Raw genomic sequence first — 228466 nt, 5'->3', positions numbered from 1 at the left:
ATTTGTGGTTTACTGTGCATCCGATTGATATTAATACATATGCAATTAGTGAATATGGACATTGGGAGAAGGTACATTCATTTTTATTATTAGGTAATCAAAAAGCGATTCTAATTGATACAGGTCTTGGAATTGATAATATAAAGAGAATTACTGACCAATTGACTACTTTACCGATTGAAGTCATCACTACCCATGTCCACACTGATCATATCGGAAGTCACGGCGAATTTGAAAAAATATATGTTCATGAGGGAGATAAAGACTGGTTAGTGAATGGAATAAAAGGCTTATCAATTGAACAAATAAGAAAAGATATTAGTAGAGATATAACATTGCCTACTCCTAATACATTTAATCCTCATACATATCAACCATTTCAAGGGGAACCAACAGGGTTGTTAGGTGATGGCGACGTAATTGAATTGGGTAATAGAAATTTAATAATTTATCATACTCCTGGACATTCTCCAGGTCATATATCCGTTTTTGATGAAACAAACGGTTACTTGTTTACAGGGGATTTACTATATGATGAAACTCCTATATATGCTTTTTATCCTTCAACAAACCCTGTGGATTTAGTCAATTCCTTGGAAAAAGTTTCAGAGATACCAAACGTTTCAATGGTTTACGGTTCACATAATACTTTAGGGCTTGAACCAAAAATATTAGAAGAAGTAAAAATTGCAGTTAAGTTTTTGAGAGAAAATAAACTTACTAAATTCGGTACAGGAATCCATAAATTTAATGGTTTTAGTGTACAGTTTTAACAGTTCTTATTGAACTAAAGCGTAGCGTTTTTCAATAAGTTCTTTAAATTGTTTTTCTGCTAAAAGGAAAAATAGAAAAAAATTTTAGTAATGTCTTTTATAATTATCTTGAAATCGAGTTTTCCATTAAGGGGCGCTTTTCTGAAATAGGAAAGCGTCTTTCTTCATAAGGGCCAGATTGTGGAGGAACGTTTTCAGTAAAATTGGATATTATTGTTGAAATATAGAGTAAGGTAGTGAAGTTTCTCACTAACTAACGAAGCAGGATAGTTAAAGCACATTTAGGGTACGTTACTTCTAAAAAGGAGTAATCTAAATGAAAAATACATTCTTAATTAGTTCGTTTGTGATTATATTTTTGTTCAGTTTTTCTATATTATTAGAAAGTCCTGTTCATTCTCAAACTAACCCTTCAGATAATAATGAATATTTATATCCTGCAAATAAGGAAAAAGTTGTTGATGAAACTGTAGATGAATTTTACCAGGCATTAAGGAACCTAAAGTATCCTATACATCAGGAGGTTTATCAAAGATATAAGCAGAAGCCAAAGCAACAGCAAAGGCATTTGGATACTGTTCTTTTTAAAGAAATGCCTGATGCATCTGTAAATGTTAGAAAAAAATTATTGTTCAATGAGGTAGAAAGATTAAATTATATAACTTTTGATGGAAATATTCTTAGTATCTACCCTTATATAGATATTAACTATCATCAGACCGTTAGTCCTGATAGGCAAGTTTATTTTTTTTATTCCTTTAAAGACACAGAAAAAGAATTTAGAGGTAATTATGCAATTTATGATGTTGAAACAAAAGAAATGGTAGCAGGCGGAAATACTTATATGCCAAAGCTCAATCTTACAAGGAACACTTATGATAAAGAAAGATAAATTTAGGTAAAATAGCAAAATGATTGTGTTCGTTGTTGAACTAACTTTTGATGGAAATTTATTCCTATAGCAGCAAATGTGGTCATTGTTGTACAAAAAGGATAGATACAAGCAGGTATAATTCCTGTTCATCTATCCTTTTCTTAATATCTTATATAATGTGTGACTTTTTAATTGGATATTTAGTTATCGGGCAGTAATTATTCTTGATTTTAATAAAAGAAAAGCGTGAGACCTTTTTTTATTTATTTGGGTTGCGTTCAATAAATTCAATGATTACATCTTTTAAACGATATACTTGTGTGAAGTATAAATGTTCAGGTACGTTATCACGTACAAGCCATTTTCTTAATACATCATGATGGAAAGTTACAAAATACTCCATTAAAACATCCCTGTCAATACCTTGTTCTTTAGCCATATCTGAAATCGAAAGCCCGTCTTTCCAGTACGTATCATATTCTTTTTCAGTTAATTTTAACAACTCATAAATCTCATCATAGTTATACTTAAAGCTGTAACTGTATTCCTTTTTTGTATCTCTATTTTCTTCAACTGAAATCGTTATGTGATCGTATTTTTCTTTATCGTTATTTTCAATTTCAGTTAAAGTACCAAGATTCGTGTCCTCAGCTTTTGCAAAATGTGAAAAAGATAAAAACGATACTATTAGTAAAATAGGTAGATACTTTAATATTCTTTTCATATTTTTACCTCTCTGGTTATTTTTATTTTTCAATAATAATTTTGGGCTTAGGTTTACCTTTATATACATTACATATTGGATTATTGCATTGGTCATTAACCACAAACACAATGCCTTGTTCTAGGTTTAAAAATTGTTTTCTTAGTACTAAATAAGGATCAAGGGATATAACTTTTGTAGAGTATTTCTTTATTCCACAATCGGGCGCATTTCTTTAATAAAGAATAGGCCTTCCTATATTAACGGGCCATTTTCTTGAGTAATACATTTAAAGAAAATCTTTATGGAGCAAAGAAATTTTGAAGATTTTCACTTAAACCAAAAGAGCAGGATAGTTAAAGAACATTTAGGGTACGTTACTTCTAAAAAGAATCTAATTGAGAGAAATAAAAATGACAAAAAAAGGCATCAAGAATGCTCTTCTAGATACCTTTTATCTAAAGTTCACTGCAGCCTTAAAGGGTGCTTTTTTACGTTTCTTTGAAATATTAGTTTTTATTTTTCTAGTTCTAACCAACCCTCAAATAGGGTATCATCTTTTAAATCAAAATAGTATTTTACGAATCTCACAAACTCTTTAGTATCAACTTCTTTATATCTATAAAAAAGATAATAGCTTTTTAAAAATTTTTCAGCTTCTTTAAGCTCTCCATTATCTTTAAATAATTCCCATAACTTTCTGGCAGATTTTCCATAAACATATGAACCCATATTGGATTCATCGTATTGATCAAGAGGTAAATTTACTGGAAGTTCTCGTTTTGGGTCAATTCTGAAAATCGAATTATAAGTTTCATTTTGTTTCGATTTCGAATACATAAATAGACCAGTAGCAAATTCTGCAAAGCCTTCATCTAACCATGCATTTTTATAAGGATCATTGCTAATCATCCCATAAAACCATTGATGAGCAATCTCATGAACTACCATAGTTTTAAGTTGCTTGGAATTGTTAAGACCACTATTATAAATCGAATGAGCTGTTACAATTCCTGGATATTCCATACCCATTCCATCTAATACAATATCTAATTGTTTAAAAGGATAAGGCCCCATAATTTCTTCGAAATAATTTAATGCAGAGGTAGCCTCGTCTACTATTTCTTGATATAGTTCCTCTTTTTTCTCTTCAAATCCAAATACTCTAATAGAAATGCCCTCCTCTTTTTCTACTAGTATTGGATCTTTTAATATAGCTAGAAATATCTCCTTCACATTCTGAATTTCAAGTAAACCTTTGTTCAGACTTGGAAATACTTCGTGGTCGAAGGAAGAAACCAAGGTGTACTCTTTAGGAATGTCATACGTTAATTTGAAATTGCTAAATGTTGTATGATAAGTCTCTCCTCGATCGAGGTACACTTCCTTGTTCCATTTATGGCTTCTATATGTGGCAAGCATTGGATAAAATTGAGCTAAATGAAAATTACTATTATTTTTCGTGAATCTTATGCCCTTTTCAGGAATGGTTAATTCATAGGAAAAATTAACTTTGATTTCTTGATTAGGTTTCAACTTTTCCATAAGCATTATGCTTAATGTATCTTTATCTAGTGAGTAATTTACCTTTTTTCCATCAATCGAAATGTTTTGAATATCAACTTTCGAGGGATGTTCTAGCTCAGATGAAACACTTTTTGTAAACATATTAGGTATAAAGTAAAAAATTAATTGTTCCCAATCATCGTTAGATAGATTTTTGATTAAACAGGTTGATTCAAATCGGAAATTTCCGTTATTATCCATTGTTAGTTTAATGTCATAATCACTGGAATTTCCAGGATTTAATCCTTTTGAAATAAATCCTTCTCTTTTCACTTTTTTAGTAACCGTCGATTCCAAATTATCATCTTGTTTATTTAACTTCCATGCTACGAAAAATACACACATTAAGACTAAAAATATGATTATTATTTTCTTCTTAATAACTTCCCTCTCCAATCTACGTAACAATAAAAATAATTTACTCCACTATATGAATTTACTAAAAAGTTTTTAAATTTATACATATTTTTTGAACTTAATAGTTACTACGTTTCTGTTTGAACCTACAATTACAGGAGAAACTATTTAAAATGATAGATTTTTAGAGGAAAGCACAACGAAAAAATTACCAAATGGGATACCAGATGCGATTTGGTTTTCAACAGATGTTGTTACATCTTTAAAAGTGGGACAAAACGTTACAGTTTGGACAAAGGCAAAAGAACAAAGTTATCCAGAATAAGCGAGGGAGGGATAAAATCGAAATTAATGATGAAAAATGAGGGAGTAAATCAACAATTAGATATTCAACAATCGGGCGCGATTCTGTAATAAGAATCGGCGCTCATTTTCATTAAAGGGCCAATTAATTGAATTACACTTCTAAATTTAAAATGGTATTTTGTATTAATTTTTATGTGAGTTTTTGAAAAAATGTACTTAAGATAATGGGGCAGTTTAGCTTTAGAAGAATAGAGGTTTTGATAATCTTAATGTCGAAAAGAATGTATAACCGCATAAAACAGAAGGAGAGGTACTTTGAAAAAAATTAGGGAAGCAACAAAAGAGGATATGATAGAAGTTTATAAGATGGGCTATGATGTTTGGGGAGATAATCTGCCATATGAAAAATATATAACTATGTGCCAGGCTTCCAATAAGTATAAAAAGGGAAAGTGGTACGTTCTTGAAGCAACAGATACAAAGCAACTATTAAGCTCTCTCATCGTATATGAACTAAATCTTTCAGAAGACCAAATTGTAAAAGGGCTTGGTTCAATCGCTACTCCTTTAAATTTAAGAAAAAAAGGATATGCTTCTTTATTGGTCAAAGAAACGATAAATAAACTAGAGCAGGAAGAAAACTGTAACAACTTTTTCCTTTATAGTGATATTGGGATAGAATTTTACAAAGGATTAGGTTTTATTGTACTACCTAATGATAGTCAAAAATATAACGACAGTGTTTGTATGTATTACTCAAAAGAAAATAAGATCGACTCCATATCACTTGATATTCCAGATTACTTTTAGCGGTCATCCAAAGTAACGGAGGCTTTAGTTAAATAACAATCTTCAACAATCGGACGCTTTTCTGAAATTAAGGAAAGCGTCCTTATTTATGGAAGTGTCCAGATTGTGGAAGATTCAATATTCATATGTTTTTTTGTAAGAGGACAGAATGTAGAAACAGAAAGATTAGAATGTTTAATATTTAACTACATGGTTGAATGTAAATTAAAAGGTTGCTATATTTAACCACATGGTTAACCATAATAAAGATAACTTAAATGTAACTTTTCATGCTTTAGCTGATTCAACAAGAAGTGAAATAGTTCGTATGTTGGCGCAAAAAAGAAAGGACTATTTCTGAATTAGCAGAGCCCTTTGATATGTCTTTGACTAGTATTTCAAAACATATAAAAGTTCTGGAGCGGGCAAAACTTGTTGAAAGGAGTGTAAATGGAAGAATTCATTTATGTCGGTTAAACAAGGAATCATTATCCCAAGCAACGGAATGTTTTATGAAAAGTCCTGGAACAATCGTTTCAATCTTTTGGAAAGTGAATTATTCAAAGCAAAAAATAAAGTACATTAATTTACATAAAGGAGTGAATGTATGAGTGACGTTTCCACAACCACTTTAATAATGATAAGAATTTTTGATGTATCGACTGAAAGAGTTTTTAATGCATGGTTGAACCCAGAAATGATGAGAAAATGGTTTTTTACATTGGAAGGGACGAATAAGATAACACAAAATAATCCGCAAGTTGGTGGTACTTGGGAAATTGTTGACCATCGGGAAGGGAAGGATTACCGTGCGATTGGGGAGTACCTTGAAATTGATCCTCCGAAAAAAATCGTGTTCACTTTTAAAATGCCACAATTCAGCGAATTAGAAGATACGATTATAGTTGAGCTAAAAGAACTTAAACAAGGCTGTGAGATGACATTCAAACAAGTTATTCATGTTCCTCATGAAAAGAATTGGTCAGAATCTGATATAGAAAAAGCCCTTGTCGAATGGCATGACAGTACCGAACATGGCTGGAATTTAATGTTTATGGGACTTAAAGAATTATTGGAGACAGGAAAAATTAGCTATAAAGGCTAGAAACACAATAAATTTATATGAAGAAAAGCGAGTTTACCCCTAAAACTTGAAAAATATTCCTTCAATTATCGGGCGCTTTTCCGAAATTAATCTGCACCACAAATGATAGACACAAATCTAAATTTTGGGTGCAGATTATAGTAAGGAATGCGTCTTCTATAGTTAAAGTATTAAGTAACAATATAGTCCTTTAAAAATAATAAAGTTGTTTAAATATCCTTTTTTAATTAAAAGGGAAGGTTGATTAAAAAAGGATATTTGCTTTTATTTTGTTGAATTCCTAATTTAATCGTAAATTAAAGAAATTAGAGAAGGGAGCGAGATTATTGTGATGATAAAATAAGGTAACCATGAAAATCATTGTACCTTTTTACCTTTTTTCATAAACCATTTGATTAAAAAGTTTGGTTCTTTGATCCGACAATTGTGAAAGGAAGTAATCTTCCATTCCCCATTTTGTTTAACTAATACATTCGTATTAATGGACGCCCTTTTCTCCGAATAATTTTTTTGGCTTGGCATTTTCGTATTTCCTATACAGTGAACTATAGCTAGGTCAGCATTGAGGAAACGAATGCTCGTAATCCGTCCTTGCATTTGCGAACCTTTTAAAACACCATTAAATAAATCTTGATGTGAATTCTCCACTTCTTCCCTGCCTTTTAAATGCTGACCGAAAAAAGTGATATAGTCTACATCTTCTGTAAAGCAATTCGCAAAAGCTCTTCCATCCCCATGACTCCATGCAGAAAACAATTCATTAAACAAAATGTTTATATCTTCTTTATCTTTTTTCCATTCTTGTGTCATTTTAATAATCCTTTCTTTTTTCGTTTTTTATGCTCATCATAATTTGTTCCTTAAGATGAGTTGCCCATTGCTTTTCCAGACTCCACTGCTCTGTATTTAGACGCATCAAACTCTTGATGGCCGAATAAAATGAGGTACCTTGTATGGACTTCACTTGCTCAGGATTTTCGTCAAATTCTAATTGCTGCGACTTGATATGCTCAATTGCTGTTTGGCAATATTTTATATAGTGATTAACCAAATAGATCTGATCTTCTTCGCTTAAGAACTCTAGATAAATCGCCTTTATGTGGAAAATTTTTTGGTAATTCCCAACGTTTTTTTTGGTATCCATCATCAACTCAAAAAAACGATCTTTCCCCTTATTAGTTATTTCGAAAGTACGAGATGGTCGTTCGGTCGGAAAAGGGACGGTGGCTGGATCAGCCTCTTGAATTAGACCAGCTTTTTCTAATTTATTTAACAATGTTGAAAGCGTTCCTCTGCTCACTTGTTCCCATGGGCCAATGGTGTCATTAGATATTTTTGAGATAAGATAAGCATGTAATGGAAATTTCATTAATAGCGAAAGAACAAGAAGTTCATACATCCATGATCAACCTCCTTTTATTAGTTTTATTAAAATGGTTTTTTTAAAACTATATGTTGTTTTTTATTTTTTGTCAATAAAAATCAAAAAAATTCACCTAAAAGACGAATGAGAGGATAATTTCTCTTAAACTTTCTAAGAAGCTCTTCTGCAATATCTCTTGTAAGTAGCTAGGTGGCCCTTAAAAGTATTGAACAGTCTTCCATTATCGATGGAAAGGGCAATTTTATGGATTAAGGTAACTTTTTTGTCTTGAAAGAAATAATTTTTTTAGTTCTTCCAATGAAGAAAGGTGGTATAAAGGAAAACCTTAAATATGAATAAAAAGAATAGTGTGGCAGTTTTTTAATCTGCCTTGCCATTTTTTTAGTCAATATCTTACAAGAGTACCTTAACCATATGTGCTACATTAACTATCAGAAATCAAAAGGGGGTGTTCATATGGGACAAGAAGAAAGAACTGTACGTTTTGATTATGATTTACAAATAGAAGCTTATCGTTTTGAAGGTATCATGCAAAAGTTTCCGAACCACTTCCATGAATATTATGTGATTGGGTTTATAGAGAGTGGACAAAGACGATTGTCTTGTAAGAACGAAGAATATGTAATAGGTACCGGTGATATTATATTTTTTAACCCACTGGATAATCATGCCTGTGAATCAATTGACAACGAAAAATTAGACTATCGCTGCTTGAATATCAAGCCTGAAATCATGCGAAAAGTTACAAAAGAGATTACAGGGCAAGATTATCTTCCTTCCTTTGCTTCTCCTGTTGCCTGTCGTAGTGAAAAAGCTCAATTGTTGCATAATCTTCACCAGATGATTATGGATGAAATAACAGATTTTGAGAAAGAAGAAACTTTCTATTTTCTTATTCAACAACTTATTGAGGAATATAGCGAAGCCATCGAAGATACAGAACCAAGAGCTATTAAACAAGAAATTGAAAATGTTTGTCACTACCTAGAAGTACATTATGCAGAACATATTGCTTTAGATGATTTAGCAAAGATAGCTAATATGAACAAATATTCTTTGTTACGCTCATTTACCCAAATTCGGGGGATTACCCCGTATCGTTACTTACAAACGGTGCGTATTAATGAAGCAAAGAAACGATTGGAACATGGTGTAAAACCACTTGATGCAGCAATAGAGACGGGTTTTGTAGATCAAAGTCATTTTAGTAATTTCTTTATGGGGTTTATTGGATTAACACCCGGACAATATAGGGATATTTTTATTCAGAATGAAAAATGATCTACTTTAATAAATTCCCCACAGTAATTACCGTTTTCATTTGAGATTCAACTTTAATGTAGGAATTTGATTTTCGCGTATAAAAAGTCATCGTCGTAAAACGTAAACCCAAATAAGATAAAAATTAGGATGTGATTATTTTATGCTTAATGAAGAAAGACGTTTTTCCAAAGCTCTCAAATCGATTGCTAGAGATCAAGAACTAAAAGCCTATTTTCAAAATTCAAAAGAACTTTTTCCGATTTTTATTAAAGGTGCTAACCGATTTGTGGCTGGAGAAACACGTACGGAAGGGATAGAGCGTGTTATAAATCTATATAACAAAGGGTATCGGGTTTCATTAGAATTTATTGGCGAAAATACAACATCCCTAGAAGAATGTATGCTTGCCAAAAATGAATTCAAAGAATTAATAAAAGATCTTGGGTATAATCAAATGAAGGCTACCGTATCATTTGATCTTTCTCATATCGGAATGATGATTTCTGATGAAGTAGCATTTACCAATTTAGAAGAATTAGCAAAAGAAGCACAACAGCATAATATTCAACTAATGATAAGTATGGAAGAATCACAAAAAACGGATAAAATTCTATCATTATATAAAAGAATATCAAAATCATTCTCAAATGTTGGGATAACATTACAAGTTCATTTGAAGCGTTCTTCTATTGACCTAAATGGACTATTGAAAACCTCAGGTAGAATACGTTTAGTAAAGGGGGCTTATCAAGAGTCTGAAGGTATATATATTCCAAGAACCGAAGAGTTAAATAAACGGTATATAGAATTTGTATCTATGTGTATAGATAGTAATCATCCATTATCTGTTGCTACACATGATGAAAATATATTGATGGACTTAAAAGAAAAAGGATTTCTTTATAATTCGAATGTTGAAGTAGAGATGTTAGATGGGGTTCGACCTGACCTATTAAGATCTTTAAAGGAGGATAATATTCAGACTAAAGTTTATGTAACATATGGTAGTGAATGGTATTTATATGTAGTTCATCGTATTGCTGAATATCCTCCGAATATTTATACTTTTATTTCAGATATGATTGAACAAAGTACCAATAGAGATAAAATAAATACATACTAAATAATGAAATTTCTATAGTTTCGTTAAAATTTTGTATCTTCAACAAACGGGCGCTTTTCTCGAAAAAGGAAAGCGTCTTTCTTGTAAAGGGCCAGATTATTGATTAACATTTTCATTGGATATTATTGTTGAAATATAGAGCAAAATAAAGATTCACTCCATTTTGATCAATCTTTTTTCAAAATGGAGTCTTTTTATTTACTGATAAAGTTTTTTTATCAATCGAAGAATTAAAAATGACAACATGTATAAAGTGCTACTGCTCTCATACTTGTTGTCATCAATCTAAAGTGAACCAAAACAATTTAATTATTGATCACTAGTTTAAACTTTGAGAATTATTTTCTTTAATCATTTCTTCTTTTTTTATGTTTGCAATAAATACACCTAATAAAGTAATTAAGCCCCCAGTTATTGCAGAAAATTGTGGAACTTCACCAAGCCAGATCCATGCGATAAGAAATGCAAAAACAGAGGTTAAATAAAGTGTACTTGTTGCTTCAGCTGCTCCAGTTCGTGAGGTAACATAAGCTAGAGTAAAATAAGGAATGATTGTTGGAAAGATTCCAAGATACAAAATGACTAATGTTGTATTTAACGGGGCATCCATAATTGCTTCACTTAGACCAGGTGAGAAAAGTAGCATAAAAAATGTACCTGACCAAATTGCGTACATCGTAAAGGGAAAAGCCCCATACTTTTTTAGATATCGATGTTGAAAAACAAAATAAATACTTTCTGAAAGGGATGCTATTAAAACGATCATAACCCCAGAATTAAGTGAAAAACTTTCATTTGAATCTCCAACAGAAATAAATGCTACACCACAAAGACCAATAAGTGAACCAAGCCATCCCCATAATCCAAGCTTCTCACGATAAAAGAATACAGCTAACAAAGCAGTGAATATCGGAGTTGTTGAAACAAGTAAACTCGCAATCCCAGCACTAATTGTTTGCTCTCCATAATTTAGGGCTACTTGATACACGGTGAAACCTGAAAAGCCAAGTAATAAAATAATAGGGATATCTTTTAACTCAGGCAAAGGGGTTTTTGTAATAATTGCAATGATGATTAAGACAAATGAGCCTACTAATAACCGCAATAATGAAATATGTTCAGGCGAATAGGCTGACAATGCAACTCGTATTCCTGGAAAAGCTGATGCCCATAAAATGATTGTTATGAAATGAGCAGAAATAATCTTAAAATCAAGTGTTTTAAACATGAATACACCTCTTCTCCAACCAATTAAATTTATAATTTCAATATTAATAGGTTTTTGCTAAAACTTCTCCAACCGGTTAAAATGAAAAAAACCAACCAGTCAGAAGAGGAATTACTAATGAAAAAACCAAAATATCAATTGATTATTGATTTTATAAAAGAAAAAATTGCTAAAGAGGAGTGGGCGATTGGAAGTCCCATACCAAGTCAACGTAATTTGGCAAAACAGTTTGAGGTTAATCGTAGTACAGTCATAACGGCGTTAGAGGAGCTGATGGCAGAAGGGCTACTAGAAGGTAAAGCTGGGAAGGAAACAGTCGTCACCAATAATACTTGGACTTTGATGGGGGCAAAATACTCGACTAACTGGAATGAAAACGTCACTTTAGGCATTCATAAACCCAGTGTATCTATGGTGCAGGAAATTAATCAGGCTGAATCGGATACGAATCTCATTCAATTGAGTAAGGGGGAGCTATCACCAGAAATGTTCCCTTTAGAAGAGATGAAATTCATCGTTCAAAAAATATCAAATCAATTGACCTCGTTTGGCTATGAAGAGCCGAAAGGTAATTTAAAATTACGCCAAGCCATTAGTGACTATTTAAAGGTAAGGGGTATCGAAGCATCACCTTCGTCCATTCTCGTAGTTTCAGGTGCGCTCCAAGCTTTACATTTAATTTCAATTGGATTACTAAAAAGAGGTTCTACGGTATTGCTAGAGATGCCGTCCTATCTTTACTCGTTGACTGTTTTTGAGTCTGCGGGGATGGAGTTGCAAGGGTTAGCGATGGACAAGGAGGGGCTAATCATCGATTCAATTTATTTGACAAAGGAAAAAGGAAAAAATATTTTATATACGATTCCAACCTTTCATAATCCTACAGGCGCCTTAATGCAAGAAAAGAGACGAGAGAAATTAATTGCCTATTGTGAAAGAGAGCAGCTGCCAGTTATAGAAGATGATGTGTACCACGATTTATGGATTGATAACCCACCACCTAAACCACTAAAAGCAATGGACCTTTATGGAAATGTATTATATGTTGGGAGTTTATCAAAAACCCTTAGTCCAGGATTACGAATTGGCTGGATAGTTGGCTCGGAGTCAGTTATTAATCGATTAGCGGATTTAAAAATGCAATCCGATTATGGATCAAGTACTCTTTCCCAGCTCGTTGCCGCAGAGTGGTTATCTAGTAATTTCTATGATAGTCATCTTGATAAAGTAAGAGAACAACTTAGGGTTCGTAGAAAAGTTGCTTTAGATGCACTGGATAAATATTTGAGTCCTTATGCTACGTGGGACATCCCAAAAGGTGGTTTGTTCATATGGGTAAAAATAAAACCTGAATTCAAAGTAAAAAGGCTATTTGAAAAAGCATTTTCCAATAATATTCTTCTAAATCCTGGTAGTATTTATGCAGAAAAGACTGGACAGTTTATACGAATCTCTTATGGGTATGCTTCACTCGATGAAATAAAGGTAGGCATATTCAAATTAAGCGAAATAATAAAAATTAAATAGATATAATGCTATAATTCTTTAGTGAATTAAAGCGGTTTCTGAATTTGAAATAAAAACAAATTATAAAATATTAGACAATTAAAATATTTTAGGTTAAAAAACAGCGTAATGCATTTTATCAATTCACATCTAGGTGTTTTTTCTTTAGTTAGTTTCTTTATAGAAATTTGGAGAGTTGAATTTTTTTGTAACAATAAAGTTGTTAAGTTTACAATAAAGTCATAAAAGAATAGTAAAACTATTTATTTAATTATCGGGCGCATTTCTTTAATAAGGAATGTGTCTTTGGGTTTGACTGGGAAAAATGTCGATGATTTTAAAATAGACACCGAAGTGTCTTATGTTTTTCAAATAAGCATACCGATAAATTCTAATTTAGTTACTTAATATTATGTTTATCTTGGGAGCGAGGTATTTTATCGGTGAGTGTATACAAACCATGTAATGCTTGCTGTTAATAATGCTGACGAAATCATAGCTGTAAGAACACTGTATGTTTGCCAAATAAGTATCGTGGACCAATCGATAGCACAGCACAGTATACCAAGGGAAATCGTAGCGATCAGGAAAATAACTGTTACAATTATTCTCTTTTTTGTCATTGGCCGGCGCTCATTCGTTTTCCTTCTGCGTAATCCTAAGAGAAATAGCAGAACGGCCAATAAGCAAAGAATAATAGTGATAGACGACAAAACGATATCCAAAAGCTGTGTGCCGCTTATTTCATATGACTGAGTTAGATTGCCGTCTATTATATCTTTCACTTTTAGGACCAAGTTTATATTGGTATTTGCGCCGTTGCTCAACAAACAGACGCCTATTCGTTCATTTAGCAGTATGGCTACTTCGGTTCTGAAATTTGGGTTGCCGCCAGTGTGTTCTATAATCGTTTGGTCAGCGTTTACCGACCAGCCTGCCGCATAATACATATCGTTGACAGCCGAAACAGACATATCACCCTTATGTGATTTTTCGATAACCGTGTAAAATATTTCGGGTATGTCCTGCACAATACCCATCTGTATGCCCATCCAACGCGCCATATCTTTTGTATTAGAAATGATGTAGCCTGCGGGCTTATTCCCAGCATAATCCGGAGCTTTAAATGGAGTTGTCATAAAAAAGGAAGAACGATAGCCCTGTGCCAACTGTCCAGTAGCTTCAGCATCTTCTTTATAAACATACGTATGGTGTAGACCTAACGGCTGAAATACCTGTTCCCTCATAAAGTCTTCATAACTTTGTCGCGATACAATCTCAATAACCAAACCCAACACGTCATAATTAACGGTTCCATAGTTATACTGTTCACCGGGAGGGAATGCCAATTCAGTATCTACGAGCATTTCCACAGTCTTTTGCAACATATCCGGTGTATTACCTTGTGGGATACTTTGAACCTTATGCCTAATATTTGTTAGACCACTGGTATGGTGAAGAAAGTTATTTAGTGTAAGGCTTTGCATATCAACAGGTTTCCCTTGATACTTTAACGTAAACCAAGGTAAATATTTTTGGACAGGGTCAGTCATTGAGAGCTGCCCTTGCTCTTCTAACAGCATAATACCCATACCAGTAAAAGCTTTACTTACCGAGGCTAACTCATAGAGTGTATTTTCACTTGCAGACAACCCCTTTTCACGGTCAGCATACCCTGAAGAAAAGTAGAACACTTCATCATCAGCAAGTATTGAGATTGACATTCCCGGCACACCTGATATACGAGTGGCATCTTCTAGCAACGCTTGTATTGCCGCAGATTTCGAATCTGACAACGCATAACTTTGTGTTGAGAATCCTGAGAATAATATAAATATCGATAATACAAAAACTATAATCTTTTTCATAAACTCTCCTTTTTTGAAAAATTATAAGAGAATAATATAAATAATCTACTTTTACAACTAACTAAATTCAATTTATCTTTCTATTCACCTATATAATATCAAGTAATTGTAAAGAGTTACACTTAACGAACAGATGTGTTAGTACAATAAGAAAAACGATTTCAACAATCGGGCACGTTTCTTGTGTAGAATTGTGGCTTTTATATTATTTGAGCTATTTAGTTGAGAAGAAAATAAATATTATCAACAAAGTGAACTCAATAGAACAAAGAATAATTTATAAAGGACTGATCTTAATAAGTATAATTTCACTAATCAAACCATTAAGAAAGTATGAGGATTATGTTTATAGAGCAAATGCCTATGAGCTTTTATTCATGAGAAAAAAGGCAATCCGGATATTAAATTTGTCTACCAAACAACCAAATTTCAGCAAAGAAGAGAAATCAAGTGGTTTTATTTATTTAGGGATATTATATTCAAAAACAAAAGAATTTAATTTAGCTTCGGATTGCTTCCATCAAGGGCTTGAACTAATGGTGTATGTGAATTTTAATTACCATGAAAACTTTAAGAAAGCCATTGAAACATTTATTAAAAGTGAGGATTTTGAAAGGGCAAATTTTTGGTTAAACAATCTAATTCAACGACAAAGTTATGATAATAAATTCAAGAAACTTGGTGAATTAGAAAAGAAAGTAAAGTGATCTTTATTCAACAATCGGGCGCGATTATTAGGAAAGCGTCCTTTAAAGGGACATTAATGGAATACATCTTTATAGAAAAGAGTGTTGGATAATCATGTTAAAATTTAAGTTGTACAGTGTTAAGGGTGAATACGTGTTGTTAACGGGAAAATCTAGTTGAACGGTGTTTAAAAACTCTTAATGGAAGCAACTCTTATTAATTGTTCTAAAAAGAGGTTGTGCTATGATTCTAAGCAAACTTTGGCATCATTATGAGGCATACAAACGTATCCAAGGGTATAGGCCAAATACATTGTGAAGCGGATTCTCTTCAACTATTGGGCAAGTACCGTGAAAGAATGCAGAAATGGTGGAGGAAAAAAATGAACAAAACTGAGAGGCAGCTTGCAATCACGCTTGAATTACAGCGAAGCAAAACACTGAGAGCAGAAGATTTAGCTTCTCAATTTGAGACAAGTGTGCGTACGATATATAGGGATATTCAAGCATTAAGTGAGGCTGGGGTTCCAATTTTAGGCGCCCCTGGACTGGGTTACTCCTTAATTGAAGGATATTTTCTACCCCCGGTTAGGTTCACAGCAGAAGAGGCCGTCTCCCTGCTCATGGGAGCTGATTTTATCGAGCAAAGGTTGGATACAGATTATGGTATTTATGCAAAGTCCGCTAAACGCAAAATCGAGGCTACTTTGTCGGAGTCAGTTCGTAACGAGTCAAGGCTTGTTCGGGAAACAATGCGACTCCTTCATATAGGTGAGCAATCAACTGAAGCGCGGGTAAAAACGTATCTTAATCAAGTTCGCGATGCCATTTTGAAACAGTGCAAAATCAGTTTTATGTATATTAAAAAAATGCCAGGAACAGATGGGAATCGGAAAAATAAACGTGTGGTCTCTCCATATGGATTAACACTTGTCCATGAAAATTGGGTTTTACTAGCATACTGTGATATGAGGCAGGAAATGCGTCATTTTCGCTTGTCCCGGATGACCGAACTTTCTATGTTGGAAGAACAATTTCTTCTACCAAATGATTTTGACCTAAGTAGCTATCGGCCACCTGACAATCGAGACGAAAGTATAATAATTAGGGCAAACCCCGAAATTGCCGACAAAATCATAGAGGCAGTTAATTTTTATATTGAATCCATTGAGGAGCGGAAGGAGGATGTAATCTTTCAATTTCGTGTTCGGTATCCAGAGGAAATATTACATCATTTACTTGGCTGGGGCGGAGATATCGAGGTGATTGAACCGAAATCTTTACGCTTCAAGATTCGGGAAGTAGCGAAAAAAATTTTAGAACACTACTGACAAACACCTGTCAGTAGTGTTCTTTTATACTGTGATTATACCAAGATGAAGAGGAGCTGCTTGAAGGATGAAAAGTACAAAGGAAGTATTGAAGTCATTTGAACTTACAGTAGAAAGATATTTGGCAGAACTAACAAAACTTAATATGGATAAATTACATAGAAAGCTGAACGAAGAAGATTGGTCCATTGGACAGATGTATGTACATTTAATTCAATCTGCTTTCATGCATCTACATAATGTCGAGCAATGTTTAGTTGGCAGTGAATCGACATTGAACCCAGCGAAGGAAAAAACTGAGCAAGGTAAGATTGTATTTAAACTAGAACAATTTCCTGCTGTTCGTATTAAGGTCCCTGCTTCGCCGAATTATACTCCGCAATCACCAGAGAGCATGGAGCATTTGGTAGAAGGACTTCACAGTGTAGTGGAAAGGATGAGGAATACAGAGTCAGTTCTACATCAATCGCCTGAAAGTAACAAGATACTTCATCCGGCGTTCGGTGCATTAAACGCGCAGGAATGGTTTTTGTTAATTGAAATGCATTACAGACATCATTTTTTACAACTGGATCGGTTGAAAACGAGTTTAGCATTTGAAGAGTAGGGGGATTCGTCATGTCGACTATAACTAGTCAGAAAAGCAGATATTGGATTGGCGTTGTATCCGCTTCTCATGTGAATTTAGCCAAAGAAGGTGGGTTTGCACAGTTGTGTCACGGTAAGGCATCACCTTTGCGTAAAATGTCTCCAGGTGATTGGCTGATATACTATTCTCCTCGCACAGACATGTCCAAAGGAAAGCCAGTTCAAGCATTTACTGCTATTGGTCAGGTTACGGACAACGGAACTTACAAACATCAAGTGTCGGAGTCGTTTGTGCCATTTCGCAGAGATATTCGATATATTCCTTGTCGAGAAGTTAAGATTGCATTGTTGTTAAACCAGCTCACTTTTACGAGTGGAAATCGCAATTGGGGGTTTACATTCCGTCGAGGTCATTTTGAAATTGGAGCGGAAGATTTTATGACAATCGTTACCTCGATGTTAGATGGTGAGGAACAGGCTTTATCCGAGATCTTAAAACACTGATTACAATTTGTGAACAGTTTCACTTAAACTATAGAGTGATTTAGTTAGATAACAAGCTTGAACAATCGGGCGCATTCTTTCCTAAGAATGTGCCCATTTGTATTGTAGGGCCATTTTCTTGAATAACATATTTAAAGAAAAGCGTTATAGGCAAAGAAATTGTGAAGATTTTCACTTAAACCAACTGAGCAGGATGTTAAAGGGTACGCTACTTCTAAAAAGAGTAATCTAAATGAGAGAAATAAAAATGACAAAAAAAGGTATAAAGAATGCTCTTCTAGATACCTTTTATCTAAAGTTCAAGGTAGCCTTAAAGGGTGCTTTTTTGCTTCTCTTTAAATATTAGTTTTTATTTTTCTTGTTCTAACCAACCCTCAAATAGGGTATCATCTTTTAAATCAAAATAGTATTTTACGAATCTCACAAATTCTCTAGTATCAACTTCTTTATATCTATAAAAATGGTAATAGCTTCTTAAAAATTTTTCAGCTTCTTTAACCTCCCCATTATCTTTAAATAATTCCCATAACTTTCTAGCAGATTTTCCATAGACATAGGAACTCATGTTGGATTCATATTGATCGAGAGGTAAATTTACTGGTAATTCTAAATTAGGATCTGGTCTGTACATTGAATTATAATCTTCAGCTTCTTTCAATTTCGCAAGTTTGAATAAACTCGCTGCAAATACTGCGAAACCTTCATCTAACCATGCATCACTATAAGGATCGTTGCTAACGATCCCATAAAACCATTGATGAGCAATTTCATGTATCACCATATTTTTTAGCTCTTGAGAATTACTAGGACCAGTATTATAAATCGAACCAACTGTAACTATTCCTGGATACTCCATCCCCATTCCATCTACTATAATATCAAATTGTTTGAAAGGATAAGGCCCCATAATTTCTTCAAAATAGTTTATTGCAGCTATAGCCTCATCTGCTATTTCTCGATATAGTTTTTCTTTATTTTCATTAAATCCAAATACTCTAACGGAAGGGCCCCCATCATTTTCCACAAGTATAGGATCTTTTAAAATAGCGACAAATATTTCCTTTATATTTTTTACTTCAATGGAACCAACGTTTGAACTCGGAAAGACTTCTTTATCAGATGAAGATACAAAGGTGAAACCTTTCGGAATATCGTATGTTAATTTAAAATTACTAAATCCAGTATGGTAAGTCTCTCCTCTATCTTGGTAAGACTCCTTGTTCCACCGAGAGTTCCTATATGTTGCAAGCATTGGGTAAAATTGAGCTAAATGAAAATTACCATTATTACTCTTTGTAAATCTTAAGCCTTGTTCAGGAAAGGTGAGTTCATAGGAAAAATAAACTTTAACTTCTTGATAAGGTTTCAACTTATGGGGAAGTTGAATATTTAAAGTATCTCTTTCTAATGTGTAAACGACTTTTTTTCCATCAATAGATATGTTATGAAAATTAACCGTAGAGGGATTTTCCAGCTCGGGTGAAACACTTTTTGTAAATATATTTGGTATAAAATAGAAAGTTAATTGTTCCCAATCATCGGTAGATAAATTTTTGATTAAAGCAGTTGTTTCTAATTGCAAATTTTCGTTCTTATCCATTGTTAGTTTAATGTCATAATCACTAGAATTTCCGGGATTTACTCCTTCAGAAATAAATTCTTCTCTATCCACTTTTTTAGTAACCGTCGATTCCAAAATACTACCATGTTTATTTAACCTCCAAGCTGCGAAAAATACACATATTAAGACTAAAAATATGATAATTATTTTCTTCTTAATAACTTCCCCCTCCATTCAACGTAACAATAAAAATAAAACCCCACTATATGAATTTACTAAAAAGTTTTTAAATTTATACATATTTCTTGGGCTTAATAGTTACTACGTTTCTCTACTGAAAATGTAGAGCCTACAATTACAGGAGAAATTGTTAAAATCGAAAATGTGCTTAATTAACGAAAATGCATGAAACATCCATAGAATTTGCACCAGATATAGATGAGTTTCAAGAGTCCGGCTTAACACCTGTTGCCAGCTCGAAAGTGTTGCCATATCGAGTGAAAGAAAGTCCCATACAAATGGAATGTGTGTTGGAGAATATGCTAACATTTGGGGAAGGACCGGGATTATCGAACCTCGTTATTGGTCGTGTAGTTAAAATACACATCGAAGAATATTAAATCGTGCTAGTATAAAAAAGAGTATACTTCCGCATCAATTACGACACAGCTGTGCAACGCATATGATTAATAACGGTGCGCCAAATGATGTCATTCAAAGTTTACTGGGTCATGAATAAGCGGAAAGCTAAGACAGGACTTTTATTTACAGTAGATTCTTTTAAAAAACTTTCATTCAATTAAGACACTCATGTAGACATGGGTGTTTTTTGTTATAGGTCCATTATCTTGAAAAACCTTTGTGCAAAAATAAAATTTATTTCTTTTAACAGTTATACTTAATAGTGAAGTAAGTAGCCAAGATTTTTGTTAGGTTTTAAAGAATAATTCACTTCAAGAAATAACTCGATATGCAACTTTTTTTAATTTTTTCTTTGATATTTAGACGAGCTATGTTTTTCCATGTTGTCGTTTTTTCATTGACTGGCTAATGAACGTACCTGCAATAACGAATAAAGCACCCACGTAATGGTAAACAGTAAGCATCTCATTTAAGAATATTGCCGATAAGATGTAACCGAAAATAGGTGTTAGAAATAAAAAATTATTTGCTCTAACAGCATCAAATTTAAGCAGGTAAAACCAAAGGATCATAGCAATAATAGAAGTCATAACAACCTGCCAAAATAGTCCGATCAAAAAATATGGATCAAACTGAATATAAAAATCCGGCTCTAATAAGAAAACAAAGGGGATTGCTATTAAACTGCCGAAAATAATTTGCCAGGTATTAACGACAATTTGAGGCAGATTCAGTTGTATTTTACTATAAAACACACTTCCAATGCCCATGGATAATACTCCTACTCCCAGAGTAATTAGCCCAAATAATGTGGCATTCAATGATTCTAAATAAGGAATAATAGCAATCATGATTCCAAATGCAGAAATGGCCATTCCTAGAATTTCTTTTTGTCCTATCTTTCTATGAAGAAAAATGGAGGCAAGAAAAGCTACAATAAATGGATTTATTGTAATAAATAAATTAAAAATTGTGGAATCCACATACGCAAGGGATAGGAACGAGCAGCCAACATAAAGAGTTGTATTTAAAATACCAAGTATTATTAAATTTGCCCATTCCGACCCTTTAGGATATGGATAGTTTCTGAAGATATATACGAACAAAAACAGTATAACTCCTGCACATAGCAATCGTACAGAAGCAAAAATCAAAGGGCTGGCTGAAAAAAGACCTATCTTAGTGGCGATTGCTCCACTCGCCCAAATAAAAGCATAAAATATCCCTACTTTATTTATTTTCATCATTTATCACTGCCTTTATGTAATATAGCTTCAAGTATAAGTATTTGCATTCAATTAATAAAATTGATAATTTGAATTATATCCATCATGTTTTCTGATGGATTGGAAGGAGGAATTGGTTAATGGAAATACGCCATTTGAAAACTTTTAAAACGATAGTTGAAACTGGTGGATTTACAAAAGCTGCAGACAAACTAGGATATGCACAATCAACGATCACTTCACAAATTAAATCCCTTGAAATTGAACTCGATCAACCACTTTTCGATAGAATCGGTAAACAAATCATTTTAACAGAAACCGGAAAACAACTATTACCCTATTCCAATAAAATGCTTCAACTTTACAAAGATATAAAAGAAGTCACTTCCGTAAATGGAGAGGTTGGTGGAGATATTGTTATTTCGGCCCCTGAAGCATTATTGATCTATCGTTTTCCACCGATAATTAAAGAATTTAAGGATAAATATCCAAATGTAAATATTGAATGGCATCATTTAGATCCATTGAATTTTAAAGAAGAATTAACTACTGGGAATGCAGATATCTCGTTTTTATTGGGAAATGAATTAAATGATGTAGACATACTGACAGAAAAACTTTGGGATGAACGGATGATGTTTTTGTATCCGAATGATTTTGATTGGAATAATACATGTAGCAATTTACTTTACACAGAGAAGGGGTGCAGCTATCGGTTTCTGTTTGAACAGTTTATTCAGGAATATAATATTCCTTCAAAATCGACAATTGAATTCTGGAGTATTGAGGCCATTAAACAATCAATAATCAGTGGACTTGGAATATCCATGCTGCCATACGTTACGGTGGAAAATGAGCTTAGTGAAAAAAATTTATCGGGGATGGAGTATCAAACCGGTGGTAAAATTGCTACTTATTTGATGTATCATAAGAACAAATGGCTGTCTCCTGCGGTCAAAGCGTTTATTGAAATGGTTAGAAAACATGTACAGCGATGACTGGAAAACCAGTTTGTTCAACAAACGGGTGCGTTTATTTAGAAACACGTCTTTTTCTTTTAAAGGGCCATTTTTCTGAAATAAGGAAAGCATCTTTCTTCATAAATAGTGACACTTTATGGAACAAATAGGTAACTTAATTAACCTTTATCCGTCTAACAATCCGGGGAGGGATAATTTGGGTTTACAAGGACGTTTTCTGCCTTGCCTATCGCTTTGATTATACAACGCCGCAGACAAAATCCAGTTTTAAATCAAGAAGAAATTGAGCAATTAATGCAAGCAATGCTCCGTTATTACAATGAGGAGAAGGATCTGCGGGGTTACCTTTCAGTAGGAGGCTGGGCTCACGGCGCATCTCACGGTGCAGATGTTTTTGTTGAGTTGGTGCAGTGCGAGGAAAGCAGCGTTGCGATGCTACGAGGTTCTTGTCGCTATTTCTGGCATGCTACTTACTGGAATACATATTTTTAGTGATGAAGATGATGAGCGGTTGGTCAATATCGTGGATACGATGATTGACAAAGAGTTACTGCAACATCAAGAAATTGCTGATTGGATTAGCTGCTTAGCGCAATGCTACGATTGGCCGAGAAGTCGCTGTCAGGTGATTGCTCGCGTGAACAGCAAGAATTTTTACACAGTCTCTATTTCAGAAGGGGACAGATAGCCGGGGGAAAAACGGTGCGCCAATTGATGGAATTCAAAGTTTACTGGGTCATGAAAAGAGTCAGACTACAAAGATATACACTCAGCTAAGCGGAAAGCTAAGACAGGATTTATACAGTAAATACTTTTAAAAACTTTCATTCAATTAAGACACTCATGTAGAAATGGGTGTTTTTTTGTTATAGGGCCATATAATTGAATAAGAAATTATATAAAATAGGAATTTATAAATAGAGATAGCGTCAGGAAAACAGTGGATTTATAACGCAAAGGAAGTTTCACTATTAAAAAATCTAATTTCTCAGTATTAAAAATGAGAAATTAGGTTTTTTCATTAATAGAAAGAGACTTATAAGTATTTATCACTAATCACTTTCATATGGTGTAACTCGTGCCCGGCAATGCCATATGCAATGGTACCTACCGAAACTGGGCTGTTCATTACAGTTCCATTACGAACCCACGCAGCTTCATCAATAGTTGAAATCAGGCTTAACGTATTGGAGCGTACCATGTCTAAACCAGCTAGTAACTGTCCCCAAGATAATTTGTTGAAGTTTGCCGCAGAAACGTATTGATCTTGATCCATTGATGGGAGTGATTCACCTTCATTTCGTGCAATGGCAAGCATTCGATACGACATCACACGTTCCGAGTCGGTCATATGCCCAATCACTTCTTTTAAAGTCCATTTCCCTGGTGCGTACGTCTTGCTTGCAAACTCCTCTGATACGCTGTCTAAGAGGCTAAGGGTCTTAGTTCGTTGCTTACTCAGTATTTCTTCAATATCTCCATCTGGCACAAGACTAACATACCTATCATGCTCTGGATTTTCAATAAATAATGGTCGTGGACGCACAAGAATCCTCCTCATCGGAATAGTTAATTATGGTTGTAGGGTAATATTCTACTTTCGAGAGGATATTTCCTTTATTTAATATTTATTTTCATTATCTTTTCGAAATTATCTTCAATAATCGGGCGCATTTCTTTAATAAGGAATGTGTCTTTTTCCATTTAAGGGCCAGATTGTTGAACAATACCTTAAAAAATTGGATTTTTATCTTAGAGTATAGATAAGATTGTGAAGGATTGTAGGTTTTCAAATTTAACATTTATGTTATTATTTTTTTCTTTTGTGATAGATTTATCGTATTCATTTCGTATTACATAATAGGTACCAATATTCATTGAGCGGGGTGAACAATTGAAAATTACAGAGAACAATGTTGTACAACACATACAGAAAAAAAATGAAAAAGCAATTCCTTTTATTATTAATCAGTATGGTGGTTTACTTACAGCAATCATTAAACGTCATTTAAATTACCAGCAGCAAGATTATGAAGAATGCCTTGATGATGTTTTATTATCGATATGGAATAATATTCATTCCTTTGATCCTAAGAAAAATTCATTCAAACATTGGATTGCAGCGATTGCAAAGTATAAAGCAATTGATTATCAAAGAAGACAAATTACCATACAAAATCAGCAATTTTTAGTTTCAGAAATTGATGATTGCTTGGTAAAAGCACAACAACCATCAGAAGAAAATTGCGTTGAGGAACTCCTTGAGCAATTGTCAGCTGGTGAGCGGAAAATCTTTGAAAAATACTATTTAGAAGGAACCCCTTCAAGTGAAATAGCAAAAGAATTTGATGCGAAAGAGTCTTGGGTTTATAACAAGCTTTCCAGAGGACGTAAAAAGCTTAAAAGTATTTTAGTTCAAAAAAATGGGGTGTGAGGAGTGAGAATATGTCTATTTATAAAGATTTAAATGATATGAATATAGATTTGGAACAGTATGAAGAACAAAACCTTACAAACTTCGAAAAAAAGAAATGGGAAAAGCGTATATTGAAAAAAATTTGTAAAGAAAAGCCATCTCACGTAAAGAAATATTTAGGAGTTACAGCAACTGTAGCAATGATTTTTAGTTTGATTATTGTTACAGGTTTAATTTCACCAACGATGGCTGCGACGATGAAAGAAGTGCCTTTATTATCATCTGTTTTTAAATTTACAGGGGATCTTGGTTTACACGCCGCAGATGAAAAGGGACTCTCAACAAAATTGAATACAAGCGCTACGCATGAAGGCTTTACATTAAATGTAACAGAAGTAGTGTATGACGGTACACGGGTTGTAATTGGGATTGAACGCCATCATATAGAAGGTGAATATTCAAAAGAAAGTTTATCAGATCAAATGAGTAATATTGAATTTTTACTAAATGGTGAACCACTGAATGACACCAATTTTAGTGGTGTTTTTGGACAACCAAGTAAGGATAATAATTCCGTAATTCTTGAATTTGCACATTTGAAAAACCAAGGTGGAAGTCCTTTTCCAAAGCAATTTAATTTGACATTATCTGCTACAATAACTGGGATTCTGAACCTTTTAAAATGGATATTCCAGTGAGTGATATTGGTAACTATGTAAACCTACAACCTAATATAAGTAGAAAGTACAAGAATAATCAGTTTACTATTGAACAAATTATGCTAACTCCTATTACAACTAGTATTACGACAAGAATAGCCTTGCTTGATAAATCAACTTCTGTAGATTTCCGGGAAGGAATAAGTATCGAAGTTTATGATGAACAAGGGCATGAACTAAAACTAATTCATGGCAATGGTAGACGTGAGACAAATAAAGGAAATAGCGATCTCATTATGGATTTACGGTTACATCCATTTGAAACTTTACCAAAAGCTATTACGATCAAACCATATATCCATCTTTATAATGACTACCCAAAAGGAACATATCAAGAGGATGAAAATGGTGACCCAGTCATTCAATACATTCCAGAACTAGAAATAACAATACCAATTAACTCACAAGAATAAAAAAGTACAGAAAGTGTGGCAAAGCTCACCTTCTGTACGAACTAATCAATGAGTACTTTGCATAGCGTATTTAGTTAGTTATCCCATTAAAGGGCGCTGTTTTTGCGCTACATGGATGGATAACGGGGCAGAATAATGGAATTAAGAAAAAATTCCTAAATTTAATTTTAGTATCGAGGAATTACACTTTTTAGAATTAGAATTTCCCTAACATTGTAATTCCGCATTTTCTTAAACTACATCAAGTTGTATGTGTAAAATATCGCTGAAAAAAGTGCAGAATACCTTCTGAAGCAACCCGTCCTAGGTTAGAACGGGTTAGCTTTACTGGTTATAAAATTAAATAGCTATATTGTCACTTTATATTACTTCATCTGGTGGTTGTGTCTTTCTCCAGCCATAAAACTGCATGTCGTCTTTTAATTAAATAAATCATTTCAATTCCCACCTTTCATGTTTTTTTAAGAACAAAATTAAAATTGACGAATACGAATATAATTTTCTACTTTTCTTCGGTTCTCTTCAAAGATTTTTTTCACGTATTCATCATGAAGTGCTTTCTCAAGAGAGATCTCACGTTTTGTAATGGTTATCGTGAGAGCAAAAATGTTTAATATCATTTATTATCACCTCCTTAAATTACCACAAAAAAACCGTAGAGAGACTCCCCTACGGTGAAAAAAGGCACAAAAATACCGCAGGGGCACACTTCTCCCTGCGGTATGGGTATGCTTAAATATAAAAAACCTTAAGCGATCCATTCCGATCTGGTCGAATGTGTGTGTTTCATTTTTACTGAAGTTGTAACTACCAATGACATCAATTTAACGATAACGATCATTTCATTCGACCTCCTTAAGAATTTTTTGATTACTTTGTAATTATATCCATCTTTAAGTTGTTTGTAAACATCTTTTACTAAGTTTCCCTGATTTAGTTAATGATGACTAGAAAAACTCTTTGCTACTTACCTTGTAGTAAAGAGAAGATATAGAAGACTTAAAGCCAAAAAACATAATTATTATTAAGACAGAGATTTCAGAAGTCGTTTAGAATTTTTAAGGCTTGAGAATTTTTAGTACTTAAAGTAAAGGGTGGCTTTTTAAAGGGTAATTTTGATGTCCTTTACTCGAATTTTTTCTCGTATATTAATCTTAATTAGAGTTTTATTTTGATTTTCTTTTAGTTTTGTCTTCGTGAAATCCCCTAGTTAGAGTTCTTTGTTGTTTTTACTAAAAATTAAATTGTTTTTATTTGAATTTAACACTACATATCGAACTAAGTATCTACTGTGATAAAATTAATATTGTAATATACTATTATAAATAGGTTAACAATGTTAATTTATGTTTTAATCAAAAATCTCTAGAAAATTTAGTGAAAAATTAGAAGGAGTCCTAAAATGAAAAAGAAAATAAGCTATTTAATCTTACTACTAACTGCCATCTTTATAGTTGGTTGTACTAACGTAGAAGATGCATCGAATACTGATGGAAAAGCTGATTTACAAGAAGTAACAACAAAAAATAGTGATAAAGAAAAAACTACGACTGAAAAACAAGTAGTAGAGGAAACATCAACTCAATCAAAAGATTCACTGTTCAAAGGTTACAAACTAATTGAAGTTGACGGTGGTGATTTGTCTGGACATCGCGAACCTAACGTGGTCGTAGACATTGGTTTTGGGGATCGAGAGTATTGGTCCTTTACGAATGAACACGGGCAATTAGTCCGTGTCATTGCAAACAAAATCGTTTTACAAGATGATCGTACCGAGCCTGTAACATCGTCTGGCAGATACTACGCTGATGAAGCAAAAGTACCTGGTGTTGAAAGAACAGATTTAGATGAAGGACATATTATTGCAGATTCTCTAGGTGGGGTATCAAATGCTTATAATATTACCCCACAAAATAGTACGCTTAACCGCCATGGTGATCAAGCATATATGGAAGACGCTATTCGTAAAGCTGGTGGAGCTACAAATTTTGAAGCAATAATCACATATCCTAATACGGAAACGCAGATTCCTTCTCATTACAAATACACTTACACTTTAAAAGGGAATAAAATTGTAGATGAGTTTGATAACGGTAACCCAGATGAAATAAATAAATCTCTTGGATTAACTGAAAGTAAATCAACTAAGTCAACCAGTTCTAATAAGTCCAATGCTTTGAATGGAACTAAAGATATTTCTAGCATTGATACAGATGGAAATGGTCAAGTAACGATTAAAGAAGCAAAAGCAGCAGGTTATAGTATGCCAATAACGAGTGATCATTGGTTATATCCATATATGCATGATAATGATAACGACGGTATGGTAGGGGAATAAGCACCTAGAACCTAAGGCAAAGAAATTGATCACAGATATAGAAACAATCGAGGCTCTTGTTAAATAAGCTGTTCTGTTCTTCTTGAATTAACGGAGCCGACGATTGTTAAGTAAATAACAACAAAATAAAAGCGGTCCTTTAAGAAAGAAATCGTTACGAAAGAACAAACGTGGCATGGAGAGTATATTCACCAGCTAAACTATATGTGGTGCCAAAGAATTCGAATATTCACGAAGCGGGGCGTGTAGGGATGCTGAATGAAAATCATCCATTGTTCTTAAGAGATGGTTTTACTATAGTGAATTTCGAAAATGAGACAATCAAGAGGGCGATCTTAATAATCTGTATCTTTTCTTCTACAAAGTTCACTATATGAGCCAGTGGACAGGTATGGAGGGCTACAAGAGTAGTTTTGTTGACAGCTATGGACATACGTTTAATCTGTAGGAAGGTGACGTTATCTTCTATCATGCCGATCCATCTTCATTTGACGATTTTAATTCGAGCGTTACCCACTATTAAGAGAATAAAATAATGAAAAGCTTAGGATTTAGTTCCTAAGCTTTTATTATTCGGTTGGGCAGGTGCCCCGTAACGGGTGAGTTTTTTGTTGGGGGAGAATTCCTAACTGTAGAAAATTCACAACCAAACTTTATTATAAAGCTATATCAATACTATTTAGGCATTGTATTTACGATCAAACCAATATGTGTAAAGTAATTCATTGCTCCAAATAAAACAAAGGCGATACCTGCTACTGTCCAAAGGAATTTAATAACTTTAGCAAAGTTTGGATTTGCGTTTTTGTTTAAGGCAAAAGGAAATAATACTGCTCCAATCCCTATAATCGCAAATAATCCTGACATAAAAGTTGCCTCTAGCATTGGGTAATCCGCAAAGGCGCCTGATATTGGTTCTTCTGGTGGAGCTGCGAATAGTTGGAATCCGATACCTGCAAATGCGATTGAAATAAGTGCTAGCCCCATTGCCGCAGCAAAATAAGATAATGGTTTTATCAAATATGGCAATTCCTTACTTAAAGTATTGGAAACTATTTTTGAATCGTTCATATTTATACCTTGTTTTAAATATAGATTAGATTTTCTCCATAATAAGACTGATACAGCCAGAAGCAGAATGCCAAAAGCTAGTGAAGTCTCACCGAATATAATATCATCAAATGGGAAGCCAATCTTTGACAATGGCCAAGTAAGGGTCATATGAGCTCCTGTTAGTGTTAATATAAACCCTGGTATTCCAAATCCTATTGCCCAACCTTCTAGTTGTCCCACTTTTTCTTTAGCTAAATGGGAACCAAATCGAATAATTAGTAATAATCCAATCCCAGCTGATACTGACATGATTGTGTTATAGACAGCTGTAACTGACCAATCGATAATCATATAAAAAACTCCTTCTTAATTATCTTGAATTCAAGATATTTTAATTGCAAATAAATTCTATTCCCTTGTCACAAATTTGTCAACAAGATAACAGCAAATTACTTTATTTGCATTGCAATTGAATTTTAAGTCATAATGAACAAGATCAAAACCAATAATTTTATGGATTTGTTGTTTATACAACACATTTAAGATTTTGTTGAAAAAATAGGAGTGGAAACATATGACGCAATCGAAGACGGACCTTCGGGTTTTACGTACTCGTAAATTAATTATGGATTCTTTCATTGAACTTTCAGGGAAAAAGGAATTTAAGGATATTACCATAAAGGATATTACAATAGAAGCCATGATTAATCGTGCAACTTTTTATTATCATTTTAAGGATATATATGACTTATTGGAAAAGGTATTATCGGAGGTATTGTTAGTTAATTTGGATTGTGAATACTACCAAAATAACGAACTAAATGAAGAAGCATTAGTGAACATTTTCAAAGCAATTACAAATTTCCATAAGTCATTATCCCATCGTTGCCATAGAGGTTACGAAGATACTATTGCTCGTATTATTAGGGAACAGCTTGAAATCATATTTTACAAAATGTTGTTGAATCAACACCCTACTAAAGATAAGGAAGCCCTAAAGCTTACTACTACCATGTTAAGTTGGGGAATTTACGGAGCATCTTTAGAATGGGGAAGGAATAGTACAGTACCACCAGAAGAATTTATTAAATTGGTAATTCCTTCAATAATGTATGAGATTGATTGAATTTTTTCTATAAGGTAGATAAAATATATGCTATAGCATATAAAGAGGTGTTATATGGATTTACATGATTTATTAGGGTATCTTATTCATCGTACTGATGTAAAAATGACAAATTATTTTACTAAGGTGTTGAAACCTTATGGAATTACCCCAGAACAATGGAGTATCATTAGTGTTCTTAGTAGCCAAAGAGGCACTACTCAAAAAGAGTTGGCAGAAGCAATTGATAAAAATCAAACAACTGTTGTAAGAATGATACATTCAATGGAGAGAAAGAGTATTGTAAAAAAGGTTTTTAATGAGCAAGACAGACGTTCGCATTATCTTTTCCTAACTGAAAAAGGTGAAGAGATAAAAAAAACAATTCTTTCTGTAGTCAAAGATGCTCATCATGTCGTTTCGAGTAATTTAAGCAAGAGAGAAATCCAACAATTAAAATCGTTATTAAACAAATTATATGATACTCGTTACTAATACCTGACCCTATGGATATTTTGCTATTTATAAAGGATTTTTCTTAACACTATATGCTATAGCATGTAATTTTTGTCCATGGGATAGGGAAATTTAACTTCTTTCCACCGTTCTTGAAGTCAAGTTATGTTACTGCTATGTTAATTTTCCATCAAAAAAGCCTTCTCAATGTTGAGAGGGCTTTTGATGAGCTTTACCTATCAGATAGGCACTTAAAGGTACGTACGAAATGATTTTGATAAGCAGCATACAGACAAGTAAACTGGACAGGAAAAGTGAAATTACTTGAAGAGCGGTAGTAGGTAGTAATGCGCAATAAGGAGCAAGATATTCTTGGATCAGCCAGTGTATTAGAAAGATACCAAAGGAATAGCGACTTAAAATATGGAGATAAGAGAGCTTGGGCATACTTTGTGCAAACGCTAATATACAAAATGTTATAGTCAAAACGAATAACATAATATCGATTCTTCTGGATGTAATCTGCTGAGCACCTAAATAATAGTTTGCATATAAAATGGCCATTGCAAGTATAACGGAAAGGACTGTGACGAATTTATATTTGACAAGATAACGTGCTATTTTTTCATAATGACTACCAATGATATAGGCCATTGCAAAATAAGGAAGCCAACCAACAAAGAGCAAACGCATAAAATGATCATTCTGGATGAAATAGTCGAAATTCAAATTTGCAATAGTCATATAAAAAATTCCTAGTAAGAAAAAAATAGAAGTAAACCAGATACTGGATAGCTGCCATTTTTTTATGAAAAAAAAGAGAATATAAAGCTGAAAGATCGTCATGACAAACCATCCTGAAAAGTCTCCTAAAACAATATGTCGATATAATGCAATCCAAAAGTTTTCATCATAATGAAAAGCGGCGTTGGCTGCATATAAAATACCTGCAGCTACAAACGGCATAACAATAAACTGAAAACGACGCCATAAAAAAAGGGGAGGTAGCTGATTTGGGTAGCGATTAGCTAAGATCAAAATAGACAATAAAATAAAGGTTGGTGTAGCGAAACATAACAATAATCTAAAAAATTGATAGTATGGTTGATCAATATAGCCATTAATCGTTTCAATATTGGTTGTAGCATGTAATAATACAATACTTAAGCAAGCAATTACCCGCAAAACGTTCCACTCATACACCAAATCAATCACCCTCGTTTTCAGTAAACTGGGAGGCATCCAGTTATAAGATGCAACCTAACTAAATATATGTGTATGACATACGTGATAAAACCTTCCTAGCTTTCCTTCCATAAATAGTTTGGACCACAAAATATTAATAAAAAACTCTAGTAACTTAGCAAGAGTTCCATTTTTGCATATGTGTCACATAACTACTATGCATATACTGTGGCAAGAGGGGGGGAGGTGAGCTTTTATGAGAATTAACTGGAAGGTTCGTCTTCAACATATTCCATTTCTACTAGGGCTATTTTCATTGTTACTCCTACTCGCACAACAAGTAGCGGCTATTTTTGGCTATGATTTAACAGCTGCGATGAGTGAGCAAATTTCATCGATTTTAAATACAGTTTTATCCATCCTTGTGTTAATGGGTGTCATTGTAGATCCTACGACACGTGGCACAAGTGATAGTGAGCGTGCTCTAATGTATAGGAGACCGAGATAAATTAAACTAAAAGTGTAATTTTACAATAAGGATAAATATGTTATAATGTTAGAAAATTGATAAAGTAGGGAGGATGATTGAATGTCCATTGAATTGGAGCGTAGAATTGCTAAGCTCGAGGAGGAAATGGCAGATTTACGTCAGGAGTTGTCTTCACTAAAGCGTACTCAAAACACTGAAAAAATAAATACTCTTGATGCCAGACAATCGATAATCAAGCAATCAGAACCAATAAAACCAAAACCCACACTGGAGTCGAAGCCTATCCCGTCCAAAGTAACGGAAAAAGAAGTGCAACCACAGCCATCGATGGAGGAACGTGTTATGTGGGCACTTCCAAAAGTATTCATGGTTATTTTAGTGATGGGGGTCCTTTGGGGACTAAAACTTGTCAGTGATTATGGTTATTTATCGAATGGCGTGAAAATCATCCTCGCCTATGCATTATCGGTGGGATTGGTGGTCATTGCCTACGTATTGGAACGTAGAAAAGTAGGCTCTGCTGCAATGACAATTTCACTATATGGTGGGGCATTTATTGTTGGTATTTTTACAACAGCAGCAAGTGCCATTTTGTATGAAATCATCGCTCTAACACCTGCATTAGGCATTACGATTCTGTATATTGGATATGGAATTGGCATTAGTTATTTGAAGAAAAATGAAGCACTCACTATTTTTGTTGCTTTTACGTCGTTATTATTACCTTATTTACTAGAGTATATGGATTTTAGTGCCGTCATTATTTTACTATTTGTGATCGTATTGTTTGCTGCACTACAATTGGTCATTTATCAGCACAAGCAAAAGCTTGCACTTTATATAGCTACTTTCTTCTCTGTTCTAGCAGTGAGCATTGTAGCGTTTATGAATAGTGATCAGCAAGTTGTTTTTGCACTTGGTTTACTGGTGATTCTGGCAATCTTTTACGCAATTTGGTGTCTACTGTATCGTGTGCAATCAAAATGGAAGCCACTACATATAGGGCTCCAATTTTCTTTAGGCTCTTTTACTTTAATATTGATGAATCTTATTATCCGTTCGCTTGAAAATGGAGAAATACTACTCATTACCTTGATGATTTTATTTGGCGCAATAGCGTTTTATAGCTATCGTAAAAATTGGCAGGAAGTATTGGATAGTGCTGTCACGCTGGCATTTATTACACTATGTAATACCGTACTTCTAATGAATTTACCAAATAACATAGATGATTTACTTTATCCGCTCATTATATTTGCAGGTGTTATGATGAGTTTACGTATACGGGCAAGTATCATGAAGGTAGTTACTTCATTTTTCCTTGTGTTGACATTTACATTAAACTACGTCTTTCATGAGCCAAAACCATTTTTCAGCATAGATCATCTAAGTTTATTCATGCCGATTATCTACCTAATCGTCATATATTTATATGCAAGACGTCCAAAAGAAACAATTACACCATTTGAAAAGGTCATGAAGGATTTATACATCATCGATATTTTAGCAGTGGTCACAGCAGGCTATTTCTTAGCTTATATTGGCAAACTAGACAATGCTTATTTTGTGGTCACAAACGGTATTCCTTATATGATGAGTATTACATTAGCTGCACTATTTGCAGGCTCTTTACTAGTTGCCGAATCATACAAAGGGCGAGCGTTAACACCAGTTCTCGGCGCATTTTTCCTCCTATTCTCTTTGCTGATTAGCACCAAGACTTCAATGATGGATAGTTTAAATATTATCACTAGATTTGTTTATATTGCAGTCATTGTAGCCATCATCGTAGATATCTTTGTAAAAGGGCTTATTTACCGATTGTATGAAGATCTTCTAGGGAAATATGTCGATGCTATTGTAAGTTCTGGTATTGTACTCACAATGATTTCTATTTGGGGGCTGATTCAACAGTTTACGAATAATAACGTACTAGATTGGAAGCTAAGCATTGCCCTTACAACGATCACATTATTCTTGACGGCCAGTGTTTCATTATGGCTTGGTTCAAAACATCATCTTAAAACACTCCGTACAACAGGCTTTGTCATTTTGGTCATGGCGTTTATTAAGCTTATATTCTTTGACTTATCCGCACTTGATTTATTAATTAGAGCAATTCTGTTTATTACAATTGGTGGGATTGGCATGCTGTTGTCGGGTAGGTTGTTGAGGAAATAAAGAAGAAAAGAGATTCCAATGTATTTTGGAATCTCTTTTTACATTATGTTAAAATGATATCGAAACCTTACTATATTCCCCGCTTTTTAAAGTTCAACATTTCCCTAATCTTACATCATTCATTCTCTATTGTTTTTATCCAAATTTTCCATAGCGACAAGTATTTTAATAGATTCTTTAATAACCTAACAATGTTAGAAGGACTTGTTATTGAACAATACTTACATGGATAGGTGAACCATACGATTTGTATGGGCTCCTATTGGTTTAGGAGGTCAAAAAAATGGAAATGGCTTATACAATCTTTATATTTTTATTTGGGCTTGTCTTTGGCTCTTTTTATAATGTGGTAGGTTTACGCGTCCCACAGAAGGAATCGATTGTCCATCCTCCTTCACATTGTACTAACTGTAATAGACAATTAAAGATGATTGATTTAGTACCAGTATTGTCTTATGTGTTTTTAGGGGGGAAATGTCGAAGCTGTGGCTATACAATTTGTTGGATATACCCAGCAATAGAAATATGGACAGGTGTTTTGTTTGCCTTTGCTTATTGGCGGCTAGGTTGGGGCATAGAATTTATTGTAGCGCTTTTATTTATCTCCTTGTTCGTTATTAATATTGTTTCGGATTTAGCCTATATGCTCATCCCAGATAGGGTGCTTATATTCTTTTTACCATTCCTCGTTGTAGGTCGGGTACTATCGCCATTAACACCATGGTGGGATTGTCTTGTGGGTGCTGTCGTTGGTTTTGGCATACTATATGTTATTGCGGTTATATCGAATGGTGGCATGGGTGGAGGAGATATTAAATTATTCTTTTTAATTGGACTCGTTCTTGGCACAATCAATACACTGTTAACACTATTTCTGGCGGCAGTTATCGGTATGATTGTGGGGGTTATCATTTTGTTCAAGCGTAAGCAAGGAAGAAAAACACCCTTCCCCTTTGGTCCGTCTATCGCCTTAGCAGCGATCATTGTTTATTTTTATGGTGATTCATTAATCAATTGGTATTTAGGTTTTTGGTAATTGTCAATCTTCAAGAATACGGAGGGAAGCAAGTGAAACCGGTTATTGGCATTACAGCCTTTGTGGAGGATGATTTATCCGCTCATTTAAATGCTGCTTACAGTCAAAGTATTATTGAGGCGGGAGGAATTCCGCTTATTATTCCTTTAGGTGTTGAGGAGGATGCGGCTCAAATTTTAGCTCTTACAGATGGTTTATTGTTATCGGGTGGCTATGATGTGCATCCATTTCTATTCGGAGCAGAGCCATCACCAAAGCTAGGGAAAATTCATCCAGCGAGGGATACAGTTGAACTAGCTTTAATTGAAGCTGCTTTTATACGAAAAATGCCTATTTTCGGTATTTGTCGTGGAATCCAAATTTTAAATGTCGCATTAGGTGGTACTTTATATCAGGACATTGATAGTGACCATTTTAGTACGAAGTTGCTTAAACATGCACAGCAATCAGGTCGAGCTGTAGCTACCCATTATGTACAGATTATTGCAGATAATTTATTAGCAACTATTTTAGAACAAGAGAAAGTTGCTGTAAATTCATTTCATCATCAGGCTGTGAATGTTCTAGCAGAGAAATTAAAAGTAGCAGCGAAATCAAGCGATGGTATTATCGAAGCGGTAGTTCATGAAGATTTACCATTTTGCTTGGCAGTTCAGTGGCATCCTGAGGAAATGGCCATAGCAGGAGAAGAGAACGCTAAAAAATTATTTTCAGCATTTGTAGAGGCTAGCTTAAAGTTCAAAAAAGAAGCTTAGAAGGGCATAGAGTAAAGAATCCAATGCTAGTATGTGGATTCTTTTTTTGCGTAAAAAAGAGGATACATGCTCATAAGGAACATATAATCCTCGATACCTATTTTCGTAATTAATGCACACGACGGTAGAGACCAACAACTTGTCCTAAAATAGAAACTTGATCGACAATAATTGGCTCCATGGATGAATTTTCAGGCTGTAAACGGAAATGGTTTTTTTCTTTGAAAAAACGTTTTACAGTGGCTTCATCCTCAGCTGTCATAGCTACAACAATATCACCGTTATTGGCTGTTGCCTTTTGCTTCACAATGACTAAGTCCCCATCTAAAATTCCTGCTTCAATCATTGATTCCCCCATAATTTCAAGCATGAACAATTGATCTTCACTTGTGCCATACGTATCTGGTAGCGGGAAATACTCTTCAATGTTTTCAATAGCTGTAATAGGAGAACCGGCTGTAACCTTACCAACAAGTGGAACATGAATTACTTGTTGCTTTTGAATGGATTCTTCAGGCTCTAGAATTTCAATCGCACGTGGCTTTGTTGGATCTCGACGAATAAAGCCTTTTTGTTCTAATCGAGCTAGATGACCATGAACAGTGGAACTTGAAGCAAGTCCAACTGCTTCCCCGATTTCTCGTACTGATGGTGGATAGCCCTTAGCTCGTACCTCTTCTTTAATAAAAGCTAAAATATCCTCTTGTCTTTTTGAAACTTTTTTCATGAGTGCTCACCTCTTTTTTCTAATATCATTCTTCTTATTTGATAGTATAACAGAATGCGAACACGTATGCAAACATAGGTTCGAAAAGTGTTTGACAAAAACGTTTGTTCGCTTTATTATGAGAACATACATTCCGAACAAACATTCTAAAAAGGGGTTATGAACATGACATGGTTAAAGAAAAACACACATATTTCAATCTTGATGGGAGTTTGTCTACTATTTGCAGGATATCTTTACATTACTGATCCAGGACACGTTAGTTACGCTGAAATTCAAATCGAACACGGGGATAGCTTATGGTCGTTAGCAGAGCAATACCGTGGTAAAATGAGTACTGAAGATTGGATTAAGCTTGTGAAAACAGAAAATGAGCTAGCGGATATTAAAATTGTGGCAGGAAAATCTCTAGTCATTCCTGTAGTGAGTAATCAGGCCGATCCCATCAATACCATTGAAATTGCGAGAAACGAACAATGATCAATAATCAACTGTCGGCTGTTGTCTATTGCCGTGTAAGTACTGAAAAGGAAACACAAAGCTCGTCTTTAGAGCGCCAACAAGAAGAGTTACTGCGCTATGCAAAAGAGCAAGGTTATGAGGTGAAGGGCGTTTTTAAGGATAAGCACAGCGGCTACGATGTAGAACGTGAGGGCTTACTTGAAATGCTTGATTTCATTAAAGAAAAGGGGATTAACGCGCTTTTTGTACAAGATGAAACACGTTTAGGACGTGGAAATGCAAGGATGGCTGTGTTGCATTTGTTACAAAAATCAGCAACAGATGTTTTCTCTATGCGTGATGCAGGACCGGTGCAACTAAACGAAATGGACACGATGCTGCTTGAGATTTTAGCGATAGTAGAGGAATACCAGCGTAGAATACATAATGCTAAAATACGTAGAGGTATGCGCCGTGCTGTAGAGAATGGCTACCGTCCTGAAAATAATTTATCGAATCGAGGTAACCCGCATGGTCAGGAGCGTAAGGAACTACCTGTAGATGAAATTGTCAAGCTGCGTAAACGTGGATTTACCTTTGAAGAAATTTCTATAACGCTTAGAGGGTTAGGTTTTGAAGTTAGTAAAGCGACTGTCCATCGCAGATTTCAAGAACATCAAGAAAGATTAGCAGGAAAATGATATAGCCTGCTAATCTTTTTTTATCTTCTGTACTTCGCTATTAATAGGAAGATAAGCTTTCTATGCTTACGTTAGTAGGTAGTTTAAAAGGGTGTTCTTTATTAATTCGATCATAAAACATAATGCCGTTTAGATGGTCGATTTCATGTTGGACAACAATTGCACCATAGCCCTGTAACTGCACGATGATTTCTTGTCCATTAATGTTATAACCTTTAACCTTAATACGTTCATATCTTGGCACAAAACCATGGACTGGTCGATTAACAGATAAACACCCTTCTCCCTCTGGTAAATAAATCATATTTACAGAATGACTGATTATTTTAGGGTTGATCAACATCATTTCATAGTCATCAAAAAATATAGCAAACATTCGTTTATCTACGCCAATTTGGTTAGCTGATAGTCCACTTCCAGGTCGAAGCTTATATTTTTTTGCTAGATTTGGATCTTGGCTATTTTTTAAATATTGCAGCATTGATAATAATGTATGTTGGTCTTCTTTTGTCACAGGGATTGTCACTTCTTGTGTTTGTTTTCGTAATAATACGGAGTCCTCTTTTACGAAATCTTTCATAGTAATCATATAATTAGGATGAAATCTATTCATAGATAAACACCTCATCAATACGACTATTGAGGACTTTAGCAATTTTAAAAGCTAACTCAAGCGTCGGATCGTACTTATCATTTTCAATACAATTGATTGTTTGTCTGACAACCCCGCATTCCTTAGCAAGAGCAGCTTGTGTTATTCCTAATCTTTTTCTCAAAACTTTGATAATATTCTTCAGATTTACCCCTCCATTTTTGTCCGAAGTATTAGACATTATTATAGCGAAAATCTTCAAGAGATGTCCAAGGAATTAGACATGTGGAGTGTTTTATTTTTCATACCAGTTGGCATTAAAATTTAGATTTAGCGCTTTCCCTAAATTAATACCGAATTGAATAAAGGCTCTACCACGTGCTGTAATGATATGGCCGTCTTGCACAAAGAGTTCGTCAGAATAATGTCGTAGATCAAAAATCCCTAACTGTCTTATTCCATCTAAAGGCAAACCAACCGTGTATTGTTTGTTTGCTAAAATTCCAGCCTTTGCTAATAAATAGGGGGAGCTAGAGATACTTGCGATAATGCCTTCTTTATCGTGGATTGCACGTATAAAATCGAATATTTCCTGTTCTTGTTGTAGGCAAGATATGTCCATGCATCCTGGCAATACAAGACTATCAATATCAGCTAAGTTCGCCTCGCTTATTAGAGAATCCACTACACAGCATAAACCCGATTCCCCGCGTATTGGTTCATTGTTTAAACCTAGGGTGATGAAGGTTTGCCCCCTTGCATTAATATAGACAAGGCCACGCTTAATTCATATTCACTAAATTGAGGGTATAATAATACAGCCGTTTTCTTCATTCACACTCTCCTTTGTTCGTCCATTCTTCCTGCAAAATGGCGTAATAAAATTCATCCCACCAATCTTCACCATGCGGTATACATTTTTTAAAAAAACCTTCACGTCGCATACCTATCTTTTCCATGACCCTATATGAAGCGATATTTTCGGGCTGACATGTTGCAATTATTCTATGAAGCTTCATTTCGGTGAAGCCATAATCTAAAACAGCACGCGCCGCTTCAGAAGCAAACCCATGGTTCTGATAAAGAGGATTTAAAACCCATCCGATTTCATAAGTATGTTCACCAAAGTATCGGTGAAAAACAATATGACCGATCACCAATTGTTGCTCTCTTAAAACAATGGCAAAATGTTTGGCTTGTACATCACTGTTTTCTATTATAAATTTTCGTACCTGTTCTTCATCGAAAACGCCTTCAGGCATGTAATGCATCACCGTTTTATCTGACAAATAGCTATAAATAGCAGGAAAATCTTTTGCTTCAAAATTTCTGATAAGTAATCGTTGTGTTGTAATATTCACGTTCATTCCCCCAATATCTATCAATTTTTTCCTTTTACTATAGTTATACACCTCTAACATCTGGAAGTCATGTGAATAATAGCAAAGAGGTGTTATTAAGGGTTGGTATAACTGCATTTTAAGGGAAACCATGCTATACTTTGCATACTGAAGTCTTTAAGATAGGTATTGAAAGGTGTGTAACAATGTTATCAAAAGAAAAAATTAATCGAATTAATGAACTTTCTGCCAAAGCAAAAAGTGGACAATTAACAGAGGAAGAGGCAAAGGAGCGAACAGCGCTTCGTAAGGAGTACTTAGATACGTTCCGAGCAACAATGCGCGATACGATTGAAAATGTAAAAGTGGTGGATGTAGAAGGTAATGATGTCACACCAGAGAAGGTTAGACAAGCGAAAAAAAATAAATTTCTAAATTAATGTGACACAATTCAATAAAGTATGTATGAAAAACCAAATAGTATAACAAAAGCATTGTTTTCTACAGCAATGTTGACTAAACTGTAAAAGAACAATATATAGGACGAGAAAGGATGTCACAATATAATGACTCAACATGCGGATCTATTAGCAATTAATGCTATCCGAACTTTGTCAATCGACGCTATTGAAAAAGCAAATTCTGGTCACCCAGGTTTACCGATGGGGGCAGCGCCAATGGCTTATACGCTATGGACAAAACAATTACGCCATAATCCAGCCAATCCAAAATGGTATAACCGTGATCGTTTTGTACTGTCAGCTGGTCATGGTTCAATGCTTCTATACAGCTTACTTCATCTTGGAGGCTATGGTTTACCAATGGAAGAAATTCAAAATTTCCGCCAATGGGATTCATTAACACCAGGACATCCTGAATACGGTCATACAGTAGGTGTAGAGGCAACAACTGGTCCTCTTGGTCAAGGGATTGCTATGACTGTTGGTATGGCAATGGCTGAGCGTCATTTAGCGGCTACTTACAATAAACCAGGTCATGACATCGTTGACCACTACACATTTGCACTATGTGGTGATGGTGACTTAATGGAAGGTGTAGCTGCTGAAGCTATTTCATTAGCAGGCCACTTAAAACTTGAAAAATTAATCGTGCTTTACGATTCTAATGATATTTCTTTGGATGGTGACTTAGAAAAGTCATTCTCAGAAAACGTGCAAAAACGTTTTGAATCTTATGGTTGGAATTACTTAAAAGTAGCAGATGGTACAGATGTTGATGCGATTAATGCTGCCATTGAAGAAGCGAAAAAATCAACTGGCAAACCAACATTAATTGAAGTAAAAACGGTTATTGGTTTTGGTTCTCCAAATAAATCTGGTAAAGCAGATTCTCACGGTGCACCACTAGGTACAGATGAAGTTGTTTTAACGAAAGCTGCCTATGAGTGGGCTCACGAACCGTTCAAGATTCCTGCAGAAGTATATGATACATTTACTGCTGCTGCTGAAGTGCAAGGAGCACAACCAGAGGAAGCTTGGAATGCTAAATTTGCAGCATATAAAGAAGAATTCCCGGAGTTAGCAGCTCAATTTGAAAAAGCAATGAATGGTGAATTACCAGAGGATTTTGCTTCTGAATTACCAGTATATGAGGCAGGTAAATCAGTAGCAACGCGTTCTTCATCTGGTGATGCGATCAATGCCATCGCAAAGAAAACACCATCTTTCTTTGGGGGTTCAGCTGACCTTGCCGGCTCTAATAAAACAACAATGAAGGGCGCTGGTGACTTCTCAGCAGACCATTATGCAGGTCGCAACATCTGGTTCGGTGTTCGTGAATTTGCAATGGGTGCTGCTATGAACGGTATGGCACTTCACGGTGGTTTAAATGTATTTGGTGGTACGTTCTTCGTGTTCTCAGATTACGTTCGTCCAGCAGTGCGCCTATCTGCATTAATGGGTCTTCCTGTAACATATGTATTTACACATGACTCAATTGCAGTAGGGGAAGATGGTCCAACTCATGAACCAATCGAACACCTTGCATCATTACGTGCAATGCCAAATCTATCTGTTATTCGTCCTGCAGATGCAAACGAATCAGCAGTCGCTTGGGAACTTGCAGTAGCTTCTGAAAAAACACCAACAGTTTTAGTATTATCTCGTCAAAACTTACCAGTACTTGACGCTTCTATTGAAACAGTACGTGAAGGTGTGACAAAAGGTGCTTATACAGTGTCTCCTGCTACAAAAGAAGTTGCAGATGCGATTTTAATCGCAACAGGCTCAGAGGTTTCACTTGCTGTTGAAGCACAAAAAGCATTAAAAGCTGAAGGAATGGATGTAGCTGTTGTTTCAATGCCATCTATGGATCGCTTTGAAAAACAAGATGCAGCTTACAAAGAATCTGTTCTACCAAAAGCTGTGACAAAACGTCTTGCGATTGAAATGGGTGCATCATTCGGCTGGCATAAGTATACTGGCTTTGAAGGTGATGTGCTTGCTATCGATAAATTTGGCGCATCAGCACCAGGTGAAGTAGTAATGGAAAAATACGGCTTCACGGTAGAAAATGTCGTAGCAAAAGTAAAAGCATTATAAAAGAAACAATGAATACCGCAACACTCAGTGAGCTTCTTTCTCTAATGAGTGTTGCGGTTCTTTTCTTTTTTATAGCTTTTTAGTACCGTAATGTATAAAGCCAAGAATTGAGTGACTAGAATACCCATGAAAAGGATAAAATCCTCTGTACTACCACCAATTCCTAATTCATCTACGATAATGGCAGAAAACCAAAGAAGCTGACCAGAAACGATGACGGTTAAGCTGGCAAAAATAGCACATAACCAAATGGGTGTTTTTTTGATGCAAACCATAATGAGTAGCAAAATAGAGAACAGAAAAATCACAAGAAAGATAGGATCAAGTAAGGAAAACACATTGTTTGTGACAAAGTTATGATAGGTAAAACGATGATCCATAAAAGAAATGCCCCCTTTTTACAAATATTAACGTATCTAATAAAAAAAGGTTCAATTTGGGAGTGGGGTAAAAAGAAGAGTGAGTAGTATATGATGTAATTGGTGCACGTCATCATGTAAGTGATCTACCAAAGTACCTCTAAAAGTATAAAAAACTGCATGCTAACATGCAGTCTTTTTATGTAGGAGGCTATTTAGCGAGCCCATTTTGAAAGGCGTAGACAACAGCTTGTGTGCGATCTTGCACTTCTAGCTTAGCCAAAATATTGCTTACATGCGTCTTTACCGTTTTTAAGGCGATATATAGCTCGTCAGCGATTTCCTGATTGGCTTTGCCCTGTGCCATCAGCAATAATACTTCCATTTCACGGTCAGTAAGTTGCTCGTAAAGGGGCGTATTATTACCATGACGCATACGGTGCATCATTTTAGATGTTACCTCTGGCTCTAATACCGTTTCGCCACCTATTGTTTTACGGATAGCATCGGCAATTTGTTTTGCATTTGATGTTTTTAGAATATAACTCACTGCCCCAGCCTCTAAGGCAGGATAGACTTTATCATCATCTAAAAAACTAGTGACCATCATAATTTTTGCCTCAGGCCATGCCGCTAAAATTTCTGCTGTTGCCTCTGCTCCTGTCATGATCGGCATGACATTATCCATTAAAATAATATCAGGTCTAAGTGCAAGGGCACGTTCTACAGCCTCTTTGCCATTTTCAGCCTCTCCAACAACTGTAATATCCGGTTGTGCTGATAAATACGCTGAAACACCAATACGTACCATTTCATGATCATCCGCTATGAGCACTTGTATCATCGTCATTGATCTCCTCCTTATGCAGTGGAATTTTAACCTCCACTATCGTTCCTTCTCCAGGCACTGACACAATTTTATAAGTGCAACCAATTTCAACTGCCCGTTCTGCTATATTTTGTAAGCCATAGGAAGTGGATTTATCTGCCTCTACATCAAAGCCTAACCCATTATCTTGAATTCGTAAAATAGCTAAGTCGTCTCGTGCAACTAAAAGTAACTCCACTTCACTTGCCTTAGCATGACGAAGTGTATTGGAGAGCGCTTCCTGAGCAATACGGAATAAATGGTCTTCCTCTGCCTTGGTTAAGGCCATTTCCTCTAACTCATATTCAATATGAAAATAAACTTTTTGCTGAAGCTCAATAATCAATTCCTCTAAGCCTTGTGCCAATGTTTTATTGTGTAGCGCTACAGGTCGTAAATGCAGCAATAATGCACGCATTTCAAGCTGAGCTTGTTGAACAATTTTCTCCACTTGTTTTAAACTCGTAGCATTTTCGTCATTTTCAGTTAATGCGGAGAGCAACATGGAGGCAGCAAACAGTTGCTGTGACACGGAATCATGCAGTTCTCGAGCAAGTCGTTGGCGTTCAGCAATTATGCGCTCCTGAATAATTTTGTCATTAGCTTCCGCCCGTTCATTAGATAAACGCTGTAAGCTTTTACGCTGTGTATCAATTAATTCACTTGTTTGAATAAGTGCTTTTTTTAATGGCTTTGGTAAAGCTTGCTTTTTAGGAAAAATAAAATCTGGCTCGATTAATTGCTTCACGATACGTGTTGCTTGAGCTTCTCGTGCACGAGCAGTCATACTAATCCAGCTAGCAAACAGGAAGCTGAGTGCAAAAAGGCTAACAACAATGATTCCACCTAGAGGAAAATTATCGTAATTCTGTTGCCATAAAGGCTCCCATCTTTTTTCGTCTGGGTTTCCCCAAACAGCCACAAGCAGCCCAAATGTAGCACTCATTAAAATGAAAAATAAAGTAAATAATCTTGAGATAAAGGCAATCATTTGCGTAGCACCTCCAAATCTCCAAGCCATGTTGCGACATGAATAATCAAAATACGTTTTGCATCCTCAGGGTTGCCATCGGAGAAGCTAACACTTTCATTTAATATACGTTGTGGCCCTACATGTAAGCATGTAAGCTCACCAAATAATGTTGTATAGTGTAAACGGAAAGGGATTTCATATGGAATATAGATCTGAACTTTGCCGATACCTTGCCGAATCGTAATAAGACTAGTACCAGCAGGTAAAATGGTTTGTGTTGTATCAATAGTTATATCTCCTGCAAGGCGTTGAATTTGGACATCTTGCCATTTATACGCTTCCGTAGGAGCAGGCATTGTACCGATTAAGTCATTTTTAGTCGCAGGGAGTTTTTCAAATAGCTCTGCACCAACCACTTTTGGCTCGTTTTCTCGTTGTAAGTATTGATAGAGCATATATAAGAGCATGATTACAATGAATAAACGTAAGCTCCACATAGTAAACAGAGCAACCGCAATAAAGAAAATTCCTGTCCATTTGAAAAAACGTACTTTTTTGGAAAAACTTAAATAGAGAAGTACTGCCCCAATCAATAAACAGAAGGCGCCACCATTATTAAAAATAGTGAGCTCGACAAAAACGAGTAAAAAGAAGCATAGTACCCAAAATGTGAGCTTATTAGTTGTAAAATTTTGCAAGAGGGTCACCCTTCCTTCTACTAATAGTATAAGAGAGGGAATGGGTCCCTCTAATTTAAAACGTGAAAGAATGCGCCTTATAAAGTTGGCGCATTGCTTTCATTATATCATGTTATTTATTTTCAATTAGCAGTGGTGAGCTTTCTTCGGCTGCTTTTTTTTCTAATTCTGCCAATCTTGCCTCAAAAGTTGTAACCTCATGATCTTTGTCGATTTGGTAAGCTAATTTATCAATATAGGCTTCTAAATCTTCAAAATTTGTTTTATTGTTTTTGGCAATCATACCGTCCATTTGATGATGAGCACGTGTTACGTTTTCTTTCCCCATCAACTGTAATTGACGTACTTTCATGTCTTTAATTTTATGTTTCATTGTTTCGAATTTGCGCTCAAGCTCGAAGTATTCTCGTGTACTCGCCTCAATACTTGCTTGTAATGTATGGTTTCGCGCTGTGTAAGCTGTTACTTCATCTGTTGCGAAATCAATTAAATCTTGCTCTCCGCTAGTTGTTGCTAACGCTAATTGAGATTCACGTTTTGCGAGTAATTCAGCGTTCTCTTTAAATTCTTGCTCCAATTTTTCCTTTAATTGCCCTTGACGTTCTAATAATTTACCTGTTTGTTCTGTTTGTTTTTCTGCCTCGCGAATGTACTGGTTTAACATCGCAATTGGATTTTTTTGTTCCTTTTTATCAAATAGGTGATGTATGTCCGCCTCTACTGTATATCTAAAACGTTGAAATAAATTCATTTAAATTCGCTCCTTTTATTTTGTTAGATTTGACCATTCTTTTTCAAAGTTTGTAAATGGATCTTCTTCTTTTTTCCCTTCAATTGTAGGGATTTTTACATCTTCGCCATTCCATTTTTTATAGATGACGTAGATAATAGCGATTGCTGCAAGACCGATCATGGCTGGAATGTTAGAAACTGCAGATAGGACTCCGATTAGACCAACCGTAAACCAGAAAATTTTCCCGAATGTGGATTTGCTAGCGATGTAGAAATGCATGCCCAGTGCTACAAATAATCCGGAGAATAGTAAGCCTGCAAGTGGTCCGATTAAGGCAAGTGCAACACATGCTGCGATGACGCCTCCAGTTAATAAAAGAAATTTTCTCATTTGTTTTAGCTCCTTTCGTTTGTACCTTTATGTTACCTATTTGCATGATTGTCTAAAACGGACTCGAAATTGATTTTGTACTAGGTCTTGAGGCGGAGCTTCTTCTAAGCAGCAGTAATAGAGGGGATGTCGGAGTGTTTTACGACTTACTTTTACTATTTTTGATAACTATTCATCGATTTCTAATGCGAATTTTAGCTTTTGCCATAAAGTCATTTTTAGAACCGAAACTAGAATTTTTTCGACAAAAATAGAAGATAGATCCTTCCTTCGTTTGACAAATTAACAAGAGTGGATGAGCTATACTTATGGAAAAGAAACGAGCGAAGGAGGATTTCTGTTGAGAACCTATTCTATATATAAAATAAAAGAAGAGCATTTAACGTTTATTTTTGGCAGAGAGCGTAAGTTGTTGGAAATGATGCAAGGCTGTGAAGACGCCAATGAGAAATCCTTAAAAGAGCTTGCCTATATATGCGAATCCGTTCGTTTTGAAGAAATTGCAGCAATGTTGGAGCATCAACTTGATTCTAAATATGCCCATTTAGAAAGAGCTCGCAATGCTTTGTTTTTAGAACATCCTATAAAAGGCAAAATGGCTATTTATTTAGTCGATCGTAAAATTTGCGTTTATTGCGAAGGTTCGCGAATGCTAGATTTAGATCTATTTCAAATGCTTGCTAAAATGAGTGAACGGTTTATTGCTTTTAATAAACAGGATAATGAGTGTGGGTGGTTAAAGCCGATGAAGTATACAATGCACTAGGAAAATTCACTACAATATATAGTAACATGCTATCATTTGGTGTATAATGGAGCGTGGAGAGTTTTTCTCGGTATATTGTAGTGGAGGAGGTTGGTTGTATGCCTACATGGGGCTGGATTATTATCGTAATTATCGCATTAGCAGCGGGCGCGGCACTTGGTTTCTATTTCGCTCGTCAAGCTATGATGAAATATTTAAAAGAAAACCCACCTATTAATGAGCAAATGATTCGAATGATGATGGCACAAATGGGTCGTACGCCGTCTGAAAAGCAAGTACGTCAAATGATGGCACAAATGAATAAATTCCAAAAGTAATCGGAATTTTTAAGGAGCAGCTAGTTTCAGTAACTGGTTGCTTTTTTCGTGGGTTCAAAAAGAAGGGATTATCTCAAAAATAAATTGAGATAATCCCTTCTTTTTGTTTAAGAAATGTTTAATAATGGAGCAGCTATACATTTTTTTTTATCTCAAATATTCAACACTTCTATTATTTCATGAAGGACAAAAAAGCGGATATCGAAAACCCCTTGAAATGGGAGGAACATTTTATCAGATTGTTATTCTCTTTAAAAATATAAAATTTCATGCAATTTAAAATATTTACACTTATTTTTGGGAAACTAGCTATAATAGGTAGTATTGATAGAAAAGGAGCTGTTAGAAATGGAACGTGAAAAGACAAATGTAGAAAGTTTTGATCTGGATCATACGAAAGTAAAAGCACCGTATGTTCGTTTAGCAGGTGTTAAAACTGGGAAAAATGGCGATGAAGTGTACAAATACGATATACGCTTTAAACAGCCCAATAAAGAGCACATGGAAATGCCAGCCTTACATTCTTTAGAGCATTTATCAGCTGATATTATCCGCAATTACTCTGATCATATTGTTGATTTCAGTCCAATGGGTTGCCAAACAGGCTTCTATGTATCACTTATTAATCACACTGATTATGAAGATTTATTATCTATTTTGGAAAAAACCTTTACAGATGTGACGAAAGCAACAGCAGTGCCTGCATGCAATGAGGTGCAATGTGGATGGGCGGCGAGCCATAGCTTGGAAGGGGCACAAGCCTTAGCGAAAGAATTTTTAGCAAAACGTGATGAATGGCATATCGTTTTTGCGGAATAAAATAACTTAAAAACCTTGCGTGATTTTTAATCAGCAAGGTTTTTATATTGCTAAAAATGGAAAGGTATGACGTTGGAGGAGGAAGAATCTCGATTTATTTTTTGGTAAATAAAACTTTCTAAAAAATCATGAATTAAATCTTCATATTCATCCATATTTTCATTAAAGGACTGTGCATGTGCACCTGTATCAAAGAGTTTTAATTTTTTTGGACCTACTTTTTTATTGTATAAATCAAGTGACATAGAGGCTGGAATAAATGTATCTGGAATACTATGGATAAAAAGTATTGGCTTTTCAATATGGGTAACTGCTTCAGCAGGTGTGACACTTTTAAAAGAGTAGCCATCTCTTAGGCGAACGAAGAAATCGGCAAAACGGATGGGTATAATGGAACCGTATTTAAATTCTGTTTTGGCGATTTGCTTGAGAAGCATCGAAAAGTCAGAGAACGCACAATCGGAAATGTAAAAATCAGCACCATCTTCTACTGTCCCAGCATACAGTAGCATAGTTGCAGCACCCATGGATTCACCATGAATACCAAGAATAGCATCCTCACCAATCATCGCCTTGACTGTTTTCACTACCGCATCCAGATCGTTTTTCTCATAATAGCCGTAACTCGTAGTTTTGCCTCCAGATTCACCGTGGCGACGGTGGTCAAAAATAACTGAATTATAGCCAAGTCTTTCAAATAATCGCGCGTATTTTACGGAATTTATTTTATTTTCCGTAACACCATGACAAATGATAATGGTGTTATTGGTTTCCAAAGGTTGAAACATAATGCCGCGAATGGTGTAACCATTTGGAGAATCAATATTGAGTTCACACTTCAAATTATTATTATACCAAGCTTCGTCAAAGCGCTTAGCTGTCGTTTCACGTTCGCGAACAAATTCAGGGTCTTTTTGCTGTATATACATTAATTTATTGGAAAGCGCGAAGCCGAACAAACCTGTAGCAGCCGCGGCTAGCGTTGTCGTAATACCAGAAAATAAAAGCATCTTCTTTTTCATCTAAAACACCTCCACATGCTATTTCTTATTTGTAATGTTCCCAACTAAGATTGTTTAAAACACGTCAACATTTTACAATAACTTTGGCAAAACTGCGATTATTTCTATTATCGAAAATCGTCAAAACATTTGTTAAAATATACATATCTGCTAGTAGCATATGCATGCAGTGTTGATTTTTGAACGGGGAAAAGGGGAGAATGGACATGACAAATGAGGTAGTAATCGTGAGTGCTGTGCGTACAGCTATAGGCTCATTTCAAGGGACATTGAAAGACGTACCAGCAACAACTTTAGGTAGTATTGTCATTAAAGAAGCATTAGCTCGTGCAGGTGTAGCAAAAGAGCAGGTCGATGAGGTGATTATGGGGAACGTCTTATCAGCAGGACTTGGGCAGAACCCAGCGCGGCAGGCAGCGATAAAGGCTGGTTTACCACATGAAGTGTCAGCTTTAACCATCAATAAAGTATGTGGATCTGGTTTAAAGGCTGTTCATTTAGCAACACAGGCCATTTTAGCAGGAGATGCTGATATTATTGTTGCAGGTGGCTTTGAAAATATGAGTCAAGCGCCTTATGTCTTAAAAAATGCACGAGAAGGCTTCCGTATGGGAGATCAAAAGGTAGTCGATACAATGATTCATGATGGCTTGTGGTGTGCGTTTAATGATTATCATATGGGAATTACAGCAGAAAACCTATGTGATATGTACGAGATTTCACGAGAAGAGCAGGATGATTTCGCAGCTCGCTCACAGCAACGTGCAGAGGCCGCAATTTCTGCAGGCAAGTTTGAAGATGAGATTGTCGCTGTAGAGATTCCTCAGCGCAAAGGTGAGCCTATTCTTTTCGAAAAGGATGAGTTTCCTCGAGCAGGTGTGACAGCAGATTCTCTTGCAAAGTTACGTCCAGCATTTAAAAAAGATGGATCAGTAACAGCAGCGAATGCATCAGGCATTAACGATGGTGCCGCAGCCGTTGTTGTGATGTCAAAGGAAAAGGCACAAGAGCTCGGTATTCAACCAATGGCCATCATATCTGCTAATGCCAGCGCAGGAGTCGATCCAGCCATTATGGGAACAGGTCCTGTCAAAGCAGTGCAAAAAGCGCTAAAAAAGGCAGGGGCAACATTAGATGATGTGGATTTAATTGAAGCAAATGAAGCATTTGCAGCACAATCGATTGCTGTAGATCGTGAATTAAGCTTTAATCATGATAAACTAAATGTTAACGGGGGTGCGATTGCTCTTGGTCACCCAATCGGTGCAAGTGGTGCTCGAATTTTAGTGACGCTGTTACATGAGATGGAAAAGCGTGATGCAAAAACGGGCTTAGCCACATTATGTATTGGTGGTGGACAAGGCGTAGCAACTGTTGTCAAGCGCCCTTAATGTCAATAAGTAGGTGAATGGAATGGGAAAGAAACGAAAACAACAGCAACATGCAGCTAATAGCATGACAGCAAGCTTACCAAAGCAAGAAGCTGTAACATTAGCAGACCAACTAGGTGGCGATGTACTTGCAAAATTAAAAGCTGCGAAGCAAGATTTAACTGCTAAAGAGCAAGCGGCAGAAGAAGAACGCCAAGCAAAACTTGCATTTGAACGCAAACAACGTGAAAAAAATAAATCGTTTGAAGAATTACTAAACGAATACGGAGATAAAGGCTCAAAATATTAAATGGGAAAGCAGTGAATTCATGCATAAATGGATTCACTGTTTTTTTATGTCCATATAAAATATCCTTTAATAGACGATATTATAAAGGCAAGAGATTCTTAATCATAAAATGGAGGACGCTGCCAATAACATATACCTTATTGTAGTTTATTAAATGATTAAATTATGATAGGAGTAACAGCCATGTTAGAAATACAAACAGAAAGATTAAGATTAATACCTTTAAATGCTAAGTATCTACAATTACTAATTGAGCGTGGAGAACAAATGGCAAAAGAGCTGTCGTTAAGTAAGTTTGAGGAAATATTAGATGACGAGCTTAAACAAGCATTGCATTTCAGACTCTTCAAGGTTTTAGAAGATGAGCAAAACTATCTGTGGCATACAAATTGGTTGCTTGTATTAAAAGAACAAAATTGTGCTATTGGAGGCATTATGCTAAAAGGGATGCCTAACGAGAGGCTGGAAGTGATCATTGGTTATTACACTTTTCCTAGTTTTCAGGGATGTGGTTATATGACAGAAACCATCATCGCATTGAAGAACTGGTTACTTAGTCAACCAAATGTAAAGTATGTTATAGCTGATACTGAAAAGGATAATAAGGCTTCCCATCGAGTTTTAGAAAAAGCAGGAGCTACATTATATAAAGAAACAGAGTCATTCTTTTTTTGGAGATTCCTACATTAATTATAGATAAAAGACAAAAGGCTAAAACAACGCCTTTTGTCTTTTATTTTTTAAACAATTTCCTTATAATGACGACTGCACCAACAAAAACAATGGCCCCGGCTGTATCAACAAGCACATCTTGACCACTCATCGTGCGACCTGGAGTAAAGCTTTGACGAAATTCATCAAGCATTGCGATAAAAGCCGTGCCGATAATGGCAATAATAGCAGCAAAACGGCGTTTTCCCCATGCAAAGTACAGACCAAGTGCAATACATCCAAACCCGATAAAATGTGTCAATTTACGAATTAAAAATTCTACAAATGGAAAATAACCGCGTTCTTCAATAGATACGGTTGTTCCCCAATACGGAATTTTTAAAACGGATAGTTGTTCTTCAAAAGGTTTATTGGAAAGTAAGTCTTCTAATTCAGGTAAAATACTTTGTTGCTCGTAGGTCATACTTGAAGAGGTGATTAGTATGACTAGACAGATGATAAAGATCAACCATTTTTTCATCGGTGTTCTTGATAATGCTCATCTTTAGTCAGCTTATTGACTTTCTTAAAATCTGTTATCGAATCAATTTTTTCATAGGCAGCAAGTGTTTCAGCTAATTGTTGTTGTGAGCTTGCACCGATGACCGTTGAAGCGATAGTAGGTTCTTTTAGATTAAAGGCGATTGCCAGTGCATGTAAATCATCATATTGAGCAGCTAAGTCTGTTAACGTTGTAGATAACTCATCTACTGTATAGGTATTAAAACCATTTACATGCTGTAGACGTTGTTGCCAGCTATTCGTTAGTAAGCCTTTCGCAACTGTTCCACGTGTTACGACAGATGCACCTTCCTTTGCAATCAACTCAAACCATTCTTCAGGGCGACGGTCTAATGCACTATATTGCATCATAACGCTTTTTGCTGAGCTTGCGGGTAAAAAACGACGTAGCACGTTGGGGCGAATGGAGGAAATACCATATTCCCGAATAAGACCTTCTTTTTTCAAATCCTCAAATGTACTGATAATACCATCCCAGTCATCCTCGATTGTACCACCATGTAATTGGTAAAGATCAATGTAGTCAGTACCTAAACGACGTAGGCTAGCATGTATGGCTTCTTTTATATAGGACGGGGATGCATCCCAGTGCCAGCTATTGACACCTTCAGTCCAGCGATTACCTACTTTTGTGGCTAAAATAACTTCTTTACGACGTTTTCCTAGGGTTGCCCCAATAATTTCCTCGTTTGCACCGTAATCATATAAATCTGCTGTATCAATATAATTAATGCCAGCATCTAAAGCCATATCGACAATAGTAGCAGCTTGCTTTTTATCTGTCGAAAGAGACATGCCTCCTAAACTGATCTCTGAAATAAACAATTCACTTGTGCCAAGCTGTCTTTTTTTCATGTGAACAACCTCCTTCGATTTCTCTACTTGTAATGGTACAATGAACATATCTGAAGAACAAGCGAGGTTATCGTCAATGAAAAAGTTTGAGGAAAAAACAACTAAAACGACACCGGTCTATGACGGAAGAATAGTAAAACTACAAATTGATGATGTGACGTTACCGAATGGTCAGGTTGCCAAACGAGAAATTATCAAGCATCCAGGTGCTGTGGCAGTCATTGCTGTTACGGCTGAGGGGAAACTAGTGTTGGTAGAGCAATATCGTAAAGCGCTTGAACGTTCTATAATTGAAATTCCTGCTGGTAAACTTGAGCCTGGTGAGGAACCAGTGGTAACAGCACGCCGAGAATTAGAGGAGGAGACTGGCTATGGGGCACATAGTCTAACTTTTTTACAGGCATTTGCGACATCTCCAGGCTTTGCGGATGAAGTTATTTATCTATTTGTTGCCAAGGGTTTATATAAAATAGAAAATAAAGCAGACTTAGATGAGGATGAATTTGTCGAACTATTAGAAGTTTCGTTGGAAGAGGCACAAACAATGGTAGTAGATCAACGAATATACGATGCTAAAACAGCATTTGCGGTACTTTGGCTTGCAGCAAATTTAGAAAATAATCTTTTAGCATAATAGAGACGGACGAGCATAAGCTGTACAAACCTTGATAGAAAAGGAGCATGTTTATGTCTCGTACGGTGTCTATATTTTATCACGCTTCCATCATTGCGGTAAGTTTCGTTTGTGGTGTTATCTTCTTTCATATTATTGGTGGACCGAAAGCGGAACCATTTATTTTATTTATAGAGCCTCGTTTAGCAGATGAGGACAGGCAATCCATTTTTCGTTTAGTTTTACCTGTTGCTATTTCCATAGGCCTTGTTTTGCTACTAGCGACACATAGCGTTTTAAAGGTTTTAGTACGTGTGACTGTAGCTATGCGTGCCACTTTTTTTGGCTTTAGCTCGGTTTTTTTATTACAAAAACTTGAAGCTTTTTGGCTTTATACGATTTGGTGGTTTCCATTTCAGCTCATCTATTGTATATTGTTGCTAGTCCTATGCAATTTACTTGTACCTGCTTGGTCAAAGCGAAAAATCGGGAAACAAGTATCTGGTCGGACAATTTTGTTGAATTTTATCGCATTTTTCATCATAATAGTTGCAGAGTTTATTGTTATTTCTTATGTGTTAAAATGATGAATTGAATGGACATAAATTGAGATCAGATAAAAAAATAGAAGCTTGTTAGAAATCTATTCACTATCTTGTAATAGGATTTACTCCTTTGGTATAATGGAAAGAGTTTAGGGGGGCGTCACATGGAGAGCCGAATTGATCGTATAAAAAAACAGTTGCATAGTGCTAGTTACAAGCTGACGCCGCAGCGAGAAGCGACAGTTGCTGTCTTGCTTGAGCACGAAGAGGACCACCTAAGTGCTGAGGATGTATACCTTTTAGTAAAAGAAAAAGCACCAGAGATTGGTCTAGCTACTGTTTATAGAACGTTAGAATTATTAACTGAGCTCAAAATTGTCGACAAAATCAACTTTGGCGATGGCGTATCGCGCTATGACTTACGCCAAGAGGGAGCTGCCCATTTCCACCATCATCTTGTTTGTATCGAATGTGGTGCTGTTGATGAAATTCAAGAAGATTTGCTTGAAGATGTGGAAGCCGTAGTTGAAAAACGTTGGAACTTTATCATCAAAGATCACCGACTAACTTTCCACGGCATATGCTGGCGCTGTCATGATAAGAACGACGAAACGAATGAAGACTAATAACGAAAAACTGTCTGTTTTAATCTTTAGTATAGATTGAAATAGGCAGTTTTTTGTTTTATCTTGATGCAGTAGAAAGCAATGATTGGGAAGATTAGCTTTTAGGCTAACCCGAATTTCTAAACTTACGATGTAACGACATGGGTTGAATTATGTCGAATGGAGGGTGCTTTAGCACATTTCTTTTTGCCGTGCTAAAATAGAGAATAATTGACAGTGAGGGGGCGTTGTGATGAATGAGTTTCAATATGCAGTAGAGGACTATATCCATTTTATCCAGGTGGAAAGGCAGTTATCTGATAATACATTAGCATCCTATCGCCGAGATTTAGAAAGCTATGTGCATTTTTTACAGGAGGCAGAGGGGATGGCTGATTTTAGCCGTGTGGAACGAACAACCATATTATGGCATTTAGAGCAATTGCGGGCACAAGGCAAGACAAGCCGTACCGTTGCTCGTCATATCTCCTCTATTCGGAGCTTTCACCAATTTTTACTGCGAGAAAAGCGTGCTGAAACAGATCCAACGGTTCATTTGGAAATGCCAACCATAGAGCAAAAATTGCCGAATATCCTATCTATCGAAGAAATTGAAGCTTTACTAACAGCTCCAAATCGTAGTAAACCACAAGGTATACGTGATCTAGCAATGCTAGAGTTATTATATGGCTCAGGTATGCGCATCAGTGAACTTATTGCGTTGGACTTAGCCGATATTCATTTAACAATGGGCTTTGTACGTGTATTTGGGAAGGGTGGAAAGGAAAGGATTATTCCACTTGGCAAAAATGCACTATCAGCCATTAATGCCTATTTAAACGGTGCTCGTGGTCAATTACAAGGAAAGCATCCAAAAACAGATGCGTTTTTTATTAATCAAAGAGGGAAACGTTTAACAAGGCAGGGTTGTTGGAAATTAATGAAGGAGCATGCATTAAAGGCAGGCATCCAACATGAGTTAACACCACATACATTGCGACATTCCTTTGCTACTCATCTGGTTGAAAATGGAGCCGATTTACGAGCGGTGCAGGAAATGCTTGGCCATGCAGATATTTCTACTACGCAGATTTATACACATATTAGTAAAACCCGATTATCTGAGGTTTATAAGCAATTCCATCCACGAGCTTAATACTTCTAAAAGGAAAAATATTTTTTAGTCGGATGTCTGACCTTTATTTTTAGCTTTTTTTTGGTAAAATAGAGTCATGAGATTAGGAGGCAACCATTATGAATAAACCGTTTAACAAAATCCATGTTGTTGTCATGGATTCCGTAGGTATTGGTGAAGCACCGGACGCTGCAAATTTTGGTGATGTTGGTGCACATACACTAGGACATATCGCTGAAAAAATGAATGGGCTTACAATGCCAGTGATGGAGTCCTTTGGTTTAGCAAATATTGAATCATTGCAAGGCATGCATCCAGTTAAGGAACCAAAAGCATACTACGGTAAAATGCAAGAAGCATCTGTTGGTAAAGATACGATGACTGGTCATTGGGAAATCATGGGGTTAAATATCGATAAACCATTTAAGGTGTATCCAGAAGGGTTTCCAGCGGAGCTTATTTCTGAGCTAGAGAAGCGTACAGGTCGTAAAGTGCTGTGCAATCAACCGGCAAGTGGTACACAAGTCATTGAAGACTTTGGTAAGGAGCATATGGAAACAGGTGCGATTATTGTCTATACGTCGGCAGATCCTGTTTTACAAATTGCTGCACATGAGGAAATCATTCCATTAGAAGAATTATATAAAATATGTGAAATTGCTCGTGAATTAACATTACAGCCTGAATATTTAGTAGGGCGCGTTATTGCACGTCCATTTGTTGGTACACCAGGAAACTTTACTCGTACTTCCAATCGACATGACTATGCATTAAAGCCATTTGGCCGTACAACGATGAATGTTTTGAAGGATGCAGGGTTAGATGTAATTGCTATTGGAAAAATCTCTGATATTTTCAACGGTGAAGGTGTTACAGATGCCGTTCGTACAAAAAATAATATGGATGGTATGGATCGATTTGCAGAGGTTGTACGCCGTGACTTCCGTGGTATGAGCTTCTTAAATTTAGTAGACTTTGACGCCAATTTTGGCCATCGTCGTGATCCATTAGGATATGGACAGGCATTACAAGAGTTTGACGCACGTTTACCAGAAATTTTGGAAGCGATGTCAGAAGAAGATTTATTAATTATTACAGCTGATCACGGAAATGATCCAACCTTCCATGGAACAGATCATACGCGTGAATATGTACCGTTAATTGTCTATTCACCACGCTTCAACGGAGGAGCACAACTTGCACTTCGTGAAACGTTTGCGGATATTGCAGCAACAGTTGCTGAAAACTTTCATGTAGAAGCACCACCATTCGGCAAAAGTTTCTTACAGGATTTGAAATAAGGGGGTTATTCGTATGAATATGGTTCAACTGTTTGAAAAGAAAAAACAAGGATTAGAGCTATCTCAAGCTGAAATTCAGTATTTTGTTGAAGGCTATACGACAGGTTCAATCCCAGATTATCAAGCAAGTTCACTGTTAATGGCAATACGCTTATTAGGTATGTCTGATGATGAAACATTTTATTTAACAAAGGCCATGATCGAATCAGGTGATGTTATTGATTTAACATCCATTGAAGGCTTTAAAATTGATAAGCACTCAACAGGAGGAGTTGGTGATAAGGTTACACTTGTTGTTACACCAATTATTGCTTCCCTAGGAATTCCTGTGGCTAAATTTAGTGGTAAAGGTCTAGGTATTACTGGAGGTACAATCGATAAACTAGAATCGATTAAAGGCTTGAAAACAGAGCTTTCCTCACAAGAGTTCATTGATAATGTCAATCGACATAAAATTGCAGTAGCTGGTCAAACAGGTAATCTAGTGCCAGCTGATAAAAAGTTGTATGCCCTTCGAGATGTAACAGGTACGGTTGATTCTATACCATTAATCGCTGCATCAATCATGAGTAAAAAAATTGCAAGTGGTGCCGATGGTATTGTATTAGATGTTAAATGTGGATCTGGTGCCTTTATGAAGACACAAGAAGAAGCACAGCTTTTAGCGGATACAATGACAGCTATTGGAGAAAAACTAGGACGTAAAGTGGTTGCACATATTAGCGATATGGATAACCCACTAGGTAAAATGATTGGTAATAAGCTTGAGGTCGTAGAAGCCTATGCTTTATTAAAAGGACAGTTAGAAGAAACACATGAAGATTTAGTCGATGAATGTGTCGTCATTGCCTCCTTAATGTATCAAGTTGCCGCTGGTGTAAAGGAAGCAGAAGCAACTGCAGCTGTTAAGCGTGTGCTTGCGGATGGTTCGGCCGCTGCAAAATTTGAGGAGTTTATTGTCGCACAAGGTGGAGTAGTCTCTGATATTGTTCAAAATGACACAGCTTATAAAGTAGCGGTAACAGCAATTACAGAGGGTACGGTGGAAACAATTAATGCCCTATTAGTTGGTGAAGCGAGTGTCGGTTTAGGAGCTGGACGTTTAACGAAGGAATCTGAACTTGATTATGATGCAGGAATTCAGTTGATTGCTAAAAAAGGCGATCATGTTAACAATGGTGAGACCATTGCTTATCTATACTCAAATAATCCAATTGACGAAGAAACAATTAATAAAGTACAAAAAGCTTATACAATTGTATAAATGTTAGTTTAGCGAGAGCTCTCACTTTTAGAGAGTTCTCGCTTTTTTGTGTTTTAAGGAAAGAACAATCAAATAGATGGATAGAGCTTAGAAGACAGACAAATTAAAGAATAGAACAATTGAAGTTTAAGAATGAGTTGCGTTTAAAAAATGTAGATTTATCCCATACTGCACTTAACCTAAAAAGCTATAAGTATGTCGATTAGACACTATTTCGGAAGACTTTGCACTAGTTCTGTCAGCCGCAAGGATTCACCGTATTGAATGTGGAATTGCACGAGAAGGAGGCGATGTTCATGCATTATCAATTAGAAATGGTCACAAGAGAGACAGTCGTTATACGTTTGTTTGGGGAGCTCGATCATCATGCAGTAGAACAAATTCGAGCAAAAATTTCTGCAGCAATTTTTCAAGGCACTGTGACGACCATCATTTGGAACTTAGAAGGCCTATCTTTTATGGATAGTTCAGGAGTTGGATTAGTGCTTGGTCGTATGCGAGAGTTAGAAGCAGTTGCTGGGCGAACTATTTTATTGAATCCATCGCCAACGATGCGAAAAGTATTTCAATTTTCAGGTTTAGGGCCGTGGATGATGGATGCAACAGAGGAACAAGCGATTGATCGCGTAAGGGGGATTGTAAATGGATAACGAAATGACATTAACTTTTTTAGCACTTAGTGAAAATGAAGCCTTGGCACGTGTGGCTGTTACAGGCTTTATTGCACAATTAGACCCAACAATTGATGAGTTATCAGAATTTAAAACAGTTGTCTCAGAAGCGGTTTCCAATGCCATTATTCATGGCTATGAAGAAAATGGTAAGGGTGTTGTTACAGTTCATGCAAAACGTGAGGATGATATTGTAACAGTATCTGTCATGGATAAAGGGGTAGGAATTGAAGACGTTAGTCGAGCAATGGAGCCGTTATTTACAACGAAAAGTGCAATGGAACGCTCAGGTATGGGCTTTACTATTATGGATAGTTTTTCGGATCAGCTAACAGTTATGTCTAAATGGCAAGAAGGAACAACTGTAACGTTTACGAAGAAATTTTATACAGTTCGCACAGCGGTAATGTGAGGTTGAGACAGTGAAGCCGTTAGAACAGTCGTCCGATAAGCTATTGTCTCAGGAGGAAATGCGTGATCTAATTGCACGTGCACAGCAGGGCGATCATGAGGCTCGTAAACGAATGGTAGAAGGTAATACGAGGCTTGTGTGGTCCATCGTTCAACGTTTTACAACAAGGGGTGTTGAACTCGAGGATTTATTTCAGATTGGCTGCATAGGGCTCATGAAATCTGTGGATAAATTTGATTTAACCTATGATGTGAAGTTTTCAACCTATGCAGTACCAATGATCATCGGAGAAATTCAACGCTTTTTAAGGGATGATGGCATGGTGAAGGTGAGTCGCTCGATTCGTGAGCTGAACTTTAAAATCCGTCATGCTACAGAAGAATTTATTAAAAAGAATGAACATCCACCGACTATTCAAGAGCTTGCTCAGGTGCTTGGTGTTACAGCTGAAGAAATTGTCACAGCTTCTGATGCGCTAAGAGATCCAGCATCTCTCCACGAGCAATTGTATGAAAGCGAAGGGGATTCCATTACATTGATGGATCAAATGAAAGATGAAAAATCAGAACAACCATTTGACTATATTCCATTGAAAGAAGTACTCACGAGACTTGAGCCGAGGGAGCAGTCTATTATTTATTTACGCTATTTTTCAGATTGCACGCAAACTGAAATTGCGACTAGACTTGGAATATCTCAGGTACAAGTATCCCGTTTAGAGAAAAAAATCCTCGCCCAGCTGAAAAGTTGGATGGCGACAAGTGCAACAGTGGAGCAAGAAGTAATGAAAAAAGACATCTAAGAAAATGGTGACAGCATGACAAATAAATTATTTAACAGCTTAGAAGAAGCCGAAGATTTTCTTATAGAACATTTTGGTGACGGCGAATCATTTGACGTTTGTGTCAAACACTTATTTGTCAAAGATTTGCCGGTCCTTTGTGCCTATATTAGCGGACTTGTGGACGGGGAAGCTTTAACACAATTACTCTCTAGCATGCTCCCAGATGAGGACTCGGACATTGAAATTGATGTTGAGGATGAGAAAGAATATTTTGAGTCCTATTTTAATTTCCATGGACGTTCAGAGGAAACAGAGCGTAAAGCCTATTTACTATCCATTTTAAGTGGACAAGTAACCTTTATTACTAAAGGGGGCTATTGCTTTGTTGCCGAGTTGAGAAACTACCCGGGTCGTTCACCAGAGGAGCCTGACAATGAAAAGGTTATCCGAGGTTCGAGGGATGGTTTTACGGAAGGAATAATGCAGAATACGGCTTTAATTCGTAGACGAATTCGCAATAGTAATTTACGTTTCGAGCTACATAAAATATCAAAAATCGGCCAAACTGACGTCGCGATTGCATTTATGAAGGATGTTGCCAATGAAGATATGCTCGAAGGATTACGACAGCGTCTTGGACAAATTAATCATGATGGCCTGACGATGGCCGATAAATCGCTAGAAGAATGGCTTTTTAAGCAGAAGTTTCATCCAGTTCCATTTGTACGTTATACGGAAAGGCCGGATATTGCAGCAGCTCATCTACTTGAAGGACATATAGCCATAGTGGTAGATACCTCTCCATCGGTTATTCTTGTGCCTGTTACGATGTTTCATTTATTACAGCACGCAGAAGAGTATAGACAGGCGCCAACTGTTGGAACTTTTGTACGTTTAATGCGGTATTTTGGCTCTGTAATGGGTTTACTTTTACTACCATTGTGGTATGTATTTGCAACGAATGAATCGTTACTTCCTGATGCCCTGTCCTTTTTAGGTATTGAGGAAAAATCACATGTACCCTTATTGCTGCAAATTCTGATTGCCGATATAGGTATTGAGTTTCTAAGGATGGCCGCCATTCATACTCCCTCACCATTATCTACTGCGATGGGATTGGTTGCGGGAGTGATTATTGGTCAAATTGCCATTGATGTAGGATTGTTTTCTTCAGAGGTTGTGCTCTATACAGCTGTTGCTGCTATTCTTATTTTCATTATCCCGTCGTATGAGCTCAGTATCTCAATCAAAATTTTTAGGTTGATGTTATTGATTATGACAGGTATATGGGGTGTCAACGGATTATTTATTGGATTATTTTTATTGTTTACGTATTTATGTTCATTGCGACCAATGCAGGCACCTTATTTATGGCCGCTAGTTCCATTCTTTCCAAAGGCAATGCTACGTGTCATTATTCGCTTCCCGATGACTGCGGATGCATTAAGACCTTATGTAGTCGCTTCCAAACAGCGAAAAAGATCATAGGAGCCGTTGCACTCGTTTTTTTCATGTGATAAAGTTCACATATAGTATTTTGTGATTTTTGCAAAAATTATTTTCATTCAAGAAAAAGTAAGTATTATACATTTACATTTTCTTGCTTAGTGGAAATAATTATTTGATGGTGTACGTTTATTTGAAGGTACAATTTCGCTATCAATGCGTAAAAATAACAAGATGGAACGATGTGAAAAGGGAGAGATGCACATGCATTTATATGGAACACAAGCGGTATCTGAAGATGGTCATTTAACAATTGGACAGGTAGACACACTAGACTTAGCAAAAGAGTATGGTACACCACTTTTCGTGTATGATACTGCACTTATTCGTAAGCGTGCACGTAGCTTTATCGATACGTTTAAAAAATTGGGCGTAAAAGCAGAAGTAGCATATGCTTCAAAAGCATTTGCATGTGTAGCGGTGTATCAATTAGCAGCAGAAGAAAATTTATCATTGGATGTGGTATCAGGTGGAGAATTATTTACAGCTTTAAAGGCAGGATTCCCAGCTGAGCGCATTCATTTCCATGGCAATAATAAAAGCATTGCTGAATTAGAGCTAGCTTTTGACTCCAAAATTGGATGTATTGTTGTAGATAATTTCTATGAAATACAGCTTTTAAAAGAAATTTCGGAGCGCCGTCAGCAAAAAATGCGTATTTTATTACGTGTTACACCAGGGGTTGAAGCACATACGCATGATTTCATTACGACAGGTCAAGCAGATTCAAAATTTGGCTTTGACTTAAACAATGGCCAAGCGGATGAAGCATTCCAACAAACATTTAATCATGAATTCCTAGAGCTATTAGGCTTACATTGCCATATCGGCTCACAAATTTTTGACACTGCTGGCTTTGGCTTAGCTGGAGAAAAGTTGATTGACAAAATTTCTGATTGGAACAAGGCTCACGATTTTACGTGTACTGTGTTAAACTTAGGTGGGGGCTTTGGTATTCGTTATACTGAAGAAGATGCACCGCTTGAACCACAAGTATATGTAGAGGATATGATTACAGTTGTAAAAAATAAAGCAACTGTACTTGGACTGAAAATGCCAGAAATTTGGATTGAACCAGGTCGATCGCTTGTAGGTGATGCAGGAACATCTCTTTATACAATCGGTTCACAAAAAACAGTGCCAGATGTGCGAAAATATATTGCTGTTGATGGTGGAATGAGTGATAATATCCGCCCGGCATTATATGATGCTAAGTATGAGGCTGTCATTGCAAGTAAAGCAAATGCGCCAAAAAATGAACTTTATACAGTTGCTGGTAAATTATGTGAATCTGGCGATAAATTAATTATTGATGCTAAACTCCAAGATGCAGCTTCAGGTGATATCTTAGCTATTTTCTGTACTGGTGCCTATGGTTATTCAATGGCTAGTAACTATAACCGTGTACCTAGACCGGCTGTTGTGTTTGTAGAGAATGGACAGCATCAACTAGCTATTCGCCGTGAAAGTTATGAAGATATTGTGCAAAACGATCTCCCGCTAACTTTAAAAAAGGGTGAGTAAATTTGAGGAAAAATAAATGGGTATTGCTAGCGTCGATTTCAACTTTTATTTTGTTGTGGGGCGTTGTCTATTGGGTGTTGGCATCTAAAGGTATTCTCGGACCTGGTTCGTAAGACAGAAATTGGCTTGCGGTAAAAGTACAAATCGTGTAGGATAGTCAAAGATTATGTACAGCTAGAAAAAGAGGGAATAGACAAATATGTTAATTCGATATAAAAAAGCTTTAGAGAAAATAGCAATGGGGCTACTTTCATTTATGCCTAACGAAAAAGACGTAAAAAAGCTTACAGAGACCATCCACTCCTATGAAAATGATGATCATTGGGTTTTATATTTATGGAAAAAGAATGATGAATATGTTGGTATTGTAGGGCTTGTAATCGATGAGGATAACACGGCTACAATCCAGCATGTATCAGTTGTTCCCTCCTATAGGGGCGAGGGTGTAGCAACGGAAATGCTTCAGGAAGTAGCGGAACTTGGCCAATATGAAAGTGTACGCGCTACGGATGAAACACGAAGCTTCGTTCAAAAATGTATCCATTGTATCGATGAAAAAGCAGACGATTAACAACGTCTGCTTTTTCTTTGTTTGCTTTCTTGTCGCTCTGCAAGAATATGTGAGCGATCTCGTAGCATATGTTTATGAAGAAGATAGGTTGAGCTACTAGAAGGCAAAAGCTGTATACGTGTTATGGTTAACTCCAGTAAACTTGCTGAAAGAGGGAGTTGAAAAGCTTGAAAGGACTTGCCTGCTTTAATGGCAGATAAGGTTGTTGTTACTTGTGTTAGGAGTTGATGATAATCAATTTCCTGGAAAAAAATATGACCTTCATTTTTTTTGAAATTATGAAGTGCCTTTTCTAAAATTCGGACAGCGCCAGTATTGTTACCACGTCGCCAATGATAGAAACCTGTTGCAAGCTGCACATAGCCGACTAAAGGATGCAATTTATCACCTGGTGCAATTTTCTTCCAATATTCCTCAAGCACTTCATGGCATTCAAAAAAATCCTGATTGCCATTAAAATATGCACAGTAATCTATAAATAAAGTATGATGCTGTGGATGCATTTTGGACTCCTTTCCTCTATACTAAAAGAACATAGAATCACAGGGTGGTAAAATAATGTCTTATGAAGTAAAACTAGATGCCTTTTCGGGGCCTCTTGATCTATTATTGCATTTAATTCACAGATTGGAAATTGATATCTATGATATCCCAATGGCTGAAATTACACAACAATATATCGACCATATACATGCTATGCAAGTACTGGAGTTAAATGAAGCGAGTGAATATTTAGTGATGGCAGCAACATTGCTGGCTATTAAAAGTCGTATGCTTTTGCCTATTCATGAAGGAGAAATGGAAGACGCAGAATTAGAAGTGGATGGACCTGACCCGCGTGAAGAACTGGTGCAACGACTAATCGAATATAAAAAATACAAAGAAGCTGCCAGCAATTTGCAAGAACTTGAAACTGACCGATCGCAGGTATTTACTAGGCCACCTGCTGATTTAACAGGTTTAGCCTCAGATGAACAAATGGCTTTGTTTGATTTAAATGTAAATATTTATGACATGCTTGGCGCATTCCAAAAATTAATGCGCCGAAAAAAATTGAAGAAACCTTTAAAAACAACAATTGCTAGACAGGAACGATCAGTAAAAGATCAAATGCGTTCAGTTGTTGATTCTTTACGATCAACAGGTGGACGTGCATCATTTTTCGAGCTTTTTCCCTATGAAGATAAGCCGACACTTATTCTGACGTTTGTATCCCTTCTTGAATTGATGAAACGACAGGTCGTCATCGTAGAGCAAGATGGTAACTTTGAAGATTTAACTGTTACCTTACAGAAGGAGGAATGGGAAGATGACGAAAACATTGATGTTACAGAGTAGAATTGAAGCCTTATTATTCGTTGTTGGAGATGATGGCTTAACGATTAAACAATTATCACAACTTTTAGGGGAACAGGAAGAGCTCATTGTTCAGGCGATGAGTGCCTTGAGAGAAGCTTATGACGAGGATTTAACTAGAGGAATCACTGTAAAAGAAATTGCGGGCGTTTATCAGTTAATTACAAAATCAGAGTTTGCTGATACGATTCAAAGATTAGTAGAGAACCCAACGGCCCAATCTTTATCCCAAGCCTCCCTCGAAGTATTAGCGATAGTAGCTTATAAACAACCAATTACCCGTGTGGCAATAGAGGATTTACGTGGTGTGAAGTGTGAACGACCAATCCAAACATTAGTTTCACGAGGATTAATTAAAGAGGTAGGGCGCTCTGAGGGAACTGGACGTGCCATTTTATACGGGACAACTAAAGAATTTTTACATTATTTTGGTTTGAATAGTATTGATGAAATGCCACCTCTACCTGATGAAGACCTTATGGAAACTGAACAAGAAACAGATTTATTTATGACTAAATTTCAAGAGACGTTTAGTGGTTCAAAGTAATTTGTTAGGTATAATGCCTAGCCTTCAACATAAATATAAATCTATATTTTCCTATCATATTGAATAAGGAGTGGCTAGTTGCTTCGGTTATTTCGTTTTACACTGTTTATGATTATTTTGTTAATGGTAATGCTCCCACAAACCAGCTATGCAAGAGGTGGAAGTGGCTATGCTGTCTTAGATGGAGAAACAGGACGTGTTTTAATAGGATCTAACAGCGATGCGCGATTACCTATTGCTAGCTTAACGAAAATTTGGACGGCGCTGGTGGCAATCGAAAATAGTGATCTCCAAGATGAAGTTGTTATTTCACCGAAAGCTGCTATGTCTGAAGGCAGTTCCATATATTTGCAGGCTGGCGAAACGGTGACAGTAGAAACGTTATTATATGGTTTAATGTTACGTTCAGGTAATGATGCTGCCACAGCTTTAGCAGAGCATGTGGGGGGGTCTGTGGAGGGCTTTGTTAAATTAATGAATGAAAGAGCTGTAATTGCGGGTCTTACTAATACAGTTTTTATGAATCCATCTGGCCTTCATCATGAAGAACATTTATCGTCTGCAAGGGATACTGCAGAAATGTTAAGAATCGCCCTGCAAAATAAAACCTTTGAGAAAATTGCTTCCACTGTTCTTTATCGGGCGGATACGGTAAACGGAATGCTGTGGGAAAATAAACATCGTTTATTAAGAGAAGGCTCAGGGATGGCTGCAGACATTGATGATGAAACGGAGCAGCCTGTCAGTTCTTTAAAATCAGCCACAGGTACGGCCTTTGCTGGTAAAACAGGCTTTACAAAGGTTGCTGGGCGTACACTTGCGACCGCCTTTCAAAAGGACGGGCAAACTTGTATTGTCGTAACATTAAATGAATCAGATGATTGGAATGTGCATCGAGGACTATCCAATAAAGTATGGCAAGATTATAGTCTTGAAACAGTAGTGAAAAAAGGGAAATACAACGTTAATAAGAAATTGGCGATTCGTTTAGAACAGCCTATACGCCTACAATTAAATAAAGAAGAAAAAGAACAAGTACGGCAAGTTCTACATGTTTCAAGAAAACGTAAGGAAGCTGTCTTGTCAATCTTTATTGGGGAAGACCGTATTTATGCTACACCTGTAAAAGTTGAATCAGCGAATCGTTGAAAAACGAGACGCTGATTTTTTACATTAATTGATTAATTGAGGGTAAATTTGGTAATATAATAATGAGGCTAATAGTCTTAATTTTCTAAAAAAGGGGGAGGAATATTTGAGGAGTGTTTCTGTTGAAACAAATAGTAGACAGATTCAATTAGGGATAATCATTGTATTGTTCTTATCAAGTTTAATTATCCCTGTCATTCTACTATTTCCGATTCAAGAGTGGTTTTATCGACCAAAAGAGGTTTATTATTTTGAACCGTACTTGCAAGCTTATATAATATTTATGGCCGCATTATTGTTCATGGCACTAGCACTATTAATAAATTATTTGATCATACCTGAAACTAAAAAAGGTAAAAGTATTCAACGTGGTATACTGATTACTTCCTTTTTAATTGCTTTAATCTTCATTGCCTTGAGCTTTAATCACTATAAAGTAATGGATTCAAATGGTATTCATATGAATCAATTTTTTAGTTTAAAAGAGGATTTTGTGGCCTGGGAAGAAATAGTGAAAGCTGAGCAAGTAAATGTAAAAAAAGATGGAGCGACAAAGCCTGAGCGACTGGTATTTACATTAAAAGATGGTTCCACAATTGAAGAACCTACATCGACTAAATTGATGCTAGCAAAAAACTTTATTTCCTTTGAGTTAAATCAACGTGGATTAACAATTGAAAATGTGTTTGAATAAAGCTGCCGTGTGGTAGCTTTTTTTGTTAGAAAAAAGGAAGTACAAATAGTTTATATAAACATTTTTTAGGAACGATTTGCTTTCTGGTAAAAAGAGCATACTACTATCTAGGACTGATAAAAAAGTTTTTCCTTAATTTGGTGAATGAACAGAAGATAGATAATTACGAATACTCTAATAACAAATGTGAAATTTGTTTTTCTTTAATAATGCTTAAAAGTATGACATAATTTTCACAGATTGGCGGGAAAAATAACCCTATTCATGAGGTTGAAATCGAATGGTGACGAAAGTGTCAATGTGAAAGAAAACTAGAGGTGAAAAAATGGAAAGATTACAAAAAGTCATTGCCTATGCAGGAGTTGCCTCAAGGCGAAAGGCAGAGCAATTGATTTTAGAAGGTAAAGTAAAAGTAAACGGTGAAGTTGTTCGTGAGTTAGGAACAAAGGTATCTAATTCCGATACAATTGAAGTAGAAGGTGTGAAACTTGAAAAGGAAGATAAGGTTTATTTCTTACTATATAAACCACGTGGCACAATTTCAGCTGTAACAGATGATAAAGGACGCAAAACTGTCACAGATTTATTTCATCATATTCCGCAACGTATTTTCCCAGTTGGTCGTCTTGATTATGATACATCTGGATTATTGTTATTGACAAATGATGGAGAATTTTCCTATATGCTGACACATCCAAAGTTTAAAATTGATAAAACGTATATCGCTCGTGTCAAAGGTGTTCCAACAATTGAAGGGCTTAAAAAGCTTCAAAGAGGGATTAAATTAGAGGATGGTAAGACAGCACCAGCTAAGGTTAGTATGACATCCTTTGATGAAAAAGCAGGCAAAGCGATTTGTGAAATTACGATTCATGAAGGTCGCAATCGCCAAGTGCGCCGTATGTTTGAAGCAATTGGTACTCCTGTTGTTAAATTAAAGCGTGAACGCTTTGCATTTTTAGATTTATATGGCCTTGCCCCAGGTGAATACCGTGAATTGACAAAGCATGAAGTAAAACAATTGCGTGTCTTAGCAGAAACAGGAAAGCTTGATTAAAAGAACTTCCCTGAAGAAAGGTTAGATACCTCGAAAGGTATTAAAAATGTTTACACTTTCTTTGTGGTGAAATCGTTCATAAATCATTCATAATTAATAGCTAAGTGTTTTTGTATCATTTTGCTATAATAGGTGAGAATAGTACACCTAGTAACAGTTTGCATAAAAAGAACTGTAGCACATTTTAATCTGGTATTGTTGACGTCCATGTGAAAGAAGTTTTTACATACTCAAAGACGTAAATAAAATGAAAAAGTTCTATCTGGGTCTTTAAAATGTAAAAGCTTCACGTCTACAAAATTACGCTATGTCGTAATTGATAGGGGGTTTATTAACTTGGAGAAAAAGAAAAAGCGACTCGTACTGCGAACGGTCATTTTAGCCGTGCTGGCATTGGCAATTGGGTACACGGTTTATGGAACAGCAACAAAGGAAAAAGTAGAGTTAGTGGCAGTAGGGTCTGAAGCACCTGACTTCACGTTAGTAGATTTAAATGGTGAAAAACATAAATTGTCTGATTATAAAGGACAAGGGGTATTTTTAAACTTCTGGGGAACTTGGTGTAAGCCTTGTGAGAAGGAAATGCCTGCGATGGATAATCAGTATCAAGTGTTTAAAGATCAAGGTGTACAAACATTAGCTGTTAATATTGCGCAAACAGACTTTGAAGTGCAGAATTTTGTCGATCGTTATAATTTATCATTCCCAGTAGTCATTGACAAAACGAAAAGTGTTATGACTGCATACAATGTAGGTCAATTACCTGCTACAGTGTTAATTGATCCAGAAGGCAAAGTAGCGAAAATTATCACAGGTGAAATGACGGAGGAAAATATCGCTTCGTTCATGGAATTAGTGAAGCCGAAATAAGGAGTAAATGACGATGGAAAATATCATTTGTGCTTGTGGTCATAGTAACCCATACGGCACGAAGCTCTGTGAGAAATGTGGTCGTCCTTTAACCGAAGAAGAAAAGCAAAATAAAGTAGTTGATATGCGATATGATGGCATGGCCATTCGTTCAAAAACATACAACAAATCTATCATCGATAAAATATGGAATTTCTTCTCGAGTGTTAAAGTTGGTATTACCTTAATTATTATCACATTGATTGCTGCTTCAATCGGAACATTACTACCACAAGAGTTTTACGTAAAAGCTTCTGATATGGAGAAAGGAGCTTATTACGCAGACGTATATGGTACATTCGGTAAAATTTATTACACGTTAGGCTTATCGGATTTATATAGCTCATGGTGGTTCCAAATTTTAGTTGGTATGCTGGCTGTGTCGATAATCGTAGCGAGTCTTGACCGAGGAATTCCACTTTATAAATCATTAAAAAATCAACGTGTGAAAAGACATGAAAGCTTTATGAAGCGTCAGCGCATTGTCGCGGAAGGGCAAGTGACTGGTAGTGCAGAGGAAACGCTTGATAAAGTAGCACAAAAAATGACTGAGATGAGATATTCTGTTCGTCGAGATGGTAGCGCTCTCTTAGCTGAAAAAGGACGCTTTTCTCGTTACGGCCCGTACATAAACCATGTCGGTCTCATTATTTTTTTAGGTGGAGTCATGCTACGTCTTGTCCCGGGCTTCTATGTCGATGAATCGATTTGGGTTCGTGAGGGAGAGACACGTGCTATTACTGGCATGGACGGTTATTTCATTGAAAACCGTGATTTCATTTTAGAGACTCATGATAATAAACCACAGGGAGAGCAAGTCAAACAGGGTGTGAATGTTGTTGCGAAAAATTTCCAAACAGATATTACACTATACAAACAGCCTGATGACGCACTACCAGGTGATACAGAAAATCTAGAAAAAGTAAAAGATTATTCGATTCGTGTAAACCATCCTTTAAAAGAAGATGGCTTCGCTCTTTACCAAATGGATTATCGTCTAAATGAATTAAAACAAATGAATTTTGAATTAATCAATAAGTCGACTGAAAAATCACTTGGTAAAGTAGAAATTGATTTAACTAATCCTAAAAAAGAATACGATTTAGGTAATGGTTCTTCAGTACAAATTCTTGTTTATACACCAGATTTTGATGGGTTTGAAAACGGAGAGCCACAAACAAAAACTTCAATTCCAAATAATCCAGCATTTTTATTTAAAATGACAACTCCAGAAACACCAGAAGGCGAAGTAAGTTTTGTTGAAATTATGCAACCTCCGTTAGAGCCGCTTGGTGAAAATAAGTACAGAATGAAGTTTGCAGCAGCAGAGATGCGTGATATGTCAGGTATTACGGTCCGTAAAGATAGTACAATTCCTATTTTATTTGTCGGGGGTGTCATCTTTATGATTGGTGTTGTGATAGGTTCTTACTGGAATCACAGACGTTTATGGCTTCAAGTAGAACCAGATGGCCGCGTGTTAATGGCTGCCCATGTCAATAAAAATATGTTCAGCATGAAAAAGGATTTAGATGCTGTAACAGCCTTTGCTACATTGCCTCCGTATATAGACCAGTTAGAGAAAAATGAGGCTAGCGAAGAGTCCACAAATGGTGGCAATAAAGAAAAGGAAGGTGACAACACCTTATGAGTTTGATTGACCTAAGTGGAAACCTATTATTTGTAGCATTTATTGCTTATTTAGTTGCAACATTATTATTTGGTGGCTCCATTAAGCAAGCGAATGCTACTGGTAAGAATACAGGAAAATGGGGTAAGCTTGCCATTGTTGTAACAATTATTGGTTTCCTTTCTCAGCTTGGCTATTTTATTACGCGTTGGATTATACAGGTCATGCGCCAGTAAGTAATATGTTTGAATTTACAACGGCATTTGGTATGTTCATTGTAGGCGCGTTTATCTTAATTTATTTTATTTATCGTTTGACTGCACTTGGATTAGTTGCCTTACCTGTAGCACTTTTAATTATTGCCTATGCCGCGATGTTCCCAAAAGAAGTAAGTCCATTAGTACCTTCCTTACAAAGTCATTGGTTAACCATTCACGTTATAACGGCAGCATTAGGGCAATCTATTTTAGCCATTAGTGCTGTGGCAGGACTTATTTACTTATTAAAAGTAGTCGATTTAACAAAGCCTTCTAAACAACGTTTTTGGTTAGAAGCCGTGATGTACTGTCTTGTAGTAGTGGTTGGTTTTGTTGCGGTGACATCTACATTTAGTGCCATGGATTATGAGTCTAGCTATAATTATGTTGATAAAGAAGGAACAACGCGAAAAATTATTTATAATTTACCGCCAATTTTCGGTATGAATGAGTATGAAGCTGTTGAAGAACATGGCATGTCACCATTAGTAGAAATGCCAGCTTTAATTAATGCGAAAAAATTAACAACTGTTGTTTGGTCATTAATGGTAGGATCGGTTTTATATTTATTAATTCGATTAATCGCTCGTCGTCGAATTAGTGCCATTTTCCAACCACTCGTTAAACGTGTAAATTTACAATTACTTGATGAAATTGGTTATCGTTCAGTGCTAATTGGATTCCCTGTATTCTCCCTAGGTGCTTTAATCTTTGCGATGATTTGGGCACAAATTGCTTGGAGTCGTTTCTGGGGTTGGGATCCAAAAGAAGTTTGGGCTCTTATTACATGGTTATTCTATGCAGCATTCCTACATCTGCGACTATCTAAAGGCTGGGAAGGTCGAAAATCTGCTTGGTTAGCATTAATTGGATTCGGGATCATTTTATTCAACCTAATTGCTGTTAACTTAATTCTTGCAGGTTTACACTCCTATGCATAACCTGTGAAGCAACAAGCCTTTTCGCTGTAGCGAAGAGGCTTTCTTTTCTTTTCAATATGTGTCACACCATGTACAATAGAAGTTAGAGAAAGATTGGAAGAGAGGGATCGTGAAAGTGTCAGAAAATATTTCAGTATTAGTAGTAGATGACGAGGATCGTATTCGCCGCTTATTAAAAATGTATTTAGAGCGTGAAGGATACCTTGTTGACGAAGCAGAAAATGGTGAACAAGCGATCGAAAAATCTTTAGAAAAAGAGTATCACTGTATTTTACTTGATATTATGATGCCTGAAAAAGATGGGCTAGAAGTATGTGCGGAAATTAGAGAACGTGCAGCAACACCGATTATTTTATTAACTGCAAAAGGCGAAGAAGCGAATCGTGTACAAGGCTTTGAGCTTGGTGCAGATGATTATATTGTAAAACCGTTTAGTCCTCGTGAGGTCGTATTACGAGTGAAGGCTATTTTACGTCGTTCACAAGCGTTCTCACCAGCGACAAATGCATCCTCTTCAAAAGATTTAGTGGTATTCCAGCATTTAATGATCGATCATGATGCACACCGCGTGACAGCAGAGGGAATTGAGGTCAATTTAACACCTAAAGAGTACGAATTATTATACTTCTTAGCGAAATCGCCAGACAAAGTATTTGACCGTGAACAACTACTAAAAGAGGTTTGGCATTATGACTTCTTTGGTGATTTACGTACAGTTGACACACATGTGAAACGATTACGTGAAAAGCTCAACCGGGTTTCAGAAAACGCTGCTAAAATGATTGTGACGGTTTGGGGCGTTGGTTACAAATTTGAGGTTGTCAATGAATAGAATATGGAATAGTGTTGTCGGGAAGCTATGGGTAACCATATTGCTTCTCGTTTCATTTGTATTATTTGTTTTCACGGTATTGATGCTAGAATTTCTTCAAAACTACCACATGCAGCAAGCGGAAATTTCATTACGTCAAACGGCTGCAACAGTGGCAAGTATAGTGGACGACAATGAAACAGCAGAATCCACTTCAGAATTATTAAAAGATATATTACCTACAGGGACCAATGCATTGATTGCTATAAGTCATGTGGAAGTCTCTTTTGCAATGCAAGAAGGTGTAAATAAAAAAGAAATACAAGACACCATTTTAGCTAACAAATCTTTCCATGAAGTATTTCAATCTGATGAACCCATTATTAAAGAAATGATGATGCCTTCTTCTACTGTTCCAGAAAAGATGGAATCGTATGTTGTGCTTGGTTTCCCATTGAATGTTGAAAACGCAGTACATGGAGCTGTCTTCATCTACCAAAGCCCAGATGCGTTACATAAAACGTCTAAGGAAACAACGAAAATTGTCTTTTTAGCGGCCTTTATAGCATTTGTATTGACAACATTTTTTGCGTTTTTCCTTTCTTCACGTATTACTTCACCGCTTAGAAAAATGCGTGAGTTGGCCTTTGAAATTGCTAAAGGTAACTTTGAAGCAAAAATGCCAACGACCCAAAATGATGAAATTGGTCAGCTTGCGGTTGCTTTCAACCAAATGGGACGTCAATTAAAACATAATTTAGAGGTCATCAATCAGGAAAATGAACAGCTTTCAAATATTTTGACATCTATGACAGATGCTGTGATTACATTTAATCGTGACCGTACAATATTATTAAGTAATCCACCAGCCGAACGTCTTATGCAAAAATGGTTTGTCAACAAAGGCTCGCAAAGCGCTAAACCAATTCCACCTGAGCTTTATCATATGCTTGATCATGTGCTGATGTTTGAGGATAAGTTAGAAGAGGAAATTGAAATGGACGGCAATTATTATACATTTACTATTAGTCCTCTTTATAGTGGAGAAATGATACGTGGTGCTGTCGCTGTTATTCGTGATATGACTGAACAACATCGCTTAGAAAAACTAAGATCGGATTTTATTGCGAATGTTTCTCATGAGCTTCGAACACCGATTGCCATGTTGCAAGGATACTCGGAAGCGTTGATGGATGATGATTTTATTCAAGATCAGGAAGAGCGCAATGAAATTACTAAAATTATTTATGATGAATCGAAGCGAATGGGTCGCCTTGTAACAGATTTATTAGATTTGGCACGAATGGAATCAGGGCATATGACCCTCTATAAAGATGAATTACCAATTAATTCTACATTTGAACGTATTACTCAAAAATTTGCCCAAGTAGCAAAAGAAAAGCATGTTCGCTTGATCTTTGACAGTGAATTTAACGACGATGCCATGATTAATATGGATGAAGATCGCATTGAACAAGTGCTCACAAATTTAGTTGATAATGCATTAAGACATACTGATGAAGGGGCTGTCACTGTAAAGGTTGAACAGGAGCCAACCTTTGCTAAAATTTCTGTGCAAGATACAGGGCACGGCATTCCACAGGAGGACCTACCATATGTCTTCGAACGTTTTTATAAAGCAGATAAGGCACGTACTCGCTCTAAAGGAGGAACGGGTCTTGGTTTAGCCATTGCTCGAAATATTGTAAAGGCACATTCAGGTAATATCATGGTAGATAGTGTGCTGAAAGAAGGTACAACCTTCACGTTTTATTTACCGTTCGATTAATAACATGTATTGCTATTAATTGGCTGTAACTTCTATGAATGTAAGACGACAAATACTATAGAACGGGGGTGGAGTGCTTTGAATGACTCCGTGTTCCATCGACTATACGATGCATATCACCAGGACGTGTTCCAGTTTTTAATATATTTAGTAAAAAACCGTACACTCGCTGAAGATTTAGCGCATGAAGTTTATGTACGAGTGTTGCGCTCATATGATCAATTTGCAGGTAACAGCAGTGAGAAGACCTGGCTTTTTGCTATTGCTAAAAATGTAGCAATTGATCATTTCAGAAAGCAAGCTGTACGCCAAAAGCATTCACTTGATTTCTTTGACTGGGAAACGGAACAGCTCCATTCAACCACACCATCACCGGAAGATATGCTACAGGCCAGTGATGAATTTATGCAAGTCGAGTCAGCACTTGAAAACTGTACAGGTGACCAGAAAATGGTCATTATTATGCGCTATTTTCAGGATTTATCTATTGCAGAAACTGCGCAAATACTAGATTGGACAGAAGCTAAGGTAAAAACAACCCAGCATCGAGCCATTAAATTTTTAAGGCAACAGCTACAGCCGATTAAAGAACAGGAGGCGAAACGGCAATGACGCATAAGCCATTTGATGATGAGCAGCTTGAACATGTATTGAACAATGCCCCTAAGCTTTCTGACCACCGTTCAAAAGAAGACATATTAAATCGGTTAATGGCAGATGCTCGCTTGCAGGATAATATTCACCTTCAAGAAGCAATTCAACAACCAGTAGAGGATGAACAAACTCAGCAACAAAGTAATTCTCTGAAACAAGAAGAACGATCAACCGAATCTAAGTTTCGTAAAATACCATTTTTTATGAGTGTGGCAGCAGTTTTTGCGTTAACAATACTCGTAGGCTCAATGGTAATGAATAATCAAGCTGAACAGAAAGATCAAGCTAGTACGGCTGAAACAGCTACGTACTCTACTTTACAGGAAGATCGTGCTACAAAAGATGCATCTGCGAAGGATGAGGTGCTCCAATCCAATATTGTAACAGAGCATGAGCGTATTTTATCTTTACGGTCATCTGTCTATGAAGAAGATGTCAAAGATGCTGTTGTCTTTCGTATTGGTTTAGCTGGACGAGACGCAGAAAGTGTTCCTATGACATATGTAATTCCAAATGAGCGTGTTGCAACTGATTTTGGAACTGAAAAACCTTCTACTTTACAGATGTATGAAAAATACGCTCCTCAAATAGATGAGGAAGCTAAAGGGTTTACAGACTATCATCCTTATAAAGGTGAGTTAAAGGAGAAGGAAGATAAGCTTGTTCATGTTTTACCTAAGGACAATGATTATGATGTTGCTTCAGCTACCGTCAATGAATACAAAGGAACTTTGGAAGATACATTCTCAGATTCTGAATATACAGAAGTAGAGATTCAAAATGAAGATGGTACGCCTTATGAGTTTTCCCAAGATGGTGAGCCAAGTCAAGCTATGTCATTAACAGGTGCCAAACATTATAATTATTATTTATACAAGGATCCAAATGGAGCAGAATATTTATCTCCAGATTTCCGTCAAACCTTTGCTAATGTGACAGAGGCACTCACACAGATGAAAAATAAAAATGATGATGTTTATGTGCCAGTTGTTCCTGAAAACGTGACATACACAGTAAAAGAGGAAGCGGATGGTGTAGTCATTACATTTGATATCCCTCTTGATTTAACATCCTTGGAGCCAATTCGAGCTACACAATTAATCGAAGCCATGATGCTAACTGCTGCTAGCTTTGATCAACAGTTACGCTTAGATAATGTTGTTCAGGAAAGCTGGGAAGGATTCGATTTAAAAAATTATTTGCCAAAGCCTGTAGGACCAAATAAACAATATATGCCGTAGTCAAAGAGATAAAAGAAATAGGGTATTCCTACAACGTAGGAATGCCCTATTTCTTTTTGCAATACATACAAATCTAATCGGAATTTTTTGAGCAGAACTATTTACTTTTTCTTAATAATTCATTATAGTAAGGCTGTAGAACAAAATAATATGATTCATCTTCGGGGCAGGGTGAAAATCCCGACCGGCGGTAATAGAGTTGTAAATCGTTAATGAATTTTCATTAACTCGAGAGATTTATGCAAAACTCTTCAGCCCGCGACCTGTGCAAATTTTTTTGCATGGCTGACTTGGTGCAATTCCAAGGCCGACAGTTAAAGTCTGGATGGGAGAAGATGGAGGTACGATCGTCATTCATTGTTATGAAATAAACTGTGACTGAGCGCTTTTTTCGTATGGCTTTAAACGCTGCTCAAAAATAGTTTATATTGACGCCTATTCGTCATGCCTTTCTCCCTTGTGCTTTAGATGCATAAGGGTTTTTTCATGCTAACAATTGAAAGATCGTCACCTTTCTTCTTGCGAGATTGAATCAGCAAAGAGGAGAGAGTTTTCTATGAAGAAAAATGTTAAACTTCAATCGTTTATTACGATTGGTATGCTGAGCAGTATTTCGTTTTTATTAATGCTTTTTAATTTCCCTATTCCGCCTTTCCCAGCATTTTTGGAAGTGGACTTTAGTGATATGCCTGCCTTACTAGCAGCCATCACAATGGGACCGGTAGCTGGTATTTTAGTAGAATTATTTAAAAATGTGTTGGATTGGATTTTCTCAGGTACTCCAACTGGGGTGCCAGTAGGTCATATTGCCAACTTTGCAACAGGTATTTTATTTATTTTGCCAGTAAGCTTTATTTTTAATCGTTTTAAATCGATTGCGGGCCTTATTGGAGGTTTAGCGACAGGGACAATAGTGATGGCAGTGGGAATGAGCGTTTTAAACTATGCTTTATTTTTACCAATGTACACATATTTCCTAGGAATGGAACCAGTTGTAGGAGACTCACTTTATAAAATGATTGTCGCTGGGATTTTACCATTCAACATTGTGAAGGGTATTTTATTAACAGCTATTATGGCTTTATTATTTTCAACAATGCGCAAGTGGATCGACCGCCAGCGCTCAATGTATATAACGAAATAATTGAAGATGAACCTCGGGTGGATGGACTGCTCGAGGTTTTTTGTGGTTTAAACTGGATGGGAGGTAGCTTGGCTAAAGTGAGAGAGATAAAAATCGGAGCGTAAAAATAGAAAAAAGTAATAGAAAATGCTAGCAATCTAGTTCTTTATGATTATTACCTAGTCGAAAGGCATATTTTCATGTAAAATAGAGTTGAGTTTAGAATGTTTGAGGAGTTTTGAAGAGATGAGTGGAAAAAAAGGACAATGGTCAAGTAAATTAGGTTTTATTTTAGCGTCAGCTGGTGCTGCGATTGGTTTAGGAGCGATTTGGAAGCTACCGTATGTCACAGGGCAGAGTGGCGGTGGGGCATTTTTCCTAATTTTTGTGCTCTTTACACTGTTAATTGGTTTGCCCATGCTATTATCAGAGTATGTCTTAGGTCGTGGTACACAATCAGAGGCGATAACTGCGTATAAAAAAATCGCTCCGTCAAAACCAGGGTGGGCATGGATAGGCCGAATGGGTGTGCTTGGTTGTTTTTTATTATTAACTTTTTATAGTGTTGTTGGTGGTTGGATTTTCATTTATAGCGGCCTAGGTGTAGCTGGCGCTGTGATAGATCCAGCAATTGATTCAGCTGAATTATTTGGGAAAATTATAGGGACCCCTTGGATTACGCTAGTGGGCTTAGCTTTGTTTACATTAACAAATGTACTAATTATTTCATTAGGTGTACAAAATGGTATTGAGAAAGCTAATAAATGGATGATGCCATTACTCTTTATCATGTTCATTGTTCTTGTTATGCGAGCTGTTACATTAGATGGTGCGATGGAGGGAGTAAAATTCTTCTTATGGCCAGATTTCTCTAATATTACTGGGAAGGCTCTATTAGAAGCACTAGGGCAATCATTCTTTGGACTAGCAGTAGGATTCTCTTGTCTTGTTACATATAGTTCCTATCTAAAAAAAGATGTTAGTCTTCCAAACTCAGCGGGCTCTGTTGTGCTACTAACTGTACTAGTATCTTTTTTGGCAGGACTAGCGATCTTCCCTGTTGTATTTGCCTTTGATTTAGAGCCGGCAGCGGGACCAGGTTTACTATTTATGGTGCTACCGACTGCTTTTAGTCAAATGCCATTCGGGGAAGTATTTTTAGCCATGTTTTTATTGTTATTTTTATTTGCTACATTAACATCATCATTCAGTTTATATGAAATTATCGTAGCAGCCATGATGGAAAATAGTCAGAGATCTCGTCCGATGTGGACACTTTTATTAGGTGTAGTCGTTTTCATTGCTGCCATTCCAGCAGCACTTTCCTCTAGTGTTTTATCGGATGTAACTATTTTCGAGAAAAGTATTTTTGATGCAACCGACTTTTTAGTGTCCAACTTAATGTTGCCATTGGGGAATTTGTTTATTGCGATCTTTATTGCCTATGTAGTGGATAAGGAAATTGTGAAGAGAGAACTGCTAATGGGTAGTAAAATGGGGCAGGGCTATTATTCAACATATCGTATGTTAATGTTAGTTATTGTACCGATTGTTATTCTCGTTGTATTTATTAATATGTTATTGCAATATTAAAATAAAGATAAGGTGTATCCATTGAAAAGTGGGTGCACCTTTTTTATGTATCGAAAATCAAGATCAATATATTCTAAAAAACAATGTTATAAAACCTAACATAAGTATTGCGTAGTTTTCATTTTTAATGTATTTTAAGTACAGTTATAAAATGTTGTGTAAACTAAAATTACATTGGAGTGGTGAAGAATGAAACATTATACAAAAGAAGATATTATTCGTCGGGTAAAGGAAGAAAATGTGAAATTTATTCGCCTACAATTTACTGATATATTAGGAACAATTAAAAATGTCGAAGTCCCTGTGAGCCAATTAGAAAAGGCTTTAGATAATAAAGTCATGTTTGATGGTTCGTCGATTGAAGGGTTTGTCCGTATAGAGGAATCTGATATGTATTTAAAGCCTGACTATGATACATTCGTAATTTTCCCTTGGACTGCCGAGAAAGGAAAGGTTGCTCGCTTCATTTGCGATATTGCGAGACCGGATGGTACACCGTTTGAGGGAGATCCTCGCTCCAATTTAAAACGTGTATTAAAAGAAATGGAGGAGCTTGGGTTTTCATCCTTTAATCTTGGTCCAGAGCCAGAATTTTTCCTGTTCAAGCTTGATGATAAAGGGCATCCAACACTAGAGTTAAATGATAGTGGCGGATATTTTGATTTAGCACCTACCGATTTAGGAGAGAATTGTCGTCGTGATATCGTTCTAGAGTTAGAGGGGATGGGCTTTGAAATTGAGGCTTCTCATCATGAAGTAGCACCTGGTCAGCATGAAATTGACTTTAAGTATGCCAGTGCCATTGAAGCATGTGATCATATTCAAACGTTTAAGTTAGTCGTAAAAACCATTGCTGCACAGCATGGATTACACGCTACGTTTATGCCAAAGCCACTATTTGGGGTCAATGGGTCAGGAATGCATTTTAATCTATCGCTTTTTGAAGGGGATAAAAATGCATTTTATGATGAACATGCGGACTTACAATTAAGTGCAACAGCACGCAGCTTTATGGCGGGGGTAATGAAGCATGTGCATGGCTTTACGGCAATTACGAATCCGCTAGTCAACTCTTATAAAAGATTAGTACCCGGCTATGAGGCGCCATGTTATGTAGCATGGTCTGCTCAAAACCGTTCACCACTCATTCGTATCCCTGCAGCTCGAGGATTGTCTACTCGAATCGAACTACGTTCAGTTGACCCAGCTGCAAATCCTTATTTAGCAATGGCTGTTATTCTTGCATCTGGACTGGACGGTATACGGAAAGATTTAACACCACCTGCAGCAGTGGATCGTAATATTTATAAAATGACAGAGGGGGAGCGTGAGTTAAATGGTATTGATAGCTTACCATCCTCATTGGAATATGCGCTTATTGAATTAGAAATGGATGCCGTAGTTCGAGAGGCTCTTGGCGATCATATTTATGATAAATTTACCGCTGCTAAAGAAATTGAGTGGAATAAATATCGTACTCGCGTCCATAACTGGGAGCGTGAGGAGTATTTAACGATGTACTAAAAAGTGTAGGAGTCTTTTCTCTCCTACGCTTTTTTATATGTGACATGGACATCTTTTTGCTCTATCATTAGAGTAAAGGAGAGTGGACCATGGCACAAACGACTCAAGTTGTAACAATTCAAAATCATGATATTGTGCAATTTGAACATGATATTAATCGAGCTTTAGCAGATTTACGAGGCTTTATCATACTTGATATCAAATACAATACGCTCTATATTGGTGAGCAGACAGTCATCCATTCGGCATTAATTATTTATGAATATAACGATTAGACACCAAAACAGATTAGAATCTGTACGAGTATATCGTTTGGTCATGTCGATGAGACGTGACTTTTTTATTTAAATAAGGATAAGAGAAATACCCGATCTTCTGGAAAGGTTAGAGGTAAAATAGCTACTTCCTCTTTAGTTTTCCATGCGATGTCATAAATTAATCCATCGGGATCTTGAATCATCATTTGTCCACCTGTTATGATGGCTTGAAAATAGCGAACTTCCACTACTTCATTGTGCTTATAATAAATTTCCTTCATAATATCGGCTGTATAGCCTGTTTCCTCATAAACTTCCCGTTTACAGCAAGCCTTAAAATCTTCCGTCGCCTCTTTCCCACCTGATGGGACAGTCCATGTTTTCTCTTCATCAACAGTTCCTTGTAAAACCATTAATAACTGATTCTCTTCGTTCAAACAAATAGCGGCAGCACCTAGCCATTTCATCGTAAAGGCCCCCTTTAACTTCTTTTATACATTTTTATAATGAATACTATTGTAAATAAATATAAGGAGAAACGAACTATAAAAGACTTAAATATGAAAAGCTATTCAAAAAATACTTCCCATTTCACCTGTCCAAAGTTAGCATAAAAAGACAGGTTATACAGCAATATCTATTTTAAGATGGTATCAAGGAGTGAGAGCAATGAGTTGGATTGAGTCGATTCAAAAGGCCATTAATTTTATGGAAGAACATTTATTAGAGGACATCACGATTGAACAGATTGCACAGGAGGTTAATTCATCTGTCTTTCATTTTCAACGAACGTTTGCAATATTGACGGATATGTCCATTGCGGATTATTTGAGACGAAGAAGATTAACATTAGCTGCACAAGAATTAATGGACACAGACCAGAAAATAATCGATCTCGCCTACAAATATGGCTATGAAACTCCTGAAGCTTTTACAAAAGCGTTTCGTAAGCAGCATTATTTAACGCCAAGTGAAGCTAGAAAGAAACAAGGACCATTACAATCATACAATCGCCTGGTCATCCAGGTAAGCTTGAAGGGAGCAGAACCAATGAAGTATAAAATTGTAGAAAAAGACAAGTTTCAAATTGTTGGTGTGAAAAGAACGTATAACTGTCAAAATGGAGAGAACATAAGAGAAATTCCTTTATTTTGGCAAGAAGTGAATCAGAGTGGCCTTGATCATCAGCTATATCAATTAAATAACGGCAGTATCGATGGCGTATTAGGTGTATGTGTACCAAATATAAAGCAAGGACAAAAGGGATTCATTGATTACTGGATTGCTACTGATCATGTAGGGGATGTTGATGAGGGGCTATTAGCAATGGAAGTCCCTGCATCTAAATGGGTTGTCTTTGAGGTCCATGGACCAATGCCAGATGCGATGCAAAATACATGGAAACAAATTTATTCTGAGTGGTTTCCGTCGAATCCGTACGAGCCAGCAGGGACAGCAGAACTTGAGGTTTACCCGGAGGAAGATCCCTACAGCCCAGATTCATACTCAGAAATTTGGATTCCAATAAAGTAATCGTCAAGCCAAGAATGCAAACCGATGCATTCTTGGCTTTTATCATTCTTATAAAAATTTCCTTTTTAACAGTACATTAAAGATGTAAAGTAAATGTATGTTTACAATAAACGATTAAATATTAAATGACTTTTTAATCGTTAATTATTTTCATAAGGGGGTTAAAGGATGATGAGAGGTACGATTCAAAACAAACGTGTTGAAATTTCACAAGTGGAAGCATAGCACTTCTTAAAATCAGGGAGAGTAGCGCATGTCGCAACTGTTGATGAGGAAGGCTTTCCTTACGTAATTCCTTTTGTCTATGTATATGAAGGGGATGACAAACTTACACGAATCGAGGAGGTATCTAAGAAAGAATGGTTCTTTGATGCTCTTCTAGAGAAGTATGGCAATCCTGAATGGACATTTGAAAGAGAAGGCTATCCGATTCTGCCTAAAATTGAGCTTTTTGAGGTACAAATAGAAAAAATAACTGGAAAAATAAATCACAGCATGTATCACTGATAAAAAAGGCTAAGTATTAGTTGAAATCTACCATCCTTAGCCTTTTCATTTTACGAGTTAGTTAAAGTGAATAATTGAAGCGTATTGTCAGTATCGTCATAGCCTTGGTAAATAAAGTTCAATTTCTTTAAAACCTTGATAGAATTGATATTTGCAGCCTCAACTTTTGCAACAATTGTATTCATTGCTAAGTTCGTAAAGGCGTAATCAATTAAAGCAGTTATAGCTTCTGTTGCATAGCCCTTTCCCCAATGAACCTTCGCTAAATCATAGCCAATCTCAGTGATAGCATGGTCAAAATCAAACATATTAAAGCCACATGAGCCAATGATATGATTGGATGCCTTTTCAAAGATTGTGAAACGGAGCGCCTTTTGTTGATCTGCTAATTGTTCCAGTAGTTCAATCATTTCTAGGGCCTGGTCTTCATGTGTAAAATAAGTGATATTCATATATTTGGTTACATCAGGATCTGACCAAATGGCCAATAAATGTTTAGCATCAGCCTTCACCATTTTTCGTAGCTGTAATCTTTCAGTGTTAATACATTCAATCAATACTTTTACCTCCAAAAAGTTAGGATGTTGGATGAAAAATATTGCTATCTGTGCATAATTCAGTCCCTTCTAATGAATCTAATTTTATTATAATAGACTGGGTACAGACTGCAAGTAACTGGAGGAAATATTATGATAAGAGTCTCAGAGGAACAATATCCAACCATTAAACAAATGATTTTAAGAGCCCCAACATTTGTTTATAGTATACTAGATCAAATAATAGAAGGAACTGTCTATGCGGATACAACTGCTTTTCAAACTTTATTATTTCATACGAAATCAGGCATTTATTATATATATGGTGATATAAATAAGACTGCGGTTGATCAACAGCTTAGCTATTGCTTTCTAGAATCTATCAAGCAAAAGAAACGTTTTACTCTATTCTCTTCCACAGCACAGTGGGATACTAAAATTGAACAATTATTCGATGGGCTTATTAGAAAATTAGAGCGCTATACATTTTCATTTGATGAAGACATGTATAATCAACGTGAAAAAAGCGAGGGGCATGATTACGAGGTACAACCTATTACTGAACATCTTATTAAAAATTCATTGGAATTCGGGCATGCATATTATGATGAATATTGGGACTCTCCTGCGAATTTTCTTGAAAAAGGCTTTGGCTTTTGTTTAGTCCATCATCACCAAATAATTAGTGAAGCTGTCGCTATTTTTAAATCAAATGATTATGCGGAAATTGATATTATGACGGATCCGAATTTTAGAGGGCAGGGCTTAGCTAGTATGATTGCAGAAACATTTATTGACCGTTGTCTCGCACATGCTATAAAACCTTGTTGGGATTGCGATATTTCGAATACTGCGTCCATTTATCTTGGTACAAAGCTTGGTTTTACTAAGCCGCAAAAATACTCGATTTTTACTAAGAAGGAGCCCACGCTGTCCTCAAAAACATCGTGAGCTTTGTTCCTTAAAAGTATCGATTGCGTAAATCAAAAACACGATAGAATAATCTGGCATCTCTCGCCATTTTATTAGGTGCATTCATATACGGTTGAAGGCATCGTTGAAACTGTTCATCACAATGTCTTGTGCTACCGTGGCGTGTATAGCATTCATCGTGTAGTTTACAGCAAGCATCCACTGCATTCGTAGGCTCGCCTGGCCCTGAGCAGCCAGGACCACAGTACCGATAACCTGGGTAACAAAAACCAAGCTTGCGTTTTCTATTCATTGGCTAAACCTCTCTTTACTATGTTTTTACTATAAAATATGTAACATTTCATGACAAAAGAGGTTAAAAAACTACTAGGCTATTCTTTTAATTTGTAAGGTTGCTGTAAGCTTAAATGAACATAACTGTAAGGATGGGGCGTTATGCTAGCTATAGCATAAAAGATAAGGAGTTAATGCAACATGAATCCATCCGTAACACAGAAAGAACGAATTATTTCCTTAGACATTATTCGAGGATTAGCGTTATTTGGTATTTTATTTATTAATGTAGGTGCCTACCAAGTTCTTATTGAAGGTGGCCCAATGCCTGATTATAGTGGCATCAATGGTGTAATCAATACACTTATTGATATATTTATCGAAAAGAAATTCTTTTCTATTTTTTCATTCCTGTTTGGTGTTGGTTTTTATATTTTCGCTACTCGTGCAGAAGCACGTGGAGATAGACCGAGATGGCGCTTTGCAAGACGGTTATTGGCATTATTGATTATTGGTATTATTCATATTTTTCTATTTTGGGGCTCGATCCTAGCCATTTACGCAGTGCTTGGATTTTTATTGCTGCCATTTTATTCAGCAAAAGTGACAACAATTAGTAAATGGTTAATGGCTATTATCACGCTTTATATTCTTGCTTTATTAGGACAAATATATATGCCTGCTAATACTACAATGTCAGCTATTTATGGCTTTGTAGGTAATGATGCCGTCTCTATTTTCATTATGTTTTTAAGTGGTTTTTTAGCAGCAAAAGCCGGCTGGATTAGCCATATAACAGAGAATATGCAAAAAGTGAAATGGCTACTTTATGTGACAGGTCCATTATTTATCGGATTTTCATTATGGATTTGGTTGGCATCGCAAGCAGATGATCAACGTATACAATCTATTCTTGGCTTAGGTGTTATTCCGACAACATACTTTTATTTAACATGTTTGTTTATAATATTAGAGCATAAACAAGTAGTGAAACTTCTTCAACCAATCGGACGAGTGGGTCAAATGGCATTTACCAACTATTTAGCACAAAGCTTTATCGGTACTGCTATTATTTCACTAATGGGTTTAGAGGTTGTCTCACCATCAGATATTGTTGTAATAGCGAGCATCATTTTTATTATTCAAATTATTTTTAGTATGCTTTGGTTTAAATTCTTTACAATCGGACCATTTGAAAAGCTATGGCGATATATGACATACGGTAAAAGAGCGGTGACAAAGCAATGATAAAATTCTTGGAATCCCAAACATGTAGTTTGGGATTTTTTCCTGGAGAAATAAATATTGTATGATTTTGTAAAAAGTGAAACCTACTATTAATCACATCCGTAGATTAGTTACATGAAATAAAGGAGCATTTGAAAATATGGCAAAACAAATAAAAAAATATATGGCTGTAACAACGGCATCTTTTATGGCTGTACAGCTAGCCGCATGTGGAAATAGTGAAACAAAAATAGTAGAGGAAAATCCTACAACAACATCTGCTACTAATCCGTCAAGCGAAGAACAAACTCAAGCAACGAGTGATGAATTAATAAATGTTTATAATAGCGAAATGGCTGATGCCTGTGATGAATGGCAAGAGGGAGACGATGGTTCCTATGAATGTATCGATGAAGATTCCCCGTATTATTCTCAGCATTTCTTTAATGGTCTCATGTATGCAACGGCGGGCGCAATGATCGGAAGTGCCATTTATAAAAGCCGCAATTTAAAAAATGGCACAGATCGAGATGAACAAAGCGGGGGTGGTGGTTCTACTGTACCTCGATCAACCCAAAATGCTAAGGATGAAAGTAAAACAAATGGTCTCACGAACAGCACTCAAGAAAAGGCTGGTACAACATCCAGTAGCTCTACACCGAGTAGTTCAAACTCCTATTCAAGTGGTCAGCGCTCCTATTCAACGGACAGCTCATCAAAAAGCTCGAACTCCTATTCCAATAGTTCTTCCTCCTCTAGTACAGGGAAATCTGGCTTCGGTTCAGGTGGGGCCTCTCGTGGCGGCTCGTCCTCCTCGTAAGTTTGAAAAGGGAGCATAAAAACTAATGAATTATACACAACAACGACAAGCATTCTATTCTAAATTTCCCCACTTCTTCCCTGATTTTGAGGATTTAGAGTACGCACTTTATGATGTTTTAGAATTGCCAAAACAACAAATCGATCAACTTCACTATGCCACACAAATACTTTGGCGTATCTTTTTAAAAGTAGGGAAACAATTTAAGCATTTATCGTGCGATCAATTATTAGCCTTAGGAATTCGTCCCGAAATGATACCCTATATTCAACTAGATTATTTACAGCAGCAATCTGTTCTGGCTCGCTTTGACTTTATTTGTACAGAGGATGGTCATATTAAATGTCTAGAGTTGAATGGAGAAACACCTTTTCTTGTACAAGAAACCTTTGAAATGAATGAACAGCTCTGTCAGCATTTTAGTTTTAAAAACCCAAATGATGTGACCGCTTTACAAAAAACGTTGTCAGGTGCACTTTTTGCTGCTATGCAATATGTAAACGATGTTAAAAAGCCAAAGATTGTGATCACCGGAAAAATGGCAACAGAGGATTATGAAGAGTATTGTCAGGTGCAATTTATTAAGAGCTGTATTCCTTTTGAAATTGAGTATGTACCTATTCAGAAACTAACCATTTTTTCTAGTGATACGTCAAATGTGTCTCAAGGTCTTTATACACCTGCTATGGAGAAAATTGATATTTTATTTCGTCCTGCACATCCTGCAGAGTTTTTAATAGATGATATAGCTTCAGATGGGGATCGTATTGGGCTACAATTATTAGAACTTGTCAAAAAGCGACAGCTAGCCATCATTAATCCACCTGCAGCTTATGTCTTACAATCGAAAATCTTATTATGGTTAATATGGGAGCGGAGAAGTGACCCACTACTCTTTACAGCAGAGGAAAGAGCAGCAATTCAGCAATTTATGCTACCTACATATCTTACAGCAGAGCCTTTTATTCGTGAGGATATGCCTTATGTGAAGAAACCTGTTTATTCACGTGAAGGAAATACTGTGGAGATTTACGAAGGTAGTGGGAAGAAACTAAATGCCTCTCAATCCTCCCATTATGATGATAATTTGTTTATTTATCAGCAGTATATAGAGATGCCTAACATAACGATTCAGCTAAAAGAGGGATATCAGTCTAAAAAATGGCTAATCGGTTCATTTGTTGCTGATAATCGAGCGTGTGGTTTAAGCTGTCGCGTCGGCAATCAGATTACTGAATGGGATTCACATTGGTTAGCAGTGGGTTACAAGGAATAGTAAGTCATTAATAGTAGAATCGGCGAGACCTTTTGATAAGTTTCGCCGATTATTGTTTTTAATCATTCCAGCCCTTACATACATCAACCCATTCTTTATAGGGAGTATACGCTTCGAGTTCTGAAATGGTTACCTCTATGGCAGAATTGCTACTACCGCATGCTGGAAATACAGTTGTGAAGCGTTTCAGTGAGTCATCTAAATAAATGGCCACCCCTTCGTTTACACCAAAAGGACAAACGCCTCCAACATCATGCCCAATCATTTTTTCAACGTCATCCCTTGCTAGCATCTTAGCCTTCGTCCCAAAGACCGCTTTAAATTTGGCATTATCGATTTTAGCATCGCCTGCAGCAACAATTAATACGGCACCGTCATTCACCAGAAAGGATAAAGATTTTGCTATACGTTCAGGCTCACAGCCGAGTGCCTGTGCAGCTAATTCAACGGTTGCAGAACTTTCTTCTAATTCTTGTATCTTGTGCTCAACATGCCATTGTGCTAAATGATTACGTACTTTTTCAATTGCCATATGTACAACTCCTCCTACTTATCTCTATTACATTCGACATAGTGCTATCCAGTTTAATACTTTTTTAAAAGTATTCCTCTAACGAAATGCTAGCCTTTGCAACCAAATGTTATACCTTTGAAATTAAAGCTATGCCGAATCAGGATAAATTTAATTTTAACATAATTTTCTGAATAAACAGTTGTGAATGCTTTATCTTTCCAGTACGATTAGTTTAGAAGTGTAAAATTACACTGGAGGAGGGTATCTGATATTAGAATTATACAAATTGTATCGGTGTTAATATGTTTATCGGTTGTCACATTAATGGCTGCGCTTATTGTTACACTGAATGGAAGTATACATTTTATGCATTTAGTGTTTACCGTGCCTGTTTGTTTATTTGTCTTTTTTATATCTAGCATGTTTAAATGGATCAACACTAAGAGAAGAAGAGGCTTGTTATTTGGTGCTATGGGGATTGCCTTATTGATTGCGTCCATCAAACCGATTCAACATTATTATAAAATGAGTATCCCGACTGTCGATGCAGAAATTGATGTAACGGCCTATCAGCCATTTGCACAGGGCAATAAAGTGGAAAAGACTGACGCAAAAGCATCCTTACAATTATCGGAGTCATTACCACGTTTAGATGGTGCGACGGCTCTGTATCCTTTGTACGCAGCTTTTGTAGAGGCCACTTATCCAAAAAGTGACTATGCTCCGTATAATAGTAGAGTACAAGTTAATCGCACACCTGAAGCTTATCAAAATTTAATTACAGGAAATGTTGATCTTATCTTTGTGGCAGCACCGTCCACCTCACAGGAATGGCAAGCAGAAAAGGAAGGTCTGACGTTAAATATGACACCAATAGGACGAGAGGCATTTGTCTTTTTCGTGCACCATAAAAACAGTGTCGATAATTTAACTCTAGAGCAGGTGAAAAAAATATACGCGGGCGAAATTACCAATTGGCGAGAGGTAGGTGGCGAGGACGAGACAATTCGTGCTTTCCAACGTCCAGCAGATAGTGGCAGTCAAACAGCACTAGAAAAATTGATGGGCAATACGCCATTGATGAAAGCACCTTCTGAAGACATCGTGTCGGGAATGGGAGGAATCATCCGAGAAGTTTCGCAATACCGAAATTATAAAAATGCCATAGGCTTTACGTTTAGATATTATTCGACAGAGATGGTCAAAAATGAAAAAATTAAATTATTAGCTATTGATGGAGTGGTACCGACTAAAGAAAATATTCAAAATGGTACATACCCTTTAGTATCAGAATTTTATGCAATCACAGCAGGAACAGAAAATCACAATGCACAAAAATTAATTGATTGGATTCTTTCTGAGGAAGGGCAAGTCATGGTTGAAAAGGTTGGCTATGTACCACTGGAAAATCATTAAATAGTTTGCTATACTAAGAGTAACAATCGAATGAATAGTTTTCTAGGGTTCCGTAGCCTTGCTAGTCTGGTCCGAGAGAAAACCACAAATTGATTTTGTGACACGGAAGGATAAAAGCCTGGGAGATACTGTTTTTAAAACAGTTTCTTCAGGCTTTTTTTGTTTGGATTAAATTAACTCACAAAGTGAATGCTAAACAACGGTTAATCGTCCGTGTCTTATAAAATGGAGGGGTTTTTATGAATAAACAGTGGATAAGTGTCATTGTAGCGGCTTGCTTTGAAGTATGTTGGGTCATTGGTTTAAAGCATGCAACAAGTGTATGGGAATGGCTAGGTACTGCCATTGCTATTTTTGTAAGTTTTTATCTGCTTATTAAGGCAGGGGAGCATTTACCAGTTGGTACGGTTTATGCTGTCTTTGTCGGTTTAGGGACAGCTGGAACTGTTTGTGCGGATAGCTTGTTATTTGGGGAGCCATGGAAATTAGCAAAAATAGTATGTATTGTAGTGTTACTCGCAGGAGTAGTCGGCTTAAAGCTTGTAACTGGAGAGTCAAAGGATCAAGAGGTGACTGAATAATGGCATGGATGGCATTAGTGATTGCAGGATTGTGTGAGATGATGGGTGTATATATGATCAGTAAATATAACAAGATGAAAAGTATGAAAAATTTAGGATTACTGATTTTTGCATTTACCTTAAGCTTTGCAGGTCTTGCCTATGCAATGGAAACATTGCCAATGGGTACAGCCTATGCTATTTGGACAGGAATCGGTGCGGCTGGGGGAGCACTGCTAGGAATGCTATTTTTTAATGAATCCAAGGACTGGCGCCGTATTGTTTGTATTATCCTTGTATTAGGGGCGGCAGTCATGTTGAAGTTGTTATCATAATAAACAGGCACTCCTGCATAAGCGGAAGTGCCTGTTTTCTTATATTATTTCTTTACATCTTTTGTCCATTCAGCTACCTTATCTGGATTAGCTTCTACCCATTCTTTCGCAGCGTCTTTTGGATCTTTACCATCCATTACTTCTAGCATTACGCTTTCTAAATCTTCTGCTGTCCAGTGGAAGTTATCTAAAACAGAGTATACATCTGGTAAATCTTCTTTCAAGCCTTTACGAACAAATGTATTAATGGTTTCTTCTCCACCATATACACCTTTTGGATCTTCTAAGTATTTAAGATCATATTTCGCAAATTTCCAGTGAGGTGACCAACCTGTGACAACAATCTCTTCTTCATTTTTCAGCGCCTTAGCCAATGAAGTTGTCATTGCGCCAGAAGAAGAAGTAATAAAGTTCCAATCTGCTAAATTATCATATTCTTCTATTGCTTTTTCCGTAGCAGCCGTAATACCAGCACCCGGTTCAATCCCAGTGATTGTATGATCAGCTTCATTTGTTAAATCTTCAATAGAGTTCACATTCATATAGCTTGGAACAACTAAGCCAATTTTTGCACCAGCAAGGTTTTCTCCTAGCTCATCTAAATCAGCTTTATATTTTTCGTACTGTGATGCATGTGTATGTGGTAACCATGCAGCAACCATTCCGTCAGCTTCCCCTTTAGAGACAGCCTCCCACATAATTGCATTATCTAAAGGAGTTAATGTCACATCATAACCTAAATCTTCGAGAACTTGCCCAACAACATTCGTTGAGGCGATTTCTGTATCCCACTCAACATAGGCAAGGTTTACCTCCTTAGAATCACTGGTTTTTCCAGAGCTTGAGCCTGAATCGCCTCCACTACATGCAGCGAGCATGAAGCCTAGACCTAGAGCCATTCCTAACTTTGATATTGTCTTTAGTTTCATCGAATCTCCCTTTCTATTTATCATTTTATCAAACTGCCAACACCATCCATAAGGTGCATGCCGGCGAGAAAGATTAACTATGTTTCTATAATGCTTTCTTTTTATTAAAGCTTTGTGTTAAGCGGTCAATAATAATAGCAAAAATAACTAAGCCTAGGCCTGCAACAAAGCCATTCCCAACTTGTGTACGTTGAAGGGCTGTTAATACCTCTCGTCCTAGACCCGGTGCTCCAATCATAGAAGCAATAACTACCATAGAAAGTGATAGCATCACGGTTTGGTTAATTCCGGCCATAATCGTAGATTTAGCCAAAGGAATCTCTACTTTAAATAGTTTTTGACTAGCGGTACTACCATAGGAGTCTGCTGCTTCGACTAATTCCTTCGGTACTTGACGAATACCGAGGTTTGTCATACGTACTGTTGGGGGTAAAGCGAAAATAACAGATGCAAAAACACCAGGCACAATCCCGATGCCGAAGAAGGCAACTGCTGGGATCAAATAAACAAAACCAGGCATTGTTTGCATGAAGTCAAGTATTGGTTTAATAATGTTTTCAGCTATTGTAGATTTCGACATTAGAATACCAAGTGGAATACCGATAATGATGGATATAATACTTGAAAAGAGCACGAGTGTAGTTGTCTCCATAAGGTGTGTCCATAGTCCTTGATTATAAATAAACAAGAGACCTATTAATGAGAATGCAGCTAGCCCGAATTTTTTGCCTGAAACGAAGAAGGCAAATATCACTACAAGTAATATAAGAATAATGGCTGGGATACCCATTAATAAATCAGTGACCTGATTCATGAGTAGTTTTCCAAATTGCTGAATAGAGTTAAAGAACGCTGAAAAATTACTCGTCAACCAGTCCATAGCTGATTCTACCCATTGAGCTAGTGGTATTGTTGGAATATTATCTAAAAAATTATTCATGTACTTCGGCCTCCTCATCGCTCGTTGAAAGTGCTTGGATGACAACGCCCCTAATGAGAACCCCTAGTAAGCGGTCATCTTTTACAACTGCGATAGGAGTAGGTGAATTATAAATCATCCCTAGAATATCTTGTAATAGCATATCTGGTGGAACGGTTAGCACCTCTGTTTGCACAATGGAGTGGACGGTCTGTTCATGCTTTTTAGCTGCAGCTAGTGCATCATCCGCAGTAATATAGCCTTTTAAGTGTCGATTTTTATCAACAGCCATTAATAAACTAACTGCTTCTTGTCGCATGCGTTTGAGTGCTACTGTAGGGCCATCCAAGTCTACATTAACGTAAACAGGTCGTACCATAACATTTTCAGCTGTTAATACTTTAGAACGGTCCACATCCTCTACGAATGTTTTGACATAATCATTTGCTGGGTTGGTTAATATTTCCTCCCCTGTACCAATCTGAATGATAGAACCATCCTTCATAATAGCGATCCGGTCCCCAATGCGTAATGCTTCATTTAAATCATGTGTAATAAACAAAATCGTTTTTTTCAATGTTTGTTGTAGATCAAGTAGTTCATCCTGCATTTCTTTACGAATCAAAGGATCTAGTGCAGAAAAAGCTTCATCCATTAGCAGTATTTCAGGGTCATTTGCAAGTGCACGCGCTAACCCAACACGCTGCTGCATACCACCAGATAATTGACTTGGATACTGATCTTTGTATGCAAGTAATCCAGCATTTTCTAGAGCCTGTTCAGCTTTTGCTTGTCGTTCTTCCTTTGAAATACCACGAATTTCAAGGCCGTATTCGGTGTTTTGAAGTAGTGTACGATGGGGGAATAAACCGAAGTTTTGGAATACCATACTCATTTTGTTTCTTCTTACAGTCCGTAGACTTTCTTTTCCCATTGTAGAAATATTTTCTCCATCAATATATATATTTCCGCTCGTTGGTTCAATAAGGCGGTTTAAGAGCCGTATAAGGGTTGATTTGCCACTACCTGACAAACCCATAATGACGAAAATTTCTCCTTCATTGACAGTAAAGCTTGCATCGTATACACCAACAGTTGCACCTGTTTCTTTTAAGATATCAGTCTTACTTTTTTGTTGCTTAACGAGTTCTAGTGCTTGGGGAATATGTTTGCCAAACACTTTCGATACGTGTTCTATTTTAATTTTTTCCATAGAAGCACTCCTTTCGTAAATTATTACTATGTGAGGATAATGATACCCAAAAATAAACAAGTAACAACTTTACTGTAGCAAAGGGTTGTTACTTTTGTCAAATCGACAAAAAAGAAAAAAACCGCTTAAACGCTGTTATATCAGCGCTTAAACGGATTTTAATTTGGATATAAAAAGCTTTGAACTCTGGCAAAGCTTTCATCATTACCGACAAAATAAATAATGTCTCCCTCTTCGAATGAGACATAAGGTCCAGGGGATAGTAATAATTCATTACCACGTCGAATTCCTACAATGGTACTTGATGTATTTTGCCAAAAGTTTAATGCTTGTACTGTTTGATGAATGCAAGGGCTATCAGCTGTCATTTCTAATTGATAGGGAATGAAAGGATTGACTGAACGGAAATGCTCTGTGCGGCTAATTAGCTGCTTTGCTTTATCTTGTAAATTAATTAATTCATGATGCTGTTTTTGGATGCTAGTCAAAAGTTCATTTTGTATTTCATGTATAGATTGAACATCATGAAACTGTCTAACGAAATGTGCCGCTTTTTCATAAGATTTAATGATAACTCCACTACCTTTTGAGGCCTCTACAATTTCTAAGTCTTGTAAAACAGCAATGGCTCTTCTTGCAGTTTCCGCCGAAACATTATATTGACTTGCTAAAGAGGATCTTGCATATATTTTATCGCCAATTTGGTATTTTCGTTCCACGATCTTTGATGCAAGGTCATTGGCTATTTGTTGATATTTTGGCTGTTTTACTTGAACATTTTTTTCTAAGTTCATTCTTAACTTCCTTTCGTCATTACAGGTACCACAGCTTATTATAGACTAGCCTGCACAGAAAAAATAGCATCTCCATAAGCTAGTAGTATATGATGTAAAAGTAATGTTAAAATTTTTGTATCTTATATTTATAATCAAAGAATAATAGCTGTTCATTGACACTTTTTAGTTATTATTATAAACTAAGTTACGTTATGTAAGTGCTGTGAAAATACATGTGCTCAGTTGGTGTATTTACCCCAACTGTTTCTATAGAAGGTTGGAGATTATAATGACAATTACGACTAAAGTTATGGACTTAGTGAAAGATAAAATGACAATGGTAAAGTATACCGACACAGAAAATATTTGCCTTGTTGGACCTGTAAATTTACCGATTAAACAAGGTGATTTTTCTGCCACATTTCAATGGTATAACTGGCTTAAAGTTGATGCAAATTTATCAAAAGAAGAAATCATTGATGGATTAGCCACTGCCAATTTAGCCTTTTTACAGCAATCATCAGTCCTTGTATATGGTGATTTTACCCATTCAGAAGATGCTTTAATCCGAATGCATAGTATTTGTCACACAGGTGACATATTTGGCAGCCAACGCTGTGATTGTGGCTATCAATTGCATGAGTCCATGAAAATGATTGTGGAGCATGGCTGCGGAGCAATTTTTTATTTAGCAGACCATGAAGGCCGTGGTATTGGTTTATTCTCTAAATCTCTTGCTTATTTATTACAAGAGGAAGGGTTAGACACGGTTGAGGCAAACCATGCTCTTGGCTTCCCGGACGATACTCGTTCTTATGAAGAAGCACTTGCCGTTCTAGCTACGCTGCGTTCTAAACCGGTAACACTTATTACAAATAATCCTAAAAAACTGGCTGCTTTACAGGATCGCGGCTTGGCAGCAGAAGGGCATGTACCTTTATGGGGTGGGTTGACGGAGACGAACCGTTATTATTTAGAAACAAAGGTTGAAAAATCTGGACATATACGCGAAAAGCAATGAGTGGAGGTTACGATCATGACGAATTTAGATGAAAAGTATATGCAATTAGCACTAGATTTAGCAGCTAGTGCGAAAGGAAATACTAACCCAAATCCACTTGTTGGGGCAGTCATTGTGAAGGACGGCGTGATTGTTGGCACAGGCTTACACAGAAAAGCAGGTGAACCTCATGCAGAAGTGCATGCTTTTCGCATGGCTAGTGAACATGCGCACGGTGCGACGCTCTATGTAACGCTAGAGCCCTGCTCACATTATGGCAAAACACCTCCTTGTGCGAATTTAGTGAAGGATTCTGGAGTACGTCGTGTTGTGGTTGCTATGCAAGATCCTAACCCAGCTGTAGCAGGGCGTGGCATTCAATTGCTTCGAGATGCTGGAATAGAGGTAGAAGTGGGGATTTTAGAGCAACAAGCGCGCCGTTTAAATGAACGCTTTATTCACAATATGTTGACGCAACGCCCCTTTGTCATTTCAAAATTTGCTATGACTTTAGATGGGAAAATTGCCACACATACAGGGCATTCTAAGTGGGTGACAGGCGAGGCAGCGCGTGAGGATGTGCACCAAATTCGTCATGAAGTAGATGGAATTTTAGTAGGTGTTGGTACAGTCATCGCTGATAATCCTACTTTAACAACAAGATTAAAGGAAGGGAATGGAAAACATCCAACACGTATTATTATGGATAGTTCTCTACGTACACCTGACCTTGCGAATGTGTTAAATACAGAGCAAGCACAAACGATTCTTGTTTGTAGTAAGGACGTAAGCCAAGACAAGATTGATCAGTTTACAGAGAAAGGTGTCACGGTTTTACCTGTGGGCAAAAATGAACACGGACTTCAGATTGATGAGATGCTTGAACAGCTTTATCAACTTGGCATTACAGATATTCTACTAGAAGGTGGAAGTAAAGTGAATGCTTCATTTTTACAGCAAGGAGCTATTGACAAGTATGTGGTGTATATTGCCCCTAAAGTTCTGGGAGGGAATTTATCGTTAACGCCATTTGCTGGCTATAATCCCTCTTTTATGAACGAAGCATGGAATGTTGAAGTTACTACATTTGATAAAGTCGGCGAGGATTTGCGAATTATTGCCTATCCAAAGCTAGGTGAGGAAAAATGAATTACCATGCGGATGTATGTATAGTAGGAGCAGGACCAGCTGGAACATTGCTGGCCTATTTATTAGCCCAAAAAGGGTTATCCGTGATTCTACTAGAGCAGAACGCAGCACTCGGCCAGGCATTTCGTGGCGAGCATTTAAATGAGGAGGGCGAGGCTGTTTTAAAAAACCATCATCTTTTTGAAGCAGTCGAATCCCTTGGCGTATTACGAATGGAGAAGCTTGAGTATTACGCAGATGGTAGACCTTTTAAAACGATATATCCTGATGAGGCAGTAGGGCATTTAGGTATACATGTACCGCAAAAACATTTATTAAAAGCCATTATACAAAAAGCACAATTATTACCCAACTTTACATGTTTACTACATACAAAGGTAATAAAGCTCGTTATGGATGCATCTGGATATTATAAAGGGGTCACAGCAATAAAAGGTGGAGACACGATAAAAATCAATAGTCAGTTAATAATCGGTGCTGATGGCCGCTATTCTACCATTCGTAAGCAAGCACATATTGATGCTCAAAAACATAAACATGGCTTTGATTTACTATGGGCTAAAATTCCTGCCCCTCCTGGCTGGGAACCATCAATTAAAATGGCATTAATCGAAGATAAGCAACTGTCATTGTTTACACAAGTCGGGGGCTTTATTCAAATTGGCTGGAATATTGAACAAGGGAGCTTCCCACAGCTTCGAAAACAAGTGTTTACACCATTTATACAACAGCTTTCGGATGCATTTCCAGAGTTAGCGAAGACCGTGACGGAGCGTATAACATCTTGGCGTGATTTTGTGTTGCTGGATGTCTTCAGTAGCCATTGTCATAGCTGGGGGATAAAAGGTCTTGTCTTGTTAGGGGATGCTGTTCATACTATGACACCCACTGGCGCCTTTGGGCTTAATAGTGCACTGAAGGATGCAGAGTGTCTTGCGTCATTACTAAATAAAGACACGCTAGCACATTTTAATGTACAAGATTTTCAACAAATGCGTAAGCAAGCCATTGAAGAAGTATTAGCAAAACAAATTGAAAAAGAGCAAACATTTGCTGATAATTTCATCAATAAGGCTTCTTGAAGGGACGAACAACTAGATGAAGTTTGGCTTTGATATAGATGACACATTAATTGATTTACGAGCACATGCCTTTTCTCTTTACAATCAAAAACTAGGGAAGAATGTTTCCTTTGAAACCTTTCAAGCCTTACAACGAGTAGAAATTCATGAACCTTTTGGTTTAACGGATGAGGAAGGCTCAGCAATGTGGAATAGCACATTAGAGGAAATTTATTTTACGAACTGTCCTCCTTTTAAGGACGCCTTAGAAACACTGCAAGCCTTAGCCGAGTCAGGACATGAGATTTACTATATTACTTCTCGTCCTAAGCAGTATTGTGCGCAAACAAAAGCATGGATGGAAGAGCAAGGTTTCCCCATTACCGAAGGACGTTTTTTCTGTGGGATGCAAGATACAGAAAAAGTGGCCATTATAAAAGAGCTTGCTTTAGATATTTATGTAGATGATAAACCAGCTGTGCTGGAAACGCTGAACGACGTAAGGACTAAAGTTATGTTAAAAAATCAATCCTATAACCAACATGTGAATCTACCACGCTTATATGATTGGCAAGAGTTTCAAGGGATGCTACAAAAATAAAGGATTGGTGCAACGAATACCGTTGTACCAATCCTTATTTTGTTAAAATCGACTAAGCTGAAAGGTTGTTAAATCCTGTTTACTTTTGCCGTCAATGATTAAATCCGCTAATACTTCTCCAACGGCACTGCTAAATTTAAAGCCATGTCCAGAAAAGCCTGCAGCGATGATGATATTTTGATGTTCAGGTAAAAAATCGATAATGAAATCTTCATCTGGTGTCATCGAATATTTACATGTTTTTCCGTATTTTAATGCTCCGTGCTGGGGCATGAACTGATTGATAAAGTTTTGTAAGTCAACGCTGTCGGCTTCATCAAATGGTCGTAACGGTTCATTTGGATTAATCGCTTCACCGCCATCATGTCGTCCAAGCTTCAATCCTGTCCCATCAATACTTGGAAAGCCATAGTAGGTCGAATCGGCAAATTCAAAGCAATAGGCTGGAAAAACCTCGTCATGATAAAGCTGCTCATCTGCGTCAAACCATGCAAAAGTTTTCCGAGTCGGTGTTACTGGAATAGTTATACCAATCGTTTGGAGTAACTCCGATGCCCAGGCACCTGCAGTTACAATTAAGTGCTTCGCCTTGTAGATGTTTTGTGCTGTTTGAACTTGTACCATTTCTCCAGCTTGGATGGTCAGTACTTTTTCGTTTGTCTGTAGGCTTGCCCCAGCTTCTAAAGCTAATTTTTTATAAGCTCGTATACATGCTTCCACACGAAGGACACCTGCTGTCGGCTCAAAATAAGCTACTAAATTTACTGGCAAGGATAGCCCTGGCCACTTATTCATTGCTTCAGCTGCTGAATAGTATTCGAGTGCTAAGCCATAAAATGCTGCACTAGCTTTCACGTTCTGAATAAAAGCACATGTTGGTTCGCCAATATTTACTACCCCTGTTTGTAAAAATAAATGTTCGTCTGCTAGCGTTTCGAGCTCCTGCCAAAGCTCCCCAGCTCTTTTGACAAAAGGCACATAACTAGCGCCTTCCCCATAAGCATAACGGATAATTCGTGTGTCCCCATGATGGCTACCTTCCTGATGAGGGGGAGTATAAGTATCTAGCATAAGGACTTTTTTTCCAGCCTTAGCTAAATAATAACCAGCAGCCATTCCCATAGAGCCAGCACCCACAATTATGACATCATATACCATTTTAATCCCTACTTTTTTGCTCTAGTATAACAGATGAATCGTTAAGGAAACAGAAATTTTTGAAATTAAATTAGCACAGCACCTACTCTCCTAATGGAGGAAGGTGCTGTGCACGTCAGATTTACTACTTTGAGCTTGGTAGAACTTTGTTGAGGATAATAGCAACGAGGGCAGCAGTTGCTATGGGTGAGCCAAATAAATATTGAACAGTTGTAGGTAACGAGTATAAGAAATCATCAGGCAATAAAGAAAGAGCTAACGTTAAAATGATAGGGATTGCTATCACATACATTTCCTTTTCACCAATACGTTCATTTTTCATGACCTGTAAACCACTAATGGCTATTATGCCACAGACAATCACAAATACACCACCGATGACGGCAGACGGAATTGCTGAAATCAGTGCAGCTAATTTACCAGAGAACCCGAAGACGATAAACCAAATACCCGCAGCGATAAATACTCGACGGCTTGCAATCCCTGTAATAGAGATAACACCTGCATTGGTAGAGTAGCCCGTAACTGGAGTTGATCCTAATAATGAAGCAATAAAGCAACCAATTCCTTCACCAATAACACCACGATTAATTTGTTTATCTGTTAATGGTTTGTCGATGACATTGCTGATCGCAAACCATGTTCCAGTAGTTTCTGCCATTAAGACAATATAAATAATGACCATTGTGATAATTGCTGAAATATTAAAGCTAAAGCCAAAATCTGCGAAGGGAATTTGTGGCATACTAAACCATTTTGCTTGCGATACTGCTGATAAATTTAAAACACCCATCATATTTGCTGCAATACTACCAGCGATTAAGGCAATGATAACGGAAGTAATACGGAATAGACGTCCTTTTTGATGAAAGACCGTGCCTAACATAACACAAATAATCAAGACAATTGCTGAAATTAACGCTAAATAGATATTTTGGTTAATGGATGCACCTGCTCCATTAAAAATATTATCACTTAAACCGACAGGCATTAAGGATAGACCAACCACAAAAATAATTGTTCCTCCAACAATTGGTGGAATAAATGTTTTGACAATTTTATTGAAGATGCCTGTATAGCCTAAAATAATGACTAAAATAGCTCCTATTAAGCTAGCACCTAACACAGTGCTCCAGCCTAAATCACCACTACCGCTTGCTGCATAGATCCCAACAATGGCGCCGAGTGGGACATAGGAAGGGCCTTGTGCCATCGGTAATTTCATACAAAAATGTGTTTGTACAATCGTTGCGATTCCTGCCGCAATAAACGTTGATTGAATTAATGCACTTGCCTGGCCAGTTTGTAAGCCGATAAGCATGGCAATTAAAAATGGGACTACGTAAACATCCATTGCCATAACATGCTGTAACCCTAGAAGGGCTGATTGACCAATCGAGACTTTTTCATCTGGTAATACGGTTAACTGGGTTTTTCTTGTTTCATTAGTTTGTTTACTAAGTTGCGTTTCCACGAAGATGTACACCTCAAATAATTATTTAGTTACTATAGAAATTAGAGAATTAATTTTACACTCTCGTATGTACTTTATTTCCTTGCACCCAAACCTCACGAATATTTTCTGGACGCACAAGATACATCATTTTTTGAAAAATATCGCGTAAATCTTCATTCTGATCAAAAATAGGGAGCTTGGCAGAAGGGATTTTTGTATCAATGATCTGTACATCCCATGTATAGTGTTCCTGTAAACGGCCTATTGGAAGGCTTAGGCTTTCTCCACCGCCAGCTGTTGCTAAATAAAATGCCTCATTAATGGTAATACGTGAATTTGGCACACCACGTTGATCAGCCGCTATAGCTGTATCTACACCATCCTCTAACATTCTCGATGACATAACAGCCTGTCTTGCATTATCAAAAAGACTTGGAGAAAATCCTCCTGAAACATCTGAGCCTAATCCAATATCAACACCCATCGCATGGAAGCGGGCGATAGGAATGACACTATTAGCAAAATAGGCATTGGAGATTGGACAATGGCCAATGGCAGTACCAGTTTCAGCAAATAGTCGTGCATCGTCATCACTTAAGAAATTACAATGTGCCATGACAGATTTTTTACCTAATAAACCAAAGTCATGTAAAGCAACAGCATCATTTTTATTAAATCGTTCTTTAACATAGCCATGCTCCCAGTCACTTTCGCTACAATGCGACTGAATATGTGTATCATATTTTGCAGCTAATTCACCTAAACCTTTTAAGGCATTGTCAGTACAGCTTGGTATAAAACGTGGTGTCACAACTGGATAGACACCTTGTTTAGTTGTTTTGGCTAGTTCTTTTACTGCTAAAATAAACTCTTCTGTATCGGCTAATGCTGTTTGTGTGTTTGCATCACGATAAAAATCTGGATTTTGCTCTGGATCATCCATGACCACTTTTCCGACTAGTCCTCGTTGGCCCTTCTCTGCGCAAATATTAGCTAAAAGAACGCTTGCCTCTTTATGGACTGTCGCAAAATATAAGGATGTTGTTGTTCCATTGGCAAGAAGCGTGCCTACTAAATCCTCATAGACCTCTTGGGCAAACGCTAAATCCGAAAATTTTGATTCGATAGGGAAAGTGTATGTGTTCAGCCAATCATAAAGAGGAATATCTAGAGCTGTACCTGATTGAGCCCATTGCGGCGCATGGACATGTAGATCGACAAACCCTGGTAAGAAATATTGCCCTTCAGATAATTGATGGAAATTATTTTGATGTTGATATGTAGTTAATAGTTGCTGGTAATCAGTATGTTCAGGAGCGATTGTTTTATCAATCATGCCGTCAGCATTAATGAAAAATAAATAATCTTTTAAGATTTGAACCTCAGTAGCAGATTTACTTGTAAATGCTGTCCCTTTGAAAATATGCGTATATTCAGTCATAAAAACCACCTTAATGTTCGTTTATTGATAATAACATGGATTATTATAGGCTATTTAAACTATCAAGTCTATAAAAAAGCGAATATTGATGAATTAACAAGAGGATTTAAAGAGCATTTTCAACTACTATTTGACAGCTTTGACAAGCGTTGATGGATGGATAAACAAAGTAATTTGAGAGCGTTACACAAATTGGATAGTTTGCCGTACTAGCTGCAATAAGACTACTAGTAGTCTTAGACATTTAGATGATAAGCAGAAGAAGCTAGAAAGGAATCGATGATGAATTTCTCGATTCCTTTGAGGTTGGACACGTTTACTATCAAATCGATTGATTGATGATGTGGAGAAAGTTATTAAAGGATGAGGAATGATGCTGTTCATTTTTTCTAGTACAAAGATAGATAGGACGCTGAATATCGATATCCTTTATAAAGACACGCGATACTTGTTGCTGTTGGATAAAGCTAGAGGCTGCAATGGAAGGGGCTAGCATAGTACCGAATCCTGCTGCAATAGCATGGATTGATTCATTAATTCCATCTAGTTGTAGTCCGACCTGAGGTGGGGGAATCTTATGCACCTTACATAAAGCATTTAAGTATTCTTTTGTGGAGCTACCATCTTCCCTTGTGACAAAGGGCTGTTGCATAAGTTCTGCTAACGATACAGTTTGATCCGCTAGTGGGTGATTATAGGGCACGATAAACCAATAATCTAAGTTCATTAAAAATTGATAATTGATATCTGGGTGATGTCCATCCTCTTTGACAATAAAGGCTAAATCTACCTTATAATGCAGTAATTCCTCAATTACTTGCTGCGAGTTAGCCGTTTTTAAATGAATATTTGTAGCTGGATAGATTTGCTTAAAATAAGCAAGCCATTTGGGTAATAAAAAGTGAGAGGGGACATGTGTAGATGCGATTTGCAATTCTTCGTTGCCAGTATTTTTTAGCTGCTCTATTTTATTTTCGATATCCTGCTCTAAATCAAATAATCGCTGAGCCTGTTTATATAAAAAAGCGCCATTTTGTGTTAGTTTAATACCTCTCCCTTTAGATTCCAGCAAGGTTAAAGCTAGTTCCTTTTCTAAATTTCGTATTTGTATAGTGACGGCTGGCTGACTTATCATAAGAGCTTGGGCAGCTTTGGAAACACTATTGAGCTCGGCCACTTTCGTAAATAAACGTAGTGCATGTAAATTCATGATAGACACACCTTTTATAAATTATTTTTATGCTTTTATATACATTATATATTAGATTTATTAATCTTCACTCTGTATTCTTTTAATTACAGTAGGGAACTGGGGAGGGGGATGAACACTTGAATCGACAGCATATGGGGATTGTTTTTGGAGGAATATTATTATTGGTTGTAGCGATGGGGATTAGTCGCTTTGCTTTTACACCGATTTTGCCATTTATGCGCCGTGATGTAGGATTTTCATTAGAAGTAGCTGGGTTTTTAGCCTCAAGCAATTATATTGGCTATTTTATTGGAGCATTATGGGCGGGCTTTATTTATCGTCAACGCAAAAAACTTTTATTGGCAAGTGTTGTTTTCAACGTCCTTTCAGTAGGCTTAATGGGATTAATAGAGCTGTATAGTGTATGGCTAGTGCTTCGTTTAATCGCAGGTATTACAGGGGGCTTAATTTTTGTCTTGACGTCAAGTATTGTGATGGATTATTTGGCGAAACATTCACTGTCACGATGGTCTGGCTATGTCTTTAGTGGGATTGGTTTAGGGATTGCGATTTCAGGTTTATGTGTACCTATTATTGAAGCTAAATTTGCGTGGCAAGGTACATGGCTAGGATTAGGAATATTGTCAGCGGTTTTATTACTCATGACAACTATTTTGTGGAAGGGTTTAGAGGCTAAGGACGGCTTAAAAGTTGCAAAATCACTAGATACGAAAATGACAAAGGGCTTTATGCCATGGCTGATCGTGTCTTATGGATTAGAGGGCTTAGGTTATATTATTACAGGAACTTTTTTAGTTGATATTATTCATAATATCCCTTCTCTCCAGGCTTATTCCTCGTATAGCTGGGTAATGGTGGGGCTAGCAGCGATACCATCAGCACCAGTCTGGACAGTTTTATTAGAAAAATTTTCGGCAATAAAAATTTTGTTTGTGGCATACATATTTCAAGTGATAGGCATCTTGTTACCCGTATTTTCACAAACTGTATGGAGTGTATTGTTAGCATCGTTTTTATTCGGTCTAACCTTTGTAGGAATAGTGACACTAACAACATCCTATGCACGTCAGTTTTTTCCGACCCAGAGCGGATTCGTTGTATCTCTATTAACAACCTTTTATGCTTTTGGACAAATTATTGGTCCAATTGTCGCAGGAAAACTGGTAGAAGTTTATAGCAGCTATAAAGCAGCACTTGTCTTTGCAGGGGTAATTGTATTTCTTGCATTACTTGTCATGGTTGTTGGCAGGTGGCTCACTGTCAAAAAAGAAGCTGTCGCTGAACAATCCATTTCAATATAACGCATAAAAGCCAGAAATCCTATTGGGATTTCTGGCTTTTCTCATTTACTTAAAGAAGCCGTGCCTCTATCTACATGATATTAAAAGATATAATAAAAGTCTATATATTTTTTTCTTTATATGGAAAAATAGACAAGTGCACAAGAGACGTAACGTTACGATTCTACTTTGAAATGAGGTCTTTATATGAATACAGAACAAGCCATTCAACGCTGGAATCTATATGCAGAAAGGTATACAGCTAACTACGATGAGCAGGGTGACATTCATCGTGTAGTACTGTTAAACCCCACCATCTTTGCATTGTTGGAAGAGATCAATGGAAAGCATGTATTAGATGCAGGGTGTGGAGAAGGCTATTTAAGCAGATTACTGGTGAAGAAGGGTGCAAGAGTAACAGCGGTTGATTTTTCACAAAAAATGCTGGACATTGCTAAGGAAAGAACGCCACAGAAGGATGCTATTCAATTTTTACAAGGGAACTGTGAAAAATTAGCGTTTCTAGCAGATGAACAATTTGATTGTATTGTTTCGAATATGGTTCTCCAAGATTTAGAGGATTATCAGGCTGCTCTATGTGAGATGTATCGATTATTAAAACCTACTAGCACTTTTATTTTTTCGATTTTACATCCATGCTTTGTGACACCAAATAGTGGATGGATGAGACATGTGGAGCTAGATCAGCAATATTGGAAAGTCCAACGTTATTTTTATGAAGGGGTGTACCAACAGCTAGATGCTGAGCCACCAATCATTCTGTACCATCGAACATTAACAAGCTATGTGCAAGCAATTAGGCAAGCTGGATTTATGATTGAAACTATTGTAGAGCCAAAGCCATCAGAGGAGATGCTAGAGAAGTATCCTCAATTTAAGGAAGATTTGCATTGTGCAGATTTTATTGTTTTTAAATTAAGAAAATAAAGGAGAAGTAACCATGCGTTTATTCCATATCAGTGAAGACCCTACTATTACGATTTTTCATCCTCGACTACCTGAGCGACCAGATTTAGATGCCACCAAAGGGCTTGTATGGGCGATCAACGAGAGATGCTTGCCGAATTATTTAACGCCAAGAGATTGTCCACGTGTTTGTTTTCATGCAGGAGAACAGACAACAGAGCAGGACAGACAGCACTATCTAGCTCAAGCTTCTCATGTAGTAGTCATAGAAAACAAGTGGTTGGAAGTATTGAAGAATACAAGTCTTTACCTATATGAGTTTGATAGTAATGGATTCACATTACAGGATGATATTGCTGGCTATTATACAAGTGAATTAACACAAATGCCCATCAATGTCTCAGAGATCGAAGATATAGAGAAAGCATTATTAGAGCGTAATGTTGAATTGCGAATCGTAGATAGCTTGTGGGACATCCATGATGAAATCCAGCATACAAGCTTAAATTGGTCGATGTGCAGAATGCGCTTTGCACAGCCTAGACATTAAAAATAAGCCTCGTCATGCACCTAATGCATGGCCGAGGCTTGTTTTTTATTAGACAGTAGATGTTTGTTCAATTGGTGCTGAAGAGATATTGACCAATTTTTTGTCTTGATAGGTAAAAATATATTCATAATTAGTTGTTTCCTTTAGCATTGTGGGTAAATAATATTTTAAATCCGCAATGCCCACATTTTCAGGGTGGAAAATCCAAGTAAGTTCCTTCCAATCTAGAATACCCTCAGCAACCTTTAGAGGGGTTACATATGTAAAAGATTCAGGTAGTTCCGCTATAAACGCATACATACAACCATAGTTAATATCGCCATCTGTCCATGTAATTTTTCCTTTATACGTAATATCCTCGACAGTAATACCTGTCTCTTCTTTAATTTCACGGATTGCACAAGCTAATGGTGTTTCATTCTGTTCAATTTTACCACCAACACCATTCCATGCACCCATCCACTGCGGCTTATCTCTATTCAGCAAAAGGATATGATCACCCTTCTTTACAAAACAAATAGTAAATTCAATCAAATTTATTCCTCCTTGTTAATTAGCTATCCGAGCGAGAGGGCGACCAGCCTGTAAGCTGACTCCATTGATTAGCTTGTTTTAAAATTTCCCAAATGATCGCTTCTTTAGAGTTTGTATATAGTTGTCGGTTATTTATGTATTTTTCTGCAAATTCATATTTTACCTGCTCGTAGCGACGACAGTAATTTGGATGACAGCGCAAAAAATCTCGAAATAATAAGGCCAGCTGTTCTGCCCAACTACCAGCCTGTCGAACATGAATATGTACTCGTCTATGACCAGGAGCCTCTCGAAAATAGCGTTTAGACTTGTCTGGATTGTTTGCTCGATAAATAAAATCAAGACATTCTAGTGGTCCTTTAAACGCTTCCAATGGCGTAAATGATGCTACGGATAGTTGTATGTCAATCACTGGTTTCGCTGCTAAGCCTGTTATAGAAGTTGAGCCAATATGATCAATTCTCAGTGCGTTGTCTCCTAGGGCCTCACGTAATCGAGAACCTATGCTATGAAATTCTTTAGCCCATTCATCTGTATATGGCAAAATTAAAATAGGATCGGACATTTTTTCCTCCTTTGGATAGCTATTTAAATAGTGTATCAAAAAAAGAGCAGATCACGTAAAACATTCTAATGTGAGCATGTTATAGTTGTATAAAGATAGTTGAAGGAGTGAGGAGCTATGATTTTAATTAGTGCCTGCTTAGCTGGAATAAATGTTCGTTATAATGGTACGAACAGTCTAAATGAAAAAATACAAAAGCTTGTGTTAGAAAATAAAGCTGTCACCGTTTGTCCTGAGTTAATGGGAGGTTTTACAACGCCACGCGAGCCTGCTGAAATTGTTGGAGGAAATGGTCATGATGTTCTTGATGGGAAAGCAAGGGTCGTTGAAAGATCTGGACGTGATGTTACAGAATTATACCTTAAAGGAGCGAATGCGACCTTACAAAAAGCACGCGAAATAGGTGCAACAAAGGTTGTCTTAAAGGAGTATAGCCCATCTTGTGGTAGTGCCATGATTTACAATGGGGAATTCAATGGCACTAAATTAGTTGGTGTGGGAGTAACGACTGCATTACTACAAAGGCATGGAATTGAGGTAGTGTCGGAAGAGCAATTTCTAACAAATTGAACCCAACATGACTGCGATTTTAGATGAGGGGGTAACCTTTGTCATTGGAAACGTCTGAACAGATGGGAGGTGGGTGATATGCCATTAACCTTTGCACATCCAGCCGTAATTTTACCTTTTTCAAGACAAAGTAAATACATACATTTTTCAGCATTAGTATTAGGAAGTATGGCGCCTGATTTTGAATATTTTTTAAGAGGCAGACCAATAGGCGAGATTGGACATAGCTTAACAGGTTTTTTTACTTTTAATCTACCTCTTGTAATCTTGCTCTATCTAATTTATCGAGCATGTATTCAGCAACATCTAATTAATCATTTACCGATATGTTTGCAGGACATAGCTAACCAACGAACTTCCAAAAGTAAACTATTCAATGTCATGGTATTTAGCTATTCAGCTTTATTCGGAATGTTAACTCACGTGGTCTGGGATTCGTTTACTCATAAAAATGGATTTATGGTCACGCAAGTATCTATTTTAGCTGAAATAATGCCACTGTTTGGTTTACAGATTCCTCTTTATAAATACTTGCAACATGGTAGTACTTTAGTTGGCATCACACTAATGATTTGCTATGTCTCTTATAGGGCAGCTAATCAACCAAAGAAATTCTTACCAAGTATTCAGCCTAAACAAAAACTCATCTTTTGGCTTCAAGTACTTGGATTGGCATTTTTCTATGTATGTATTTGGTGCTTAATAAATGAGGTTTCACTAAGGAGCTATGGTGTTTGGGTGGTTCGCTTTATCGATTCTAGTTTCTTGAGCCTGTTAACGATTTGTTTGCTACATACACCTCGTCACAATAACATCAAGGTAAAAGGACTTCCATAAACGGGAGTCCTTTTGGTTATTTCCTTTTTAGCTTAGATAAAAGGAAGAATAGAGTGATAACGAAACCAGCATAGACTAGTATCCAGGCAAATTGCCAATAAAACTTACTAGGTATGGATGTTATTTGATCGCCAATAGCCAACATTTCTAAAGAAAGATGGACAGGGGGAAGAACCCAAATAAGACCATTTAGTTGGTCAAGTGAATCCTTTAATGTTGCTAATACTATGGCAAACAATAATACACTAATAACTCCCCACCAAGTATTTTGTTTATTTTTAACAAGGTCTCTTGTAAACAGAGCGGATAGGGCCATACCTAAAGTAGCCAAAGTAAAATGGGCAAAAAATCCAAGAAATAGGTGAATAAAGCTTGGCTTTTCAGCAAAAGCATGGATGACTACTGGGTAAATGATAGATACAAAACTTAAGCTGAAAGCAATTACTATATTAATTATAAATAGGCTGACATTATATGGTGTTGAACCATTCGCATGCAGTATCGTAATCATTTTTTGCCCTTCATCCTCTGAATGAAACAATGTCACGGTAAACCAACCCATCAGGAAAAAGAGGATAATAGATGTAAAGGAAAAGCTATCTAATATAGGGTTTGGAACAAATGTATAGTTGATTACAAGACATAAAATGAAAATAGAAAAAGGTGGCACATACTGATAGGTTCTCGCGTAATTGCTTAACTGATAACGCATTAAACTAATCATTTGCTATAAATATCTCCTTATCATTGATTGGCATAAGTTGTTTGATAGAAGCTTTTTTTAGAAGTAGCTGTTGTAAAAGATCGTCGGTATGCTGTGCTTGATAGCGAATATTAACTTCGTAAAAACCAGTAGCCAATTGTGTCTGGTGGTTAATTTCTATTAAATGTGATAGGTCCTCTAAGTATGTAGGATTAGAAATATCAAAAATTAATTGATTATAGGTTACATCCTTCAAGGGTAAATCTGTCCGCATCACTTTTTTGTTGTGAATCATGAGAATCGTATCCACGACATGATCCAAAAGCTTTGTTTCATGACAGCTTAAGATAATCGTCATTCCTTGTTGTTTGAGGCTATGAAGAGTTTGTTCCAACTCATTTTGTGTTGTAAGGTCTAATCCTGATAAAGGCTCATCTAATATCAACAAATCTGTTTCATCCAGCATCGCCTGCATAATCATTATTTTTTGTTTCATCCCTTTAGAAAAGTTGATAATACGAGTATTTTGAACATCTACTAAGCTAAAAAGTTCTAGTAAATAATTTATTCTCGGTAATAGTTCTTGTTTAGCCATTCCACGGATTCGCCCCATCTGATAAAGATATTCTTGAGGCGTAAATAAAATATGAGAAGGGGAAACTTCTGGGACATAGCCAATTTTTAAGTTTTGTTTGGAAGGAATAATTGAACCATGGTCAGGCGTAATAAGACCAGCAATCATTTTTAATAGCGTGCTTTTGCCAGAGCCATTTTTCCCAACGATAGCAATGATTTGGTTATGATCGATTGGAAATGAGACATTATCTAAAATTTTTATGCCCCTGTATTGCTTGGTGATATTTTGTGCGTTAAACAAACTATTCATAAATCTAACACCTACTTATTTGGGTTTTGAAAGGAAACTACCCTAATTGTAAGACACTAGATGTTTGTTTGGCAAAAGAAACCATTTTAAATAAAGAAACAGTAAGGATCTTCTCTAAAGGGGGATGGATCCTTACTGTATTTTTTACAATGAGCGATATTTTTTTAAACTGATAATATTTAATGTAATAAAAACGAGGGCGAAACAGGCAAGAACGCTGATATTCACTACGATATCAGGGAAGGTATAACCTTTATACATAACATCATTCAATGCGTCCGCTGCATAGTAAAGAGGCATGATGCGTCCAATGTTTTGAAGCCATTCTGCCATACTATCGAGCGGAAATATACCTGAAAAGAATACTTGCGGAACAATAACAAGCGGGATGAATTGCATCATTTGGAACTCTGAAGCAGCAAAGCTTGATAGCAAGGCACCTAAGGATAACGATACAAGGGCAACCATCATATTAATGAGAAAGACAAGCCAGATTGAACCTACATGAACGATATCTAGTACATAAATACCAAATAGCACGATAATAATCGTTTGCAAGAAGGCAAATAATCCATAGCCAATCATATAGCCTGCTACAATTTCAGAGCGTTTAATAGGTGTCGCAAGTAGTCGCTCCAATGTCCCTGAAGTACGTTCCTTTAGTAAAGCGATTCCTGTAATTAAAAAGACAAAGAAGAACACAAAGAAACCAATTAACATGGGACTAAAAATATCAAAAATTGCCGTATCCTCATTACCATAAACATAGTCCGTTTCTAAACTGTCTATAGCAGCGTGTGAAGGTTGTAACATTTGCGCAAGCTGCATCGTTAACGCTTTTGCTTGGGACGGGTCATCATTTAATAACGTTAACTTACTATCATTTTGCTTGATTGTAAGCCAGCCATCATACTCTTTATCTTGTAGCTGCTTTTTCGAAAAATCATCATCCTCAATAATTGTAAAATCGGCATCTTTTAATTTATCGATTAGTGGTGCGGGTCCATTCGTGACAACAAGTGTGACAGAAGTTTCGTTACTATTAAATATAAAATACATTAAGGATAAGACGAGAAGCGGGGCAAAAAATAATAAAGCGAGTGTCCGTTTATCTCGTTTCATTTGCTGAATAATTCTTGTGACAATTGCACCTATTCTCATTGTACGTCACCTCCAGCTTTTAAAAATACTTCATCAAAATCTTTTGCCTGGTAATATTCTTTTAACGCTTGTGGTGTGCCTTGCGCAATAATATGACCACTTCTTAACATAGCTAATTGATCACACTTTTCTGCTTCATCCATCGCATGTGTCGTCACTAAAATCGTCTTTTGTTCCTCTTCTTTTAACCGAATAAGTTCCTGCCAAATTTCTTTTTTTAAAACAGGATCAATACCAACGGTTGGTTCATCTAAGATTAATAGTTTAGGATTTTGGATGAGAGCAATAGCAAGAGATAATCGACGTTTCATTCCTCCCGAATAATTGATCACTTTAAGATGTAGGTCATCAGTTAAACGAACAAGGCTTGCGGCATAGGCTACACGCTCCACTCTTTCTGCCTTTGACAAGGAGTAAAGCTTTGCAAAAAAATGAAGATTTTCTTCACCTGTTAAATCTGTATAAAGTGCATCTGATTGTGCCATATAGCCAATATCATTCAATAATTGCTTATGGGGAACATCTAAATCTAACACTCGAATGTGACCATTATCAGGCTTTAGCATGCCCATAATCATTTTGATTAGCGTCGTTTTACCACAGCCTGACGGACCAAGTAAGCCCATTAACTGTCCTTTAGGAATAGCTAAAGAAAGGGGGGCAATAACTTGCTTGTGGTGAAATTTTTTTTCAAGGGATTTAATAGAGATTGCTTGGTTGCCCATACGGACCTCACTCCTTCACTGAACACAATGTTGATTTGATAAAAATTTTACGGTAGCATGTGAGCAAATACAATCAACAGTTTGCCAGCATGTGTTAAGTAAATGGAGGGAATTTGTGTGTCGGTACATGAAAAAATGAATTTTGAAACGAAGCAAGCCATTAAAAAGGCACTGATTCTGCAAGTAGAGGAAGTGGGCTTTGAACGTGTGACCGTAAAAAAATTAGCATTAGCAGCTCAAATTAATCGTGGAACGTTTTATCTACACTATGCGGATAAATATGCCGTAATGGAGGATTTGCAACAAGAGCTCTTAGTGGAATTAGAACGCTATGTGAAGCATGTTCAACCAGTCGATGCTTTTCAAACATTAAAAATGGGCCAACTGTATCAACCATTTATTAACGTGATAGCCTGCATAAAGGAACATGCCCCAGCCTTTCGTATGCTATTAGGAGAGCAAGGAAGTCCGGGCTTTACACAAAAAATGAAAACAATCTTTGGCAATCATATATTAGATAGATTATCCGTTATACGCGAGGAAGTGCAAGATCCAGAATTTCAGCAATACCTACAAGCCTTTATCGCATCTGCCATTTTGGGGGTAATTCAGGAGTGGTTAGACAAGGGTAATGAGAACTTAACCGTAGATGAAATGGTTTCTCTCCATTTCCGATTATTGCGTTTCTTAGGGAATGTTGTAGCCAATACGAAAGGGTGAAAATCTGATATAGATTCAGGGAACCTGATTGACTATATGAATACATTATATTTTCACAGCATCGAGCAGGTAATATCATGATCTAATAAAAAGAACATGATTGGGACTATTTTAAATAGTCTCACTCATGTTCTACTAGTATTTGCTTTATTTTTCATAGTATTCGTTCAACGCAACTTCTAAACGCTCTTCTAAATGCTTGGAAATATAGCTTAGGACAAACTGCTCTTTTTCCATCTCGATTTGGGCGGATTTGAACATCTTGGTGAAAAAGCTAATTTTATTGTTCGTTGAAAATTCCTGTAATGCTTCTGTACGTAGTGTAGAGACAATTTCATTTTCAATATGACGCTCTCTAATTTTTTGCACAATATCCTTTACACTGTTTTCTTGTAGCTCGGTAATTTGCTTTTGGAGATGCTCGTTTTCCTGCTTTAGTTCTAACGTTTCTTTTTGAATTTCTTCCACTTGAAGGACTGAATCAGTCGATAAGCGTTGAATGTTTTCGACAAGAAAGTCCTGATTAATGTTAACTTGTAACGTCCCTTGCTCTTCATTCGGCAAAATTTGAAAGAGCCCTGTTTGGATCATTTGTTGTAGGACGTTTCCAAGAACATCAATTTTATGGGTTAGATCCTCTGAATCCATGGTCGTTGCCGTAATTTGATGTTTAAGTAACTGACCGTTATCATCAAGACCTAGCAATAATTTTATCCCTCTCACACGATACTCATCCTTCAGTAACAAAATCATTCTTAGCCTTACGATAGCAGGCAAGTTTAAACGGATATTCCCATGTACGTTCGGTGAAGCATTGTCAAATACATATTGCTCAAACGGTTTTAAATAGTAGCGAAGCATAGCGTCTGTGATATTAAACCAGCCCGCGACTTCTGCTATTGTATAGTGTTTGGATTCATCGATGTCTGCTAGATAGGCATCATTATAGAGGTTCTCCTCTAAAGGCGTATGTTGTAGTGCAACAAACAATGGGTCATCTTGCACAATTCCGAGTACCAATTCTTTTGCATCATTTACTTTAAGCATCCTTTCACACCCCACTTTATTTTTCCCCTGACTAATTGTTCTCTATATAGGTTTCTATTCGATTGGAAGCAATTGTATGCATATTTTATGTAGGAAATAATCATTAGAACGAATTACCTTTTAAGCTTTTATGACTCTTAAGAAAATTTTAAGTTGTGTTAAGTGGGAATGCGTTGATGCATAAGGGATGGAGGGGTACTCAATACATGCGTACCCCAATTTGTACCCCATAATCCAATAAATCATCCAAATTTCAGTAATGTGTCCATGACTTTTACAACTTCCTTTTCTTTCTCTCTTAACGAGTGAGCATATACTTTCAAAATCATTTCTACTGAATCGCCTAACATTTTCGCAACAGTAGTAATAGGTATGCCTTGAGAAATTAAAATGGAAGCACAAGAATGTCTCAACATGTGAGGCGTAATTTTTTTAATAACTCCTGCTTCATAAGCACGATCTAAAATATAATTAGGGAATTGTCTGGAAATAGGCTCTAATAAATTTTCATTAATAAAAACATAATCATCCTCTGCTAATACTTGACCGTGCTCAAGAAACTTTTTCTTAGACCATATTTTATATTTCTCTAAATAAGAAATAAGATGGTTTCCTACATCTATTTTCCTCATGCTATTCCAACTTTTTGTTGAACGAGTTCCTAGATGGTCTCTGGTTCTTTGAATTGTAACAAGATTGTTTTCGAAATCAATATCGTTCCATCTTAAACCTATAGCTTCACCTTTTCTAATTCCGGTAGAAACAAGAGTTAAAATCAATACAAAGTGAGTAAAACCTTCATGTTTTTTAACGTAGGTTAGCAATTCTTCAATTTCATGCAAATCTAGATGTTTTTCTTCAAATGGTTCATGAGTATTTTTAGGGAAAACAACTTTGGAAATTCTATTACGAGTCAATATTTCATCATCAACCGCAGCATTAATTGCATGATTTAACACGGCATGTACACCATTAATAGTAGACAATGAAAATTCTTTTAATAGGTTATTTATATAGTCTTGATAATATGTTTTCGTTAGATTGTTTAATTTTATATGGCGCATGTAAGGTAGTATTTGATGATCAATATAGTACTTATACAAATGTTGTGTACTAACTTTCCATTTTGTATGATTCGCTTGATACCACATGTTTAACCATTCTTCCATATTCAATTCTTGATTATCAACTTTTGCAAGATTACCAGATAGAATATCTGCCTTCAATTTTGTTAATGCGAGTTCCGCAGCCTTTTCGGTTTCAAATCCACTTCTACTTTTTTCTTTACGTACACCAGATGTATTGTAATAACGATAACGAAAAGCAAATTTTTTCTGCTTCCCATCCTTGTACCAATAAATATGTTCTTTTTTTGTTTTGTTATATTGTTGTCTAGCCATAGTTTCACCTCTTATAAACTCCGGACAGGTACATGTAAGATAAAACGATAACTTTAGACTATTACATCACTCCTTTCTAAATAGGAATATATGTTCTTTTTGAAAGTATTAAAATAGCTCCTTATACTTCAACTTAACCAGTTCTACTGGTACATGATGTATAGAAGCTATATCATATATAGTCATCTGATCGTATGATTTAAATAAATCTTCATCAGGAATTAATAGTTCAGCAGCAAAACGATTAGCTTCACGTTCTATTTTATCCACAGAAAACAAAGTATTTTGGCGCATGAAAGGGGTGTTTATTCTAGGGTGTAAAGATGCATGGCCTAGTTCATGCGCACAAACTAATAATTTTAGTTGGTCGTCAAGGTTACAATTAATAACAATATATTGGTTACGTCGATCATATTTGTAATAACCCCGAATTTCTTCATGTAAATTATGAAAGAGGACATGTATATTTAAATATTCAGCCAATTCATATGGACAATCTGTTTTAAATTTTTGTTTAAGGTATATCACTTTTTCTCTAATCCACATGTAATCACTTCTCTTTTTCTATCTTTCGCATGCCCATCCGTCTTTGTCACGATCGTGTTTAGATGCATAAGCAGGGTGGTCTTGACCTACACCAGAAGAATAAACTTTTCTTAACTCTGTGCAATTCTTATAATATTCATATCCACCTCCAGAAGAAGTTGCGGATGTTGTATTGATAGTATCGCTAGAGTTGTTAGTTGTAGTTGCTGGGGGTGAATCTAAGTCCCCTTTAGTTGTACCTTCGGCACCATAAGCCCATAAACCTTTATTTTGATTACGTGCTTCACGCGCAAAAGTAACAAAATATTCACTGTAAGTCACGTCTGGATTATAAGTAGAAGGTTCTGCATATCCATCAAGTACTAGCTTTGCATTGAACATTTTTGATCGAATTTCAATTTCGTTATTTATATCACTTGGTACTTCAGTCCAAACCAATCTTAAAAGCCTGCCATATTGATCTGTTTCAGATACATCCTTTTGTAAGTAAACTTGCTTACCTTCTAACTGAGATTTAGTAAAATCACTCGCTTCTGTTCCATAAGTTTCAGTTCTAGTAGTAGACTCTGGTGTATTAACTCCAATTAATCGAACTTTATTTCCATCTGATAGTTCAACGGTGTCACCATCAACTACTCTTGAAATTGTAGCAGTTACCAACCCTAGGTTAGATATTTTTTCTAATAATTGTTGTTCTTCTTCGGCTTTTTTCTTTTCTTGCTCCTGTTTTTTGATCTCTTCTGATGAAGGTTTATTATCAGCGGCGACAACAGGCAAACTTTCTTTTGTATTGTCATCTTTAGCTACTTTTTCAATTGCGACAGTATCTTTCTCTTTTTCTACTACTTCTGTTGTAGGTTCTGTGAGAATAATTGCAGTAATCCAACTAAAAGCAAAGCCAGCTGCTATTATAAGACCTGGTCTCGAGAATGTAACTTTTCCTTTATATTGTTGGATTTTTTGATATGTTCCAAATACTATTAATATAATTCCAATCCAAACAATAGGCGATACTCCTACTAAACTAAGTGTTACTAAAGAGAAGAACAGTAGTAAGATCCATTTTATTGCTTTCATTATGCACCTCAAGACTTTAGTATTTTTTCTTTTTCAATTAAAAATTCTTCTTCTGTTAGAATACCTTGTTCTTTTAATTTAGCAATTTTTTCTAGAGTAGCATATTTATCAACATTTTTAGATTTAGTAGAAGGGTTCCTACTAATAGGTGCATTTCTTAATAGATTAATTTGTTTTGTGACAACATCAACAAATTGATTAAAACGATCATTTGAAATAATGTCATCAAACCTTTTACGACTTCTTCCCATATCGATATAAATAACTTTTTCATTAAAACGTTCTGTTGCTTGCCCTATACCATTCATTTTTCTGTAATCGAATTCTTCAATGAATTGTCCATACCCAGCACCAGAAGAAACAAATACTAGACGTTGATCAGTTGCAATTAACAACCCTTTTATTTCTCGTTTTTTTGTTTTGTCATATTCAGCTTTTATAGAATGTAAAACATTTTCATTTGGCTGCAAGACAAAACTTTCAAAATAGTGGATGGTTCCTTTAAGTAAAGAGAAATCTAAACCTGTTCCAAAGCCAAGTCCAATGTATTTTTCTTGTAATGCTTTTTCTTGAGCTTTTTTTGCATCACGTTCACGCTGTTTTTCTTCAAACTCTTGTTTACGTAATTCCTCTTGTCTCTTCATTTCGGCTTGTTTTTCCATCTTTTTAATACGATCAGCCTCAAGTTCCTCGGGTGTTTTATCTTGTGTTCCTAAAAGTTTTTTAAAGAAACTCATATGCCCAACCCCTCCATAAAAGTATAAATATTACAAGGATAATTGTGAAAAAAAGGCCTTTAGCCTTTTATTTTTTATACTTGTCAGGTGTGTACTTTTTATTTATGCGCTGCGTTTGTCTAAAAATATGTTCCATTGATTCAATTAGTGATTCTTTAGCCTCTTCGGACATTGGTTCGCCATCAAAAGCAAGACCATCACTGTTTTCAATTTCTTGACGAAATTTTTCTAAACGTTTAGCGATGTCTTTTTCGTCTTTCTGCAAGGGGATATCATCTTTAATAGAAATATCAGATATTTTCCCTAATATGTAATCACTAGAACAAGACAATACTTCTGATAATCTCGCAATATCATCCGCACTTGGTTCTGTATAACCACGTTCCCAATTTGAAATAACTTGAGGAGAAACAGAGATTTTATCAGCAAGTTGTTGCTGTGTATAATGTGCATTTTTCCGGAGTTCTTTTATGCGAGAACCTACTATATCACTCATCTAAACACCTCTTTTCTATAATTGAAGAATACCCAAAACTAACGGAATTTGATATGTTATTAACGGAATTTGAGAAAAATAATATAAAAATAGTTGGCATTAACGGAATTCGTTAGTATATTGTTATTAACGGATTACGTTAGTTCGAAAGAGGTGATAATATGGTTTACGAGAATGTAAAGAAAATCCGGGTAGCACGTGGGATTACTAAAAGACACTTAGCAAAAGGTATTAACGTTACAGAAATGACTTATGGCCGTATTGAAAACGGAACAAGTAAGTTAAGCGCGGAACACTTAAAAGTAATAGCTACATTATTAGGTGTGCATGTAGCAGTTTTTTTTGAAGATAAACTAACGGATTCCGTTATAAATGAAATTGAAGACGTCTCTTTTCAAGTAGAAAGGCAACTAGCGTAAGTTCTTATCGATTGGTCGTAAAAGAGGAGGGTAAAAAAACATGAATCAATTACAAGTTATTCATGAACAAGAAGTCCTAACAAAAAAATTTAAGGTATATGGTTCTTCAGAAAGTCCATTGTTTCTTGCAAAAGACGTTGCTGATTGGATTGAACACAGCAACACACGAATGATGCTTAAATCAGTGGATGATGAAGAAAAGGTAGTAAACAATGTTTACACCCTTGGCGGTACCCAAGAATCCTGGTTCTTAACAGAAGATGGTTTATATGAAGTTTTAATGCAATCACGTAAACCTATCGCTAAACAATTTAAAAAACAGGTCAAAAACATTTTAAAAGAAATTCGTCTAAACGGTGGCTACATCGCTACCAATGAAGATGATGATGAAATGACAATTCTAGCGAAAGGTTTTCTTATCGCTCAAAAAACTATCGAAAGTAACAAGAAAAAAATAGTTGAGCAGCAACTTATAATCGAAGCGCAAAAACCAAAGGTGCTTTTTGCAGAAGCAATACAAGCAAGTCATACATCAATTCTGGTAGGTGAGTTCGCCAAAATCCTAAAGCAAAACGGTGTAGATGTTGGGCAAAAACGTTTATTCGAATGGCTTAGAGAAAATGGATATTTAATTAAACGTAAAGGTGCAGATTTCAATTCACCAACACAAAAATCAATGGAACTGGGCTTATTTGAAATTAAAGAAACACCTATTCACCATAACAGTGGCGAAATCAGTATCAGTAGAACATCAAAAATTACTGGTAAAGGACAAGCCTATTTCATCAATAAGTTTTTGGACAAGGTGGTGGCAATGTGATTAGTACAACGCAAAGTGAAGCTATGGTGATTCAAAATCTTTTAGAAATGAACGGAATCACAAAAGAAAAAATAGAAGAGCACTTTAATAACTTCATGAGAGACACTCTTCGTCCAAAAATACTTTTTGTTGATTTAGAACAATTAAAAGAAATAGTCCCATTCGAACGTGATTTCTTAGAGAAAAATATTTTAAACGATCCACGAGTGAGACAACATCAGCGTCAACGAGGACCAAATAGTAAAAGGATTTGGTTATACGAACCAACAATCAAAGCGATTGAACAAATTATTACGAATGAATGGAACTAAAAACAACACAATTACCCCGGACAGGTACATGTGTGATGAAACAGTAAAACAAAAGCATAGGAGAGGCCAGGGCAAATGGCCTCAAGATAAATCAAACTACCAATCTAGTAGAAATCTAAGAGGTAGGGGCAAATCTACCTCTTACCCTTTATTATACAGACATTTAATCAAAATGACGGTCTCTTACAAGTTAACTTTTCAATGAAATGTGACTTTATTTAAAAGAAAGGAATGGAAATATGACTGTTACTGGAAATTTAGTGGGCGAAGCAATGAAAGAGATTAGAGGCGAAGCAACGCAAATGCGATTCGGTTTTGATTTTGGAGTAGGAAGAGAGGCTATTTCGAAATATGAGAACGGTCGGAGCAAAGTTCCTGCGGATATAAGTAAAAGCATCGTTGAGAAATTCGATGATCCTAGATTCGCACTTGCTGTACAACATCAATATACAGGCACTGGACCAATATGGTTGAACGGTCCGAACGTAGACCTTCATCGCTGTAGTGTTCGTGAGAAAACAATTGAAGAGTTGCAGGAAGCCTTGGATGCCATAACTAGTACAAGCTTAGCAAAACCAAGCGACGCAATCGAGCATTATGAGCGAAAAAACATTATGGACATGATCGAAGAGGCAGTTGAGGCGGCTACAGCACTAGCAAACTTTATTGCCGTAACTACTGAACACCTTGGCATAAGCTACACAGGTGTATGGATGGATCATTACAAATATCTTCAAAAGGTAGGATTTATTAAATGAATATAGATGAACGAATAGAACGTGAACAAGCATGCATCGATGATTTAATGGCAGAAATCAAAATACACGTACAAAAAGGTGAAATCAACAAAGCGATACAACGAGACAAGGACCTACATAATTCGTTGAAACAACTAGAAACACTACATGAGCGCAAACGGTTATGGATAACAGCAGAAGTTTTAAATAAGCGAGGAATATTAGTTCAGGTGGTGAAGAAGGATGTGGAAATGGCTTGATAACTATTTTTACTTACCAGATGACGATGTACCAGAATCACACAGGAAGTTTTGCATCAGTGCAGTTATTACGATGCTTATTATCGGAGTGCCAATCATCATCACATGTTGGCAATAAAAAAAGCTGCTTAATCGTTGGGATCGATTAAACAGCCTTAGACAAGGAATTTATAAATCTAAATCTATTATATCACAAGTTTCGACGTTTGCGAGTTTTATCTCGCTCTCGTCAAGCAGCTTACAGCACCGTCTCCCTACGGTTATGCTTTGCCACTGTGAGTTGCTTGATGGGATGCCATCAGAAAGAAGGTGAGCACATGCGACAACTTATGGAAGTTGAAAATCCAATGGTGTTAGGAACGATTGAATCCGTAAATAGCGTACCTACATTTCGCTATATCGAGAGAGAGTTTCGTGATCTTTATGGTAGCTTAATAGTTTTCAATGATGACTATATGGAGTTTCCGAATGGCGATATCGTTCATTTAGACAACATCCATACGTATTTAGAGGATAACTATAATGCGAAATTTTACACAAAAAAATAAACCACTACTCGGAATAGTGGCTTAACAAATCATTTTTACCATCATATCACGAAAGGAAGTAATTTGCATGGTTTTAGCAAAAATTACAACTGCTGATATGAGTCGTGACGAGTGGTTAGACGCTCGTCGCGCTGGTATCGGTGGGTCAGATGTTGGCGCAATTATGGGATTTAATCAATATAAAAGTGCTTACCAGGTGTTCTTAGAAAAGACTGGACAATATTACGAAGAAGTAGATAACGAAGCTGTTTATTTCGGAAATGCGCTAGAGGATTTTGTTGCCCAAGAGTTTGCCAAACGAACAGGGAAGAAGGTTCGTCGATTAAACAAGATGCTAGTCCATCCAGAACATGATTTCATGCTTGCTAACCTTGACAGGGTTGTTGTTGGAGAGCGAGCTGTACTTGAATGCAAGACAGCTAGTGAGTATGTAAAAGAGGCATGGGAAGGTGAAGAAATACCGGCAAGTTATTTATGCCAAGTCCATCATTATCTAGCTGTTACAGGCTTTGAAAAGGCTTATATTGCTGTTCTTGTTGGTGGCAATAAATTCATCTGGAAAGAAATCGAACGTGACGAGGAGTTTATTCAAATCCTAATCGATCGTGAGAAAGATTTCTGGGAAAACCACGTTCTAAAAGATATAGCTCCTCCAATTGATGGCTCGGATGCAACCAATGAATTAATCAAAAAAATGTACCCTCAAGACGATGGAACTGCCATCATGCTCACTAAGGATGATGACGTACTACTGGATGCTATCGATTCCATTTCACATGAAATTAAAGCGTTAGAGCAGCAAAAGAAAGAGTACGAGAATCAGTTAAAGCTAAAGTTAGAAAACGCTACAGAGGGGCACTCTCAACGACATAAGGTCACATACAAGACAGTTGTTTCGAATCGAGTTGATAGTAAGCGACTAAAAGTTGAAGTTCCAGATGTATATGAAAAATTCATAAAACCATCCTCTTCTCGACGACTAACGATTAAAAAATTGGAGGCAAATTAATATGAGTCGATTAAAGCAATTAGTTATCAAAGAAACAGTTCTAACTTCTGTAACAGCGATTGTAACTGCATTTGATGCAAAAGATGCAAGATTACGGTTTAAAAAAGGTGAACATACAGATTATCAAAACATGGAGTCTGATACACAAATAGAAATTACTGCAGAGAAAGAAGGGAAATAAAAATGGCTACTACAAATGAATTAAAAGCTAAATCACAAGGTCAAGTACAACAAAGTGTTACGCCAGAGCAATCACTAAACAACTTATTAAAACGTATGGGTCCTCAAATTCAACGAGCATTACCTAAACACATGGATGCTGATCGTATTGCACGAATCGCCTTAACAGCAGTTCGCGCAACTCCAAAGCTATTGGAATGTGACCAAATGAGTTTTGTTGCAGCTCTAATGCAATCAGCACAACTAGGGGTCGAGCCAAATACAGGGCTAGGACAAGCTTATTTAATCCCTTATGGTAATCAAGTTCAGTTCCAGTTAGGTTATAAAGGTTTAATTGACTTATCTGTAAGAAGTGGTCAATACAAAGCAATATATGCTCATGAAGTTTATCAAGAAGATGAATTTTCGTTTGCATATGGCTTACACAAAGATCTTGTGCATATACCTTCCCAAAATCCAGGGGGTGAGCCAATCGGCTACTACGCTGTGTACCATCTAAAAAATGGTGGATACGACTTTGTTTACTGGACAAGAGAACGCATCGATAAACATGCACGTGAGTTTTCTATGGCAGTAAAAAAAGGTTGGACAAGCCCTTGGAAAACCAATTATGACGCAATGGCTAAGAAAACTGTTCTGAAAGAAGTATTGAAATACGCTCCTAAGTCCATTGAGTTGCAGAAGGTTGTAGAGGCAGATGGAACAATAAAAACCGAGGTTTCAGAGGATATGAGCGATGTTATCGACGTAACAGAGTACTCAATTGTAGAGGAAGAAGAACAACAAGAACAAGGTGAGTTAGTCATTGAGCAGTAACGTACCCCACAAAGTCCTTCTACCCGCTTGGATATTTGAGCAGGCAAAGGATAAGGATGAAATTAGACGTTTGGTGGTGGATTACATGCGAAGATATCCAAACTATCGAATTGTCAAAGTGAGTGGTAGTTTCGCAGTTTGTGAGCGATTAGATGGCTTCTTATAGGAGGTAACCATGATTAAATTTCGACTAGCTGTTTTACTGGCTGAACGTGGCTTAAAAATACGAGACATTCATACTCGGACAGGCATTCCAGTGACAACACTTAGAACCCTGTATTATGGCCGTTCAAACAGTGTGAAAATAAAAGACTTAGAAGCAATTTGTAAGGTGCTGAATTGTAGTGTAGGAGACATTTTAGATTATCAGGCAGGATGATTTCTATAGCCATAGGGGGTTAAATATTGTGAATTACAATGATAGTTTTGTGTTTTTTATTGGTGCAATTATGGGCTGTTTAGCAACACATTTCTTTCAGTGGATGGATAAACAACACTAAGTAATTGGGGATTATGTAAATATGTCTATGATTAAAAATTTGAATATTGCGACATAAGGAGAGGCGAGGGCAAATGGCTAAATTTAGATTAGTACACACATCATTCTGGAACGATCCGCGTGTCGTTGAAGAAATGACAGCAGAGGATAAATACTTCTTTCTATATTTGTTAACGAATGAAAGTACAACGCAAATCGGTATCTATCAAATTACAAAAAAACAAATAGCTTTTGATTTAGGTTACTCACCAGAGAGCGCAAATGCATTGTTACAACGTTTCATAGAGCACCACAAATTGATTAGATACAATGCTGAAACACGTGAAATAGCTATTAAGAATTGGGGCAAATACAACTTAGTTAGAGGTGGCAAACCGATACTCGATTGTGTGAAATCAGAGTTAAAAAATGTGAAAGATGCAACGCTGATTGAATGGGTTGGTGAAAGCATACCAAATGATTCAATACGTAACGTCTACGAGTCGTACTACGATACGCATCACGATACGTCAGCGATACGTGATGAATACGCTAAATCCAGTAATACCAAGGGTTCTTACGTAACGTCACACGATACGTCGACGATAAGTGGGCAAGAAGAAGAAAAAGAAGAAGATAAAGAAAAAGAAGAAGAACAAGATAAAGACAAAGAAGAAAAACAACTCGGTCAGTCTGTCACTCCTTCACTAATAGATCATGAATTTTTAGCTATCAAAAACTTCTTTGACCAAGCAATTCGTGTTAGCAATTTTACAGATCACAAAAAGATGGACAACCTACTCAAACTTTATCCAGACCATTTACTAATTATCGAGGCCATAAAAGTAACAGCAGATAACGGTAAATCAAATATTGAATATGTAGAAGCTATCTTACGTAACTGGCGAACTGAAAAAGGAGTTAAATCATACGCAGATTGGCAGGTGAAGATTAATGCAGAAACTAAGCGATCCAATGGCAGCAATTATGGACAAGCTCAAAGCCAAAAGCCAAGCGTTTTCGGAGACTACTGTAGCGACTGAAGAACCTGCTTACAACTGTCCTAAATGTAAGGACGAAGGCGGATATATGGTACGTAAGAAAGCTGGAGAAACGACGTTAGTACGTGATGAAGATCAGTTAATAGAAATCACCTTGAAGTTTGATTCGGACGAATGGCAACAATGTGAGTGCTCCAAAATGCGTCAACTTAATCGCTTAATCAAATCTAGTGAAATTACAGAAGAATTTCAGAAAATGAGTTTTAAAAACTTCTCGACCGAGGGTGTGCATCCAAAGGTTGCTGAAATGAAAAGTAAGGCGAATCAGTATTTCAGGGCGTTTGACGAGATTAAAGGCTACCGACAAAACAGCATCATGTTAATTGGACAACCTGGTTGCGGCAAAACACATTTGTTAACGGCTATCTCTAATTATCTGATTCATACAAGGCAAGTGCCTGTTCTCTATTTTCCTTACAAGGATGGGATGAACAATCTGGCTGCTAACAACTTTGAACGTAAAAACGAAATCATGGACCGCATGAAGGAAATTGATGTGTTGTTTATCGATGATCTGTTCAAGCCGATTGGTGGAAAGGTTGATGTAAAACCATGGCAGGCTGAATCCATCTTTGAAGTGGTCAATTATCGCTACCTAAACAATAAACCGTTGCTTATATCAAGCGAGTTGTCATTAGATGACATGCTTTATATCGATGAGGCATTAACAAGTAGGCTCTTTGAAATGGCACAGGATTTTACAGTAACGATTCCAAAGGACATGAAAGTGAACTACCGATTACGTAAGGTATTCGAACATAGATAGAGGGGCAACAGCCCCTTGATGGAGGGTGAAGAAATGGGAGAAGTTTATATGCAACTTGAAATGGAAAGGTTCATTGAGCTAAAACGTGCGAAGGAAGAAAATACAAAGCTTCGTGAAGCGTTGAGAGAAATTTTTGAACTAGCTAAGCATGATGGTATATCAAAGCATCTAGATAATTGTTATATCGTAGCTCGCCAAGCATTGGAGGGTATAGCTCATGAATGAACAATTCCTAATCGATCAAATCATCTTGTATTTAGGGCAGTACCAGCGCTTTGGAGGCAAGTACAACGAAACCATGGCTTATAAACGTTTGGAGCAATTGAGAGCTTTGTTGGGGCTGAAAGATGCAGAAGAAGCTACGGATTATCTCATAATGAAAATGGAAGGGGTTATGGCTGCATGAGTAGAGAGATTAAGTTTCGTGCTTGGGATAAGATACACAAACTTATGGTAGAAAATATTTGTTCATCAGAACAACGACATACGCTGCTATATGAGTTAATGCAGTACACAGGCTTAAAGGACAGGAACGGCAAGGAAATATATGAAGGTGACATACTGGAGCTATACATTCCGAATTGGGCAGATTGTGACGATGTTCAACGATTTGTAATAAATGAATATTGTCCTGATGTTTCTTATTTACAAGCTGTTGTTAAACATTGTGAGAAATGTTTATTGGATGGTGAAAACGATTATATCGAAGTCGTCGGCAACATATACGAAAACCCTGAACTACTGGAGGCAACAGCATGATTAAGTTTTGTAAAGGCGACATCATACACAATCGATATGCAGGTCATCCCTCAATCAAGTATTTCATCTACTTAGGTGTTTCGGGTAGATACGTAAACGGTCTTGAACTAAGAGAAGGTAAAGGCCTTAAAAAGTGTCAGTATTACAAAAGCTCGATGAACGAAATGTTAAATGGTGAGCCGGCCTTTCAAGTTGTTGGACACACAAATGCTTTCGATGTGATGAAACAAGATCTATCTAAATTTATTCAGGAGGCAACGGCATGATCAACCGAGTAGTATTAGTTGGCCGACTTACAAAAGATCCTGAACTGCGATATTCACCAAATGGCATTGCATCATGTCGTTTTCAAGTGGCAGTCAACAGGACATTCCAAAATCAACAGGGTGAACGTGAGGCAGACTTCATAAGTTGTGTGGCTTGGCGTAAACAGGCCGAGAATCTAGCAAACTTCATGAAGAAAGGTAGCTTAATAGCTTTGGAAGGGCGAATCCAAACAGGCAGCTATGAAGGGCAGGATGGCAAGCGTGTCTATACAACTGACGTTGTAGCAGACAGCATTCAATTCTTAGAGCCAAGAAACAGCACTGGAGGCTCACAGGGCGTATCAAACTACGAATCTAGTACAAATACAAGTGGACAGTATCAAGGTAGTTCACAGGGGCAATATGGCGGTAATAATAACCAGTCAAGTTATACAAAGGTCGATGAAGATCCTTTTGCAAATAGTAAGGGGCCAATGGAAGTAAATCAGGATGATCTCCCATTCTAAATAATTAATCGAGGTGATACACATGCCAACATTAAGAAAAATCACCAAGGCTAGGACATCAAGAGAATTAGAACGTTTGGTTACAGATGATACGGAGAGAGGCTGGATGGTAGCTAGTCGAATGAATTACATTTCTGCTGATCCACGACCTTATCAAATACTATTGGAATTTAACACTGAAAGGGAACAGGTGAGTTTATGAACTTAACAAAACTATTTGAAACACAAGCAGCATTGGACGAGCACATCATGCAAGAACATCCAGAACTACTAGGGCAGAACAATCTTGACTGGAAGTTGTTAGCTCTACAGGTTGAGCTCGGTGAATGCGCTAATGAATGGCGTGGATTTAAGAAGTGGAGTAAGGATCAGGAGCCACGTACTAAGGTAGTTAGGAACCCTATTATTGCTGGGGAACCGTTGCACTATAATCCACTCCTTGAAGAATACGTTGACTGCTTGCATTTCATTTTGAGTATTGGGTTGGAATTAGAAGTTGATTGGAAAGAAATGAACTGGCTTATGATAGTCGAAAATGATACAACCAAACGTTTTCAAAGGGTTTTCTCTAAAGCGAGTGAGTTAACAGAATATCAATCATTTTCAGATGAGCGCTGGGGAGAATTGTTTGAAGAATTCTATCACTTAGGAACATTACTTGGCTTCACATGGGATGAAATAGAGACAGCTTACTACGCTAAGAACAAGGTCAACCATGAGCGCCAAAACGCTGGTTATTAATTAAATACACGCTGCTGGTAGAACGGCATTAGATTGTTTTATCAGCAGACTTCTAAGAGTGCTGACAGGAGGGCAAACATGAACGTACTAACATTTGAAATACCAGGAGTCATTCAACCACAAGAGCGACCTCGCTTTAGTAGACATGGCAAGAAAGTAATCACACACGATGCACCAAAGAGCAAGGACTTCAAAGACTTTGTAAAGCTCGTAGCATGGCAAAATAAGCCGTCTGAATTGATTACAGAGCCGATTAAGCTACAAGCCGATATTTATCTCATGCCACCAAAGAAATACCATACAGGACCAAAAAGAAAGCTTATAGAGAGTGGCGAATTACGTCCTACGACAAAGCCTGATCTCGATAACTTGATTAAGGGCATAAAAGATGGGTGTAACAAAGTTATTTGGCACGATGATTCCCAGATAGTTGAGATGAATGTACGGAAGTTTTATTCAGAGCAACCAAGGGCAGAGGTGACGATTGAATGGCAAGAAAAGTAGAGAGTCGATACATCTTGTTCACTGGTGAGGTTCATGAATCGGTTAAGTTTGATTTCACCATACAACAGATTGGAACCTTCATAGCTATGTGGAATCAAGGATATCCAATTAACGAGATAGCTCAGAAGCTTAATGCAAGTAAGGTGAGTGTGGCTTTAATTGCTATGGATCTTGAAATGGCTGGAAGGATTGGTCCTAGAGCTGGTGGATTGTTAGGGAAACAGAAAGTGGTTAGTTGAAAGAAAATGCACAGGAGGATGAATGGAATGGCAAAAACTAAAAAAACAGTGGCTAAAAAGATTCTTAAATCAAATGAATTTGAACAGGCAAAGGTGGAATTTGAGAGTTTTTACAAAAGGGTTAAGGATGAATACGACAATGTAGAGGTCGAAATTGTGATTAAATCCGAAATTTAATTATTAAACAATCCTAGAAACAAATAAGGAAGGTTGAAGAGAATGACAGAACGTCGGTTAACAGCTCAATTAGCAACTATTCGTGAAGAGTTATACAGCGTTGATGAAGTTATGGCAACAGGTATGTATGCAGAACCATCCGTTGTAATTGATGAAATGGTAAAGGAAATAAAAGAATCTCGAAAGGATTTAAAAGCAGCTGGAGATTTATTTTTAACAGCTATTTTAAAACTACAGGATATTCAGATGCAAGTAAGTGAAGTTGATGATAAGGGACGCACGATTGGCGTTCAATTATCCGAATTGGAAAGTGAATTTAGCAAATTACATGATATGTGGTCTGGAAACTAGCCGAACAATTAAAAAATTTAAAGAGAAGGAATGATGAAAATGACGGTAAAGACTAAGATTTGGGTGATTGAGAAACGCCTATCTTTTGAAGAATTGAATGCAAAACTAGATGAGTATAACGATATGTTTGCAGGCCGTTTAGTAGTTTTAAAGAAGAATGGCGACTACTCCGCATTAGTCACTTTAGTGTCTTAAACCACAATGGAAAGGCTGAATATGCGGTGAATTATCATCCATTTAACAATGAAGCAAAACATGATCATATAAAAATACGACATACAAGACCAGCTAGAGAGTTCTTTGACGGCCGATTTAGCTACTGAACATTTTGAGGAAAAGAAAAAGCCGCAGCGTCGTCACACGCTACAGCTCGAATTGGTTTATGCCCTTTGATGGTGTTCACAACTCTAGTATATCACACCGTAGGAGGGCAAACCTATGACAAACTATCAATCTACAGCAAGTAAGGCAACTGAACATAATGATATGTTCTACATCATCACTCAAATGATTAAGGACTTCAAATGGATGCGTAACGAGGTCCAAAGGCTTCAAAAGCTGCTATATGGACACAGCTTACCTATCCAAAATTGGGGAGTAGCGCAGTACGGAGTAGAGGCAGCAATGCCCAAGGGTTCCAAGGGCAAAAGTATAACGGAGCTCAAGCGTATTGAATCACTAGAAGAAAAGCGAAATAACCGATTAAGACGTTATGAGACAGAGGTATATTTGTTAGAAACATTAGGCGATACACTTCAAAATGAAACGCAAAAGGTTATTTACGATTGCTTACTGGAAGGTATGTCGTACAGAGAGATAGCTTTACACCTCATGATCTCCAAAGACAATGTGCAAAGACAGAAGAAAGATATCATTCAACAGCTTTTAGAAAATGAACAGATGGAGACGTTTTTGTTATATGGTGTTTTAGATTAATGCCAAGACAAACGAGACAAATGCGACAAATGAGACAAAATCATGCATATTTGTTTTCATTAAAATTTGCAGTGTAAAATGGAGGGGAGGTCGGACAGGTAAATGTTTCTTCCTTTGGTATTTATAAAAAACTAAATATTAGGGAAAGACAGACCGACGACCGACCGGCGCCGAGCAAAATTGTTCGGAGCATGACATACACGGCCGGCCCATATTTTTTAAGAGATATAGGGAACAGGCAAATAAAATAAAACTGAAGGAGTGGTTACTATGTGAACTTCGTCCACTTTCCATTTAATTCAGTCAAACTTACTACATCAACAAAGTGCACGGAAATGCACTATAAAATTAGAACACAATTCGTTACAAAATAACGTGGTGACGCTCTACCACGAGTCGCAAGTGAGCTCTCGAAAATAGGATTACCACAATATTAAAGCTTTCATCTTCGGATGGAGGCTTTTTATTATCTTAAAGGAGGAATTAGAATGAATTTTGGACAAGCGATTGAAGCTTTAAAAGATGGCAAAAAAGTAGCTCGAAAAGGTTGGAATGGCAAAGGTATTTTCATTGAGTTACAAGTACCTGATACACATTCTAAAATGACACACCCTTACATCTTTATTGATACAACAGGACTTCAAACAGACAATGCAAATGCACCGAAAAGCCGTGTTCCTTGGTTAGCTTCACAAACGGATATGTTGTCAGAGGATTGGGATATTGTTGAATAGGCCTTCTAACGAGGGCTTTTTTCTTTTGCTTTGAAAACTGCATCAAACAGCCAAAACGCTATGAGTTGAGAGGGCAGGGTTTGGTGTGGTTTTGAGAGCAAAAAGTTATTACATATATTTCATCTACTAGGTTATGATTGGGTGGGAGGTGAAGTAGTTGGATACTAATACTGCAACATTATTAAGTGGTGTTATTAGCGGTGCTTTGAGCCTGATTGGTGGTATAGTTGGAGCAATTGGTGCATTTTTAGCCGCTAATAAACAAATTAAAAAGCAATTCTCAAAACAAGATAATGATAGAGTGTTAGAATTGCGTATTGAAAAACTGAATGAAGCTTTAGTAATAACTAATGATTTTTTACACCATCAGCAAAAATTGAAAGGTAAGTTAAGTAATATTGAGATTTACATTAAGGAAATATTTAAAAAGAATCATACATATGTTTCTGAAAGTGCTGATTTTAATAAAAAGAGTATTGATGATTTACTATCAGAAATTAAAGAATTAACAATGTATAAGGATTCTTTAAAAAAATATAAAATATTCGCTCCAGATGATTTGAATTATCAATCAATTTATGATAAAACGAGTAGTTTAATTGATAGTTATAAAAGATACTTACTTGAATTCAAAGATATCCAGAAGGGGGTAAGAACCGATAAACTACAAGTAGTACACGATTCATATATAATTGACTATGATAAAACACATAATCAACTAGAGAAAGTCTTAAATGAATCTGTTGAGTGTCTGGAAAAAGAAATTAAAAAACTGTTGGAAATAGAATAAAACATTTAAAAATCGCGTTGATACGCGGTTTTTTTATTTTGCCTTGAAAAGTGAGTATCGAGCAGTTTCCCACTTTAACCTCTAGGGCAACGGTACTTACTTTTGAGAGTGAAATACGGAGTGAGGTGTGATTAGTGATGATTAAGTACTTTAAAAAGTTTACTAACATGGATTGCGTAAAAGAATACGGATGGAGACATTTCATTGCTCATGTATTAGGAACACATTCACATGCTCGTTGTGCGCAATCATATGGTCGTTTTGTTGCTAAAGGGTTTATTGATGGTGTTAACAGTGTGAAAAAATAAATAACTTCAAAATTTGAATGTTGGAGGTGGTGTTTATGAGATATGGCTAATTGGGATGAAATTAAACAAGAGTGGGAAACCACAAAAATAACACTTGCTGATCTTGCTGAAAAGCATGATATAAAGCTTGGTACATTAAAGAGCCGAAAGAGCCGCGAGAAATGGTCGAGGGATGCAACTGAAAAGGATGCAACCAAAACCAAGAAGGTTGCAACCATAAAAGAAGATGCACCCAAAGAAAAAAAAGTCGTTGAATCAGAAGAAGTTACTACCTTGGATTTAGAAGGTGATGACGGATTAACTGATAAACAACGGCTTTTTTGTATGTATTATGTACGTTCGTTAAATGCCACAAGTGCGTATAAAAAGGTGTATGAATGTAGCTACCAAACAGCCATGGCAAACGGTAGTAGGTTGCTAAGTAATGCTAAGGTTAAAGAAACTGTTGCTGAACTTAAAAGGCAAAGGCTTGAGAGTTTGGATTTAGATAAATTCGATGTGCTAGAGAAGTACAAAGCTATTGCCTTTGCGGACATTACAGACTTCATAGACTTTACACAAGTCGAGTCAGAAGCGACAGAAACATCAGTTGAATATAATCCTGATGGTTCAAAGAAGTCAGAGAAAACAGAAGTTGTACCTTACACTTACACCAAATTCTCAATGCATCATTCAGAAGAGATTGACGGGACACTAATTACCGAACTATCAAAAGGTAAAGATGGAATGTTCAAAGTTAAGCTTGCTGATAAAATGGCTGCACTGGCATTCCTTGCGAAGTATACCGATTTACTTAACGAAAACGAGTTGAAGCAACTACAAGTTGAACAGGTTCGAATGAATGTTAACAAGACAAAAGCTGAAGTAGAGAAACTAACAGAGCCAACAGGTGATGATGACACCTTAGAAATCGTTATTACACATAAGACTGAGAGGGATTCTGATGCAAGTGAATAAGGAAATAAACCCTCATTTCGGCAACTTTCTAATGGATTGGACAAAAAAGTTTCAATTCCTTATTGGTGGATATGGTTCATCGAAATCCTATCATGTAGCACTAAAACTCGTTTTAAAGTGTTTACAAGAAAAGCGTAAAGTTTTAGTAATCCGTGAAGTTTATGACACTCATAAAGACAGTACATTCGCTTTGTTTAAGGACATTTTAGAGTCATTGGATAGATTAGATGACACTGGCAGAAAACGCATTGCAAAAGGCAAAGCGAGGGCTAAAGAGAGTCCATACGAGATAGTGTTCAGTAATGGTTCAAGAATAATCTTTAAAGGGATGGATAAACCAGCGAAATTAAAGTCTATCCATGATATCAGCATCATTTGGGTAGAAGAAGCCTCCGAAGTGAAGTATGAGGGCTTTAAAGAGCTCGTTGGTCGTTTGCGTCATCGTAATTTGTCATTACACATGATTCTTTCTTCAAATCCAGTGGATGAAACAAACTGGATATACACACATTTCTTTGTGGATGAAGAAAATGAAAAAACAACATTGAATGATGAAGAACTGTACAAGTTGAGAGAAATCAAAACTGAAACAACGTATTACCATCATTCAAAAGCAGACGACAACATGTTCCTTCCGCAGTCGTATATCGATGAATTAGACGACATGAAGAACTATGACCCTGATCTACACAGAGTAGCCCGAGAAGGTAAGTTTGGAGCGAATGGCGAGAAGATACTACCTCAATTAGAAGTATGGGATAGTGCTGATGTACAAGCTCAACTGACTTCCGATAAGGTATACAAAAACGGCATGGACTTCGGTTTTTCTGATTCATATAACGCTATCGTCCGTATGGCAGTAGATATTGAAAAGAAATGGCTGTACATCTTCTGGGAGTATTACACAAAAGGTAAAACAGATCCCGAGATTGCTGAGGACATGATGAAAGCAGGATTACAAAAGGTAATGATTAAAGGCGATAATGCCGAAGCTAAAACAATTGTTTACTTACAACAACGAGGGTTTCGTATTTTACCATGTTACAAGTTAACGAGGGTTGAAAATACAAAGAAGATGAAGCGATTTAAAAAGATAATTGTTTCAAAGGATTGCCCTAATACAATCAGAGAGTTGAAAAATCTAACACAGAAAAAAGATAAGAACGGCAAAGCAATACCTGGAGAGTTTAATATTGACCCTCATACATTTAGTGCTATGTGGTATGGCCTTGATGATTATGAGGTAACAAACGTTAAAGGTATGAATGCTGGTTACAGAGGTAGGTGATAAGAATGAATGTTAATCAACTAAATCGAAAAGAAACCATTGCTAAGCGCATGCAAGTGTTTCAACCATACATCGAATACATTGATCAGTATGGCTTTAATGAAACGCTAATCCCTAAATTAATTGCTGACCATAAGTCAATTAAACAGGACGTGCAGTTACTACAGAAACGATATGAGGTTAGCACAGATGGCGTGCCAATTCTAACGAGAGACCCTATTCCTCTCGATTTGGAGAATGACAAGGTTCGTAGGCTAGATGCACTCGTTAATAACAAGGTAAATACAGCCTTTGATGCCGACATAGTAGATACCAAAGTGGGTTATATGTATGGTATTCCTGTTAACTACACTGTCGAAGGTGTACGTGATGAACCGAGATTACAGCCTTTAGCAACAGAAATAGACAACTTTAGGGTTAGAAATGCTGTTGCTGATAAAGATGCATCTTTAGGAAAACAAACTGATATAGCTGGCTATGGAGCTCGATTAGCTTATGTAGCCTTGGAAAACAATAAACCCGTCCTACGTATTATGAATGTTGATACGGACGAGGTTATTTTTTTATTCGAAGAAACAATAGCTGAACCTAAATACAGCATGCGTTACTATGACACATTCGTTTTAGACCAACAAGCTAACAAGCAAACCGTCACAAAAGTTGAATTTTATGATTCCGATACTATCTGGTACTTCGATAACCTTAATGGAACATTTGAATTAACAGGCTATCAAGAGCACGGCTTTATGTACAATCCATTGTTTGGAATGGAGAACAACGATGAAATGCAAGGTGCAGCTATGCGTATCATGAACTTGATTGATGCGTATGACCGAGCGTTATCAGATGCTAGTAGTGAGGTTGAATCGATGCGATTGGCGTTGTTAATCCTTCACAACATTGGATTACAACCAGAAGAAATTCAACAGATGCAGAAGTCAGGTGCTTTAGAAATTTGGGGTCCTGATGCTAAGGTATCGTTCCTAACCAAGAACGTTAATGACAGCATGATTGAACACTTATTAGAACGACTTGAAAAGAACATTATGCGTATCGGTAAGAGTGTAGATTTCACAAGCGAGGAGTTTGCTTCTAATCTATCTGGTATTGCAATCCTCATGAAAACAATGGCCTTAGAACATAAGGCTGGTACGGCAGAGCAAAAGAACCGTACAACTCTACAGTATCAATTCAAAGTACTGTGTAGTGGATGGGCAAGGCTAGGCTACTGCCAGCCAGAGGATTACCTAAAGGTATGGTTTGAGTTTAAGAGAAATCTTCCTAAGAACCTTCTAGAAGCTGCTCAAACATCACAGGCATTGAAAGGTTATGTAAGTGAGGATACTCGCTTATCTTTATTACCATTTGTAGATGATGTAGCTGCAGAACGTGAAGCAATGCAAGAAGATTTAAAAATATACGGTAATGATCTTGGCCCTCTTAATGAGGATGACAACGATGATCCGAAAGATGATGATGACACATGAATCAACAGGAAATCAATCGAATCTTAGATGATTTAGAAGCTAAAGCCGAGAGAGACATTGAGGTTGTTTTTGCACGACGTTTAAAGACGATACTCGCTCAAATGCTTGAGATGCATAAAAAGTTTGGGAAGAATGGTCAAGCTACTTGGACAGACGTTAACAAGTACAATCGCTTTAATCAAGAAATGAAATTAATTGCACAACAGTTGAACGCTGACTACAAAGAGATTATTAAGCTCATACAAGCTTCACAGGAGCGTCTTTATATCGAGAGATACTTATTGATGGCTTATCTATTACAACAGTCTACAGGCGAGGAAATGGGCTTTAAAATACCATCTGCTGAGGTGATTCAAGCAGCGTTAACTAATCCTGTTGAGTTTTTAACGTTGCCTAAGATATTTGAGGTTCATAGAAACGAGATTATCAGGCGTTTGAACATCGAGATAGCACAGAGCCTACAAGCTGGTGAAAGCTACACAGACATGGCTATCAGGATTGAAAATGCTATGGGATGGACAAGGAAGAAAGCTATCCTAGTTGCCAGAACCGAGGGTGGCCGGGTTAGATCACAAGTTGATTTAGCCATTGAGGAACAGGCAAGTAAATCAGCGCGGCTCACTAAGGTTTGGATGTCATCACTTGATACTAGAGTTAGGAAGTCCCATAGAAAGCTAGATGGTCAGAAAGCTGATAAAGATGGCTACTATCATTATGGTAAGTGGAAATCGAAAGCACCAAGGTTATGGGGCATTGCTTCAATGGATGTACAGTGTCGATGTCATACGATATATATGGTTAATGGCAAGTTACCAGAGTACAGACGTGGCAGAGACTACATGGATGATACGTATCAAAAGAAATTGGCTGCTCGTATTGATGCTTATATGTCTGATCAAGGACTAACTTATAGACAAGCTTTTAACAAAGCGTATAAACAGGTTAAACCGCCGAGTGTAACGGTGCCATTTATGAGTTATGAAGAGTGGAAGAAAAAATTCAGTGGTGAAGGATAGTCGTAGTGATACGGCTTTTTATTATGTCTTTTTCAGCATTTGTAGACGCTATAAAGAACAAATGACTACGTGTTTCGTGGGCGTAAGCGTGCGAAGGACAGGAGGAAAAACATGCAAGTCAATTTCGAAGAGTTAAAAACACTTGTTGAGGCTGGTGACAAGTCGGCTTTCGTTCAACATATTTTCAAATCGTTGGAGAAAGGTGACGTATTAACGGCAGCAACAGCGAACGCAGCAATTAAGAGTGAGTTAGATTCTGAGAAGGATAAACACTACAATACAGCTTTAGAAACATGGAAGTCTAACCATCTACAAGGATTAATTGATGAGGAAGTATCAAAACGAAATCCTCAAGAAACGCCGGAACAAAAACGTATTCGTGAACTTGAAGAAAAACTACAGCAAAACGAACAGAAAGAACAGCGTGCTGCATTGCGTGAAAGTGCAATCAAGTATATGACCGAAAAAGGTTATGATGCGAAATTTGCTACTAAGTACGCTGACAAGTTTTTAGCAGCTGATGAAACGGCTACAAATACGTTTTTAGACGAGTTTAAAACAGACTTCGATGCATTTGTCCAAGCAAGTGTTGAAGAGCGTATGAAAGGTTCTGCTCGTAATCCTGGAGGTGGAAGTCATACAGGAGGAAATGAACCTTCTTATGGTTCAAAGTTAGCTCAAGGTAATGAGGTAACGCAGCAAGCAGAGGAAGCACAAGGACATTATTTCAAATAACAGGAGTGAATGATAATGGGGAAATTTGTAGTTACAGATTACGCAAATGGTAAAGAGATTTTGAAGTACCCTGATCATCATGTCTCAATGACAGCAACATTTGATGATACAGGAATTACAGCGAATGCTGATGGTAAGAAGATTGTTCCTGCTGGAACGATTGTTGGTGGAGGCATGCTTGCTGATCGTTCAGTGAAAGCGAAAGCTGCTAACGATGCCACAGCAGAGGGTGTAAGTCGATATGATGTTGACGTTACCTATGGTCCAGCAGTTGGGGCAGTAGTAATACATGGTTTTGTTGATTTAGCAAAACTCCCAGAACAGCCATCAGCTGAGGCGATTGGTGCATTAAAACAAATTACATTCATGAAATAAGATTAGGAGAGTGAAAGAGTATGCCAACAATTTATGATTTAGTGACAGCTGGTAACATTGCTGATTTTATTGTTACTACTAATTTAAACAAGAAGCCAGCGTTGGGCGCAGCTTTATTCCCATCCGACAAACAATTAGGACTAGATTTATCGTATTTAAAAGGACGAGCTGGATTGCCAGTAGCTTTAAAGTCATCTGCATTTGATGCACAAGCCCCTGTTCGTGATCGCATTGGAGTTTCAGCTATTCAAACTGAAATGCCATTCTTCCGTGAAAGAATGATAGTTAAAGAAAAAGAACGTCAGCAAATTAACACATTACTACAGGGTGGACAAACGAAAATGGCTGATGCAGTCATTAAATTTGTTTTTGATGACATGAAAACACTTGTTGATGGTGCAGAAGCGACAACAGAACGTATGCGTATGCAATTATTATCAGAGGGTAAAATCCAAATCGCATCAGAAGGTGCATATCATACGTATGATTACAAACTGGCAGCAGATCAATTTGAAACATTGACTGGTACTGATACATGGGATCAAGCTACTTCCACGCCAGTACAAGATATTTTGGCTTGGAAGAAGGCTGTGCGTAAGCGTACAGGTACAGAACCAACACGCGCTATCTTAACAAGTGCTACGTTTGCGTTAATTGCAAATCATGATTCTATCAAAAAGGACATGAACCCACTAGGGGCTCAAAACATCATCTTAACTGATGAAGATGTATTAAACTATTTATCTCGTAAAACAAATATGCAGTTTGCTATTTACGATGATATGTTTGTCGATGAGCATGGCATTACAAAGTCTTACTTTCCAGATGGAGTTGTAACATTACTACCTCCTGGTGCGCTTGGTAAGACGATGTACGGAACAACACCAGAGGAAAGTGATCTAATGACTGGCGTTACAGATGCCGATGTTTCAATCGTCAATACGGGTGTAGCAGTAACAACAAACAAAATTGTGCATCCAGTTAACGTACAAACAATCGTTTCTCAAATTGCATTACCATCATTTGAACAAGCAGATAAAGTATTTATCGCAAAAGTAGCAACTATTTAAGGGATAGCAAAGAGCTATCTCTTTTTATTTTAAGGAGGGAAATTTTATGCCTTACAACGTTACATTAGCTAAAAATGCAAAGGTAAATGGTAAACATCTAAAGGTTGGAGAAGTTGCTGAAAATGTTTCTGAAGATTTATTCGAAGAACTACAGACGAAGGAACTTGTAGCAAGCTTTGAAGAAGCGAAACAGGAAGTAATTGAGGAGGCTAAGGAAGAAGCCAAACCGAAACGTCAAACCAAACAAACTGCTCAATCAGAAAATGCAGAGTAGGTGATCAAGATGACTTGGACACCTACAGATGAAGATATTAAGTATTACAAGGTTATTTGTGGTGACAAATCTTCAACAAATGATGAATTTTATAAAGTCATGCTGCCATTAGTGCTCGATATGCTTAACAATCAACTGTGCCAAAAGTTTACGCCTACCACTTTGCCAAGTGCCTTAAAGATTTTCCTAGCAAAAGCCACTAACTTTTTCTCTGGAAATGGTGCTTTAAAGGGAAGATCCATGGGAACTGTTTCTTATACTTTCGACTTCGGGACGTTACCTAGTGCTTTAACTGATTTGCTAAAGCCTTATAATGCATGCAGAAAGGCGAAATTCCATGTATTTCAGCCCGTTCGATGAATTTCCTCATACAGTTGAAGTAGTTCAGAAGAAAAAGGTATCGGACGGTGCCGGTGGCTTTAAAACAGAATGGTTCCCAGTAGATACTATGGAGGCATTTGTTGATACACCAACCAGTAAAGAGCAGTATTATGCTCAACAGTTAGGCAATCCGTTACAAAGATATATGTATTATCCTTACAGAACCGATTTAACTTCTAGCATGCGACTACGCTATGAAGGTGAAATCTACGCATTCGCAGGTCGTGCTGAGGACCAGGGTGGTCAACACGAAATCATGCGTGTGGCATTAAAGTTGGTGACGGAGTAATGGCTAGGATTACATTCGGAGGACGCGAGTTGCTGAGAGCAGCACGTAGATTTGAAGAAGGTCTTTTGGATAAGATATCAGACATTGTTTATGAGACAGCGCGGCTTATACAAACGCAGGCCAAGGCTCTAGCTCCTGTTGATGATGGTAGCTTGCGAGACTCAATTGAGATGAAGATGCTTGGAAAATATAACGCTGTTGTTACTGTTGGCGTACATTATGCCATATACGTCGAGTACGGTACTGGTATCTATGCTCAAAATGGAAATGGCCGCAGAACACCTTGGACGTATTTCAGCACAAAGCTAGGGCGTTATGTAACGACTGAAGGTATGAGAGCTCAACCGTTTTGGGGTCCAGCTGTTGATGCTGGAAGGGATTATTTTGAGACGGAAATGAGGCGATTAGGCTTATGACTAATTATTATGCCTTGCCTTACTTTGAATTACAGAAGGCTATTTTTCAAAAGCTAACTGCTTGTAAAGCACTAACGGCCATCACTAGAAAAGATGAATGGGACTTAGGTGTTTATGATGCAGTAGACGAAAACACTCCATATCCTTACGTAACAATATCAGAACCTTATTCATCACCTAATGACACTAAAACAAGCAATATCGAAACGATCACCTTCACCATTCATACTTGGTGGAAAGACAATGATGATTACAGTGGTAAACGTATTACTTATGAGATGTTATCTGCTTGTCAGAGAGTACTGATGACGCGTAATTACGTTATTCCAAATGCGTCAGTATTAAGGGTCGAAAGACGTGAATCAAGGGTGATAGATGATAATATGCCAGGTGTAAAGCATGGCATTTTAACAATGCAATATATAATACAAAACATTTAACAGTCCTCGGGGGCTGTTTTTATTTTAGGAGGGAAAAGCTAGATGGCACGTTTAAACGGTAAAGACAGTCTATTGTTAGTGCAACCTACTAACAACGCATTGGCTGCTGATGGTTTTTTGATTGGAGATCAAACTGAACATACACATTCTTATGAACGAGAGTTAACGGATGAACAAACGAAATTCGGCCGTATATTAGGTCCAGGGCAATTATCAGAATCCTTGGATGTTACGTTTTATGGCAATACAGATGATCCAGGACAAGCTGCTGTTCTTGACTCAATTGTGAAAGGAACACAACTTAAAATTTGGGAAGTCGAAAAACTACTTAACAAAAATGGTAAGCATAATGCGCTATTTGCATATACGTACGTAGAATCGCTTGAAAAATCAGCACCTACAGATGGATTCTTAGAAATTTCGGCTACATTGCAAGTACTGAATACATCTAAACAAGGTGAATTAAATCCTTTACCAGATGATGTACTTAACTTCGGTGATTATGATTTCGAGGCTCCTGGTGAAAAAACTGGGGAGTTCAACGGTGAAGAAACAACAACTCCAGTAGCAGTTACAGGATTGTCAGTAAATCCAACTACGTTAACTGTAGCTGTGGGTGATACAGGTAGTATTGTCGCTAATGTAGTACCAGTGAACGCGACAAATAAATCAGTGACATTTACATCGAGCGATGAAGCAATTGCTACTGTGAATGCGCAAGGCGTTGTAACAGGTGTTGCAGATGGTTCAGCTACAATTACAGCAACAACAGACGATGGTGGATTTACGGCAACAACAGCAGTGACAGTAACTGTATAAACGAATGAGAGAGGGCTACTAAGCTCTCTTTTTTCATTAAAATCAAACAGAAAAGGATGATTATAAATGGCTCAATTACTAATTGGTGAAAACACTCTTACAGCGAAGTTTACTTTTGCATTTAAAAATAAGGCGGATAAAGAATTCAATGATTTAGATGCACATGGTAACCGTCCAGGTGGATTTAATCAGATCTACCAAGGCTTATTGCAATTTGATTTAGATGCTTTACGTGCATTTTGGATGTGTGGACTTGCTCATTTATCTAAACAACCTAGTAAAGCAGAAATTGAAGCAGCGTTAGAGAAACGAATTGAGGAAGATGGCGATGTAGAACCATTATTCCAAGAAGCTTTCCGAGAAATAGATGAATCGGGTTTTTTCAAAAAAGCTGTCAAGACATATTGGGAGAACTTAGAGCTATTCGAATCAGTAGCATCCGAGGAAGAAAAAGAACAAGCAGCAGCTGGAATCGAAATGCTGAAAGCAGCGAGAGACGAATTATTAGGGAACAAACAGATCGAGTTAGTGAAATCCGACAAATCTATCGAGATGCAGCAAGATATCTAAAGGTCTATGATCCAGAGTTAATTCTTTCTTGGCGACCGAGTGAGTTTAAAGCATTCTTGGAAGGGGCTCAAGATGCACGTATCGATCATTATCAAACATTAGCAGACGCAGCAATGTTCAATCGAGTTGCAACTAATAAGCAGCGTATTAATCCAAAGAGTGACTTGTTTGATGCAGATAAAGTAAGAAAATCCATGAATCAAAAAGTTGTAAGTCCAGAAGTTAAGAAACGTCAACACGCAAAAGCAATGGCAGCGTTAAAAAATTGGAAGCCATAGAAGGGAGAACGCTATGAACGGAAACTTTTCAGCTAGAATTGGAGCTAGAATCACAGAGTTTATGGCCCGTATGAGGCAAGTTCGTGAGACAATACGTTCCACAGCTAACGATGTACGCGTTGATATAGGTGCAGACGTTAGCCAATTTAATCGTCGTATGGCTGAAATCCGAGCACGTATAGCAGCACTTACTCGAGATCGGGTTGTCGTAAAAATAGAGGCACGAATAGAGAATTTCCAAAGAAAAATACAACGTATTGCTACCGACATTCGTGCCTTTGGTGAATTAATGCAACACACGCTAACAGGCTCATTGATTGCCGTTCTGCCGATGATTGCACCACTAATAGCTAACATAGGTGTGGCTATTGCAAACCTTGGTCCAATGATCGGTACATTAGCTGGGTCTACTTTTGCTTTAGCAGGGGCGTTCGCAAGTGCTGGTGTAGCAGCTGGAGCCTTTGCAGCAGTTGCAATTCCAACAATCAAAAAGTTATTTGACGAAAACGCACAGTTAAATGCTGCTCAAAAGAATGCCAAAGCTTCTTTTGACAACATGAAATCAACCTATCAAGGACTTGTAAAAGAAACTGAAAAGCCAGTGTTAAATGCTTTTACTAGTGCAATGCAGGCTACAAATACATTACTTACAAAGTTAAGACCATTGTTTGTATCCAGCGCTCAAGCAGTATCTAGCTTGATGACACAACTTAATGAAGCTATTGGTACACCTCCGATTCAAAAGTTCTTAGACTATTTGAATACAACAGGCGCACCAATGTTAAAGACTTTGACAAGATCAATGGGGAATCTCCTTCAAGGTGTATTCTCGATGTTAACAGCGTTTGCACCATTAACAGCATCAACGGCTAAGGGCTTTGAAGAAATGACAACACGCTTTGCTGAATGGTCGAACGGACTATCTGGCAGTTCTAAATTCCAAGCTTTCATGGACTACGTGAATACGAACATGCCAAAGATTCGAGCAATCTTCCGCGATGCAACTGCTGGTATTGTTTATTTCTTCAGTGCATTCGGTGGATCATCCAGTGACATGATGACAGGACTTGTAAATATGATGGCTCGTTTTAAAGAGTGGTCAGCAAGTTTATCTCAAAACCAAGGATTCCAAACGTTCCTCTCTTATGTACAGCAAACTGCACCTAGCGTTCTTCAGTTAATTGGAAACTTAACAAATCTTTTAGTGAATCTAGGTATTGGTATGGCTCCTGTTGGTGCGGGTTTAATGAATATTGTAAATAACATTTTAGAGTTCATTAACGGAGGAATGGAAAGTAACCGAATTATCGGTGTGCTCTTAGCTAGTTTTATTTCGATTGGCGGGGTTCTATTAGCAGTTATTCCTAATGTGATTGCATTTAGAGAACTCTTTAAAGGGTTAGGACCAATCCTATCTAACGGTGTTTCTAAGGCACTTCCATTTATCACGGGGTTATTTACTAACTTTAGTGGAACTATGGCTATGTTAGGCTCTAAGATTATGGTCGCAATAAGAGGCATAGGTGTAGCGTTAGGTTATATTACGAGCCCGATTGGACTTGTCATTATAGCTATTACAGCATTTATTGCAATCTTAGTTAAAACCCATAAAACTAATGAAGAATTTAGAGCTAAGGTAGATGAAGTTTGGAAAGCGATTAAGAGTGTTATTTCATCAGTTCTAAAAGAAATTCAAACAACGATCGTATCTGTTTGGAGCAAAATCACGAAGTTCTGGCAGGACAATCAAGAAAGCATTAAACAAATCGTTGATACAGTTTGGAAAGCGATTGGAGTAGTAATCAATTGGGCAATGGGGAATATCATTGCTATCTTCCAAGTAGCGTGGCCGATTATTTCAGGGGTAGTAAAAATTGCGTGGAACGTCATTAAATCTGCTGTTGAAATCGGCATTAATTTAGTGATGGGTATTATCCAAACCGTAATGCAGTTAATAAATGGTGATTGGAAAGGTGCTTGGGAAACGCTAAAACAGACAGCATCGAGCGTCTGGAAATCCATTGAATCGTTCTTCCGAAATATAAACTTATTTGAAATTGGTAAGAACATTATCCAAGGGTTAATTAAAGGTATCAACTCAATGTGGGAAAGTGTAAAGAAAACTGCTGCAGGTATTGCTGATTTAATTCCTGATTGGTTAAAGAAAAAGTTAGGTATCCATTCCCCTTCAAGGGTTATGGCAAGTGTGGCTAAATGGATTCCTGCGGGTGTAGCAAAAGGAGTATATTCAAACCTTGATTATGTAAAACAATCTGCTGAAGCTATGTCAAAAGCTGCTATACCGAACTTCCAACAAACAGTACAAGCTACAACAAACATGATGGATAGCGCTAAGAAAATACTTGCTTCGAAAACCAAAGAAATTGAAAAGGAAATTAAAACAGTCGAAGAAGAGTATGCGAAGAAAAAAGCAGAGGCTACCAAGAAATCGAACAATAAAATAGCAGAGATCAATGCTAAAGCTAATGACAAAAAGAAAAAGCTTACAGCTGCTCAACAACGCCAAATCTTGAAATTGCATGATGATGAAAAATCTGCTCTTGAAAAGATCGAAAAAGAAAAGGCTAAAAAGATTGATGCTATTCGCGCTAAGTCAGCAAAAGAGCAGTACGACAAGCTGAAAGAATATGCAGAACATCAAGTAGGGTTGGAAAAGTGGTCTACCAAGGAACAAGCAGCTTATTGGCAGTATGCGACTAGTTTGTTCAAAGAAGGTACAGAAGAACGCATCAAAGCTCAAATCGAGTACAACAAATCTATGGCCGAGTTAACTACAGAGCAATTTAACAAAGAAAAGGACTACGTTGACCGTCGTAAAAAGTACAACTTGATGTCATTGACTCAAGAGCTCGCAGCATACGAAAAGTATGTTAAAGCTTACAAGGTTGGTAGTGAAGAACGTATCTACTACGAGGATAAGATTGCTGAGACAAAGCAAGCAATCCATGACCGACTAATGGCCTTAAACGAGGAATACATTAGCAAAATTAAAGATGTACAACAGGCTGAAATTGATGGTATCAAGGAGCTTCAAAAAGCTTATCAGGGTGCCGAAGATGCTCGCGCTAAAGAAATTGCTAATGCGATCAGTATCTTTGATGAATTTGAGCGTAAAACAGATGTATTTGGTTCTAAGCTAATAGAAAACCTACGCTGCCAAGTAGACGCAATGCGTGACTGGGCAAATGATCTTCAAATGCTCGCAGCGAAGGGTGTAGACCAAGGCTTGATTGCAGAACTACAAGCAATTGGACCGAGTGCTCAAGCTGAAATTGCGGCATTAAACAAGCTAAGTCTTGGTGAATTGAATGAGTACGAAAATCTTTGGAAAGAAAAAACGCAGATTGCTAGAGAACGTGCTCAATTTGAGTTAACAGGTCAACGCAAAGACATGGCAGATCAAATTGAAAAGCTCCAAACAGAAACAAAATCTAAGCTAGAGCAATACCAAACCGAATGGGTTGAACAAATCAAACAAATTCGCGAAGGTACAAAAAATGAATTTAACCCGATGATCAGCAGCATGAAAGAGATTGGTATTAATGCTATTGAGGGCTTACGTAATGGATTAGCTAGCCAAGTACCAGCTTTACAAGCACAAGCCAATGAGATAGCAAATACGATCGACAAAACGATTCGTAAGGCATTGCAAATCAAATCACCATCAAGGGTTCTTGAAAAATCAGGGGTATTTTCTGGGCAGGGCATTATCCAAGGATTAGCAAGCACAAAAGGCATGTTAGAAAACACTGTTAGAAGCCTAACGGATATAATGCAGACTGATATTTCAGCAGCATCTATCGGGCTTTCTACAGCTCTAAATGGTGGTATGGATTCACACTTGTTAAACAGCTACGAGCTAACATCCAGCCAAGATCAAATCGGAGTCTTAAAACAGATTGCTGCATTAATTAGCAAACTGGATTTTGTTGTGGAATTAGACGGAGATGTGATCAGTGAATACGTTGATAGGAACCAAAGTAACAGGGTTTCATCAAGAAGAACAACTATTGGTAAAGGGGTGTAGTCAATGGACACATTAATCGAATATATGACAGGGGCTACACTCTCTCTTGTTAAAGAGGGTTATATCACACAGGATTTATTAATTAGACCTATCGAACAAAAAGCATCAAGTGTTGATGTGGACGGGCGACCAGGGGTAGTACGAGAATCAGTCAATCATGGTTCAAGGGTAATCATCTTATCTATTATGTTCATAGCTTCAGATGAATTAGATTTTGCTCTAAGACGCGATAAGTTGTTTTCAATTTTTAGCGACTTGGAGCCTTTTTATATCTACGAAGGACGACCAACTTATAAGACTAGTACTTATGAGTTCGAATTGCCAGGGCAAGCATGGGGCGAGAATCAACAGTTACCTACCAATATAGAAATATTAAAAGGTAAACGCTATAAAGTTATTCGCACCAATATGAATGAGGTTGAGCAGAATGGATTGATAGGAAAGGTTGATATTGAGTTTGAGACCTACCAATTACCTTATGCTGAGTCACCAGGTACCACGTTAGATGAACGTACTTTTGATAAGGAGATATGGCAGACAGGGCAAGGGTTAATCGCTGTGGATCCAACAACATTAAAATATGTATTCCAAAATGAAACAACTTTTCAGGTTTACAATGCTGGTGATGTGCCACTAAAAACTAACTTGCGAGACATGCTCTTTGAAATAGAGTTCCGGGGTGCAAGTACAAATCTAAGTATCAAGAATGTCACGAACGATACACAGTGGCAATACAACGCTTCTAGTGGCGCTAATGACGTTATTAAGCTTGAAACACCTACTAGATTTACTAAAAACGGTAGCAGTATTTTCAAAGATACAAATCGTAAAGTGTTGGTATTGAATCCAGGTTGGAACACCATTCAAATTACTGGTGCATCACAATTTCTAATATCATTTAAATTCAAATTTTATTACAAGTGAGGAGGGCTACAATGGCACGTATGCGTGAAATCGGTGCTTCCTTGGATAAAGGATACCGAGACGATTTAAACTATAATTTCGGGCTGTTAGAAGCCTTAATCGGTGAAGCCAATGGTTTGACCGATAACTTGAGAGAGGAAATGCTCGGAAAGATAAATAACCTTCAGCAACAAATTGATATGCTGACTGGTGAGAATATCGGGGAATTACTAGAGCGCCTAAACGATTCCATTCAACAAGCATTAACAGCCGCACAAGAGGCTAGAACAGCTAAATCAGCAACGGAAGAAGCTACAGCGTTAGCTACAACAGCCACAGAATTAGCAAATGCTAGTGCTTTGCTTGCAGAAGAGAAAGCAAATTATGCCAACGAAAAAGCCGTACTCGCTCAAGAGGCAGCAGATAACGCCAATCAAGAGACTTCGAACTTATCGCAGTTAAAGATTGATGTTGTACAAGCTACACAAGATGCAAATACAGCTACTGGTAATGCAAATCAAGCAACCCAAGCAGCACAGATAGCTACTGATGCAATAAATGTAGTTTTACCAAATGTAACAGGGTTAGTGAATCTAAAGGAATGGTCCATAGAAACACAGTATAAAAAGAACAACTTCGTCACTTTAGAAGGTAACGGTTATATGGCCTTACGTGATAATAAAGGTGTAAAGCCACCATCATTTCCTGTACTATCGAATGCTGATTGGGCGATGTTTGTTCAAAAGGGAGAGAAAGGTGAGCAGGGTACAGGGGTAAGGATTTTAGGAACACTTCCAGATGAAAGTGCTTTACCACCCCTTGGCGAACCAGGGGATGCCTACTTAATTAACGGTGATTTATATGTGTGGTCAGATACTACAAATGATTGGACAAATGTTGGTACGATTAAAGGTCCAAAAGGTGATACTGGACCTCAAGGCCCGCAAGGTGAACAAGGCCCTCCTGGACAGGATGCTGATCTTACAGAAGTGAATCAAGAAATAGCAAATTTACAGCAAACTGTAACAAACAATCAGCAAGTTGTTACTGCACATTTGGGACAAATGGTTCTATCCGAAAATGGTGCACATGGCATACGTTACTTTAATGAGAAACTTGCAGTAGAAAAAGACACAAATCAGTGGGAAATTATTAAAACTGGTGGAGAGTTATTTCAACACGAAAATGTTAGAAATGAAACTGCAAATGCACTAGGAGAGTATAACTTTGCAGGTAGTGTCATGGCTGTGACTGCTGTTACTAACGTTAATATTGTCGCCAAAACAATAGATGTTTCAGATGCTACTGGGTTTAACATAGGCGATGAGGTGCATTTAAAATTCCAAAGTAAACATTTAATCCCTGCTACTATAACTGCTAAAACAATAACTATTGCTCCTGCTGCAACTATTACAGTAGTGACTGCTGGTGATGAGTCTGTCGGTGGTGTTCTATTTGTGATAAAACAAGGTGGTACAAACAAAGGACAACTAGCAATAGGTTTTAATACAATGGCTACAGGTGCGTACTCTTACGCAGAAGGGTTTAAAACATTAGCAAAGGGTTTCGGCTCACATTCAGAGGGAGCTGGTACAATTGCAGTTGGTCAATACGCGCATGTAGAAGGACAACGAAGTATTGCTGAAGGTTCTTTTGCTCATGCAGAAGGGTCTGATACAGTAGCAAGAGGACAAAATTCGCACGCAGAAGGAAGTTATACAGTAGCAAATGGATATAATTCTCATGCTGAAGGTATGACTACAAAAGCTGTAGGTGAAGCCTCTCACACAGAAGGTAATAGTACTGAAGCTGGAGGACACTATTCCCATGCAGAAGGTAGTTACACAAAAACTACTGGGAACTCAGCGCATGCTGAAGGCAATCTTACTGAGGCTACTGGTAATTATTCCCATGCAGAGGGGACAAGAACTAAAGCTATAGGTGAGTATTCGCATTCTGGTGGAGAAAACACTTCGGCTGACGTTTATGCTTCTACAGCTATTGGTAGATACAGCAAACCTATGACTGGTTCTACTGGAGTTGCCGTTCAGACAGATGATGCCTTTGTAATTGGAAATGGTGTTGGCCCAACAGGGCGTAGTAACGCTTTCCGTGTACGTTTTAATGGCTCTACTTATGGTGTTGGGGCGTGGAACTCTACAGGTGCTGACTACGCTGAATACTTCGAATGGCTGGATGGAAACATGGACGACGAGGACAGAGTAGGTTTTGTCGTAGCTCTAGAAGGTGATAAAATACGCAGAGCTACAGTAGATGATACTTACATCTTAGGTATCATCTCAGCTAACCCTTCAGTTATCGGTGACTCTCACCAAGATGACTGGAACGATAAATATGTTACTGATGAGTGGGGACGAATTCAGTACCATTGGGTAGATGTAGAGTATGAAGAAACTGTTCCAGTAACTGCCGAGATAGAAGGGGGTGGATTTGTTCATACTACTGAAACTATCATTAAAACTCGTCAAGACTACGTTCCTATGCTTAACCCAAATTGGAACAATGGCGAGGAGTACATCCCTCGTGAGGAGCGTAAAGAGTGGGACGCTGTAGGTTTAATGGGGAAACTGTTAGTACGTGATGATGGAACTTGCGAGGTAAATAGCTATGCGAAAATCGGTGATGTTGAAGGAGTTTTAACAGCTTCTAATGAACGTACAGATATGCGAGTGATTGAGCGTGTGGCTCCTAATATTATTCGGGTGTTTATTAAATAAAAGAACATAATAGCTCCAAGTTTATAGGACAGTGGTGTTGAGTTTTACTTGGAGATTATGAACTAACTGAATAAGGATTATTTATTTTATCATCTTCTGATTTTCTAGTAAAATGGTAAAAAAGGAGATGACTTTTTATGAAGAGTTTAAATGGTTCTGCTGGTACTGGGGAAAAAATCTTGGATAATTGGAGATTATTTAAATATAAGTTTAATGATGAACGCAGTGAAGGGAATTTCTATTCTTATGAAGTTTCTTTTGGAAGGCAGCTAGGATATTTAAATTACGAGGTCAATAACGATGATATAGAAAATGTTAATTTGTATCTTGATGGTTTTCCCAAACCATTAAGCCAAAACAATGATAGTGCCCTAAAAAGGGTAGCGTTATTTGTTCATCCATCAAAATAGTTCCATATTGTTCAGTAAGCGCTACTCAATTGAGTGGCGTATTTTTATTAAATTTGAATACTAGGAAGGAGCTTTATAATGGGCGAAATAGTATTAAATGAATTAAAAGAAGTAAAAGAAGTAAAAGAACTGCTCCAGGTTGTTATGAGTAGCCAAGAGCAGAATGAAAAACGCATTATTCAAATGTTATCAAATATTGAGGGACGACTATATTCTATTGAGGAGAGTACAATCTGGATAAAAAATGGCGGTAATTATCTTGGTGATGCAAAAGGACCTGTGGGTGTCCCAGGATTATAATAACATCTCTGAAATTTCGAGTATGGAAGCGCTACTCACACCGAGTAGCGTATTTTAATTGTGGAAGAAGGTGATACGATGCTATCAATCACTAACTATGAAGGCACTTTAACAGAAGCTTTAGTATGTAGAGGAAAGCCAGTTGTAAGAAAGAACATCGATGGTGTATTTGAACTGACCTTGGATGCAAGTGAAAGTGATAATCCACATTCATTTAATTTGATTGCAGAGGAAAGTATCATCGATGCTGGTGGCTTCCAGTTTCGGATAAAGCAACTACAACGAAAATCCCGAGGAAATGTGAAGTCAGTCCTTGCACAACATATCTTTTTTGACAACATCTGGCGCAGACAAGAGGGCACCAACGGAGGACATAAAACCTTAAATGAGTTTGCCACTTTTGCATTGCGTAATACAAACTGGACCTTCACAAGTGATTTTAATGAAGATGGCTATATAGAAGCTTTCGGGAATGACAATATCGTTAAATTAGTTAATCAAATCTGTGAAGCATTTGAATGTGAATATGAAATCACATCAAACAGTAACATCCATTTCAGCAAAATGCTTGGCCCAGATAACGATTTTATCTACCAATATGGTGACAATATCGTTGAACTGTCTAAATCGGTAAATACAGACAATCTAAGAACGCGTATTAGTGCAAAGGGTAAAGATAATCTTGTTGTCCGATACACGTCGCCACAGGCTGCAAAATGGGGTATCCGTGATGCTGATGACATGAGCGATGAACGGTTTTCGGATTCAGAGAATTTGATGGATAAGGCTCGAAAATCGTTAAAAGACCAGCCAGAAATATCAATCGAGTTGGATTCGATAGAGTTACTGGATAAACAGCTTGGAGAGCGTATCTGGCTAATTTACAAGCCTTGGGATTATGAAATGCAGACTCGTATTTTAGAGGTCACTCAAGTAATCGATGAAGAAACAGATGAATTTAAAACAGTGGCCGTTGTGATTGGTAATGCCCTACCTCAAACATTATCAGATGAATTAACGGAGACACAGGAAATTTTAAACGAATCGATTAAAGAGTATCGTTCGGCCATAACACAAACCGACTCGAACATTCGATTAGAAGTGGAACGTATCGACAAAAGCATAGCAGCTATTGATATAAAAGCAGACAACATTAATCTAAGTGTGAACAACCGTATTACTAGCGAGGTAGCCCAACTCAACATCAGAGCTGATAGCATTACGGCAGAGGTTTCCAGGGTAGAACGCAAAGCCGACAGTACACAGACGCAAGTGTCGTCTTTATCTATTGAGGTTGGACAAATAACAACCCGAGTATCAAATGTCGATTCCAGACTTGGAACAGCGGAAAGTAGCATTACGCAACAGGCATACCAGATTACTCAAAAGGTAAGTAATACTGATTACAACGGTAATACAATAGCATCACTGATTAACCAAACGTCAACAACAATTACGATTCAGGCTTCTAAAATCAGTTTGGTTGGTGCTGTAAGTGTTCTTTCTGATATAAGTGGAAACTTAGGTACGATTTATGCTGGAAGGATAGAAGGTGCCACAATTGATATTAGCACTGATGCTACAGTAGGGAACAATTTGTATTTAGGTAAAAGTGGTGGTTTTAAGTCACTAGTATTTAATAACTCAAACCGTATCAACAGTTCTGGTTATGGGATGGAATTAAACGCGCAAGAAATTAATTTAAGTTCTGCAGATATAACCATCGGAACAGGTGGTGGGATAACAGATTTTAATGGAACTGTAGATTTTTCATACGCAACTGTTCGAGGAGTCGCAAGAGCTAATTCGTCAGGTATAGGTATCTCTTACTCAAACGGAAGATTATATGTGCAAGTTGATGGTTCAACAAAAGGTTCTGTGGCACTAACATAAAAGGAGATTGATATTATGGATTATCAAGTACAACTAAACAATGGACAAGCTATTAATTTAACAAATGCGGAGTTTGATGCAACTGCATTTACAGCAACATTAAATGATCCAAAGATTAACTTCGTGAATATTGGTGGAGCAATCATTAATAAACACACCATAAATAGTGTGCTGCCAGTAGCAGCTACACAAACAGAAACGCAAGCATAGGCTTAGCGTTATTTTTTTGTCATTTTTAGAAGGTAATCTCTTCCTTTTGTCGAAATAGGAGATTTAAGGGGGGGAGATATTTAAAATGAAAATACGAGTAGATTATATTTTTAACCAGACAAAGAATACAACTATTGAATATGGATCCCAAATTATGTACTTTGATGATTATGAGTATGAAGATCTTGAAGATGGTACGTTAAAAGAAAGTGAATTAATTGATTTAATTATTAAAGCTTTAAAAAGACAGTTTGGTTATTACAGTATTAAAGTAACGAGTATTTCTGAAGTATAGACAACACTCTCGTATCGAGGGTGTTTTTTTATGTGCTATGAGAGTAATCGAGATGGGCAACGGTACACTGTACTGATTCTCGATGCTTCTCATGGCTTTTTATTTACACAAAAAAGGGCAAAGGTTAGGTGATTGAATGGATATTGTATCCGCAGTAACAGCAGCAAGTCATATAGCAAACTCACAGGTGGTGTGGTCAATCTTGTGTATTTGTTTGGTCGTTTATGTATTTTGGAATTCCAACAAGCGTGAAGAACGATTACTAAAAAATTTAGAAACGTTAACAGAAGCACAAGGTGAGCAAGCCAATGCAATGCGTGAAATAAGCAAAAGCTTAACGTCACTTGAAGGCCGCATGGACCGTATGGAAAAACATATCTTTTAGGAGGAATTACAATGAAAATCAACTGGAAAGTACGTTTAAAACACAAACCATTCTTAGTGGGTGCATTCGCCTTACTACTACTGTTAGTGCAACAAATCGGTGCGCTATTCGGGTACGACACAACAATTTATAACGAGCGAGTTACAGAGTTATTTAACACTGTACTCGCTTTTTTAATTCTACTTGGTGTGGTAGTTGATCCAACAACGCCGGGTGCAAGTGATAGTGAACAAACATTAGAATACGGAAAAACAAAGGATGATGTGAAATGACGAGTTTAACAACTACATGCCGTGATCTAAGCGAATTAACAGCTGCAGCACAAACAGCATGCCGACTACTCTTTCAAGAGTGCTTCAAGGCAGGAATTGATTTTGTTTTTATTACAGAGACATACCGTAGCCAAGCACGCCAAAACTACTTGTATGAGCAAGGTCGTACAAGACCAGGCCAAGTAGTTACATGGACGCGTAATAGTAACCATACATCACGTAGAGCTTGGGATATCGCTGTTGCTCCTCCAAGAAATTTATATGATATTTCTACGCTTTCAAAAGTTGGCGCCATAGCTAAAAAGCTAGGTATCACATGGGGAGGATATTGGATTGCCGGACAGTACGATGCTCCGCATTTTGAAATTCCCCCAACATGGAAAATGCCTGCAGGATATAAATTAGAAGGACAAGTAATTGTACCGACAAGTAGTGCTGTTAAAGTGCAATTGATCAAGGAAGATAATAAAACAATTCAAAATGAAAAGGATGATGATATTATGCAATTCACAAACTCAACAACAAAAGCTGCTGTCCGTGATTACATTAAACAGTCTGTAGATAAAGGGAAAATTGATAAGTCATGGCTCAATAAATTTGATGCTGGTACATTGACTACAGGAGATTTTGAAGGTTTGAAAATTATTATTTCACAACGTTAAAAAAGCAAAGACCAAGACAGCTAAATGCCATCTTGGTCTATTTTCATTTCATTCAATATTTGTTTACGTTCTAAAATTAACTCCATAAACTCGTCTAAATCTTCCTCTAAAGCATGGTTTTTAATAAAGCTACGTGCTCTTGATCGTGCGCTAATGTATTTTGCACGTTCTTTATTCTTCTCTTGCCAACGTTTATTAGCTTCGGTCTGTGAATTTTTCTCCATTTTTATCCCTTCCTTTTCTTGATGTGTACTACGATATTTAATATCACTAATATAAAGCATAGTGAGTAGGACACAATCATGAAGTAATCAAAAAACTTTGGTTCACTCCAGTTAACTATGTCAGTCAAGATATACAAGGCTAATGCTAAAGCAGCAATATATCCGATATTTTTCATAACGATGAGGATGTGATAAGATTATAGGAAGGAGGGGCTAACCTCCTTCATATGCTACTTGCGACGTTTTCCTTTGCGAGAGGGGCGTCGCTTTTCTTTTTTCTTACTCTTCATATCGCTTATGTTTTTCGCTGAACTTGTAAGTAAGTTTGCGATTGTTGCGATAGCTACTAGGTAAGCTAGAACCTTATCATAATCCACTTTGTTCACCTCCTTTCTATACTCTAATTATACTAGTACTAGTATGTAAAGTCAACAGATAATTCCATTTATTTTCCTTAAGATCCAGTAAATATTATTGCATAAAACAAACACCTGTTCTATTATATATACAAACAAATGTTCTGCAAGGAGATTGGAAATGGCAAAAACAAAAACGACTACAAAGAAAAAGGAACCCAAACACCCAGATCGTGATGAATTCGACTTAGAGGAAATCGCAAATGCATTAACTGAAGCTATGGAAGAAAAACAAACCAAAGTCTTTAGCATCTACAAACGCGACGAAGCTCTGGAAGGTACAGTTACAAAAATGGATGCAAACACAAAACAAATCCATATTAAAGATAAGTACTACAACATTCATAAGTACATTTCTTAGATATTTTAAGTATTTCAGATACTGAATATTAGTGGAGAGTGATTTGTGATGCTACATGATCGTGGGAATATGAAATGGACATCAATGATGCTACCAGAGCATTTGGTGGAAATAAAGAAGTGGAAAAAGGAACAGTATTTTGATAAAAAGCGTGAGTTGACTGAATGGGAGCTTGAAGAGATTGAGCAAACTGTCCAGCGTGCTTTTAAGATGCGAAAACTAATCAAATTAACACTGTGGGACCATAACAAGCTACATGATGAAATAGGAAAAATAACAGGGACAGATCTATATAGGAAAGAACTACTTTTAGATGCTGATTTATCAATAAAACGTATTCAATTTGAGAAGATACAAAAAGCATCATTGGTAGATACAGATGATTAAGCCTGATGAGCGTAGAAATGTACATGAATTTATCCTATTGGATATGGCAGTAAAGTCTTTACAGAATGACTACGATACACTAGGGAATCTAAAAATGTCCAAGGTCTATATTGAAATAGTTGATGTCCTATTAAAAGTTATAAGGCCTGATTATTACAATAAGAAACGTATGTTAGCCAAACAAAAAATAGAGATAGTAAAGTGGATTCACATTGATCAATATTTTAGCGATGTTGTGGTGAAGAATCCCGGAGAAGATGTTGTGCTACGGTACGCAAAACAAGCGCTAAAAACCCAAGTTGAAAATTTAATTTTTCAGTACTTAAAGGAGATAAGTCACAATACAAAACAATAATTCTACACAATTTAACTTTCAATAAAGTATAACCCCGTCTAAGTGAGGACGGGGTTACTTTAAACAAAAATAACAACAAATTCTTTTAACATCTAAATTATCTTCAACAATCGCGCCCGATTGTTGAATAGTGCTAAATGCGAAAAAGCTGCAAAAATGACACCTTAGTTATTTTATTTTGCTAAAGCACCCGTTACTTTAAGTACATTTATTCATAAAGTAATCTTTTTTCAGGTCATTTAGTGGTAGCCCCAGGAAAATATGAATTTACATCGATAAGCAAATCCAAACATAAAAAAAGTCGAATTCCCTGTCCTTTAAGGAAACGACTTTTTTATACGACTTCTTCAAGTAAATCCCATTAACCTTTTTCGGGGATTATTTGTAATCTCTGCACAGTGAAATTATACCTGTGCTAGCCCGCCATCTACGAACAATTCAACACCCGTCAAGTAACTGCTTTCGTCTGAAGCAAGGAAAGATACAGCGTTTGCTACTTCTTCAGGTGTCCCAACTTTTCCAACTGGAACAGTATTTCTGCTATTTTCCAGTACATCTTCTAGTGCCTCACCAAAAAGCTCATCGTATGCAGGTGTAAGAATACCTCCTGGACTTACCACATTTACACGGATTTCAGTACCTTTTAGGTCAAGAATCCAGTTGCGAACTAGTGCTCTTAATGCTGCTTTAGATGCTCCATATACACTAAACGCTGGGTTGCCAATTGATCCAGCAGTAGAGCCCGTTACAATAATAGAACCTACTTTGTCCGGGAATAGTGATAATGCTTTTTGAACAGTAAAGATGGTTCCTTTAACGTTAATGTCGAACGTTCTATCAACCTGCTCTTCAGTAATTTCACCTAATGGAAGGAAGTTGCCGGTGCCTGCATTAGCAAAAAGAATGTCCAACTTACCTTTTTCCTGCTTTATAATGTCATATAGTTTGTCTAAGTCTTCAAGTTTAGAAATATCACCTTGAACACCGGTTACGTTCTTGCCAATTTGGTTAACGGCTTTATCAAGTTCGTTTTGTCTACGTCCCGTGATATAAACATATGCACCTTCGTTTACAAATTTTTGTGCTGTAGCAAGACCAATCCCACTTGTTCCACCCGTTACAAGCGCTATTTTACCTTCAAATTTACCCATACTTAACACTCCTTTAGAATTAATTTTATTTTATGTCTAGTACCTTTAGTAAGTTACTTAAAAGTTGATATAGAGGCATTTAGGCTTTCTGAGCTTGTTCTTGACCCATTCGTTAAATTACTTCCCCATTCTCCGTTTGGTATTAAGTAACTTATTATTCTATCCTCAAGTAGATCACCAAGAATTTCTTCATATTTTTTTCGATAAGGCTTTGGCAATTCTTCCTGTAACCAACTGTCTTTTGTGCCTTGCCAGATTTCATAAATTACAAGATCATCCGGCTTTTCAATATCATCGCTTATAATAGCATTTATAAAGGTAGGTTCTTTCGACATCACTTCAACAAGTGAATAAAGTGAGTTCCGAAAGACTTCCTTTTTACCTGGTTTAACTTTGAAACGAATGTTTAGAACAACTTGATTAGTATTGCTAGTCATCTGTAATATTCCCCCTTTTGTAATCTCTGCCTTGAAAAACACCTTACAAGGTATATTATCCATCTATAAACTATATTATTGGAAGTACCCACTTTTTTGTTATATACTAACTAAAAAGTAACAATTATATAATATGGGGGTTTAGACATGAAAAAAGTTAGTTGTGGTTTTGAAATGACAATGGAAGTTATTAGCGGAAAATGGAAAGGCCTTGTATTATACTTTTTAAAGGATGGACCAAAGAGAACGAGTGAATTAAAGAGCATTATCCCAAATATAACTCAGAAAATGCTGATTCAAACACTTAGAGAGCTTGAAGCCAGTGGACTTGTAAGCAGAAAGATATATAATCAAGTACCGCCGAAGGTTGAATATTCATCCACTGAACTTGGAGAATCTCTTAAACCTATCTTGCAGGAGCTCTGTCAATGGGGAAGCCATTATGCGGAGCAAATTTATGCAGAGGATGAAATCGAAATCCTACTATCCGAAGAGGCTTCTTTTTAACACACCTTATATGTAAGGTGTTTTTTTGTTGCACTGGGATGAGGTTAGGAGGATCAATTAGTAATAGAAAAAGAGGTTCTGGTGCAAATATGATTTGTTAGAAACAAAGTACCTCATTTAGATTTGAGTGGTGATACAAGTACACGAATGTTGTTAAATCAACATTTGTGCCTTTGCGCTTGAACCATCAATTATACAGTTTACTGTACATATGGCATAAACAGTTGAAGTAGCAACGTTTATACTTGCGGAGCTTGTTCATAAATTGGCATATAAACTTGAATAGCATTTCTTATCGTCAAAAGTGTTATTCAACAATCTGGCCCGTTTGTTGAATAAACACCATTTAAATTAAAAAGTATAGGGAGAGTAGTAATATAGAGGCCATCGTGAAAATTTTAGATAAAGAAAATTATCTCCCAGTGAACCAATCTAAATGATTACCACTAGTACCTTGATTTACATGTATTTTTGCCTTGTTTGCCATGAGATAATGGTACATGAGGGGGAATAGGTAATGTTATTTACTCCAATTAAACCAATGTTACTTCACATGGGTAACAATAATGAAATAGATGATGATCCAAGTTGGATTTACGATATAAAATGGGATGGTTGGCGCATCCTTTTACACAAGCAAGGCGAAAGGATAGAGGCTTTTACTCGACATGGTAACAATGTGACAGCTAAGTTTCCTGAACTTCAAGAGGTTGCCCTTCTATTAAGGAACACACAGCAATCATTGATTGCGAAAGTGTTGTGCTTAGAAATGGCATTTCAGTATTTGATGACATTGCCTATCGTGGAAGGCTAACAAACACAAGCAAGATTGAACAGTCTACTTTAACTCATCCAGCTACTTTCATTGCTTTTGATATACTAGCAACTGATATAGCTCTTACAAACAAGCCGTTAGTGGGATTTCGTAAAGTTCCAGAAGCTATAAACTAAAACCAGGCGCTCATCTGAAAGCGAGTGCCTAGTTGTTTTTTACTCCTCAACACTGTCTTTAAAAACCTTTCTCCCTGAGTGTATTTTATTTACATTTATAGTTATTTTACTAATCGAATCTTTAGATAGAGGTACTTTTCCGTCTTTCTCTATTCTTTTCCATGCTTTTACATTATCTCGATAAAGATATTCAGATAATCGGTAAATATCCACGTCTAAATTTAATCCCTCTTCATATGTTGTCTTTATTTCTTCTTTAACTTTCTTTTCTATACCCTTTTTTAACTGACTTACATTTAAATTACCATTAAACCCATTGATTATAGCTTCTAAATCAATATCTATTTCAAATGTCACTTGATTTCTTTTTACAATGGGTATTACTTCAAGGTCTAATTTTTCAATATCTACTGTAATGTAATCACTTTCGTTATTTTCTAATTTAAAGGTAATATTTCCAAGACTTTTTTGACCCGTCATCCAGCGGTTCCCGCCAACAAGATTATTAGTTATAACACCTTTATAACCATCTTTCGAAAGGACACAGACACCATTTATGGCTGTTTCATCTGAGGGATTCTCTGTTTCAGACACCCAATTTTTATTGATAGATACCAATGATAAAGCCACCTCATGACTTGGTTCATTTAAACCTATAATCAATTTTCTTAAATCAACAGGCCTTGTAAATGCCTCTAATGTACTTGTATTTAAAGGGTTGCTTAATTTTGAATTAGGAAGTGACTTATCTAATATAGGTGATACTAGAAGAATTTCTTCAATAGAGTCCTGTGTACAATGAACGTGAATTTGATATCTTGTCTCTCTAAATCGTATGAAAGTATCTAAAACAGAATTAGCATGTTCACTCTTCAAGGCTTCTTCTGAGAACAGTAAATAAGTCATATGTCCCCAGAATATTTCTTGGTCAACCGAGCGATATAATTTATAAATAGCTTCTTCAATAGTTTTTCCTGTAGCATGTCCAATCTCTGCTGGTGAGGCTTCAGGACTAGGTGTTTCAGTTTTAGCAACATTGGAGAAGTTAATTAATTGTAAATAAATTTCATATTGATTATCTTTATAATCTACCCCGACTCCATTAACATAGTACATTCTCTGTGGTTCAGTGACATCCCAACAGCCTGATAGAAGTATGACAAAGGGGCAAAAAAATAATAATAGTCTTTTCATAATAGACAATTTTCTCCTGATTTTTTAAATTGTGTACAGGTGAATTATGAACATAATAAATATCTTTTAAACAATAAAAGTGATGACTTATAGTTTGTATACTCCAGGATTTAATTGTATAAACTTCTCTTTGATAGAACAAAATAATAAAAAGTTTAAGGATAGGGAGTAAAAAAATGCCGATTGCAAGATTTTATTTAATGTTATTTTTATCACTTATCTTTTTAATCGGGTGTGTACGGACTAATATTCTTGATAAAGTGGGGGTAACATCATTAATAGGTTACGATATAGGACAAGAAGAAAAAATAGCAGTTACAGGAGTTATAAGAGAAATAAATCCTGATTTCAAAAGCAAAGTACAAGTTTTTACAACGGAAAATAATACTCTCTTAGGAAATAAAATAAAAACAAATAGAGAACTTTCAGAACAAGTTTCTTTTGGACAAACAAGGGTGATTACGTTCGGGGAAGACTTAGCAAGAGAGGGGCTTGATTATTTTATCCATTCAAATCTTGAGAATCCTAATATAAATAATAACCTCTATATGGCTGTGATAGAAGGGAAAGCTGCTGACTTATTGGAAAACGAATATAAAGATATTGAAGATATTGGACAACATATATTTAGACTGATTGAACAAAACAATAAACAGAAATTTACAACGACAACTACCCTACATATAATTGCAGATGATTATTATTCAAATGGAAAAGAAATGTCGATGCCAATTCTCAAAAGGGATGGTGATCTTGTCGAATTTAGTGCAATAGGTATCTTTAAGGGAGGAAAAATGGTCAGCACACTTCCAGCTAAAGATAATTTCTTTGTAAATGTAATTAGGGAAAATTTTAATATGGGGGTATATGAAACTGTATTGCAAGGTGATGGAAATCTAAATAATAGAAATTCGTCGTTAAATGAAATGAGATTAACATTTGATACAATCAAATCAAAAAGAGAAATAAAATTAGTTGATGCTTCTAAACCAGAATTCGACTTAAATATTAGTATGAAATCAAGAGTATTAGAAGTTTCTCCTGATATTAATTTTTGGCAACGGGAAAGTGTGGCTGCACTAGAAAAGGATATTGAAAAGAAGCTTAAAAATGAAATATCAAGAGTAATTGGTCATACACAAGAGGTAGAATCAGATATTTTTGGATTTGGGGAAAAATATAGAAGCACTGTGAGACATTCAAAACTAACAAAAGAAAAATGGCAAAAGAAGTATAAAATTATGAAAGTAAATGTGAATATTGACTTTACTATTTTAAGAAATGGCGTTTTTGAATAAGTATTCAAAAAAATCATTATTAAAAATAATTACCAATGCGTTAACTATAAACCGAAAATGGGTGAACTACGTTTGTGCGCAAATAATAATTCAAAAATATTGAATCGCTACCATGTTATCATATTAGGGCAAAATATAATGATGGGTACAAGTATCCTTACTTTACCGCAGAAACTTAGTTCAATGGGGTATAGTCAGGCATTTATGCCACTTTTATTTGGGATTATTGCTAGTTTAAATTTATGGCAAATGATTTGGCTTTGTTCAAAGTTCCCAAATGATAATTTATTTCGTATAAATGAAGTTTTGTTAGGAAAATCATTTGGAAAAATAATTAACCTATTTCTTATTATTCAATTCATTGTCTTTAGTGCAGGAATAATAAGTGATTATATGCATCTTATACAAAGTTCAGCATTAACAGAGCAAACAATTACTTTACCAGTTATTTGTTTCTTATTAATTCTTGTTTACGTTGTTAATGGAGGTATAAAATCTATTGCAAGATTTAGCATGCTTGCCTTCTTTTTTTCATTAGCTTTATTCTATTTTTTACATTGGGCTATTGAAAAAGGGAGTGTAAGTCATTTTCTTCCATTGTTTAATTTCAATACTAAAGAATTTCTTACTGCTACAAAAGAAGGTTACCTTTCTATTCTTGGTTATGAACTAATCATGTTTTACTTTCCTTACATTATTAATCAGAAAAAGGCATTTCGCGATTCTTTAATAGGAATTTGGATAAGTATGCTCTTATTTTTTTTTACAACTTCTATTAGTATAATGTACTATTCAGAATGGCAATTGAAAAACGTAGAATTTTCAGTGTTAAATTTATTTAAAGCAGGGGAACTGTCTTTTGTAGAACGGATTGATATTATTGGAATTACAATGTGGGTATTTTTAATTATAACAACGGTTGGTGCTTATGTATGGTGTGCAAAAAAAGGGCTAGATTCACTTTTAGGAAAGCGAAGTAAATTTAAACTTATATATATTGCAGTGATTATTTTTTGCATTATAAAATTACCAATCTCAAAGGAAATTCAAACAAAACTAATTACGACCAGCAACTATATTGGATATATAGTACTTATTTGGCCTGTCTTTTTAGGAATTATCTATTTGTTACGAAGAAACAACATACTTCATGAAAGATAAGAGGAACAGCATTAGAAGGTAGGGAACTATGCGATCAATACTTTGTTTGACAAGTGTTGCTTTTATATTTCAGAATACGTTAACTTTTTTGAACCTGTTGTTGCAGATATTATCTGTTCATCATCTTCAATATGAGTTGACAAAATATCTATATCTTCTTCAACAAACGAAATAACCTGTTTGCCGGCTGGCTTTAAATGATCTCTAATTTGTTCTTGTATATTCAAAAACATTTTCTCCTTCCTTATAGCTTGTTGGTAATACAATAAAATTGTATCAATACTGGTAGGCGTTGTAAGTAGCAACAGATATTCTGTTGTTAAAAAATCGCTCATCTAAAAAATGAGCGATTTTGCAACTTATAATAAAACTAAAGTTATCAGATTCAATATATACCTGTCCGTTTATTTTTTGTACCCCAAGTACCCCAGCAAAAAGTCTTTCGTACCCCAATTGTACCCCAAATGAAAATACACTCAAATACAAAAAAATATAATTGATAGAATATATCCCAAACATAGAAAGCATAGAAACAGGGTCATAATCATTATTAGCCTATTAAAAATACGACTAAATATTGTAAACTCTTAAGAAAATTTTAAGAATTCTCCTCGCAATTCGTTAAGAAATGCTCTTTATAGTTAGAACCATCTACATGAATGCAAAGTGAGGAGAAATTTTCATGCAATTTATTACCTTTCTTACTGAATTTATAAAACATCCTAAAACAATTGGAGCAATTTCCCCGAGCTCTAAAAAATTAGCTTATAAAATGATACAACCTATTTGTTTTGAAACTGCACAATGTATTGTCGAGCTAGGACCAGGAATGGGCTCTTTTACAAAGGAGCTTGTGAAAAGAAAAAAGCCAGCTACATGGCTTGTACTCATTGAACATAATCCGAATTTTTGCGAGAAATTACGTCAACAGTTCGCTCATGAGGCCTATGTTATTGTAATCAATGGCTCTGCAGAAAATATGAAGCAATATATAGACGAGTTGCATATTGAAAAAATAGACTATGTTATCTCTGGGCTACCATTTACATCTTTAAAGTCAGAAGTATCATGTTGCATTTTAAATAATGTGAAGGATTGTTTGGATGATGGGAAATTCATCACGTTCCAATATTCACTTGTGAAAAAAGCATTCTTCCAACGCTATTTCGCGGAGATCTCACATGAAAAAGTGTGGATCAATATGCCCCCAGCATATGTCTTTAGCTGTCAACTTGGAAATACGAGGGTAAGCTAATGGAGTTGCAGGATCTCTTACTATTTATTGATCAATATGGCTATTTTGCATTGTTTTTCAGTTTATGGCTAGGCATTATCGGGATGCCACTCCCGGATGAGATGATTGTAATGAGTGGTGGTTTTTTATCGTCATTAGATACAATGAGTGTATGGAAATCCTTTCTAATTACTTATTTAGGTGTTGTTTCAGGCCTTTCACTAGGGTATGTTCTAGGTAGACAATTTGGTCAACGAGTGCTCGATAAACTTATGAAAAAGAAAAAAGCAAAGTATTTATTGCAATCCAAAGATTTGCTTGATAAATATGGGCGTTTTGCTTTAGTCTTTAGTTATTTTATCCCGATTGTTAGACATATTCTTCCGTACTTGGTCGGGATGAATCATATGTCCTTTAAAACTTATGCCATATTCTCGTATACAACAGGCTTTGTTTGGACATTAATTTATTTCATACTTGGGCACTTATTTGGTAGCCAGATTGAGTATATTTCTTTGCTTGCTACTAAATATGGTATCTATTTAGGTATCGTCATCGTCATAATCAGCTTGCTTTATTATTTTTATATTCGAAAATTAAAAAAATAGTTAAAATAGGGAACATTCCTATTAGTAAAATATTTGAGGTATGGTGGGGTTAGATGAGTAATGAAACAATTTTAATTGTTGATGATGAAAAAGAGATAAGAAATCTTATCGCTATTTATTTGAAAAATGAGGGCTATCATGTGCTAGAGGCATGTGATGGGGAAGAAGGCTTGCAGCTACTGAAGAAGCATCAGGTACATTTAATAGTACTCGATTTAATGATGCCTAAAGTGGATGGTATAGAAATGTGTATGAAGGTAAGAGAAGTAGCGGAAATGCCGATTATCATGCTTACTGCAAAGTCACAGGATATGGATAAAATTGTTGGTTTAACAATAGGGGCTGATGATTATGTGACAAAGCCCTTTAATCCATTAGAGTTGATTGCACGCATTAAATCACAGCTTCGGCGCTATCTTAAAATGAATGGCTTAAATAATAGCAATGGTGAGGAAATGGAAATCGGTGATTTGCGTCTCAATACAGCGACTCATGAAGTCTTTGTTAACAATGAAAAAGTAAAATTAACACCAAGAGAGTTTGCTATTTTGGAACTACTTGTAAGTAATCCGGGCATCGTGATGAGCGCAGAGCAAATCTATGAAAAGGTTTGGAAAGAGGAAGCTTTCCAATCAGAAAATACAGTGATGGTACATATACGAAAAATTCGTGAACGTATTGAAACAAATCCAAGAAATCCACAATATATCAAAACTGTCTGGGGAGTAGGATATAAAGTTGAAAAAGATCTTTAGGCTATTCTTAAAGCTACTGGGGCCCCTCCAGCGTATTTACAGAAAAATAAAGAATAATATAGAGCGCAGCATTAGAATTCAATTATTTACAACCTTTATTTTATGTGCACTTGGAAGCTTTTTAGTATCACGGGCAGTCCTCCCTTTATTTGAGAATATTAATGACACTGTCATCGTTGATTATAGCTACAGTATGAAGATGATGTATTATCAGGCACAAGATACAGCAAAATTAGCGACCCAAGAAAATAATGTGAATGTGTTGAGGCAATTGATTGAACAAGAAGATGAAAATTTCGAAAGTGACCAGAATGCTTTAAAAATTGTAGTAACAGATGAGGTAGGGAAGGTTTTATATAAAACAAAGCAGGTAAAAGAGTCACAAATTGATTTACATGAAGAAATTAGAAAGGTCATGGATTTTACAATTAATCAGCCGTTTGATCAAGCGTATCCTGATACGATTGAAACTTCTCGTAGAGAATTTTCAACATTAGTACCTTTGACCTTGCAAGATAAAAACTATTATTTTTTCGTAAGTGGCCTTCCACAAGGTGAAGCCATTACAAGTACGAGTGAAGGACCTATACCTTTTTTCATTGGTATTATTTTATTTATTGTATCGTTCTTCTATATAACCAAGCGCAAAATGAATCAAATAGAAGCGTTAGCAGAGGGGGTATTGGAAATAGCAAAGGGGAATTTAGCCTTTCGCATTGAGAAAAAAGGGCAGGATGAAATTGCTTTATTAACAGATAATATTAACCAAATGGCAGAAGAAATCATGACAAGTATCGAAATGGAAAGGAAAATTGAGCAACAGAAAAATGAGCTCATTACAAATGTTTCACATGATCTGAGAACACCGCTTACCTCCATAATGGGTTACCTACGGCTATTAAGAGAGGAAAAATATGAGACAAAAGAGCAATACGACGAATATTTGAAAATAGCCTTTTCTAAATCCGAGCAATTAAAAAATTTAATTGATGATTTATTTGAATATACAAAGCTAACAAATGATAAAAATGCTTTAGTGCGACAACAAGTCTGTTTAAATGAGCTACTCGATCAATTAATGGAGGAATTAGTGCCACTTGCAGAGGAGAAACAACGCATTTTTAAGAAGCATTTTTCAGAAGAGCGAGTTTTTGCGGCGCTTGATTCAGAAAAAATTGTTCGTGTGTTTGATAATTTATTAATCAATGCGATTAACTATAGTACGGGTGACGGAAAAATAATCGTTTCTCTTGAAGGGCAAGGCGATCATGTGCGTATTGGTGTAGCAAATCAAAGTGACGCCTTTACACCAGAAGAGCTTGATAGTTTATTTGAGAGGTTTTATAAAAAGGACCAGTCAAGAACGAATGTAACAGAAGGCTCTGGGCTGGGTCTAGCGATTGCCAAAAGCATTGTGGAGCTTCACGGAGGAACCATTCACGCTACATATAAAAATGAGACATTGTACTTTATTATCACATTGCCATTAACGACTTATCCAAATCACAGTGGGTAAATGGTGATGGTATGATGGATTTGCTTAACGTGTGAAAGCATTTCCTGCATGGTTGCTAAGTGAGCTATGTCCTTTATTAAAAGTTGAATTTCTGTCTGCTTGTACTGTCGTTGAAAGTCAAAAATATAGTCTCTAATAATGGCTAAATTATGAGGATGTTTCATTTCTACCTCTACAAAAAATGGCAATGTTACATCGGGAAGTTTTGTACTGCCCCCGCGACGAATCCAGACCGATTCTTGCACATAATAACGGATAGGTAATTGGCGGTTACTAGCGATAAAAATATCCATAAAAAGCTCCTTTCTATATCTAATTAAAGCCTAAAGGAATTACGTTCAGCCGTCAAAGGAAAACATGAAAAGAGCTGTTCAGTGGGGGAAATCTACTGAACAGCTCTTTTAGTAATGAAAATAATAGATAGAACACTCAAACTGATGGATAGTCATACGCGTCTATTGATTCTAAAAAATATTGAAGTATTGGTGATTGTACATCATCCTTACGATAAATAAACCAGGTAGGAATATGTGCTTGCTTATTCGTTAATTCGTGCAGAGTTAGTGTTTGTGTTGCCATATATTTTTCCGCAATAGCACGAGGAAGTAAAGTAATACCTAATCCAGCAGCAACGCAGCCAATTATACCATCAAGCGTACCAAATTCCATTCTATTTTGAGGACGTACTCCGTCTTCGTGTAACCAATGCTCCAAAATGGCTCGATAGGAACAGCCATTTCGGAACGTAATCACAGTGCTACCCTCTAAGTCTCTCAAATTTTTAATGGGCTTATGCTTAGAAGATGTGATAAAAACAAGCTCTTCACAGATAAACTCCTTCACCAATATATTTTCTTTATATACAGGCCCGGTCACGAATGCACCATCTATTTCATAGTTTTCTAACCGTTCAATATTATGCTGAGATGGACTAGTCAATATAGTGATATCAACCTGTTCATGGGCTTGATGGAATGGTGTTAACAGTGCTGGTAAGTGAAGTGCTGCTGTAGTTTCCATTGAACCAATGCGCAAAATTCCTCTTTGTTCCTCTGTATTTTGTAAAATCTCAAACGATGTATCATAGAGATGAAGCATCTTTAATACCAGTTCGTAAAATTGTTCCCCTTTAGGTGTTAGTTGAATGCCTCGATGCCCCCGATAAAAAAATGTTGTATGATACATAGCCTCAAGATTTTGGATTTTCATAGAGATATTTGATTGCGTGTAATTAAGTGCTGTAGCAGCTTTTGAAAAACTCCCTGTTTGGACGACTGTTCGAAAGATCTTTAAATCATTAATATTCATTGGCCCTCCAGCTATCAATTTTTTTGATACTAATTATAACGAATTGAACATATTTGTGATAGCTAATTATTCGATATAGTGGAGAAGAGAAGGAGTGATACGATGCACAAACAAACAGTTCAATATTTAATAGGTGGTATTTTTTCTTTGATCATTGCCATGGGCATTGGTCGTTTTTCCTATACGGTCATTTTACCTTATATGCAAGAAACAGTTGAATTTAGCCGTTCGACTGCTGGTTATTTAGCAACAAGCAACTATTTAGGCTATCTAATAGGGGCAATAGTGGCAGGTCGTTTAACCTTAGAGAATAAACGTATTCCGTTTTTGCAAATAGGGCTAATTATTAGCATTCTTACAACTGCATTTATGGGCTTTACAGATAATGTTGTTTTATGGTATATACTTCGGTTTATCTCTGGAGTAGTGAGCGCTTTTATTTTTGTAGTGATTGCTAGTCTTGTACTCGATCAGTTGGCTAGTAGTAGTAAAATGCATTTATCAGGATTTTTCTATAGTGGGGTTGGTGTAGGGATTGCATTAAGTGCCATTATTGTGTCACCCATACAGGCAATCTACCATTGGAATGGCACATGGATTGCGTTAGCTTTGTTTTGTATTCTATTGTTTGGCATTATCGTACTATTCATCAAACCTATTAGGCCAAGTGAACAACAACGGATACATGAACCCACTACATCGAAGAGAACTCCACCAAAGAAATGGATGAAGTGGTTAATGATGTCCTATAGTTTAGAAGGGCTAGGTTATATTGTCACAGGTACTTTTATTGTATCGATTGCGCGAGAATCAACAAGCTTTAATGGGGATGCTGCCTTTGTCTGGTTTGTTGTGGGAATAGCTGCCATTCCATCGTGCTTCGTATGGTCAAAGCTAGCGCAGCAGTATGGTTATGTAAAAACATTATTTGTATCCATGATCGTTCAAGCAGTTGGGATTATTTTACCTGCATTTGCCACGAATACGATTACACTCTATGCTAGTGCCTTTATTTTTGGCGCTACTTTTATGGGCATCACAACAGTTAGTACAACGCTAGCAAGACATATAACTCCTATTAATAGCCATAAAATTTTAGGTTATTTAACGGCTGGCTACGCATTTGGACAAATGATTGGGCCATCCATTGCAGGAAAGCTTGCCAATATAACCAATAGCTATCACTATGCATTGATTAGTGCTGCAGTAGTCGTAGCTATTGGAGCTTTCTGTTTAATCGGTGGCCTAAAATATGAAACACATGAAACTGTAACCTCTCCAGTAAGTAAATAAACAAAAAAAGTAAGTAAGACTATAGAAGCCTTACTTACTTTTATATTAATGGATATCTCGCTTCTTGAAGTTACCGCCGCGAACCTCCGAAACATCGGAAATAACAACAAATGCACCGTCATCGATATCTTTAATAATCGAAACTAATTTATTTTCTTCCATACGGTTAATGACACAATTTAAAATTTCAGTTGGTTCATTGGAGAAACCACCTCGTCCATGTGTATAGGTAACACCACGACCTAGGCGCGCTTGGATGGCATCACCAATTTCCTCAGATTTTGCACTGACCACACGCACTTCTTTTGATTTTTCTAAACCAACTTGGATTATATCAATAACATTTTTTGCAATATAGTATGTTAATGCTGAGTATAATGCGCTTTCTAAGCCGAAAATAAAGCTTGCCCCTAAGAAAATAAAGGCATTGATAAATAATATAATATCACCGACTGAAAATGGAATCTTACGTGATAATAGTACGGCTAACACCTCGGAACCATCTAAAGCTCCACCGTTTCGTAAGACAATACCAATCCCAACACCAAGTAGCATACCACCAGATAAGACAATCAGTAAGGGATCATTTGGTCCTAAAATGGTTTTGACATCATGTAAAAGAACCGTAGAAATGGATAATGCTGCGATACCAGCACAACTCATTAAGGCAAATGTTTTTCCTACTTGCTTGTAGCCGATATAAATGAACGGAATATTTAGTACAAAGAGCAGTACGCCTAACGGAATGCCAAAGAGGTGAGCGCCCATAATACTTAAACCCGTAACACCACCATCAATAACATCATTAGGAATTAAAACAGCTTCTAATCCGTACGCCGCAATAACTGCGCCAATAATAATCATGATTAATTTTCTTATGTTTTGAAGTAACTTTCCTTTTTTCATAAATCTTCTCCATTTCTTTACGTAAAATACTACCTAAGGTTTTGGAATAATATTTAAAGCAATCGTTTTTGTTTCAGAACCTTTAGTTGAGTCGGCCATATTATAGTATTTAGTTAATAATTCGTTTAATTCATTATCAAAGTTCTTGAATTGCTCCGTTGTTAATGTCAAATCAATGAAAGAAAAAGTTGCTAAATCTGCAGTACTTTCTTTTTCATCAAGGGATTGTAAATAATTTTGATATTGAGAAAGTAAAGCTAATTGATAGTAAGAAATATAATTTAACTTTTGCTTGGTTGAAAGTTGTGTCCAATCCTCCTTACTAAGTTTTGCTGCTCCTTCATTTAATGCATAAAACTTCTCTGTAACAGAACGTACTTTACGCTCTTTCACAATTTTTATGATGTTTTCATCCACTAAAATTTGGATATGCCGATATAAAGTAGCCTGGGGTACATCCTTAATAACAGAAATCATCTCCAAAGTGCTTAAGCCTTCTTCTTTATTGTGCATAAGAGCTTGTAAAATTTTCATTCTCACAGGGTGCATTAATACCTCTGCTTTATTACGCATAAATCAATCCTCCTATCAGATAAAATGAGATAGTATCAAGGGAAGCAATCAAATGTTATCAATATGAGAACATTATCAAAAAATATACTATAGATTTTTTTTTGAGATGTACAGTAAAAAGGTAATGTAATTTTTTAAGATTTCTGTTATCATTATCAATAATGATAATGAAAGGGGCTATATTAAGATGAAATTACATTACGGTTTTGAAGACTTAGGTCAAATTGATTGGGCAAGTATACTACCAATCCTTTTACCTTTTTTATTCGTAGGATTTTTACTTATCGTTGTTGCACTAGTCGATTTATATCGGCACCGAGAGACGAGAGAAAATATACTGATGTGGGCAATTATTATTTTATTCTTTAATACAATTGGTTCTGTTCTATATTTCGTGATTGGCAGAAAGGATGTAAATAAACATGCGCTTAGAAATTAATAATATTACAAAAAAGTTTAAATATAAGACGGCTGTGAATAATTTTTCAATGGTTATCGATACGAATGAATGTGTAGGACTTATTGGACCAAACGGGGCAGGGAAAACCACATTAATTCAAATCATTGCTGACATTCTTAATGCAGATGAAGGAGACATTGTACTTGATGGACAAAAAATTTCAAAGATGAAAAACAAAATCGGTTATTTACCACAGTATCCTAATTTTTTCTCCTGGATGACAGCATTTGAAACTTTATCCTTTATGGGGACACTTTCTGGTATTTCGAAAAATCAACTACAAAAGGACATTCCATTTCTTTTAGAAAAAGTGGGCTTAGGGAAAGAAGCACATGCTCATGTCGGAACATTTTCAGGAGGAATGAAACAGCGTCTTGGCATCGCACAAGCTTTATTACACAAGCCAGCTTTCATCATTATGGATGAACCAGTATCAGCGCTAGATCCCATAGGTAGACGTGAAGTATTGAATTTATTAAACGACATAAAAAAAGATACGACCATATTATTTTCCACCCATATATTAAGTGATGCAGAGGAAATTTGCGAACGCTTTGTCGTGATTAAAAATGGTTACAAAATAGAAGATGCGTCGAAATTAGAGTTACTTAATCGCTATCAAGACTCAGCTATCTTTTTAATGATTCAAAAGAAAGATGTTAAGTGGCTCACAACGATTGAACATTTACCGTATGTAAAGAGAATCGAAAGTAGTGGTGATGGTTTTAAAGTATACGTTAATCAATTGGAAGCGGATGCCCATCGATTGCTACAGTACGGTTTGGATTCAAACGTGTTATTTACAAAGTTTGATCTTGGCTTTCAAGAAAGCTTAGAAGAAATATTTTTAGAATTGGTGGTGTGACGTGGAGTGAATACGTTTTTAGCATTAAGTAAAAAAGAAATCAATCAAATGACAAAGGAATATAAAGTAGTTTGGTTACCAATTGTATTTATCCTACTAGGCTTAACTCAACCGATCATGATGCATTTCTTGCCTGCTATTTTACAATCAATGGGTGGGATTGAAGGGATTATGATTGATCCTACATTGGCAAAGCCAGAGGGACAAGAAGTGCTGGCCTCCACCCTTAATTCCCAATTTGATCAACTAGGTATTATCATACTTGCCATTGCGACGATGGGCATTATTCAAGGAGAAAAAGCCAATGGGATGATGGCATTCATTTTCACAAGGCCTGTCTCTATCTCATCCTACTTAAATAGTAAGATCCTTAGTCATTATGTTTTAGCTGTTCTATGTATTGCTCTAGGCTATGCAATGTCCTTTGGCTATACATCTTATTTATTTACCTCTGTACCGATAACTCATGCATTGATAGCTTTAGTATTTTATTGTATTTGGCTGTTATTTGTCATAACACTTGTTACCATGATGAGCACATTTTTTAATAGTTCACCATTTATTGCTTTAATAAGTATAGCTGTCTTATTTATTTGTCGTTTATGTGCTGGTTTACATCCATTCTTAGATGTACTTAATCCTGCTAGTAATAGCTTGTATGCTACAACGATATTAGTGACAGGTGACGTGGAAACATGGTATTACGTTACTATTGTTGTCACACTGTTGCTTGTACTATTAATGATGATTATCATGCATCATTTTATTGCCAAAAAGAAATTTTAATGGAAGGATTCCTCGACAAATGAATGTAAAAGTAAATCGAAGGAGCAAAATTCCTTATTATCAGCAACTTACCCAGCAACTGCATTTATTAATCGCGACAGGAAATTTAAAAAAGGGTGATCATTTGCCTTCTATTCGCAAGTTAGCGACACAAATAAACCTCAATCTTCATACGGTTCGTAAAAGCTACAAAGAGCTTCAAAAAAAGTGGATTATCACCATTAACCCTCATACTAGAGCACTTGTTACTGTAGATTCTAATAAAGCAAAGACTATTTCACTTCAACAACTATCGATGAGTGTGGAACAAATAATGATAGAAGCCTATATTTTAGGCATTAACGAATGCCAACTAAAAGAAATGTTTCATAAGAACTTACAAAAATATTATGTGGAGAGTGTAAGAGATGGTTTCTAATAAAGTGACCATCTCTTTTCATTTTTATCTAAATTAAAAACACAGCTACAATCGTTGTCACAATCAGCCCAATAACGACAGGAATTAAGTTACGTCTTGCCAATTCAAATGGGCTCACATTACAAATTGCAGCAGCGGGAATTAAAGCCCATGGAATCAAAGTACCGCCGCCTACCCAAATCGCTGTGATTTGCCCTAAAGCAGTTAAAGTGGCTGTTCCCCCTCCAATGGCATTGCCAAAGAGACTGCCAACTGATCCTGCTAGGGAAATTCCAGAGAAGCCCGAACCATCTAATCCAGTAATGGCACCGACGACCGCCAACGTGATAACCGCAATTTCCTTTGTTAAAGGGACGACCGCTGCAAGACCAACACCAAGATCATTCACAATACCATGCGAGGTAGCAGGTAGGTGGTCACCGAGAATTTGTGTGAAGCCAGCATCTCCAAGATAGAAGAATGCGGCGATTGGGATAACAGGCCCGAAAACTTTAAAGCCGAATTGGAATCCTTGAATCAAATAGCTTGTCGTCTTCTCGAGTCCTTCTCCTTTATGAGTAACAACACTAAGCAAAAGTAAAATAAAAACAGAGGTTCCACCGATTAAAGCAGTTGCATCGCCGCCCGTTAAATTGAATACTGACATAGCGATGACGTCTAAGATAAAGGCAATGGGAATAAGCACGGCGTAGAAACGTTTTTGACCAATTGACAGTAAATTTTTCGCAGTTTCTTGTTCGCCATCCTCCTCTTCGTTGTTGCCAGTATTTAAAAGCAGCGTTCCTCGCTTCATATCTCGCCGTAAAAAAATATAAGCAACAATTGTGGTTACAACGCCCATTGTAATGACGAGTGGAATACTAGCCGAAACTACATCTCCAACAGGGATACCCGCAGCATCAGCCGTTAATTTTGGAGCCCCTTGTATGACAAAATCACTTGATAACGCAATCCCGTGCCCAAATAAGTTCATCGCCATAGCAACGCCAAGTGCCGGAAGTCCCGCTCGAATGGCAACAGGCAAGAGCACAGCTCCTAATAATGCAACTGCAGGAGATGGCCAGAAAAACCAGGAGATTAACATCATTAACAGACCAATCGTCCAATAGGCAAGGGCAGGTGTTTTAATGATCTTTGTGAAAGGTGCAACCATGACCTCATTAATACCTGAAGACATCATCACTCGACTCATAGCAACGATAATCGAAATAATAAGAATTGTTGATAACAGCTCTGTAATGGCATAGATAAAGCTGTTAAAAACGCCACTGATAGACGAAGTTAAATCGCCAGTCGCAACGATTGCGAGCACAAAGATGCCAAGTATACAAATGAGGGTGGTATCGCGACGTTTAACCATAAATCCGATGATGAGCACAATAAAAACAACATAAATCCAATGGAGAGCTGTGAATTCAATCCCCATAACGTTTCCCCCTCAATATTCGACCTGATTCTATAGAATATGAAGAGAAAAAAAGATGGTGATGATTTTGAAAAATTTCGCTTTAGATGAACAGCAATGTGAATTGATAAGCGGAATAACTAATGAAAAGAGATGAAGCATAAGTAATTAGGAGGGGCATAATAGAGGTAGTAGAAATGGGGTTATTCCTATATTTATCAATGAGTAGATATTGTGAGAAAATTTCTTTAGATAAGGCACATTTAAACAAGATAAATGAACACCAAGAAGGTATCTATCAGATATATTTTCCATTCTTTTAGGTACTTTTTTGTTTCTATAGCACTTTTAAGTACGTACTTTTTATTGTGTTAGATATATTTCATAATGACATTTGTAAGACGAGAATGAATGATGAGGTATTTTATCGTGTGAACTTTTTCTTATTAAAGAAAGTAGAAAAAATCAAAAGTATTGCAGATCGTCATCAAATCAGCATTAAGTCAGCTGCTTTACAATTTTCATTGGCGAACCTAGCAGTTGCTACGGTTATTCCTGGCGCAAGTAAACCAGAGCGAATTGCAGAAGACAAAGCTGCATTAAATACAGTATTCCGCCAGCATTCTGGAAAGAAATGCGTGAACAAAAACTAATAGCTCCTCATGCACCACTTCCAATCGATCTTAAGTAAAGAGAGTATGAAATGGCTTAGAAGGATTTACAAAGGATTTTAGAATAATCTGGTTACTGACAACTGTTTTCTAGATATATGGCATTTTAAAGATACTTCAGCAGCCAAGTGCTAAAAAAAGCCTTGGCTGTTTATCTTAGTATTTCCTGTTTTTATAAGAAGACTGATTTGAAATAACATTGATAGGTAAGACTTAGCTTGTATACCTTTGTAGAGAGCCACACTATAAGGGCTATCTAGGTGTATGTCTTGTGTTCAAATTACTGATTTAAGAAATGATGGAATCCATGCTTTATAAGAGTAACCTTTTCATTTTACTCATCATGGTCATCTAGATATTTTTAACTTTTCAATAGGAGATGTTTAAATGGTTGAAGAATTTTTTTATAAAAATATACTAAAAAATCTCTTTTCAGACCCTGTTCAAATTACACTTTGGAATGGAGAGACCTTACATTATGGTGAGGGAAAACCTCGTTTCCATGTAACATTCCATAAGCCTCTATCAAAAAAAGAGGTTGCTAAGGACCCTTCTATTGCATTTGGTGAAGCATATATGAATGGAGATCTTGAAATACAAGGAGATCTTGAAAAAGCAATTCAATCTATTTACAAAAAGCAGGATAGTTTTTTAGGTAATAGTAAATTGCAATATTTCAAAAGTAAATGGAATTTCTCCAAACAAAAAAATAAAGAAGATATTGCTCACCATTATGATATCGGGAACGACTTCTATAAATTGTGGCTCGATGACACAATGACATATTCTTGTGCGTATTTCAAAAGCGATAAAGATACTCTAACAGCAGCTCAACATAATAAAGTAAATCATATTTTAAGGAAGTTAAATCTTCAGAAAGGTGATACTTTATTGGACATTGGTTGTGGATGGGGTGAACTGATCACAGCTGCAGCAAAGCAATATGGTGTTAAAGCCATGGGCGTAACATTAAGTGAGGAGCAATATGCAAAGACTTCTGAGCGAATTAAGCAAGAGGGACTTACTGAGTTGGTTGAAGTATCTTTACTTGATTATCGTGATATTCAAGGTCGTAAATTCGATAAAATTGTTAGTGTAGGCATGATTGAACATGTAGGAAAAGATCACATTACGGAATACTTTGAAACTGTGAATACACTATTAAATAACGGCGGTTTATCTCTGCTTCATTGTATTTCATCGCCAACGAATGGTGCTACAAATGGATGGATTGAAAAATATATTTTCCCTGGCGGATATGTTCCTGCTGTCAACGAATTAATTACCAATATGACAAATCAACAATTTTATATAGTTGATGTGGAAAGCTTACGTAGACATTACGGTAAAACCTTACAACACTGGGCTCGAAATTTTGAACATGCGCTGGGTGTAATTCGTCAGACTAAAGATGAGCGATTCATTCGTATGTGGCGCTTATATTTAAATGCCTGTGCAGCTTCATTCTTTACAGGTAATATTGATTTACATCAATTTGTATTTACAAAAGGCATTAATGATTCAATTCCTATGACGCGATCTTATATGTATGAATAAGAGGATAATCTATCCTTAACAAGGAGAAAGAAAATAATGACAGAAATTATAATCAATGCGGTTTTAAAAGCTAAATCTGGGAAAGGTGAACTGCTTAGAAAAGAGTTATTAAACTTAGTTGAAGCATCTCGAATGGAAGACGGCTGTCTCCAATATACTCTTCATGAATCTGTTGAAAATAGTGATACATTTATTTTTTATGAAAGATGGAAAGATGAAGAGGCGCTTATATTTCATATGAACGCTGAACATTATAAATATTGTGGTCAGCAAACAGAACCGCTACTGGAAAAACAAGAGATTCATCGTTTACAAATAGTAAATTCTTAAATGAAAGATCCTATGGCACCGTTCACATTCTCAATAGATAATACGACATAACCCTAAATGCGTTAAAAAGGAAAAAGAGACTGTCTTGTGTTTGACAGTCTCTTTTTCCTTCTCATTACGATGTTTGCTGCATGGCTATATCATCATCACGTTGTTTTAACATGACATCTTCGCCATTTTCCTGTAATAATTCAACATGCTTTTCGCCCCAAGTGCAAAGCATGTTTAGAATAGGTTCCATTCCTTGTCCATAAGTGGTTAAGGAATATTCCACTTTGGGCGGTACTTGATTAAAGACCTTTCGGTTGATTAATCCTGCCTGTTCTAATTCTCTTAATTGACTTGTGAGCATTTTTTGGGAAATACCTGGAATTAATCGTCGGAATTCATTTGTTCGAATTTTACCATGGTGGTTCAAATGACAAAGAATAACCGGTTTCCATTTACCGCCAATGACTTCAAGTGTAGCTTCAACACCAATATTATAAATTTTTTGCATTGTAAACCTCCTATAATATACAAAAGTAACTAAAAGTACTGTACATTCTTTTTAAGTATGTATATATTACTACACAATATTAAAAAAATCAAAGGAACTTTATTCTAAAACTCCATATCAATCTAATGTGAGTCATTATGTAAGGCTCAGAACTACTATCTTATATCCTCATCTTCGCAAACCATCTCAAATTAACTATCAAATCAACGTAACAATCATTTTCCTAGCGTTTTAAACTTCTCTTAAAAGATTCTTCAATAGCATTCCAAAACAAGATAATTGAAAGTAACAAACTTTTATATTAAAATACCTTTATAGATTATCGATAATCTATAATCCATAATATATAACACCTTTAGCTAATCACCCTATACACTGAACTATGTTAAAATAGAAGATATAAATTTAATGGAGTGGTTTAATGGGGTTTGATGAAAATTCAATTTCAAAAAAAACAATTTCTGAGCAAATAGCTGAACGATTATTATTTCGTATATTTTCTGGGTATTATGAACAAGGTCAGCGCTTAATAGAAGCGGAAATTGCAAAAGAGTTACAAGTAAGTCATGCACCTGTCCGTGAGGCTCTTTATCTTTTACAAAAAGATGGTGTAGTTGAAAAAGTTCAACATAAAGGTGTAAGAGTGAAGATTATAACGGATCAGGAATTGAAGGATTATTTGGAAGCGCTTTATTACCTATTGGATACTGCACTTACAAAGTGTGAATCTAAATGGACGGCCGATTTGCAAAGCGAACTATTACGTCGTTTTGAAGCAATGAAACAAAGAAAGTCTGCTGAAAATATTTATGAATATGTTGTTTCGTTTGCACACTTATTACAATTGTTTTTTGATGTTACAGGAAATATTGCGATGCTACGATTTTTTAAAGAAACCATATTTGTTACAAACGTAGCTGCACAAACAAAATGGAAAATGAATCTAGTTGAATCCTATCATATGTCCATCAATACATTTATCAAGTGTATAGAAGCATCGGATTTTGATAATGCACGAGTAGCTATTAAAGATGTTATTTTATGGTACCAATTTAAATAATTTTGGGGGTAACATAAATGAAAGCTGCAGTTTGGCATGGTGTGAAAGATATTAGAGTCGAAGAGGTTGAATTACGAGCTTTAAGAGAAGAAGAAGTGAAAGTAAAAGTAGCGTGGGCTGGTATTTGTGGAAGTGATTTGCATGAATACGAAGAAGGTCCAGTTTTCGTACCAGTTGATGTCAAAGCTGAATTAACAGGTGAGGTTGCCCCACTTACAATGGGACATGAATTTGCTGGAATCATCGAAGAAGTTGGCGCTAAGGTTACTGATTTTAAAGCAGGGGACCGAGTTGTAATCAACCCTACTTTAACGTATAGAAACAAGCATGAAGATGTCGATCGATATGATGGATTTAACTTCATCGGATTACATGGAGACGGTGGATTTGCAGAATATGTCAACGTCCCCGTAACAAATATCCACCGTTTAGCAGATAATTTAACATTACAAGATGGTGCACTTGTAGAACCAATGGCTGTTGCTGTACAAGCTGTCAAAGATGCTGGGGTTACACTAGGAGATTCAGTTGCAGTATTTGGGGCCGGACCAATCGGATTACTAACAGTAATCGCTGCCAAAGCATCTGGTGCAAGCAAAGTTATTGTATTAGATTTATCTGACGAACGACTAGAGAAGGCAAAAGAATTAGGGGCAACTCATGTTATTAACTCAGGTAAAGAAAATCCTGTACAAGCAGTTCGAGCAATCGTAGCAGATGGAGTTGATGTATCCTTTGAGGTTGCTGGAGTAGCTCCTACCTTTAAACAAGCAATTGATGTAACAAAACCTCGTGGTAATATGATGATTGTTTCGATTTTTGCTAGACCGATCGAATGGAATCCAATGCAACTTACAAATACAGGTGTTAATGTATTATCATCAATTGTTTATACACCATCAATTTTCCAAAGAACAATAGATGCTATGAGCTCTGGTCAACTAAAACCACAAGGAATCATCACAAGTCAAATTGAACTAGATGAGATTGTTGACAAAGGATTCAAAACGTTAACAAGTGACAAAACACAATCTAAGATTTTAGTTGCGATAAGTGGAGAAAAATAATATAGATTAATGTATATCTAACGGAGCATGGCTAATTATAGCCATGCTCTTTTCGTCTAGTCTCCTGACATAACATTGTTTTACTCGGAATTTGATAGAGGGAAGGGGGCTTGAAAAATTAGTCTCGACTTTTTTCACTATCAACGTACAACAGGGGGCAGGGTACCAAATATCAATAGGAAAGATTTTTACATACATCGAAAGCGTATTGTACTGAACTTGGATAGGCCGAGGACTTGATACGCTTAGGAGTGTAATGAGACAAGAACAAATGACAAAAGGAATCCAGAATGAACTTCTAGATTCCTTGAGTGATATAACTTAATTTCTTTCTTTTGCTCTTTGTGTGTCTCTAATGTTCTTTTGGACCGTAATGGATGCAAATAAACTAAGAACAAAGGACATACCATAAAAACCTTTTTCGCTTAAAACAATACTTCCAGCATTATATAACCCAATACCCATTAATGAAATAGATAGAATAAGTGCGATCCAACTAATACCATAATAAATACTAGTAACGGGTATTCCCTCATCTTTGTCTCTTACCGCTTTTTGTAACGATATGGCTGAATAGAGTCCGAAAACTAAAACGGCTAAGTAATACCCTTTTTCATTTAGTTGCATCGTTGCGTTGAACAATCCTATAAGATAAGCAGAAACACCTACTAGCAAAGCTGCCCAAGAAGCACCTTTAAAAGCAGCAGTCGGTTCTCCCTCTTTTCTTTCTATTTTAATTTTCTGATCAGGTTGTTTTTCCTTATCTAATGAAGTTTCATTTTGATTAGACAATGAATCCTTCTCCTCCTTCTTTCACTGTATAAAAACATTCTATCATTCTAAAGGGATGTTATGAGAACAGAAATTTACAAAATCTCACTTTCAGTAAAAAAGCAACTCTTTTTGTAGGAAACAGCTTAAATTTGTCCTATTTTGTAAAAATATAGACGGTTAATATGGATTATAAATGGTGCAACTGTGCCTAGTTCTTCAATGACAAAACTATAAAGGCTTCATGGTGATTTTTTGGAAAATTCTATTGTGTACTAAGATTAACTTTGTTTCAGATTATTCAAAGACACAGCTGATTATGTCAATGCACCGCTATATTAGACTTGCGACTACAATAATAGAAATCATAAAAATGATTGATAACAGCTTTGTTTTGCCACAAATAAAGCTGTTAAAAACCACACTATTGATGAACTGAAATCACCAGAGACTACAAACGCTAACATGAATATGCTTCTTCCCATAACGTTTGCCCTACATTATTCAACTTCTTTCTATAGAATATGAAGAAATAAAAAGAAGGTGATGATTTTAAATTCGATTAGTTGAAATGGAAGGTAATATTACAGAAGTAAACGATTAAACGCAGGATATAATGCTAGTAAAATTGGATATTCTTATAAAAGAACTCAATTTATACATGAGAGTTTTTCTATTAAAGTTTGTAAACTATAATATCCTATAAGGAGTGATGTGTTATGCAAATAAAACAATATAAATTTAATGATTCGGATAAAATAAACTAGACTATTATAGGAGGAATCCAAATTTGATTTATTTAAAATCTATTGATCAAAGTAATTGGGAAGATTGCATAGAACTGAAAGTAAAGCAGGAACAGCAAAGTTATGTAGCATCAAATTTGTATTCAATTGCGGAAAGTAAAATATTTCCTCATTTAAAAATTAAATCAATCTACTGCAATGAAAAGTTAATAGGTTTTGCAATGTATGGAATAGATTCAGACGATGGGAACTACTGGATTTATAGATTTATGATTGATGAACGTTTCCAAGGACATGGATATGGTAAGGCCGCAATGAAATTAATTATTCAAGATATAGAAGGCAGAAATGATTGTACTGATGTAGTATGGCTTGGGTATCAACCGGAAAACGAACAGGGAAGAAGATTATATGCGAGTGTAGGATTTGAAGAAGTAGGAATTGCTCCATGGGGTGAAATGCTGGCTAAATTTAGCTTTTCTTCATGAAGCTGAAGCATGTAGGTAAAAAATAAAATATTATTTTTAGTTTCTTTCATTTTTCGAAGTTAATTTTGCAGGGAGTGAACCATCCTAATTAGATTTTAGCCAAAAAGCCCGAACTATTTACAAAACATTAATTTAATGTTCTGTAAATTGTTTGGGTTTTCAATTTATAGGGATAACTTTTACTTCAACATTTTCTTGTGATATTTATAAGTCAATTGTTTATTTACCGTATATTGGCTGAATCTTTTATTAATTAAATGAATATTGACGTGAAGTAACAAAAAACGCAATATTATTTCTTTGCGTGAACACGCAAAAAGAATGCGTAAGTAAACTTAATTTTGACGGAAAATACGGATTCTGTAGACACCAAAGTCCGCTATGCTCAATGAGTACTTTAAGAAATTAAAGTTCATTTTGAGAATAACAGGAGGGGTTTTGTCATGTCTGAGGTTTACCGTAAACTTGTAGATTTTTTCAACTTGTCTGATCCGAACTATATCCGTTTCGTCCGTAAATATGAAGCCAAAACAAAAAAAGAAATTGCTTTTTACTTGTTTATTGGTTTGTTACCCGGTCTGATAGCATATGTTTTCATCTATCCGCTTCGAGAGATGATAATGGCATGGACCGACTTATCAGCTCATTATGTGCAGTTATATGTGCTTGTCCTAATGAGTGCCGGCTGGCATATGCTCGTTCCTTTCCTAATGCTACGATACAAGGACAGACTTTCATTCAAGGAATCACTCGTATACTTAGGCTTCACCAGACTTGATCTGAAAGGGCTGGTATTCGTCTTTCCGATTTTGACGATTCTATTCACGCTTTTATCGTTACCTTATGTAAAATATGTCTATCCACCATTTTTTGAATGGCTGAATGGATTCCCTGCTTTCCATATGGGGGAATGGCATGTTTTTTATCAAGGATACTATGATCCAGCTTTTCCGTTACCGTTATTGCTAATTGGCCTAATTGGAAATTTTATCGGTGAGGAAATTTATTTTAGGGGTTATTTGCTACGTAAAGTGGGACTTCTCAAGTTTGATTGGCTATGGATTGCCATCATTTTCCAACTCTATCACATGTGGCAAGTGCCAATTAACTGGGCGTACGTTCCGTTAGCCATAATGATTCCTGAAGAAATCTTAGTGAAGTTGCGCAAAAATATTTATGGCGCTATCCTGCTGCATTTATTTGTCAATTTTTTATGGGGGATGATTAACATGTATTTAGTGGGAGTTCGATAAGCGCTTAGCATGTCATTCACCTTTACTTTTATGCTCGACTAAGTGATTTTTTAGAGTAATATACTTGAAGAGAGGTGAGTGGATTTGCAAAAAATAGCCCGTAAATATAATTTAGCTGTATACAGTTCAGCCTTGTTATTTTTACTTGTTGCAGGTTATATTCATGCCATTACTTTAAAAAATCCATATACTGGTTTAATGTTCCTTGAAGACGGAAACACCTGGGTCGTTGCATCCATCGATCCAGCCGGTAAGGTTGGAGAATGGGACATCCATATCGGTGACAGACTTTTGACGGTTGATGGTCAAAAGCCAGAAATAATGAAATTAGGTAATCGTGCTTATCTGAAGAAATTGGGGGTACTTCAGTTCGAGCGCGAGGGCTTGGGTCGCTTCGAATTGCGTAGTGAATTAGCAATGTCAGAAGTTTATAAAAGTTTGTATGCAGCATGCGTGGAATTGGCGCTGCTCGTTATCGGACTGGCTGCCTATAGGAACAAGCCTGAGTCCTATATGGTGCGTCGTTTTTATGCATTAAATGTATTTATGGCGGCGACGCTGCTATCGGTCTATTCAACAGAGACTGTGCTTACTGGACTAATATTGCCTGTCGTTGTTAGTTGGTTGCCTTACCTGCTATTTGCTTTCTTCGTTGCCTTCGTATTTCGCACGGTCCCAAGGTGGATTGGTTTAGTAATGGCTGTCTATCGGGTATTGGCAGCTATGTTCGCTGTATATGCTTTACTAGTTTTCTCGCTAGGGGTTATCCCAGGATGGACCAGGAGTGCTCTTCATGCAGCACTGATTGGTACATTACTTGCCCTATTCGTCATTACTATCATATATTGGCGTACGATGGATCGCGCTGAAAAAAATCAGCTTCTTACATTTGTTGCTGCATTGACATTTGGCCTGTTACCTTACCTGTTTTTATATGCGCTCCCTGATCTACTATGGGGGGAATACATAGTGTTGCCGGATATGACATTGGCCGGTCTTATTGTTTTCCCAGCTTCCATCCTAACGTTGTGGACCAGACAAAAGCTGCTAGATATCCGTTTTTATCTCCCTAGTTTAGTTATTAATGGATTATTTTTGGGGATTGCAACTATCCTGATAGCAGCGCTTATACGTTCTAGTGCATCTCTACTAACACTTATATTGTGTGGTGCGTTTATTATTCTCACATTGCTACACCGACTTGGACTTGATAGTTTCAAACGACAGCGGAAGAAACGGGAAAATCTATTGGATCAACAAAGGTTAGAGATGTCGATTAGGCTTGCTGAGCATCGTAATAGCCGTGATCTATTACGAATGCTTGCCGAGCTCGTCCATAGCGTGACAGATATTGAAGGGCTTTGCTTCGTCTGGAATCGGGGAAGTGAAGCTATTATCTATGGAACAGGCCAATTTACCGAGACGCATACCAATTTTAGCCAACCTTCACTAACTGTTTTTGCACAAGTGATGAATCTTGTACAGCCTGATGGAAAGGTCATAGGCTATTTGGGACTTGGTTCAAAAAAAAATAATACGTCCTTTACGCCTGAAGAACTAAGCTTAATCAACAAAGTAAGGCAAGAAACCGTTAGTCTCCTGATGGGTGCTGCTTTACTCGATGAACTAAGAGGAGCGAGAAGTGAATTACCAAAGGAAACCTCAGAATACAGATTGCTAGAAGCCCAGCAGGCAGAGCGGATTCGGTTGTCATATTACTTGCATGATCATGTGTTGCAGAATCTAATTTTTCTTGCTCGCGATTTGGAAGAGTTACACGATACCGAGCGAAGTGACAGGCAGTTAACCGCCGTTTGGTTAAAATGTTTGTACGATACGCAACGTGACATCCGAAAGCTATGCGATGATTTATATCCGCACATCATTGACCAGGCGGGGTTAGATGCAGCATTGCTCTGGCTCGCACGCACAGTTAAAGAGAACGGAGGCCTTGCAATTAAGTTGGACAACAAATTGCCAGCTACGTTGCCTCCATTATACAAAATGACACTATTTCGAATTGTTAGGGAGCTTGCAAATAATACGGTTAAGCACGCGAAGGCACGAAAGTTGGAAATTCAGCTATGGGAAAATGATGACGCGTTCTGTGGAAAGGTCAGTGATGATGGCATCGGATTCGATCCAGTACAAGCTAAAGACAGTACTGACTCTAAAGGATTTGGGCTTGTCACAATCAGTAGTCAAGTAGCTCAATTTGGAGGAGGTATCGAGATTGAATCGGAAGCTGAACGAGGTACTATTGTCTTTATTAGACTGCCAAAACTGGGAGGTGAAGCGAATTATGGATCAACCAATCAAAGTTCTGTTACTCGATGATCATCCACTTGTCATGGAGGGATTGAAAAATCGACTAGAGAGTGAGCAGGATATGCAGGTCGTAGAGACATTCAGTGACCCGCTTGAGGTGATTAAACGTATCGGTACATTGAAGCCGGACGTCGCCGTAATTGACATTTCCATGCCAGGTATGACGGGATTTGACTTGGCAGTAGAAATAAAGCGGACTTACGATATGGCAATCAAAATGATCGTGCTGTCGGGTTATGTCTACGATGAATATGTGCAAAAAGCTTATGAGATAGGAATACATGCTTATTTATCGAAGCAGGCGACCTATCCACAAATAATAAATGCCATTCGGCAGAGTATGCTTGGTCTGCGGCTCGTACCGGAAAATATCACTACATTACCGAGAGCTGATCAATTAACACCAACAGAAAAGGCTGTACTAAAGCAAATAGCGCTTCAGAAGACAAATAAAGAAATTGCTAGGGAGCTAGCTATGAGTCAGCGGACGGTGGAATATCATATGGCGGCAATTAACCAAAAGCTTGAGGTGAAGACAAGGGTCGGGGCGGTAGCAAAAGGCTATGAAATGGGATTGCTAGAACGCTTATACGACAGAAGCTAGCATTAAAGTGTTAATTGCTGCTATAGCGATACTTTTTACATTAGATAGTGAATAGTGAAGTAGGAATGAGTCTGAGTGCCAAACGGCCCATGGCAACATTAATATAAATTTGTAATGAAGCACATAGTTAGATTAATAATTGAAGAAACGGATTTGGATTAAGAAGAAATCTCCAACTCCGTTTCTCTAAAGAAAAAATTATAGAATTACTTCTTCTCTGTAGTAAAATAAAGTAAGGATATAATTGGAAATGTTATTCCAACCCATAATGCTGTACTCCATCCTCCCTCGGCATATGCCCACCCCCCTATTGCAGATCCAATTGCACCGCCAAAAAAGAAAATAGCCATGAATAACCCATTCAGCCGACTACGAATTTCGGGACTCAACGAGAAAATCTCGCGTTGTCCGAGCACAAGATTTGCGGATACTCCAGCATCCAACAATAACGATGAAACTACGAGAACAGCTATTCCGATGGGTGAACTTGTTTGGATGATAAGTGGCAATAAAAGAGAAATAACAACTGTAAGGAGTGCTATTCCTGTTGCAGGTCTAGTAAAGCCACGATCTGCAATTCGTCCGGCTATGGGTGCAGCTACTGCACCTGCAACTCCAACTAGCGCGAATAATGCAACTTCTTTCTGAGAAAAATGAAACATAGAGCTAGTTAACAGTTGAGGAACTGTAGTCCAAAATAAACTAAAAGATGCAAATACACATGCATGATATGCAGCCCGACGGCGTAATATTGGGGTTGTTCTTAGCAAATGCCACATAGAATAGAGCAGAGCTAAATAGTGAGTGTCAGTTGAAGGCTTTCTTGTAGGTAACACCTTCGCAAGTACGATAGCTAAAATAATAATAGCTATAGCAGATAAAATAAATATGGCATGCCAGCCAAAAAAATCAGCGACTAAGCTCGATAAAGGACGTGATAGCATAATTCCAAGTAACAAACCGCTCATCACATTGCCAACAACTCGCCCGCGTGAAGAATCGGATGCAAGATAAGAAGCAAAGGGGACGAGTACTTGGGTAGCTACCGAGCCTAAACCAATGACAAATGAAGCGGCTAGGAACAACCAAGTTTGTTTAGACAGTGCTGTAATGATGAGAGCAACTGCCGTGATAAGTAAAGATGAGACAACTAACTTCCGATTTTCTAAAATATCTCCTAAAGGCACGATAAATAACAAACCGACTACGTAACCGATTTGTGTTAACGTAACGATAAAGCCAGAACTGTTTGCTGACAACCCGATTGATGAGCTAATTACTCCGACTAAGGGCTGTGCATAATACAGATTAGCAACAATGATACCGCATGCTGTTGCCAACAGGAAAGTTAACCAAGAAGGGATGTTTTTTTCAAATGTTTGTTTAGTTATATTAGGCATACTGAACAACTCCTTATGTGAAAATTTATTGTTTAAACACTAATAATTACAACGCCATGTTGTTTCCTCCCTTAAGTTTTGTTCAATTATAAATACTAAACGTATAGTATATAAAATGATTAACAAAATAATATACTGAACGTACAGTTTTGTAAATAGGCAAATCCAACTTTCTGTTTTTCTATATAATTGATATACTGAACTTATAGTTTTTAAATTCCGGAAGAAAGGTGATACTTATAATGGATGGTAAAAGAGGGAGACCACGTAATTTAGAAGCACAAAACTCAATCCTATCAGCATCGTATGATTTATTATTAGAAAACGGGTTTCAGGCTGTAACTGTTGATAAAATTGCAGAATGTGCCCAAGTTAGCAAAGCAACTATTTATAAATGGTGGCCAAACAAGGCTGCTGTAATAATGGATGGTTTTCTTTATGCTGCCTCAGAAAGATTGCCTGTGCCTGACACTGGTTCGGCATACGATGATATACTTATTCACGCCACAAATTTAACGAAGTTTTTGACGAGTCGAGAGGGGACAATAATTAAGCAATTATTAGGAGAAGGACAATTTGATTCCGGATTGGCAGATGCCTATCGTGATCGATATTTTCGCCCTCGCCGACTTGAAGCAGGCAGTCTTTTAGAAAAAGGGGTAGAACGTGGTGAATTGAAAAAAAATATCGACATTGATATATGTATTGATTTAATTTATGGTCCAATTTTCTATCGATTACTTGTGACCGGCGAACCATTAGATGAATCCTATGTACAACAATTAATAGTAAACGCTTTTGAGGGAATTCGTACTATCAAGCAGTAAAAATAGGTTTACTGGAATCTTATTTTCAAACCTTAAAATAGCCGGGGGCACATATATAGTGCAAAACCTTAGTGTGATTATAATAATGAGTGATACCTCTGTAAAACAAACATTTATCTTTACATAAGGGAAACTTCATGCTATGGTATCTATTACTATTATTTACAGAAAAGAGGTGAAAGCAATGATAACAGTTTTTAGAATTTTGTTCGGTAAAAATGCAAAACTTGGAAATCGTTTGGCGTATAAAGGGAGTGGTCTGTCCTTTTTTAAGCCAAATAACCAAACAAAATCAGTTATCGGAGCTTTTTCTCTACAGCAAATAAACTTTAATTCAATGACATAAATAATGTCCTTGATTATTTGTGTAAGATTTTTTAAGCGTAGTAACACCGATAATTGTGTCGGTGTTTTTTTGTGCTTAATTTTATAAAAAAGGTTAGATGATAACTCCCTCAAATTTTACTCAAGCAAAAAAGAGTTAAATTGAAGGGTGAGAAAATATGCAACAAAAAAACAAGTATGCAAGAATTCAAGAGTTCTTAAATCAGAATAATTTCCCTAATTTTAGAATGAACCAAATTACAAATGCTATATTCCAAGGTCGGATAAATAATTTCACTGACATAACTGTTCTTCCTAAATCCCTAAGAGAAATGTTAATAAAGGAGTTTGGAGAATCGATTTTAAATATTGAAGCGTTAAAAGTACAACATTCTGAACAAGTGACAAAAGTTCTATTTGAAATTGTAGGGGATGAAAAAATAGAGACAGTAAATATGAAATACAAAGCTGGTTGGGAGTCATTTTGCATATCCTCTCAGTGTGGCTGTAATTTTGGTTGTAAATTTTGTGCTACTGGAGATATAGGATTAAAACGCAACCTCACATCAGATGAAATTACAGACCAAATTTTGTATTTTCACTTGAAAGGACATTCAATTGATAGTATTTCTTTTATGGGAATGGGGGAAGCATTAGCTAATGTACAAATTTTTGATGCTTTAAATGTTCTTACAAATCCGAGGTTATTTGCTTTAAGTCCTCGCAGATTATCAATTTCGACTATAGGCATTATTCCAAGCATTAAAAAGTTGACTCAAAATTATCCGCAGGTTAATTTGACTTTTTCATTACATTCTCCATTCAATGACCAGCGAAGCAAGTTAATGCCAATTAATGATCAATACCCTTTATTGGATGTAATGGACACTTTAGATGAGCATATACGGGTGACCTCAAGAAAGGTTTATATTGCTTATGTTTTGTTAGCTGGAGTGAATGATTCTATTGAACATGCAAAAGAAATAGTAAATCTTTTAAAAAGTAGATATAAGAAAGGGAACTTGTACCATGTAAACATCATCAGATATAACCCAACTTTTAGTTCACCTATGAGATTTGAAGAAGTAGGTGAAAATCGTGTTGAAAACTTCTATAAAGAATTAAAGTCAGCAGGAATTAACGTTACGATAAGAAGTCAATTTGGCATAGATATAGATGCGGCTTGCGGGCAATTATATGGAAACTATCAAAAAACAATTACCGAATAAATAAAGGTGAAGGTAATGGTCAGAACGTGGGAAGTGCCATAAAAGCTAATGATCAAGAAGAAAATAGGAATGTTACAGTAGAAAAAAAGTGGATTATAAAAGATACGATGTAATCCAAATTGGATGACCAATAAAAAAACAAGGTGAACTTGGGGGGATATGTTATATAGGTTCATTGCGCTAAACTTCTTCTTATATAACTGTAAAGGAATAAGCTCATTCCTTCTAAAGTATTGAATACGTTTTTTCCTAGAAGATATACTACTTATGCAAGCAGAAATAAAAAGCAATAGGAGGCAATATCAAATTTTATAGATTGTAAGTTCATTTTGATATTGGCCGTGTAACAGCACTTGCGTTAGCGTGTCAGGTTCATCAGGTGCGATTGAAACGTAACCTGAATCAAATCTGGGATATATTTTAGAACATTACGTAGGAGGAACTTACTATGAGATTTCAAGATAAAGTTGTCATTGTAACAGGAGGGGCAAGTGGTCTTGGAGAAGCTACAGCACTTGAATTTGCAAAAGAAGGAGCGAAAGTAGCTATCGCTGATGTTGCAGATAAGGGACAAGCATACTCTGATGAATTGAATTCAAAAGGCTACGATACAATCTTTGTAAAGACTGATGTATCAAAAGAAGACGAAATTAAAAATTTAGTTTCTACAACGGTTGAAAAGTTTGGGAAATTAGATGTTATGTTTGCAAATGCTGGCATTAACATTGAGGCTGATGTACACGATCTAGATTTAGCATCTTGGCAAAAAGTAATTGATATTAATTTAACAAGTGTCTTTCTTTCAGATAAATATGCAATTGAACAATTCCAAAAACAAGGTACTGGTGGAGTTATAATTAATACTGGTTCTATTCATAGTCTAGTTGCACGTGATGGTCTTGCCCCATATTCAGCTTCAAAAGGTGGCATTAAAATGCTAACTCAACAAGTAGCTGCTAGATATAGTAAAGAAGGAATACGTGCAAATGCTATAGCTCCAGGCTATATTGAAACACCGCTTATGAACACATTATCACAAAATGTCATTGATAGCTTGGTAGGTCTTCACCCAATGGGACGTTTAGGTAAACCTGTAGAAGTAGCCAAAACAGTATTATTCCTAGCTAGTGATGATTCATCATTTATTTCAGGCGTAACTTTACCAATTGATGGTGGTTACACAGCTGTTTAATCTTTATAATTAAATACACATTTATCATGAACTGCATCCTACTTGTTAGCTATTAACTAACAATTGGAGATGCAGTTTTTTATTTTCACTTATGATTTAATAGACTCATTGCTAAAAGAAATATTATAGAAAACATCGATTCTAATAAAGGTTTGGGGAAAATTCCTAATTGTTTTTCGAGTCTTTTTTGTACACTAAAATAAAACTAGCATCGATACAAAAAAATTGACGGGTAAAAATTAAATAGATATTATGGATATATTAAGTCCTTAATATGGTGGTGATAAGATGAAGCTAACAAAAGCAACTAATTATGCTCTCCACACAATGCTATTTTTAGCTATTAATCCACCCAATGAGCATATTGGGGTGGCAAAATTAGCTGAACGACAAGAAGTTTCAACGACCTATCTATCTAAAATACTAACAAAGTTAGTAAAGTCAGGAATGATTGAATCTGTCTCAGGTGCAAATGGAGGCTATAAATTAAAAAGGGGATGGGAAAAACTTTCATTACTCGATGTTATAAAGGCCGTTGAAGGTTTGACCCCTATTTTTGATTATTGTTTGAATCATAATCCTGATTGTTTAATTCAAAAGGCGATTGAATCAGCTGAGGAAAAGCTGTTGGATGAATTGGATCACACACTAATTGTCGATCTAGCTAAAAAAATGAAGGAGGCATCACCTATGTAATGGTGATGTTTTTCACCCTAATTGTAGATATTAAAGGTCTTTAATATATTTTATGAAAATGGAGGAAAGCAGATGTATCAATACGATTGTATTATTATAGGCGGTGGGCCAGCTGGTTTAAGTGCCGCTTTAACTTTGGGTAGAGCACGAAGGAAAATACTTTTATTTGATAATGGAACAAATCGAAATCGTGTAACACAGGAGTCCCATGGATATGTAACAAGAGATGGAATAAAACCTCATGAATTTAAAGAAATTGCTATTACAGAATTGCAGTCTTATCCATCTATTTCAATTTCAGATCAGACAGTTATTGAGATAAAAAAAGATGATCAACAATTTGTAGTGAATACATCAAATAATATTTCATATCTGACTGAAAAAATATTATTAGCTACTGGTATACAAGAGGAGTTTCCCATACCACAAATCAGACAATATTATGGTAAGAGTTTATTCAGCTGTCCATATTGTGATGGTTGGGAGCTAAAAGATAAGCCATTAGCTATAATAGCAGAAAGCGAAGCACACATTAATCATATGACCAAGTTGCTGTATAATTGGTCACAGGACTTAATTGTATTTACAAATGGTCATCAACTTTCCGATATCATACAAAATGAATTTCAACGTAAAAAGATAATGGTATATACGGCTATTATAAAAAATTTACATGGAGACGAAGGTAATTTATACAGTATTGAATTGGAAACAGGTGAAAACATTGTAAGAAGTGGTGGTTTCGTAGTTCCAAGTTTTTATCGTCCAAATAATTTGGCTATACAGTTAAACTGTCAAGTTGATGAAAACGGAGGAATTATAACAGACAATGCAGGAAGAACAACAGTGAGTGGAGTATATGTTGCAGGTGAAACTGAAAAAGCAGGACCCTCTTCCTTGATGATTGCCGCGGCTGATGGCTTTAAAGCTGCTACAAGCATAAACTTAGATCTAACATTATTGAGATTTTAAATTAAAAGCTGATGAGTTGAAAATACAAACTCATCAGCTTTTGTTATAAAAGAGGTTTACATTTCTGATCGAAAGTTGTTACCTAGCTCGTTACCCAGACCAAAATAATGTCGGAAATTATAAATAAGAGGACTCCATTTATTGGGGTCGATATGATGATCTTTTATAATAATGTCCGTATGTGCATGTACATGTATCGTTTGAGTTTCAACGATTGCAAAATCCGGAGAATAATTAGGAATGCGTATATGTTTTACCTTTGCCTCAATTTGTATGGGGCACTCCATAATACGAGTAGGAATGACTGTTGTAGACTCAATAGGTGTTAATCCACTAATTGCAAACTTATCTTTTCTATAAGTAAAGCCAATCTGTTTCTTAAAATCTGGCACTATATTTTTTCCTGTATATGGGGCTAACTGTTCTACATTCTCCCATAGAGAGGGATCAGGAATATTAATAACACATTCGGGATGTCGTTCTAAATTTTCGATTGCTTTTCCACCAAGCCCTATACCTAAGACAATACAATCTCCTAATGCCCATGACGAGGATAATGGACTAATATTTACTGTTCCATCCTCATTCAACGTAGTCAGTAAAATTACTGGAAATCCATAATATAAAATTTTTGGGTTAATCATTTTTGTGTTTGGATTCGTTATTTGCATCTTTAGGTCCCCCTACAATCTGTTTTTATTTGCTAACTCATTGTAAAATAGAAATATTTCCATTTGCATCGAAGTGTCGATTACATAAATAACTATATTCTTTAAAGAATCTTAAGAATATGATGAAATTAATAAATCCAGCTACACTGGTGGGGCAGGGTTGCTAGAAAAAATGACTGCTAAAATAATAAATCTGTATTCTGAAGAGTAGTTAAAAAAATTTATGTTAATAATAGTACTAAAAGGACGTTAGTCAAATGTTCTTCAATTTTCTAATTGCATTTGTTCTTCCATGGCTTATTGCTTCCATGCATTTATTTAAAAAAGATAGTTTATTAATCGTATTAGTCGCCCCTTTTTCTAGTGTCCTAGCTTATTTTATAAATACCATGGCTTACTATTTTGGTTTTTGGGAGGTAGCCCCTTTTCCAGAGCAAAAAAATCTTGCTTCATTGCCTTCAGAGTTGGGGATTTACCCTGTATTAGCTTGTTACTTAGTTTTTCTTATAAGAAAGTTTAAAAGGACTTATATGGTTGTTGTAATAATGACCGTAATTACAACATGTTTAGAACAAATTTTTGTTCTTTTCGGGTGGATCATTTATGAAAATGGATGGAATATAGTGTATACATTTTTCTCCTATCTGTTGCCCTATCTTGTCGTATATTGTTATTACAGATACTTAACAAAATTATCTATGTTTGAATAAAATTGAACCTATTGTTAACCTGTTTGTTTTTATTTAGAGAATGGTCATCTATTTATAGGATAAAGCCAGGGAGCTCATAGAATGAAGTGAGTTACCTGGCTTTTTCATATGTAGTAATTGATTGGTCGGTTTTCTGTGTAAGGAATAAGAATCTTGTGTTTACTATTTTTGAGACTTATGACCTGGGTATATTATAACTTTTTTACATATCCAAGTACAAAACCGTTGTTATAAATAGGATAAGAACTATTTACCTACCTATGAAAATGCTACACGAAAAAGAAAATGTAATAATTTGTATTACATTAAATGATATCGGATTACTAAAGTGTTAATTATTGGTATGCCTTTGTTGCGATAGTATAATTTTTACCAAAAAATGTTGTTTCATTACAAAATGTGGATTAAAATGGGTATCAGCTCAAAATGGTTTATTGTGAAACTATTTTAAAATTGAGTTTGAAGTTTCTGATTATTGAAATTATGGAGGAAGAAATGAAAAAGAACTTATTATTATTACTGTCACTTACTTTCGCTATCGCTGTTATTCTTAGTGGATGTGGAAAAAGTGAGGAAGAAGCGAAGAAAGACAATGATGCGAAAAATACGCAAGAGGAACAAGGACAGGAAAAAGAACATTCAGATAAAAATGAGGAAGATAAGAAAGAAGAAGAACCAACTAAGGAATCAGCAGATATTACTTCTTTAATCTCTTATATGGAAGAGGAAACACAAGGGACAGCAAAAGTTCTTTATGAAAATAAAGAGCCACAAGTCCATAAAATGGAGGATGTTTCAATTTCTCTTGATAGCTACTCGTTAGTTGAATTAAAGGACTTCCACACTGATTTTGCTATTCCATTTAACGATGAAACAAATGGTGGGGTTATTTTAGCAAAATATACAGTGAAAAATAACATGGATAAAGATGTCTACTATATGCCAAGCTTAGATATTACTTATACAGGAGCACCTAAATACTATACTAATTATAAGGATTTAATTCCAGAGGATCAGCAATTGCCTACAAAATTAAACTATCAAACAGGTTATGAGCTGAAAGCTGGTGAAGAGGTAACTGGCTACATTGCATATCCATTCGGAGAAAGTCATTTAGCGAAAATCAATGAGTTAGGTACAGTTACAGTAATGGTTCCACTACCAATTACAGAGAAAGATAAATATGATACGTCTATTGGTTCAGAAGGCCGATTTAATTTAGCAATTAATGCACAAGGTTCTGAGAAGGTTTCTAGTAACGCTGCGTTCTATCAAGATAAAGCAACGATGGACAACATGGGTGAAAAGAAAATGCTGAAGGAAAAAAGTAATATCAACGACAGCAAACCAATTGGTGATGTCAATGCAGTGTTAGAAGGGTATCAATTTACTGCATTTACCCCAAATGAAGTGGAAGCACCACGTTTTTCTAATTTCACAAATGGCGTAACATTATTAACAGTTAAATTTAAATTAGACAATAAAACGACAAGTGAAATTGGTTTATCGTCTTTGTCCTCAAAATTAACAGTGAATGATGGCACTCAATATTTATTGGATGAAGGAATGCTATTAAATTATGGCTATAAAGATGTCATTAAAGCTGGTGAAACGGGTGAACTATTACAAATCTATGTGCTAGATCAAGAGCAGTATGAAAAGATTTGGAAAGATAAAGCCTTTGAAATTGAATTAGGTCCAATTCGTAACCAAGGAGCAGAGGATATTTCTAAAGGGAAAAAAGCAACGTTTATTCTACCAAAATAAAAAACAAAGAGGAAGGCATGAGTCCATTACAGGGCTTAAGCCTTTTTTTGTTTAAAAGATCGTTGAAAAAAATAGAACCTTTAATTAATACAATTAGGACCCTATCAAACATATAGTAGACAGTTTGTTGTTATATTAAGAAAGTATTGAACGTAAATACTTTTTCTACATGAAATCTCTTAAACATGTAAATATTATCTAACTTTTGTCATTAAGTAATCAAACACTCCTATATTTTGGAATTTTTTAATGAAGAAATTACCTATATAACCAATACAGTATTAATATTACCTTATTTTTAGCATTTATTTATTGGTAATGTAGTTATAATATTGTCTTGTAAAGCAAATTACAGTTGGATTGGGATATTTAATCTTGGAAACTTAGGAAGATTGCTTTACATATAATTGGTTGTAATTATTATTTGCGAGAACAAATTATACATATTTTAAAAACTAAATAGAGCGATAATATTGTTTTCACAGAATAATATAATTTATTAAAATTCTGGAGGAATATACTATGACAAAACAAAACAAAGGTCGTAAATTTTTCGTAACTACTGCTACTGCAGCATTAGTAGCATCAGCAATCGTGCCAGTAGCATCAGCTGCTGAATTTAACGATGCAGATAGCATTTCATCTTGGGCTAAAGAAGCAGTTCAATTTTTAACTGACAAAGGCTTCATCCAAGGCGATGAAAAGGGGAACTTCAACCCAGCTGGTACTCTAACTCGTGCAGAAGCTGCTGAAATCTTATCAAAAGCATTAGACTTAAAAGCAACAGGAACTGAAGATTTTTCTGATGTAGATGAAAATGACTGGTTCTATAATGCAGTACTTGCAACTTCACCTGAATTATTTGACGGTATGGGCAATGGTAAATTTGAACCGAAAGCTCAATTAACAAGAGAACAAGCTGCGAAAGTAATCGTAGAAGGATACCAATTAACAGGTAAAGCGGATTTAAGCCAATTCGCGGATGCTTCTAAAGCTTCTAAATGGGCTGTATCTTACTTAGAAACAGCTGTAGAAAACGGCGTAATCAACGGTAAAGGTTCATTATTAGCTCCACAAGATAAAATTAGCCGTGAAGAATTCGCTACAATGGTAAAACGTACAATTGATGCAACAGTAAAAGAGGTAACTCCAGCTGTAGCTTCTGTACAAGGACTTAATGCAAAAGAGCTTGAAGTAAAATTCAACACAGCTGTTGATGCAAAAGATGCTGCTGTGACAGGTAAATATGCGATTGAAGGTGTAGCGATCACAAAAGCAGAAGTATCTGAAGATGGCATGTCTGTTATTTTAACAACTAATAAAGAATTAAAATTAACAAATGGTAAAGTAACTGTTAAACCAATCCAAACAAAAGCAGATACTAAAGTTTTAACTGAAGAGTTTAACAAATTAATCACATTTGCAGACACAACACCTGTTAACGTTAACTCTGTAGAAGCAAAAGGCACTACAGCAGTAATCACTTTCGATGAGCCTGTACAAAGTGAAGGAACAGTAAGCTTAAATGGTGCTGAACTTGCTAAAGATCGTTATACTTTATCTGGTAAAACTTTAACTATCAAAGGTTTAACTGCTGAGCAAGCTTATAAAGTAGATATCGTAGGTGCAACTGACTTCGCTAATAATATTGCAAATCCAATTGCTGTGAATTTCACAGTTCTAAAAGCAGACGCTGATAATTCAAAACCAACTGTTTCTACAGCAGTAAACGGTACAGAAATTACGTTTGATTTCTCAGAAGAATTAAAGAAACATGATTTTGTTGTTGATAAAGAGACAACTATTAAAGGGTATGCAAAAGTAACTGTTGGATCAACTGTTTTCTATTTAACAGATGCTGATATTAAAGATACAGAGGATAAAACTGTATTCTCGATTGATGCAAAATCAGCATTAGGTACAGCTACATTCATTAATACAAACATTAAAGTAGAGGGACAAAAAGATTTAGCTGGTAATGCTGGAGATGCATTTGAGTTTAATGCTATTCTATCAAAAGATTTAACACCTGCTTCACTTGTATCTGCTTCTACTAAAATGTTAGTAGCTGATGATGTAAATGCTACTACAGATGTTGATGCACTATACCTTACATTTAGTGAGCCAGTAAAAGTAGATGGCACTTTAACAGTTAAAACGCAAAACGGTATTGCTTACACTACTGGAAAAGAAACAGCAGTAAAAGCAGACGCTGGTTTCGATGTAGATGGTAACGGTAAAATTGAGGGTGCAGAGAAAAACACTGTAAAAGTTGACATTGATTTAGATAGCAATTCATCTTATACATTTGAATTATCTGCAAAAGCAGTGACAGATTTAGCTGGCAACGTGACTGCAGATACAGTTACTTTCAATGTAACAACAGGCGTGTTTGAAGCTACACCTGAAACACCTACAGATTCATTAGTATTTGGAGCTACACCAGTTGTTGTAACAGATAACAATGTATTCACTGTTGAATATGCTGCAGATGTAACTGCAACAGCAACAAATGCTGCTAACTACACACTTGGAGGAAAAGAACTTCCTGCTGGTACTCAACTTCAGTTTGTAGATGGTACTAAAAAAGTAAGATTCACTTTACCTGAAGGTTCTATCACTGCTAATGGTAATTATGTACTTGAAGCTATCAATGTAGTAGATACAAAAGGTAACACTCTTAAAGGTGGAAAAGTGACAACTCTAGTAGCACTTAAAGAAAATGTTGTACCTGTTGCTACTAAAGTAACTGCAGTAGATAGCAAAACATTTACAGTAGACTTCTCTGAAAATATTGCTGACCAAGCTGCACCAACAGGAGTAACAGTTAAAATTGCTGGTTCAACTGTAGAACTTGCTTCTGCTAAAGTAGAAGGTGGTAAACTTACTGTAACAACTAAAGCTGACTATACATTAACAGACAGCATTGTAGTTGAATTCAAATCAACAAACTTAGTTGACGCTAATAACAACAAAGTGAAAGACGGATCTATTGCTAAATAATTAAACCGTTCAAATTTTGAAACCCCTGTAGAGAATAATTCTACAGGGGTATTATTATTAGTTTCTTCTATAATATAGGGGGTTAATTCAAACGATGCTTTCAATTATTCATGTGAATGACCGTATATTTAATAAATTATTTGTAAGGAAACTTCTTCGGAATTGGTCCAAACGCAATCCAATGATAGTTAAAAAATCTGCCTATCAATAGCACAAGAATCCATGGGATAAATAGGGCAAAGATAAAGCCACCAACACTCCATAAATGAAAGATAATACTATTGCCACTTATATTGATTTGTCTATAAAGGAAAAGGAAAAGTGGATGCAAGAGATAGACACCAAATGAAACTGTTCCTAGATTGATTAAGACATTTACAAAGCCTTGGTTCCATTTATCATAGATCCAGAAGGATAGTTGTAATAAGACAATACAAGCAGTCAAAGATTGTAGCTGAAAAACTAGTTCAAAGATGATGCTGTTCGTTAAATAGGTTTGAGACGAAAAGACAAAGTAATATAAATAAACATTATATATAGTAGAAAAAAGCCAGATTGCCCATATAAAAAGGGTTGGTATCGGGAAATTTTCTTTCTTTAAATGGAGCCATTTTTTATATTGTTCAAAATAGATACCTAAAAATGCACCGGCTAAGAAATAAAGAATATACGAGAAAGAGATACTGCCTCTATAGGGATACTGCCAAAACTCAGCATTTAATAGAATAAAGACCCATTGAAGGGCAAAGCCAATCCAAATTAAATGAGGAGATAGGGCTGGTTTTTTCTTTAACATATACAGGAAGAGTGGGAACATGAGATAGAACTGCACAATAATAAAAATATAGTATAAATGTGTGTACGCTTTCCCAATCAAAAGCTTCTTAAGAAATTCCACACTAAATAGAGCATTCCATGTTACTACTAAATCACGTGACACAAAAAATTGCGTAGCTGCATAGTAGAAAATAGAAAAAAAGAGGTAAGGAATGAGTATTTGTGTTACTCTCTTCTGATAAAAACGAACGATAAGCTCTTTTGTTAAATCTTTTTGTATATAATTGTAAAATAAAACAAAGCCACTTAAGAAAATAAAAACTGGCACAGCGAATTTCGGGAAAATATTAAAAAATACATAAAGTGGATAAAGTTTCGAATCACTTGATAAAACTGTAACAGGTGTACTGGTTGAATGAATGAGAAGTACAGCTAGAATGGCTAATGCTCTTGTGATATTTAATTCATTAATATGTGCTCGCTTCATACGATCATCTCCAAATATTGATTATAGTGTTGACTTCCCATATTGCTACATACATACTCTATTGTTATGCGAATAAGTGCTAAATTAGACAATCTTAATCATTAGTATTTGAAATAGATGGGCATCTATGACTAACTATAGGGAGCTATTATGTCAGGCAGATGTCAGCAATAAAAAAAGTTACCACGCTCTTTATGCGCAGTAACTTCCGTGTCATAAAACTATAATGTTTGGAAATGGAATGGAGAGCAGTTCATATACCTAATTACATTGTAACCAGGAATCTCCCTCTCGCTTGCCCTTTCAGTAAAACTGGTAAAACATCAGGTAGTTGTTGCAACGTTACCTCTCGCTGAATGAAATTAGCAATATTAGCAGGTTTAAAATCAGTTGCTAAACGATCCCAGATCTTTAATCGAATGTCCATTGGGCAATAAACAGAATCAATTCCAAGTAAATTTACCCCTCTTAAAATGAAGGGGAATACGCTTGTCGGAAGCTGTGTACCTGCTGTTAAACCGCTACTTGCAACAGCTCCTCCATATTGAATTTGGCTTAATAATGAAGCTAGTGGCTCTCCTCCAACAGAATCGACAGCAGCAGCCCATTTTTGTTTGCCTAATGCTCTAATCTTTCCATCAAAAACTTCTTCACGATTCACGATAGTGGTAGCTCCAAGTTTACGCAAATAATCATGTTCATCTTCTTTTCCTGTACTTGCTTCCACCTGATAGCCTAACGTAGAAAGAATAGCAACAGCGAAGCTTCCTACACCGCCTGTTGCACCCGTTACTAGGATTTTTCCTTTTTCAGGATGAATAGCATTGTCCTCTAATTTTTGGATAGACAATGCGGCTGTAAATCCTGCAGTACCAATCACCATTGCCTCTTTAAGGGAAAGGCCTTTTGGAAGGGGCACTATCCATTTTGCTGGGATACGGGCATACTCACTGAAGCCTCCAAAATGAGATACACCTATTTCATAGCTAGTGGCAATGACTTCATCGCCTTCGTTAAAGCGAGGATCTTCAGAGGAAACAACAACTCCTGCTAAATCAATACCAGGTACAAATGGATAGGAAGTAACGATTTTACCATCAGGGATGGAAGCAAGACTATCTTTATAATTAATACCGGAATAACTAACTTTAATTAATACCTCACCTTGGGGTAAATCTTCAAAAGTTAAATTGTTCACTTTCACTGTAAAATCGTGGTCTTTATTGACTACTAATGCCTGAAAATTTTCTACTGTCATTGTAACGTCCTCCTACAATTAAATTCCATTAAACAGTATCAAAATTATTCTGACCGGTCAATATAAAATTGGATTTTATCTATTAATCCTGTATAATGGCTTTTATTACGTCATCGGAGGCTCGTATGAAAAAGAAAGAGGAAGAACGAAAAAAGCAGATTATGAATGCAGCCTTTCATGCTGTTTCAAATTTAGGCTATGATAAAGTCACACTACAGGACATAGCAAACCATGCTAATGTTTCTAAAGGGGTAGTACACTACTACTTTACAAGCAAACAAAACATTTTATTAGAATTACTAGAATCCACTACAAGCAAAATTTATCGCTTTGAAATACAAGAAATAGGCAAGTACCATTCAGCGATAGAAAAGCTTCAAGCCTATGTAAACGCTGTTTTTGTGTCGCCCCAAGATAATAAAAAATTTTACAGAGTATATTTAGATTTTTTGGCCCAGGCAAACGGTAATGAAGACTATAAAAGAATTAACTTGAAATTTTATGAAAATTGCTGGGGAATTGGCCAAGAAATCATTGAACTAGGAAAAGGTGAGGGTGTATTTAGGGAAGACATCGATCCATTAACATATGCTAAAGTGATAAGGGCGATAATTGATGGATCATTAATTCAATGGTTGACATGTGATATAGAAGAACAACATACGTTTTATAAAGATATATGTTTTAATAGTATTTTAAAATTATTAAAGTAGAAAATGAAAGTAACTTTTAAAGCCTTACTAACTATATTGTAAGGCTTTTTTTCTGTCTCAAAACGATAATTTGTTAATCGGAGCTTTCCCACTCTTTATACAAAATTGGATATGGTTTCAATATTTTTCTAATATATAGTACTTAACCCTTAAATTACTGAGCTAATTTTCTTAAAAATCTATAAAAATAGAACAGTTTTAATTTTTTATTTTGAAATTTCTAACAAAAAAACGCATTAATTTGGTAAAAAAAGTATCCTTATTCACTGAAACCGTTTTTATACATTCATTTATACAAGAAAATATCTATGTTTTTAATAATTTAAACTGTATAAAAATTTAAAATAATGTCGAGTTGAGTCAAAATCCCATTTTCTTTATACTGTGAAAGTAATTATCGGAGAGGAGAAAACATCATGAACAAAGAAGTGACAATTATTGGGGTACCCATGGATTTTGGCCAAACTAGAAGAGGGGTAGACATGGGACCAAGTGCTATTAGATATGCTGGATTAACAGATCGACTTGAAGGCCTTGGTTATTCGATTTATGACGAAGGGGATTTAAATATTGAAATAGTAAATGAAGATAAAGAAGCCGAAGAAAAGACAAACTTAAAAAATTTAAAAACTGTAGCAGATAGTAATGAAAAGCTAGGTCAAAAAGTAGATCGCGAAATTTCTTTAAATCGTTTTCCTTTAGTTTTAGGTGGAGATCACAGTATTGCTATTGGAACATTAGCAGGTGTTTCAAAGCATTATGAGAATTTAGGTGTCATTTGGTACGATGCCCATGGAGATCTCAACACTGGTGAAACATCTCCTTCAGGAAATATTCACGGGATGTCTTTAGCTGTAAGTTTAGGACTTGGTCATCCTGCACTGACAAATATCGGGGGTTATGCACCAAAAGTTAAACCTGAAAATGTTGTCATTATTGGTGCTCGTGATTTAGATCCAGGTGAGAAAAAGCTAATTAAGGAAATTGGTATTAAAGTATATACGATGCACGAAATTGATCGTTTAGGTATGACAACAGTAATTTCGGAGACGATTGAATATTTAAAGGAACGTACAGACGGTGTCCACCTTTCATTAGATTTAGATGGGCTTGATCCAAACGATGCACCAGGAGTAGGGACGCCAGTTGCGGGTGGAATTAGTTACCGTGAAAGCCATTTAGCTATGGAAATGCTATCAGAGGCAAATATTATTACTTCTGCAGAGTTTGTTGAGACAAATCCTGTATTAGATCAATATAATAAAACGGCAGTCGCTGCTGTAGCTTTAATCAGCTCTTTATTCGGAGATACACTACTCTAAACAAAATCTTAAAGAGGAAGAACTTTTCTTAGATTAATAGTCACCACAACCAAATGTAAGAAAGTAGCTCTCCCTAAATTAAGTTTACAATAGAAACGGCGAATGCTCTAGCTATTCAATGGTATTTATTTTGTCAGAAAATTGACAGTTCGTAAAATATACTAAATTATTATCCTATTAATTATTAAAATTTCTATTAGTTATCTTTCTTGCACGAAAAAAAGAAAGTGCTTACAAGATAATTAGTGTAAGGAGCTTCTTATGGCATCAGAACAATATGAATTAAAAAGAAGTATGAAAGCAAGACATTTATTTATGATCTCACTTGGAGGATGTATTGGAACTGGTTTCTTTCTTGGATCAGGCTACACAATTAACCAAGCTGGACCATTAGGTGCCATTTTAGCCTACTTAGTAGGTGGAGCAGTTATGTATTTAACTATGCTATGTTTGGGTGAATTGTCTGTTGCGATGCCAGTATCCGGTTCATTCCAAACATATACGACGAAGTTTATTGGCCCTGCAACTGGTTTTGCTGTTGGATGGTTGTATTGGTTAGGATGGGCAGTAACTGTGGCCCTTGAATTTTTAGGTGCTGGACAACTTATGCAAAGGTGGTTTCCTGAATCACCAGTATGGATGTGGTGTCTACTATTTGCTGCCCTGCTCTTTGTATTAAATGGATTATCAGCAAAAGCATTTGGTGAAGCAGAATTTGTCTTCTCAAGTATTAAAATATTGGCCATCCTAATGTTCCTTGGGGTTGGCGGAGCGGCAATGTTTGGTCTAATCGATATGAAAGATGGATCAAATGCCCCATTCCTTTCTCATTTTTATGAGGGTGGACTTTTTCCAAATGGTGTAACAGCACTGTTAATTACAATGATTACAGTGAATTTCTCATTCCAAGGGACGGAGTTAATTGGTATTGCGGCTGGGGAAAGTGAAAATCCTGAAAAGACAATCCCTAAATCGATTAAACAAACAGTTTGGCGCACGCTATTCTTCTTTGTTTTATCAGTCGTTGTGCTTGCTGGAATGATTCCTATGGATAAAGCTGGTGTTGTTGAAAGTCCATTTGTTGTTGTACTGGATAGTATAGGTATTCCTTATGCAGCAGATATTATGAACTTTGTTATTTTGACAGCCTTATTATCTGTTGCGAACTCTGGTCTCTATGCAGCAACGCGTATGCTTTTCTCTCTTTCTGTTGAAAAGATGGCAAGCCCTTTATTAGGGAAGGTTAATAAAAGAGGGATTCCAATGAATGCCTTATTGATTACACTTGCTGTGGCTGGTTTATCACTACTTTCAAGTGTATTCGCCGCAAAAACAGTATTTGTTTGGCTACTCTCCCTAGCAGGGTTAGGTGCACAAATTGGTTGGATTGCTATTACTGCTTCGCAAATTGCTTTTAGAAGATCCTATATCCGTCAGGGAGGAAAAGTAGAAGATTTAAAATTCAAAGCACCATTATACCCAGTAATTCCTATTTTAGGTTTGTTGGCAAACTGTATAGTTATGGCAAGCTTGGCTTTTGATCCTGCTCAACGATTAGCTCTTTATTGTGGAGGAGCATTCTTTGTTGGCTGTTATATCGTCTATTATTTAAAAGTGAAGAAAGTTGTGAACTTACAAATAAACCAACAAGAAGTACAACTAAAATTAGATCAAAAAATGTATCTTTAATGACAAGAGTGGCTGCATGTTGCGGCTACTCTTTTTTATTTGTTAAACCCATTTCCTTGCTAATCAGGAACAAGAAAGACGTATTTTGCAAAGAATAGTTGCAAAATAAAGAGAAAAAATTTATCGTTTTTCGATAAAAAAATATTGAAATAGAATAATTAATCGTTTATTCTTCATACAAGAAGAAATTAAATTCTGACCAAGTTCATTGAGGTGGGTGCATGTTAAAGAAGCTTTTTAAAGATCTAGGAGTCTTTACTTATCATCAAGCATTATCTTGTATTTTTCCTGTTGTCATATTTATGACACTTGCACTTTCTAAAGCTATTCAAATTCCTGGCGTAGCAAGATACGACTTCATTCTGATCATCTGTCTTGTGACCCAATATTTAATGTATAAATCTGGCTTAGAAACAAAGGATGAAATAAAAGTAATCTGTCTGTTTCATATTATTGGCCTTGTGCTAGAGCTCTATAAAGTGAATTTTAATTCGTGGTCCTATCCTGAAGAAGCATGGACAAAAATAGCAGGTGTGCCATTATACAGTGGTTTCATGTATGCCAGTGTAGCCAGTTACATTTGCCAGGCATGGCGTCGCTTTGATTTGAAAATCGTCAGATGGCCCAAAAGTTATGTAGCCATTCCTCTTGGTGCCATGATCTACTTAAATTTTTTTACCCATCATTTTATATATGATTTTAGGTGGGTATTAATGGCTTTACTTCTTATAGTGTTTTATCGAACAGCTGTCAAATTTACAGTACGAGACTCTATCTATAAAATGCCTATCGTTGGGTCATTCTTTTTGATTGGTTTTTTCATTTGGATTGCAGAAAATATCGCCACTTTCTTTGGGGCATGGTCCTATCCTAACCAAGAAGTATCGTGGAAGATCGTTCATTTTGGTAAAATCAGCTCTTGGTTTCTGCTGGTAGTCATTAGCATTATGATTGTTGCACAGCTTAAATTATTTTATCGCGATGCAGGTGAGGATGAAAAAAAGACAAAAAGAAAGGCTTGAGAAATTTTTAACTAAAGACTTCTAAAAGAGCACAATTAAATAGAAGAAATTTCTATGGTTTTTAGTTGTACCCATTCCTTTTCATTAAACTGTCTCTTTTTTAGTGATAACACCTACTGTAGACTCCTTTTATAAGATATAAGGGGGACATAAGGATGGACAAAGACATTCGAATGAAGAACAGAGCTTGTATAGATGAACATCACATAAAACAATTTTTAGAGCACGCACAAACCGCTTTTCTAGGTTTAGTGGATCAACATATCCCATATGTTATTCCGTTAAATTATATCTTCAAAGATGGTAGTTTCTATTTCCATGGTGCCAATGAAGGAAGAAAAGTAGCCATACTGACGACCAATCCGAATGCTTGTATTACCATATGTGAAAGCTATGGAACAATGGTAGATCCCATTCCAGCTAAGACGGATACAGCTTATATGAGTGTCATCGCCAATGGTGAGGTCGAAATTGTCACAGATATCAATGAGGCAACAGTTGCTATGCAGGCAATGCTTGATAAATATGTGCCAGACTATTACCAAGCCCCATTGTCAAAATCACATATAGAAAAGTATCAATCATCTTTAGGTAGCAAAACGCTTGTATTAAAAGTGAGACCAAACAATCTAACTGCAAAAGAACATAAACTTAATGAACAAATGCAATATTATCCTGGGAGAGTTGTGACACAGGACCTGAACAGAAAATCCTCTCCTCTAGCAATCAATTAAATTTAAAAGTAGATTTAGGGAAAACATATTTTTCTAAATCTACTTTTTTATTTGTCCACAAGACATTTTCTTATTAATAGATATAACTACTAGTAAATGCTATAATGCCTGTGAAAAATCCATTAGTCATCAGGATGGTAGAAGGAGAGGGGCATTTATTGAATATTTTAGTTGTAGATGATGAAAAAGAAATTGCAGATTTAATTGAGCTTTATTTAAAAAATGAAAATTACCATGTGTTTAAGTATTATAATGCCCAAGAGGCTTTGGCATGTATTGAGCGCGAAAATGTGGATTTAGCTGTTTTAGATATTATGATGCCAGATATCGACGGCTTTACTATTTTACAAAAAATACGAGAAAGATTTAATTTTCCAGTGATTATGCTTACGGCAAAGGAAGAAGAGATCGATAAAATAAATGGATTTTCTTTAGGGGCAGATGATTATATAACAAAGCCTTTTCGTCCATTGGAAATGGTTGCTCGTGTAAAGGCACAAATACGGAGATTTACATTGTATAACCAAGGTTCAAAGCAAAACGAGGATATCATTGATTTCGCAGGTTTGATGATCAACAAGAATACAAGACAAGTCTTTTTAAATGAAAGACCATTATCCCTCACACCCACGGAATTCGCGATTTTATGGTACTTATCTGCAAATCGAGGGAAGGTTATTAGTTCAGAGCAATTATTTCAAGAAATTTGGGGAGAAAAGTACTTTAATAGCAATAACACTGTAATGGTTCACATTCGGCATTTACGAGAAAAAATGAAAGATTCTGTGGACAACCCAAAATTTATTAAAACCGTATGGGGAGTGGGGTATACCATTGAAAAATGAGTTTGGCAGACTGAAGAGAAAAATGGTAGTACAAATTATTATTATCCTTCTCTTAGCGATCATCATAGGTTTATTTATAAATTTTGCATTCATTGATGGAGTCTTGCAAGCTCCTTTTGCAGATGCCTTTGTTGACTTTTGTGAAAAAGTCTTGCAGCTCGATTATTTTGCTGCACAAAATGCCTACAATGTGTTATTCCAACAAAATAAACCCCTTTGGCTTGCTATCGGTTTTATTGTATTATTATTAATCATTTTTTATATTGCCTTATCTCGCTTTACTCGTTATTTTCATCAAATTAGTACGAGTATCACAATGCTTGCCGATGAGTCAGATAAGGAAATTCAACTTCCCGAAGAGCTTGATTTCTTGGAGAAAAAACTAAATGATGTGAAAAATAAATTAGAAAAACGTGCGAGAGATGCTCAAGAAGCGGAACAACGTAAAAATGATCTAGTTGTCTATTTAGCGCATGATATTAAAACACCCTTAACATCCATTATTGGCTACTTAAGCCTTTTAGATGAGGCAAGGGATATGCCTATTGAGCAAAAAGAGAAATATGTTGCGATTACGCTAGAAAAGTCAAATAGACTAGAACAATTAATTAACGAGTTTTTTGACATAACAAGATTTAATTTACAATCAATCGTTTTAGAAAAAGACCTTATTCCTCTAAATTATATGCTAATGCAAGTAGCTGATGAATTTTACCCATTGCTAGCACCAAAAGGGCAAAAAGCGGTTGTCAAAATAGATGAAGAAATTAATATATATGCAGATGGTCATAAATTAGCAAGGGTATTTAATAATATTTTAAAAAATGCCATTGCCTATAGTGATTCAAATAGTACAATTGAAATTAGTGCAAAAAGCGAAAACAATCAAACGTATATTTCGTTTACTAATACAGGAAAGACAATTCCTCCTGAAAAATTGAACATGATATTTGAAAAGTTTTACCGTTTAGATAATGCTAGGTCTACACAAACAGGTGGAGCTGGTCTTGGTTTAGCCATTTCAAATGAAATTGTCCAAGCCCATGGCGGGACCATTACGGCAGCTTCTAATAATGGGAAAACAGTTTTTACTGTGATGATTCCAACGAATTCTTAAGAAACCTTAAGAATTCACTAATAGTTAATTAAAAAAAAGCTCCTTTTTTTATGGTTGAATAAAACTATAAGAGAAGGAGTTGTTTTTATGACGAGAAAAGGTGTTTTAAGTATATTGTTCCTTATCATCATGCTATTTGGTTATTTACTAGTAAAAGAAACACCCGTGTCACTACGTCAGGAAATTGTCGAATCACCTAACGTAGTGCAAACAATGGGTAGTAATATGCTCAATATCGATTTATACAGTGCTAATGCAATATTAGTGAATTTAGATGAAAATCAAGTGCTACTAGAAAAAAATAGTGAGGAAATGATTTATCCTGCATCCTTGACAAAAATGATGACGGTTTTAGTCGCGATTGAACAGATTTCAAATTTACAAGAAGAAATCGTGTTACAAAAAAATATCTTTAATGATTTATTCGAGGAAAATGCGTCTGTGGCGGGTTTTCTCCCGAATGAGAAGGTAACTTTAGAGGATTTATTATATGGTTCCATGTTACCCTCAGGTGCAGAAGCATCCATTGGTTTAGCTGAATATGTTGCTGGATCAGAAAAGGAGTTCGTAAAACTTATGAACGATAAGGCACAGCAGCTAGGAATGAAAAATACACATTTTATGAATACAACGGGATTGCATCATCCTAAACATTATACGACAGTAAAGGATATGTCTTTACTCTTACAATATGCATTAACCAATCATGAGTTTCGCAATGTTTACACAGCAGAACGATATTCTATTAAGCAAACAAACCTTCACCCCGAAGGCATTACATTTACAAGCCGCATGTTTCAGCATATGACTACATCTGCATTGCCAGGAGGAGAAATTGTAGGTGGTAAGACAGGCTATACAGATGAAGCTGGTTTGTGTTTAGCAAGTCTAGCCGTTGTAAATGGACAAGAATACGTGTTAGTAACAGTAGGGGCAGAAGGAAATCCTCGTACGGAGCAATACAATATCACCGATGCGCTTTCGGTATATAGTCAATTATAGGCTGCATAAAAGTGAGGAAAATACTCCAATGTGATGGAGCTTTTGATCAAAAATGTGTGGCTCCCACTCCAAGTTGAGGAGAGGGCGCTCATAAAAGGATGGTCCCCGCTCCAAATTTGGGAGTAGCCCGCTCATAAAAGAGAGAACCGCTCAAAGTTCAGGAGAAGCCGCTCATAAAGTGAAGGAAAGCGCTCCAATAAGGTGAGAAGTCGCTCATAAAGTGAAGGAAACCCGCTCTAGAGTGGTGAGTAATCGCTCACAAAGGTAAGGAAAGCGCTCCAAAGTGAAGGGTAGCCGCTCATAAAGTGAAGGAAAGCGCTCCAAAGTGAAGGGTATCCGCTCATAAAGGTAGGGAAAGCGCTCCAAAGTGAAGGGTATCCGCTCATAAAGTGAAGAAAAGCGCTCCAAGGTGAAAGCTAACCGCTCATAAAGGTAAGGAAAGCGCTCCAAAGTGAAAGCTAACCGCTCACAAAGGTAAGGAAAGCGCTCCAAGATGGTGAGTAACCGCTCAAAAAGGTAAGAAAACCGCTCCAAGGAGAGGAGAAGTCGCTCAAAAAGGTAAGAAAACCGCTCCAAGGTGAAGGGTATCCGCTCATAAAGGTAAGGAAAGCGCTCCAAGAAGGTGAGTACCCGCTCATAAAGTGAAGAAAACCGCTCCAAGTAAAGGTATCCGCTCATAAAGGTAAGAGAAGCGCTCCAAGATGGTAAGTAACCGCTCAAAAAGGTAAGAAAACCGCTCAAAGTTGAGGAGAAGTCGCTCATAAAGTGAAGAAAACCGCTCCAAAGTGAAGGGTATCCGCTCATAAAGGTAAGGAAAGCGCTCCAAGAAGGTGAGTACCCGCTCATAAAGGTAAGGAAACCGCTCCAAGATGGTGAGTAGCCGCTCCAAGTTGAGGAGAGGTTGCTCATAAAAGGATGACCCCCGCTCGAAAGGTGAGGAGTACTCGCTCAAACAAGAAAGGCAACTGCTCTAAGTGATTGACCCTATGACGAGGGACATCCTATATTAATCAGATACTCTATTAAAGATCAATGTTCATTTTTCTTGAGCATTGATCTTTCTTTTGTGATTGACCTTGTATAGAATGGTGAGATTTATTAATTTATAATGTTTTATTTTGGAAAATTTGGTATGGTTAAGTTAAAGGAATAAACAATTATTACATAATCGTCAAGGAGTAATCGTAATGAGGAAAAGGCGAATGTTATTTTTAATTGCACCAATATTGTTAGTAGCCTCTTGTAGTAGTGATGTTGAGGGTGTTCCTACTAATGAGAAAATGTATACTTCATCTATACAAAAAAAGGAAGTTTATGAATTTCAACAGCCTGCAAAGTCCACTATTGCTAGAGGCTTAATCATCAAAAATATGAATAATGCCTTGAATATAAATGAGATAGAAAATGGATTAATGAATTTATCTGTGAAGCATTTTCCAACAGAAAAGTTTTACATGCAGGAAGGTCAATATTTGGATGAAAAAATGATTAGTCAATGGTTAGAAAGAAAAACAGAAGAAGGTATAGGTTTAAACCCTGCCATTGAAAATAGGACGGGTAATGTTTTAGAGGATGAAAAAAAGTATCCTTTGATACTCTCTCATGTTTTAGAACATAATTTTATAAATAAAAAAACTAACAAAATAGAAGGTATGTCGATCGCAATATCTCTTAATGAATTTTATGATATACGAGTAACGGATGACAACGGTTTAATTTACACTGGCCAAGTGAAAGTTGATGAAAATGATGATGATATTCATGATGTGAAAAGGTATGGGAAAGAAGTAGCTGAAAAGATTATTAAAGACCTTAGAAAAAATGAAAAAGTACCTCGTGTTCCCATTTATTTAACTTTATATCAGGAATCAAATATCAATGATATTATTCCAGGCGTATTTTTAGCTGAAACATTTATGACACAAGGGGAAGATACCATAACAAAGTGGTCTGAGGTTGATAAAAAGTATTATTTATTCCCATCAGATGCGTTATATAGTTTAGACCAAAATATGTATAATAAATTATTAAATTTTAAAGAAGAAATACAAGATGGATTTAAACATTTAAACCCGAAAATTATAGGGAAACTTCGATATGAGGATGACCAATTAACTGATATTAAAATCGATGTAAATGTTCCTCTTATTAATGATACAGAATTGGTAGGGCTATTACAGCTGATTAGTACTAAACTAAATTTTGATTACATTCCCATTACAGTTCGAGTTATCGATCAGGGAGCGGATGTGGGCATTGTTCTTTGGGACCCAATAGAAAAACAAATTTTTGCAACCCCTTTGTGAGTAGTTAATCATTTCAAACATAAAAAATCTAAAGGCTCAGCTACCTATTGTTAATTTCGTAACTTGTATTTACAGCTATGCTCTTTTATGAATTTGGTGCTCGTTAATAGAGTACCTATCTTATGGATAAATGGCATGGATGTTAGCGCCAAATTGATAACTATTCCCGGTTATTGTAAAAATGAAAAGACACTTTTTTTATGGGTAGGCATTTAGCTGTTTCTGGGATTAAATGATGAAAAAGGGCAAATTATTCGCTTTGCCCTTTTATTACTAGAAGCTCATTCGGATATTAATAGGATAAAGGTAAGGTGATTCGGGTTGTTCTATTGTTACCCAATCTTCAATATGGATAACAGGTAAGCTAGTTCCCTCATAGGTTGTTTGACTAATTGTACCAACCACTTCAATCCATGTATCTTCTGTGAGAGAGGGAGCCTCAGGAAATTCTGTTAGGAAGCCTACGATACTTGCATCAGCTACACAATGGGTAATAAGAAATCTTGAAATAACGAGTTGCTTTTCTGTAAAGCTTTCTTCTTTTAAAACAAAGCCCTTCAGCTGTATTTTCTTCCCTAAATAGTTGACCAAATTTTGATTAATCTCTTCATAATAAATCGTATAGTCCTTATCAGTCATTTTCAGTATAGGTTTTTGTGAGAGTTGTTGCTTTAATCGCTCATATTGCTGTTTTGTCATCTCCTGTTTTTCCTCCAACAGTCGGGTATCAGCCTCATGTTCATCGTAAATATTTTCATCAATCGTTTCATTTGAAGTGAGGTAATCCTCTATTTTAGATGATTGACTTTGTTGGGTGAGAATAAAGGCACCACCTTTTTTATCAGCAATGGCAGCATCTAAAATTTTAGCTGGTACGAAGAAGCCTGTCAGTATGGGGGTCATGATAATGAGATAGGCTATCCATGAGTAACCATGGTGGTGATGAGAGCAACAAGCTTGTCCAGCATGATCACAGTGATGGGGAGACTTTGAAAAAGATATAACTCTAGTCAATTGAACAAGAAAGAGTACAAAAAATAAAATGGCAGCTGTTTTACTGAGGCTTTCATATTTAGGGTTTATGAATTTTGTTAGTTCCCCGGTCCAATGCAGGCTGGCAATCATAGCTGAAAAGGCGAGTAACATCAAGGCTTTTAACGCTTGTTGAAAGTGAAATTTCATGGCTTTCCCCCTTAGAGATACGCTGAAAGAATCCATATACTAATGTAGACAACTGTAGCCACTAAGGCGATTAACCATAAGACAAATTTAATACGAAATACGCTCATCAACATAATGGTATTTTTTAAATCAATCATAGGGCCAAAAATGAGAAATGCCAGAATGGGTGGAGTGGAGAATATAGCACTAAAGGATGCACCAATAAAGGCATCAGCTTCCGAGCAAAGTGATAAAATGAAGGCTAAGCCCATCATAACTAAAATAGAAGAGGGGACACCTTCTCCAATTTCTACGAGTGTTTTGGTAGATACATATGTTTGTACAAAGGCAGCTAAAAATGCTCCGATAATTAAGTATTTGCCCATATCAAAAAATTCATCAATGGCATGTTTGAACATATTTATTAGCTTTGTGACAAAGGATGGTTGTTGATTAGTTGTTGTCAATGAAATGGGTTGTACAGAGCTCTTAAATTGTGAACCTTTAAAAAACAAGCTAATGAGTAATGCGATAATAATAGCAATGACAAAGCCAACTAGCATCCGAAGGCCAGCTATTTTTAAATCATTTCCAAATGCCATGTAGGTGGAGAGAATAACAATGGGATTAATGAGTGGACCAGTTAACATAAATCCTATAGCAGCATGTATTGGTACGCCTTTGGCAATCAATCTTCTAACAATAGGAACAATCCCACATTCGCAGGCAGGAAATAAGGCTCCTACAAAACAACTCATGACAACAGCCATCAACGTATTGCGAGGAATCCATCTTTGGATATGTTCCTCTTTAATGAAAATTTGAATAAAACCGGCAATCAGTATCCCAATTAAGACAAACGGTAATGCTTCAATTAAAATACTTAAAAATATAGTGTGTAGACTGAGTAAAGAAGAACTTAGATCTTTGAGTGCTGAGAAGTTGAATAAGATTAGTGGTAGCAGACTTACGAATAGAATAAAGAGGAACCAAAAATTCAATACATATCTAGTAATAGGGAGACGTTCCACATATACCTCCTTAAAGTGTAATGATTACGTTTTAATGTAAGGTATGTTTTAGGAGATACAGGTATTACTTCAAATCAGGAAAGAGAAAGTAAAAGTAGGTGGCTACAGTGCTTCACTTTCTCTTTTTTTACATCATTTACGAGAATACTCATTTCTATATTGCTTAGGGGTGATATCCGTAAATTTTTTAAAAACTTTAATAAAATAACTTTGGTCTGTGAAGTTCAGTAATGAGCCGATATCAAGGATTGGATAGTTTGTAAAGGTTAATAGTTTTTTCGCCTCCTCAATTTTTTGTTGCTGAATATATTCGCTTAAGGAAATTCCTACTTCTTTTTTAAATAAAGAAGAAAGATAATTTGGGCTTAAGTGGCAAATGGCTGAAAGTTGATCAAGTGTGATTTCACCATATAGTTGATTTTCGATCGTGTGGATGCAAGTTGTAATGGGTGCTGAATATTTCTGTTTATTTGTCTTTGACACACGACGCGTAAAATCGTAAATAGCTTCCTCCATTAATGAAAGAATGTCGATTAAGCTATTTTGATCCTCAAGCTTTTGTATGTAGAAATCATTTAATGTAAAGGCTGTTTCTTCATTTAAACCACCTTCAATCGCTGCACGACATATAAGGGCAACTCCTGTAATCATCAAGTACTGTACACTTCTTAAATTATTACGTTTGGAAAGTACTCCTAGTTCTGCTTGCTCCATAATGGAATAGTTTAAAACTTCATTTAGATTTTCCATACGTCCATTTTTCACATAGTCTAACAGTATTTTTTCGTAGTAAAGATTTGTATGAACAATAGCATTTCTTCTAGCATGTGAAAGTTCTATCGCAGTATTTTCCTCATGACGAATTAGGGGCTTTAATGCTTGGTTGTGTTGAATAACAGCCATTTTAGTTAATTTCTTTTGATAGATTGAAAAATAAACAAATAAACTAATAGCTAAACATTGCTGATAATGAAGATGAGGAATCATCTCGTGCTTATGATAAGTAGTTGGATTCACAGCGTCTTCCATTTCTGGTGAAAGGGAAGGGCCAACGACAATGGCTCCTAAATATTGTTCATCGATTTTTAGGTTGATATAGAAAAAATTAAATTCAGCATGAGAGAAAAAAATTGGATAATCATTTGAAGCTCTATGATATGGATATGCTGTTAACTGTTCCTTTAAAGAATGATAGGAAGGATTATTTTGATAGTCAGCTGATGAATAGTCAAAAATAACTTCTCCTAATGCATTGATATAAGAAACAGGAAGGTGATGGGTTTCATAGATGAGTTGACTTATGTATTGAAGATCAATTGTCGATATTTTCACGTTTCTCCCCCCGTTTATAATAGTAATGAAAGCAATTACAATTTTTATTGTATAGACAATGAGAAAGTACTATTTTGTGTAGAATAATACAATAAATTAAGGAGAAGTAGCAATAAAATAGATACTGAATTCAAGATGTTAGGGAGGAATAGAAGATGGATCTTTTGAATAAAATTGCAGTTGTAACAGGTGGAGGAAGTGGTATTGGAAGAGCCAGCAGTTTGAAACTTGCTAGCAATGGTGCAAAAGTGGTAGTTGTTGATTTCAACAAAGAAACAGGGGAAGAGACATTAAACTTAATTAAAGAGCAAGGCGGAGAAGGCATTTTCGTTCAGGCTGATGTTTCAAAAAGTGAAGATGTTCAGAAATATGTCAATGCGGCAGTAGATACTTATGGACGTATCGATGTATTTTTCAATAATGCTGGAGTTATTCAAAAAATTTCTCCATTAACAGAGATCGATGATTCAGAATATGATCGTATTATGGCAATCAATGTGAAGGGTGTATTCCTTGGCTTAAAACATGTTTTAAAAGTAATGGAAGGACAAGGAAGCGGCTCTATTATTAATACGGCTTCAACAGCTGGCGTTCGTAGTGAGCATAGTATGGCTGTCTATTCTGCAAGTAAGCATGCAGTAGTAGGTTTAACAAAGTCAGCTTCCTTGGAATATGTGAAAAAAGGCATTCGTATCAATGGTATTTGTCCAGGTGGAGTAGAGACAGCGTTAACAAACAGCGTAACAAATATGTTTGAAACAGGTGGCTATATTCCTGAGGAACTTCCGAATATGAGAATGGGACGCTATGCGAAACCAGAGGAACTTGCTGAAATGGTTGTGTTCCTAGCATCAGATAAAGCAAGCTATATGACAGGCTCAATCGTGCTAGTAGACGGTGGCTTAACTTTATAACATTTAGAAATCCAGTGAATGTCTCCACTGGATTTCTTTAGGTATTGCGTCTAATGGCTATAATGTAAATTTTTTTAGCTCATTCATCAATGTATCTGTCATTTCTTGAAGGTCGATTATTTTTGTATTAATTTTTTCGAAGGCTAGTAGCTGTTCCTGTGTCGATGCAGATATTTCTTCTGTACCAGCCGCTGTTTCTTCAGTAATGGCTGAAATATTTTCAATAGTACGATTTACTTGTTGGCTCATGTCATTCGTATGACCCATTTCTTTTATAAGATGTTGTAAATCATGATGGATATTTGCAATTTGGGTCGCAATCACTGCGAAAGATTTTTCTGTTTCTTCCATAGATTGTGCTTGCTCATTTGAAAGCTGATAGCCACGTTCAGCGGTAGTTAGTATATGGGTAATGCCATCTTGAATTTGCGTTACCATTGAAGATATTAAAGTCGTTGCATGCTCTGTTTCTGTTGAGAGCTTTTTAACTTCATCTGCGACAATGGCAAACCCTTTACCCGCTTCTCCCGCGCGTGCAGCCTCGATAGCGGCATTTAAGGCAAGTAAATTCGTTTGGCTTGCAATCGTGTGGACAGCATTAGCTGCTCCTTCAATTTCTGAGGTAAATTGGGAAAACTGCGTAACAGCCTCTTTAATATCAAGTGATGTGGTTGAAATATCCTTCACAATAGTAGCTTGCTTTTCTAATGAGTACTGCCCATTATGAACGGCTTCCAATGCCTGTTTACCTTTTGTAGCTGATTGCTCGCTTGTTAGCATGACACCTTTGAATTGATCAGCCATACCATTCATCAGAATCGCAACAGATTGGATGTCCTCTGACATTGTGTAGCTTCCTTTTGCTAATTCATCAGTAGATGTAGCGATTTGGTTACTGCTTTCATGAATATTTTTCATATGGCTCGTAACATCTTGTGTAAATAAATTAACATCCTGTCCGATATGATCAATCGATTGAACTGTACCTTTTAGATTATTCATCATCTGTGAAAAGCTTTCTGTTAATCGATCGATTTCGTTTCGACTGTTTGGTTGATAGGAAAGGGTAGCGGTATCAATCGTTAGATCCCCTGTAGCTGCGGCCTGTGCACATTCTACAATTTGATTAATCGGTTTGGTAATTCTTTTCGCAGCCAAATAGGAGTAAATAATTGTTGCGATAATTAATAACACACTACCTATGATTGTCGAAGTTGTAATGAATCCTATTTTTTGCTTTGTGACTTGTATCATCTCCTGATACCATTCGTTCGTTTCTTTTTTCAGCAAATACATATCATTTAAAATACCTTTGATTCTGATGGACTGCTTTTTAATTTCAGAACGGTTGTTTTCTTGAAAGCCGCTTTCTGTAGCTTGTTCTAGATCTTTAAATTTACTAGCTATTTTCTCGATGATTGCTTGATGCTCTGGTATTTTTGAGAGAGCGGCTAATTCGTCTACATTACTTTTTGTTTCTTGTAATATAGCAAGTGCTTCGTTTTTATTGGCTTCACTTTCTAAATAGGTGTAATTATTTAATGATTGGCTGGCAACCACCAGACTTTGTTCAAGTTCCTTTACTACAAGTAAAAGTTCAGTGTCATCCTGTGCTGTTGTTTGAATCGTAAATGTTTGCATGATAATGAAACCAATCATAGCCATTGCCAGTACGATTGGGATCAGTGTATTCATAAATAATTTTTTACGTAATGTCACTGGCCATCCCTCTTTTCTGCAGTTACTTTTATCGTACCTGCAACAATGGCTTCTCTTGCTTTTTCAATGGCAGCTTGCTGCTCGGTTGTCAGTTGAATAACGCGAATATCGGCTAGTCCCACGCCTTGATCGGCGAGACCTAAGGCAAACGATTTTTCCGTTATTTTTCCGTCTTCTACTAATGTCTTCGCAAGTTGATAGACGGCAAGGTCAACATTTTTTAGCATGGATGTAACCACCGTTTTTTCAGCAACAAAAAATTGATCAATATCAACACCGGCTGCATAAATGCCTTTTTCTTCGGCCTTTTTAATTGCCCCAAAGCCAGTAAAACCAGCGGCATGGTAAATAAAATCAACGTTATTTTTGATATATTGATCAGCTATTGCTGCGCCTGCCTGAGTATCATCAAAAGTACCAGCATATTTACTCAAAATTTCAATAGTAGGTTTTACGTAACGAGCTCCCTCAATAAATCCATTTTCAAAGTGATGGATAACAGGAGCATCTGCCCCACCAATAAAGCCAATTTTTCCTGTTTTGCTTGTCATAGCTGCCACCATACCAACTAAAAAGCTACCTTCCTGTTCTTTAAAGGTAATGGAAATTATGTTGTCGACCTCAGATTGTCCATCAATTAGTATAAATTGCTGCTCTGGAAATTGTTTTGCTGTCTTTTCTAGCGCTTCTTGTACTGAAAAACCTAGGCCAATGATGATATCGTATTTTTCAGCTACAAGCTCGTTCAGCTTTTCCTCGTAATTACCATCAGGTGCCTCTTTGTAATCAAATAAAATACCAAGCTCATCTCGGGCCTTTTCTAGCCCCTTAAAAGCAGAATCATTAAATGACTCATCACCAAGTCCTGCATCTGAAAGTAAAATACCTATTTTATATTCCTCAGTTGATGATTCTGTTTGAGCTGTTGAGCAACCTGCTGCTAACAGAGCAATCAAAAGAAAAATAACCATTAATTTTTTCAAATTTTGTACCTCCTGTTGTTTATAGAATATATATCGGCAAAATGTGAAGTTTTTTAGTCTGATGTCAGACATCGAGAAAAAATAAATATTAGTTTTCTGCTATATATCCATACTAAGTGACACATATAAAGGAGGATTATAAATAAAGTAATCGTTTTATTAAAGTTTCCGCAGCAAAAAGCCTACCGCTAATAGCGCTAGGAATTCATAATATAATTTTTGTGAAAATTGATAGACTTTCCGTGCCAGAATTGCTTGGTGATGAATTCCTGGTGGCATGCAATGAGCCGCGCGATGCCACTTGAAAAGAACGCTGGCATAACCGAAATCAACTCCACGTCAATCGTTCTTTTTTAACAATATGAAAGCTAATTACATCAGCTTTAAACCGCTCCAAATAATTTTAATAAATTAATAATAATAATACCGATAACACCGAAGTCTGAATCACCAAAGGTTGTTCCTTCATAGCCAATGTCTCCCATAAAGATAAGAAGGATAGCTGGGATAAAACTAATTAATAAACCGTTAGCAAAAGCTCCTGCCATGGCACCAATTCTGCCGCCTGTGGCATTACCAAAGACGCCTGCTGCAGCACCTGTGAAGAAATGCGGAACAAGCCCTGGAACAATAACCTTTAGTCCGATGAAGGGGAGGATAAACATAGAAACCAACCCTGCTAAAAAACTAAAGATGAAACCAATGATGACGGCATTCGGTGCAAAGGGGAAGATGGTTGGGCAATCTAGTGCTGGCTTTGTATTTGGTACGAGTTTATCAGCAATTCCTTTAAAGGCTGGAATAATTTCTGCAATTAACATCCGAACGCCTGCTAAAATAATATAGACGCCTGCAGCAAATGTAATCGCTTGCATAATCGCGAAAATAATAAAGTTAGACCCATTAGACAATTGTGCCTCGATATAAGAACGTCCTGCGAAAAGAGCAACAATGACAAAGAATATAGCCATTGTTAAAGAAATAGCAACAGAAGTATCACGTAAAAAGCCAAGTGATTTTGGTACTTGTATGTCCTCTGTTGTTCTCGCTTTATTACCAACTAACTTGCCGATTTTGGCAGAAACATAATAGCCAACACTGCCAAAATGACCGACAGCAAAATCGTCACTACCTGTGATTTGTCGGACTGTTGGTTGTAAAATAGCAGGGAACACGACCATACAAAGACCGAGGATAATAGATCCGACAATAATAAGTGGTATACCACTCATCCCACCTACAGATAATGAAGCAGCGATTAAACAAGCCATAAATAATGTATGATGCCCAGTTAAAAAGATATATTTTAATGGCGTAAATCGCGCTAATAATAGGTTCATAATCATTCCGAATACCATAATCAGTGCAGTAGCTGTACCAAAGTTAGTCTGAGCAGCTGCCACAATAGCTTCATTGTTGGGAATGACCCCCTGTACTTGAAAGGCATGGTCGAACATTTTACTAAAATGATCTAAAGAGCCAATTAGGACAGTTGCTCCTGCACCAAGGATGACAAAGCCCATTATGGTTTTTAAAGTACCTGAAAGAACTGTAGAACTTGATTTCTTTTGGATCAGTAAACCAATCAATGCGAATAGGCCGACTAATATAGCTGGTGTTCCTAAAATGTCATACATGATAACATCTAACATATTCAACACCTCATCCTATCCAATTTTTTAAGTGTCTAAAGAAATGGTTCTAGCTTTTCTTTAATTTCCGCAATGCTCATCATATTAAAGATGCTCACAATGATTCCTTTGTCTTTTGCTAGTTCATTTACAATGTCGGCGGCGCCTAAATAAATATCTGCTGTCTCCGCCTTTGCGGATGCTAAATCCGTATGTGATACCTCAGCTTCTTTCCCTAATGACTCTAATGCTTTTTTGACATTTAACTCTAAAATAAAACTACTGCCTAAGCCGCTCCCACATACAACTAAAATTTTCATTCTGTTGACTCCTTTGTTGTATATTGTTTGATTTTCTCCCATAGCGTGTCTTGATGCTGACAGGCAATAAGGTCGTCAATCTGGTCAGGATTTTGTAATACTACTATCAAATCTGCCAAGGCTTGTAAATGTGACATATTATCGATGGCCGCTAACACAAAAATTAAGTAAACAGGCTGATTGGGACTGAAAAATACAGGCTTTTCTAAGCATAGCAAACTCATTCCTTGTTCATAAACGCCATCAGTTGGTCGCGCATGTGGAATGGCCACTTTCGGTGTGATAACGACGTAGGGACCATATTGCTCAATGGATTGAATCATAGCTTCGATGTAACGTTGTTCAATCTTGTTGTACTGTAATAATGGGCTTGCAGCTAAATGAATGGCTTCCTGCCACGAATGGACAAAATTTGCAAGCTGTATACAATCCTTTGTCAACAGCTTGGTTAGCAAGGACAACCCTCCTTTCTAAAAGAATAAAATGTCCCCATTTCATGTTATTACGGCTACCTGTGGAATTATGTCATGACGGAAGACTTTTTTAATTGTTGTGCAACTTCATCAATCGACTGTTTGACAAATTTATCAATCGTGTGATCTAAGCGCGTTTTAGGATAAATAAATTGAATTTTTCTCTTAAGTGTCACATCATGTAAATCCTTTTTTACTAGTAATCCGGATTTTAATTCTTCCTCTATTAAAGCAACAGATAAAAAAGCAACATTTTTTTCAAAGGTCAGCATCTTTTTAATCGTGCTTACAGAATCCAATTCAATCGTATACATAGAGGGCTGAAAAGGATTCATCCATTTTTCAATAAAGTGATTCGTGGAGCTAGAGGACGTGTGCAATAATAGTTTGTTTTTAAGAACATCTTCTTTTGTGATGTTCTTTTTTTTTGCTAGCTCGTGTGTAGGACTGCATGCCAAAACGAGTGCATCTTCACCAATAGTCTCGTAATGAAGTAAAGGATTTTCCTGTTTAGTTTCCATAATAAGTCCGTAATCTAACTCTTGCAGTGCAACTTTTTCTTCAATTTCAGGTGCTGTTTTTACTTCCAATGAAATGCGAATCTCTGGATAAGCTGTTGAAACTTGATGGATTAAATCTGGCATGAAAATATGCGCAGGCAATCCACTTGCCCCAAGTCGCAATGAGCCAATATGTCCTGCCAAAAGGGTTTCGACAAAACGATTCATATCCTTTTGGAGTTGAACGATTTGACGGGCATAATGATAAACACCCTCGCCAGCCTCTGTTAAACGATATCCTCCTGCATTTGTTCGAAACAAGCGAATGCCGTATTCCTCTTCAATAGAGCGGATATGAAAGGACACTGTAGGGGCTGTAATGCCAAGTTCTTTGGCAACAGGGGCTAATTTTTTTAATTCTACGAGTAAGCAAAATGCCTTTAATTTACTATTATTCATTTTATCCTCCTAAAGCAAATTAGAAAAAATCTTGCATTTACTTTAGTTTATTAGATTTATTTTAACGAGTTATTAATAGTAGATTAATATTTTCTAAATATCTGGAATTTATAGTTGTACATAACGAGGAGGATATGTATGAAAATCTCATTAACCAATATCGAGAAAAAATATGGGCAATCCCAAGCATTATGGCCTATCGATGTGGAGTTAGATCAACAATTCATTACCATTCTTGGACAATCAGGCTGTGGTAAAACAACCTTACTAAAATTGCTTGCAGGCCTTGAACAACCAACGAAAGGGGAAATTCGATTTGATGACACCGTAATTTATTCTTCGGAATCTCGCAAAAATGTCAAACCGAATAAACGCAATATTGCCATGGTTTTTCAGGATTTTGCACTGTGGCCACATATGACCATCTATCAAAATATTGCCTTTGGCTTAAAGGGGATTGTTCCTAAGTCAGACATTCCGGCTCGAGTGGAACATGTCATGCAAATGGTTAAAATGCAAGGCTATGAGCTACGGAAGCCTGGTGAATTATCGGGCGGCCAACAGCAACGGGTAGCATTAGCGAGGGCTTTAGCAACCAATCCTAAATTGATTTTATTTGATGAGCCACTGTCAGCTCTTGATGCTGTCCTCAGAGAGCAAATGCAAGACGAAATCATGCATCTTATTCATGAGCTTGATTGCCAGGCTATTTTTGTCACACACGATCAAACAGAGGCCATGACCATGTCTGATCAAATTATTGTCATGGAGGCAGGGAGGATTGCTCAAATCGGCTCACCAGAGGAAATTTATCGAGCACCAGCAACACCGTACGTAGCAGATTTTATTGGCAAAGTGAATTGGCTACAAAATGGACATTCCATTGTACGTCCTGAAGGCGTTTCGAGTATCCAACGCCCAGGGACGATAACGAAGCAAGCGGAGATTATGAAAAGTACGTTTGTGGGTGACCGTTATTTAGTGCAAGCACAGGTGGAAGGAAAGCCATGGAGTTTTTATGAAAATCATCCCTTAGAGCATGGAAAACGACTACAAGTATTTATTGATGAAAAACAAATCTATCAATTGGAGGGTTTACATTGAAAAAACGACGTTTTAAGTTATGGGCAACTGCTGGGATTTTATTGACATTAGCATTAGCAGGTTGTGGTAATAAAGAGGCAAAAGATGTGAAAGAAGCAAGTGCAAAGACACCGGAGGAGAAAGTACTGACGGTATATTCTGCTGGTCCAGATGGTTTAGCTGCAAATATTCAAGAAGCTTTTGAAGAAAAAACAGGGATCAAAGTTGAAATGTTTCAAGGAACTACTGGTAAAATTCTTTCTCGTTTAGAGGCAGAAAAAAATAATCCTGCAGCAGATGTTGTGGTGCTTGCGTCCGTTGCCTCCATGGATGGCTTAAAGGCAACAGATCAATTGCAAAGCTATCAAGATGCTGCCAACAAAGACAACATCAACAAGGACTGGTCTGATGGAGAGGGCTATTTCTATGGCTACAGTGCTTCAGCTTTAGGTATTGCTTATAATACGAAAAATACAACACAAATACCTGAAGATTGGTCCGATTTAGCAAAAGCCGACTGGCAAAACAAAATCAATATCCCCGATCCTAGCTTGTCTGGTTCTGCTGTTGATTTCTTATTCGGCTATACGGAAGCAGATAACAAGGCTTGGAGGACGATTGATACGTGGAAGAAAAATGGCTTACAAGTCAATGGTGCAAATAAAGAAGCATTAGATGCTGTTATTACGGGTGAGAAAAATGCCACGATTGCAGGCGTGGATTATATGGCGTATAAAGCAAAAGCGGACGGTGAGCCGGTAGAGATTATCTACCCGAAAAGTGGGACGGTAGTTAGTCCTCGTGCTGTTGGTATTTTAAAGGAAGCTAAACATGTAGAAGCTGCAAAGGCCTATGTTGATTTTTTACTGTCAGATGAAGGCCAAAAACTTGTAGCTGATGCTTATTTATTACCTGGAAATAAAGAGATTGCTGTTAAAAATCGAGCCGCATTAGATGAAATTCCACAGCTACATGTCGATTGGATTGGTGCCGAAGCTAAGCAGCTGGAAGTACTAACAAAGTTTACTGATTTATTTCGTTAAATAGGGGGGCTATACCTCCTTTTCAGTTTTCTATAGAAGGGTTGTAGTAGTCATGATTATGGAAAGAAGACGAGCTTTTGGATTTTTAATGGCACTTGTCACCGTTTTTGCTGTCGCTCCATTACTGGCAATATTATTTTATACCTTTACAAAAGAGGGGCAATTCGATGTTTCTCAGTTTGGCCGAATGTTCGAGCATGAAAGATTATGGCAGACACTTGCCAATTCAGTAGGTCTAGGGCTGTTCGTTATCATCGAGACAACGGTTATCGCTTTTCCTATGGCGTTTATCCGAACGAAAACAAGTTTATATCAATATGATTGGCTTGATATTGTGTTAACAATTCCATTTATGACACCGCCTTATATTGGTTCGATGGGCTGGATATTGTTTATGCAAGAAAACGGATTTCTTCAGCAACTAGTTCCAAGTGCGGCTTGGATGACGGACTCTTTCTTTTCTTTATTTGGCATGGTCATGATTATGAGCCTCCATCTCTTTCCGTTTTTGTATTTAATGTTAAAAAATACATTGCTACGAATGAATGGCTCGTTTTTAGATGCGGCACTTATTTTTGGAAGAAGTTCTTGGCGGAATTGGCTAACAGTTGTTTTACCACTTGTACTTTCAAGCTATGTTTTAGGCAGTCTACTCATTTTTATCAAAACGCTTGCTGAATTTGGAACTCCTGCCACATTTGGTAGTCGTATTGGATTTCAAGTATTTACAACCGAAATACACACGTATCTATCGAGATGGCCAGTCGATATTAGCATGGCGACCTCTCTCTCTTTATTTTTACTATCCGTTTGCTTAATCATTTGGTATTTCCAAAATCTTATTGGACGTCGTTATACGTATGGTGTACTTTCTGGAAAAACACCTGCTAAACGTGAAATCAAAGACAAGTGGTATATAAGAGCAAGCTCATGGATATTTGTAGGGATGGTCCTATTGCTGTCTATTGGTATACCTTATTTTTCTATTATCGTTACCTCTTTGCAAAAAGTAAGAGGAGATGGTTTACAAGCCGGAAATTTCAGCTTCGCTTCTTACCAGGAGGTATTTACAGCAGGAAGTGCAGGCTTAACGGCATTTATAAATAGCATTACTTTTTCAATTATGACAGCTATTATCACAGCCATTGTTGGATTATTAATTGCTCTTTATATTAAAAAAGGAGAAACCAAAAAACAACAGGTTTTAGATTTTTTTAGTTTAATGCCTAATATTATTCCAGGGATTGTTTTTGTTGTAGGGCTAATTATGTTTTGGAATGCTCCATGGCTGCCAGCAACCATTTATAACACGAAAGCAATGGTTGTTGTCACATATTGTGTTCTATTCCTACCCTACTCGGTACAGTATATTAAATCTTCGTTTTCCCAATTAGATGCTTCTATTTTTCAATCAGCCTCTATTTTTGGGCGTAGTAATTGGCATGTGTATCGTCGCATCATTCTTCCGTTATTAATGCAAGGGATTCTGACAGGAATGATGATGACCTTTATTATTTCAATGCGAGAGCTAGTAGCAGGTCTCCTCATTTTGCCGCCTTCTGTCGAGACAGGTGCCACATTTATCTATAGTCAATTTGAGCAAGGGAATGTAGGAGTAGGGATGGCGGTTGCTGTCATCACAGTCATTATGACAGTAATTTTTATGTTTCTATTAGATTGGCTGCAAAGACGAGGGGGTCAGGCCAATGCTTAATATTGACATTTTAGGTGGCGTTGGGGAGTATGGGCGCAATTGCTTTTATATTGAAAACCGAGGACAGGCTATATTATTGGATTGTGGCATTATGAAAAATGCTGAAAAAACGCCACCAAATTTAGCGCCTGCCCATATAAAAAAGCTACAAGCTGTCTTTATTTCCCACTCGCATATTGATCATGTAGGCGCATTGCCATTACTAAAAAAGATGG

At 36.5% G+C, this 228466-nt stretch carries 260 protein-coding genes, 5 pseudogenes and 2 riboswitches (2 of these 267 only partly in view); of the genes and pseudogenes, 187 read left to right on the top strand and 78 right to left on the bottom strand.

Features of this window, described 5'->3' with window-relative positions:
• A protein-coding gene (locus tag ABC382_RS09765; protein WP_274796113.1) for an MBL fold metallo-hydrolase crosses the window boundary here: on the top strand, nt 1-773 show its 3' portion. Its footprint begins 10 nt before the window's first position; 773 of the gene's 783 nt are visible here — the last part of the coding sequence; its start codon lies beyond the left edge, outside the window; the stop codon is at nt 771-773.
• A gap of 316 nt (nt 774-1089) precedes the next feature.
• Complete coding sequence (locus ABC382_RS09760; RefSeq protein ID WP_274796114.1) at nt 1090-1665, top strand: hypothetical protein; 576 nt, start codon at nt 1090-1092, stop codon at nt 1663-1665.
• A 241-nt stretch (nt 1666-1906) separates the two neighbouring features.
• Here the strand turns inward: ABC382_RS09760 and ABC382_RS09755 are convergent, their stop codons facing one another.
• Together ABC382_RS09755 and ABC382_RS09750 are read right to left on the bottom strand one after the other, a co-directional pair.
• Nucleotides 1907-2371: a hypothetical protein gene (locus ABC382_RS09755; protein WP_274796115.1), complete on the bottom strand. Its 465-nt coding sequence runs from the start codon at nt 2369-2371 to the stop codon at nt 1907-1909.
• Nucleotides 2372-2866: 495 nt separating this feature from the next.
• Nucleotides 2867-4324, bottom strand: coding sequence for a M1 family metallopeptidase (locus tag ABC382_RS09750; RefSeq protein WP_322610337.1), 1458 nt, complete (start codon nt 4322-4324; stop codon nt 2867-2869).
• Between the two features lie 154 nt (nt 4325-4478).
• Between ABC382_RS09750 and ABC382_RS09745 the strand changes: the two are divergent.
• The 4 genes and pseudogenes from ABC382_RS09745 to ABC382_RS09730 form a co-directional block, all read left to right on the top strand.
• A pseudogene (locus tag ABC382_RS09745) lies at nt 4479-4598 on the top strand (DUF3221 domain-containing protein); the annotation flags it as partial.
• Nucleotides 4599-4894: 296 nt separating this feature from the next.
• A complete protein-coding gene (locus ABC382_RS09740; RefSeq protein ID WP_322610338.1) occupies nt 4895-5389 on the top strand; it encodes a GNAT family N-acetyltransferase in 495 nt (164 codons plus the stop codon).
• A gap of 359 nt (nt 5390-5748) precedes the next feature.
• On the top strand, nt 5749-5979 hold the full coding sequence (locus ABC382_RS09735; protein ID WP_312505318.1) for an ArsR/SmtB family transcription factor: 231 nt from the start codon (nt 5749-5751) through the stop codon (nt 5977-5979).
• The gene (locus tag ABC382_RS09730) at nt 5976-6473 is read left to right on the top strand and encodes an SRPBCC family protein (protein WP_274796120.1); all 498 of its coding nucleotides are present in this window, start codon (nt 5976-5978) and stop codon (nt 6471-6473) included. Before ABC382_RS09735 ends, ABC382_RS09730 begins: the two co-directional genes overlap by 4 nt.
• Before the next feature lie 357 nt (nt 6474-6830).
• Here ABC382_RS09730 and ABC382_RS09725 read toward each other — a convergent pair whose 3' ends face one another.
• Nucleotides 6831-7283: an SgcJ/EcaC family oxidoreductase gene (locus tag ABC382_RS09725; protein ID WP_274796121.1), complete on the bottom strand. Its 453-nt coding sequence runs from the start codon at nt 7281-7283 to the stop codon at nt 6831-6833.
• A gap of 1 nt (nt 7284) precedes the next feature.
• Nucleotides 7285-7872 carry a PadR family transcriptional regulator gene (locus ABC382_RS09720; protein WP_274796122.1) on the bottom strand — a complete coding sequence of 196 codons (588 nt, stop codon included), beginning with the start codon at nt 7870-7872 and terminating at the stop codon, nt 7285-7287.
• Between the two features lie 441 nt (nt 7873-8313).
• Here ABC382_RS09720 and ABC382_RS09715 point away from each other — a divergent pair, with 441 nt between their 5' ends.
• Together ABC382_RS09715 and ABC382_RS09710 are read left to right on the top strand one after the other, a co-directional pair.
• Nucleotides 8314-9138, top strand: coding sequence for an AraC family transcriptional regulator (locus tag ABC382_RS09715; protein ID WP_274796123.1), 825 nt, complete (start codon nt 8314-8316; stop codon nt 9136-9138).
• 142 nt (nt 9139-9280) lie between these two features.
• Nucleotides 9281-10243 (top strand): proline dehydrogenase family protein, encoded by a 963-nt coding sequence (locus tag ABC382_RS09710; RefSeq protein WP_312505322.1) that lies wholly within the window; start codon nt 9281-9283, stop codon nt 10241-10243.
• 319 nt (nt 10244-10562) lie between these two features.
• On the opposite strand, the gene ABC382_RS09705 is transcribed toward ABC382_RS09710, so the two are convergent.
• On the bottom strand, nt 10563-11471 hold the full coding sequence (locus ABC382_RS09705; RefSeq protein WP_312505324.1) for a DMT family transporter: 909 nt from the start codon (nt 11469-11471) through the stop codon (nt 10563-10565).
• Between the two features lie 117 nt (nt 11472-11588).
• Between ABC382_RS09705 and ABC382_RS09700 the strand changes: the two genes are divergently transcribed.
• On the top strand, nt 11589-12998 hold the full coding sequence (locus tag ABC382_RS09700) for an aminotransferase-like domain-containing protein (RefSeq protein ID WP_412926773.1): 1410 nt from the start codon (nt 11589-11591) through the stop codon (nt 12996-12998).
• A 416-nt stretch (nt 12999-13414) separates the two neighbouring features.
• Here the strand turns inward: ABC382_RS09700 and ABC382_RS09695 are convergent, their stop codons facing one another.
• Nucleotides 13415-14845, bottom strand: coding sequence for a serine hydrolase domain-containing protein (locus tag ABC382_RS09695; RefSeq protein WP_322610340.1), 1431 nt, complete (start codon nt 14843-14845; stop codon nt 13415-13417).
• Between the two features lie 377 nt (nt 14846-15222).
• On the opposite strand from ABC382_RS09695, the gene ABC382_RS09690 reads away from it, so the two are divergent.
• From ABC382_RS09690 to ABC382_RS09675, 4 genes are all read left to right on the top strand, one after another.
• Entirely contained in the window at nt 15223-15552 is a 330-nt protein-coding gene (locus ABC382_RS09690; protein ID WP_322610341.1) for a hypothetical protein, read from the top strand.
• Between the two features lie 362 nt (nt 15553-15914).
• The gene (locus ABC382_RS09685; RefSeq protein WP_322610342.1) at nt 15915-16862 is read left to right on the top strand and encodes a helix-turn-helix transcriptional regulator; all 948 of its coding nucleotides are present in this window, start codon (nt 15915-15917) and stop codon (nt 16860-16862) included.
• A gap of 67 nt (nt 16863-16929) precedes the next feature.
• Entirely contained in the window at nt 16930-17469 is a 540-nt protein-coding gene (locus tag ABC382_RS09680) for a DinB family protein (RefSeq protein WP_322610343.1), read from the top strand.
• An 11-nt stretch (nt 17470-17480) separates the two neighbouring features.
• Nucleotides 17481-17954 (top strand): EVE domain-containing protein, encoded by a 474-nt coding sequence (locus tag ABC382_RS09675; protein ID WP_274796131.1) that lies wholly within the window; start codon nt 17481-17483, stop codon nt 17952-17954.
• 349 nt (nt 17955-18303) lie between these two features.
• On the opposite strand, the gene ABC382_RS09670 is transcribed toward ABC382_RS09675, so the two are convergent.
• Complete coding sequence (locus ABC382_RS09670; RefSeq protein WP_312505334.1) at nt 18304-19626, bottom strand: M1 family metallopeptidase; 1323 nt, start codon at nt 19624-19626, stop codon at nt 18304-18306.
• A 290-nt stretch (nt 19627-19916) separates the two neighbouring features.
• Between ABC382_RS09670 and ABC382_RS09665 the strand changes: the two genes are divergently transcribed.
• Together ABC382_RS09665 and ABC382_RS09660 are read left to right on the top strand one after the other, a co-directional pair.
• Nucleotides 19917-20135 (top strand): flavin reductase family protein, encoded by a 219-nt coding sequence (locus ABC382_RS09665; RefSeq protein WP_312505336.1) that lies wholly within the window; start codon nt 19917-19919, stop codon nt 20133-20135.
• Nucleotides 20129-20254: a tyrosine-type recombinase/integrase gene (locus ABC382_RS09660; RefSeq protein ID WP_313470774.1), complete on the top strand. Its 126-nt coding sequence runs from the start codon at nt 20129-20131 to the stop codon at nt 20252-20254. Before ABC382_RS09665 ends, ABC382_RS09660 begins: the two co-directional genes overlap by 7 nt.
• Nucleotides 20255-20525: 271 nt before the next feature.
• Here ABC382_RS09660 and ABC382_RS09655 read toward each other — a convergent pair whose 3' ends face one another.
• Nucleotides 20526-21404: a DMT family transporter gene (locus ABC382_RS09655; RefSeq protein WP_312505338.1), complete on the bottom strand. Its 879-nt coding sequence runs from the start codon at nt 21402-21404 to the stop codon at nt 20526-20528.
• 119 nt (nt 21405-21523) lie between these two features.
• Here ABC382_RS09655 and ABC382_RS09650 point away from each other — a divergent pair, with 119 nt between their 5' ends.
• From ABC382_RS09650 to ABC382_RS09640, 3 genes and pseudogenes are all read left to right on the top strand, one after another.
• Nucleotides 21524-22381 carry a LysR family transcriptional regulator gene (locus ABC382_RS09650; protein ID WP_322610345.1) on the top strand — a complete coding sequence of 286 codons (858 nt, stop codon included), beginning with the start codon at nt 21524-21526 and terminating at the stop codon, nt 22379-22381.
• 183 nt (nt 22382-22564) lie between these two features.
• Nucleotides 22565-23080 (top strand): annotated as a pseudogene (locus ABC382_RS09645) (DUF2785 domain-containing protein); the annotation flags it as partial.
• A pseudogene (locus ABC382_RS09640) lies at nt 23062-23181 on the top strand (integrase); the annotation flags it as partial. The pseudogenes ABC382_RS09645 and ABC382_RS09640, both read left to right, overlap by 19 nt.
• A gap of 218 nt (nt 23182-23399) precedes the next feature.
• On the opposite strand, the gene ABC382_RS09635 reads toward ABC382_RS09640, so the two are convergent.
• A complete protein-coding gene (locus ABC382_RS09635) occupies nt 23400-23909 on the bottom strand; it encodes a DinB family protein (protein WP_322610346.1) in 510 nt (169 codons plus the stop codon).
• A gap of 348 nt (nt 23910-24257) precedes the next feature.
• Between ABC382_RS09635 and ABC382_RS09630 the strand changes: the two genes are divergently transcribed.
• The 3 genes from ABC382_RS09630 to ABC382_RS09620 are packed head-to-tail and all read left to right on the top strand — an operon-like array spanning nt 24258 to nt 25911.
• On the top strand, nt 24258-24797 hold the full coding sequence (locus ABC382_RS09630) for a sigma-70 family RNA polymerase sigma factor (RefSeq protein ID WP_312505344.1): 540 nt from the start codon (nt 24258-24260) through the stop codon (nt 24795-24797).
• Nucleotides 24798-24808: 11 nt separating this feature from the next.
• Nucleotides 24809-25477 (top strand): DUF4179 domain-containing protein, encoded by a 669-nt coding sequence (locus ABC382_RS09625; protein ID WP_412926771.1) that lies wholly within the window; start codon nt 24809-24811, stop codon nt 25475-25477.
• Nucleotides 25462-25911 (top strand): DUF5643 domain-containing protein, encoded by a 450-nt coding sequence (locus ABC382_RS09620; RefSeq protein WP_412926770.1) that lies wholly within the window; start codon nt 25462-25464, stop codon nt 25909-25911. Before ABC382_RS09625 ends, ABC382_RS09620 begins: the two co-directional genes overlap by 16 nt.
• Nucleotides 25912-26384: 473 nt before the next feature.
• On the opposite strand, the gene ABC382_RS09615 is transcribed toward ABC382_RS09620, so the two are convergent.
• Complete coding sequence (locus ABC382_RS09615) at nt 26385-26531, bottom strand: YrzI family small protein (RefSeq protein WP_274796140.1); 147 nt, start codon at nt 26529-26531, stop codon at nt 26385-26387.
• A 782-nt stretch (nt 26532-27313) separates the two neighbouring features.
• On the opposite strand from ABC382_RS09615, the gene ABC382_RS09610 reads away from it, so the two are divergent.
• Entirely contained in the window at nt 27314-28249 is a 936-nt protein-coding gene (locus tag ABC382_RS09610; protein ID WP_322610348.1) for a DNA/RNA non-specific endonuclease, read from the top strand.
• Nucleotides 28250-28924: 675 nt separating this feature from the next.
• Here ABC382_RS09610 and ABC382_RS09605 read toward each other — a convergent pair.
• Nucleotides 28925-29653: a DUF981 family protein gene (locus tag ABC382_RS09605; RefSeq protein ID WP_274796142.1), complete on the bottom strand. Its 729-nt coding sequence runs from the start codon at nt 29651-29653 to the stop codon at nt 28925-28927.
• 223 nt (nt 29654-29876) lie between these two features.
• Between ABC382_RS09605 and ABC382_RS09600 the strand changes: the two genes are divergently transcribed.
• Nucleotides 29877-30428 carry a TetR/AcrR family transcriptional regulator gene (locus ABC382_RS09600; protein ID WP_274796143.1) on the top strand — a complete coding sequence of 184 codons (552 nt, stop codon included), beginning with the start codon at nt 29877-29879 and terminating at the stop codon, nt 30426-30428.
• 54 nt (nt 30429-30482) lie between these two features.
• Entirely contained in the window at nt 30483-30902 is a 420-nt protein-coding gene (locus ABC382_RS09595) for a MarR family winged helix-turn-helix transcriptional regulator (RefSeq protein ID WP_322610349.1), read from the top strand.
• Nucleotides 30903-31067: 165 nt separating this feature from the next.
• Here the strand turns inward: ABC382_RS09595 and ABC382_RS09590 are convergent, their stop codons facing one another.
• Nucleotides 31068-32066, bottom strand: a complete 999-nt coding sequence (locus tag ABC382_RS09590) for an acyltransferase family protein (protein ID WP_322610350.1) — start codon at nt 32064-32066, stop codon at nt 31068-31070.
• A 238-nt stretch (nt 32067-32304) separates the two neighbouring features.
• Between ABC382_RS09590 and ABC382_RS09585 the strand changes: the two genes are divergently transcribed.
• The 4 genes from ABC382_RS09585 (at nt 32305) to ABC382_RS09570 (ending at nt 36510) form a co-directional block, all read left to right on the top strand.
• A complete protein-coding gene (locus tag ABC382_RS09585; protein WP_274796150.1) occupies nt 32305-32556 on the top strand; it encodes a phage holin in 252 nt (83 codons plus the stop codon).
• Between the two features lie 81 nt (nt 32557-32637).
• Nucleotides 32638-34719 (top strand): DUF2339 domain-containing protein, encoded by a 2082-nt coding sequence (locus ABC382_RS09580; protein WP_322610351.1) that lies wholly within the window; start codon nt 32638-32640, stop codon nt 34717-34719.
• A gap of 283 nt (nt 34720-35002) precedes the next feature.
• A complete protein-coding gene (locus ABC382_RS09575; RefSeq protein ID WP_322610352.1) occupies nt 35003-35755 on the top strand; it encodes a prepilin peptidase in 753 nt (250 codons plus the stop codon).
• 32 nt (nt 35756-35787) lie between these two features.
• Nucleotides 35788-36510 carry a gamma-glutamyl-gamma-aminobutyrate hydrolase family protein gene (locus ABC382_RS09570; protein WP_274796153.1) on the top strand — a complete coding sequence of 241 codons (723 nt, stop codon included), beginning with the start codon at nt 35788-35790 and terminating at the stop codon, nt 36508-36510.
• Nucleotides 36511-36619: 109 nt separating this feature from the next.
• Here the strand turns inward: ABC382_RS09570 and lexA are convergent, their stop codons facing one another.
• Complete coding sequence (gene lexA, locus ABC382_RS09565) at nt 36620-37237, bottom strand: transcriptional repressor LexA (protein ID WP_004232118.1); 618 nt, start codon at nt 37235-37237, stop codon at nt 36620-36622.
• Between the two features lie 165 nt (nt 37238-37402).
• Between lexA and yneA the strand changes: the two genes are divergently transcribed.
• Together yneA and ABC382_RS09555 are read left to right on the top strand one after the other, a co-directional pair.
• A complete protein-coding gene (gene yneA / locus ABC382_RS09560; RefSeq protein ID WP_312505368.1) occupies nt 37403-37717 on the top strand; it encodes a cell division suppressor protein YneA in 315 nt (104 codons plus the stop codon).
• A complete protein-coding gene (locus tag ABC382_RS09555; RefSeq protein WP_312505370.1) occupies nt 37714-38379 on the top strand; it encodes a YneB family resolvase-like protein in 666 nt (221 codons plus the stop codon). The genes yneA and ABC382_RS09555 overlap by 4 nt, the downstream gene beginning before the upstream one ends.
• 40 nt (nt 38380-38419) lie before the next feature.
• On the opposite strand, the gene def is transcribed toward ABC382_RS09555, so the two are convergent.
• The 4 genes from def to ABC382_RS09535 form a co-directional block, all read right to left on the bottom strand.
• Entirely contained in the window at nt 38420-38992 is a 573-nt protein-coding gene (gene def / locus ABC382_RS09550; protein ID WP_274796156.1) for a peptide deformylase, read from the bottom strand.
• The gene (locus tag ABC382_RS09545; protein WP_274797284.1) at nt 38985-39176 is read right to left on the bottom strand and encodes a helix-turn-helix transcriptional regulator; all 192 of its coding nucleotides are present in this window, start codon (nt 39174-39176) and stop codon (nt 38985-38987) included. The genes def and ABC382_RS09545 overlap by 8 nt, the downstream gene beginning before the upstream one ends.
• A 90-nt stretch (nt 39177-39266) precedes the next feature.
• On the bottom strand, nt 39267-39686 hold the full coding sequence (locus ABC382_RS09540; RefSeq protein WP_412927257.1) for a DJ-1/PfpI family protein: 420 nt from the start codon (nt 39684-39686) through the stop codon (nt 39267-39269).
• Nucleotides 39687-39801: 115 nt separating this feature from the next.
• Nucleotides 39802-40332, bottom strand: coding sequence for a GNAT family N-acetyltransferase (locus ABC382_RS09535; protein ID WP_312505374.1), 531 nt, complete (start codon nt 40330-40332; stop codon nt 39802-39804).
• Between the two features lie 185 nt (nt 40333-40517).
• On the opposite strand from ABC382_RS09535, the gene ABC382_RS09530 reads away from it, so the two are divergent.
• Both ABC382_RS09530 and tkt read left to right on the top strand, forming a co-directional pair.
• Nucleotides 40518-40751: a DUF896 domain-containing protein gene (locus tag ABC382_RS09530; RefSeq protein ID WP_274796159.1), complete on the top strand. Its 234-nt coding sequence runs from the start codon at nt 40518-40520 to the stop codon at nt 40749-40751.
• Nucleotides 40752-40877: 126 nt separating this feature from the next.
• Nucleotides 40878-42872: a transketolase gene (gene tkt, locus ABC382_RS09525; RefSeq protein WP_322610353.1), complete on the top strand. Its 1995-nt coding sequence runs from the start codon at nt 40878-40880 to the stop codon at nt 42870-42872.
• A gap of 41 nt (nt 42873-42913) precedes the next feature.
• Here tkt and ABC382_RS09520 read toward each other — a convergent pair whose 3' ends face one another.
• From ABC382_RS09520 to ABC382_RS09495, 6 genes are all read right to left on the bottom strand, one after another.
• Nucleotides 42914-43252: a hypothetical protein gene (locus tag ABC382_RS09520; RefSeq protein WP_322610354.1), complete on the bottom strand. Its 339-nt coding sequence runs from the start codon at nt 43250-43252 to the stop codon at nt 42914-42916.
• Between the two features lie 190 nt (nt 43253-43442).
• The gene (locus ABC382_RS09515) at nt 43443-44075 is read right to left on the bottom strand and encodes a response regulator transcription factor (protein ID WP_322610477.1); all 633 of its coding nucleotides are present in this window, start codon (nt 44073-44075) and stop codon (nt 43443-43445) included.
• Nucleotides 44050-45090 carry a sensor histidine kinase gene (locus ABC382_RS09510; RefSeq protein WP_274796162.1) on the bottom strand — a complete coding sequence of 347 codons (1041 nt, stop codon included), beginning with the start codon at nt 45088-45090 and terminating at the stop codon, nt 44050-44052. Before ABC382_RS09510 ends, ABC382_RS09515 begins: the two co-directional genes overlap by 26 nt.
• Complete coding sequence (gene liaF, locus ABC382_RS09505; RefSeq protein ID WP_313470655.1) at nt 45087-45779, bottom strand: cell wall-active antibiotics response protein LiaF; 693 nt, start codon at nt 45777-45779, stop codon at nt 45087-45089. Before liaF ends, ABC382_RS09510 begins: the two co-directional genes overlap by 4 nt.
• A gap of 103 nt (nt 45780-45882) precedes the next feature.
• Nucleotides 45883-46521 (bottom strand): PspA/IM30 family protein, encoded by a 639-nt coding sequence (locus tag ABC382_RS09500; RefSeq protein ID WP_274796164.1) that lies wholly within the window; start codon nt 46519-46521, stop codon nt 45883-45885.
• Nucleotides 46522-46536: 15 nt separating this feature from the next.
• Nucleotides 46537-46893, bottom strand: coding sequence for a lmo0954 family membrane protein (locus ABC382_RS09495; RefSeq protein ID WP_274796166.1), 357 nt, complete (start codon nt 46891-46893; stop codon nt 46537-46539).
• 340 nt (nt 46894-47233) lie between these two features.
• Between ABC382_RS09495 and sirA the strand changes: the two genes are divergently transcribed.
• From sirA to ABC382_RS09480, 3 genes are all read left to right on the top strand, one after another.
• Entirely contained in the window at nt 47234-47659 is a 426-nt protein-coding gene (gene sirA, locus ABC382_RS09490; protein WP_004232148.1) for a sporulation inhibitor of replication protein SirA, read from the top strand.
• A gap of 98 nt (nt 47660-47757) precedes the next feature.
• Nucleotides 47758-47976: a YneF family protein gene (locus tag ABC382_RS09485; protein WP_004232154.1), complete on the top strand. Its 219-nt coding sequence runs from the start codon at nt 47758-47760 to the stop codon at nt 47974-47976.
• Between the two features lie 348 nt (nt 47977-48324).
• The gene (locus ABC382_RS09480; protein WP_312505386.1) at nt 48325-48795 is read left to right on the top strand and encodes an S-ribosylhomocysteine lyase; all 471 of its coding nucleotides are present in this window, start codon (nt 48325-48327) and stop codon (nt 48793-48795) included.
• Nucleotides 48796-48845: 50 nt separating this feature from the next.
• On the opposite strand, the gene ABC382_RS09475 is transcribed toward ABC382_RS09480, so the two are convergent.
• A complete protein-coding gene (locus ABC382_RS09475; RefSeq protein WP_274796168.1) occupies nt 48846-49817 on the bottom strand; it encodes an alpha/beta hydrolase in 972 nt (323 codons plus the stop codon).
• A 206-nt stretch (nt 49818-50023) separates the two neighbouring features.
• Here ABC382_RS09475 and ABC382_RS09470 point away from each other — a divergent pair, with 206 nt between their 5' ends.
• The 3 genes from ABC382_RS09470 (at nt 50024) to ABC382_RS09460 (ending at nt 52187) form a co-directional block, all read left to right on the top strand.
• A complete protein-coding gene (locus ABC382_RS09470) occupies nt 50024-51208 on the top strand; it encodes an acetyl-CoA C-acetyltransferase (RefSeq protein WP_404809716.1) in 1185 nt (394 codons plus the stop codon).
• A 22-nt stretch (nt 51209-51230) separates the two neighbouring features.
• On the top strand, nt 51231-51497 hold the full coding sequence (locus ABC382_RS09465) for a YqkE family protein (protein WP_274796170.1): 267 nt from the start codon (nt 51231-51233) through the stop codon (nt 51495-51497).
• Between the two features lie 183 nt (nt 51498-51680).
• Nucleotides 51681-52187 (top strand): GNAT family N-acetyltransferase, encoded by a 507-nt coding sequence (locus ABC382_RS09460; protein WP_274796171.1) that lies wholly within the window; start codon nt 51681-51683, stop codon nt 52185-52187.
• A gap of 43 nt (nt 52188-52230) precedes the next feature.
• On the opposite strand, the gene ABC382_RS09455 is transcribed toward ABC382_RS09460, so the two are convergent.
• Complete coding sequence (locus ABC382_RS09455; RefSeq protein ID WP_322610355.1) at nt 52231-52689, bottom strand: VanZ family protein; 459 nt, start codon at nt 52687-52689, stop codon at nt 52231-52233.
• Nucleotides 52686-53585, bottom strand: a complete 900-nt coding sequence (locus ABC382_RS09450) for an aldo/keto reductase (RefSeq protein ID WP_322610356.1) — start codon at nt 53583-53585, stop codon at nt 52686-52688. The genes ABC382_RS09455 and ABC382_RS09450 overlap by 4 nt, the downstream gene beginning before the upstream one ends.
• A 76-nt stretch (nt 53586-53661) precedes the next feature.
• Here ABC382_RS09450 and ABC382_RS09445 point away from each other — a divergent pair, with 76 nt between their 5' ends.
• From ABC382_RS09445 to ABC382_RS09390, 12 genes are all read left to right on the top strand, one after another.
• Nucleotides 53662-54219 carry an NUDIX domain-containing protein gene (locus tag ABC382_RS09445; protein ID WP_274796174.1) on the top strand — a complete coding sequence of 186 codons (558 nt, stop codon included), beginning with the start codon at nt 53662-53664 and terminating at the stop codon, nt 54217-54219.
• Nucleotides 54220-54272: 53 nt separating this feature from the next.
• Nucleotides 54273-54785, top strand: a complete 513-nt coding sequence (locus ABC382_RS09440) for a hypothetical protein (protein WP_274796175.1) — start codon at nt 54273-54275, stop codon at nt 54783-54785.
• Nucleotides 54786-54907: 122 nt separating this feature from the next.
• Nucleotides 54908-55369, top strand: coding sequence for a ferric iron uptake transcriptional regulator (fur, locus tag ABC382_RS09435; RefSeq protein ID WP_274796176.1), 462 nt, complete (start codon nt 54908-54910; stop codon nt 55367-55369).
• A 232-nt stretch (nt 55370-55601) separates the two neighbouring features.
• Nucleotides 55602-56504 (top strand): site-specific tyrosine recombinase XerD, encoded by a 903-nt coding sequence (gene xerD / locus ABC382_RS09430; protein WP_322610357.1) that lies wholly within the window; start codon nt 55602-55604, stop codon nt 56502-56504.
• 98 nt (nt 56505-56602) lie between these two features.
• Nucleotides 56603-57784, top strand: a complete 1182-nt coding sequence (deoB, locus tag ABC382_RS09425) for a phosphopentomutase (protein WP_322610358.1) — start codon at nt 56603-56605, stop codon at nt 57782-57784.
• Nucleotides 57785-57797: 13 nt separating this feature from the next.
• On the top strand, nt 57798-59048 hold the full coding sequence (locus ABC382_RS09420) for a thymidine phosphorylase (protein WP_322610359.1): 1251 nt from the start codon (nt 57798-57800) through the stop codon (nt 59046-59048).
• A 296-nt stretch (nt 59049-59344) separates the two neighbouring features.
• Nucleotides 59345-59698 (top strand): anti-sigma F factor antagonist, encoded by a 354-nt coding sequence (gene spoIIAA, locus ABC382_RS09415; protein ID WP_004232181.1) that lies wholly within the window; start codon nt 59345-59347, stop codon nt 59696-59698.
• The gene (gene spoIIAB / locus ABC382_RS09410; RefSeq protein WP_155590400.1) at nt 59691-60131 is read left to right on the top strand and encodes an anti-sigma F factor; all 441 of its coding nucleotides are present in this window, start codon (nt 59691-59693) and stop codon (nt 60129-60131) included. Before spoIIAA ends, spoIIAB begins: the two co-directional genes overlap by 8 nt.
• A gap of 10 nt (nt 60132-60141) precedes the next feature.
• A complete protein-coding gene (sigF, locus tag ABC382_RS09405) occupies nt 60142-60933 on the top strand; it encodes an RNA polymerase sporulation sigma factor SigF (RefSeq protein ID WP_274796180.1) in 792 nt (263 codons plus the stop codon).
• A gap of 15 nt (nt 60934-60948) precedes the next feature.
• A complete protein-coding gene (locus ABC382_RS09400; protein WP_274796181.1) occupies nt 60949-62403 on the top strand; it encodes a spore germination protein in 1455 nt (484 codons plus the stop codon).
• 222 nt (nt 62404-62625) lie between these two features.
• Nucleotides 62626-63945 (top strand): diaminopimelate decarboxylase, encoded by a 1320-nt coding sequence (lysA, locus tag ABC382_RS09395; protein ID WP_274796182.1) that lies wholly within the window; start codon nt 62626-62628, stop codon nt 63943-63945.
• 199 nt (nt 63946-64144) lie between these two features.
• Nucleotides 64145-64516, top strand: coding sequence for a GNAT family N-acetyltransferase (locus ABC382_RS09390; RefSeq protein WP_274796183.1), 372 nt, complete (start codon nt 64145-64147; stop codon nt 64514-64516).
• On the opposite strand, the gene ABC382_RS09385 is transcribed toward ABC382_RS09390, so the two are convergent.
• The gene (locus tag ABC382_RS09385) at nt 64513-65019 is read right to left on the bottom strand and encodes a DUF309 domain-containing protein (protein WP_274796184.1); all 507 of its coding nucleotides are present in this window, start codon (nt 65017-65019) and stop codon (nt 64513-64515) included. The genes ABC382_RS09390 and ABC382_RS09385 overlap by 4 nt on opposite strands.
• Before the next feature lie 55 nt (nt 65020-65074).
• Between ABC382_RS09385 and ABC382_RS09380 the strand changes: the two genes are divergently transcribed.
• The 16 genes and pseudogenes from ABC382_RS09380 to ABC382_RS09305 all read left to right on the top strand — a co-directional run bounded on the left by ABC382_RS09380 (nt 65075) and on the right by ABC382_RS09305 (nt 82066).
• On the top strand, nt 65075-65854 hold the full coding sequence (locus ABC382_RS09380) for a segregation/condensation protein A (RefSeq protein WP_322610361.1): 780 nt from the start codon (nt 65075-65077) through the stop codon (nt 65852-65854).
• Nucleotides 65826-66419, top strand: a complete 594-nt coding sequence (gene scpB, locus ABC382_RS09375; RefSeq protein ID WP_274796186.1) for an SMC-Scp complex subunit ScpB — start codon at nt 65826-65828, stop codon at nt 66417-66419. The genes ABC382_RS09380 and scpB overlap by 29 nt, the downstream gene beginning before the upstream one ends.
• Nucleotides 66420-66497: 78 nt before the next feature.
• A complete protein-coding gene (locus tag ABC382_RS09370; protein WP_322610362.1) occupies nt 66498-67568 on the top strand; it encodes a D-alanyl-D-alanine carboxypeptidase family protein in 1071 nt (356 codons plus the stop codon).
• 106 nt (nt 67569-67674) lie between these two features.
• The gene (locus tag ABC382_RS09365; RefSeq protein WP_274796188.1) at nt 67675-68262 is read left to right on the top strand and encodes a hypothetical protein; all 588 of its coding nucleotides are present in this window, start codon (nt 67675-67677) and stop codon (nt 68260-68262) included.
• 325 nt (nt 68263-68587) lie between these two features.
• Nucleotides 68588-69319, top strand: a complete 732-nt coding sequence (locus ABC382_RS09360; RefSeq protein WP_274796189.1) for a pseudouridine synthase — start codon at nt 68588-68590, stop codon at nt 69317-69319.
• A gap of 336 nt (nt 69320-69655) precedes the next feature.
• Nucleotides 69656-70189 carry a thiol-disulfide oxidoreductase ResA gene (gene resA, locus ABC382_RS09355; protein ID WP_274796190.1) on the top strand — a complete coding sequence of 178 codons (534 nt, stop codon included), beginning with the start codon at nt 69656-69658 and terminating at the stop codon, nt 70187-70189.
• Between the two features lie 13 nt (nt 70190-70202).
• Nucleotides 70203-71879: a cytochrome c biogenesis protein ResB gene (gene resB, locus ABC382_RS09350; RefSeq protein WP_274796191.1), complete on the top strand. Its 1677-nt coding sequence runs from the start codon at nt 70203-70205 to the stop codon at nt 71877-71879.
• Nucleotides 71876-73056, top strand: a pseudogene (gene ccsB, locus ABC382_RS09345) (c-type cytochrome biogenesis protein CcsB). The gene resB and the pseudogene ccsB overlap by 4 nt, the downstream one beginning before the upstream one ends.
• 115 nt (nt 73057-73171) lie before the next feature.
• A complete protein-coding gene (locus ABC382_RS09340) occupies nt 73172-73888 on the top strand; it encodes a response regulator transcription factor (protein ID WP_274796193.1) in 717 nt (238 codons plus the stop codon).
• The gene (locus ABC382_RS09335) at nt 73881-75656 is read left to right on the top strand and encodes an ATP-binding protein (RefSeq protein ID WP_274796195.1); all 1776 of its coding nucleotides are present in this window, start codon (nt 73881-73883) and stop codon (nt 75654-75656) included. Before ABC382_RS09340 ends, ABC382_RS09335 begins: the two co-directional genes overlap by 8 nt.
• A 78-nt stretch (nt 75657-75734) precedes the next feature.
• Nucleotides 75735-76268 carry an RNA polymerase sigma factor SigX gene (gene sigX, locus ABC382_RS09330; protein ID WP_396631733.1) on the top strand — a complete coding sequence of 178 codons (534 nt, stop codon included), beginning with the start codon at nt 75735-75737 and terminating at the stop codon, nt 76266-76268.
• Complete coding sequence (locus ABC382_RS09325; protein ID WP_274796196.1) at nt 76265-77551, top strand: RNA polymerase subunit sigma; 1287 nt, start codon at nt 76265-76267, stop codon at nt 77549-77551. The genes sigX and ABC382_RS09325 overlap by 4 nt, the downstream gene beginning before the upstream one ends.
• A gap of 153 nt (nt 77552-77704) precedes the next feature.
• Nucleotides 77705-77892, top strand: a riboswitch (FMN riboswitch).
• 215 nt (nt 77893-78107) lie between these two features.
• Nucleotides 78108-78695 carry an ECF transporter S component gene (locus ABC382_RS09320; protein WP_274796197.1) on the top strand — a complete coding sequence of 196 codons (588 nt, stop codon included), beginning with the start codon at nt 78108-78110 and terminating at the stop codon, nt 78693-78695.
• A gap of 225 nt (nt 78696-78920) precedes the next feature.
• A complete protein-coding gene (locus ABC382_RS09315; RefSeq protein WP_322610364.1) occupies nt 78921-80267 on the top strand; it encodes a sodium-dependent transporter in 1347 nt (448 codons plus the stop codon).
• Nucleotides 80268-80456: 189 nt separating this feature from the next.
• On the top strand, nt 80457-81791 hold the full coding sequence (gene glnA, locus ABC382_RS09310) for a type I glutamate--ammonia ligase (RefSeq protein ID WP_312505414.1): 1335 nt from the start codon (nt 80457-80459) through the stop codon (nt 81789-81791).
• An 89-nt stretch (nt 81792-81880) separates the two neighbouring features.
• Complete coding sequence (locus ABC382_RS09305) at nt 81881-82066, top strand: sporulation protein Cse60 (protein WP_274796200.1); 186 nt, start codon at nt 81881-81883, stop codon at nt 82064-82066.
• Between the two features lie 65 nt (nt 82067-82131).
• On the opposite strand, the gene ABC382_RS09300 is transcribed toward ABC382_RS09305, so the two are convergent.
• On the bottom strand, nt 82132-82515 hold the full coding sequence (locus ABC382_RS09300; RefSeq protein WP_274796201.1) for an NUDIX hydrolase: 384 nt from the start codon (nt 82513-82515) through the stop codon (nt 82132-82134).
• A 202-nt stretch (nt 82516-82717) separates the two neighbouring features.
• Between ABC382_RS09300 and ABC382_RS09295 the strand changes: the two genes are divergently transcribed.
• Nucleotides 82718-83581, top strand: coding sequence for an AraC family transcriptional regulator (locus tag ABC382_RS09295; RefSeq protein ID WP_312505417.1), 864 nt, complete (start codon nt 82718-82720; stop codon nt 83579-83581).
• Between the two features lie 557 nt (nt 83582-84138).
• Here ABC382_RS09295 and ABC382_RS09285 read toward each other — a convergent pair.
• Nucleotides 84139-84645, bottom strand: coding sequence for a GNAT family N-acetyltransferase (locus tag ABC382_RS09285; RefSeq protein ID WP_274796204.1), 507 nt, complete (start codon nt 84643-84645; stop codon nt 84139-84141).
• A 132-nt stretch (nt 84646-84777) separates the two neighbouring features.
• On the opposite strand from ABC382_RS09285, the gene ABC382_RS09280 reads away from it, so the two are divergent.
• The gene (locus tag ABC382_RS09280; protein ID WP_274796205.1) at nt 84778-85575 is read left to right on the top strand and encodes a GNAT family N-acetyltransferase; all 798 of its coding nucleotides are present in this window, start codon (nt 84778-84780) and stop codon (nt 85573-85575) included.
• Nucleotides 85576-85585: 10 nt separating this feature from the next.
• On the opposite strand, the gene ABC382_RS09275 is transcribed toward ABC382_RS09280, so the two are convergent.
• Nucleotides 85586-85849: a Parvovirus coat protein VP1-like protein gene (locus ABC382_RS09275; protein ID WP_274796206.1), complete on the bottom strand. Its 264-nt coding sequence runs from the start codon at nt 85847-85849 to the stop codon at nt 85586-85588.
• Nucleotides 85850-86031: 182 nt separating this feature from the next.
• Between ABC382_RS09275 and ABC382_RS09270 the strand changes: the two genes are divergently transcribed.
• The 3 genes from ABC382_RS09270 to ABC382_RS09260 all read left to right on the top strand — a co-directional run bounded on the left by ABC382_RS09270 (nt 86032) and on the right by ABC382_RS09260 (nt 89153).
• The gene (locus tag ABC382_RS09270; RefSeq protein ID WP_322610365.1) at nt 86032-87078 is read left to right on the top strand and encodes a DUF418 domain-containing protein; all 1047 of its coding nucleotides are present in this window, start codon (nt 86032-86034) and stop codon (nt 87076-87078) included.
• A gap of 139 nt (nt 87079-87217) precedes the next feature.
• Nucleotides 87218-87877 carry a hypothetical protein gene (locus ABC382_RS09265; RefSeq protein ID WP_322610366.1) on the top strand — a complete coding sequence of 220 codons (660 nt, stop codon included), beginning with the start codon at nt 87218-87220 and terminating at the stop codon, nt 87875-87877.
• Between the two features lie 25 nt (nt 87878-87902).
• Nucleotides 87903-89153, top strand: a complete 1251-nt coding sequence (locus ABC382_RS09260) for a glutathionylspermidine synthase family protein (protein WP_274796209.1) — start codon at nt 87903-87905, stop codon at nt 89151-89153.
• 58 nt (nt 89154-89211) lie between these two features.
• Here the strand turns inward: ABC382_RS09260 and ABC382_RS09255 are convergent, their stop codons facing one another.
• Entirely contained in the window at nt 89212-89685 is a 474-nt protein-coding gene (locus tag ABC382_RS09255; RefSeq protein ID WP_322610368.1) for a YbaK/EbsC family protein, read from the bottom strand.
• A gap of 306 nt (nt 89686-89991) precedes the next feature.
• Here ABC382_RS09255 and ABC382_RS09250 point away from each other — a divergent pair, with 306 nt between their 5' ends.
• From ABC382_RS09250 to ABC382_RS09240, 3 genes are all read left to right on the top strand, one after another.
• Nucleotides 89992-91083, top strand: coding sequence for a PstS family phosphate ABC transporter substrate-binding protein (locus tag ABC382_RS09250; protein WP_396631734.1), 1092 nt, complete (start codon nt 89992-89994; stop codon nt 91081-91083).
• Nucleotides 91084-91114: 31 nt separating this feature from the next.
• Nucleotides 91115-91210: riboswitch (guanidine-I (ykkC/yxkD leader) on the top strand.
• Nucleotides 91211-91322: 112 nt separating this feature from the next.
• Nucleotides 91323-91664 carry a DMT family transporter gene (locus ABC382_RS09245; protein ID WP_274796212.1) on the top strand — a complete coding sequence of 114 codons (342 nt, stop codon included), beginning with the start codon at nt 91323-91325 and terminating at the stop codon, nt 91662-91664.
• A complete protein-coding gene (locus ABC382_RS09240; RefSeq protein ID WP_274796213.1) occupies nt 91664-91978 on the top strand; it encodes a DMT family transporter in 315 nt (104 codons plus the stop codon). Before ABC382_RS09245 ends, ABC382_RS09240 begins: the two co-directional genes overlap by 1 nt.
• A 44-nt stretch (nt 91979-92022) precedes the next feature.
• On the opposite strand, the gene ABC382_RS09235 is transcribed toward ABC382_RS09240, so the two are convergent.
• The 4 genes from ABC382_RS09235 to ABC382_RS09220 all read right to left on the bottom strand — a co-directional run bounded on the left by ABC382_RS09235 (nt 92023) and on the right by ABC382_RS09220 (nt 95833).
• On the bottom strand, nt 92023-92907 hold the full coding sequence (locus tag ABC382_RS09235; protein ID WP_274796214.1) for a glycine betaine ABC transporter substrate-binding protein: 885 nt from the start codon (nt 92905-92907) through the stop codon (nt 92023-92025).
• A gap of 85 nt (nt 92908-92992) precedes the next feature.
• The gene (locus ABC382_RS09230) at nt 92993-93847 is read right to left on the bottom strand and encodes an ABC transporter permease (protein WP_312505433.1); all 855 of its coding nucleotides are present in this window, start codon (nt 93845-93847) and stop codon (nt 92993-92995) included.
• Nucleotides 93840-95039 carry a quaternary amine ABC transporter ATP-binding protein gene (locus ABC382_RS09225; protein ID WP_274796216.1) on the bottom strand — a complete coding sequence of 400 codons (1200 nt, stop codon included), beginning with the start codon at nt 95037-95039 and terminating at the stop codon, nt 93840-93842. Before ABC382_RS09225 ends, ABC382_RS09230 begins: the two co-directional genes overlap by 8 nt.
• Nucleotides 95040-95197: 158 nt before the next feature.
• Nucleotides 95198-95833, bottom strand: coding sequence for a GntR family transcriptional regulator (locus ABC382_RS09220; protein ID WP_274796217.1), 636 nt, complete (start codon nt 95831-95833; stop codon nt 95198-95200).
• Between the two features lie 271 nt (nt 95834-96104).
• On the opposite strand from ABC382_RS09220, the gene ABC382_RS09215 reads away from it, so the two are divergent.
• From ABC382_RS09215 to ABC382_RS09200, 4 genes are read left to right on the top strand one after another with little or no spacing between them, the layout of a single operon-like run.
• Nucleotides 96105-96836 (top strand): GTP cyclohydrolase II, encoded by a 732-nt coding sequence (locus tag ABC382_RS09215; protein WP_322610369.1) that lies wholly within the window; start codon nt 96105-96107, stop codon nt 96834-96836.
• A gap of 15 nt (nt 96837-96851) precedes the next feature.
• The gene (gene ribD, locus ABC382_RS09210; protein WP_322610370.1) at nt 96852-97964 is read left to right on the top strand and encodes a bifunctional diaminohydroxyphosphoribosylaminopyrimidine deaminase/5-amino-6-(5-phosphoribosylamino)uracil reductase RibD; all 1113 of its coding nucleotides are present in this window, start codon (nt 96852-96854) and stop codon (nt 97962-97964) included.
• Nucleotides 97961-99046 carry an FAD-dependent oxidoreductase gene (locus ABC382_RS09205; protein ID WP_322610371.1) on the top strand — a complete coding sequence of 362 codons (1086 nt, stop codon included), beginning with the start codon at nt 97961-97963 and terminating at the stop codon, nt 99044-99046. Before ribD ends, ABC382_RS09205 begins: the two co-directional genes overlap by 4 nt.
• Nucleotides 99047-99062: 16 nt before the next feature.
• Nucleotides 99063-99626, top strand: coding sequence for a 5' nucleotidase, NT5C type (locus ABC382_RS09200; RefSeq protein WP_322610372.1), 564 nt, complete (start codon nt 99063-99065; stop codon nt 99624-99626).
• Between the two features lie 42 nt (nt 99627-99668).
• Here ABC382_RS09200 and solA read toward each other — a convergent pair whose 3' ends face one another.
• From solA to ABC382_RS09180, 4 genes are all read right to left on the bottom strand, one after another.
• On the bottom strand, nt 99669-100784 hold the full coding sequence (solA, locus tag ABC382_RS09195; RefSeq protein ID WP_412926768.1) for an N-methyl-L-tryptophan oxidase: 1116 nt from the start codon (nt 100782-100784) through the stop codon (nt 99669-99671).
• Between the two features lie 124 nt (nt 100785-100908).
• Nucleotides 100909-102258: a uracil-xanthine permease family protein gene (locus ABC382_RS09190; RefSeq protein ID WP_312505443.1), complete on the bottom strand. Its 1350-nt coding sequence runs from the start codon at nt 102256-102258 to the stop codon at nt 100909-100911.
• A 55-nt stretch (nt 102259-102313) separates the two neighbouring features.
• Complete coding sequence (guaD, locus tag ABC382_RS09185) at nt 102314-103681, bottom strand: guanine deaminase (RefSeq protein WP_322610374.1); 1368 nt, start codon at nt 103679-103681, stop codon at nt 102314-102316.
• Nucleotides 103682-104003: 322 nt separating this feature from the next.
• On the bottom strand, nt 104004-104891 hold the full coding sequence (locus ABC382_RS09180; protein ID WP_312505446.1) for a LysR family transcriptional regulator: 888 nt from the start codon (nt 104889-104891) through the stop codon (nt 104004-104006).
• 119 nt (nt 104892-105010) lie between these two features.
• On the opposite strand from ABC382_RS09180, the gene ABC382_RS09175 reads away from it, so the two are divergent.
• The 3 genes from ABC382_RS09175 (at nt 105011) to ABC382_RS09165 (ending at nt 107651) form a co-directional block, all read left to right on the top strand.
• Nucleotides 105011-106195 carry a YbfB/YjiJ family MFS transporter gene (locus ABC382_RS09175; protein ID WP_412926767.1) on the top strand — a complete coding sequence of 395 codons (1185 nt, stop codon included), beginning with the start codon at nt 105011-105013 and terminating at the stop codon, nt 106193-106195.
• 186 nt (nt 106196-106381) lie between these two features.
• Nucleotides 106382-107122: a class I SAM-dependent methyltransferase gene (locus ABC382_RS09170; RefSeq protein WP_322610376.1), complete on the top strand. Its 741-nt coding sequence runs from the start codon at nt 106382-106384 to the stop codon at nt 107120-107122.
• 13 nt (nt 107123-107135) lie between these two features.
• On the top strand, nt 107136-107651 hold the full coding sequence (locus ABC382_RS09165; RefSeq protein ID WP_322610377.1) for a DUF6886 family protein: 516 nt from the start codon (nt 107136-107138) through the stop codon (nt 107649-107651).
• A gap of 48 nt (nt 107652-107699) precedes the next feature.
• On the opposite strand, the gene ABC382_RS09160 is transcribed toward ABC382_RS09165, so the two are convergent.
• Together ABC382_RS09160 and ABC382_RS09155 are read right to left on the bottom strand one after the other, a co-directional pair.
• Complete coding sequence (locus ABC382_RS09160; RefSeq protein WP_322610378.1) at nt 107700-108185, bottom strand: NUDIX hydrolase; 486 nt, start codon at nt 108183-108185, stop codon at nt 107700-107702.
• A 19-nt stretch (nt 108186-108204) separates the two neighbouring features.
• A complete protein-coding gene (locus ABC382_RS09155) occupies nt 108205-108750 on the bottom strand; it encodes a GrpB family protein (protein ID WP_274796231.1) in 546 nt (181 codons plus the stop codon).
• 117 nt (nt 108751-108867) lie between these two features.
• Between ABC382_RS09155 and ABC382_RS09150 the strand changes: the two genes are divergently transcribed.
• Nucleotides 108868-109320 carry a 2-thiouracil desulfurase family protein gene (locus ABC382_RS09150; protein ID WP_322610379.1) on the top strand — a complete coding sequence of 151 codons (453 nt, stop codon included), beginning with the start codon at nt 108868-108870 and terminating at the stop codon, nt 109318-109320.
• 78 nt (nt 109321-109398) lie between these two features.
• Entirely contained in the window at nt 109399-110157 is a 759-nt protein-coding gene (locus ABC382_RS09145; protein ID WP_322610380.1) for a DUF4184 family protein, read from the top strand.
• Between the two features lie 16 nt (nt 110158-110173).
• Here ABC382_RS09145 and ABC382_RS09140 read toward each other — a convergent pair whose 3' ends face one another.
• From ABC382_RS09140 to ABC382_RS09125, 4 genes are all read right to left on the bottom strand, one after another.
• Nucleotides 110174-110881, bottom strand: a complete 708-nt coding sequence (locus tag ABC382_RS09140; protein ID WP_274796234.1) for an ABC transporter permease — start codon at nt 110879-110881, stop codon at nt 110174-110176.
• Nucleotides 110874-111746: an ABC transporter ATP-binding protein gene (locus ABC382_RS09135; RefSeq protein ID WP_312505457.1), complete on the bottom strand. Its 873-nt coding sequence runs from the start codon at nt 111744-111746 to the stop codon at nt 110874-110876. Before ABC382_RS09135 ends, ABC382_RS09140 begins: the two co-directional genes overlap by 8 nt.
• A gap of 144 nt (nt 111747-111890) precedes the next feature.
• Nucleotides 111891-112907, bottom strand: a complete 1017-nt coding sequence (locus ABC382_RS09130) for an ABC transporter permease (RefSeq protein WP_274796236.1) — start codon at nt 112905-112907, stop codon at nt 111891-111893.
• Complete coding sequence (locus ABC382_RS09125) at nt 112904-113632, bottom strand: ABC transporter ATP-binding protein (protein WP_274796237.1); 729 nt, start codon at nt 113630-113632, stop codon at nt 112904-112906. The genes ABC382_RS09130 and ABC382_RS09125 overlap by 4 nt, the downstream gene beginning before the upstream one ends.
• 117 nt (nt 113633-113749) lie before the next feature.
• On the opposite strand from ABC382_RS09125, the gene ABC382_RS09120 reads away from it, so the two are divergent.
• The gene (locus ABC382_RS09120; RefSeq protein ID WP_274796239.1) at nt 113750-114352 is read left to right on the top strand and encodes a TetR/AcrR family transcriptional regulator; all 603 of its coding nucleotides are present in this window, start codon (nt 113750-113752) and stop codon (nt 114350-114352) included.
• A gap of 147 nt (nt 114353-114499) precedes the next feature.
• Here the strand turns inward: ABC382_RS09120 and ABC382_RS09115 are convergent, their stop codons facing one another.
• The 6 genes from ABC382_RS09115 to ABC382_RS09090 form a co-directional block, all read right to left on the bottom strand.
• The gene (locus ABC382_RS09115) at nt 114500-115399 is read right to left on the bottom strand and encodes a hypothetical protein (protein WP_274796240.1); all 900 of its coding nucleotides are present in this window, start codon (nt 115397-115399) and stop codon (nt 114500-114502) included.
• A 242-nt stretch (nt 115400-115641) separates the two neighbouring features.
• On the bottom strand, nt 115642-116799 hold the full coding sequence (locus ABC382_RS09110; protein WP_412926766.1) for a site-specific integrase: 1158 nt from the start codon (nt 116797-116799) through the stop codon (nt 115642-115644).
• Nucleotides 116800-116907: 108 nt separating this feature from the next.
• Entirely contained in the window at nt 116908-117345 is a 438-nt protein-coding gene (locus ABC382_RS09105; RefSeq protein ID WP_412926765.1) for an ImmA/IrrE family metallo-endopeptidase, read from the bottom strand.
• A gap of 18 nt (nt 117346-117363) precedes the next feature.
• Nucleotides 117364-118422: a thermonuclease family protein gene (locus tag ABC382_RS09100; RefSeq protein ID WP_412926764.1), complete on the bottom strand. Its 1059-nt coding sequence runs from the start codon at nt 118420-118422 to the stop codon at nt 117364-117366.
• A gap of 8 nt (nt 118423-118430) precedes the next feature.
• A complete protein-coding gene (locus ABC382_RS09095) occupies nt 118431-119159 on the bottom strand; it encodes a PH domain-containing protein (protein ID WP_412926763.1) in 729 nt (242 codons plus the stop codon).
• A gap of 67 nt (nt 119160-119226) precedes the next feature.
• Nucleotides 119227-119655 (bottom strand): helix-turn-helix domain-containing protein, encoded by a 429-nt coding sequence (locus ABC382_RS09090; RefSeq protein WP_412926762.1) that lies wholly within the window; start codon nt 119653-119655, stop codon nt 119227-119229.
• Between the two features lie 161 nt (nt 119656-119816).
• Here ABC382_RS09090 and ABC382_RS09085 point away from each other — a divergent pair, with 161 nt between their 5' ends.
• From ABC382_RS09085 to ABC382_RS08815, 55 genes are all read left to right on the top strand, one after another.
• The gene (locus ABC382_RS09085; RefSeq protein ID WP_412926761.1) at nt 119817-120074 is read left to right on the top strand and encodes a helix-turn-helix domain-containing protein; all 258 of its coding nucleotides are present in this window, start codon (nt 119817-119819) and stop codon (nt 120072-120074) included.
• Nucleotides 120075-120114: 40 nt separating this feature from the next.
• Nucleotides 120115-120894: a phage antirepressor KilAC domain-containing protein gene (locus ABC382_RS09080; protein WP_412926760.1), complete on the top strand. Its 780-nt coding sequence runs from the start codon at nt 120115-120117 to the stop codon at nt 120892-120894.
• Complete coding sequence (locus tag ABC382_RS09075; protein WP_407135833.1) at nt 120891-121205, top strand: hypothetical protein; 315 nt, start codon at nt 120891-120893, stop codon at nt 121203-121205. Before ABC382_RS09080 ends, ABC382_RS09075 begins: the two co-directional genes overlap by 4 nt.
• Before the next feature lie 272 nt (nt 121206-121477).
• Nucleotides 121478-121963, top strand: coding sequence for a helix-turn-helix domain-containing protein (locus ABC382_RS09070; protein WP_412926759.1), 486 nt, complete (start codon nt 121478-121480; stop codon nt 121961-121963).
• A complete protein-coding gene (locus ABC382_RS09065; protein ID WP_412926758.1) occupies nt 121960-122202 on the top strand; it encodes a hypothetical protein in 243 nt (80 codons plus the stop codon). Before ABC382_RS09070 ends, ABC382_RS09065 begins: the two co-directional genes overlap by 4 nt.
• On the top strand, nt 122186-122320 hold the full coding sequence (locus tag ABC382_RS09060; RefSeq protein WP_258859247.1) for a hypothetical protein: 135 nt from the start codon (nt 122186-122188) through the stop codon (nt 122318-122320). The genes ABC382_RS09065 and ABC382_RS09060 overlap by 17 nt, the downstream gene beginning before the upstream one ends.
• 199 nt (nt 122321-122519) lie before the next feature.
• Nucleotides 122520-122750, top strand: coding sequence for a YqaI family protein (locus tag ABC382_RS09055; protein WP_412926757.1), 231 nt, complete (start codon nt 122520-122522; stop codon nt 122748-122750).
• Nucleotides 122751-122817: 67 nt separating this feature from the next.
• Nucleotides 122818-123759, top strand: a complete 942-nt coding sequence (locus tag ABC382_RS09050) for a YqaJ viral recombinase family nuclease (protein ID WP_312505477.1) — start codon at nt 122818-122820, stop codon at nt 123757-123759.
• Nucleotide 123760: 1 nt separating this feature from the next.
• A complete protein-coding gene (locus tag ABC382_RS09045; protein WP_412926756.1) occupies nt 123761-123940 on the top strand; it encodes a hypothetical protein in 180 nt (59 codons plus the stop codon).
• Between the two features lie 2 nt (nt 123941-123942).
• Nucleotides 123943-124755, top strand: coding sequence for a recombinase RecT (locus tag ABC382_RS09040; protein WP_412926755.1), 813 nt, complete (start codon nt 123943-123945; stop codon nt 124753-124755).
• Nucleotides 124745-124921, top strand: coding sequence for a hypothetical protein (locus ABC382_RS09035; RefSeq protein WP_312505482.1), 177 nt, complete (start codon nt 124745-124747; stop codon nt 124919-124921). The genes ABC382_RS09040 and ABC382_RS09035 overlap by 11 nt, the downstream gene beginning before the upstream one ends.
• Nucleotides 124922-124930: 9 nt before the next feature.
• Nucleotides 124931-125134 carry a helix-turn-helix domain-containing protein gene (locus ABC382_RS09030; RefSeq protein WP_412926754.1) on the top strand — a complete coding sequence of 68 codons (204 nt, stop codon included), beginning with the start codon at nt 124931-124933 and terminating at the stop codon, nt 125132-125134.
• A 194-nt stretch (nt 125135-125328) separates the two neighbouring features.
• Complete coding sequence (locus tag ABC382_RS09025; RefSeq protein WP_412926753.1) at nt 125329-126276, top strand: DnaD domain protein; 948 nt, start codon at nt 125329-125331, stop codon at nt 126274-126276.
• Nucleotides 126188-127060: a DnaA ATPase domain-containing protein gene (locus ABC382_RS09020; RefSeq protein WP_412926752.1), complete on the top strand. Its 873-nt coding sequence runs from the start codon at nt 126188-126190 to the stop codon at nt 127058-127060. The genes ABC382_RS09025 and ABC382_RS09020 overlap by 89 nt, the downstream gene beginning before the upstream one ends.
• 33 nt (nt 127061-127093) lie before the next feature.
• A complete protein-coding gene (locus tag ABC382_RS09015; protein ID WP_412926751.1) occupies nt 127094-127285 on the top strand; it encodes a hypothetical protein in 192 nt (63 codons plus the stop codon).
• A complete protein-coding gene (locus ABC382_RS09010) occupies nt 127278-127466 on the top strand; it encodes a hypothetical protein (protein ID WP_412926750.1) in 189 nt (62 codons plus the stop codon). Before ABC382_RS09015 ends, ABC382_RS09010 begins: the two co-directional genes overlap by 8 nt.
• The gene (locus tag ABC382_RS09005; RefSeq protein WP_412926749.1) at nt 127463-127819 is read left to right on the top strand and encodes a YopX family protein; all 357 of its coding nucleotides are present in this window, start codon (nt 127463-127465) and stop codon (nt 127817-127819) included. Before ABC382_RS09010 ends, ABC382_RS09005 begins: the two co-directional genes overlap by 4 nt.
• Complete coding sequence (locus ABC382_RS09000; protein WP_412926748.1) at nt 127816-128085, top strand: hypothetical protein; 270 nt, start codon at nt 127816-127818, stop codon at nt 128083-128085. Before ABC382_RS09005 ends, ABC382_RS09000 begins: the two co-directional genes overlap by 4 nt.
• Nucleotides 128082-128591, top strand: a complete 510-nt coding sequence (ssb, locus tag ABC382_RS08995; RefSeq protein WP_412926747.1) for a single-stranded DNA-binding protein — start codon at nt 128082-128084, stop codon at nt 128589-128591. Before ABC382_RS09000 ends, ssb begins: the two co-directional genes overlap by 4 nt.
• A gap of 198 nt (nt 128592-128789) precedes the next feature.
• Nucleotides 128790-129332: a dUTP diphosphatase gene (locus ABC382_RS08990; RefSeq protein ID WP_412926746.1), complete on the top strand. Its 543-nt coding sequence runs from the start codon at nt 128790-128792 to the stop codon at nt 129330-129332.
• 78 nt (nt 129333-129410) lie between these two features.
• Entirely contained in the window at nt 129411-129836 is a 426-nt protein-coding gene (locus ABC382_RS08985) for a RusA family crossover junction endodeoxyribonuclease (protein WP_412926745.1), read from the top strand.
• Nucleotides 129821-130075, top strand: a complete 255-nt coding sequence (locus tag ABC382_RS08980; protein ID WP_412926744.1) for a hypothetical protein — start codon at nt 129821-129823, stop codon at nt 130073-130075. Before ABC382_RS08985 ends, ABC382_RS08980 begins: the two co-directional genes overlap by 16 nt.
• A gap of 27 nt (nt 130076-130102) precedes the next feature.
• The gene (locus ABC382_RS08975; RefSeq protein ID WP_412926743.1) at nt 130103-130252 is read left to right on the top strand and encodes a hypothetical protein; all 150 of its coding nucleotides are present in this window, start codon (nt 130103-130105) and stop codon (nt 130250-130252) included.
• 42 nt (nt 130253-130294) lie between these two features.
• On the top strand, nt 130295-130603 hold the full coding sequence (locus tag ABC382_RS08970) for a hypothetical protein (protein ID WP_412926742.1): 309 nt from the start codon (nt 130295-130297) through the stop codon (nt 130601-130603).
• A 39-nt stretch (nt 130604-130642) separates the two neighbouring features.
• Nucleotides 130643-130798, top strand: coding sequence for a hypothetical protein (locus ABC382_RS08965; RefSeq protein WP_412926741.1), 156 nt, complete (start codon nt 130643-130645; stop codon nt 130796-130798).
• A gap of 243 nt (nt 130799-131041) precedes the next feature.
• Nucleotides 131042-131539: a sigma-70 family RNA polymerase sigma factor gene (locus ABC382_RS08960; protein WP_244905101.1), complete on the top strand. Its 498-nt coding sequence runs from the start codon at nt 131042-131044 to the stop codon at nt 131537-131539.
• Between the two features lie 488 nt (nt 131540-132027).
• Nucleotides 132028-132273: a DUF2829 domain-containing protein gene (locus tag ABC382_RS08955; protein WP_412926740.1), complete on the top strand. Its 246-nt coding sequence runs from the start codon at nt 132028-132030 to the stop codon at nt 132271-132273.
• A gap of 157 nt (nt 132274-132430) precedes the next feature.
• Nucleotides 132431-133063, top strand: a complete 633-nt coding sequence (locus ABC382_RS08950; RefSeq protein ID WP_412926739.1) for a hypothetical protein — start codon at nt 132431-132433, stop codon at nt 133061-133063.
• 137 nt (nt 133064-133200) lie between these two features.
• A complete protein-coding gene (locus ABC382_RS08945) occupies nt 133201-133371 on the top strand; it encodes a hypothetical protein (protein ID WP_412926738.1) in 171 nt (56 codons plus the stop codon).
• 42 nt (nt 133372-133413) lie between these two features.
• Complete coding sequence (locus ABC382_RS08940) at nt 133414-134328, top strand: terminase small subunit (protein ID WP_412926737.1); 915 nt, start codon at nt 133414-133416, stop codon at nt 134326-134328.
• A complete protein-coding gene (locus ABC382_RS08935; protein WP_412926736.1) occupies nt 134315-135616 on the top strand; it encodes a PBSX family phage terminase large subunit in 1302 nt (433 codons plus the stop codon). Before ABC382_RS08940 ends, ABC382_RS08935 begins: the two co-directional genes overlap by 14 nt.
• A gap of 5 nt (nt 135617-135621) precedes the next feature.
• On the top strand, nt 135622-137103 hold the full coding sequence (locus ABC382_RS08930) for a phage portal protein (RefSeq protein WP_412926735.1): 1482 nt from the start codon (nt 135622-135624) through the stop codon (nt 137101-137103).
• Nucleotides 137100-138119, top strand: coding sequence for a phage head morphogenesis protein (locus tag ABC382_RS08925; protein ID WP_412926734.1), 1020 nt, complete (start codon nt 137100-137102; stop codon nt 138117-138119). The genes ABC382_RS08930 and ABC382_RS08925 overlap by 4 nt, the downstream gene beginning before the upstream one ends.
• Nucleotides 138120-138230: 111 nt before the next feature.
• Nucleotides 138231-138854: a DUF4355 domain-containing protein gene (locus tag ABC382_RS08920; RefSeq protein WP_412926733.1), complete on the top strand. Its 624-nt coding sequence runs from the start codon at nt 138231-138233 to the stop codon at nt 138852-138854.
• A 15-nt stretch (nt 138855-138869) separates the two neighbouring features.
• Entirely contained in the window at nt 138870-139229 is a 360-nt protein-coding gene (locus ABC382_RS08915; protein WP_412926732.1) for a hypothetical protein, read from the top strand.
• A 20-nt stretch (nt 139230-139249) separates the two neighbouring features.
• Nucleotides 139250-140299 carry a major capsid protein gene (locus ABC382_RS08910; RefSeq protein WP_412926731.1) on the top strand — a complete coding sequence of 350 codons (1050 nt, stop codon included), beginning with the start codon at nt 139250-139252 and terminating at the stop codon, nt 140297-140299.
• Between the two features lie 46 nt (nt 140300-140345).
• Nucleotides 140346-140573, top strand: coding sequence for a hypothetical protein (locus tag ABC382_RS08905; RefSeq protein WP_412926730.1), 228 nt, complete (start codon nt 140346-140348; stop codon nt 140571-140573).
• A gap of 9 nt (nt 140574-140582) precedes the next feature.
• Nucleotides 140583-140933, top strand: a complete 351-nt coding sequence (locus ABC382_RS08900; RefSeq protein ID WP_412926729.1) for a head-tail connector protein — start codon at nt 140583-140585, stop codon at nt 140931-140933.
• Nucleotides 140911-141243 (top strand): phage head closure protein, encoded by a 333-nt coding sequence (locus tag ABC382_RS08895; protein WP_412926728.1) that lies wholly within the window; start codon nt 140911-140913, stop codon nt 141241-141243. The genes ABC382_RS08900 and ABC382_RS08895 overlap by 23 nt, the downstream gene beginning before the upstream one ends.
• Nucleotides 141243-141659 carry an HK97-gp10 family putative phage morphogenesis protein gene (locus ABC382_RS08890; RefSeq protein WP_112118273.1) on the top strand — a complete coding sequence of 139 codons (417 nt, stop codon included), beginning with the start codon at nt 141243-141245 and terminating at the stop codon, nt 141657-141659. Before ABC382_RS08895 ends, ABC382_RS08890 begins: the two co-directional genes overlap by 1 nt.
• Nucleotides 141656-142099, top strand: coding sequence for a DUF3168 domain-containing protein (locus ABC382_RS08885; RefSeq protein WP_412926727.1), 444 nt, complete (start codon nt 141656-141658; stop codon nt 142097-142099). Before ABC382_RS08890 ends, ABC382_RS08885 begins: the two co-directional genes overlap by 4 nt.
• A gap of 42 nt (nt 142100-142141) precedes the next feature.
• Complete coding sequence (locus tag ABC382_RS08880; protein ID WP_412926726.1) at nt 142142-142918, top strand: phage major tail protein, TP901-1 family; 777 nt, start codon at nt 142142-142144, stop codon at nt 142916-142918.
• Nucleotides 142919-142984: 66 nt separating this feature from the next.
• Nucleotides 142985-143488: a tail assembly chaperone gene (locus tag ABC382_RS08875; protein ID WP_412926725.1), complete on the top strand. Its 504-nt coding sequence runs from the start codon at nt 142985-142987 to the stop codon at nt 143486-143488.
• A gap of 56 nt (nt 143489-143544) precedes the next feature.
• Nucleotides 143545-143766, top strand: coding sequence for a hypothetical protein (locus tag ABC382_RS08870; RefSeq protein WP_412926724.1), 222 nt, complete (start codon nt 143545-143547; stop codon nt 143764-143766).
• Between the two features lie 13 nt (nt 143767-143779).
• Nucleotides 143780-147814: a hypothetical protein gene (locus ABC382_RS08865; protein WP_412926723.1), complete on the top strand. Its 4035-nt coding sequence runs from the start codon at nt 143780-143782 to the stop codon at nt 147812-147814.
• A 3-nt stretch (nt 147815-147817) separates the two neighbouring features.
• Nucleotides 147818-148738, top strand: coding sequence for a phage tail domain-containing protein (locus ABC382_RS08860; protein ID WP_412926722.1), 921 nt, complete (start codon nt 147818-147820; stop codon nt 148736-148738).
• 11 nt (nt 148739-148749) lie between these two features.
• A complete protein-coding gene (locus ABC382_RS08855; RefSeq protein WP_412926721.1) occupies nt 148750-151455 on the top strand; it encodes a peptidase G2 autoproteolytic cleavage domain-containing protein in 2706 nt (901 codons plus the stop codon).
• A gap of 137 nt (nt 151456-151592) precedes the next feature.
• Nucleotides 151593-151865 carry a hypothetical protein gene (locus tag ABC382_RS08850; RefSeq protein WP_412926720.1) on the top strand — a complete coding sequence of 91 codons (273 nt, stop codon included), beginning with the start codon at nt 151593-151595 and terminating at the stop codon, nt 151863-151865.
• A 78-nt stretch (nt 151866-151943) separates the two neighbouring features.
• Nucleotides 151944-152165: a hypothetical protein gene (locus ABC382_RS08845; protein ID WP_412926719.1), complete on the top strand. Its 222-nt coding sequence runs from the start codon at nt 151944-151946 to the stop codon at nt 152163-152165.
• Nucleotides 152166-152243: 78 nt separating this feature from the next.
• Nucleotides 152244-154058: a phage tail protein gene (locus ABC382_RS08840; RefSeq protein ID WP_412926718.1), complete on the top strand. Its 1815-nt coding sequence runs from the start codon at nt 152244-152246 to the stop codon at nt 154056-154058.
• A gap of 15 nt (nt 154059-154073) precedes the next feature.
• The gene (locus tag ABC382_RS08835; RefSeq protein WP_412926717.1) at nt 154074-154268 is read left to right on the top strand and encodes a hypothetical protein; all 195 of its coding nucleotides are present in this window, start codon (nt 154074-154076) and stop codon (nt 154266-154268) included.
• An 85-nt stretch (nt 154269-154353) separates the two neighbouring features.
• Complete coding sequence (locus ABC382_RS08830) at nt 154354-154563, top strand: hypothetical protein (protein WP_407135756.1); 210 nt, start codon at nt 154354-154356, stop codon at nt 154561-154563.
• A 136-nt stretch (nt 154564-154699) separates the two neighbouring features.
• Nucleotides 154700-154948, top strand: a complete 249-nt coding sequence (locus ABC382_RS08825; RefSeq protein ID WP_066036374.1) for a hypothetical protein — start codon at nt 154700-154702, stop codon at nt 154946-154948.
• 11 nt (nt 154949-154959) lie between these two features.
• Nucleotides 154960-155220, top strand: coding sequence for a phage holin (locus tag ABC382_RS08820; RefSeq protein WP_412926716.1), 261 nt, complete (start codon nt 154960-154962; stop codon nt 155218-155220).
• Nucleotides 155217-155882, top strand: a complete 666-nt coding sequence (locus ABC382_RS08815; protein WP_412926715.1) for a M15 family metallopeptidase — start codon at nt 155217-155219, stop codon at nt 155880-155882. The genes ABC382_RS08820 and ABC382_RS08815 overlap by 4 nt, the downstream gene beginning before the upstream one ends.
• Before the next feature lie 20 nt (nt 155883-155902).
• On the opposite strand, the gene ABC382_RS08810 is transcribed toward ABC382_RS08815, so the two are convergent.
• Together ABC382_RS08810 and ABC382_RS08805 are read right to left on the bottom strand one after the other, a co-directional pair.
• A complete protein-coding gene (locus ABC382_RS08810) occupies nt 155903-156106 on the bottom strand; it encodes a hypothetical protein (protein ID WP_412926714.1) in 204 nt (67 codons plus the stop codon).
• A gap of 230 nt (nt 156107-156336) precedes the next feature.
• Nucleotides 156337-156483 (bottom strand): hypothetical protein, encoded by a 147-nt coding sequence (locus ABC382_RS08805; protein ID WP_412926713.1) that lies wholly within the window; start codon nt 156481-156483, stop codon nt 156337-156339.
• Between the two features lie 160 nt (nt 156484-156643).
• Here ABC382_RS08805 and ABC382_RS08800 point away from each other — a divergent pair, with 160 nt between their 5' ends.
• The 3 genes from ABC382_RS08800 to ABC382_RS08790 are packed head-to-tail and all read left to right on the top strand — an operon-like array spanning nt 156644 to nt 157625.
• Nucleotides 156644-156883: a YolD-like family protein gene (locus ABC382_RS08800; RefSeq protein ID WP_412926712.1), complete on the top strand. Its 240-nt coding sequence runs from the start codon at nt 156644-156646 to the stop codon at nt 156881-156883.
• A 48-nt stretch (nt 156884-156931) separates the two neighbouring features.
• The gene (locus tag ABC382_RS08795) at nt 156932-157270 is read left to right on the top strand and encodes a YolD-like family protein (RefSeq protein ID WP_412927256.1); all 339 of its coding nucleotides are present in this window, start codon (nt 156932-156934) and stop codon (nt 157268-157270) included.
• On the top strand, nt 157263-157625 hold the full coding sequence (locus ABC382_RS08790) for a YhjD family protein (protein WP_407135749.1): 363 nt from the start codon (nt 157263-157265) through the stop codon (nt 157623-157625). Before ABC382_RS08795 ends, ABC382_RS08790 begins: the two co-directional genes overlap by 8 nt.
• A gap of 404 nt (nt 157626-158029) precedes the next feature.
• Here ABC382_RS08790 and ABC382_RS08785 read toward each other — a convergent pair whose 3' ends face one another.
• Nucleotides 158030-158776 carry an SDR family NAD(P)-dependent oxidoreductase gene (locus ABC382_RS08785; RefSeq protein WP_412926711.1) on the bottom strand — a complete coding sequence of 249 codons (747 nt, stop codon included), beginning with the start codon at nt 158774-158776 and terminating at the stop codon, nt 158030-158032.
• 53 nt (nt 158777-158829) lie between these two features.
• Complete coding sequence (locus ABC382_RS08780; protein WP_269898022.1) at nt 158830-159213, bottom strand: putative quinol monooxygenase; 384 nt, start codon at nt 159211-159213, stop codon at nt 158830-158832.
• A 147-nt stretch (nt 159214-159360) separates the two neighbouring features.
• Here ABC382_RS08780 and ABC382_RS08775 point away from each other — a divergent pair, with 147 nt between their 5' ends.
• A complete protein-coding gene (locus ABC382_RS08775) occupies nt 159361-159720 on the top strand; it encodes a winged helix-turn-helix transcriptional regulator (protein WP_269898021.1) in 360 nt (119 codons plus the stop codon).
• Between the two features lie 517 nt (nt 159721-160237).
• A complete protein-coding gene (locus ABC382_RS08770; protein WP_407134949.1) occupies nt 160238-160534 on the top strand; it encodes an ATP-dependent DNA ligase in 297 nt (98 codons plus the stop codon).
• Nucleotides 160535-160710: 176 nt separating this feature from the next.
• Here the strand turns inward: ABC382_RS08770 and ABC382_RS08765 are convergent, their stop codons facing one another.
• On the bottom strand, nt 160711-161865 hold the full coding sequence (locus ABC382_RS08765; protein WP_407134947.1) for a Ger(x)C family spore germination protein: 1155 nt from the start codon (nt 161863-161865) through the stop codon (nt 160711-160713).
• Between the two features lie 176 nt (nt 161866-162041).
• Between ABC382_RS08765 and ABC382_RS08760 the strand changes: the two genes are divergently transcribed.
• Together ABC382_RS08760 and ABC382_RS08755 are read left to right on the top strand one after the other, a co-directional pair.
• Nucleotides 162042-163163: a Ger(x)C family spore germination protein gene (locus ABC382_RS08760; RefSeq protein WP_412926710.1), complete on the top strand. Its 1122-nt coding sequence runs from the start codon at nt 162042-162044 to the stop codon at nt 163161-163163.
• Between the two features lie 138 nt (nt 163164-163301).
• Complete coding sequence (locus tag ABC382_RS08755) at nt 163302-164324, top strand: GerAB/ArcD/ProY family transporter (RefSeq protein WP_412926709.1); 1023 nt, start codon at nt 163302-163304, stop codon at nt 164322-164324.
• 62 nt (nt 164325-164386) lie between these two features.
• Here ABC382_RS08755 and ABC382_RS08750 read toward each other — a convergent pair whose 3' ends face one another.
• Nucleotides 164387-164551 (bottom strand): hypothetical protein, encoded by a 165-nt coding sequence (locus tag ABC382_RS08750; RefSeq protein WP_407134942.1) that lies wholly within the window; start codon nt 164549-164551, stop codon nt 164387-164389.
• Between the two features lie 455 nt (nt 164552-165006).
• Between ABC382_RS08750 and ABC382_RS08745 the strand changes: the two genes are divergently transcribed.
• The 4 genes from ABC382_RS08745 to ABC382_RS08730 are packed head-to-tail and all read left to right on the top strand — an operon-like array spanning nt 165007 to nt 168437.
• Nucleotides 165007-165579, top strand: coding sequence for a class I SAM-dependent methyltransferase (locus tag ABC382_RS08745; protein WP_274796241.1), 573 nt, complete (start codon nt 165007-165009; stop codon nt 165577-165579).
• Entirely contained in the window at nt 165579-166166 is a 588-nt protein-coding gene (locus ABC382_RS08740; RefSeq protein WP_274796242.1) for a DedA family protein, read from the top strand. Before ABC382_RS08745 ends, ABC382_RS08740 begins: the two co-directional genes overlap by 1 nt.
• A gap of 53 nt (nt 166167-166219) precedes the next feature.
• Nucleotides 166220-166921, top strand: a complete 702-nt coding sequence (locus ABC382_RS08735) for a response regulator transcription factor (protein ID WP_274796243.1) — start codon at nt 166220-166222, stop codon at nt 166919-166921.
• Nucleotides 166905-168437, top strand: a complete 1533-nt coding sequence (locus ABC382_RS08730) for a sensor histidine kinase (RefSeq protein ID WP_322610382.1) — start codon at nt 166905-166907, stop codon at nt 168435-168437. The genes ABC382_RS08735 and ABC382_RS08730 overlap by 17 nt, the downstream gene beginning before the upstream one ends.
• Here ABC382_RS08730 and ABC382_RS08725 read toward each other — a convergent pair.
• Complete coding sequence (locus tag ABC382_RS08725; RefSeq protein ID WP_274796245.1) at nt 168425-168730, bottom strand: hypothetical protein; 306 nt, start codon at nt 168728-168730, stop codon at nt 168425-168427. The two genes, ABC382_RS08730 and ABC382_RS08725, sit on opposite strands and share 13 nt — an antisense overlap.
• A 136-nt stretch (nt 168731-168866) precedes the next feature.
• On the bottom strand, nt 168867-169745 hold the full coding sequence (locus ABC382_RS08720) for a LysR family transcriptional regulator (protein ID WP_274796246.1): 879 nt from the start codon (nt 169743-169745) through the stop codon (nt 168867-168869).
• Between the two features lie 102 nt (nt 169746-169847).
• On the opposite strand from ABC382_RS08720, the gene ABC382_RS08715 reads away from it, so the two are divergent.
• Nucleotides 169848-171038, top strand: a complete 1191-nt coding sequence (locus ABC382_RS08715; protein WP_274796247.1) for a YbfB/YjiJ family MFS transporter — start codon at nt 169848-169850, stop codon at nt 171036-171038.
• A 45-nt stretch (nt 171039-171083) separates the two neighbouring features.
• Here ABC382_RS08715 and ABC382_RS08710 read toward each other — a convergent pair whose 3' ends face one another.
• Nucleotides 171084-171944, bottom strand: coding sequence for a YitT family protein (locus ABC382_RS08710; RefSeq protein ID WP_274796248.1), 861 nt, complete (start codon nt 171942-171944; stop codon nt 171084-171086).
• Between the two features lie 33 nt (nt 171945-171977).
• Complete coding sequence (locus ABC382_RS08705; protein WP_274796249.1) at nt 171978-172517, bottom strand: transcriptional regulator; 540 nt, start codon at nt 172515-172517, stop codon at nt 171978-171980.
• A gap of 187 nt (nt 172518-172704) precedes the next feature.
• Between ABC382_RS08705 and ABC382_RS08700 the strand changes: the two genes are divergently transcribed.
• The 4 genes from ABC382_RS08700 to ABC382_RS08685 are packed head-to-tail and all read left to right on the top strand — an operon-like array spanning nt 172705 to nt 175046.
• The gene (locus ABC382_RS08700) at nt 172705-172956 is read left to right on the top strand and encodes a PLD nuclease N-terminal domain-containing protein (protein WP_322610383.1); all 252 of its coding nucleotides are present in this window, start codon (nt 172705-172707) and stop codon (nt 172954-172956) included.
• Nucleotides 172940-173842: an ABC transporter ATP-binding protein gene (locus ABC382_RS08695; RefSeq protein WP_322610384.1), complete on the top strand. Its 903-nt coding sequence runs from the start codon at nt 172940-172942 to the stop codon at nt 173840-173842. The genes ABC382_RS08700 and ABC382_RS08695 overlap by 17 nt, the downstream gene beginning before the upstream one ends.
• Nucleotides 173843-173848: 6 nt before the next feature.
• On the top strand, nt 173849-174628 hold the full coding sequence (locus ABC382_RS08690) for an ABC transporter permease (RefSeq protein WP_322610385.1): 780 nt from the start codon (nt 173849-173851) through the stop codon (nt 174626-174628).
• A gap of 19 nt (nt 174629-174647) precedes the next feature.
• Nucleotides 174648-175046, top strand: coding sequence for a GntR family transcriptional regulator (locus tag ABC382_RS08685; protein WP_322610386.1), 399 nt, complete (start codon nt 174648-174650; stop codon nt 175044-175046).
• Between the two features lie 28 nt (nt 175047-175074).
• Here ABC382_RS08685 and ABC382_RS08680 read toward each other — a convergent pair whose 3' ends face one another.
• Nucleotides 175075-176472 carry a hypothetical protein gene (locus ABC382_RS08680; RefSeq protein ID WP_322610387.1) on the bottom strand — a complete coding sequence of 466 codons (1398 nt, stop codon included), beginning with the start codon at nt 176470-176472 and terminating at the stop codon, nt 175075-175077.
• 422 nt (nt 176473-176894) lie between these two features.
• On the opposite strand from ABC382_RS08680, the pseudogene ABC382_RS08675 reads away from it, so the two are divergent.
• The 3 genes and pseudogenes from ABC382_RS08675 to ABC382_RS08665 all read left to right on the top strand — a co-directional run.
• Nucleotides 176895-177142: pseudogene (locus tag ABC382_RS08675) on the top strand (aldo/keto reductase); the annotation flags it as partial.
• A gap of 367 nt (nt 177143-177509) precedes the next feature.
• Nucleotides 177510-178679: a cyclopropane-fatty-acyl-phospholipid synthase family protein gene (locus tag ABC382_RS08670; RefSeq protein WP_322610388.1), complete on the top strand. Its 1170-nt coding sequence runs from the start codon at nt 177510-177512 to the stop codon at nt 178677-178679.
• A 36-nt stretch (nt 178680-178715) separates the two neighbouring features.
• Nucleotides 178716-179009, top strand: a complete 294-nt coding sequence (locus tag ABC382_RS08665; RefSeq protein WP_274796256.1) for a putative quinol monooxygenase — start codon at nt 178716-178718, stop codon at nt 179007-179009.
• Between the two features lie 115 nt (nt 179010-179124).
• Here ABC382_RS08665 and ABC382_RS08660 read toward each other — a convergent pair whose 3' ends face one another.
• Complete coding sequence (locus ABC382_RS08660) at nt 179125-179508, bottom strand: winged helix-turn-helix transcriptional regulator (protein ID WP_274796257.1); 384 nt, start codon at nt 179506-179508, stop codon at nt 179125-179127.
• A gap of 421 nt (nt 179509-179929) precedes the next feature.
• On the opposite strand from ABC382_RS08660, the gene ABC382_RS08655 reads away from it, so the two are divergent.
• Complete coding sequence (locus tag ABC382_RS08655; RefSeq protein ID WP_274796258.1) at nt 179930-180568, top strand: GntR family transcriptional regulator; 639 nt, start codon at nt 179930-179932, stop codon at nt 180566-180568.
• Nucleotides 180569-180585: 17 nt separating this feature from the next.
• A complete protein-coding gene (locus tag ABC382_RS08650) occupies nt 180586-181635 on the top strand; it encodes a 2,3-butanediol dehydrogenase (RefSeq protein ID WP_274796259.1) in 1050 nt (349 codons plus the stop codon).
• Between the two features lie 321 nt (nt 181636-181956).
• On the opposite strand, the gene yiaA is transcribed toward ABC382_RS08650, so the two are convergent.
• On the bottom strand, nt 181957-182427 hold the full coding sequence (yiaA, locus tag ABC382_RS08645; protein WP_274796260.1) for an inner membrane protein YiaA: 471 nt from the start codon (nt 182425-182427) through the stop codon (nt 181957-181959).
• A 769-nt stretch (nt 182428-183196) separates the two neighbouring features.
• Between yiaA and ABC382_RS08640 the strand changes: the two genes are divergently transcribed.
• The 4 genes from ABC382_RS08640 to ABC382_RS08625 all read left to right on the top strand — a co-directional run bounded on the left by ABC382_RS08640 (nt 183197) and on the right by ABC382_RS08625 (nt 187825).
• The gene (locus tag ABC382_RS08640; protein WP_274796261.1) at nt 183197-183640 is read left to right on the top strand and encodes a GNAT family N-acetyltransferase; all 444 of its coding nucleotides are present in this window, start codon (nt 183197-183199) and stop codon (nt 183638-183640) included.
• A gap of 443 nt (nt 183641-184083) precedes the next feature.
• Nucleotides 184084-184893, top strand: a complete 810-nt coding sequence (locus ABC382_RS08635; RefSeq protein WP_274796262.1) for a CPBP family intramembrane glutamic endopeptidase — start codon at nt 184084-184086, stop codon at nt 184891-184893.
• Nucleotides 184894-184971: 78 nt separating this feature from the next.
• The gene (locus tag ABC382_RS08630) at nt 184972-187230 is read left to right on the top strand and encodes a sensor histidine kinase (RefSeq protein ID WP_322610389.1); all 2259 of its coding nucleotides are present in this window, start codon (nt 184972-184974) and stop codon (nt 187228-187230) included.
• Nucleotides 187196-187825, top strand: coding sequence for a response regulator transcription factor (locus ABC382_RS08625; RefSeq protein WP_322610390.1), 630 nt, complete (start codon nt 187196-187198; stop codon nt 187823-187825). Before ABC382_RS08630 ends, ABC382_RS08625 begins: the two co-directional genes overlap by 35 nt.
• A gap of 206 nt (nt 187826-188031) precedes the next feature.
• On the opposite strand, the gene ABC382_RS08620 is transcribed toward ABC382_RS08625, so the two are convergent.
• The gene (locus ABC382_RS08620) at nt 188032-189225 is read right to left on the bottom strand and encodes an MFS transporter (RefSeq protein ID WP_322610391.1); all 1194 of its coding nucleotides are present in this window, start codon (nt 189223-189225) and stop codon (nt 188032-188034) included.
• Nucleotides 189226-189467: 242 nt separating this feature from the next.
• On the opposite strand from ABC382_RS08620, the gene ABC382_RS08615 reads away from it, so the two are divergent.
• From ABC382_RS08615 to ABC382_RS08590, 6 genes are all read left to right on the top strand, one after another.
• Nucleotides 189468-190052: a TetR/AcrR family transcriptional regulator gene (locus tag ABC382_RS08615; RefSeq protein WP_274796266.1), complete on the top strand. Its 585-nt coding sequence runs from the start codon at nt 189468-189470 to the stop codon at nt 190050-190052.
• A gap of 184 nt (nt 190053-190236) precedes the next feature.
• Complete coding sequence (locus tag ABC382_RS08610) at nt 190237-190398, top strand: hypothetical protein (RefSeq protein ID WP_274796267.1); 162 nt, start codon at nt 190237-190239, stop codon at nt 190396-190398.
• Between the two features lie 157 nt (nt 190399-190555).
• Nucleotides 190556-191605, top strand: coding sequence for a Cfr family 23S rRNA (adenine(2503)-C(8))-methyltransferase (locus tag ABC382_RS08605; RefSeq protein ID WP_274796268.1), 1050 nt, complete (start codon nt 190556-190558; stop codon nt 191603-191605).
• A 448-nt stretch (nt 191606-192053) separates the two neighbouring features.
• Entirely contained in the window at nt 192054-192797 is a 744-nt protein-coding gene (locus tag ABC382_RS08600; protein ID WP_274796269.1) for an SDR family NAD(P)-dependent oxidoreductase, read from the top strand.
• 288 nt (nt 192798-193085) lie between these two features.
• Nucleotides 193086-193493, top strand: coding sequence for an Rrf2 family transcriptional regulator (locus ABC382_RS08595; protein WP_312505733.1), 408 nt, complete (start codon nt 193086-193088; stop codon nt 193491-193493).
• A 72-nt stretch (nt 193494-193565) separates the two neighbouring features.
• Nucleotides 193566-194465, top strand: coding sequence for an NAD(P)/FAD-dependent oxidoreductase (locus ABC382_RS08590; RefSeq protein WP_313470318.1), 900 nt, complete (start codon nt 193566-193568; stop codon nt 194463-194465).
• Nucleotides 194466-194521: 56 nt separating this feature from the next.
• Here the strand turns inward: ABC382_RS08590 and ABC382_RS08585 are convergent, their stop codons facing one another.
• Nucleotides 194522-195136: a flavin reductase family protein gene (locus ABC382_RS08585; RefSeq protein WP_312505729.1), complete on the bottom strand. Its 615-nt coding sequence runs from the start codon at nt 195134-195136 to the stop codon at nt 194522-194524.
• 257 nt (nt 195137-195393) lie between these two features.
• On the opposite strand from ABC382_RS08585, the gene ABC382_RS08580 reads away from it, so the two are divergent.
• The 3 genes from ABC382_RS08580 to ABC382_RS08570 all read left to right on the top strand — a co-directional run bounded on the left by ABC382_RS08580 (nt 195394) and on the right by ABC382_RS08570 (nt 200616).
• On the top strand, nt 195394-195846 hold the full coding sequence (locus ABC382_RS08580; protein ID WP_274796273.1) for a CBO0543 family protein: 453 nt from the start codon (nt 195394-195396) through the stop codon (nt 195844-195846).
• 495 nt (nt 195847-196341) lie between these two features.
• Nucleotides 196342-197613: a DUF5068 domain-containing protein gene (locus tag ABC382_RS08575; RefSeq protein ID WP_322610392.1), complete on the top strand. Its 1272-nt coding sequence runs from the start codon at nt 196342-196344 to the stop codon at nt 197611-197613.
• A 522-nt stretch (nt 197614-198135) separates the two neighbouring features.
• Nucleotides 198136-200616, top strand: a complete 2481-nt coding sequence (locus ABC382_RS08570) for an S-layer homology domain-containing protein (protein WP_322610393.1) — start codon at nt 198136-198138, stop codon at nt 200614-200616.
• Nucleotides 200617-200752: 136 nt separating this feature from the next.
• Here ABC382_RS08570 and ABC382_RS08565 read toward each other — a convergent pair whose 3' ends face one another.
• Nucleotides 200753-201880 (bottom strand): acyltransferase, encoded by a 1128-nt coding sequence (locus tag ABC382_RS08565; RefSeq protein ID WP_322610394.1) that lies wholly within the window; start codon nt 201878-201880, stop codon nt 200753-200755.
• 265 nt (nt 201881-202145) lie between these two features.
• Nucleotides 202146-203138, bottom strand: coding sequence for an NADPH:quinone oxidoreductase family protein (locus ABC382_RS08560; RefSeq protein WP_322610395.1), 993 nt, complete (start codon nt 203136-203138; stop codon nt 202146-202148).
• A 125-nt stretch (nt 203139-203263) separates the two neighbouring features.
• On the opposite strand from ABC382_RS08560, the gene ABC382_RS08555 reads away from it, so the two are divergent.
• From ABC382_RS08555 to ABC382_RS08520, 8 genes are all read left to right on the top strand, one after another.
• Nucleotides 203264-203851, top strand: coding sequence for a TetR/AcrR family transcriptional regulator (locus tag ABC382_RS08555; RefSeq protein ID WP_274796279.1), 588 nt, complete (start codon nt 203264-203266; stop codon nt 203849-203851).
• Nucleotides 203852-204267: 416 nt separating this feature from the next.
• Nucleotides 204268-205173 (top strand): arginase, encoded by a 906-nt coding sequence (rocF, locus tag ABC382_RS08550; RefSeq protein ID WP_274796280.1) that lies wholly within the window; start codon nt 204268-204270, stop codon nt 205171-205173.
• Nucleotides 205174-205434: 261 nt separating this feature from the next.
• The gene (locus tag ABC382_RS08545; protein WP_274796281.1) at nt 205435-206862 is read left to right on the top strand and encodes an amino acid permease; all 1428 of its coding nucleotides are present in this window, start codon (nt 205435-205437) and stop codon (nt 206860-206862) included.
• 221 nt (nt 206863-207083) lie between these two features.
• Complete coding sequence (locus ABC382_RS08540; RefSeq protein WP_322610396.1) at nt 207084-207884, top strand: DUF817 domain-containing protein; 801 nt, start codon at nt 207084-207086, stop codon at nt 207882-207884.
• A 155-nt stretch (nt 207885-208039) separates the two neighbouring features.
• Entirely contained in the window at nt 208040-208618 is a 579-nt protein-coding gene (locus ABC382_RS08535) for a pyridoxamine 5'-phosphate oxidase family protein (RefSeq protein WP_274796283.1), read from the top strand.
• Nucleotides 208619-208776: 158 nt separating this feature from the next.
• Complete coding sequence (gene vanR / locus ABC382_RS08530; protein WP_274796284.1) at nt 208777-209463, top strand: VanR-ABDEGLN family response regulator transcription factor; 687 nt, start codon at nt 208777-208779, stop codon at nt 209461-209463.
• 22 nt (nt 209464-209485) lie between these two features.
• Nucleotides 209486-210580, top strand: a complete 1095-nt coding sequence (locus ABC382_RS08525; RefSeq protein ID WP_274797287.1) for a sensor histidine kinase — start codon at nt 209486-209488, stop codon at nt 210578-210580.
• A gap of 87 nt (nt 210581-210667) precedes the next feature.
• Entirely contained in the window at nt 210668-211582 is a 915-nt protein-coding gene (locus tag ABC382_RS08520; protein ID WP_322610397.1) for a D-alanyl-D-alanine carboxypeptidase family protein, read from the top strand.
• 213 nt (nt 211583-211795) lie between these two features.
• Here the strand turns inward: ABC382_RS08520 and ABC382_RS08515 are convergent, their stop codons facing one another.
• A complete protein-coding gene (locus tag ABC382_RS08515) occupies nt 211796-212491 on the bottom strand; it encodes a hypothetical protein (protein WP_412926708.1) in 696 nt (231 codons plus the stop codon).
• A 293-nt stretch (nt 212492-212784) separates the two neighbouring features.
• Here ABC382_RS08515 and ABC382_RS08510 point away from each other — a divergent pair, with 293 nt between their 5' ends.
• Complete coding sequence (locus ABC382_RS08510) at nt 212785-213888, top strand: CamS family sex pheromone protein (RefSeq protein ID WP_322610399.1); 1104 nt, start codon at nt 212785-212787, stop codon at nt 213886-213888.
• 273 nt (nt 213889-214161) lie between these two features.
• On the opposite strand, the gene ABC382_RS08505 is transcribed toward ABC382_RS08510, so the two are convergent.
• From ABC382_RS08505 to ABC382_RS08495, 3 genes are all read right to left on the bottom strand, one after another.
• Complete coding sequence (locus ABC382_RS08505) at nt 214162-215070, bottom strand: TIGR03943 family putative permease subunit (protein WP_322610400.1); 909 nt, start codon at nt 215068-215070, stop codon at nt 214162-214164.
• A gap of 11 nt (nt 215071-215081) precedes the next feature.
• Nucleotides 215082-216080: a permease gene (locus ABC382_RS08500; protein ID WP_322610401.1), complete on the bottom strand. Its 999-nt coding sequence runs from the start codon at nt 216078-216080 to the stop codon at nt 215082-215084.
• A 132-nt stretch (nt 216081-216212) separates the two neighbouring features.
• A complete protein-coding gene (locus ABC382_RS08495) occupies nt 216213-217412 on the bottom strand; it encodes an AraC family transcriptional regulator (protein ID WP_322610402.1) in 1200 nt (399 codons plus the stop codon).
• A gap of 155 nt (nt 217413-217567) precedes the next feature.
• Between ABC382_RS08495 and ABC382_RS08490 the strand changes: the two genes are divergently transcribed.
• Entirely contained in the window at nt 217568-218326 is a 759-nt protein-coding gene (locus tag ABC382_RS08490) for an SDR family NAD(P)-dependent oxidoreductase (protein WP_274796290.1), read from the top strand.
• A gap of 57 nt (nt 218327-218383) precedes the next feature.
• On the opposite strand, the gene ABC382_RS08485 is transcribed toward ABC382_RS08490, so the two are convergent.
• From ABC382_RS08485 to ABC382_RS08460, 6 genes are all read right to left on the bottom strand, one after another.
• Nucleotides 218384-220045 (bottom strand): methyl-accepting chemotaxis protein, encoded by a 1662-nt coding sequence (locus ABC382_RS08485; RefSeq protein ID WP_322610403.1) that lies wholly within the window; start codon nt 220043-220045, stop codon nt 218384-218386.
• Entirely contained in the window at nt 220042-221028 is a 987-nt protein-coding gene (locus ABC382_RS08480; protein ID WP_312505708.1) for a BMP family lipoprotein, read from the bottom strand. The genes ABC382_RS08485 and ABC382_RS08480 overlap by 4 nt, the downstream gene beginning before the upstream one ends.
• A 383-nt stretch (nt 221029-221411) precedes the next feature.
• Nucleotides 221412-222680 carry a PTS ascorbate transporter subunit IIC gene (ulaA, locus tag ABC382_RS08475; RefSeq protein WP_322610404.1) on the bottom strand — a complete coding sequence of 423 codons (1269 nt, stop codon included), beginning with the start codon at nt 222678-222680 and terminating at the stop codon, nt 221412-221414.
• Nucleotides 222681-222715: 35 nt separating this feature from the next.
• The gene (locus tag ABC382_RS08470) at nt 222716-222979 is read right to left on the bottom strand and encodes a PTS sugar transporter subunit IIB (protein WP_322610405.1); all 264 of its coding nucleotides are present in this window, start codon (nt 222977-222979) and stop codon (nt 222716-222718) included.
• Nucleotides 222976-223434, bottom strand: a complete 459-nt coding sequence (locus ABC382_RS08465; RefSeq protein ID WP_274796297.1) for a PTS sugar transporter subunit IIA — start codon at nt 223432-223434, stop codon at nt 222976-222978. Before ABC382_RS08465 ends, ABC382_RS08470 begins: the two co-directional genes overlap by 4 nt.
• Nucleotides 223435-223499: 65 nt before the next feature.
• Nucleotides 223500-224411: a LysR family transcriptional regulator gene (locus ABC382_RS08460; protein ID WP_322610406.1), complete on the bottom strand. Its 912-nt coding sequence runs from the start codon at nt 224409-224411 to the stop codon at nt 223500-223502.
• 138 nt (nt 224412-224549) lie between these two features.
• Here ABC382_RS08460 and ABC382_RS08455 point away from each other — a divergent pair, with 138 nt between their 5' ends.
• The 4 genes in view from ABC382_RS08455 to ABC382_RS08440 are tightly spaced (at most 52 nt apart) and all read left to right on the top strand, a layout consistent with a single transcriptional unit that may run on beyond the window.
• Nucleotides 224550-225515, top strand: a complete 966-nt coding sequence (locus ABC382_RS08455) for an ABC transporter ATP-binding protein (protein WP_322610407.1) — start codon at nt 224550-224552, stop codon at nt 225513-225515.
• The gene (locus ABC382_RS08450) at nt 225512-226537 is read left to right on the top strand and encodes an ABC transporter substrate-binding protein (RefSeq protein WP_322610408.1); all 1026 of its coding nucleotides are present in this window, start codon (nt 225512-225514) and stop codon (nt 226535-226537) included. The genes ABC382_RS08455 and ABC382_RS08450 overlap by 4 nt, the downstream gene beginning before the upstream one ends.
• Nucleotides 226538-226589: 52 nt before the next feature.
• Entirely contained in the window at nt 226590-228251 is a 1662-nt protein-coding gene (locus tag ABC382_RS08445; protein ID WP_322610409.1) for an ABC transporter permease, read from the top strand.
• Nucleotides 228244-228466, top strand: the start of a protein-coding gene (locus ABC382_RS08440; RefSeq protein WP_322605348.1) for an MBL fold metallo-hydrolase. Its footprint extends 848 nt past the window's final position; 223 of the gene's 1071 nt are visible here — the first part of the coding sequence; its start codon is at nt 228244-228246; its stop codon lies beyond the right edge, outside the window. The genes ABC382_RS08445 and ABC382_RS08440 overlap by 8 nt, the downstream gene beginning before the upstream one ends.

Source organism: Lysinibacillus phoenicis, assembly GCF_047238325.1.
GTDB lineage: Bacteria > Bacillota > Bacilli > Bacillales_A > Planococcaceae > Lysinibacillus > Lysinibacillus irui.
The sequence above is the reverse complement of the archived record's forward strand: the minus strand, read 5'-3'. Positions and strand labels throughout refer to the sequence as shown.

What these genes read in the sequence shown, in the direction of transcription:
- ABC382_RS09760 (WP_274796114.1), top strand. Translation starts at nt 1,090, where the DNA reads ATGAAAAATACATTCTTAATTAGTTCGTTTGTGATTATATTTTTGTTC.
- ABC382_RS09755 (WP_274796115.1), bottom strand. Translation starts at nt 2,371, where the DNA reads ATGAAAAGAATATTAAAGTATCTACCTATTTTACTAATAGTATCGTTT.
- ABC382_RS09735 (WP_312505318.1), top strand. Translation starts at nt 5,749, where the DNA reads ATGTCTTTGACTAGTATTTCAAAACATATAAAAGTTCTGGAGCGGGCA.
- ABC382_RS09730 (WP_274796120.1), top strand. Translation starts at nt 5,976, where the DNA reads ATGAGTGACGTTTCCACAACCACTTTAATAATGATAAGAATTTTTGAT.
- ABC382_RS09725 (WP_274796121.1), bottom strand. Translation starts at nt 7,283, where the DNA reads ATGACACAAGAATGGAAAAAAGATAAAGAAGATATAAACATTTTGTTT.
- ABC382_RS09720 (WP_274796122.1), bottom strand. Translation starts at nt 7,872, where the DNA reads ATGTATGAACTTCTTGTTCTTTCGCTATTAATGAAATTTCCATTACAT.
- ABC382_RS09715 (WP_274796123.1), top strand. Translation starts at nt 8,314, where the DNA reads ATGGGACAAGAAGAAAGAACTGTACGTTTTGATTATGATTTACAAATA.
- ABC382_RS09710 (WP_312505322.1), top strand. Translation starts at nt 9,281, where the DNA reads ATGCTTAATGAAGAAAGACGTTTTTCCAAAGCTCTCAAATCGATTGCT.
- ABC382_RS09705 (WP_312505324.1), bottom strand. Translation starts at nt 11,471, where the DNA reads ATGTTTAAAACACTTGATTTTAAGATTATTTCTGCTCATTTCATAACA.
- ABC382_RS09700 (WP_412926773.1), top strand. Translation starts at nt 11,589, where the DNA reads ATGAAAAAACCAAAATATCAATTGATTATTGATTTTATAAAAGAAAAA.
- ABC382_RS09695 (WP_322610340.1), bottom strand. Translation starts at nt 14,845, where the DNA reads ATGAAAAAGATTATAGTTTTTGTATTATCGATATTTATATTATTCTCA.
- ABC382_RS09690 (WP_322610341.1), top strand. Translation starts at nt 15,223, where the DNA reads ATGAGAAAAAAGGCAATCCGGATATTAAATTTGTCTACCAAACAACCA.
- ABC382_RS09685 (WP_322610342.1), top strand. Translation starts at nt 15,915, where the DNA reads ATGAACAAAACTGAGAGGCAGCTTGCAATCACGCTTGAATTACAGCGA.
- ABC382_RS09680 (WP_322610343.1), top strand. Translation starts at nt 16,930, where the DNA reads ATGAAAAGTACAAAGGAAGTATTGAAGTCATTTGAACTTACAGTAGAA.
- ABC382_RS09675 (WP_274796131.1), top strand. Translation starts at nt 17,481, where the DNA reads ATGTCGACTATAACTAGTCAGAAAAGCAGATATTGGATTGGCGTTGTA.
- ABC382_RS09665 (WP_312505336.1), top strand. Translation starts at nt 19,917, where the DNA reads ATGCATGAAACATCCATAGAATTTGCACCAGATATAGATGAGTTTCAA.
- ABC382_RS09655 (WP_312505338.1), bottom strand. Translation starts at nt 21,404, where the DNA reads ATGATGAAAATAAATAAAGTAGGGATATTTTATGCTTTTATTTGGGCG.
- ABC382_RS09650 (WP_322610345.1), top strand. Translation starts at nt 21,524, where the DNA reads ATGGAAATACGCCATTTGAAAACTTTTAAAACGATAGTTGAAACTGGT.
- ABC382_RS09625 (WP_412926771.1), top strand. Translation starts at nt 24,809, where the DNA reads ATGTCTATTTATAAAGATTTAAATGATATGAATATAGATTTGGAACAG.
- ABC382_RS09620 (WP_412926770.1), top strand. Translation starts at nt 25,462, where the DNA reads ATGGATATTCCAGTGAGTGATATTGGTAACTATGTAAACCTACAACCT.
- ABC382_RS09615 (WP_274796140.1), bottom strand. Translation starts at nt 26,531, where the DNA reads ATGATATTAAACATTTTTGCTCTCACGATAACCATTACAAAACGTGAG.
- ABC382_RS09610 (WP_322610348.1), top strand. Translation starts at nt 27,314, where the DNA reads ATGAAAAAGAAAATAAGCTATTTAATCTTACTACTAACTGCCATCTTT.
- ABC382_RS09605 (WP_274796142.1), bottom strand. Translation starts at nt 29,653, where the DNA reads ATGATTATCGATTGGTCAGTTACAGCTGTCTATAACACAATCATGTCA.
- ABC382_RS09600 (WP_274796143.1), top strand. Translation starts at nt 29,877, where the DNA reads ATGACGCAATCGAAGACGGACCTTCGGGTTTTACGTACTCGTAAATTA.
- ABC382_RS09595 (WP_322610349.1), top strand. Translation starts at nt 30,483, where the DNA reads ATGGATTTACATGATTTATTAGGGTATCTTATTCATCGTACTGATGTA.
- ABC382_RS09585 (WP_274796150.1), top strand. Translation starts at nt 32,305, where the DNA reads ATGAGAATTAACTGGAAGGTTCGTCTTCAACATATTCCATTTCTACTA.
- ABC382_RS09580 (WP_322610351.1), top strand. Translation starts at nt 32,638, where the DNA reads ATGTCCATTGAATTGGAGCGTAGAATTGCTAAGCTCGAGGAGGAAATG.
- ABC382_RS09575 (WP_322610352.1), top strand. Translation starts at nt 35,003, where the DNA reads ATGGAAATGGCTTATACAATCTTTATATTTTTATTTGGGCTTGTCTTT.
- lexA (WP_004232118.1), bottom strand. Translation starts at nt 37,237, where the DNA reads ATGAAAAAAGTTTCAAAAAGACAAGAGGATATTTTAGCTTTTATTAAA.
- yneA (WP_312505368.1), top strand. Translation starts at nt 37,403, where the DNA reads ATGACATGGTTAAAGAAAAACACACATATTTCAATCTTGATGGGAGTT.
- ABC382_RS09555 (WP_312505370.1), top strand. Translation starts at nt 37,714, where the DNA reads ATGATCAATAATCAACTGTCGGCTGTTGTCTATTGCCGTGTAAGTACT.
- def (WP_274796156.1), bottom strand. Translation starts at nt 38,992, where the DNA reads ATGAATAGATTTCATCCTAATTATATGATTACTATGAAAGATTTCGTA.
- ABC382_RS09530 (WP_274796159.1), top strand. Translation starts at nt 40,518, where the DNA reads ATGTTATCAAAAGAAAAAATTAATCGAATTAATGAACTTTCTGCCAAA.
- tkt (WP_322610353.1), top strand. Translation starts at nt 40,878, where the DNA reads ATGACTCAACATGCGGATCTATTAGCAATTAATGCTATCCGAACTTTG.
- ABC382_RS09520 (WP_322610354.1), bottom strand. Translation starts at nt 43,252, where the DNA reads ATGGATCATCGTTTTACCTATCATAACTTTGTCACAAACAATGTGTTT.
- ABC382_RS09515 (WP_322610477.1), bottom strand. Translation starts at nt 44,075, where the DNA reads ATGATACAAGTGCTCATAGCGGATGATCATGAAATGGTACGTATTGGT.
- ABC382_RS09510 (WP_274796162.1), bottom strand. Translation starts at nt 45,090, where the DNA reads ATGATTGCCTTTATCTCAAGATTATTTACTTTATTTTTCATTTTAATG.
- ABC382_RS09500 (WP_274796164.1), bottom strand. Translation starts at nt 46,521, where the DNA reads ATGAATTTATTTCAACGTTTTAGATATACAGTAGAGGCGGACATACAT.
- ABC382_RS09495 (WP_274796166.1), bottom strand. Translation starts at nt 46,893, where the DNA reads ATGAGAAAATTTCTTTTATTAACTGGAGGCGTCATCGCAGCATGTGTT.
- ABC382_RS09485 (WP_004232154.1), top strand. Translation starts at nt 47,758, where the DNA reads ATGCCTACATGGGGCTGGATTATTATCGTAATTATCGCATTAGCAGCG.
- ABC382_RS09480 (WP_312505386.1), top strand. Translation starts at nt 48,325, where the DNA reads ATGGAACGTGAAAAGACAAATGTAGAAAGTTTTGATCTGGATCATACG.
- ABC382_RS09475 (WP_274796168.1), bottom strand. Translation starts at nt 49,817, where the DNA reads ATGAAAAAGAAGATGCTTTTATTTTCTGGTATTACGACAACGCTAGCC.
- ABC382_RS09470 (WP_404809716.1), top strand. Translation starts at nt 50,024, where the DNA reads ATGACAAATGAGGTAGTAATCGTGAGTGCTGTGCGTACAGCTATAGGC.
- ABC382_RS09465 (WP_274796170.1), top strand. Translation starts at nt 51,231, where the DNA reads ATGGGAAAGAAACGAAAACAACAGCAACATGCAGCTAATAGCATGACA.
- ABC382_RS09460 (WP_274796171.1), top strand. Translation starts at nt 51,681, where the DNA reads ATGTTAGAAATACAAACAGAAAGATTAAGATTAATACCTTTAAATGCT.
- ABC382_RS09455 (WP_322610355.1), bottom strand. Translation starts at nt 52,689, where the DNA reads ATGAAAAAATGGTTGATCTTTATCATCTGTCTAGTCATACTAATCACC.
- ABC382_RS09450 (WP_322610356.1), bottom strand. Translation starts at nt 53,585, where the DNA reads ATGAAAAAAAGACAGCTTGGCACAAGTGAATTGTTTATTTCAGAGATC.
- ABC382_RS09445 (WP_274796174.1), top strand. Translation starts at nt 53,662, where the DNA reads ATGAAAAAGTTTGAGGAAAAAACAACTAAAACGACACCGGTCTATGAC.
- ABC382_RS09440 (WP_274796175.1), top strand. Translation starts at nt 54,273, where the DNA reads ATGTCTCGTACGGTGTCTATATTTTATCACGCTTCCATCATTGCGGTA.
- fur (WP_274796176.1), top strand. Translation starts at nt 54,908, where the DNA reads ATGGAGAGCCGAATTGATCGTATAAAAAAACAGTTGCATAGTGCTAGT.
- xerD (WP_322610357.1), top strand. Translation starts at nt 55,602, where the DNA reads ATGAATGAGTTTCAATATGCAGTAGAGGACTATATCCATTTTATCCAG.
- deoB (WP_322610358.1), top strand. Translation starts at nt 56,603, where the DNA reads ATGAATAAACCGTTTAACAAAATCCATGTTGTTGTCATGGATTCCGTA.
- ABC382_RS09420 (WP_322610359.1), top strand. Translation starts at nt 57,798, where the DNA reads ATGAATATGGTTCAACTGTTTGAAAAGAAAAAACAAGGATTAGAGCTA.
- spoIIAA (WP_004232181.1), top strand. Translation starts at nt 59,345, where the DNA reads ATGCATTATCAATTAGAAATGGTCACAAGAGAGACAGTCGTTATACGT.
- spoIIAB (WP_155590400.1), top strand. Translation starts at nt 59,691, where the DNA reads ATGGATAACGAAATGACATTAACTTTTTTAGCACTTAGTGAAAATGAA.
- ABC382_RS09400 (WP_274796181.1), top strand. Translation starts at nt 60,949, where the DNA reads ATGACAAATAAATTATTTAACAGCTTAGAAGAAGCCGAAGATTTTCTT.
- lysA (WP_274796182.1), top strand. Translation starts at nt 62,626, where the DNA reads ATGCATTTATATGGAACACAAGCGGTATCTGAAGATGGTCATTTAACA.
- ABC382_RS09390 (WP_274796183.1), top strand. Translation starts at nt 64,145, where the DNA reads ATGTTAATTCGATATAAAAAAGCTTTAGAGAAAATAGCAATGGGGCTA.
- ABC382_RS09385 (WP_274796184.1), bottom strand. Translation starts at nt 65,019, where the DNA reads ATGCATCCACAGCATCATACTTTATTTATAGATTACTGTGCATATTTT.
- ABC382_RS09380 (WP_322610361.1), top strand. Translation starts at nt 65,075, where the DNA reads ATGTCTTATGAAGTAAAACTAGATGCCTTTTCGGGGCCTCTTGATCTA.
- scpB (WP_274796186.1), top strand. Translation starts at nt 65,826, where the DNA reads ATGACGAAAACATTGATGTTACAGAGTAGAATTGAAGCCTTATTATTC.
- ABC382_RS09360 (WP_274796189.1), top strand. Translation starts at nt 68,588, where the DNA reads ATGGAAAGATTACAAAAAGTCATTGCCTATGCAGGAGTTGCCTCAAGG.
- resB (WP_274796191.1), top strand. Translation starts at nt 70,203, where the DNA reads ATGGAAAATATCATTTGTGCTTGTGGTCATAGTAACCCATACGGCACG.
- ABC382_RS09335 (WP_274796195.1), top strand. Translation starts at nt 73,881, where the DNA reads ATGAATAGAATATGGAATAGTGTTGTCGGGAAGCTATGGGTAACCATA.
- ABC382_RS09325 (WP_274796196.1), top strand. Translation starts at nt 76,265, where the DNA reads ATGACGCATAAGCCATTTGATGATGAGCAGCTTGAACATGTATTGAAC.
- ABC382_RS09320 (WP_274796197.1), top strand. Translation starts at nt 78,108, where the DNA reads ATGAAGAAAAATGTTAAACTTCAATCGTTTATTACGATTGGTATGCTG.
- ABC382_RS09315 (WP_322610364.1), top strand. Translation starts at nt 78,921, where the DNA reads ATGAGTGGAAAAAAAGGACAATGGTCAAGTAAATTAGGTTTTATTTTA.
- glnA (WP_312505414.1), top strand. Translation starts at nt 80,457, where the DNA reads ATGAAACATTATACAAAAGAAGATATTATTCGTCGGGTAAAGGAAGAA.
- ABC382_RS09305 (WP_274796200.1), top strand. Translation starts at nt 81,881, where the DNA reads ATGGCACAAACGACTCAAGTTGTAACAATTCAAAATCATGATATTGTG.
- ABC382_RS09300 (WP_274796201.1), bottom strand. Translation starts at nt 82,515, where the DNA reads ATGAAATGGCTAGGTGCTGCCGCTATTTGTTTGAACGAAGAGAATCAG.
- ABC382_RS09295 (WP_312505417.1), top strand. Translation starts at nt 82,718, where the DNA reads ATGAGTTGGATTGAGTCGATTCAAAAGGCCATTAATTTTATGGAAGAA.
- ABC382_RS09280 (WP_274796205.1), top strand. Translation starts at nt 84,778, where the DNA reads ATGATAAGAGTCTCAGAGGAACAATATCCAACCATTAAACAAATGATT.
- ABC382_RS09275 (WP_274796206.1), bottom strand. Translation starts at nt 85,849, where the DNA reads ATGAATAGAAAACGCAAGCTTGGTTTTTGTTACCCAGGTTATCGGTAC.
- ABC382_RS09270 (WP_322610365.1), top strand. Translation starts at nt 86,032, where the DNA reads ATGAATCCATCCGTAACACAGAAAGAACGAATTATTTCCTTAGACATT.
- ABC382_RS09265 (WP_322610366.1), top strand. Translation starts at nt 87,218, where the DNA reads ATGGCAAAACAAATAAAAAAATATATGGCTGTAACAACGGCATCTTTT.
- ABC382_RS09260 (WP_274796209.1), top strand. Translation starts at nt 87,903, where the DNA reads ATGAATTATACACAACAACGACAAGCATTCTATTCTAAATTTCCCCAC.
- ABC382_RS09255 (WP_322610368.1), bottom strand. Translation starts at nt 89,685, where the DNA reads ATGGCAATTGAAAAAGTACGTAATCATTTAGCACAATGGCATGTTGAG.
- ABC382_RS09250 (WP_396631734.1), top strand. Translation starts at nt 89,992, where the DNA reads ATGGCTGCGCTTATTGTTACACTGAATGGAAGTATACATTTTATGCAT.
- ABC382_RS09245 (WP_274796212.1), top strand. Translation starts at nt 91,323, where the DNA reads ATGAATAAACAGTGGATAAGTGTCATTGTAGCGGCTTGCTTTGAAGTA.
- ABC382_RS09240 (WP_274796213.1), top strand. Translation starts at nt 91,664, where the DNA reads ATGGCATGGATGGCATTAGTGATTGCAGGATTGTGTGAGATGATGGGT.
- ABC382_RS09235 (WP_274796214.1), bottom strand. Translation starts at nt 92,907, where the DNA reads ATGAAACTAAAGACAATATCAAAGTTAGGAATGGCTCTAGGTCTAGGC.
- ABC382_RS09230 (WP_312505433.1), bottom strand. Translation starts at nt 93,847, where the DNA reads ATGAATAATTTTTTAGATAATATTCCAACAATACCACTAGCTCAATGG.
- ABC382_RS09225 (WP_274796216.1), bottom strand. Translation starts at nt 95,039, where the DNA reads ATGGAAAAAATTAAAATAGAACACGTATCGAAAGTGTTTGGCAAACAT.
- ABC382_RS09220 (WP_274796217.1), bottom strand. Translation starts at nt 95,833, where the DNA reads ATGAACTTAGAAAAAAATGTTCAAGTAAAACAGCCAAAATATCAACAA.
- ABC382_RS09215 (WP_322610369.1), top strand. Translation starts at nt 96,105, where the DNA reads ATGACAATTACGACTAAAGTTATGGACTTAGTGAAAGATAAAATGACA.
- ribD (WP_322610370.1), top strand. Translation starts at nt 96,852, where the DNA reads ATGACGAATTTAGATGAAAAGTATATGCAATTAGCACTAGATTTAGCA.
- ABC382_RS09205 (WP_322610371.1), top strand. Translation starts at nt 97,961, where the DNA reads ATGAATTACCATGCGGATGTATGTATAGTAGGAGCAGGACCAGCTGGA.
- ABC382_RS09200 (WP_322610372.1), top strand. Translation starts at nt 99,063, where the DNA reads ATGAAGTTTGGCTTTGATATAGATGACACATTAATTGATTTACGAGCA.
- solA (WP_412926768.1), bottom strand. Translation starts at nt 100,784, where the DNA reads ATGGTATATGATGTCATAATTGTGGGTGCTGGCTCTATGGGAATGGCT.
- guaD (WP_322610374.1), bottom strand. Translation starts at nt 103,681, where the DNA reads ATGACTGAATATACGCATATTTTCAAAGGGACAGCATTTACAAGTAAA.
- ABC382_RS09180 (WP_312505446.1), bottom strand. Translation starts at nt 104,891, where the DNA reads ATGAATTTACATGCACTACGTTTATTTACGAAAGTGGCCGAGCTCAAT.
- ABC382_RS09170 (WP_322610376.1), top strand. Translation starts at nt 106,382, where the DNA reads ATGAATACAGAACAAGCCATTCAACGCTGGAATCTATATGCAGAAAGG.
- ABC382_RS09165 (WP_322610377.1), top strand. Translation starts at nt 107,136, where the DNA reads ATGCGTTTATTCCATATCAGTGAAGACCCTACTATTACGATTTTTCAT.
- ABC382_RS09155 (WP_274796231.1), bottom strand. Translation starts at nt 108,750, where the DNA reads ATGTCCGATCCTATTTTAATTTTGCCATATACAGATGAATGGGCTAAA.
- ABC382_RS09150 (WP_322610379.1), top strand. Translation starts at nt 108,868, where the DNA reads ATGATTTTAATTAGTGCCTGCTTAGCTGGAATAAATGTTCGTTATAAT.
- ABC382_RS09145 (WP_322610380.1), top strand. Translation starts at nt 109,399, where the DNA reads ATGCCATTAACCTTTGCACATCCAGCCGTAATTTTACCTTTTTCAAGA.
- ABC382_RS09140 (WP_274796234.1), bottom strand. Translation starts at nt 110,881, where the DNA reads ATGATTAGTTTAATGCGTTATCAGTTAAGCAATTACGCGAGAACCTAT.
- ABC382_RS09135 (WP_312505457.1), bottom strand. Translation starts at nt 111,746, where the DNA reads ATGAATAGTTTGTTTAACGCACAAAATATCACCAAGCAATACAGGGGC.
- ABC382_RS09130 (WP_274796236.1), bottom strand. Translation starts at nt 112,907, where the DNA reads ATGAGAATAGGTGCAATTGTCACAAGAATTATTCAGCAAATGAAACGA.
- ABC382_RS09125 (WP_274796237.1), bottom strand. Translation starts at nt 113,632, where the DNA reads ATGGGCAACCAAGCAATCTCTATTAAATCCCTTGAAAAAAAATTTCAC.
- ABC382_RS09115 (WP_274796240.1), bottom strand. Translation starts at nt 115,399, where the DNA reads ATGCTTAAAGTAAATGATGCAAAAGAATTGGTACTCGGAATTGTGCAA.
- ABC382_RS09110 (WP_412926766.1), bottom strand. Translation starts at nt 116,799, where the DNA reads ATGGCTAGACAACAATATAACAAAACAAAAAAAGAACATATTTATTGG.
- ABC382_RS09105 (WP_412926765.1), bottom strand. Translation starts at nt 117,345, where the DNA reads ATGTGGATTAGAGAAAAAGTGATATACCTTAAACAAAAATTTAAAACA.
- ABC382_RS09100 (WP_412926764.1), bottom strand. Translation starts at nt 118,422, where the DNA reads ATGAAAGCAATAAAATGGATCTTACTACTGTTCTTCTCTTTAGTAACA.
- ABC382_RS09095 (WP_412926763.1), bottom strand. Translation starts at nt 119,159, where the DNA reads ATGAGTTTCTTTAAAAAACTTTTAGGAACACAAGATAAAACACCCGAG.
- ABC382_RS09090 (WP_412926762.1), bottom strand. Translation starts at nt 119,655, where the DNA reads ATGAGTGATATAGTAGGTTCTCGCATAAAAGAACTCCGGAAAAATGCA.
- ABC382_RS09085 (WP_412926761.1), top strand. Translation starts at nt 119,817, where the DNA reads ATGGTTTACGAGAATGTAAAGAAAATCCGGGTAGCACGTGGGATTACT.
- ABC382_RS09080 (WP_412926760.1), top strand. Translation starts at nt 120,115, where the DNA reads ATGAATCAATTACAAGTTATTCATGAACAAGAAGTCCTAACAAAAAAA.
- ABC382_RS09070 (WP_412926759.1), top strand. Translation starts at nt 121,478, where the DNA reads ATGAAAGAGATTAGAGGCGAAGCAACGCAAATGCGATTCGGTTTTGAT.
- ABC382_RS09065 (WP_412926758.1), top strand. Translation starts at nt 121,960, where the DNA reads ATGAATATAGATGAACGAATAGAACGTGAACAAGCATGCATCGATGAT.
- ABC382_RS09060 (WP_258859247.1), top strand. Translation starts at nt 122,186, where the DNA reads ATGTGGAAATGGCTTGATAACTATTTTTACTTACCAGATGACGATGTA.
- ABC382_RS09055 (WP_412926757.1), top strand. Translation starts at nt 122,520, where the DNA reads ATGCGACAACTTATGGAAGTTGAAAATCCAATGGTGTTAGGAACGATT.
- ABC382_RS09050 (WP_312505477.1), top strand. Translation starts at nt 122,818, where the DNA reads ATGGTTTTAGCAAAAATTACAACTGCTGATATGAGTCGTGACGAGTGG.
- ABC382_RS09045 (WP_412926756.1), top strand. Translation starts at nt 123,761, where the DNA reads ATGAGTCGATTAAAGCAATTAGTTATCAAAGAAACAGTTCTAACTTCT.
- ABC382_RS09040 (WP_412926755.1), top strand. Translation starts at nt 123,943, where the DNA reads ATGGCTACTACAAATGAATTAAAAGCTAAATCACAAGGTCAAGTACAA.
- ABC382_RS09030 (WP_412926754.1), top strand. Translation starts at nt 124,931, where the DNA reads ATGATTAAATTTCGACTAGCTGTTTTACTGGCTGAACGTGGCTTAAAA.
- ABC382_RS09025 (WP_412926753.1), top strand. Translation starts at nt 125,329, where the DNA reads ATGGCTAAATTTAGATTAGTACACACATCATTCTGGAACGATCCGCGT.
- ABC382_RS09020 (WP_412926752.1), top strand. Translation starts at nt 126,188, where the DNA reads ATGCAGAAACTAAGCGATCCAATGGCAGCAATTATGGACAAGCTCAAA.
- ABC382_RS09015 (WP_412926751.1), top strand. Translation starts at nt 127,094, where the DNA reads ATGGGAGAAGTTTATATGCAACTTGAAATGGAAAGGTTCATTGAGCTA.
- ABC382_RS09010 (WP_412926750.1), top strand. Translation starts at nt 127,278, where the DNA reads ATGAATGAACAATTCCTAATCGATCAAATCATCTTGTATTTAGGGCAG.
- ABC382_RS09005 (WP_412926749.1), top strand. Translation starts at nt 127,463, where the DNA reads ATGAGTAGAGAGATTAAGTTTCGTGCTTGGGATAAGATACACAAACTT.
- ABC382_RS09000 (WP_412926748.1), top strand. Translation starts at nt 127,816, where the DNA reads ATGATTAAGTTTTGTAAAGGCGACATCATACACAATCGATATGCAGGT.
- ssb (WP_412926747.1), top strand. Translation starts at nt 128,082, where the DNA reads ATGATCAACCGAGTAGTATTAGTTGGCCGACTTACAAAAGATCCTGAA.
- ABC382_RS08990 (WP_412926746.1), top strand. Translation starts at nt 128,790, where the DNA reads ATGAACTTAACAAAACTATTTGAAACACAAGCAGCATTGGACGAGCAC.
- ABC382_RS08985 (WP_412926745.1), top strand. Translation starts at nt 129,411, where the DNA reads ATGAACGTACTAACATTTGAAATACCAGGAGTCATTCAACCACAAGAG.
- ABC382_RS08980 (WP_412926744.1), top strand. Translation starts at nt 129,821, where the DNA reads ATGGCAAGAAAAGTAGAGAGTCGATACATCTTGTTCACTGGTGAGGTT.
- ABC382_RS08975 (WP_412926743.1), top strand. Translation starts at nt 130,103, where the DNA reads ATGGCAAAAACTAAAAAAACAGTGGCTAAAAAGATTCTTAAATCAAAT.
- ABC382_RS08970 (WP_412926742.1), top strand. Translation starts at nt 130,295, where the DNA reads ATGACAGAACGTCGGTTAACAGCTCAATTAGCAACTATTCGTGAAGAG.
- ABC382_RS08965 (WP_412926741.1), top strand. Translation starts at nt 130,643, where the DNA reads ATGACGGTAAAGACTAAGATTTGGGTGATTGAGAAACGCCTATCTTTT.
- ABC382_RS08960 (WP_244905101.1), top strand. Translation starts at nt 131,042, where the DNA reads ATGACAAACTATCAATCTACAGCAAGTAAGGCAACTGAACATAATGAT.
- ABC382_RS08955 (WP_412926740.1), top strand. Translation starts at nt 132,028, where the DNA reads ATGAATTTTGGACAAGCGATTGAAGCTTTAAAAGATGGCAAAAAAGTA.
- ABC382_RS08945 (WP_412926738.1), top strand. Translation starts at nt 133,201, where the DNA reads ATGATTAAGTACTTTAAAAAGTTTACTAACATGGATTGCGTAAAAGAA.
- ABC382_RS08940 (WP_412926737.1), top strand. Translation starts at nt 133,414, where the DNA reads ATGGCTAATTGGGATGAAATTAAACAAGAGTGGGAAACCACAAAAATA.
- ABC382_RS08935 (WP_412926736.1), top strand. Translation starts at nt 134,315, where the DNA reads ATGCAAGTGAATAAGGAAATAAACCCTCATTTCGGCAACTTTCTAATG.
- ABC382_RS08930 (WP_412926735.1), top strand. Translation starts at nt 135,622, where the DNA reads ATGAATGTTAATCAACTAAATCGAAAAGAAACCATTGCTAAGCGCATG.
- ABC382_RS08925 (WP_412926734.1), top strand. Translation starts at nt 137,100, where the DNA reads ATGAATCAACAGGAAATCAATCGAATCTTAGATGATTTAGAAGCTAAA.
- ABC382_RS08920 (WP_412926733.1), top strand. Translation starts at nt 138,231, where the DNA reads ATGCAAGTCAATTTCGAAGAGTTAAAAACACTTGTTGAGGCTGGTGAC.
- ABC382_RS08915 (WP_412926732.1), top strand. Translation starts at nt 138,870, where the DNA reads ATGGGGAAATTTGTAGTTACAGATTACGCAAATGGTAAAGAGATTTTG.
- ABC382_RS08910 (WP_412926731.1), top strand. Translation starts at nt 139,250, where the DNA reads ATGCCAACAATTTATGATTTAGTGACAGCTGGTAACATTGCTGATTTT.
- ABC382_RS08905 (WP_412926730.1), top strand. Translation starts at nt 140,346, where the DNA reads ATGCCTTACAACGTTACATTAGCTAAAAATGCAAAGGTAAATGGTAAA.
- ABC382_RS08900 (WP_412926729.1), top strand. Translation starts at nt 140,583, where the DNA reads ATGACTTGGACACCTACAGATGAAGATATTAAGTATTACAAGGTTATT.
- ABC382_RS08895 (WP_412926728.1), top strand. Translation starts at nt 140,911, where the DNA reads ATGTATTTCAGCCCGTTCGATGAATTTCCTCATACAGTTGAAGTAGTT.
- ABC382_RS08890 (WP_112118273.1), top strand. Translation starts at nt 141,243, where the DNA reads ATGGCTAGGATTACATTCGGAGGACGCGAGTTGCTGAGAGCAGCACGT.
- ABC382_RS08885 (WP_412926727.1), top strand. Translation starts at nt 141,656, where the DNA reads ATGACTAATTATTATGCCTTGCCTTACTTTGAATTACAGAAGGCTATT.
- ABC382_RS08880 (WP_412926726.1), top strand. Translation starts at nt 142,142, where the DNA reads ATGGCACGTTTAAACGGTAAAGACAGTCTATTGTTAGTGCAACCTACT.
- ABC382_RS08875 (WP_412926725.1), top strand. Translation starts at nt 142,985, where the DNA reads ATGGCTCAATTACTAATTGGTGAAAACACTCTTACAGCGAAGTTTACT.
- ABC382_RS08865 (WP_412926723.1), top strand. Translation starts at nt 143,780, where the DNA reads ATGAACGGAAACTTTTCAGCTAGAATTGGAGCTAGAATCACAGAGTTT.
- ABC382_RS08860 (WP_412926722.1), top strand. Translation starts at nt 147,818, where the DNA reads ATGGACACATTAATCGAATATATGACAGGGGCTACACTCTCTCTTGTT.
- ABC382_RS08855 (WP_412926721.1), top strand. Translation starts at nt 148,750, where the DNA reads ATGGCACGTATGCGTGAAATCGGTGCTTCCTTGGATAAAGGATACCGA.
- ABC382_RS08850 (WP_412926720.1), top strand. Translation starts at nt 151,593, where the DNA reads ATGAAGAGTTTAAATGGTTCTGCTGGTACTGGGGAAAAAATCTTGGAT.
- ABC382_RS08845 (WP_412926719.1), top strand. Translation starts at nt 151,944, where the DNA reads ATGGGCGAAATAGTATTAAATGAATTAAAAGAAGTAAAAGAAGTAAAA.
- ABC382_RS08840 (WP_412926718.1), top strand. Translation starts at nt 152,244, where the DNA reads ATGCTATCAATCACTAACTATGAAGGCACTTTAACAGAAGCTTTAGTA.
- ABC382_RS08835 (WP_412926717.1), top strand. Translation starts at nt 154,074, where the DNA reads ATGGATTATCAAGTACAACTAAACAATGGACAAGCTATTAATTTAACA.
- ABC382_RS08830 (WP_407135756.1), top strand. Translation starts at nt 154,354, where the DNA reads ATGAAAATACGAGTAGATTATATTTTTAACCAGACAAAGAATACAACT.
- ABC382_RS08825 (WP_066036374.1), top strand. Translation starts at nt 154,700, where the DNA reads ATGGATATTGTATCCGCAGTAACAGCAGCAAGTCATATAGCAAACTCA.
- ABC382_RS08820 (WP_412926716.1), top strand. Translation starts at nt 154,960, where the DNA reads ATGAAAATCAACTGGAAAGTACGTTTAAAACACAAACCATTCTTAGTG.
- ABC382_RS08815 (WP_412926715.1), top strand. Translation starts at nt 155,217, where the DNA reads ATGACGAGTTTAACAACTACATGCCGTGATCTAAGCGAATTAACAGCT.
- ABC382_RS08810 (WP_412926714.1), bottom strand. Translation starts at nt 156,106, where the DNA reads ATGGAGAAAAATTCACAGACCGAAGCTAATAAACGTTGGCAAGAGAAG.
- ABC382_RS08800 (WP_412926712.1), top strand. Translation starts at nt 156,644, where the DNA reads ATGGCAAAAACAAAAACGACTACAAAGAAAAAGGAACCCAAACACCCA.
- ABC382_RS08795 (WP_412927256.1), top strand. Translation starts at nt 156,932, where the DNA reads ATGCTACATGATCGTGGGAATATGAAATGGACATCAATGATGCTACCA.
- ABC382_RS08790 (WP_407135749.1), top strand. Translation starts at nt 157,263, where the DNA reads ATGATTAAGCCTGATGAGCGTAGAAATGTACATGAATTTATCCTATTG.
- ABC382_RS08785 (WP_412926711.1), bottom strand. Translation starts at nt 158,776, where the DNA reads ATGGGTAAATTTGAAGGTAAAATAGCGCTTGTAACGGGTGGAACAAGT.
- ABC382_RS08780 (WP_269898022.1), bottom strand. Translation starts at nt 159,213, where the DNA reads ATGACTAGCAATACTAATCAAGTTGTTCTAAACATTCGTTTCAAAGTT.
- ABC382_RS08775 (WP_269898021.1), top strand. Translation starts at nt 159,361, where the DNA reads ATGAAAAAAGTTAGTTGTGGTTTTGAAATGACAATGGAAGTTATTAGC.
- ABC382_RS08770 (WP_407134949.1), top strand. Translation starts at nt 160,238, where the DNA reads ATGTTATTTACTCCAATTAAACCAATGTTACTTCACATGGGTAACAAT.
- ABC382_RS08765 (WP_407134947.1), bottom strand. Translation starts at nt 161,865, where the DNA reads ATGAAAAGACTATTATTATTTTTTTGCCCCTTTGTCATACTTCTATCA.
- ABC382_RS08760 (WP_412926710.1), top strand. Translation starts at nt 162,042, where the DNA reads ATGCCGATTGCAAGATTTTATTTAATGTTATTTTTATCACTTATCTTT.
- ABC382_RS08755 (WP_412926709.1), top strand. Translation starts at nt 163,302, where the DNA reads ATGATGGGTACAAGTATCCTTACTTTACCGCAGAAACTTAGTTCAATG.
- ABC382_RS08745 (WP_274796241.1), top strand. Translation starts at nt 165,007, where the DNA reads ATGCAATTTATTACCTTTCTTACTGAATTTATAAAACATCCTAAAACA.
- ABC382_RS08740 (WP_274796242.1), top strand. Translation starts at nt 165,579, where the DNA reads ATGGAGTTGCAGGATCTCTTACTATTTATTGATCAATATGGCTATTTT.
- ABC382_RS08735 (WP_274796243.1), top strand. Translation starts at nt 166,220, where the DNA reads ATGAGTAATGAAACAATTTTAATTGTTGATGATGAAAAAGAGATAAGA.
- ABC382_RS08725 (WP_274796245.1), bottom strand. Translation starts at nt 168,730, where the DNA reads ATGGATATTTTTATCGCTAGTAACCGCCAATTACCTATCCGTTATTAT.
- ABC382_RS08720 (WP_274796246.1), bottom strand. Translation starts at nt 169,745, where the DNA reads ATGAATATTAATGATTTAAAGATCTTTCGAACAGTCGTCCAAACAGGG.
- ABC382_RS08715 (WP_274796247.1), top strand. Translation starts at nt 169,848, where the DNA reads ATGCACAAACAAACAGTTCAATATTTAATAGGTGGTATTTTTTCTTTG.
- ABC382_RS08710 (WP_274796248.1), bottom strand. Translation starts at nt 171,944, where the DNA reads ATGAAAAAAGGAAAGTTACTTCAAAACATAAGAAAATTAATCATGATT.
- ABC382_RS08705 (WP_274796249.1), bottom strand. Translation starts at nt 172,517, where the DNA reads ATGCGTAATAAAGCAGAGGTATTAATGCACCCTGTGAGAATGAAAATT.
- ABC382_RS08700 (WP_322610383.1), top strand. Translation starts at nt 172,705, where the DNA reads ATGAAATTACATTACGGTTTTGAAGACTTAGGTCAAATTGATTGGGCA.
- ABC382_RS08695 (WP_322610384.1), top strand. Translation starts at nt 172,940, where the DNA reads ATGCGCTTAGAAATTAATAATATTACAAAAAAGTTTAAATATAAGACG.
- ABC382_RS08685 (WP_322610386.1), top strand. Translation starts at nt 174,648, where the DNA reads ATGAATGTAAAAGTAAATCGAAGGAGCAAAATTCCTTATTATCAGCAA.
- ABC382_RS08680 (WP_322610387.1), bottom strand. Translation starts at nt 176,472, where the DNA reads ATGGGGATTGAATTCACAGCTCTCCATTGGATTTATGTTGTTTTTATT.
- ABC382_RS08670 (WP_322610388.1), top strand. Translation starts at nt 177,510, where the DNA reads ATGGTTGAAGAATTTTTTTATAAAAATATACTAAAAAATCTCTTTTCA.
- ABC382_RS08665 (WP_274796256.1), top strand. Translation starts at nt 178,716, where the DNA reads ATGACAGAAATTATAATCAATGCGGTTTTAAAAGCTAAATCTGGGAAA.
- ABC382_RS08660 (WP_274796257.1), bottom strand. Translation starts at nt 179,508, where the DNA reads ATGCAAAAAATTTATAATATTGGTGTTGAAGCTACACTTGAAGTCATT.
- ABC382_RS08655 (WP_274796258.1), top strand. Translation starts at nt 179,930, where the DNA reads ATGGGGTTTGATGAAAATTCAATTTCAAAAAAAACAATTTCTGAGCAA.
- ABC382_RS08650 (WP_274796259.1), top strand. Translation starts at nt 180,586, where the DNA reads ATGAAAGCTGCAGTTTGGCATGGTGTGAAAGATATTAGAGTCGAAGAG.
- ABC382_RS08635 (WP_274796262.1), top strand. Translation starts at nt 184,084, where the DNA reads ATGTCTGAGGTTTACCGTAAACTTGTAGATTTTTTCAACTTGTCTGAT.
- ABC382_RS08625 (WP_322610390.1), top strand. Translation starts at nt 187,196, where the DNA reads ATGGATCAACCAATCAAAGTTCTGTTACTCGATGATCATCCACTTGTC.
- ABC382_RS08620 (WP_322610391.1), bottom strand. Translation starts at nt 189,225, where the DNA reads ATGCCTAATATAACTAAACAAACATTTGAAAAAAACATCCCTTCTTGG.
- ABC382_RS08615 (WP_274796266.1), top strand. Translation starts at nt 189,468, where the DNA reads ATGGATGGTAAAAGAGGGAGACCACGTAATTTAGAAGCACAAAACTCA.
- ABC382_RS08610 (WP_274796267.1), top strand. Translation starts at nt 190,237, where the DNA reads ATGATAACAGTTTTTAGAATTTTGTTCGGTAAAAATGCAAAACTTGGA.
- ABC382_RS08605 (WP_274796268.1), top strand. Translation starts at nt 190,556, where the DNA reads ATGCAACAAAAAAACAAGTATGCAAGAATTCAAGAGTTCTTAAATCAG.
- ABC382_RS08600 (WP_274796269.1), top strand. Translation starts at nt 192,054, where the DNA reads ATGAGATTTCAAGATAAAGTTGTCATTGTAACAGGAGGGGCAAGTGGT.
- ABC382_RS08595 (WP_312505733.1), top strand. Translation starts at nt 193,086, where the DNA reads ATGAAGCTAACAAAAGCAACTAATTATGCTCTCCACACAATGCTATTT.
- ABC382_RS08590 (WP_313470318.1), top strand. Translation starts at nt 193,566, where the DNA reads ATGTATCAATACGATTGTATTATTATAGGCGGTGGGCCAGCTGGTTTA.
- ABC382_RS08585 (WP_312505729.1), bottom strand. Translation starts at nt 195,136, where the DNA reads ATGCAAATAACGAATCCAAACACAAAAATGATTAACCCAAAAATTTTA.
- ABC382_RS08580 (WP_274796273.1), top strand. Translation starts at nt 195,394, where the DNA reads ATGTTCTTCAATTTTCTAATTGCATTTGTTCTTCCATGGCTTATTGCT.
- ABC382_RS08575 (WP_322610392.1), top strand. Translation starts at nt 196,342, where the DNA reads ATGAAAAAGAACTTATTATTATTACTGTCACTTACTTTCGCTATCGCT.
- ABC382_RS08570 (WP_322610393.1), top strand. Translation starts at nt 198,136, where the DNA reads ATGACAAAACAAAACAAAGGTCGTAAATTTTTCGTAACTACTGCTACT.
- ABC382_RS08565 (WP_322610394.1), bottom strand. Translation starts at nt 201,880, where the DNA reads ATGAAGCGAGCACATATTAATGAATTAAATATCACAAGAGCATTAGCC.
- ABC382_RS08560 (WP_322610395.1), bottom strand. Translation starts at nt 203,138, where the DNA reads ATGACAGTAGAAAATTTTCAGGCATTAGTAGTCAATAAAGACCACGAT.
- ABC382_RS08555 (WP_274796279.1), top strand. Translation starts at nt 203,264, where the DNA reads ATGAAAAAGAAAGAGGAAGAACGAAAAAAGCAGATTATGAATGCAGCC.
- rocF (WP_274796280.1), top strand. Translation starts at nt 204,268, where the DNA reads ATGAACAAAGAAGTGACAATTATTGGGGTACCCATGGATTTTGGCCAA.
- ABC382_RS08545 (WP_274796281.1), top strand. Translation starts at nt 205,435, where the DNA reads ATGGCATCAGAACAATATGAATTAAAAAGAAGTATGAAAGCAAGACAT.
- ABC382_RS08540 (WP_322610396.1), top strand. Translation starts at nt 207,084, where the DNA reads ATGTTAAAGAAGCTTTTTAAAGATCTAGGAGTCTTTACTTATCATCAA.
- ABC382_RS08535 (WP_274796283.1), top strand. Translation starts at nt 208,040, where the DNA reads ATGGACAAAGACATTCGAATGAAGAACAGAGCTTGTATAGATGAACAT.
- ABC382_RS08525 (WP_274797287.1), top strand. Translation starts at nt 209,486, where the DNA reads ATGGTAGTACAAATTATTATTATCCTTCTCTTAGCGATCATCATAGGT.
- ABC382_RS08520 (WP_322610397.1), top strand. Translation starts at nt 210,668, where the DNA reads ATGACGAGAAAAGGTGTTTTAAGTATATTGTTCCTTATCATCATGCTA.
- ABC382_RS08515 (WP_412926708.1), bottom strand. Translation starts at nt 212,491, where the DNA reads ATGAGCAACCTCTCCTCAACTTGGAGCGGCTACTCACCATCTTGGAGC.
- ABC382_RS08510 (WP_322610399.1), top strand. Translation starts at nt 212,785, where the DNA reads ATGTTATTTTTAATTGCACCAATATTGTTAGTAGCCTCTTGTAGTAGT.
- ABC382_RS08505 (WP_322610400.1), bottom strand. Translation starts at nt 215,070, where the DNA reads ATGAAATTTCACTTTCAACAAGCGTTAAAAGCCTTGATGTTACTCGCC.
- ABC382_RS08490 (WP_274796290.1), top strand. Translation starts at nt 217,568, where the DNA reads ATGGATCTTTTGAATAAAATTGCAGTTGTAACAGGTGGAGGAAGTGGT.
- ulaA (WP_322610404.1), bottom strand. Translation starts at nt 222,680, where the DNA reads ATGTTAGATGTTATCATGTATGACATTTTAGGAACACCAGCTATATTA.
- ABC382_RS08470 (WP_322610405.1), bottom strand. Translation starts at nt 222,979, where the DNA reads ATGAAAATTTTAGTTGTATGTGGGAGCGGCTTAGGCAGTAGTTTTATT.
- ABC382_RS08460 (WP_322610406.1), bottom strand. Translation starts at nt 224,411, where the DNA reads ATGAATAATAGTAAATTAAAGGCATTTTGCTTACTCGTAGAATTAAAA.
- ABC382_RS08455 (WP_322610407.1), top strand. Translation starts at nt 224,550, where the DNA reads ATGAAAATCTCATTAACCAATATCGAGAAAAAATATGGGCAATCCCAA.
- ABC382_RS08445 (WP_322610409.1), top strand. Translation starts at nt 226,590, where the DNA reads ATGATTATGGAAAGAAGACGAGCTTTTGGATTTTTAATGGCACTTGTC.